At 55.2% G+C, this 230,686-nt stretch carries 187 protein-coding genes, 5 tRNA genes and 3 pseudogenes (2 of these 195 only partly in view); 162 read left to right on the forward strand and 33 right to left on the reverse strand.

Annotated features, from left to right (window positions below):
- On the reverse strand, nucleotides 1-332 hold the 5' portion of the coding sequence (locus tag FLT43_RS26230) for a TraR/DksA C4-type zinc finger protein (RefSeq protein ID WP_087442173.1). It extends 436 nt beyond the left edge of the window; the window shows 332 of its 768 coding nt (coding positions 1-332); its start codon is at nucleotides 330-332; the stop codon falls past the left edge of the window.
- A 203-nt stretch (nucleotides 333-535) separates the two neighbouring features.
- Here FLT43_RS26230 and lspA point away from each other — a divergent pair, with 203 nt between their 5' ends.
- The 21 genes from lspA (at nucleotide 536) to FLT43_RS26330 (ending at nucleotide 21,385) form a co-directional block, all read left to right on the forward strand.
- A complete protein-coding gene (gene lspA / locus FLT43_RS26235; RefSeq protein WP_087442174.1) occupies nucleotides 536-1,075 on the forward strand; it encodes a signal peptidase II in 540 nt (179 codons plus the stop codon).
- Complete coding sequence (locus FLT43_RS26240; protein ID WP_087442175.1) at nucleotides 1,072-2,043, forward strand: RluA family pseudouridine synthase; 972 nt, start codon at nucleotides 1,072-1,074, stop codon at nucleotides 2,041-2,043. Before lspA ends, FLT43_RS26240 begins: the two co-directional genes overlap by 4 nt.
- Before the next feature lie 377 nt (nucleotides 2,044-2,420).
- A complete protein-coding gene (gene pyrR / locus FLT43_RS26245; RefSeq protein WP_006675656.1) occupies nucleotides 2,421-2,963 on the forward strand; it encodes a bifunctional pyr operon transcriptional regulator/uracil phosphoribosyltransferase PyrR in 543 nt (180 codons plus the stop codon).
- 5 nt (nucleotides 2,964-2,968) lie between these two features.
- A complete protein-coding gene (locus tag FLT43_RS26250; RefSeq protein ID WP_087442176.1) occupies nucleotides 2,969-3,880 on the forward strand; it encodes an aspartate carbamoyltransferase catalytic subunit in 912 nt (303 codons plus the stop codon).
- A gap of 67 nt (nucleotides 3,881-3,947) precedes the next feature.
- Nucleotides 3,948-5,225, forward strand: a complete 1,278-nt coding sequence (locus FLT43_RS26255) for a dihydroorotase (RefSeq protein ID WP_087442177.1) — start codon at nucleotides 3,948-3,950, stop codon at nucleotides 5,223-5,225.
- Nucleotides 5,226-5,376: 151 nt separating this feature from the next.
- A complete protein-coding gene (locus FLT43_RS26260; protein ID WP_087442178.1) occupies nucleotides 5,377-6,507 on the forward strand; it encodes a carbamoyl phosphate synthase small subunit in 1,131 nt (376 codons plus the stop codon).
- Nucleotide 6,508: 1 nt separating this feature from the next.
- Entirely contained in the window at nucleotides 6,509-9,727 is a 3,219-nt protein-coding gene (carB, locus tag FLT43_RS26265; protein WP_087442179.1) for a carbamoyl-phosphate synthase large subunit, read from the forward strand.
- Nucleotides 9,728-9,832: 105 nt separating this feature from the next.
- A complete protein-coding gene (gene pyrF / locus FLT43_RS26270; RefSeq protein ID WP_087442180.1) occupies nucleotides 9,833-10,570 on the forward strand; it encodes an orotidine-5'-phosphate decarboxylase in 738 nt (245 codons plus the stop codon).
- A 2-nt stretch (nucleotides 10,571-10,572) separates the two neighbouring features.
- On the forward strand, nucleotides 10,573-11,211 hold the full coding sequence (gene pyrE / locus FLT43_RS26275; RefSeq protein ID WP_087442181.1) for an orotate phosphoribosyltransferase: 639 nt from the start codon (nucleotides 10,573-10,575) through the stop codon (nucleotides 11,209-11,211).
- A 253-nt stretch (nucleotides 11,212-11,464) separates the two neighbouring features.
- The gene (locus FLT43_RS26280; protein WP_240927721.1) at nucleotides 11,465-12,298 is read left to right on the forward strand and encodes an ABC transporter ATP-binding protein; all 834 of its coding nucleotides are present in this window, start codon (nucleotides 11,465-11,467) and stop codon (nucleotides 12,296-12,298) included.
- Nucleotides 12,261-13,349 carry an efflux RND transporter periplasmic adaptor subunit gene (locus tag FLT43_RS26285; protein ID WP_087442183.1) on the forward strand — a complete coding sequence of 363 codons (1,089 nt, stop codon included), beginning with the start codon at nucleotides 12,261-12,263 and terminating at the stop codon, nucleotides 13,347-13,349. The genes FLT43_RS26280 and FLT43_RS26285 overlap by 38 nt, the downstream gene beginning before the upstream one ends.
- Before the next feature lies 1 nt (nucleotide 13,350).
- Nucleotides 13,351-16,245: an ABC transporter permease gene (locus FLT43_RS26290; RefSeq protein WP_087442184.1), complete on the forward strand. Its 2,895-nt coding sequence runs from the start codon at nucleotides 13,351-13,353 to the stop codon at nucleotides 16,243-16,245.
- A gap of 3 nt (nucleotides 16,246-16,248) precedes the next feature.
- Complete coding sequence (locus FLT43_RS26295; RefSeq protein WP_087442185.1) at nucleotides 16,249-17,130, forward strand: ABC transporter ATP-binding protein; 882 nt, start codon at nucleotides 16,249-16,251, stop codon at nucleotides 17,128-17,130.
- Between the two features lie 3 nt (nucleotides 17,131-17,133).
- Nucleotides 17,134-18,582, forward strand: a complete 1,449-nt coding sequence (locus FLT43_RS26300) for an ABC transporter substrate-binding protein (protein ID WP_087442186.1) — start codon at nucleotides 17,134-17,136, stop codon at nucleotides 18,580-18,582.
- 327 nt (nucleotides 18,583-18,909) lie between these two features.
- Entirely contained in the window at nucleotides 18,910-19,074 is a 165-nt protein-coding gene (locus FLT43_RS29510) for a hypothetical protein (RefSeq protein WP_164776213.1), read from the forward strand.
- Nucleotides 19,075-19,184: 110 nt separating this feature from the next.
- Nucleotides 19,185-19,261, forward strand: a tRNA-Met gene (locus FLT43_RS26305).
- Nucleotides 19,262-19,289: 28 nt separating this feature from the next.
- Nucleotides 19,290-19,366: transfer RNA gene (locus tag FLT43_RS26310), tRNA-Ile, on the forward strand.
- Nucleotides 19,367-19,410: 44 nt separating this feature from the next.
- Nucleotides 19,411-19,499: transfer RNA gene (locus tag FLT43_RS26315), tRNA-Leu, on the forward strand.
- A 143-nt stretch (nucleotides 19,500-19,642) separates the two neighbouring features.
- Nucleotides 19,643-20,356, forward strand: coding sequence for a uracil-DNA glycosylase (ung, locus tag FLT43_RS26320; protein ID WP_087442187.1), 714 nt, complete (start codon nucleotides 19,643-19,645; stop codon nucleotides 20,354-20,356).
- 176 nt (nucleotides 20,357-20,532) lie between these two features.
- Nucleotides 20,533-20,608: transfer RNA gene (locus FLT43_RS26325), tRNA-Val, on the forward strand.
- A 585-nt stretch (nucleotides 20,609-21,193) separates the two neighbouring features.
- Nucleotides 21,194-21,385 carry a hypothetical protein gene (locus tag FLT43_RS26330; RefSeq protein ID WP_087442188.1) on the forward strand — a complete coding sequence of 64 codons (192 nt, stop codon included), beginning with the start codon at nucleotides 21,194-21,196 and terminating at the stop codon, nucleotides 21,383-21,385.
- Nucleotides 21,386-21,463: 78 nt separating this feature from the next.
- Here FLT43_RS26330 and FLT43_RS29515 read toward each other — a convergent pair whose 3' ends face one another.
- The gene (locus tag FLT43_RS29515) at nucleotides 21,464-21,640 is read right to left on the reverse strand and encodes a hypothetical protein (RefSeq protein ID WP_164776204.1); all 177 of its coding nucleotides are present in this window, start codon (nucleotides 21,638-21,640) and stop codon (nucleotides 21,464-21,466) included.
- Between the two features lie 144 nt (nucleotides 21,641-21,784).
- On the opposite strand from FLT43_RS29515, the gene FLT43_RS26335 reads away from it, so the two are divergent.
- Nucleotides 21,785-22,228 (forward strand): GNAT family N-acetyltransferase, encoded by a 444-nt coding sequence (locus FLT43_RS26335; protein ID WP_087442189.1) that lies wholly within the window; start codon nucleotides 21,785-21,787, stop codon nucleotides 22,226-22,228.
- A gap of 72 nt (nucleotides 22,229-22,300) precedes the next feature.
- On the forward strand, nucleotides 22,301-22,531 hold the full coding sequence (locus tag FLT43_RS26340; RefSeq protein ID WP_087442190.1) for a DUF3892 domain-containing protein: 231 nt from the start codon (nucleotides 22,301-22,303) through the stop codon (nucleotides 22,529-22,531).
- 71 nt (nucleotides 22,532-22,602) lie between these two features.
- Here FLT43_RS26340 and FLT43_RS26345 read toward each other — a convergent pair whose 3' ends face one another.
- Nucleotides 22,603-23,340, reverse strand: coding sequence for an MBL fold metallo-hydrolase (locus FLT43_RS26345; RefSeq protein ID WP_087442191.1), 738 nt, complete (start codon nucleotides 23,338-23,340; stop codon nucleotides 22,603-22,605).
- A 215-nt stretch (nucleotides 23,341-23,555) separates the two neighbouring features.
- On the opposite strand from FLT43_RS26345, the gene FLT43_RS26350 reads away from it, so the two are divergent.
- Both FLT43_RS26350 and FLT43_RS26355 read left to right on the forward strand, forming a co-directional pair.
- Nucleotides 23,556-24,149: a stalk domain-containing protein gene (locus tag FLT43_RS26350; protein WP_087442192.1), complete on the forward strand. Its 594-nt coding sequence runs from the start codon at nucleotides 23,556-23,558 to the stop codon at nucleotides 24,147-24,149.
- Nucleotides 24,150-24,311: 162 nt separating this feature from the next.
- Nucleotides 24,312-24,620: a DUF1292 domain-containing protein gene (locus tag FLT43_RS26355; RefSeq protein ID WP_087442193.1), complete on the forward strand. Its 309-nt coding sequence runs from the start codon at nucleotides 24,312-24,314 to the stop codon at nucleotides 24,618-24,620.
- 108 nt (nucleotides 24,621-24,728) lie between these two features.
- On the opposite strand, the gene FLT43_RS26360 is transcribed toward FLT43_RS26355, so the two are convergent.
- Both FLT43_RS26360 and FLT43_RS26365 read right to left on the reverse strand, forming a co-directional pair.
- The gene (locus tag FLT43_RS26360) at nucleotides 24,729-25,145 is read right to left on the reverse strand and encodes a DUF1885 family protein (protein ID WP_087442194.1); all 417 of its coding nucleotides are present in this window, start codon (nucleotides 25,143-25,145) and stop codon (nucleotides 24,729-24,731) included.
- 139 nt (nucleotides 25,146-25,284) lie between these two features.
- Nucleotides 25,285-26,760: an aminotransferase class I/II-fold pyridoxal phosphate-dependent enzyme gene (locus FLT43_RS26365; protein WP_087442220.1), complete on the reverse strand. Its 1,476-nt coding sequence runs from the start codon at nucleotides 26,758-26,760 to the stop codon at nucleotides 25,285-25,287.
- A gap of 203 nt (nucleotides 26,761-26,963) precedes the next feature.
- On the opposite strand from FLT43_RS26365, the gene FLT43_RS26370 reads away from it, so the two are divergent.
- The gene (locus FLT43_RS26370) at nucleotides 26,964-28,142 is read left to right on the forward strand and encodes an MFS transporter (protein WP_087442195.1); all 1,179 of its coding nucleotides are present in this window, start codon (nucleotides 26,964-26,966) and stop codon (nucleotides 28,140-28,142) included.
- A gap of 149 nt (nucleotides 28,143-28,291) precedes the next feature.
- On the opposite strand, the gene FLT43_RS26375 is transcribed toward FLT43_RS26370, so the two are convergent.
- Nucleotides 28,292-28,927: a YktB family protein gene (locus FLT43_RS26375; protein WP_087442196.1), complete on the reverse strand. Its 636-nt coding sequence runs from the start codon at nucleotides 28,925-28,927 to the stop codon at nucleotides 28,292-28,294.
- Between the two features lie 135 nt (nucleotides 28,928-29,062).
- On the opposite strand from FLT43_RS26375, the gene FLT43_RS26380 reads away from it, so the two are divergent.
- Nucleotides 29,063-29,659 carry a hypothetical protein gene (locus tag FLT43_RS26380; protein ID WP_087442197.1) on the forward strand — a complete coding sequence of 199 codons (597 nt, stop codon included), beginning with the start codon at nucleotides 29,063-29,065 and terminating at the stop codon, nucleotides 29,657-29,659.
- Nucleotides 29,660-29,821: 162 nt separating this feature from the next.
- Nucleotides 29,822-31,234, forward strand: coding sequence for an NADP-dependent phosphogluconate dehydrogenase (gndA, locus tag FLT43_RS26385; RefSeq protein WP_087442198.1), 1,413 nt, complete (start codon nucleotides 29,822-29,824; stop codon nucleotides 31,232-31,234).
- Between the two features lie 38 nt (nucleotides 31,235-31,272).
- On the opposite strand, the gene FLT43_RS26390 is transcribed toward gndA, so the two are convergent.
- Entirely contained in the window at nucleotides 31,273-31,593 is a 321-nt protein-coding gene (locus tag FLT43_RS26390; protein WP_087442199.1) for a methyltransferase, read from the reverse strand.
- A gap of 213 nt (nucleotides 31,594-31,806) precedes the next feature.
- On the opposite strand from FLT43_RS26390, the gene FLT43_RS26395 reads away from it, so the two are divergent.
- Complete coding sequence (locus FLT43_RS26395) at nucleotides 31,807-32,319, forward strand: shikimate kinase (protein ID WP_087442200.1); 513 nt, start codon at nucleotides 31,807-31,809, stop codon at nucleotides 32,317-32,319.
- Here the strand turns inward: FLT43_RS26395 and FLT43_RS26400 are convergent.
- Nucleotides 32,316-32,630: a rhodanese-like domain-containing protein gene (locus tag FLT43_RS26400; protein WP_087442201.1), complete on the reverse strand. Its 315-nt coding sequence runs from the start codon at nucleotides 32,628-32,630 to the stop codon at nucleotides 32,316-32,318. The two genes, FLT43_RS26395 and FLT43_RS26400, sit on opposite strands and share 4 nt — an antisense overlap.
- 115 nt (nucleotides 32,631-32,745) lie before the next feature.
- Here FLT43_RS26400 and aroA point away from each other — a divergent pair, with 115 nt between their 5' ends.
- The 4 genes from aroA (at nucleotide 32,746) to ptsP (ending at nucleotide 38,993) form a co-directional block, all read left to right on the forward strand.
- The gene (gene aroA / locus FLT43_RS26405) at nucleotides 32,746-34,050 is read left to right on the forward strand and encodes a 3-phosphoshikimate 1-carboxyvinyltransferase (RefSeq protein WP_087442202.1); all 1,305 of its coding nucleotides are present in this window, start codon (nucleotides 32,746-32,748) and stop codon (nucleotides 34,048-34,050) included.
- A 40-nt stretch (nucleotides 34,051-34,090) separates the two neighbouring features.
- On the forward strand, nucleotides 34,091-34,525 hold the full coding sequence (locus FLT43_RS26410) for a CoA-binding protein (RefSeq protein ID WP_087442203.1): 435 nt from the start codon (nucleotides 34,091-34,093) through the stop codon (nucleotides 34,523-34,525).
- 854 nt (nucleotides 34,526-35,379) lie between these two features.
- A complete protein-coding gene (locus FLT43_RS26415; protein ID WP_087442204.1) occupies nucleotides 35,380-37,269 on the forward strand; it encodes a glucose PTS transporter subunit IIA in 1,890 nt (629 codons plus the stop codon).
- A complete protein-coding gene (gene ptsP, locus FLT43_RS26420; RefSeq protein ID WP_087442205.1) occupies nucleotides 37,266-38,993 on the forward strand; it encodes a phosphoenolpyruvate--protein phosphotransferase in 1,728 nt (575 codons plus the stop codon). The genes FLT43_RS26415 and ptsP overlap by 4 nt, the downstream gene beginning before the upstream one ends.
- Before the next feature lie 52 nt (nucleotides 38,994-39,045).
- Here ptsP and FLT43_RS30930 read toward each other — a convergent pair whose 3' ends face one another.
- The 4 genes from FLT43_RS30930 to FLT43_RS26435 form a co-directional block, all read right to left on the reverse strand.
- The gene (locus tag FLT43_RS30930) at nucleotides 39,046-39,465 is read right to left on the reverse strand and encodes a transposase (protein WP_373994926.1); all 420 of its coding nucleotides are present in this window, start codon (nucleotides 39,463-39,465) and stop codon (nucleotides 39,046-39,048) included.
- Nucleotides 39,363-39,746, reverse strand: a complete 384-nt coding sequence (locus tag FLT43_RS30325; protein ID WP_244951365.1) for a hypothetical protein — start codon at nucleotides 39,744-39,746, stop codon at nucleotides 39,363-39,365. The genes FLT43_RS30930 and FLT43_RS30325 overlap by 103 nt, the downstream gene beginning before the upstream one ends.
- Entirely contained in the window at nucleotides 39,718-39,933 is a 216-nt protein-coding gene (locus tag FLT43_RS26430) for a hypothetical protein (protein WP_087442887.1), read from the reverse strand. The genes FLT43_RS30325 and FLT43_RS26430 overlap by 29 nt, the downstream gene beginning before the upstream one ends.
- A gap of 160 nt (nucleotides 39,934-40,093) precedes the next feature.
- Nucleotides 40,094-40,618, reverse strand: coding sequence for a type 1 glutamine amidotransferase domain-containing protein (locus FLT43_RS26435; protein ID WP_087442888.1), 525 nt, complete (start codon nucleotides 40,616-40,618; stop codon nucleotides 40,094-40,096).
- 408 nt (nucleotides 40,619-41,026) lie between these two features.
- On the opposite strand from FLT43_RS26435, the gene FLT43_RS26440 reads away from it, so the two are divergent.
- The 4 genes from FLT43_RS26440 (at nucleotide 41,027) to FLT43_RS26455 (ending at nucleotide 43,860) form a co-directional block, all read left to right on the forward strand.
- The gene (locus tag FLT43_RS26440; RefSeq protein WP_244194221.1) at nucleotides 41,027-41,500 is read left to right on the forward strand and encodes a hypothetical protein; all 474 of its coding nucleotides are present in this window, start codon (nucleotides 41,027-41,029) and stop codon (nucleotides 41,498-41,500) included.
- 65 nt (nucleotides 41,501-41,565) lie between these two features.
- A complete protein-coding gene (gene ytxJ / locus FLT43_RS26445; protein WP_087442889.1) occupies nucleotides 41,566-41,910 on the forward strand; it encodes a bacillithiol system redox-active protein YtxJ in 345 nt (114 codons plus the stop codon).
- A 114-nt stretch (nucleotides 41,911-42,024) separates the two neighbouring features.
- Complete coding sequence (gene ccpA, locus FLT43_RS26450; RefSeq protein ID WP_087442890.1) at nucleotides 42,025-43,035, forward strand: catabolite control protein A; 1,011 nt, start codon at nucleotides 42,025-42,027, stop codon at nucleotides 43,033-43,035.
- 114 nt (nucleotides 43,036-43,149) lie between these two features.
- Nucleotides 43,150-43,860 carry a 5'-methylthioadenosine/adenosylhomocysteine nucleosidase gene (locus tag FLT43_RS26455; protein WP_087443028.1) on the forward strand — a complete coding sequence of 237 codons (711 nt, stop codon included), beginning with the start codon at nucleotides 43,150-43,152 and terminating at the stop codon, nucleotides 43,858-43,860.
- A gap of 76 nt (nucleotides 43,861-43,936) precedes the next feature.
- Here the strand turns inward: FLT43_RS26455 and FLT43_RS26460 are convergent, their stop codons facing one another.
- Nucleotides 43,937-45,124 carry an acetoin utilization protein AcuC gene (locus tag FLT43_RS26460; RefSeq protein ID WP_087442891.1) on the reverse strand — a complete coding sequence of 396 codons (1,188 nt, stop codon included), beginning with the start codon at nucleotides 45,122-45,124 and terminating at the stop codon, nucleotides 43,937-43,939.
- A 41-nt stretch (nucleotides 45,125-45,165) separates the two neighbouring features.
- Nucleotides 45,166-45,798, reverse strand: coding sequence for a GNAT family N-acetyltransferase (locus FLT43_RS26465; protein ID WP_087442892.1), 633 nt, complete (start codon nucleotides 45,796-45,798; stop codon nucleotides 45,166-45,168).
- A gap of 273 nt (nucleotides 45,799-46,071) precedes the next feature.
- On the opposite strand from FLT43_RS26465, the gene acsA reads away from it, so the two are divergent.
- A complete protein-coding gene (gene acsA / locus FLT43_RS26470; protein WP_087443029.1) occupies nucleotides 46,072-47,796 on the forward strand; it encodes an acetate--CoA ligase in 1,725 nt (574 codons plus the stop codon).
- 127 nt (nucleotides 47,797-47,923) lie between these two features.
- On the opposite strand, the gene FLT43_RS26475 is transcribed toward acsA, so the two are convergent.
- Entirely contained in the window at nucleotides 47,924-51,073 is a 3,150-nt protein-coding gene (locus FLT43_RS26475) for a penicillin-binding protein 1A (RefSeq protein WP_087442893.1), read from the reverse strand.
- Between the two features lie 218 nt (nucleotides 51,074-51,291).
- Between FLT43_RS26475 and FLT43_RS26480 the strand changes: the two genes are divergently transcribed.
- Entirely contained in the window at nucleotides 51,292-51,447 is a 156-nt protein-coding gene (locus tag FLT43_RS26480; RefSeq protein ID WP_174818194.1) for a hypothetical protein, read from the forward strand.
- A gap of 425 nt (nucleotides 51,448-51,872) precedes the next feature.
- On the opposite strand, the gene rpsD is transcribed toward FLT43_RS26480, so the two are convergent.
- Nucleotides 51,873-52,475, reverse strand: a complete 603-nt coding sequence (gene rpsD / locus FLT43_RS26485; protein WP_087442894.1) for a 30S ribosomal protein S4 — start codon at nucleotides 52,473-52,475, stop codon at nucleotides 51,873-51,875.
- A gap of 415 nt (nucleotides 52,476-52,890) precedes the next feature.
- Here rpsD and FLT43_RS26490 point away from each other — a divergent pair, with 415 nt between their 5' ends.
- The 5 genes from FLT43_RS26490 to FLT43_RS26510 all read left to right on the forward strand — a co-directional run bounded on the left by FLT43_RS26490 (nucleotide 52,891) and on the right by FLT43_RS26510 (nucleotide 57,875).
- The gene (locus FLT43_RS26490) at nucleotides 52,891-54,849 is read left to right on the forward strand and encodes a sensor domain-containing diguanylate cyclase (RefSeq protein ID WP_087442895.1); all 1,959 of its coding nucleotides are present in this window, start codon (nucleotides 52,891-52,893) and stop codon (nucleotides 54,847-54,849) included.
- 155 nt (nucleotides 54,850-55,004) lie between these two features.
- Nucleotides 55,005-55,802 carry a hypothetical protein gene (locus FLT43_RS26495; RefSeq protein WP_087442896.1) on the forward strand — a complete coding sequence of 266 codons (798 nt, stop codon included), beginning with the start codon at nucleotides 55,005-55,007 and terminating at the stop codon, nucleotides 55,800-55,802.
- A 127-nt stretch (nucleotides 55,803-55,929) separates the two neighbouring features.
- Nucleotides 55,930-57,045 (forward strand): aminopeptidase, encoded by a 1,116-nt coding sequence (locus FLT43_RS26500; protein ID WP_087442897.1) that lies wholly within the window; start codon nucleotides 55,930-55,932, stop codon nucleotides 57,043-57,045.
- A 120-nt stretch (nucleotides 57,046-57,165) separates the two neighbouring features.
- Nucleotides 57,166-57,408: an HPr family phosphocarrier protein gene (locus FLT43_RS26505; protein ID WP_087442898.1), complete on the forward strand. Its 243-nt coding sequence runs from the start codon at nucleotides 57,166-57,168 to the stop codon at nucleotides 57,406-57,408.
- A gap of 176 nt (nucleotides 57,409-57,584) precedes the next feature.
- The gene (locus tag FLT43_RS26510; RefSeq protein ID WP_087442899.1) at nucleotides 57,585-57,875 is read left to right on the forward strand and encodes an Fpa/YlaN family protein; all 291 of its coding nucleotides are present in this window, start codon (nucleotides 57,585-57,587) and stop codon (nucleotides 57,873-57,875) included.
- 158 nt (nucleotides 57,876-58,033) lie between these two features.
- On the opposite strand, the pseudogene FLT43_RS26515 reads toward FLT43_RS26510, so the two are convergent.
- Nucleotides 58,034-58,596 (reverse strand): annotated as a pseudogene (locus FLT43_RS26515) (hypothetical protein).
- Nucleotides 58,597-58,763: 167 nt separating this feature from the next.
- On the opposite strand from FLT43_RS26515, the gene FLT43_RS26520 reads away from it, so the two are divergent.
- Entirely contained in the window at nucleotides 58,764-59,150 is a 387-nt protein-coding gene (locus FLT43_RS26520) for an Asp23/Gls24 family envelope stress response protein (protein ID WP_087442900.1), read from the forward strand.
- A 43-nt stretch (nucleotides 59,151-59,193) separates the two neighbouring features.
- Here FLT43_RS26520 and ftsW read toward each other — a convergent pair whose 3' ends face one another.
- Both ftsW and FLT43_RS26530 read right to left on the reverse strand, forming a co-directional pair.
- Nucleotides 59,194-60,444, reverse strand: a complete 1,251-nt coding sequence (ftsW, locus tag FLT43_RS26525) for a putative lipid II flippase FtsW (protein ID WP_087442901.1) — start codon at nucleotides 60,442-60,444, stop codon at nucleotides 59,194-59,196.
- 12 nt (nucleotides 60,445-60,456) lie between these two features.
- Entirely contained in the window at nucleotides 60,457-60,807 is a 351-nt protein-coding gene (locus FLT43_RS26530) for a YugN family protein (protein ID WP_087442902.1), read from the reverse strand.
- Between the two features lie 270 nt (nucleotides 60,808-61,077).
- Between FLT43_RS26530 and FLT43_RS26535 the strand changes: the two genes are divergently transcribed.
- From FLT43_RS26535 to FLT43_RS26575, 9 genes are all read left to right on the forward strand, one after another.
- The gene (locus FLT43_RS26535) at nucleotides 61,078-62,262 is read left to right on the forward strand and encodes an amidohydrolase (protein WP_087442903.1); all 1,185 of its coding nucleotides are present in this window, start codon (nucleotides 61,078-61,080) and stop codon (nucleotides 62,260-62,262) included.
- A 56-nt stretch (nucleotides 62,263-62,318) separates the two neighbouring features.
- Nucleotides 62,319-62,747: a CBS domain-containing protein gene (locus tag FLT43_RS26540; protein ID WP_087442904.1), complete on the forward strand. Its 429-nt coding sequence runs from the start codon at nucleotides 62,319-62,321 to the stop codon at nucleotides 62,745-62,747.
- A 106-nt stretch (nucleotides 62,748-62,853) separates the two neighbouring features.
- Entirely contained in the window at nucleotides 62,854-64,539 is a 1,686-nt protein-coding gene (locus FLT43_RS26545) for a DNA repair helicase XPB (protein ID WP_087442905.1), read from the forward strand.
- A complete protein-coding gene (locus FLT43_RS26550) occupies nucleotides 64,499-66,517 on the forward strand; it encodes a helicase-associated domain-containing protein (protein WP_087442906.1) in 2,019 nt (672 codons plus the stop codon). The genes FLT43_RS26545 and FLT43_RS26550 overlap by 41 nt, the downstream gene beginning before the upstream one ends.
- A 26-nt stretch (nucleotides 66,518-66,543) precedes the next feature.
- Nucleotides 66,544-66,996: a YlbF/YmcA family competence regulator gene (locus FLT43_RS26555; RefSeq protein WP_087442907.1), complete on the forward strand. Its 453-nt coding sequence runs from the start codon at nucleotides 66,544-66,546 to the stop codon at nucleotides 66,994-66,996.
- A gap of 34 nt (nucleotides 66,997-67,030) precedes the next feature.
- The gene (locus FLT43_RS26560) at nucleotides 67,031-67,294 is read left to right on the forward strand and encodes a YlbG family protein (protein WP_087442908.1); all 264 of its coding nucleotides are present in this window, start codon (nucleotides 67,031-67,033) and stop codon (nucleotides 67,292-67,294) included.
- A gap of 359 nt (nucleotides 67,295-67,653) precedes the next feature.
- Entirely contained in the window at nucleotides 67,654-68,091 is a 438-nt protein-coding gene (locus FLT43_RS26565; RefSeq protein WP_087442909.1) for a hypothetical protein, read from the forward strand.
- A 393-nt stretch (nucleotides 68,092-68,484) separates the two neighbouring features.
- A complete protein-coding gene (locus FLT43_RS26570) occupies nucleotides 68,485-69,399 on the forward strand; it encodes a selenium metabolism-associated LysR family transcriptional regulator (RefSeq protein WP_087442910.1) in 915 nt (304 codons plus the stop codon).
- Nucleotides 69,396-70,337, forward strand: a complete 942-nt coding sequence (locus FLT43_RS26575) for a PHP domain-containing protein (protein ID WP_087442911.1) — start codon at nucleotides 69,396-69,398, stop codon at nucleotides 70,335-70,337. Before FLT43_RS26570 ends, FLT43_RS26575 begins: the two co-directional genes overlap by 4 nt.
- 1,224 nt (nucleotides 70,338-71,561) lie before the next feature.
- Here FLT43_RS26575 and FLT43_RS26580 read toward each other — a convergent pair.
- Nucleotides 71,562-73,382: an Rqc2 family fibronectin-binding protein gene (locus FLT43_RS26580; protein ID WP_087442912.1), complete on the reverse strand. Its 1,821-nt coding sequence runs from the start codon at nucleotides 73,380-73,382 to the stop codon at nucleotides 71,562-71,564.
- Between the two features lie 219 nt (nucleotides 73,383-73,601).
- Here FLT43_RS26580 and FLT43_RS26585 point away from each other — a divergent pair, with 219 nt between their 5' ends.
- The 19 genes from FLT43_RS26585 (at nucleotide 73,602) to FLT43_RS29810 (ending at nucleotide 95,947) form a co-directional block, all read left to right on the forward strand.
- Entirely contained in the window at nucleotides 73,602-76,412 is a 2,811-nt protein-coding gene (locus FLT43_RS26585) for a calcium-translocating P-type ATPase, SERCA-type (RefSeq protein ID WP_087442913.1), read from the forward strand.
- Nucleotides 76,413-76,636: 224 nt separating this feature from the next.
- The gene (locus tag FLT43_RS26590) at nucleotides 76,637-78,538 is read left to right on the forward strand and encodes a bifunctional homocysteine S-methyltransferase/methylenetetrahydrofolate reductase (RefSeq protein ID WP_087442914.1); all 1,902 of its coding nucleotides are present in this window, start codon (nucleotides 76,637-76,639) and stop codon (nucleotides 78,536-78,538) included.
- Nucleotides 78,539-78,570: 32 nt separating this feature from the next.
- Entirely contained in the window at nucleotides 78,571-79,455 is an 885-nt protein-coding gene (locus FLT43_RS26595) for a YicC/YloC family endoribonuclease (protein WP_087442915.1), read from the forward strand.
- Between the two features lie 35 nt (nucleotides 79,456-79,490).
- A complete protein-coding gene (gene remA / locus FLT43_RS26600; protein ID WP_005548256.1) occupies nucleotides 79,491-79,751 on the forward strand; it encodes an extracellular matrix/biofilm regulator RemA in 261 nt (86 codons plus the stop codon).
- Between the two features lie 13 nt (nucleotides 79,752-79,764).
- On the forward strand, nucleotides 79,765-80,343 hold the full coding sequence (gmk, locus tag FLT43_RS26605) for a guanylate kinase (RefSeq protein ID WP_087443030.1): 579 nt from the start codon (nucleotides 79,765-79,767) through the stop codon (nucleotides 80,341-80,343).
- A 149-nt stretch (nucleotides 80,344-80,492) separates the two neighbouring features.
- Nucleotides 80,493-80,696, forward strand: coding sequence for a DNA-directed RNA polymerase subunit omega (rpoZ, locus tag FLT43_RS26610; RefSeq protein WP_087442916.1), 204 nt, complete (start codon nucleotides 80,493-80,495; stop codon nucleotides 80,694-80,696).
- A 210-nt stretch (nucleotides 80,697-80,906) separates the two neighbouring features.
- A complete protein-coding gene (coaBC, locus tag FLT43_RS26615) occupies nucleotides 80,907-82,211 on the forward strand; it encodes a bifunctional phosphopantothenoylcysteine decarboxylase/phosphopantothenate--cysteine ligase CoaBC (RefSeq protein WP_087442917.1) in 1,305 nt (434 codons plus the stop codon).
- A 13-nt stretch (nucleotides 82,212-82,224) separates the two neighbouring features.
- On the forward strand, nucleotides 82,225-84,813 hold the full coding sequence (priA, locus tag FLT43_RS26620; protein ID WP_174818195.1) for a primosomal protein N': 2,589 nt from the start codon (nucleotides 82,225-82,227) through the stop codon (nucleotides 84,811-84,813).
- A gap of 343 nt (nucleotides 84,814-85,156) precedes the next feature.
- The gene (gene def / locus FLT43_RS26625; protein ID WP_087442919.1) at nucleotides 85,157-85,639 is read left to right on the forward strand and encodes a peptide deformylase; all 483 of its coding nucleotides are present in this window, start codon (nucleotides 85,157-85,159) and stop codon (nucleotides 85,637-85,639) included.
- Nucleotides 85,636-86,577 carry a methionyl-tRNA formyltransferase gene (gene fmt / locus FLT43_RS26630; RefSeq protein WP_087442920.1) on the forward strand — a complete coding sequence of 314 codons (942 nt, stop codon included), beginning with the start codon at nucleotides 85,636-85,638 and terminating at the stop codon, nucleotides 86,575-86,577. The genes def and fmt overlap by 4 nt, the downstream gene beginning before the upstream one ends.
- Complete coding sequence (gene rsmB, locus FLT43_RS26635) at nucleotides 86,574-87,995, forward strand: 16S rRNA (cytosine(967)-C(5))-methyltransferase RsmB (protein WP_255321593.1); 1,422 nt, start codon at nucleotides 86,574-86,576, stop codon at nucleotides 87,993-87,995. Before fmt ends, rsmB begins: the two co-directional genes overlap by 4 nt.
- Nucleotides 87,996-89,328: 1,333 nt before the next feature.
- A complete protein-coding gene (rlmN, locus tag FLT43_RS26640) occupies nucleotides 89,329-90,381 on the forward strand; it encodes a dual-specificity RNA methyltransferase RlmN (RefSeq protein ID WP_218030394.1) in 1,053 nt (350 codons plus the stop codon).
- A gap of 6 nt (nucleotides 90,382-90,387) precedes the next feature.
- On the forward strand, nucleotides 90,388-91,146 hold the full coding sequence (locus FLT43_RS26645; RefSeq protein WP_087442923.1) for a Stp1/IreP family PP2C-type Ser/Thr phosphatase: 759 nt from the start codon (nucleotides 90,388-90,390) through the stop codon (nucleotides 91,144-91,146).
- Nucleotides 91,147-91,150: 4 nt separating this feature from the next.
- A complete protein-coding gene (gene pknB / locus FLT43_RS26650; RefSeq protein ID WP_087442924.1) occupies nucleotides 91,151-93,283 on the forward strand; it encodes a Stk1 family PASTA domain-containing Ser/Thr kinase in 2,133 nt (710 codons plus the stop codon).
- Nucleotides 93,284-93,418: 135 nt separating this feature from the next.
- A complete protein-coding gene (gene rsgA / locus FLT43_RS26655) occupies nucleotides 93,419-94,336 on the forward strand; it encodes a ribosome small subunit-dependent GTPase A (protein WP_087442925.1) in 918 nt (305 codons plus the stop codon).
- Nucleotide 94,337: 1 nt separating this feature from the next.
- Nucleotides 94,338-95,021: a ribulose-phosphate 3-epimerase gene (gene rpe / locus FLT43_RS26660; protein ID WP_087442926.1), complete on the forward strand. Its 684-nt coding sequence runs from the start codon at nucleotides 94,338-94,340 to the stop codon at nucleotides 95,019-95,021.
- On the forward strand, nucleotides 95,018-95,317 hold the full coding sequence (locus tag FLT43_RS26665) for a hypothetical protein (RefSeq protein ID WP_244194222.1): 300 nt from the start codon (nucleotides 95,018-95,020) through the stop codon (nucleotides 95,315-95,317). Before rpe ends, FLT43_RS26665 begins: the two co-directional genes overlap by 4 nt.
- Nucleotides 95,318-95,462: 145 nt before the next feature.
- Nucleotides 95,463-95,543 carry a stage V sporulation protein SpoVM gene (gene spoVM / locus FLT43_RS26670; protein WP_006675261.1) on the forward strand — a complete coding sequence of 27 codons (81 nt, stop codon included), beginning with the start codon at nucleotides 95,463-95,465 and terminating at the stop codon, nucleotides 95,541-95,543.
- Between the two features lie 14 nt (nucleotides 95,544-95,557).
- A complete protein-coding gene (locus FLT43_RS29810; RefSeq protein WP_127510945.1) occupies nucleotides 95,558-95,947 on the forward strand; it encodes a hypothetical protein in 390 nt (129 codons plus the stop codon).
- Here the strand turns inward: FLT43_RS29810 and rpmB are convergent.
- On the reverse strand, nucleotides 95,944-96,132 hold the full coding sequence (gene rpmB / locus FLT43_RS26680; protein ID WP_087442928.1) for a 50S ribosomal protein L28: 189 nt from the start codon (nucleotides 96,130-96,132) through the stop codon (nucleotides 95,944-95,946). The two genes, FLT43_RS29810 and rpmB, sit on opposite strands and share 4 nt — an antisense overlap.
- A gap of 170 nt (nucleotides 96,133-96,302) precedes the next feature.
- Between rpmB and FLT43_RS26685 the strand changes: the two genes are divergently transcribed.
- From FLT43_RS26685 to FLT43_RS26810, 26 genes are all read left to right on the forward strand, one after another.
- Nucleotides 96,303-96,662 (forward strand): Asp23/Gls24 family envelope stress response protein, encoded by a 360-nt coding sequence (locus tag FLT43_RS26685; protein ID WP_006675264.1) that lies wholly within the window; start codon nucleotides 96,303-96,305, stop codon nucleotides 96,660-96,662.
- A 54-nt stretch (nucleotides 96,663-96,716) separates the two neighbouring features.
- Nucleotides 96,717-98,423, forward strand: coding sequence for a DAK2 domain-containing protein (locus FLT43_RS26690; protein ID WP_087442929.1), 1,707 nt, complete (start codon nucleotides 96,717-96,719; stop codon nucleotides 98,421-98,423).
- A gap of 16 nt (nucleotides 98,424-98,439) precedes the next feature.
- On the forward strand, nucleotides 98,440-99,306 hold the full coding sequence (locus FLT43_RS26695) for a DegV family protein (RefSeq protein WP_087442930.1): 867 nt from the start codon (nucleotides 98,440-98,442) through the stop codon (nucleotides 99,304-99,306).
- A gap of 22 nt (nucleotides 99,307-99,328) precedes the next feature.
- Nucleotides 99,329-101,377, forward strand: a complete 2,049-nt coding sequence (recG, locus tag FLT43_RS26700; protein ID WP_087442931.1) for an ATP-dependent DNA helicase RecG — start codon at nucleotides 99,329-99,331, stop codon at nucleotides 101,375-101,377.
- A 162-nt stretch (nucleotides 101,378-101,539) separates the two neighbouring features.
- Entirely contained in the window at nucleotides 101,540-101,827 is a 288-nt protein-coding gene (locus FLT43_RS26705) for a stage VI sporulation protein F (protein WP_087442932.1), read from the forward strand.
- Between the two features lie 530 nt (nucleotides 101,828-102,357).
- Nucleotides 102,358-103,278, forward strand: coding sequence for a BtrH N-terminal domain-containing protein (locus FLT43_RS26710; protein ID WP_087442934.1), 921 nt, complete (start codon nucleotides 102,358-102,360; stop codon nucleotides 103,276-103,278).
- 350 nt (nucleotides 103,279-103,628) lie between these two features.
- Nucleotides 103,629-103,895, forward strand: a complete 267-nt coding sequence (locus FLT43_RS26715; protein ID WP_087442935.1) for a hypothetical protein — start codon at nucleotides 103,629-103,631, stop codon at nucleotides 103,893-103,895.
- Nucleotides 103,889-104,740 carry a 3-hydroxyacyl-CoA dehydrogenase family protein gene (locus FLT43_RS26720; RefSeq protein ID WP_208620090.1) on the forward strand — a complete coding sequence of 284 codons (852 nt, stop codon included), beginning with the start codon at nucleotides 103,889-103,891 and terminating at the stop codon, nucleotides 104,738-104,740. The genes FLT43_RS26715 and FLT43_RS26720 overlap by 7 nt, the downstream gene beginning before the upstream one ends.
- 55 nt (nucleotides 104,741-104,795) lie before the next feature.
- A complete protein-coding gene (locus tag FLT43_RS26725) occupies nucleotides 104,796-105,047 on the forward strand; it encodes an acyl carrier protein (protein WP_087442937.1) in 252 nt (83 codons plus the stop codon).
- Between the two features lie 8 nt (nucleotides 105,048-105,055).
- Nucleotides 105,056-106,195, forward strand: a complete 1,140-nt coding sequence (locus FLT43_RS26730; RefSeq protein WP_244194223.1) for an acyl-CoA dehydrogenase family protein — start codon at nucleotides 105,056-105,058, stop codon at nucleotides 106,193-106,195.
- Nucleotides 106,196-106,245: 50 nt separating this feature from the next.
- Nucleotides 106,246-107,499, forward strand: a complete 1,254-nt coding sequence (locus FLT43_RS26735; RefSeq protein ID WP_087442938.1) for an ACP S-malonyltransferase — start codon at nucleotides 106,246-106,248, stop codon at nucleotides 107,497-107,499.
- A gap of 90 nt (nucleotides 107,500-107,589) precedes the next feature.
- Complete coding sequence (locus tag FLT43_RS26740) at nucleotides 107,590-116,607, forward strand: SDR family NAD(P)-dependent oxidoreductase (RefSeq protein WP_087442939.1); 9,018 nt, start codon at nucleotides 107,590-107,592, stop codon at nucleotides 116,605-116,607.
- Nucleotides 116,608-116,731: 124 nt separating this feature from the next.
- On the forward strand, nucleotides 116,732-118,519 hold the full coding sequence (locus FLT43_RS26745; RefSeq protein ID WP_087442940.1) for an ABC transporter ATP-binding protein: 1,788 nt from the start codon (nucleotides 116,732-116,734) through the stop codon (nucleotides 118,517-118,519).
- A gap of 30 nt (nucleotides 118,520-118,549) precedes the next feature.
- The gene (locus FLT43_RS26750) at nucleotides 118,550-120,397 is read left to right on the forward strand and encodes an ABC transporter ATP-binding protein (protein ID WP_164776505.1); all 1,848 of its coding nucleotides are present in this window, start codon (nucleotides 118,550-118,552) and stop codon (nucleotides 120,395-120,397) included.
- An 18-nt stretch (nucleotides 120,398-120,415) separates the two neighbouring features.
- Entirely contained in the window at nucleotides 120,416-121,372 is a 957-nt protein-coding gene (locus FLT43_RS26755) for an ACP S-malonyltransferase (protein WP_087442942.1), read from the forward strand.
- 102 nt (nucleotides 121,373-121,474) lie between these two features.
- The gene (locus FLT43_RS26760; RefSeq protein WP_255321604.1) at nucleotides 121,475-123,232 is read left to right on the forward strand and encodes a non-ribosomal peptide synthetase; all 1,758 of its coding nucleotides are present in this window, start codon (nucleotides 121,475-121,477) and stop codon (nucleotides 123,230-123,232) included.
- 277 nt (nucleotides 123,233-123,509) lie between these two features.
- Nucleotides 123,510-125,225, forward strand: coding sequence for an amylo-alpha-1,6-glucosidase (locus FLT43_RS26765; protein WP_087442944.1), 1,716 nt, complete (start codon nucleotides 123,510-123,512; stop codon nucleotides 125,223-125,225).
- 303 nt (nucleotides 125,226-125,528) lie between these two features.
- Nucleotides 125,529-127,259 (forward strand): cache domain-containing sensor histidine kinase, encoded by a 1,731-nt coding sequence (locus FLT43_RS26770; protein WP_087442945.1) that lies wholly within the window; start codon nucleotides 125,529-125,531, stop codon nucleotides 127,257-127,259.
- A complete protein-coding gene (locus FLT43_RS26775) occupies nucleotides 127,237-128,400 on the forward strand; it encodes a response regulator (RefSeq protein ID WP_087442946.1) in 1,164 nt (387 codons plus the stop codon). Before FLT43_RS26770 ends, FLT43_RS26775 begins: the two co-directional genes overlap by 23 nt.
- A gap of 206 nt (nucleotides 128,401-128,606) precedes the next feature.
- Nucleotides 128,607-129,866 (forward strand): ABC transporter substrate-binding protein, encoded by a 1,260-nt coding sequence (locus tag FLT43_RS26780; RefSeq protein WP_087442947.1) that lies wholly within the window; start codon nucleotides 128,607-128,609, stop codon nucleotides 129,864-129,866.
- Between the two features lie 73 nt (nucleotides 129,867-129,939).
- Nucleotides 129,940-130,857, forward strand: coding sequence for a carbohydrate ABC transporter permease (locus FLT43_RS26785; protein ID WP_087442948.1), 918 nt, complete (start codon nucleotides 129,940-129,942; stop codon nucleotides 130,855-130,857).
- Entirely contained in the window at nucleotides 130,854-131,681 is an 828-nt protein-coding gene (locus tag FLT43_RS26790; protein ID WP_244194224.1) for a carbohydrate ABC transporter permease, read from the forward strand. The genes FLT43_RS26785 and FLT43_RS26790 overlap by 4 nt, the downstream gene beginning before the upstream one ends.
- Nucleotides 131,682-131,719: 38 nt before the next feature.
- A complete protein-coding gene (locus FLT43_RS26795; protein WP_087442949.1) occupies nucleotides 131,720-132,724 on the forward strand; it encodes a DMT family transporter in 1,005 nt (334 codons plus the stop codon).
- 179 nt (nucleotides 132,725-132,903) lie between these two features.
- Entirely contained in the window at nucleotides 132,904-133,284 is a 381-nt protein-coding gene (locus FLT43_RS26800; protein ID WP_087442950.1) for a helix-turn-helix domain-containing protein, read from the forward strand.
- Nucleotides 133,285-133,293: 9 nt separating this feature from the next.
- Nucleotides 133,294-133,509 carry a helix-turn-helix domain-containing protein gene (locus FLT43_RS30935; protein ID WP_087442951.1) on the forward strand — a complete coding sequence of 72 codons (216 nt, stop codon included), beginning with the start codon at nucleotides 133,294-133,296 and terminating at the stop codon, nucleotides 133,507-133,509.
- A gap of 309 nt (nucleotides 133,510-133,818) precedes the next feature.
- Nucleotides 133,819-134,322: a Fis family transcriptional regulator gene (locus FLT43_RS26810; protein WP_244194225.1), complete on the forward strand. Its 504-nt coding sequence runs from the start codon at nucleotides 133,819-133,821 to the stop codon at nucleotides 134,320-134,322.
- Between the two features lie 154 nt (nucleotides 134,323-134,476).
- Here FLT43_RS26810 and FLT43_RS26815 read toward each other — a convergent pair whose 3' ends face one another.
- Nucleotides 134,477-134,929: a hypothetical protein gene (locus FLT43_RS26815; protein WP_087442952.1), complete on the reverse strand. Its 453-nt coding sequence runs from the start codon at nucleotides 134,927-134,929 to the stop codon at nucleotides 134,477-134,479.
- Nucleotides 134,930-135,082: 153 nt separating this feature from the next.
- Between FLT43_RS26815 and FLT43_RS26820 the strand changes: the two genes are divergently transcribed.
- From FLT43_RS26820 to FLT43_RS30945, 11 genes and pseudogenes are all read left to right on the forward strand, one after another.
- A tRNA-Met gene (locus FLT43_RS26820) sits at nucleotides 135,083-135,164 on the forward strand.
- Nucleotides 135,165-135,338: 174 nt separating this feature from the next.
- On the forward strand, nucleotides 135,339-135,659 hold the full coding sequence (locus tag FLT43_RS26825) for a hypothetical protein (RefSeq protein ID WP_087442953.1): 321 nt from the start codon (nucleotides 135,339-135,341) through the stop codon (nucleotides 135,657-135,659).
- A 94-nt stretch (nucleotides 135,660-135,753) separates the two neighbouring features.
- Complete coding sequence (locus FLT43_RS26830; protein ID WP_115057774.1) at nucleotides 135,754-136,014, forward strand: hypothetical protein; 261 nt, start codon at nucleotides 135,754-135,756, stop codon at nucleotides 136,012-136,014.
- A gap of 192 nt (nucleotides 136,015-136,206) precedes the next feature.
- A complete protein-coding gene (locus FLT43_RS26835) occupies nucleotides 136,207-136,668 on the forward strand; it encodes a hypothetical protein (RefSeq protein WP_087442955.1) in 462 nt (153 codons plus the stop codon).
- 275 nt (nucleotides 136,669-136,943) lie between these two features.
- Nucleotides 136,944-137,828 carry an IS110 family transposase gene (locus FLT43_RS26840; RefSeq protein WP_244194226.1) on the forward strand — a complete coding sequence of 295 codons (885 nt, stop codon included), beginning with the start codon at nucleotides 136,944-136,946 and terminating at the stop codon, nucleotides 137,826-137,828.
- Nucleotides 137,824-138,144, forward strand: coding sequence for a transposase (locus FLT43_RS30330; RefSeq protein WP_244194234.1), 321 nt, complete (start codon nucleotides 137,824-137,826; stop codon nucleotides 138,142-138,144). Before FLT43_RS26840 ends, FLT43_RS30330 begins: the two co-directional genes overlap by 5 nt.
- A gap of 65 nt (nucleotides 138,145-138,209) precedes the next feature.
- A pseudogene (locus tag FLT43_RS30940) lies at nucleotides 138,210-138,503 on the forward strand (PBSX family phage terminase large subunit); the annotation flags it as partial.
- Nucleotides 138,504-138,518: 15 nt separating this feature from the next.
- A complete protein-coding gene (locus FLT43_RS30340) occupies nucleotides 138,519-138,707 on the forward strand; it encodes a hypothetical protein (RefSeq protein WP_164776692.1) in 189 nt (62 codons plus the stop codon).
- 16 nt (nucleotides 138,708-138,723) lie between these two features.
- Entirely contained in the window at nucleotides 138,724-139,488 is a 765-nt protein-coding gene (locus FLT43_RS26850; RefSeq protein ID WP_244194227.1) for a phage portal protein, read from the forward strand.
- Entirely contained in the window at nucleotides 139,440-140,219 is a 780-nt protein-coding gene (locus tag FLT43_RS26855) for an IS3 family transposase (protein ID WP_167386823.1), read from the forward strand. Before FLT43_RS26850 ends, FLT43_RS26855 begins: the two co-directional genes overlap by 49 nt.
- Nucleotides 140,207-140,260, forward strand: a pseudogene (locus FLT43_RS30945) (hypothetical protein); the annotation flags it as partial. The gene FLT43_RS26855 and the pseudogene FLT43_RS30945, both read left to right, overlap by 13 nt.
- A gap of 447 nt (nucleotides 140,261-140,707) precedes the next feature.
- Here FLT43_RS30945 and FLT43_RS26865 read toward each other — a convergent pair.
- From FLT43_RS26865 to FLT43_RS26880, 4 genes are all read right to left on the reverse strand, one after another.
- Nucleotides 140,708-141,391 carry an SOS response-associated peptidase gene (locus FLT43_RS26865; RefSeq protein WP_087442957.1) on the reverse strand — a complete coding sequence of 228 codons (684 nt, stop codon included), beginning with the start codon at nucleotides 141,389-141,391 and terminating at the stop codon, nucleotides 140,708-140,710.
- Between the two features lie 106 nt (nucleotides 141,392-141,497).
- Entirely contained in the window at nucleotides 141,498-142,013 is a 516-nt protein-coding gene (locus FLT43_RS26870; RefSeq protein ID WP_087442958.1) for a YhjD family protein, read from the reverse strand.
- Nucleotides 142,010-143,278, reverse strand: coding sequence for a DNA polymerase IV (locus FLT43_RS26875; RefSeq protein WP_087442959.1), 1,269 nt, complete (start codon nucleotides 143,276-143,278; stop codon nucleotides 142,010-142,012). Before FLT43_RS26875 ends, FLT43_RS26870 begins: the two co-directional genes overlap by 4 nt.
- Nucleotides 143,279-143,501: 223 nt before the next feature.
- Nucleotides 143,502-143,915: a YhjD family protein gene (locus FLT43_RS26880; RefSeq protein ID WP_087442960.1), complete on the reverse strand. Its 414-nt coding sequence runs from the start codon at nucleotides 143,913-143,915 to the stop codon at nucleotides 143,502-143,504.
- 231 nt (nucleotides 143,916-144,146) lie between these two features.
- Between FLT43_RS26880 and FLT43_RS26885 the strand changes: the two genes are divergently transcribed.
- The 23 genes from FLT43_RS26885 to FLT43_RS26995 all read left to right on the forward strand — a co-directional run bounded on the left by FLT43_RS26885 (nucleotide 144,147) and on the right by FLT43_RS26995 (nucleotide 195,512).
- On the forward strand, nucleotides 144,147-144,671 hold the full coding sequence (locus tag FLT43_RS26885) for a Crp/Fnr family transcriptional regulator (RefSeq protein ID WP_087442961.1): 525 nt from the start codon (nucleotides 144,147-144,149) through the stop codon (nucleotides 144,669-144,671).
- Between the two features lie 131 nt (nucleotides 144,672-144,802).
- A complete protein-coding gene (locus FLT43_RS26890; protein WP_373994918.1) occupies nucleotides 144,803-145,093 on the forward strand; it encodes a spore coat associated protein CotJA in 291 nt (96 codons plus the stop codon).
- Nucleotides 145,090-145,365, forward strand: a complete 276-nt coding sequence (locus FLT43_RS26895; protein WP_087442962.1) for a spore coat protein CotJB — start codon at nucleotides 145,090-145,092, stop codon at nucleotides 145,363-145,365. Before FLT43_RS26890 ends, FLT43_RS26895 begins: the two co-directional genes overlap by 4 nt.
- Nucleotides 145,366-145,413: 48 nt before the next feature.
- On the forward strand, nucleotides 145,414-145,983 hold the full coding sequence (locus FLT43_RS26900; protein ID WP_087442963.1) for a manganese catalase family protein: 570 nt from the start codon (nucleotides 145,414-145,416) through the stop codon (nucleotides 145,981-145,983).
- Nucleotides 145,984-146,233: 250 nt separating this feature from the next.
- The gene (locus FLT43_RS26905) at nucleotides 146,234-147,259 is read left to right on the forward strand and encodes a cysteine peptidase family C39 domain-containing protein (protein ID WP_087442964.1); all 1,026 of its coding nucleotides are present in this window, start codon (nucleotides 146,234-146,236) and stop codon (nucleotides 147,257-147,259) included.
- A 43-nt stretch (nucleotides 147,260-147,302) separates the two neighbouring features.
- On the forward strand, nucleotides 147,303-151,766 hold the full coding sequence (locus FLT43_RS26910) for an amino acid adenylation domain-containing protein (RefSeq protein ID WP_258558740.1): 4,464 nt from the start codon (nucleotides 147,303-147,305) through the stop codon (nucleotides 151,764-151,766).
- Between the two features lie 16 nt (nucleotides 151,767-151,782).
- On the forward strand, nucleotides 151,783-153,312 hold the full coding sequence (locus tag FLT43_RS26915) for a serine hydrolase domain-containing protein (protein WP_087442966.1): 1,530 nt from the start codon (nucleotides 151,783-151,785) through the stop codon (nucleotides 153,310-153,312).
- Nucleotides 153,313-154,044, forward strand: coding sequence for a thioesterase II family protein (locus FLT43_RS26920; protein ID WP_087442967.1), 732 nt, complete (start codon nucleotides 153,313-153,315; stop codon nucleotides 154,042-154,044). It abuts the gene before it with no gap.
- A gap of 3 nt (nucleotides 154,045-154,047) precedes the next feature.
- Nucleotides 154,048-154,902, forward strand: coding sequence for a 3-hydroxyacyl-CoA dehydrogenase family protein (locus FLT43_RS26925; protein WP_087442968.1), 855 nt, complete (start codon nucleotides 154,048-154,050; stop codon nucleotides 154,900-154,902).
- A 13-nt stretch (nucleotides 154,903-154,915) separates the two neighbouring features.
- The gene (locus FLT43_RS26930; RefSeq protein ID WP_087442969.1) at nucleotides 154,916-155,980 is read left to right on the forward strand and encodes an HAD-IIIC family phosphatase; all 1,065 of its coding nucleotides are present in this window, start codon (nucleotides 154,916-154,918) and stop codon (nucleotides 155,978-155,980) included.
- A gap of 5 nt (nucleotides 155,981-155,985) precedes the next feature.
- Complete coding sequence (locus tag FLT43_RS26935; RefSeq protein WP_087442970.1) at nucleotides 155,986-156,237, forward strand: acyl carrier protein; 252 nt, start codon at nucleotides 155,986-155,988, stop codon at nucleotides 156,235-156,237.
- 3 nt (nucleotides 156,238-156,240) lie between these two features.
- A complete protein-coding gene (locus FLT43_RS26940; RefSeq protein WP_087442971.1) occupies nucleotides 156,241-157,422 on the forward strand; it encodes an acyl-CoA dehydrogenase family protein in 1,182 nt (393 codons plus the stop codon).
- 4 nt (nucleotides 157,423-157,426) lie between these two features.
- Nucleotides 157,427-166,651 carry a hybrid non-ribosomal peptide synthetase/type I polyketide synthase gene (locus FLT43_RS26945; protein ID WP_087442972.1) on the forward strand — a complete coding sequence of 3,075 codons (9,225 nt, stop codon included), beginning with the start codon at nucleotides 157,427-157,429 and terminating at the stop codon, nucleotides 166,649-166,651.
- 32 nt (nucleotides 166,652-166,683) lie between these two features.
- On the forward strand, nucleotides 166,684-169,311 hold the full coding sequence (locus FLT43_RS26950; protein ID WP_087442973.1) for a non-ribosomal peptide synthetase: 2,628 nt from the start codon (nucleotides 166,684-166,686) through the stop codon (nucleotides 169,309-169,311).
- Nucleotides 169,304-174,031: a type I polyketide synthase gene (locus tag FLT43_RS26955; protein ID WP_087442974.1), complete on the forward strand. Its 4,728-nt coding sequence runs from the start codon at nucleotides 169,304-169,306 to the stop codon at nucleotides 174,029-174,031. Before FLT43_RS26950 ends, FLT43_RS26955 begins: the two co-directional genes overlap by 8 nt.
- 13 nt (nucleotides 174,032-174,044) lie before the next feature.
- Nucleotides 174,045-181,898: a type I polyketide synthase gene (locus FLT43_RS26960; RefSeq protein ID WP_087442975.1), complete on the forward strand. Its 7,854-nt coding sequence runs from the start codon at nucleotides 174,045-174,047 to the stop codon at nucleotides 181,896-181,898.
- Complete coding sequence (locus FLT43_RS26965) at nucleotides 181,895-188,371, forward strand: type I polyketide synthase (protein WP_087442976.1); 6,477 nt, start codon at nucleotides 181,895-181,897, stop codon at nucleotides 188,369-188,371. Before FLT43_RS26960 ends, FLT43_RS26965 begins: the two co-directional genes overlap by 4 nt.
- Nucleotides 188,372-188,538: 167 nt before the next feature.
- Nucleotides 188,539-189,708, forward strand: coding sequence for a bis-aminopropyl spermidine synthase family protein (locus tag FLT43_RS26970; protein WP_087442977.1), 1,170 nt, complete (start codon nucleotides 188,539-188,541; stop codon nucleotides 189,706-189,708).
- Between the two features lie 25 nt (nucleotides 189,709-189,733).
- Nucleotides 189,734-190,192 (forward strand): GNAT family N-acetyltransferase, encoded by a 459-nt coding sequence (locus FLT43_RS26975; RefSeq protein ID WP_087442978.1) that lies wholly within the window; start codon nucleotides 189,734-189,736, stop codon nucleotides 190,190-190,192.
- Complete coding sequence (locus FLT43_RS26980) at nucleotides 190,185-191,210, forward strand: HAD-IIIC family phosphatase (protein WP_244194235.1); 1,026 nt, start codon at nucleotides 190,185-190,187, stop codon at nucleotides 191,208-191,210. The genes FLT43_RS26975 and FLT43_RS26980 overlap by 8 nt, the downstream gene beginning before the upstream one ends.
- 3 nt (nucleotides 191,211-191,213) lie before the next feature.
- Entirely contained in the window at nucleotides 191,214-191,468 is a 255-nt protein-coding gene (locus tag FLT43_RS26985; RefSeq protein WP_087442980.1) for an acyl carrier protein, read from the forward strand.
- A gap of 364 nt (nucleotides 191,469-191,832) precedes the next feature.
- Complete coding sequence (locus tag FLT43_RS26990) at nucleotides 191,833-194,148, forward strand: N,N-dimethylformamidase beta subunit family domain-containing protein (protein ID WP_087442981.1); 2,316 nt, start codon at nucleotides 191,833-191,835, stop codon at nucleotides 194,146-194,148.
- Between the two features lie 62 nt (nucleotides 194,149-194,210).
- Entirely contained in the window at nucleotides 194,211-195,512 is a 1,302-nt protein-coding gene (locus tag FLT43_RS26995; RefSeq protein ID WP_087442982.1) for an alkaline phosphatase, read from the forward strand.
- A gap of 1,321 nt (nucleotides 195,513-196,833) precedes the next feature.
- Here FLT43_RS26995 and hmpA read toward each other — a convergent pair.
- A complete protein-coding gene (hmpA, locus tag FLT43_RS27000; RefSeq protein ID WP_087442983.1) occupies nucleotides 196,834-198,054 on the reverse strand; it encodes an NO-inducible flavohemoprotein in 1,221 nt (406 codons plus the stop codon).
- A gap of 541 nt (nucleotides 198,055-198,595) precedes the next feature.
- Between hmpA and FLT43_RS27005 the strand changes: the two genes are divergently transcribed.
- Complete coding sequence (locus FLT43_RS27005; RefSeq protein ID WP_244194229.1) at nucleotides 198,596-199,243, forward strand: YitT family protein; 648 nt, start codon at nucleotides 198,596-198,598, stop codon at nucleotides 199,241-199,243.
- Nucleotides 199,244-199,392: 149 nt separating this feature from the next.
- Nucleotides 199,393-200,202, forward strand: a complete 810-nt coding sequence (locus FLT43_RS27010) for a GAF domain-containing protein (RefSeq protein WP_087442985.1) — start codon at nucleotides 199,393-199,395, stop codon at nucleotides 200,200-200,202.
- 24 nt (nucleotides 200,203-200,226) lie between these two features.
- Here FLT43_RS27010 and FLT43_RS27015 read toward each other — a convergent pair whose 3' ends face one another.
- Nucleotides 200,227-200,439 (reverse strand): DUF2905 domain-containing protein, encoded by a 213-nt coding sequence (locus FLT43_RS27015; RefSeq protein ID WP_087442986.1) that lies wholly within the window; start codon nucleotides 200,437-200,439, stop codon nucleotides 200,227-200,229.
- 213 nt (nucleotides 200,440-200,652) lie between these two features.
- On the opposite strand from FLT43_RS27015, the gene FLT43_RS27020 reads away from it, so the two are divergent.
- Together FLT43_RS27020 and FLT43_RS27025 are read left to right on the forward strand one after the other, a co-directional pair.
- The gene (locus FLT43_RS27020) at nucleotides 200,653-200,901 is read left to right on the forward strand and encodes a hydrogenase maturation factor (RefSeq protein ID WP_087442987.1); all 249 of its coding nucleotides are present in this window, start codon (nucleotides 200,653-200,655) and stop codon (nucleotides 200,899-200,901) included.
- Between the two features lie 163 nt (nucleotides 200,902-201,064).
- Nucleotides 201,065-201,148, forward strand: coding sequence for a YjcZ family sporulation protein (locus FLT43_RS27025; RefSeq protein WP_373994927.1), 84 nt, complete (start codon nucleotides 201,065-201,067; stop codon nucleotides 201,146-201,148).
- 238 nt (nucleotides 201,149-201,386) lie between these two features.
- Here the strand turns inward: FLT43_RS27025 and FLT43_RS27030 are convergent, their stop codons facing one another.
- Nucleotides 201,387-201,725 carry a L,D-transpeptidase gene (locus FLT43_RS27030; RefSeq protein WP_087442989.1) on the reverse strand — a complete coding sequence of 113 codons (339 nt, stop codon included), beginning with the start codon at nucleotides 201,723-201,725 and terminating at the stop codon, nucleotides 201,387-201,389.
- A 275-nt stretch (nucleotides 201,726-202,000) separates the two neighbouring features.
- Nucleotides 202,001-202,636 (reverse strand): spore cortex-lytic enzyme, encoded by a 636-nt coding sequence (gene sleB, locus FLT43_RS27035; protein ID WP_087442990.1) that lies wholly within the window; start codon nucleotides 202,634-202,636, stop codon nucleotides 202,001-202,003.
- A 276-nt stretch (nucleotides 202,637-202,912) separates the two neighbouring features.
- Here sleB and FLT43_RS27040 point away from each other — a divergent pair, with 276 nt between their 5' ends.
- From FLT43_RS27040 to FLT43_RS27075, 10 genes are all read left to right on the forward strand, one after another.
- The gene (locus FLT43_RS27040; RefSeq protein ID WP_087442991.1) at nucleotides 202,913-203,878 is read left to right on the forward strand and encodes an ArsR/SmtB family transcription factor; all 966 of its coding nucleotides are present in this window, start codon (nucleotides 202,913-202,915) and stop codon (nucleotides 203,876-203,878) included.
- A gap of 14 nt (nucleotides 203,879-203,892) precedes the next feature.
- On the forward strand, nucleotides 203,893-205,164 hold the full coding sequence (locus FLT43_RS27045) for an ABC transporter substrate-binding protein (RefSeq protein ID WP_087442992.1): 1,272 nt from the start codon (nucleotides 203,893-203,895) through the stop codon (nucleotides 205,162-205,164).
- A 109-nt stretch (nucleotides 205,165-205,273) separates the two neighbouring features.
- Nucleotides 205,274-206,164: a carbohydrate ABC transporter permease gene (locus tag FLT43_RS27050; RefSeq protein ID WP_087442993.1), complete on the forward strand. Its 891-nt coding sequence runs from the start codon at nucleotides 205,274-205,276 to the stop codon at nucleotides 206,162-206,164.
- Nucleotides 206,165-206,180: 16 nt separating this feature from the next.
- On the forward strand, nucleotides 206,181-207,005 hold the full coding sequence (locus FLT43_RS27055) for a carbohydrate ABC transporter permease (RefSeq protein WP_164776652.1): 825 nt from the start codon (nucleotides 206,181-206,183) through the stop codon (nucleotides 207,003-207,005).
- A 22-nt stretch (nucleotides 207,006-207,027) separates the two neighbouring features.
- Nucleotides 207,028-208,827 carry a glycoside hydrolase family 2 protein gene (locus FLT43_RS27060; protein ID WP_087442995.1) on the forward strand — a complete coding sequence of 600 codons (1,800 nt, stop codon included), beginning with the start codon at nucleotides 207,028-207,030 and terminating at the stop codon, nucleotides 208,825-208,827.
- 24 nt (nucleotides 208,828-208,851) lie between these two features.
- A complete protein-coding gene (locus FLT43_RS27065; protein WP_244194230.1) occupies nucleotides 208,852-209,466 on the forward strand; it encodes a family 43 glycosylhydrolase in 615 nt (204 codons plus the stop codon).
- Entirely contained in the window at nucleotides 209,467-209,793 is a 327-nt protein-coding gene (locus FLT43_RS30345) for a glycoside hydrolase family protein (protein ID WP_244194231.1), read from the forward strand.
- A gap of 124 nt (nucleotides 209,794-209,917) precedes the next feature.
- On the forward strand, nucleotides 209,918-210,019 hold the full coding sequence (locus tag FLT43_RS30350) for a sporulation protein YjcZ (RefSeq protein ID WP_206108656.1): 102 nt from the start codon (nucleotides 209,918-209,920) through the stop codon (nucleotides 210,017-210,019).
- Nucleotides 210,020-210,236: 217 nt separating this feature from the next.
- The gene (locus tag FLT43_RS27070) at nucleotides 210,237-210,632 is read left to right on the forward strand and encodes a hypothetical protein (protein ID WP_087442996.1); all 396 of its coding nucleotides are present in this window, start codon (nucleotides 210,237-210,239) and stop codon (nucleotides 210,630-210,632) included.
- Nucleotides 210,633-211,058: 426 nt separating this feature from the next.
- On the forward strand, nucleotides 211,059-212,594 hold the full coding sequence (locus FLT43_RS27075; protein WP_087442997.1) for a flavocytochrome c: 1,536 nt from the start codon (nucleotides 211,059-211,061) through the stop codon (nucleotides 212,592-212,594).
- 137 nt (nucleotides 212,595-212,731) lie between these two features.
- Here the strand turns inward: FLT43_RS27075 and FLT43_RS27080 are convergent, their stop codons facing one another.
- A complete protein-coding gene (locus tag FLT43_RS27080; protein WP_087442998.1) occupies nucleotides 212,732-213,181 on the reverse strand; it encodes a hypothetical protein in 450 nt (149 codons plus the stop codon).
- 428 nt (nucleotides 213,182-213,609) lie between these two features.
- Here FLT43_RS27080 and rsmD point away from each other — a divergent pair, with 428 nt between their 5' ends.
- Both rsmD and coaD read left to right on the forward strand, forming a co-directional pair.
- Nucleotides 213,610-214,179 carry a 16S rRNA (guanine(966)-N(2))-methyltransferase RsmD gene (gene rsmD / locus FLT43_RS27090; RefSeq protein WP_087443036.1) on the forward strand — a complete coding sequence of 190 codons (570 nt, stop codon included), beginning with the start codon at nucleotides 213,610-213,612 and terminating at the stop codon, nucleotides 214,177-214,179.
- 88 nt (nucleotides 214,180-214,267) lie between these two features.
- Entirely contained in the window at nucleotides 214,268-214,780 is a 513-nt protein-coding gene (gene coaD, locus FLT43_RS27095; RefSeq protein ID WP_373994919.1) for a pantetheine-phosphate adenylyltransferase, read from the forward strand.
- 25 nt (nucleotides 214,781-214,805) lie between these two features.
- Here coaD and FLT43_RS27100 read toward each other — a convergent pair whose 3' ends face one another.
- On the reverse strand, nucleotides 214,806-216,053 hold the full coding sequence (locus FLT43_RS27100; RefSeq protein ID WP_087442999.1) for a nucleoside recognition domain-containing protein: 1,248 nt from the start codon (nucleotides 216,051-216,053) through the stop codon (nucleotides 214,806-214,808).
- A 129-nt stretch (nucleotides 216,054-216,182) separates the two neighbouring features.
- On the opposite strand from FLT43_RS27100, the gene FLT43_RS27105 reads away from it, so the two are divergent.
- A complete protein-coding gene (locus FLT43_RS27105) occupies nucleotides 216,183-217,244 on the forward strand; it encodes a YlbL family protein (RefSeq protein ID WP_087443000.1) in 1,062 nt (353 codons plus the stop codon).
- 77 nt (nucleotides 217,245-217,321) lie between these two features.
- On the opposite strand, the gene FLT43_RS27110 is transcribed toward FLT43_RS27105, so the two are convergent.
- Nucleotides 217,322-218,587, reverse strand: a complete 1,266-nt coding sequence (locus FLT43_RS27110; protein WP_087443001.1) for a nucleotidyltransferase — start codon at nucleotides 218,585-218,587, stop codon at nucleotides 217,322-217,324.
- Nucleotides 218,588-218,845: 258 nt separating this feature from the next.
- Between FLT43_RS27110 and FLT43_RS27115 the strand changes: the two genes are divergently transcribed.
- From FLT43_RS27115 to ftsY, 12 genes are all read left to right on the forward strand, one after another.
- On the forward strand, nucleotides 218,846-219,361 hold the full coding sequence (locus tag FLT43_RS27115; RefSeq protein ID WP_087443002.1) for a YceD family protein: 516 nt from the start codon (nucleotides 218,846-218,848) through the stop codon (nucleotides 219,359-219,361).
- A 97-nt stretch (nucleotides 219,362-219,458) separates the two neighbouring features.
- A complete protein-coding gene (gene rpmF, locus FLT43_RS27120; RefSeq protein WP_005551879.1) occupies nucleotides 219,459-219,632 on the forward strand; it encodes a 50S ribosomal protein L32 in 174 nt (57 codons plus the stop codon).
- A 262-nt stretch (nucleotides 219,633-219,894) separates the two neighbouring features.
- The gene (fapR, locus tag FLT43_RS27125; RefSeq protein WP_087443003.1) at nucleotides 219,895-220,491 is read left to right on the forward strand and encodes a transcription factor FapR; all 597 of its coding nucleotides are present in this window, start codon (nucleotides 219,895-219,897) and stop codon (nucleotides 220,489-220,491) included.
- Entirely contained in the window at nucleotides 220,475-221,473 is a 999-nt protein-coding gene (gene plsX / locus FLT43_RS27130) for a phosphate acyltransferase PlsX (RefSeq protein WP_087443004.1), read from the forward strand. Before fapR ends, plsX begins: the two co-directional genes overlap by 17 nt.
- A gap of 11 nt (nucleotides 221,474-221,484) precedes the next feature.
- Nucleotides 221,485-222,471, forward strand: a complete 987-nt coding sequence (locus FLT43_RS27135; RefSeq protein WP_087443005.1) for a beta-ketoacyl-ACP synthase III — start codon at nucleotides 221,485-221,487, stop codon at nucleotides 222,469-222,471.
- A 90-nt stretch (nucleotides 222,472-222,561) separates the two neighbouring features.
- Nucleotides 222,562-223,485, forward strand: coding sequence for an ACP S-malonyltransferase (gene fabD / locus FLT43_RS27140; protein ID WP_087443006.1), 924 nt, complete (start codon nucleotides 222,562-222,564; stop codon nucleotides 223,483-223,485).
- A gap of 129 nt (nucleotides 223,486-223,614) precedes the next feature.
- Nucleotides 223,615-224,361, forward strand: coding sequence for a 3-oxoacyl-[acyl-carrier-protein] reductase (gene fabG / locus FLT43_RS27145; protein ID WP_087443007.1), 747 nt, complete (start codon nucleotides 223,615-223,617; stop codon nucleotides 224,359-224,361).
- A 109-nt stretch (nucleotides 224,362-224,470) separates the two neighbouring features.
- Complete coding sequence (acpP, locus tag FLT43_RS27150; protein WP_006676625.1) at nucleotides 224,471-224,707, forward strand: acyl carrier protein; 237 nt, start codon at nucleotides 224,471-224,473, stop codon at nucleotides 224,705-224,707.
- Between the two features lie 124 nt (nucleotides 224,708-224,831).
- Nucleotides 224,832-226,067 (forward strand): beta-ketoacyl-ACP synthase II, encoded by a 1,236-nt coding sequence (gene fabF, locus FLT43_RS27155; protein ID WP_087443008.1) that lies wholly within the window; start codon nucleotides 224,832-224,834, stop codon nucleotides 226,065-226,067.
- A gap of 12 nt (nucleotides 226,068-226,079) precedes the next feature.
- Entirely contained in the window at nucleotides 226,080-226,778 is a 699-nt protein-coding gene (gene rnc / locus FLT43_RS27160; protein WP_087443009.1) for a ribonuclease III, read from the forward strand.
- Nucleotides 226,779-226,992: 214 nt separating this feature from the next.
- Nucleotides 226,993-230,562 (forward strand): chromosome segregation protein SMC, encoded by a 3,570-nt coding sequence (gene smc, locus FLT43_RS27165; protein WP_087443010.1) that lies wholly within the window; start codon nucleotides 226,993-226,995, stop codon nucleotides 230,560-230,562.
- Nucleotides 230,563-230,576: 14 nt separating this feature from the next.
- Nucleotides 230,577-230,686: the beginning of a signal recognition particle-docking protein FtsY gene (ftsY, locus tag FLT43_RS27170; protein WP_087443011.1), read on the forward strand. The gene runs 895 nt beyond the window's last position; only the first 110 of its 1,005 coding nucleotides appear in the window; the start codon lies at nucleotides 230,577-230,579; its stop codon lies off the right edge, out of view.

The raw sequence follows: 230,686 nt of genomic DNA on the forward strand, positions 1-230,686 counted from the left end.
GGCACGGCTTCCAGCCGTTCGTACGGAATCGGTTGCTTACAGACTGCACAAATGCCGTAAGTGCCCTTGTCGATCTGAGCGAGGGAGCTATGAATGCGATCGAGCAAGAATTCATCATGCTCATTCAAGGCGATGTCCTTGCCCCGTTCATATAGTTCTGTGGCGACGTCCCCCGGGTGATTGTCCACATTAGACAATTCCCCCGTATTTTCGCGGAGCGAACGGGATAATCCGTAATGGTTGCTGTGAGACAGCTTGCGGCTCAGCTGGGCCTCTTTGTCAAGCAGCGTCTGCTTGAGCGACTCCAATTGCTGTGATGTTAACGAATTCATGGCAGCCGTACTCCTTCCTTAAAGGTGTCGTCTGCTGTATAGCATATGCGATCGGGCGGAAAAACTACGTGGAAAAACGGTGACGGATTGGCTTGTATTGGACGTTATTTTTCAACCTGTGATACAATGGCGGGGAATCAATGCCGTTTTGGCACTCTTTTTGGAGTGCATCCTACATCCTGTAAATGAGGTGACAGTTGTCTGTGTGGTACTATATTATCGCTGTGATCGTGTTCCTCATCGATCAAGGCACCAAATGGATTATCGCGACCCGATTAACGCTATATGAGCAAATTCCGGTTATTGGCAATTTTTTCTTAATTACGTCGCACCGCAATACTGGAGCCGCGTTCAGCATTCTTGAAGATCAACGCTGGTTTTTCATCATTGTCACAATCATTGTTGCTTCCGGCATTATTTGGTATATGTACAAAATCCGGCATCAGCAAGGACATATTTTGCCTGTCGGACTTAGCCTTATCCTTGGAGGAGCGCTCGGCAATTTCCTTGATCGGCTGCTGACGGGCGAGGTTGTCGATTTTCTTCAATTCAATTTCGGATCGTATACGTTCCCGATCTTCAATGTCGCCGACATGGGCATTACGATCGGCGTTGGCTTCGTGCTGCTTGATGCGATGCTGTCCGTGAAGCGGGAAAAGGCGCTCGAGGCCGAGATTCAGCGGCATGAAGCCGAGCAGGGCCGTCCAGAAGACGGACAATCGAAGGAAGGATCGACACAATGACAGACTTACGAACAACATCGTCGGAGGAAGACAATCAAGAAGGCTTGGAACAGGATGTGCAGCAATGGACGGTAACCGACGCGGAAGCCGGGGAGCGCATCGATAAATACATAACCGAATCGTTGGAGGAACCGGTATCCCGTTCGCAGGTCCAGCTCTGGCTTCGGGATGCTCATATGCTTGTGAACGGGCGGAGCGTCAAGCCGAATTACAAAGTCGGCGCCGGAGACGAGATCGAGCTGCGGATTCCGGAACCGGCCTCGACGGATATCGTCCCGGAGGAGATTCCGCTCGATATTTATTACGAGGATGCCGATGTCATCGTCATCAACAAACCGCGCGGAATGGTCGTTCATCCCGCGCCAGGCCATCTGTCGGGAACGGTGGTGAACGCCCTTATGCACCATTGCCGCGATCTGTCCGGCATTAACGGCGAGCTCCGTCCCGGCATCGTGCATCGTATCGACAAGGATACGTCCGGCCTGCTGATGGCAGCCAAGAACGACCGCGCTCATACGGAGCTGGCGGCACAACTGAAGGCGCACACGGTGCTGCGGAAATATAAGGCGCTCGTTCACGGCAATCTGTCGCATGATCAAGGCACGATCGATGCGCCGATCGGCCGCGATCCGCATGACCGGAAAATGTTCGCGGTGACCGATCGCAACAGCAAGCGGGCGGTGACCCATTTCCAGGTGGCCGAGAGGTTCGGGGATGTCACCTTGGTTGAACTTCAACTGGAGACGGGCAGAACCCATCAGATCCGCGTCCATATGAAATATATCGGCCATCCGCTCGTCGGGGATCCGATGTATACGCGCGGCGTGCGCGGCCTAACGATGAACGGCCAAGCCCTCCATGCGGCCACCTTGGGTTTCGTTCATCCTGCAAGCGGTCAATTGCTGCAGTTCGAGGCTCCGCTGCCGGACGATATGGAGCATCTGCTGTATATGCTGCGCAACCGGTAGGACGGAATCCCGGCAGGGCAGAGGCGGAGAAGATATCCCGGTTCAAGAAAACGTATTGACAAGTCGAGAGCAAAGTGGGATAATTCATAGCGAACCAAATATTGAACCTTTAAATCAGTCCCGAGAGGCTGGCAAGGTAACGTTCGTAACGAGAAGATTCGTGACGCGAGAGAACGGAGGAGTATGGGCTGCCTGTGAGCAGAGTATCCTTCATCATGTCTCTTGCTGGATGTCGCGGCCTTCTGCGCTATCATCGACTAATGAACTCCTTGCCTGTGGGCAAGGAGTTTTTTTGTGCCCCGCGATGTGAATGGTATTACTAACGCCTCTGTGGAACATGCCAAATGCAACGGATAAGCGAAGGGAGTTATGCATTCATGAGTACAGCGGATTGGAACATCATTATGGACGAGATAGCGATACGAAGAGCCTTGACCCGCATCACACATGAGATTCTGGAACGGAACAAGGGGATAGACAACTGTGTGCTGGTTGGCATCCGCACGCGCGGCATTTACTTGGCGCACCGGATTGCCGAACGAATCCGGCAGATTGAGAATATGGATATCCCGGTCGGGGAGCTGGATATTACGCGCTACCGCGATGACGCCAAGCGCGAGCCGGAGCAGAACGGCGAGCTCAGCGCCTCCTTCCCGATTCACGACAAGAAAATCATTCTGTGTGATGATGTCCTGTATACGGGTCGCACCATTCGGGCTGCGATGGACGCCTTAATGGACCAAGGACGGCCGCAAATGATTCAATTGGCTGTCCTGGCTGACCGCGGCCACCGCGAGCTGCCGATACGACCGGATTATGTGGGCAAGAACGTTCCTACCTCTAGAACCGAAGAGATTGTAGTTGCCTTGAAGGAAGTCGATGGTTCAGATGAAGTGAAAATCATACATCACAGGGGGTAATCAACATGGCGGTAGTTCAACTGGAGCGTTCGGTAAAAGAACGGAGCTTGCTTGGTTTGAAGGAGATGAGCAAGCAGGAGATGGAGTCCATTTTGGACCGTGCCGATTACTGGAATCGTCAGCCCAACAAAGTAAGTCATGTGCTCAAGGACAAATTCGCGACGAACCTGTTCTTCGAGAGCAGCACCCGAACCCGCTGTTCGTTCGAAGTGGCCGAGAAGCGGCTTGGCGCGGAAGTCATTAATTTCACGACCCAGGCATCCAGTGTGGAAAAGGGAGAATCCATCTATGATACGGTGCGGACGCTGGAATCGATGGGGATGGATGCGGGCGTTATCCGCTTGAAGCCGGTAGGTCTCTTGGAACAAATTGCGGAGCGGGTCAGAATGCCGCTTGTCAATGCCGGAGACGGCAACAACGAGCATCCGACGCAGGCGCTCCTGGACATGTACACGATGCGGAAGCATTTCGGAGAGCTGTCGGGTCTGAATGTCACTATCGTGGGGGATATCCAGCATAGCCGGGTTGCGCGCTCGAATCTGTGGGCGCTGCGGAAGTTCGGAGCGAAGGTCAGCTTCTGCGCTCCGGAGCATATGCGGGCGAACGACCTGGATGCCCCGTACATCTCAATAGAAGAAGCCGTGCAGGCCGATGTCGTCATGATGCTGCGACTCCAGCTGGAGCGGCATCAAGGTGACAAAGTCGGGCCGGCGGAGGAATATCGGACCCATTACGGATTGACACTTGAACGCGTTGCAGGGATGAAGCCACACAGCATCATTATGCATCCGGCTCCGGTGAACCGCAACGTTGAAATCGACGACGCTGTGGTGGAATGCGAACAGGCACGCATCTTTGACCAGATGGCCAATGGGGTGCCGATACGGATGGCGGTTATGGAGCGGGCCATGGCGTAACCTGCTGGGGCGCGTCAGCAGGTTGGAATATCGGAATCAAGTACAGGGATGAGAGGGGATCGTCATCATGTTAGTGATAGCGAATGCGAACATATTAAATGAAGCAGGTGAACTTCAGCTTGCGGATTTGTGGATAGAGGATGGACAAATCACAAAAATCGTTCCTGCCGGCTCGGAACCGGCCGGAACGGCCGAAGTATGCGATGTGGAAGGCAAATTCGTCTCGGCGGGCTTCATCGATATGCACGTGCATCTGCGCGAGCCCGGCTTCGAACATAAGGAAACTATCGCAACCGGTACTCATTCTGCTGCCAAAGGCGGATTTACGACCATTGCCTGCATGCCGAATACCCGCCCGGTACTGGGCACTCCGGAGACGATTCGCTCTATCTATGACAAAGCGGAGGCGGAAGGCATCGTGAAGGTGCTTCCGTACGCCTCCATCACGGTCAATGAGCTGGGCCGGGAGCTGACCGACTTCGCCGCTTTGAAGGAAGCCGGCGCGATTGGCTTCACCGACGATGGAGTCGGTGTCCAGAATGCACAGGTGATGAAGGACGCCATGACTCTGGCCAAGGAATTGGACATGCCGGTCATCGCCCACTGCGAGGATGATTCGCTTGTCAAGGGGCGCGCGGTCACCGAAGGAGAGTTTGCCCGCAAGCACGGACTGAAGGGAATTCCGAATGAATCGGAAGCGATTCATGTCGGCCGCGACATTCTGCTGGCGGAAGCTACAGGCGTTCATTATCACGTGTGTCACGTCAGCACGGAACAATCGATACGCCTTATCCGGCAGGCGAAGCAGTTGGGCATTCGCGTCACGGCGGAAGTATGTCCGCACCATCTGCTGCTCTCGGATGAAGATATTCCAGGAATGGACACGAACTGGAAAATGAACCCGCCGCTGCGCTCGCCTCGCGACGTCGCAGCCTGCATCGAAGGGCTGGAGGATGGAACGATTGATATTCTCGTCACCGACCATGCGCCGCACAGCGAAGAAGAGAAGGCCAAAGGAATGGAGCTGGCGCCCTTCGGCATCGTCGGTCTAGAGACGGCCTTCCCGCTGCTCTATACCCGCTTCGTCGCGACCGGGAAATGGACGTTGTCCTTCCTCATCGGGCGGATGACGACGGACCCGGCCAATGTATTCGGACTCTCGGCCGGGCGGCTGGAGCCGGGAGCGCCTGCCGATATTACGGTGATCGACCTGGAAGCGGAACTTGAGGTGAACCCGGAACAGTTCCTGTCCAAAGGACGGAACACGCCGTTCACGGGGTGGAAGCTGAAGGGATGGCCGGTCATGACGCTGGTCGACGGGCGTATCGTATGGAGCAAGCAATAATGCGGCCCAGGGCTGAATCGTAATACCATTTCAATAAGACCTTTTACCCTTATGAAAATCAATGCAAAGACTTCGTATTCTGGCTGTCAGGATACCGACATGATAGATTGACCGTCCCGTAAGGACCGGCAGAGAGCGAGGAGTGAGAGATATGCAGGCTAGATTATTATTGGAGGATGGCACGCTGTTCACGGGGGCTGGATTCGGCGCAGACGGTGAGACGACGGGAGAGGTCGTGTTCAGCACCGGGATGACAGGATACCAGGAGGTGCTGTCCGACCCGTCCTACTGCGGCCAAATCGTGACGATGACCTATCCGCTTATCGGCAATTACGGCATTACCCGGGATGACTTCGAGGCGATTCGCCCGCATGTGCACGGCTTCGTCGTGCGCCGTCATGAGCTGGTGCCTAGCAACTGGCGTGCCGAATATTCGGTCGACCGCCTGCTGAAGGAATACGGCGTTGTCGGCATCAGCGGCATCGACACGCGGATGTTGACGCGGAAGCTCCGTCACTACGGCACGATGAAGGGGATCCTGACGACAGGGAGCGAGCCGGTCGAAGCGCTGATGGAACGGCTTGCCGGCACGGAATCCCGTACGGACCAGGTCGCGCTTACGTCAACGAAGCATATTTACTCCAGTCCCGGAGAGGGCCCTCGCATCGTGCTGGTTGACTACGGCGCGAAGAGCGGAATTGTCAGAGAGCTGACGAAGCGCGGCTGCGATGTCGTCGTCGTGCCTCATGACACGACGGCCGATGAGATTCGCCGCCTGCGTCCGGACGGCATCCAATTGTCGAACGGGCCCGGGGATCCGAAAAATGTGCCGCATGCGGTAGCCACCGTCCGCGAGCTTATCGGGGAATTCCCGCTGTTCGGCATCTGCCTCGGGCATCAAATCTTCGCGCTCGCTTGCGGAGCGGATACCGGCCGGCTGAAGTTCGGACACCGCGGCGGCAACCACCCGGTCAAAGAGCTGGCGACGAACCGCTGCTATATTACATCGCAAAATCATGGCTATACCGTAGTGGAGGAATCCGTCAAGGGCACGGACCTGCAGGTTACCCATATCAATAATAACGACAAGACGATCGAAGGGTTGAAGCATGCGACGGCGCCTGCCTTCTCGGTGCAGTATCATCCGGAAGCTTCGCCGGGACCGTATGACAGCAGCTATCTGTTCGACCAATTCCTCGATATGATTCGCGAGCATCAGAGCCATCGGACATCGGTACCGCGTCAGGCGGAACTTGCCGCACAGCTGAAAGGAGCGCGTTAATATGCCGAAGAATACAGACCTCAAAAAAATACTCGTCATCGGTTCCGGGCCGATTGTCATCGGCCAGGCGGCAGAGTTCGATTACGCCGGAACGCAGGCCTGTCAGGCGTTGAAGGAAGAGGGCATCGAAGTGGTGCTTATCAACAGCAACCCGGCTACGATTATGACCGATACCAATATGGCGGATAAAGTATATATTGAGCCAATTACGCTTGAGTTCGTCACGCAAATCATTCGCCAAGAGCGTCCCGACGGCTTGCTGCCGACGCTCGGCGGGCAGACCGGACTCAATATGGCGGTCGAGTTGGCGCGCGCAGGCGTGCTGGAGCAGGAAAATGTAAAGCTGCTCGGCACGCAGCTCGAAGCGATTGAACGTGCCGAGGACCGGGATATGTTCCGCGAGCTGATGCGCGAGCTGGAGCAGCCGGTGCCGGAGAGCACGATAGTGACGTCGGTAGAGGAAGCGGTCGAGTTCGCGAACAGCATCGGCTATCCGATTATTGTGCGCCCTGCCTATACGCTGGGCGGCACAGGCGGAGGCATCTGCGACAACGAAGAAGAGCTGCGCGACATCGTCGCCTCCGGCATTCGCTACAGCCCGATTGGCCAATGCCTGATTGAGAAGAGCATTGCCGGCATGAAGGAAATCGAGTACGAAGTCATGCGCGACGCCAATGATAACTGCATTGTCGTCTGTAATATGGAGAACTTCGACCCGGTGGGCGTGCACACGGGCGACAGCATCGTCGTGGCGCCAAGCCAGACGCTGTCGGATCGGGAGTACCAGATGCTCCGTTCCGCCTCGCTCAAAATCATCCGCGCGCTCAACATCGAGGGCGGTTGCAATGTGCAGTTCGCGCTAGACCCGCACAGCTATCAGTACTATGTCATTGAAGTGAATCCGCGGGTAAGCCGTTCGTCGGCGCTTGCGTCCAAGGCGACGGGCTACCCGATTGCGAAGATGGCGGCCAAAATCGCGGTCGGCTACACGCTGGATGAGATTGTCAACCCGGTTACGGGACAGACTTATGCATGCTTCGAGCCAACGCTGGACTATATCGTATCCAAAATCCCGCGCTGGCCGTTCGATAAATTCACGCAAGCGAACCGGAAGCTCGGCACTCAGATGAAGGCGACCGGGGAAGTGATGGCGATTGGCCGGACGTTCGAGGAATCGGTGCACAAAGCGGTGCGCTCGCTCGAAATCGGCGTCCATCGCCTGTACTTGCCGGAAGCGGAGCAGCTCGGTAATGACGAGCTGGAAGCACGCCTCAAATCGCCGGACGATGAGCGGCTGTTCCTGCTTGCGGAAGCGTTCCGCCGCGGCTATGAGCTGCAGCGTCTGTATGATATCACGAAGATTGACTGGTGGTTCCTGGATAAAATCGAAGGCATTCTCGCCTTTGAAGCGCGTATTCAGGAAGAGTCAGCTCTGAGCGAGCAGACACTCTATGAAGCGAAGCGCATGGGCTTCACGGACCGCGCCATTGCGGAGCTTCGCCAAGCAGCCCATCCGGGCCTGGCCCACACGACGGAGGCGGAGGTATCCGCGCTGCGCAAGGAGCTTGGTCTCCGGCCGGTCTATAAAATGGTAGATACTTGCGCGGCGGAATTCGAAGCTTCCACTCCGTACTATTACTCGACCTACGAGACGGAGAATGAGGTACTGCCTACGGAGAAGGAGAAGATTCTTGTCCTCGGCTCCGGCCCGATTCGGATCGGGCAAGGGATTGAATTCGACTATTCGACCGTGCATGCCGTATGGGCTATCCAGGATGCAGGCTATGAGGCGGTCATCATCAATAATAATCCCGAGACGGTCTCGACTGACTTCAACACATCGGATCGGCTCTACTTCGAGCCGCTGTTCTTCGAAGACGTCATGAATGTCATCGAGCAGGAGCAGCCGGTCGGCGTCATCGTCCAGTTCGGCGGCCAGACCGCGATTAACTTGGCGGCTCCGCTGGCGAAGGCAGGGGTGCGGATTCTCGGCTCCAGCCTGGAGAGCATCGATGAAGCGGAGGACCGCAAAAAGTTCGAAGCGCTCTTGTCGCGTCTCGGCATCGCGCAGCCGACCGGAAGCACTGTCATATCGGTCGATGAAGCGGTCGGTACGGCTCAGCGCATCGGGTATCCGGTGCTTGTCCGTCCGTCCTACGTCCTCGGCGGACGCGCGATGGAAATCGTCTACTCGGATACAGAGCTGCTCAACTATATGGAATATGCGGTCAAAATCAATCCGGAGCATCCGGTCCTTATCGACCGCTATATGTTGGGCAAGGAAGTCGAGGTCGATGCGATTTGCGACGGCGACACGGTGCTCATTCCGGGGATTATGGAGCATGTGGAACGGGCCGGAGTGCACTCGGGCGACTCGATTGCGGTCTATCCGCCGCAGCATCTGTCCCAGGAGCTGCAGCAGCAGGTGATTGACATTACGATTCGCATCGCGAAGGAATTGAAGACGATTGGACTTATCAATATTCAGTTCGTAATCTATCAAAATCAAGTCTATGTTATCGAGGTCAATCCGCGCTCGTCCCGCACGGTGCCGTTCCTGAGCAAGGTAACCAATATTCCGATGGCGAACGTCGCGACGAAGCTCATTCTTGGCGGGAAGCTGAACAGCCTCGGGTATCAGGAAGGATTGTGGCCGGAAGACGACCACGTGTCGGTGAAGGTTCCTGTCTTCTCCTTCGCCAAGCTGCGCCGGGTCGAGCCGACGCTCGGACCGGAGATGAAGTCGACCGGGGAGGTGATGGGCCGTGACAAGCAGTATGTCAAAGCGCTCTACAAGGGCCTCATCGGCTCAGGCATGAAAATACCGGCGACCGGCGCGATTATTTGCACGGTGGCGGATAAGGACAAGGAAGAAGCGGTGCAATTGATGAGCGGCTTCGCCTCTCTCGGCTATAGGCTGATAGCGACCGGCGGGACCGCCACGGCGCTGGAGGAAGCGGGGCTGAACGTCAAGCGCGTCAACAAGTTGACGGAAGGGACTCCGAATATTCTCGACCTCATCCGGAACGGGGAAGCGCATTTCGTCGTCAATACGCTGACGAAGGGCAAGACTCCGGAACGGGACGGCTTCCGCATCCGCCGCGAGGCGGTAGAGAACGGCGTCGTCTGCATGACCTCGCTGGATACGGTGCGCGCGCTGCTCGAGATGCTAGAGCAGATTAACTTCTCCTCGCGTCCGATGCCGGCCATCCGGAAATAACGAACAGATATAGATGCGCGACAGCAATCGGGGAGGCCTGCGGGCCTCCCCGATTGGCGGGATGCGCATGCAGCTGAAATATGAACGATGAGCGGGGGGAAGAAAATGAGTCATACGATATCATTTGAACAGGCGGCGAGCCGGGTGATGGTCGCGCTGGATTATGACGGGACGGCGGAGGCCCATCGTCTTATTGAGCAACTGGAGGGCATACCTTGCTATATGAAGGTAGGCATGCAGCTGTTCTACGCGGGCGGTCCCTCCTTCATCCGCGAGCTCAAGGAGCGCGGGTACAGCGTGTTCTTGGATGTGAAAATGCATGACATTCCGAATACGGTCAAGGGCGGGGCGAACAGCATTGCGAAGCTGGGCGTCGACATGTTCAACGTTCATGCGGCCGGAGGCAAAAAGATGATGCAGGCGGCCATCGAGGGCGTCGAGGCGGCCCGCGTGGCCGACCCTTCGCTGCCGCGTCCGGTGATTATCGCCGTTACGCAGCTTACGAGCACTACTAACGAAGTCATGAATGAAGAGATCGGCATTCCCGGCACGGTCGAAGAGACCGTCGTTCGTTATGCGAAGCTGACGCAGGAAGCCGGACTCGATGGGGTCGTCGCTTCTCCGCATGAAGTGAAGAGCATCAAGGCGGCCTGCGGCGATTCGTTCCGCACGGTTACGCCGGGCATTCGGCCGAAGGGCGCTCCGCTTCAGGATCAGTCCCGCGTGATGACTCCGGCGGAAGCGATGCGGCATGGCACGGATTATATTGTCGTAGGACGGCCGATTACGGAAGCGGAGGATCCGCGGGCAGCCTTACTATCCATTATCGAGGAGTTGATATAACGATGACAACGACGAAGAGAGAACGTGAGATTGCCGGGCATTTGTTATCTATAGAAGCGGTGGCGCTGCGGCCGCATGAGCCGTTCACATGGACGTCCGGAATCAAGTCCCCTATCTACTGCGATAACCGCTTGACAATGTCGTACCCCGAGATTCGGGGGGCCATCGCGGAAGGCTTCGCTTCCTTGGTCAAGGAATATGCGCCGGATGCGGAAGTCATCGCCGGAACGGCGACCGCCGGCATTCCGCATGCAGCCTGGGTTGCGGACAAGCTGGGGCTGCCCATGGCTTACATTCGCGACAAGGCGAAGGGACACGGGAAGCAGAATCAGATCGAAGGCCTGATTCGTCCGGGACAGAAAGTCGTCGTTATCGAAGATCTAATCTCGACCGGGGGCAGCTCGCTCAAAGCGGCGATGGCCGTCCGGGAAGCGGGGGCGGAGCCCCTTGCCGTATTCGCCATCTTCAGCTATGAGCTGGAAAAAGCGGAGCAGGCGTTCCGGGAAGCCGGAATCCCGCTGCATACGCTGTCCCGCTATACGGCGCTCATCGAGACGGCCCTGGAAGCGGGCGTCATTCAAGCAGAGGATCTCGATGTATTGGCATCCTGGCGCGTCAACCCGGCTTCCTGGGGCCATTAAGTTCCTTGGCAGCGACATCAATTGAGCCTAATCGACATAACGGTTAGGTTTTTTTCTTTTGTGACAAACATTTAACAGAAAAATGAGTATAACGTAGTAGTATAAACAGGAAATGATCGGAAGTTGGACAACCCCATCTTTGATGGAAGCGGCGGGACTAGCATTACAAAGATTGTAACTTTTCTTTCATTTCAATCGTTTATACTTAGGATGAGTTTTTGACGATATGTCCGAGAAAGGGGCGAATAATGCAATGAAATGGCTTCGCAAACGGAAGAAGTCAGACCGTGCCGAGGCATCCCCGGCTCTCGCGGCGAACGAGCAGGAAGAAGTGGCGCAAGAGAAGACGGAATACATAGAGGACAAGACACAAGCTGCAGCATGGCCTGCCCGAGCCCACCCGATCTCTCCGGATCAACCGCTCCTGGAAGTTCGGGCGGTTGAGCGGACGTTCCAGGTTGGCAGCCAGAAGCTGCATGTACTCAAAGGAATCGAGATGGAAGTGCATCCGGGCCAATTGGTTATGCTGAAGGGCCGATCCGGGTCTGGGAAGACGACACTGTTGAACATGCTTGGAGGGCTCGATCTGCCCACGAAGGGAGAGATCCGGTTCCGAGGGGAGCCGTTCTCGACATGGAGCGACGACAAGCGCACCGCGACGCGGCGCAGTGAGATCGGGTTCATTTTCCAAGCTTATGCACTTATGCCGCTATTGTCCGCTTATGAGAACGTTGAATTGTCGCTGCGGATGGCTAACGTGCCCCGCCATTTATGGAAGGAGCGGGTCCAATATTGCCTTGAGATGGTTGGATTGGGCAAGCGCATGAGCCACCGTCCCTTCGAGATGTCGGGGGGAGAGCAACAGCGGGTTGCGATTGCCAAATCGATTGCTCATAAGCCGCTGCTGTTATTGGCCGATGAGCCGACAGCGGAATTGGATTCACAAATGGGGGCTCAGGTAATGGGCGTCTTCCGGCAAATCATTCGTTCGGAAAAAATCGCCATCTGTATGACCACCCACGATCCCACAATTTTGGAGGTAGCTGATCATGTTTATGAAATGGTCGACGGAAGATTCATCACCTAGAAGCGCGCGCAAGTGGCGCCGTGTCGCCCTGGCACTGATGTGCGGCATGCTGCTGTTCACGTCCGCCTGCTCTCTTCTGCCGGATGAAGAGGAAGAGGAAGTATTGCCGACCATCACACCGCCTTCGGTATCGAAGAAGCCGGAATATGAAGTGGTTCGGAAGGATATGATTGTGCCTGTCTCCATGACGGGCAAATTGATGTCTGATCAGGAAGATATCCTGTTCTTCACGCTGGACAACAAGCCGATCAAGAATATTTATGTCAAGAACGGCGACTCGGTCAAAAAAGGCCAGGTCATCGCGGAGCTTGACGTGGATGATATGAAGAGGGATCTTCGCCAGAAGCGTTTGCAGCTGCGGGCCGAAGAAGTGAAGATGAAGGAAACGCTGCGCAAAAAAGATGAGATGGATCCGGTCGAATTCGAGGAAGCGCAGATTTTGTTCGAACAGAAGCAGCAGGAGCTTACCGATCTGCAGACAGATATTGATAAGGCGACGCTCACCTCTCCGTTCACGGGCACGATCGTATCGTTGACGGCGAAGAAGGGCGCGATGTCGAAGAAATACGATCCGGTGGCGATTGTCGCGGATACGACCCGGTTAACCGTAGCCGCTCAGCCATCGAAGGACGATCTGAAGCGCATCACTCCGGGGATGGAAGCCGAGGTCAGCATTAACTCGGTTGACGGCGTCATTAAGGGCAAGGTCAAGGCGCTTCCGCAACCATCGAATGATAATAATGGGGGCGGCCAGGGCGAGCCGCCGGAGCAGGACCGGATTGACAAGTACATGACAATCGAGGTGGAGAAGCTGCCGAAGGGAGTAACCCGAGGCATGATGCTTAGCGTCTCCGTCGTGACGAACAAGATTAAGGACGCTATCGTCATACCACCTTCTGCCTTGCGCACGATCGGTTCTCGCACCTATGTCCAGGTCGCCGACGAGAACGGCAGCAAGCGGGAAGTTGATGTCGAGGTTGGAGTGCAGAAGCCGACCGAGATTCAAATAATAGCCGGACTTGAACCGGGGCAGAAAGTAGTGGGCCGATAATATGGGAATTCCGTTACTGCGTTTTTTGTTCCGTAAAATGTGGAATACCCGCTGGCTGACGGTGAGCACGTTGGTAGGGCTCATCGTCGCGGTCTCTTTTACGGTCAGCATCCCGATGTACTCCGACGGGGCGTTAAAGCGTGTCGTAACGAAGACGCTGCAGGAGAACGGCGGTGGATTGCCGGCGGGTTCGTTGTTGATGAGATATCAAGGCTCGAGCGGAGCGAAGGTTGATCCGAACGCGCTGCAGGAGGTTGACCGGTATATCCGGGAGGACGTGAAGGAGCAGATCGGATTCCCGGTTCAGGAATTCGTCAACTTACGCGTTCTCCGCACGACGGAAGTATATCCGGTCGATCCGACGAAGGTCGATGCGAGCCGGGTGCGTTCGATGATGTTAGGATCACTGTCAGACCTGGATGACAAGGTTGAATGGACGAATGGCAAGGTGTATGCAGACGGAGAGTCCGGAGGCGTCATCGAGGCGGTTATGCTCGAGGAAGCGATGTATCGGAACGACCTTCATGTCGGCGCGGAGCTGGAATATCCGATTCGTGGAGATAATCCGACGACGCTGCGCGTCAAGATCGTCGGCACCTTCAAGCCGAAGGACGAGACGAGCGCCTATTGGTTCCAGGGGCTGGAAGGATTGATGAGCTCCCTCATCGTCTCGCCGGACACCTTGAGCAAGTCGATTATGGGCGATCATAAAGTCGCTCTGCAGCAGTCAAGCTGGTATTATGCCTTTGATTTGCGCGAAGTTCAGACCAGTCACTTGTCGCCGCTGGAGCGGACGCTGAATCGTCTCGGCATCGAACTGTATCAGAAGCTGCCCGGAACACAGGTGGAGATCTCGTTCGCGAAGGTGCTGGACGAATTCCGCAGCCAGAGCATCCAATTGCAGATGATGCTATTTACGTTGGCGGCGCCGATGATCGCCATGGTGTTCTATTACATAGCGATGAATGCCAATCAGGCATTGGAGAAGCAGCAAAGCGACATTGCGGTTCTGCGGAGCCGCGGCGCCAGTACGGGGCAAATTATATTGCTCTATTTGCTGGAAGGCCTTATACTTGGGGCGGCCGCGCTTGCGATTGCGCCGCTCATAGGCTGGTTCATGGCCAAATCGATCGGATCGGCCAACGGATTCCTTGAATTCGTCAACCGCAAATCGATTCCGGTCGGATTTACGACCGACGCGGTCATCTTCGGTACGGCCGCGGTACTGATCGCGCTCATGGCCAGCGTCATTCCGGCCGTCCTGTTCGCGCGCCAGTCGATCGTCAATCTGAAGCAGAAGCTGGCCCGGAAGGACAAGAGTCCGTTCTGGCAAAAATGGTTCCTTGATGTTCTGCTGGTTGCGGCGGCTGGATATGGATATTATATGCTGAGTCAGCAGCAGCTTCTGTCATTCAAGACGGGAATGACCTCGGATCAGCTGCAAGTGCAGCCGTTCCTGTTCTTTATTCCGGCGCTTGCGATATTCGCTTGCGGACTGTTCTTTTTGCGGCTGTTTCCGCTGCTGCTGCGCCTGTTCCAATGGATTGGCGGCAAGCTGCTGCCGGTTCCGCTGTACTTGACGCTGACTCAGCTGTCCCGCTCCGCGAAATCATATTATCCGCTTATGATTTTGCTTATTCTGACGCTCGGGCTCGGCGTATATAATGCATCAGCGGCACGGACGATCGACACGAATTCAACGGAACGCACGCTGTATCAATATGGCGCCGATGTCGTCATCGAGACCGTCTGGGAAACCACGCTCGTCGTTGATCGGAAGGATCAGGGGGGCAAGCAAGGCGGTAACAATGGAGGCAATAATGGAGGAGGCGGTGCCGGAGGTCCGGGAAGCCCAGGCGGGCCTGGAGGGCAGCAGCCTCCGAAAGGGAAGACAATTCTGAACGAACCTCCGTTCGAAGTGTTCCGCAAGCTGCCGGGCGTCGAGGCGGCAGCCAGAGTGATGCAGGCGAAGGGGAATGTCGTTGTCTCCGGACGCTCTATCGGCCAGGGGATGGTCGTTGGCATCGATAATGACGAGTTCGCGAAGGTGGCCTGGTTCCGGAACGATTTGTTCCCGCAGCACCCGTTCACATATCTCGATGCACTAGGGAAGTATTATGAGGGCGCAGCCGTCATTATTCCGACCAATATCGCGAAGACGTACGAGTTGAAGCCGGGGGATGTCATTTCGATCTCCCTTCAGGATCAGATGGTGGAGTTCGTCGTCGCGGCGATACTGCCGTACTGGCCAAGTCAATATCCGGATCAGACGCCATTTTTTATTACGAATCTGGAATATATTTATGATCAGGTGCCTGTCATGAAATATGATGTATGGCTGAAGATGAAGGAGAAAGCGCCGGTTGGACCGGCAATCGAAGAGCTTCAGAAAGCAAACATCGATATTGTCACCTACACGGACGTGCGAAGCGAACTGGCGAAACAGAGCAAGCATCCGACCCGTGGAGGCATCTTCGGCATCCTGAGCATGGGCTTCCTGATTTCGGTCATTATTTCGCTTATCGGGTACTTGCTGTACTGGTTCTTCAACTTATCGAGCCGTGTCGTGCAGTTCGGGATTTTGCGGGCGATGGGTCTGTCGCGCCGGCAGCTGACAGGGATGCTGCTCCTGGAGCAAATCTTCACAGCGGGCTTATCGATCGGTATCGGCATTTTGCTCGGCAAGCTGGCCAGCCGCCTGTTCCTTCCGTTCCTGCAATCTGCTGAAAATGCGAAGATGCAGGTTCCACCGTTCCGAATCATTTTCGATGCGAAAGATACGATGCAGCTGTATGTCGTAGTCGGCGTCATGATGCTGACGGGCGCGACGCTGCTGTTCATGCAGATTCGCCGCCTGCGGGTGCATCAAGCCGTGAAGATGGGAGAGGAGCGTTAAGCGATGATTCATTGTGAAGGCCTTGTCAAAATATACAAGACAGACGATATTGAAGTCGTGGCCCTGCAAGGCTTGAACTTGACCGTCAAGCAAGGAGAACTGATGGCGATCATCGGGAACAGCGGCAGCGGCAAATCGACATTGCTAAATACGTTGGGCGGCTTGGACCGCCCCTCTGCCGGCACCGTGCGGGTCGGCAAATGGGATCTGCTGAAGATAACCGATGAGCAGCTGGTCGAATACAAGCGGGATACGGTCGGATTTATATGGCAGAACAATGCCAGGAACCTGCTTCCTTATTTGACCGCTCTCGAAAATGTGGAAGTGCCGATGATGCTCGGAGGGAAGATGGACCGCGCCTATGCGAAAGAGCTGCTGGAGGCGGTCGGCCTGGGCCATCGGATGAACAACAAGCTGCACCAGCTCTCTGGTGGGGAGCAGCAGCGGGTAGCCATCGCCATCTCACTGGCCAATCGTCCCCAATTACTATTAGCGGATGAACCGACAGGGTCGGTAGATACGCAGACTTCCGATATGATCATGGATATTTTCCGGCGCATGAACCGGGAGATGGGGGTCACGGTTGTCATTGTCACCCACGATCTGACGCTGGCGGGCAAGGTCGATCGGGTCGTCGCGATTCGCGACGGCTTGACGAGCACCGAGTTCATTAAGCGGAATCCGAATCTGGATGAGGGTGAGGATCAAGGGTTTGCAGGGCAAGGACTTCAGGATCATCATGAAGCGTATGTCGTTGTCGACCGCGTCGGACGCCTGCAGGTGCCGAAGGAGTACCTGGAGGCTCTCCACATTACAGATAAGGCATCTATGGAAATAGACGGAGATAAAATTATTATCCGCACACCGAAAGAGTTGGAGGGGTAACCAGTGGGTTCAAAAAAATGGGTACGAAAGCTGTTATTGGCGACCATGGCCATTGCGATGATAATTCCCATGCTGGCAGCTTGTACGAAGACAGATGAAGTTAAGCCAGGCCAGGAGCGCGTGCTGCGCATCGGTGTCCTGTACGGCGGGAATGACGACACTTATTTCCGTTCTCAGTATACCGACGTGTTCGAATTTTCGAAGCAAGGGGCCATTAACATTGAGATCGTCCCCGCTGTGGATCAGTCCGATCGATGGGGATCGAACGGAGAATATAAACAGCCTGATTATGTAGAGGCGTTCAAGAAGATTATGACTGGAGCCAACCCGGTGGATGTCGTCGTCATTGATGCTTCACAATACCAGGCACTTGTGCGGGACGGCTTGCTCAAGCAGATCGATCCGCTCCTTCAGCAGGATAAAATCGATACGAACGACTTCGTGCCGACGGTGATCGACGGGTTGAAGGCGATGGGTGACAATAACTTGTACGGCGTGGCCCCTACATTTACCTCTGAGGCTTTATTCTATAATCGGACGTTATTCAATGAAGCAGGGGTCGAACCGCCGACGGACAACATGACATGGGATCAAGTGTTCGATAAAGCGAAGCTCGTATCCAAGGGGGAAGGCCAAGATCGTGTCTATGGCTTCTCCTTCAATCATTATTTCGGCAGTGATCCGTACTGGGATATGATAAATACGTATGTTACCCCGCTTAATCTTCGGATGATTGATGATAAGGCGGATTATATGACAGTCAATAGTCCACAGTGGGAGAAAGTATGGACAACAATCTCCAAACTGGTCGCTGAAAAGATAATTCCGGGTCCTAACGCGGAAATGCCGGAGTCCCCGGAAGGTCAATTCAATCCGTTCCAGTATGACAACTTCCTGTCCGGGCGAACGGCGATGGTGCTCGGCGATTATTCGTTCATCAATTCCGATCTGTCGGATGCGATGAAAAACGCGGATAAAATCAAAGGCTTCACGAAATTCGATTGGGATGTCGTGACGTTCCCTTCCCATCCGGAAGCTCCGGGCATTTCCGGCTCCGTCTACTTAAGAGAAATTTTTGCCGTCAATCAGAAGGCGGGGAATCCGGACGATGCTTGGGATTTCGTCAAGTTCGTCTCAAGCGATGAATGGGCGAAGCTCCGCTCCCGCAGCAGCTATGAACTGGTAGCGCGCCAGAAGTATATCCAGCCTAAGGATGGGATCAACTTTAATATTTCCGCATTCTACACCATGAAGCCAACTCCGCCTATCACGCAAAAAGAGGAAGAATTGTTCTCAAAGTATAGTTTATATGAGTTGAACGAAATCGGGCGCAACTTGTTCCAGGAGGTTATGGACAACAAGAAGGGCATAAGCGATGCGTTGAAGGAATGGGAGACGAAGGGCAACCAGGTCTTGAAAAAGAAACAGGCCAGCCCCGTCTACAGTAAATAAATAACTTCATAAGGACCGGCATGCCTGCAAAGGCATCGCCGGTCTTTTCAAGTTGCGGCAGCTCTACCGCCTACCACCGCTGCGGCTTCAGCTGTCGTCTCTGCTACCGGCCCTGTACCATCCACCGCTTTTGCACCGTCCGCCACGGCTGCTACCGCCCTTGCGCCGTCCACCACAGTTGCCCCATCCCGCCGCTGCTACTGCCCTGCGCCGTCCACCGCCGCAGCCCCATCCCGCCGCTGCGCCGTCCACCCAACACGGCTGCATGATTGTCGAGCATATCGAACACAATAGTACCGACTGATGAAGAAAGGAGCCAGGATGGCAATGCATTGGATTTATTGGGGGAAGCTGTACAATACCAAGTTCCAGGCCCGCTGCCTGCAGGAACGGCTGGAGCAGGATGCATGGATATATGGATATGACACGCCATATGAGGTTGAGGTCTTCCGCTCCCGCAAAGGAAAATACGGAGTCCGCTTCGTCCTCTGAAGCGGGACGGGAAGAAAATATCATTTTTTTATACATTTTTCTTGACTGTTCATGTACTGATATAGTATAGTAATACTTGTCGCTACGAAAGCAAGGCCAATGTACAATGTCGCGGGGTGGAGCAGTCCGGTAGCTCGTCGGGCTCATAACCCGAAGGTCGTAGGTTCAAATCCTGCCCCCGCAACCAATATTTTTTCAATAAAGCAATGGCGTAGGGGCCCTTAGCTCAGTTGGTCAGAGCGGTCGGCTCATAACCGATTGGTCGTGGGTTCGAGTCCCTCAGGGCCCACCAAAACCGTTGTTTTCAAAGATTCATAGTGTTCGCGCACTGTATGTGCCGGGGTGGCGGAATTGGCAGACGCACAGGACTTAAAATCCTGCGGTAGGTGACTACCGTACCGGTTCGATCCCGGTCCTCGGCACCATTAATTGAAATGCCTGTACATAGAGAGTTCTGGATGACAGCGGTCATTAGCAGAGCTTTTTTTATTTTCATCCGTATGGATTTAGAAGCTGTCTTACACTATCATATCGCGTGAATAATATTAGGGAAGAGGAGGAAGCGGCTGTGGGGATTCAAATTCAAGAGGATTGGGCAGCATTGCTGCATGACGAGATTAGGCAGCCTTATTTCAAGGAGCTATGGGGATGGCTGAAGCAGGAATATGAGCGTACGGTGGTATATCCGCCATTTGATCTTATCTTCTCGGCACTCCATTATACTTCTTATGCGGACACGAAAGTGGTCATCGTGGGACAAGACCCGTACCATGGACCTGGACAGGCGCATGGACTAAGCTTCTCCGTGCAGCCGGGCGTACGCATTCCACCCTCGCTCGTGAACATGCTGAAGGAGAGTGCGAGCGATATCGGCACGACGATGCCGCAGCATGGCTGTCTCATACCTTGGGCGAAGCAGGGTGTGCTGATGCTGAATACAGTGCTGACCGTGCGCCAGGGGCAAGCGGCATCCCATCGCGGCATGGGGTGGGAGCAATTCACCGATCGCATTATTCAGCTGTTGAATGAGCGGGAACAGCCGCTTGTGTTCGTGCTGTGGGGATCATTCGCCCAGGCGAAGCAATCCATGATCGACACGAGACGGCATGGAATCGTCAAAGGTCCGCATCCGAGTCCGCTGTCGGCACACCGCGGTTTTTTTGGCAGCCGCCCGTTCTCGCAAGTCAATGAATGGCTGCGTTCACGCGGAGAAACCGAGATCAATTGGCAGCTTCCTCCGGTTGCGGATATTCCAGCAGAGGATTTGCCGCAGATCGGATAAAACGTCGGGCTTATACGGAAGCCCTCTGCCCGCAACAGATGCGAATCCAGCGGAGAGAGAGGCATTCCCGCCAGGGCTTACCGGCTGGAGCAGGAACATGGAAGCAACTAACGGGGCAGGGATTCATAATTTGTTGACAAGAGCCCTGCCCGATGATATACTATATCTATCGATGTGTTCTGATAGCTCAGTAGGGAGAGCACCATCTTGACAGGGTGGGGGTCGGCGGTTCGAGCCCGTCTCAGAACACCATACTATTACCAATGATGTCCTTGAATATTCAAGGGCTTTTTTATATTTTTAACCTCTTAGTTGATGCAGGTCTCCCGCCAATGTTTAGAAGCCGTGATGTTATAAGTACCTCTTCCTCTTAACCTTAGTATCCCAACAGTTCAGGGACACGAAGTAGTCCCTCTGTCTCTTATGGTCAGTATCCCCACTACGCAGGAAAGGTGAATTGTTGGGCGCCTGGTGGTCTAGGGATTCATGGTAGGTCTGGGAACCTGACTCATTGGGAGAACGGTCGTAAGCACCCAGCATACCCAACACACCCAACGCAACAGATCACTTGACCACCAGAGTGATGTAAATCATGCGAAAAGATCACGGGATGCGATAGGCATGATCAGCTGGCTAAGCGAAGGGGAGAATACGTTAGAGGATGGGAGCGGCATCCTAGATGGTGACGCGAAGGAAGAGGTGCTTGGACGGACATTAGGTATTTGGCAGGGTGAATGGAACGGGGAGATATCAGGGCGATTAGGTTTAAAAGAATAGGGTTCAGGAGAAAATGCCAATAGTGATTTCCAAGTTGCGGAGCATTCGGAGGTAGTACGGATGAATAATCGCATGCAGTGGCTGGTCTTTATGGCTGCGCTGTTGAGTGTCCTATTGGTTGCTGTCGGCTGTACCGCCTGGGCTCGCGGTGCGGCTCCTCTGCCACAGCCGGATCGTCTTGGGCCGTCAACTCCCGTCATTCAACAGGATGTGTACGGAACAGGCGTCCGGACTCGTGTATATTCGCCTTAACCGAGAGCCTGACAGAAGGCCTTGTTCCGGTCCAGAAGTCCACATTCTGGGTCAGGAACAAGGCCGTTATTGTGATGATTAGGGCTTGGCGATGGCGCCGCCCTGCTCTTCTTCACGGGCTTGATCGGTATCAAGGAATGTCGTCTCCTCTTCCCATCTGCGGGAATAGGCCTTCTTGGTGACGAACAGACATAACCAAATTGTAAGAATGAAGAAAATGACCGATACAATAATGGTGACCATTATTGAATTCAATGCGTTCCCTCCTTCGAATCACTGTGAGATAGATCACAATTAACTATACATGAAATCTAATTTTTTGTATAATGATATCTTATCTAAAACCGAAAAATTGTGCATAAATTTGACAATTGGTTGACAAGTGAGGAAGGTGTAACCATGGCAGCAGAAGTGATTGAAGTAAAAACCGAAGGACAGCTTCAGCAATGTTTGGAAATTCGCATGGAAGTCTTTGTGGAAGAGCAGAAAGTGCCTCTGGAAGAAGAGATTGATGAGCTGGATCACCTGGATGCGGAAAGCAATCATATCCTCATAACGGTAGACGGACTAGTCGCGGCGACCGGGCGGATTAAATGGCTGGATGAGACGACAGCGAAAATGCAGCGCATCGCTGTATTGAAGTCATTCCGCGGGAGCGGGATCGGCCGATCACTCATGGTTGCGCTGGAGCAGCTTGCCTGTTCCATGGGAGCGGAGAAGAGTGTATTGGACGGGCAGTGTCAGGCGGAAGGATTTTATCATTCTCTTGGCTATACGACCGTGTCGGAAGAGCCGTTCTACGATGCAGGCATTCTGCATGTCCGCATGGAGAAGAAGTTGTAATATTCCCCAGGTCTCCGGGCAAGCTAAGATGGTCTGCTTGATGCAGAACATCTTCTTCAGGAGGCGCAGCGAATGGACAATCGAGAGACGATCGTAGCGGTGCAAAAGAACGGGGATGGCGATTTGACCGCATTCCAGACAAGCACAGGAAGACAGCTGTCCTACGAACAAGCTCTGAATGAGGTTCAGGCGGGGAACATTGCCGGGGTCAATGTCTTCAAAGGCAGAGACGGAGGGATGTATCTGCGCGGCGACGCAGATGGAGACCCGACCAATAACTTGGATAATCTGCCACTGTTCTGACAGGAGGACGGTACGGCCATAGAACACCGGCAAGCGGTGCGCGTTAGCGCTGCTTGCCGGTGTTGTGTCTATTACAGAATCTCTATCTGTTCCTGCTGTGGCACGAATCTCATTCGCCCCGTCTTGCCTTCGAAGGTATCCCGCTCATCTCCATAATGCATCAGCCACAGTCTTTCCTGTATGAAATCCGGCAAGGTGAGCAGATCGTCAAGTCCCGCATGCACCTCCGCTTTGCCGCGCAGCTGGCAATCGTGGAAGATGGTCGTCACGCCTTGCTCCTCAACGAGCCAACGGAGCAGCTCGGGCTCGAACTGCATATCCGCGCTATAAAAAAACGTATCATTGAACAGAAAGGAGAAGCTTCGTTTCCCGGGAATATGCGGGGTCTCCAGCAGCTTCACCTTCAGACCGGACAGCGGCTCTGATATCTGGCCAGGTTCTATCGGGTGAACCTCGAAGGCATCGTCCAGGCAAGTCAAGCCCTCTTGCGTCAGCCCGCCCTTGAGCGTATGCTCCCAGAGCGGGGCAACGAGCGGAGCGGCGATGAACAGCTTCGGCTTGCGATGGTACCGGAATTTCATCTGGAAGGCGTATTCCTCCAGCCCGCCCACGTGATCGCCATGAATATGGCTGATGAGGACACCGTCCAATTCATCGAAGGATATGCCCATTTGGTATAGAGCTTGCGGCGCGGTGATACCGCAATCCGCCAGGAGCTTGTTGTTTTTCGTATATATTAACGCATTATTATTGAAATATTTTTTGGCAAAGGCACTTCCTGTGCCAATCATTTGTATGCGAAGTGTCATCCAATCCCTCCGTAACCGTCTGTCCCCAAATTGTCAGCATGATTTTGCTTTTACTCTAACACCTGCTTCCCGAATTCACAAGTCAGCAGGCGGGCAGCGGGAGAGAAAGCGGGAACGGGGGGGGCCTGAAAAACACCGGATTCGAAAGATTTTTTTCGCAACTCTCCATGCTCAGCCGAGTATAACTTAACAACAAAGCAGTTGGAGGTATCGCGATGAAATGCAGAAGAAGAATCGCAGCACTGGCTCTGCTCGGTACCATCTTGAGCGGAACGTTCGCAACGGTACAAGTCTCGGCGCAAGAGGCAGAATCGGCGGCTACAGTAGGAGAAAAAGTGCAGGTCGTGGTCAATGGAAGCACGATCCAGGACGGAGGGCTTATGGTTGATGGACGAGCGTTTTTGTCCGTACGCCAATTGAGTGACGCGTTGCAGGCATTCGTCACTTGGGATGAGGCCAATAAAAAAGTCATTATCGAGAAGCCTAACGTAGATATCCTTTTATCCAAAGACAACACCGCGTTCGGTAAAGTTCAGACGGGCAAAACTTCGTTTTCCATATTTGCGCAAGTTGATAATTTTCCTTCTTCCTTAGAGGCTGTCAAATTAACGATTACTGACCCGAAAGGGAATGCGACACTTATTCAGCAGTTCAGCGTCGAGGAGAAAAAAGATGACCCTCTCTGGCTGCGTACGGACGAATTCAAGTACGATTTCAAGTCGAAGGGCGACTACCTAATTTCTTGCTATCTCAAGCAAAAGGATGGGGAATTTATTCTGGTGTCGCAGAAGAAATTGCCGGCCATCTGATCGCGTTCATCCCATCCTTTTCAGCAATATGTGAACCTATGAACGGATCATCCGCGCCTACATACTTAGATATCGCTCCTGCTTCGTTGACCTGCTCTTCAGAAAGTGGTACGATACGGAAGTGTAACCAACACATTACCTGAAAATAAAGGAGATTCACGCATGAGCGAACATCAACATACTCATGACCATGACTGCGGCTGCGGACATGATCACGAACATGACGAATTGGTCGTCACACTGGTAGATGAAGAGGGCAATGAGATCGATATGGCTCTCGTTGAGACGTTCAATGTAGGCGAGCAAGTATATGCTCTGTTGCTGGAACGCAACAATCCGGAAGCGGATGGCATCATTGTGCGCGTTGACGAAGAGGATGAAGATATGGTACTGAATCCGATTGAAGACGACGAGGAATGGGAGCGCGTGCAGCAGGCTTACGATCAGATGGTGGCCTCCCAGGAAGACTAATTTGAACAAGCCGCTTTGCAGCGGCCTGCCCGTTGAAGACGATGAAGCTCCGAGCGCTGGCTCGGAGCTTTTTTGCTGTGGTGTCACGTATGTCGAATTCGTTCCTATTTATTTGCGCGGATTGAAGTACATGGTCCTGCCGTTGAACAAAGTTAATTCAGCCTTCCACTTCTTGGCTAAATATTTGCACAACTCGTTGCCTTTCGACTTGTCCCCATGGGTGGCCCCTTCCGGGAGGACGACCTGGACGTGGGAACGGGGCGGATCCCCCTCCTTCGTTCCAGTGCCGAACACGATATAATGATATTGGGGAGAGGTTCCCTTCAGGTAGAACCAATGCTCTTCCTGTTCGGGCTTCGTCTCGATTGTATACGGGAACGCGGCATCGGCGTATTCCCAACCCAATTGCTCTCCGGTCAAGCTGGTCTGGTGCCGGTAACTGAGAAGCTGTTCTTTCAATTCATCCAGTGTGACGGATGGTACGGCCGATCCTTCCACAAATGTAATGAATGCGCTTTGGCTCATCCTTCCACCTCCATGCAACCTCGGATCATCCTCATCATATCATCGCGCTCCCTAGTTGGCAATATTTACATGAGGGAACGGCAATAGTTGGTCGATTCCTATACAGGACAGGCCGCCCATTGCTGGGCGGCCTGCTGCTTTAGAAGATCGCGGTTTCTTCCACGATGACTTTGACGTATTCTATATTTCGATCTTCCGGGCCTTTGACCGGCAAGCCGATGTCGACGTGGTCCCGGATGTAATCGATATTTTGCTGCGAAATGACCTCGCCCGGCAGGAGAATCGGAATTCCAGGCGGATAAACATAAATAAACTCGGCAATAATGCGTCCAGCAGACTCCTTGAATGGAACGACTTCCGTATCGGCATAGAACGCATCCCGCGGAATGAGCGAGAGCTGCGGGATCTCTGGTATTTTGACGATAAGCTCCTGTACCTCGTTTTTCTCGAAATGCGTTGCTGACAGCTCTCGCAGAGCTTCCAGCAGCGTCGCTATCGTTTCCTTGGAATCGCCTGGCGTCACGAGGCACAAAATATTATACATATCGCTGAGTTCTACTTCAAGCTGGTAATGATCCCGGAGCCAATTCTCTGTCTCGTAGCCTGTGATGCCAAGATGGCGCACATGAATGGTCAGCTTAGTCGGATCGAAGTCATAGGTCGCTTCGCCGCCAAGAATGTCTTCCCCGAAGCAGTATAAGCCCGGAATCGCGTTGATCTGCACTCTCGCTTCCTCAGCCAACTCAATGGTGCGCTCCGCGATTGCGTGGCCGTTCAGGGCCAGATTGCGGCGCGACGTATCCAGAGAAGCGAGCAGCAAGTAAGAAGTCGAAGTTGTTGTCAGCATGCTGAAAATGGTCTGGACCCGGTACGGATTGACCAGCCCGTTCTTGACATTGATGTTGAGAACCGAGCTCTGAGTCATGGAGCCTCCCAACTTGTGAACGCTGGTCGCCGCCATGTCCGCCCCCGCTTCCATTGCTGATATTGGCAGCTTCTCATGGAAGTGGATTAGGACCCCGTGCGCTTCATCAACCAGCACCGGAACGCCGTAGGAATGAGCCAGATCGACAATCTCCTTCAAATTGGCGCAAATGCCAAAATAGGTTGGATTTATGACCAGGACGGCTTTCGCATCCGGGTGCTTCTCCAGCGCGCGACGGACCGAACGGGTCGTGATGCCGTGATCGATGCCGAGATTGGCATCCCTTGCCGGCGATACGAACACCGGGCGCGCCCCGGCGAAAATGATGGCCGTCATAATCGATTTATGGATATTGCGAGGCACGATTATTTTGTCGCCAGGTGAACAGACGGACATAATCATCGTTATGATGGCCCCGCTTGTGCCCTGTACGCTGAAGTACGTATAATCTGCGCCGAAGGCATCCGCAGCCAAGGCTTGCGCTTCGGCGATGACGGCTGTCGGCTGATGCAGATCGTCCAGCGGAGCAATGTTGATCAAATCTATGGAGAAGGCATTATCTCCGAGGAAGTCCCGGAATTCGGCATCGCTGCCGGCGCCTTTTTTGTGTCCCGGAATATGAAATTGTACCGGATTCCGGGCGGCATGCTCCTTCAAAGCGGTAAAAAGAGGCGTCCGATGGTGGTTCATCGCCGTAATCACAACCTTTCTTGCTGAAAATGCAGATATGTCTGCGCACCTTGACGCAAACAAAGATAAGTTTAACAAAAACGTTTCGGAATGCAAGCAGTTTTTCGGGGATGCGGAAGAGTGTGACATTTGTCGCATTTTATTCATTTCCGTTGATAACCAATTATGTTAGGATGAACGTATACATAGGAGGGAACTGTGTCATGAAAAAACAAATGACTGTCGTCGTGCTTATGCTGATGATGGTATTTATCGGATTCGGCATCGTCATTCCGGTTCTGCCGATGATGATTACGGATGCCGGCGCGAACGAAGTGCATCTGGGGCTCATGCTCTCGCTGTACTCGCTCGTCGCCTTTATTCTGTCCCCGTTGTGGGGAGCGCTATCAGAAAAAGTAGGCAGACGCCCGATCATCCTTATCGGAACGCTTGGCTTCAGTGCCAGTTACGCGCTGTTCGGCCTTGCGGACGGCTCTTTGTGGATGATGTATGTCTCCCGCTTGCTCGGAGGCCTGTTCTCCGGCGCGGTGACGGCCGTCATCGTCGCGTATGTAGCCGACATTACGCCGCCGGAGCGGCGGACGAAGGGAATGGCGATGGTCGGTATGGCGATCGGCCTGGGCTTCACGTTCGGTCCTGCATTCGGGGGCATCATCAGCAAGATTGGACATAACGCGCCCTTTTTTGCCGCATCGGTGTTAACGCTCCTTACCTGCCTGCTCGGCTGCGTCCTGCTGCAGGAATCGCTGCCGAAGGAGAAGCGGATGCAGCCGCGCGAGGCGGCGCCTTCCCGCTGGACGGCCTTCACCGGCATGATGAAATATTTGTATGTACTGTCATTCTTCGTGACCTTTACGCTTGCAGGGCTGGAGTCCACTTTGCTCTATTTCCAGGCGGTCCGCATTCCGGGAATTACGGCCGTAGACATCGGCTTCATGTTCTTCTACTGCGGCCTCGCCGGCGCACTTGTGCAGGGCGGGATTGTGAGACGGTATATTAAGAATGGAGCGGAAAAGAAGACGATCGGCGCCGGGCTGGTCATTTCCGCCCTCGGTTTTTTCCTCCTGCTGCTGTCATCGAATATGGTGAACGCGACGATATTCCTATGCGTCTTCGGAATCGGCAATGCGCTGATCCGGCCATGCGTCATCTCTCTCATCACACAGAAGACGACGGTCAGCCAGGGAGTCGCTTCGGGCCTCAATTCATCCATGGACAGCTTCGGCCGCATCGCCGGACCGCTGCTGGCCGTGGCGATCTTCAAATGGAACGCCAATTTGCCTTATATCATTGGCGGCGTCCTGTGCCTGGCGGCCATCGGCCTGCTCGTTCGTTTTTCGGTGGCGGAACGGGCGAAGACCTCGGCCGGAACTTCCATTTAGTCCCTCCATCTTGGGCGGCTCATAGGATTGGACGCAAGGATACAATAAGGGTGATTCTCCCGCATGAAGCGTGCGGGGGAATCACCCTTTTTGGTGCGAAGACTTGTTCTGTTCACTATTGCGCGTAGTGTGTCGAAGTTGGGCTGGAGCTACGCTTCCAGCGCCAGCTTGTACAGCGGCATCAGCGTCGTCAGCGTGCTGCGGGCCAGTGCCATGAACGCTTCGCCGTTGGACAGCACCGGATCGTGGGCGGTGATGTTCCGCCCAACGAGCCATTCCGCCTGCTTGACGTCGCGGAAGCGGACAAGCATCTTCTTCAATTCCTCATCGTTGATGTCGGCGAGACGGACGTTCTCTTTTTTCATATGATCCATCGAGATGACGAAGTCAGCCGGGACAAGCGAGCGGAACCGCTTCGTGTCGTTCAGCATCATGCTCGCGATGTTGCGCTTGTTCGCCACTTCATAGATGAAGGCGAGCCAGATGAACACATGGTCATCGAACAGTCCGACCTGGAAATGGGGCAGCGACTTGTAGCCGCGCTTGTTCGGACCGATGGCGAGCCACGTATCCTTCGGCGGATTGACCGTGCGCCGGGCATGCTTCGCGATATGTAAAAACATCTCTTGGCCGCTCTGCACAGCGGCATCGCCGACAAGCTCTTCACCTATCGCTTGGAACTTGGGCTGGATATGTTCGCGGATTCCTTCCATGCGAGCTTCGAGTCCTTCGGTATGGAAGACCAGGAAGTCGGTTGCGTTAAATCCGGTAAATGTGGTCATCATTATCGTTCCTTTCGTGCCGTTGTAAGCCGATTATACCATAATCTGCTCTAACTTGAGCGGCGCGAGCAATTCGAGTCAATAACCAAGTTACCGAATCATATGATGGAGTATACGATATCGTAAGGAGGGATTGCCGTGAACCGCAGTGATGAGGTCGAATACCGGAATCTGGAGCTGCGCTTTGACCGCCGGCAAATCCAAAACCTCATTCGGGATCTGATACAGGAGGGCTACTCCTTGTATTGGAGTGAGAATGAGACATTGTTTATCGTGTCTATCCGAACGGGGCGGAAGCTGGTCAAATTGCGTTTTCAGCGCTTGCAGGATCGGTTCAAGCTGGTAGGCGATTATACGATTCGGGACGAGAAATTATCCGAGTTCATGGAGCGAATGATTGGGCATGTGCGCGGCCATGCGGTCGTGCGGCGGTGCAAGGACAGACAGGTGCTGGTCGAAAATATTATGTTCGGCGAACGGATTCGCCTCGTGGAAATATGCGGACCCGAGCAGCGTGTGCTGTACCAGAAGCGGCCTGTTATTACATTGGAGGAGATGGTGCAGGCCTTCACGTCCACGCAGGCGGAGGAACGGATGGGCGAGCTTCGGCTTGAGATTGATTATGCCCTGACGGAATTGCACGACGCGATGCGAATGAATGATGCGGAGAAGGCGGAGGAGTGCAAAAAAGGACTCGAGCTTCTGCGCCGGGAGATGATTCAGCTGGAATGGTGAGGATGCGCTGCAGCCTTCGGCGGCCGGAAACCCAATACTCCATATACACCCTCCTTCCGTAAGATTTATATGGGGCGGAATGTTGCAGGGTGTATTGCTGTGCGGTACAATAGGCGTAATGTTACGCTATATCAAATTATAGATAAAGGGTGGAAGGACCATATGACGAAGAATCAAATTGGTGTCATCGGCCTTGCCGTAATGGGCAAAAATCTGGCGCTTAATATCGAAAGCCGCGGGTTCGCCGTATCAGTCTACAACCGTTCGCGCGAGAAGACGGATGCGCTTCTGCAAGAGGCGGCAGGCAAGCAGTTGACGGGTACATATACCATTGAAGAATTCGTGAATTCCCTGGCTGTGCCGCGCAAGATTTTGATTATGGTTCAAGCGGGACAAGCTACCGATGCGACCATCGAACAGCTTCTGCCTCATCTGGATCAAGGAGATATTATTATTGACGGCGGGAATGCCCACTTCCCGGACACTCAGCGCCGCAGCAAATATTTGGAAGAAAAAGGCTTCCGCTTCATCGGAGCGGGCGTATCCGGCGGGGAAGAAGGAGCGCTGAAGGGACCTGCGATTATGCCGGGCGGCCAGGAGAGTGCTTACAAGCTCGTTGAGCCGATTCTGACCTCCATTTCGGCCAAAGTCAACGGAGATCCTTGCTGCACCTATATCGGTCCGGACGGAGCGGGCCACTATGTCAAGATGGTTCACAACGGCATCGAGTATGGCGACATGCAGCTGATCTGCGAAGCGTATCATCTGTTGACGACAGTGCTTGGCGTCGAGACGAAGGAGCTTCATTCGATCTTCACGGAATGGAACAATGGGGAGCTTGACAGCTACCTGATTGAGATTACGGCCGATATCTTCTCGAAGTATGACGAAGAGACGGGCAAGCCGATGGTGGACGTCATTCTTGACTCTGCCGGGCAAAAGGGCACGGGCAAATGGACAAGCCAAAGCGCGCTCGATCTTGGCGTGCCGCTGTCGATGATTACGGAATCGGTATTTTCCCGCTTCTTGTCCGCCTTGAAGGAAGAGCGCGTCGCCGCGAGCAAGGTACTGCAAGGTCCGGCTTCCAAGCCGTTCACAGGCGACAAGGCCGAATTTATCGAAAATGTGCGCAAGGCGCTCTATACGAGCAAGATCGTATCGTATGCACAGGGCTTCGCCCAAATGCGTGCCGCTTCCGACGAATTCGGCTGGAATCTGCGCTACGGTGATATCGCGATGATCTTCCGCGGCGGCTGCATTATCCGCTCCCGCTTCCTGCATAACATCAAGGAAGCGTATGACCGGGATCCAGAGCTGAAAAATCTGCTGCTTGATCCGTATTTCAAAAATATTGTGGAAAGCTATCAGGATGCTTGGCGCCAAGTGGTTGCCGCGGCAGTCGCTTACGGCGTGCCGGTGCCGGGCTTCGCGAGCGCGCTCGCTTACTTCGACAGCTACCGCACAGAGCGGCTGCCTGCGAATCTGCTTCAAGCCCAGCGCGATTACTTCGGCGCCCATACGTTCAAGCGCGTCGATAAGGAAGGCACCTTCCATTATAACTGGTTGTCCGAATAAGGCATCATAACGCCGGGCCCAAGCGGGCCCGGCGTTATTTACAGATTGCCGTCCTGGTCCAGAAGCCCGTATGTTGCTTCGGACAAATATTGGCGAATATGTTCCGATTTCTCGCTGAAGCTTACACCGCGAATGAGAAGCAGCGAAATTTCAGCGAAATAGCGGAAGTTTTGCAGAATCCGTTCCGGACCGAGACGGGCCCATGCTTCGTCCTTCTCGGTAAGCTTGCTTTTGACGAAATTCAATACCCACACGATGTCTTCTCTGCACAGCGGATGTTGCGTGTCCATAATTCGGGCCATACGGGCGGATACGCTGCGCTGTGCGGAATGGGAATCCGGGGAGGGCAAGGTGGACATGCCGATTCACTCCTAGGGGCCTCATCGATTGCCGATGATGCTTGTACCTTTCTAGTAGGCAAGCTGCATTGCACCGGCTCAAGGCGCACAACATTCTTATAATCATCATCTTTATGTCGAAGGCGGTGATTTTATACATGGCGCCATTGTCGAACGGAAGACACGTATGCTATCATATGGGAAGTTTACGCCAGCAGGACGGGGGATAGCAGCATGAGCAATCGATCGATTGTACTTATCGGATTTATGGGAACAGGCAAATCAACCGTCGGTGCACGGTTGGCCGAGCAGTTGAAGCTTCGCTTCTGCGATTTGGACGAGGAAATTGTCAGCCGGACAGGACAGTCGATTCCCGATATTTTCGCGGAGCGGGGGGAGGCTTATTTCCGGGAACAGGAGGGACGCATTCTCTCTCTGCTGCTGGAAGAAGAAGCTCCTAAGATTATCGCAACCGGGGGCGGGGCCGTCTTGAAGGAAGAGAACCGGAAGCGCATGAAGGAGCAGGCGACTGTGGTTCATCTGACAGCAGAGGAGGCGACGATCGTGGAGCGGGTCCGCCAGGACCGGAACCGTCCGCTGCTGCAGGGCGATGTGGAGGAGCGGGTTCGCCGCTTGATGGCGGAGCGCCGCGGGCTGTACGACTTCGCTCATCTATGCGTGCCGACGGACAGCGAATCCGTGGAACAATTGTGCGCCCGAATCCTCGCCCATATGGAACGGAATTAGTCCTCGGACTCCAGTTCGGCCCAGGAGAGCATGCCGCCTTCCAGGTTCACGGCATTGTCCCTGCCAAGGTGCTGCAAATATTCGCATACGCGCTCGCTGCGGTAGCCGCTGCGGCAGATGAAGATGGTCTCTTCTGCCTGATCGATCTCTTGAAGCCGTTCCGGAATCTCGTTCATCGGAATATGCTTGGCGCCGGGAATCATGCCTAGGGCAACTTCCTCATCCTCGCGCACATCGATCATGTTTAACACTTCGCCGCGGTGCAGCCGGTTCCTCAGCTCTGCGGCTCCGATCGTCTTGATGGGTGTCATTCGGGAACAAGCATCCTTTCTCAATGGGAATGATTGAGTCGTCTTGGCTATAAGAAGCCTGCGCTCAGTGAATATATTCAATATTATACGTTTAAATTTAAAGGAGTGGAAGCGCATGGACGTTATCGTAAGGCCGACATCCCGGCTGCAAGGTGAAATTCAGGCATTGTCATCCAAAAATTACACGACCCGGTATTTGCTTGCCGCCGGATTGGCGCAAGGGACGAGCACGATTTACTATCCGGCCCACAGTGAAGATAGCGATGCCATGCGCCGCTGTCTGCGCGATCTTGGCGCGGTGCTGGAGGAGGACGACGAGAAGCTGGTCATTACGGGCTTCGGACGCCGTCCGCAGTTGGCGAATCTGGAACGTGAACTGAATGTGGGCAATGCGGGAGCGGTGCTGCGGTTTTTGATGGCCGTTGCCGCGCTCCTGCCGGAGGTGAACTTCATCAATGCCTATCCGGACTCGCTAGGGAAGCGGCCGCATGACGATCTGATTGCGGCGCTCACGCAGATGGGGGTGGAAGTGTCGCATCGGGAAGGCAAGCTGCCGATCACGATTCGGGGTGGCGAGCCGAAGGGCGGACATATCCGCGTATCGGGAAGCGTCAGCTCCCAGTTCCTTAGCGCCTTGCTCTTTCTCACTCCGCTTTTGGGCGAGGACAGTGTCATCGAGGTCGTGGACGATCTCAAGTCCAAGGTTGTCGTCGGCCAGACACTGGAAGTGCTGGCTCAGGCCGGCATTCGCATTGAAGCTCGCGAAGATCTGATGTATTTCCGGGTGCCGGGCAACCAAAGCTATGAAGCGAAGACTTATGTCGTGCAAGGGGATTATCCAGGCTCGGCCGCGGTTCTGGCGGCGGCGGCCGTCGTTCCTTCCGACATCGTCGTCAAAGGCTTGACCGAGGACAGCAAGCAGGGAGAACGCGCGATTGTTGACGTGCTGCGCATGATGGACGTGCCGCTGGAGCATACGGACTCGACGGTTCGCATCCAAGGAGGCGCTCCGCTGAAGGCAGTGGAGTTCGACGGAGACGCGGCGACCGATGCCGTGCTCGCGATGGTGGCGGCGGCCGTCTTCGCCGATGGAACTTCGCGCTTCTACAATGTAGAGAACTTGCGGTACAAGGAATGCGACCGCATCACCGATTATGTGGCCGAGCTGCGAAAGGCCGGCGCGGATGTGGAGGAGCGGCAGGCGGAGATTATCGTGCACGGGAAGCCGCAAGGCGTAGCCGGCGGAGTCGAGATCAACGCGCATTACGATCACCGGGTCATTATGGCGCTTACGGTGGTCGGGCTGCGTGCGCAGCAGCCGATTCGTATTCGCGATGCCCATCATGTCGCCAAATCGTACCCTCAATATTTTGACCATTTGCAAGCGTTGGGCGCGCAGGTGGAATGGGTGGAAGCATAACCTATTTACAAGGTGATGACATTGGAAGGAGTGAATGCAAATGAGCTATGAGCACCCGCCCCAGGAAGAAATCCGCAAGCTGCTGAACGAGAGCAGCACAATAGCTGTTGTCGGCTTGTCCGATGACCCGACGCGAGTATCTTATATGGTCGCGGAAGCGATGCAGAAGAAAGGCTATCGCATTATTCCCGTTAACCCGAAGGCGGAACAGATTCTTGGCGAGGCTTGCTATCCCTCTCTGAAGGACGTACCGGTTCCGATCGATATCGTGAACGTATTCCGCCGCAGCGAATATTGCGCGGATGTGGCGCGAGAGGCGGCGGAGGTCAAGGCGAAGGCCATATGGCTGCAGCAGGGGATTGTCAATGAAGAAGCGGCCCGTATCGCTGCGGACAGCGGCATGTTCTGCGTCATGGACTTGTGCATCAAAGTGCTGGATTCGATTCTGCTCCCGCATGGGAAGATCGAATCATAGCAGATTCCGGAGCAGCGCGCCGGGGGATCTCGTCTCATGACGAACGAGAACTCCCGGCTTCCGCCTTTATTGAGGCTGTTCAAAAAGCAGATGCTTCGAATTCTTCAGGCTGGTGGAAAATTCCCATAGACTTCTCAACGGCCTGATTTTACGGGTTCCAGGAAGACCTCGTCGGATCCTAGGGGCATCATCGCCTTCAGGAAGCATCATCGCCTTTTGGAGGCATCGTTGCCTCCCGGGGATTGAACGTGTGGAGGTAATTTGCTGCTATTTTACAGGAATTTCGGCTCAATAAGTCTACATCCCGAGGAATTGCTGCAAATCTACATCTTTTTAGGCCCTTTTGCTTTAAGCCGAAGCGAAACGGGTGAAATTCCTGCAGATTTGCAGCATTCCCTTTCTGGTAAAGGCGTTCATATCGAATTGCTGTATTTGCGCAGGATTTCGCTTATCGAATAGGTGTAGAAATCGTGCAGTTTTGCAGATTTCGCTTACCGAATTGGCGTGTCTGGAGAAATCGTGCAGTTTTCCGGATTTCGCCTACGGGATAGACGTGTCTAGGGAAATGGTGCAGTTTTGAGGCCGTTGGAAAACCCCTGTTTTTTACGAAGGGGTGGAGATTGTCCACTTTCCTACTCAAAACTTGGCACCCATAGCGTTTTAAATCGATTTTTTCTACGGAGAGACGAGATCCACCACACAAAAAATGAAGTTCTACAAAATCCTTTGGACTTTCTCAACAGCCTGAATTCATGCAGCCTTCCCGTGCCGAAAAACGTCCTTTTTGAGCACGTACTTTATTTTATTTTGACAAAGCTCCGCGAAGCCCTTACCATTCTTGGTAGAAGGAGAGGATGTCCTTGAATCAGTTAGGGATTCTTCAGCAGTTATCGCGAGCGCTCATGCAGCCGCTTATCGCGCTGCCGGCAGCGGCGCTGGCGCTGGCGTTCGGCCATCTTCTGGCGGGTGCGGGCTTGCAGGATACGGCCGCCCTGTTCGAGCTGACAGGCCGGACGATTTTTTATGTGCTCCCCTACATTTTCGCGGTCGGGGTTGCGCTTGGCTTGGCGAATAATGCTGGAGTCGCCGCTTTGTCGGCGCTGCTCGGCATCTTTATTTTCCGCCAGCTGCTGAATCAATGGAGCGGATCGGCTTTCGAGCCGACCGTATTGAACGGCATCATCTTCGGGATATTGGCGGGACTCGTTCATCAACGCTTCAAGGATGTGCGTTTTCCCGAATATTTGCAATTTTTTGGAGGCCAGCGATTTGCGGTGCTCCTTACGACCCTGTGCTCGATCGCTCTTTCCTGGGTGATGATTATGCTGGCTCCCTTCATGCAGCAGGGCATACAGTTTTTGGGGCAGGAAATATTGGCCATGGGCGGATTCGGCGTCTTTTTGTACGGCGTTCTGCATCGGGTGCTGGTCGCTTTTGGGCTGCATCATCTCCTGAATAACCTGTACTGGTTCCAGGTAGGTACATTTACCGATGCCGAAGGAATGACGTACAGCGGCGATTTGCCGCGCTTTTTTGCAGGAGATCCGGCGGCGGGCGTATTCATGGCCGGGCTGTATCCGATTATGATGTTCGCGCTGCCGGCCGTGGCGCTGGCCATTGTGCATGAATCGCGGGAGGACCTTCGTCCCAAAGTGCGCAAGACGTACATGACGGCGGCCTTGGTCTCGCTGCTGACGGGAATTACCGAGCCGATTGAGTTCGCGTTCCTGTTCGCGGCGCCGTACCTGTTCATTGTCCATGCGCTGTTGAGCGGGGCCGCGATGTGGATTACGGCCGAACTTGGCGTTCGGCACGGCTTCTCGTTCTCGGCTGGAGCGATAGACTATATCGTCAATTTCCACCAGTCGAAGGGAGCGCTGTGGATTATCCCTATCGGCATCGCGTTCGCGCTCATCTACTATGTCGTATTCCGCTTCGCTATCCAGAAGTTCCAGATCCCGACCCCTGGCCGGGTGGAAGGATCATTGCTCGACGATATGGCGAGCGATCTTCTGCATCGGGTGCCGCTCATTATACAGGCGCTCGGCGGCAAGGATAATATTGCCGACATTCAGGCCTGCATTACCCGGCTGAGGCTTCGCGTCAACAATGACAAGCTGGTCGATCGTCATACGCTTCGCAAGCTTGGAGCCGCGGGCGTCATTCGTCTGGGCGGGGGGCATTTGCAGGTCGTCTTCGGCACCTACTCGGAGCTGATCAAGGATGAGATGGTCAAGCGGCTGCAGCGCAACTCGAAGCAAGTCTGGTTTGTCGCTCCGGTGCAAGGGAAAATGATCCCGATTGAAGAGGTGCCGGACCGCATTTTCGCACAAAAGCTTGTCGGACAAGGAGTCGCATTCTTGCCTGACAAAGGCGAGCTCGTCTCGCCCGTACATGGCCGAGTGCGCCATGTCTACCCTACTATGCACGCGCTAGGCATCGAGACGCCGGAAGGGTTGGAAGTCCTCCTTCACATCGGAATCGAGACGTCATCGTTGAATGGCGCCGGTTTTCAGGCAGTTGTACAGGAAGGTGATGAAGTGAGACCAGGACAGCTTATGATTAAATTCGACTACAATGAAGTGAAAAAGCGCTGCGCATCGCTGGCCACTCCGATGGTCATTACGAATTCGGATGCGGTCGCTTCCTGGAGCTTCGCGCCGTTCGCGGCGGTTAAGCGGGGACAGACTTCCGTCATGTCGGTCGTCCTGAAGGAGCATGCTAACGGAGGTGGCAGACGATGACGCAGAAGGTGCAGGGAATCGGGGCTTCCAGCGGAATCGCCATCGGCAAGGCGTTCGTGCTTCCTACATGGGAATGGGACGTGCCGGAGGAGAAGATGGATCCGTCCGATCTGGCCCGCGAATTCGAGCGGTTGTACGAAGGCATCCGTTCGTCGAAGGATGAGATCGAGTTCATTAAGAGCGAGATTCGCGAAATGGTCGGGAATGAAGAGTCCTCGATATTTGACGCGCATCTGGCCATATTGGACGATCCGATTTTTATGAATGAGATTCAAGGCATTATCCAGCGGCAGTATAAGGCGGCGGAAGTGGCGGTGAAGGAGGCTATCGATCACTTCGTCACGATGTTCGACTTGCTGGACGATGAGTATATGAAGGAACGGGCCCTGGATATTAAGGATGTCGGCAACCGTCTGCTCAAGCATTTGCTGGGCGCGCCGGAGATTACGCTGCCGACCGATACGCAGCCATATATTCTGGTCGCGAAGGAGCTATCGCCGTCACAGCTTGTCCATTTGAATCCGAAAAATGTGCTCGGCATCGTCATGCTGATGGGGGGGAAGACGTCCCATTCGGCGATTATGGCTCGGGCGCTCGGCATTCCGCTCGTTCTCGGACTGGAGGGGAAAATCACAAGACCTGTCCAGACCGGCGATCTGGTCATCGTGGACGGGGAGCACGGCATGGTCTATATCGAGCCGCCGGAGCAGGTCGTGAAGCAGTACGTAGCCCGGCACGAAGCGTATGCACGGGAGATGGACGAGCTGATGAAGCTGGTCAAGCTTCCTGCCGTCACTCAAGATGGCCTGACGATCAGCTTGTCGGCCAACATAAGCTCCACGCGCGAGCTGGAGATTGCAGATCAGAACGGGGCGGAGGGCGTCGGGCTGTTCCGGACCGAATTCATGTATATGGATCGTTCCTACCCGCCGTCCGAAGCGGAGCAATTGACGGTCTACCGGGATGCAGCCGAGCATTACAAAGACTCGCAGGTCATTATCCGCACGCTCGATATCGGCGGCGACAAGCCGATGGAATACTTGAATCTTCCGGAAGAGGATAATCCGTTCCTCGGCTACCGGGCGATTCGCATTTGCCTCGATCAGCAGGAACTGTTCAAGTCTCAGCTCCGCGCCATTCTCCGCGCGAGCGCGCACGGGCCGGTCGCGATTATGATCCCGATGATCTCGTCCGTGGAGGAGATCATCGCGGCCAAGGCGGTGCTGGAAGAGGCGAAGGCAGAGCTGCGGGATGAAGGGCTGCCATTTGATGAGAAGCTGCCTGTAGGCATAATGGTGGAGGTGCCGGCTGCGGCCCTGATCGCCGATCGCCTCGCGGAAGAGGTCGACTTCTTCAGCATCGGCACGAACGATCTGGTGCAGTATACTCTAGCCGTCGACCGGATGAACGAGCAGATTGCGCATATGTATGATCCGTTCCATCCCGCGGTGCTGCGGCTTATCCGTCATACGATCGAGGCAGCCCAGGCCCGCGGCATCGGCATCAGCGTCTGCGGCGAGATGGCAGGCGACACGCGGGCCGTTCCGCTCTGGATTGCAATGGGCGTCACGAAGCTGAGCATGTCCTCGCGCTTCATTCCGCGGGTGAAGGCGGCTATTCACCGCGCGACCCGAACCGGGAGCGAGCAGTTGGCCGAACGTATTTTCGCGGCCCGCTCCAAGGCCGAGATCGATGAATTGGTCGAACGGCATTTTACGTCCTGACATCTATGCATTGACGCCAGTCGTCCTCCTTCAGGGAAGAGCGGCGTTACACCTAACACAAAAGGGGGCTGTCTAATAAGTCCCTAAAATAAAAAGTTGGGCGAGAAAACGTAAGGTTTTCCGTCCAACTTTTTTTGTTCTTTCGCTTTTGCAGGAACGTAACGAGGCGGATGCCCGCCACCTTCAGTAGATTGTGGGCCAAAGCCACAATCCCAAATTCGGTGTGCACCTTCTCCATCCCTCGCAAGGAGAACCGACGGAACGAGCGATTGCCCTTGATGTGACCAAATACGCTTTCTACCTCGACTTTACGCCGAGCATAGATCACGGATCTCTCGTCATCCTCAAGGGCTTTTTTGGCCTTTGCTTTTAATTCTTCCCAGATCGTATTCCAGTGTACCTGGCGGTTCCCCTTGGCCTTGGTGCAGCTTGCCTTGAGTGGACAATCACTGCAATCTTCACATTCATAAATTTGAAGCTTTGCTCCAGGCCAGACGCGTTTTTCTTCGTTTGGTATTTCTTAAAGCGAACGTACTGGCCATTCGGGCAAATAAATCGGTCATCGTGCTCTTCATACGTCCAGTTGGAGGCATGCCGGATGTCCTTCTTGTAGCGACGCGTTTTCTCTTTCATATAACTGCCGTAAGGAATGAGAAAATCAAAGTGTGGCTGTTTTTCTTCCCCCACTACATACAAGTAATTTTCCTCGCTGCCATAGCCTGCATCAGCAATCACCGTTTTGGGCATCGGCAAAGTAGCGGGCCACATGATGGTCGGGGATAAGTGCCCCCAGATCCAAAATCATGTGCATCTGCTTGTTATCGTAGGCTTTAAAGGTGGGAGCAAGTTTTCGTTTGGAAACCGTTTTTTCTTCCACATCCCCTAGAGGAAGTGTCAATTGCATGGTATACTGTTCAGTAGTAGTCGTCAGATTACGCATAAAAAACCGTCCTTTTTTGAATGATTGTGTGGTAACTTTCATTTTACAGGAAAAGACGGTTTTTTGTGTACATTTTTCATATTCAACTAAAACGGGGCGTCCAGAAGTCAGTTTTCACTGACTTTCTGGACAGCCCCCTGTCTGCTTTTCATGCGCTTGATCAGCCTTCTGCCAGCTTGTCGCAAAATGCCTTCCCGTAGGCGGGAAGATCGGGCGGCCTGCGGGCCGATACGAGATGGCCGTCGACGACGACCTCCTGGTCGAGCCACGTTGCGCCCGCGTTCTCCATATCGTCCCGGATGCCCGGCGTCGATGTCACGGTCCGGCCCTGCAGAATCTTGGCGGAGATGAGCACCCAGCCTGCATGGCAGATCTGGCCTATCGGCTTGCCCGCCTTGTCCATGCCGCGAATAATGGAGAGCACGCCCTCATAGCGGCGGAGCTTATCGGGAGCCCAGCCTCCTGGAACGAGAACTCCGTCGTACACGCTGGCATCGATATCCTCGAAAGCATAGTCGGACGTTGCGGGAACGCCATACTTCCCGATGTACGTTTTGCCGGCCTTATCGCCAACCAGATGCACCTCTGCCCCCTCCTCGCGGACGCGGTGAACCGGATACCATAATTCCAAATCCTCGAATTCCTCATCAACGAGCGCGATGACGCGCTTGCCGGTTAAACGCATAAATCTCTCAACTCCTTCGTACGTTGTATCGAAGAACAAACCTCCTGCGCAATCGAACGCGATCCGGCCCTTATTGCATCTTAACGGCTCTATTTCCATAATGAAGCCTATTGAGTCTTGGAGCGGAATGGCCTACGATTTTAACAGGGAGATTGGTTCCGGGGATGGAACTGTTCCTTATCTATTCATTACCATAACGTCAGTCGGATGAAGCTGTCAAATGATATCGGCCCTCCGGCAGCAGCCTGCTATCGCTAGCTGGGCAGCAGGGGGAGGGTCGAAGCGCCCGGACGGAACCGCGAGGGCGGACAGAGTCCAAAGATACATATCGGAGCGTATTCCTTGCGATATGGCACTAGATCCGGCGTAGGAGCAGACAGAGAGAAATTGTGATGTAGGGGTGGTTGTATGAACAAACAATGTAATTGTGGCCATGAGATGCTGCTTGCTTTGCGCACCGTTATCCACGACCGGACAATACACATTCACCATGTGCCTGTGTTGACGTGCCCGTATTGTGAACGCTCGGAGCTGTACCCGGCCATCAAGCAGGAGATAACGGATATGATTCGCTGCCGCAAGGCGGGACAGAGCAAGGCGTTATTCAGCATGGACGAGGAGGGCGATTCCGTGCCGCAGCACTATTTTTTCGAGGAGATGAACGAGGCGGCCAGCGTGCTGGCCGAATGCGCGGACCTGTTCGGGCCCGGAGATCTGCTTCCGTACGCAGAGAAAGAGATGAACGAGCGGATTAACAAGCTTCTGGATATGTACCTGCTGGCGAAGACGCTGAAGGACGAAGAATGGGTGTCAGAGCTGCAAGATCGCTTAAAACAGATTTCCGGTTTTAGTTTCTATCCGGATCGGGTTAAAATAAGTTAAGAGGCTCTTTGCCTACTGCACTCCCTCGGAACAAGATTCCGGCGGGGAACAAGGGGGACTCCCGATTGAGATCGATAGATACGGAACAAGCGCTGCAGGAATGGATAGATTCAACCCAAGAGCAGACCGCCGTCTTATTCAAGCACAGCACACGCTGTCCGATTAGCGCCCGGGCGAACGGAGAGATGGCCAAGGTGGCGGAGGAATTCGAGCCACGGGGGATAGCAATGGGACAAATTCTTGTTGTCGAGCACCGCGATGTGTCGCTCGCTTGCGCGGACAAGCTGGGCATCCGGCACGAATCGCCTCAAGTCATCGTGATGAAAGAGGGTCAGGTCGTCTGGCATGACTCCCATCATGAGATAACTTTTGACAATGTAAGCTTGGAATTGACGTCCTCCTCCCGCTAAATGACGCATTTTCAGACGATTGCAGTTGTAACATTGCGAATTTTCTGAAAATATCGTATTATGAAATGTAATAAAAGGGTCGTAACAAATTTTCGGTAATTGGAGAGAAGATTCGTGACGGTAACTATTTATGATGTAGCGAGAGAAGCGGGCGTCTCGATGGCCACCGTTTCCCGGGTTGTGAACAACAATCCGAACGTGAAGCCGCAAACGCGAAAAAAGGTTTATGAAGCGATTGAGCGTTTAGGTTATCGCCCGAATGCTGTCGCACGCGGACTTGCGAGCAAAAAGACGACAACCGTTGGGGTCGTCATTCCCGATATTTCCAATTCTATTTTTGCTGAGGTCGCACGAGGAATTGAAGATATTGCGAACATGTACCATTACAATATCATTTTGTGCAACGCAGACAAGAAGAAAGAGAAGGAAATTCGCGTCATCAATACGCTGCTGGAGAAGCAAGTGGACGGGCTCGTATTCATGGGCGGTGTCGTAACGGAGGATCATATCCAGGCATTCCGTACTGCATCCGTTCCGATCGTGCTGTGCGCGACGACGGACGAGCATGCCTCTATTCCTTCGGTAGACATTGATCATGAAGGGGCCGCATTCGATGCGGTCAACACCCTTATTCGCCACGGTCACCGCGATATTGCGATGATTAGTGGAACGCTTCAGGATCCGGCCAACGGATTCGCGCGTTTCCAGGGCTATAAGAAGGCTTTGGAGGGCGCAGGCATTGAATACAAGGAAGACCTGGTCCGTATCGGGAACTACCGGTATGAATCCGGCGTGGAAGCCATGAAATATTTCCTCGGTCTGAAGAAGCGGCCGACGGCAATTTTTGCGGCAACCGACGAAATGGCGATTGGAGCGATTCATTGCATTCAGGACGCCGGGTTGAAGGTGCCTGACGACTTCTCGGTCATCAGCGTTGACAATATCCGTATGGCCTCGATGGTTCGTCCTCAGCTGACGACCGTAGCCCAGCCGATGTATGATATCGGCGCGGTGGCGATGCGCTTGTTGACGAAGCTGATGAAGAAGGAGAACGTGGAGAATTCACAGGTCGTTCTGCCGCACGAGACGATTCTTCGCTTGTCGGTCAGCCAGGTGAATGAATAAGGCCGCAGCATGCCGGCGGCATATGAAGAGCCCCTATTATTGGGGCTTTTTGTGTGTCAAGTCAGCTGCAACGGTAAGACATTCGATCAAGAAGGAATGAAGGGGGAAGGCGATATGGCAAGCGAGTCCGTAATCGGAATTATTGGCGCGATGGACGAAGAGATTGAGCGCCTGTTACAGGCTGCACAGGAAGTTGAGGAAGTGAAAGTAACGGGAATGACTTTCTATAGGGGGCAGCTGGCCGGGCGTTATGTCGTCATATGCAAATCGGGCGTCGGCAAAGTCAATGCCGCCGTCACGACGCAAGTGCTGATTGATCGCTTCGGGGCCAAGCAGGTGCTCTTCACCGGAGTAGCCGGCGCGATCCACCCGGAGCTGAACATTGGCGATATCGTCATCTCGACGTACTGCATGCATCATGATATGGATGTGACCGCTCTTGGCTTCGAGCCCGGGGTCATTCCCTTCCAGCAGACATCCCGGTTCGAGGCGGACGGCGCCCTGATTCAATTGGCCGAGCAGGTGTGCGCCGAGCTGTTCCCGGGACGCTATCTCAAGGGCGGGGTGCTGTCCGGGGATCAATTCATCGCCAGCCGCGACAAGGTTAAGGCGCTCTTCGAGACATTCCCGGGCTCGGCATGCACGGAAATGGAGGGCGCGGCGGTAGCGCAAGTATGCCATATCCATGCAATCCCGTTCGTCATTATCCGGTCGATGTCGGACAAAGCGGACGGATCGGCCCATGTCAATTTCGCGGAATTCACGGTCGAAGCCGCGCTGCACTCGTATCAAATCATCGAGCGGATGGTCAGCCAATCCGCCTAATCATGTCATGTCCGCGGCGATGTTCTGGACGGGAAGGCGGCGCGTTCCCATCCGAACTCGCGCCGCGGCTTGCTCTTCATCTTACATACTCCAGCGCTAGCTCCTTCACTTGCTCGTTCTTCGCTTCGATAATGGACCTCCTTGGCATCGGAGCCCATCGCGCCACGTCATCGAGCCAAGTGGACGGCAGCGGCACCGGAGCCTCGTCAGACCAGCGCATAATCCAGGCCTCTGGCAGTCGTGTCAGCGGCTGACGCACCAGCTCGTCCTTCATCGGATGCTCGCACATCTCCAGCCAGAGCATGCTCCAGGCGCGCGGCACGACTCTCCAGATGTCATAGCCGCCACCGCCGAGAGCCACCCATCTTCCTTCGCAGCTCGCATGTGCGAGCCGGTGGATCATTTTTGGCATCTCCGCATAAATACGCATACTGCAATGCATGTGAGACAGTGGATCGAAGGCATGCGCGTCGCAGCCGTGCTGGCTGATGATGATGTCCGGGCGGAAGCTTCGCGCGACCTGGCCGATCGTCTCCTCGAAGCATTGCAGCCACGATTCATCCTCTGTATACGGTTCCAAAGGCACATTCACGCAAGCGCCGAATCCTTCCCCGGCGCCGCGCTCGTTCACGAAGCCGGTTCCCGGGAACAGGAATTTGCCTGTCTCGTGAATGGAATAGGTGAATACATTCGGGTCGGTATAGAAGCTCCATTGGACGCCATCACCGTGATGGACGTCGGTATCGATATAGAGAATGCGGGCATCATAGTGCCTCCGCAGCCAGGAGATGGCGACAGAGGCATCGTTATATACGCAGAAGCCGGCCCCTTTCTCGCTGAAGGCATGATGCAGCCCGCCTCCCAGATGCAGGGCGTGGAGAGAGCGGCCGCTCATAACGGCCTCGCAGGCTGCGACGGAGCCCCCTACGATCGCGCTAGCCGCCTGGTGCATACCCGTGAAGTAGGGGGTGTCTTCGGTATGGAGGCCGTATTGATCAGAGCGGGCGACCCATTCCTCCGCAGGATCGTCTTCGCTTAACCGCATCACGGCCTCGATGTAATCCTCTCTGTGTATGTACCGGATCCACGCCTCCCAATCCGCCATCGCCGTGGCAGGTCGAACGATAAGATCGTCGGAGAGGGCGCCGATGCGCGTCAATAAATCGTTGGTCATGACGAGGCGGCGCTGATCGAATGGGTGATCGGCGTTGAACCGGTACCGCAGCGCATCGTCATGCATGAAATATAGGGCTGTGTCGGCCATTCGGGCACCATCCCTCCCTTTGCCATAATGATTAGATTAATTCAGTACATGAACCGCTGGCGGAAGCGCACGCGGTCGAATTGCTCCCGCGAGGCGAGCGGAACATCTTTGCCGATGCGGACCATCAAGCAGTTGGCAGGATGCGAGCAGATCTCCGGATCGTCGGTCGCATACCAGACCATGCCGACCGATTCCATCAGCCGCTCCATCATTTTTCGGTAATCCCACACATTGAGCCGGGTGCCTTCCAAATCCCAATGCCAGTAATATTCGGTCGTGAACACGATATAGCTCTCCATCTGATCGTCTTCAAACGCGGTAGTAATCATTTTTTTGCCGAGCCCCAGCGAACGATACTCGTTGGCGACCTCGATGGCGCCCAGCTCGATGAGATCCTCCATGCCGCCCTCCGACCAGCGCTCCAGTTCGTCCGGATAGTGAAAGGTGACATATCCGATGATGGTCTGGCCGTCCCGGGCCGCGATGATTCGTCCTTCCGGCAGCCCGGCGATTTCGATTAGCGCTTCCTGCTGTTCCTTCGGCCTTCGGAACGCGTTCAGATCCGGGTGCATGTCCCATGTGCCCAGCAGCTCCGGCTTGACGGGACCTTCCACGACGATGACGCGATCTTCGTAAGGGATGATTTGCGCGTGATAACATTTTCGATGCTCCACACCCAGCAGCTCCTTTCGTCTCTTCCCTTGGTTATAGCAAAAAAAGGCCGTTTTGAAAAGGAAAAGAATAGGCTAAAAGAAAAACATATGCTATAATAAATCAAGCTTTAATAATTCATGAAATCTCCCCTTGACAGCACGATTCACATCAAAGTCAAAAAATTTTGCAAGCTCCTGAAAGCGGTTTTATTTGCGAATGAGGCAAATGCTGGCATGACCAAGCAACTAATCATGAACAGTCATGAAGTGAGGAAACAGGAGGATGAAGCGACAATGAGTAACGTGCAAGGAGAAATCATTACACCATCAGCAACAAACCCGAACTTGAAAAATTACGAAGAGGCGGTTGCCGATTTCAGCTGGGAGAGCGTGGAGCAGAATTTCTCCTGGGCGGAGACGGGCCGGGTCAATATGGCCTACGAGGCGATTGACCGCCATGTCGATCAGGGCCGCGGGGATAAGGTGGCTCTGCTCTATAGCGATGCGCAGCGTGACGAATCCTATACGTTCGCGGACCTGAAGCGCAAGTCCAACCAATTCGCCAATGTGCTTCGCTCGCTCGGTATTCAGAAGGGTGAGCGGGTCTTTATTTTTATGCCGCGCACGCCGGAGCTCTATGTCAGCGTGTTCGGCATTTTGAAGGCGGGAGCGGTCGTGGGCCCGCTGTTCGAAGCGTTCATGGAGACGGCGGTCAAGGATCGCTTGCAGGATAGCGCGGCTGTGGCGATCGTGACGACGCCGGCGCTGGCCCACCGGGTTCCGCGCGAGGAGCTTCCAACGCTGAAGCATGTGATTCTCGTCGGCGAAGACGTGAATACGGCGGATGGCTATATCGATTTCTTCGCTGAGATGGCGCAAGCGTCCGAGGAAGCGGAGATGGAGTGGCTGGGCCGTGAAGACGGCCTCATTATGCATTATACATCCGGCTCGACCGGGAAGCCAAAGGGCGTCTATCATGTTCAAAATGCAATGATGCAGCATTATCATACAGGCAATGTCGTGCTAGATTTGAAGGAAGATGACGTATATTGGTGCACGGCTGATCCCGGCTGGGTTACCGGTACATCGTACGGCATATTTGCACCGTGGCTGCATGGCGTAACGAATGTGGTCCGCGGCGGACGGTTCAGCCCGCAGGATTGGTACAGCACGATTCAGAAATATAATGTGACGGTATGGTATAGTGCGCCGACCGCGTTCCGCATGCTGATGAGCGCAGGGAACGATGTTATCAACCAATACGACCTGTCCAGCCTCCGGCATGTCATGTCCGTCGGCGAGCCGCTCAATCCGGAAGTCGTTCGCTGGGGCATGAAAGTATACGGTCAGCGCATTCATGATACGTGGTGGATGACGGAGACGGGCGGACAACTGATTTGCAATTATCCGGCGATGCCGCTGAAGCCCGGTTCGATGGGGCGTCCGGTGCCGGGCGTAGAAGCTTCGATTATCGATGATCAGGGGAACGAGCTGCCGCCATACCGGATGGGGAATCTGGCCATTCGTACGCCATGGCCTTCGATGATGCGCCAAGTATGGAACAATCCGGCCAAGTTCGAAGAGTATTTCCGCGTTGACGGATGGTATATTTCAGGCGACTCGGCTTATCGCGACGAGGAAGGTTATTTCTGGTTCCAGGGACGAATCGACGACGTGATCAATACATCAGGCGAGCGGGTCGGGCCGTTCGAGGTTGAGAGCAAGCTGGTGGAGCATCCGGCTGTTGCGGAAGCCGGGGTCATTGGCAAGCCGGATCCGGTCCGCGGCGAGATTATTAAGGCATTCATCTCTCTGCGCGAAGGCTACAGCCCCTCGGATGAGCTGAAGGCCGATATTTCCAGATACGTGAAGGAGAACTTATCCGCGCATGCCGCGCCGCGTGAGATTGAATTCAAGGATAAGCTGCCGAAGACGCGTTCAGGGAAAATTATGCGCCGTGTCTTGAAGGCATGGGAGCTGAATCTGCCGACAGGCGACTTATCGACAATCGAAGACTGATTCCGTATGGCGAAGAGGAGGCCTTTAGGGCCTCCTCTTCTGCTGTCGGCCCCAATAAAACAACAGCGATGGCTCAGGATGCCATCGCTGTTGTTCGTTCGCGGGACGCGAGGGTTCGCGCGTTTCGTTATTGATTTTTGACTTGAACTGCCGAAGTCGGGCTCGATTCCCCGGCGCTGTTCACGGCCGTGACCCGGTACCAGCCTGCCGGCGAGATCGTGATTAGCTCGAACTGTGCCGTCGGCGTAGTGCCGATGCGTTCATATGATCCACCGTCGGAGCTGTAGTAGATCACATACTCGCTCGGATTGTTGGCCGAGGCGCTCCAGGTCAGCTTCAAGCCCATATCCGTCAAGGAAGCTTGCGGATTGCCCGGCGTGCCCGGCGGGCTCGGCGGGTTGTCTGTCTCGTCCGGAGTCTCGGTCTCCGTTCCTTGGTCCTGCCCGTCCTCACCCGCGCTGCCGTCTTCAGATGAGCCGGGGTTTTGCGTATCTGTGCTGCCATTGCCGGAACCATCCGGGTCAGGCTCCACGTTAGCGCCTCCCAGCGTCACGGTCTGAGATGGGGCGGATTCATTACCGGCCACATCGACAGCCGTCACATAGTAAGCGTACTGATGCGAATTGGAGAAATACGTCTTGAATTGAAGCTCCTCTCCCGTCAGCACCGTTCCTTCTTCACGCTTGAACGGACCGCCGTCCAAGGAGCGGTACAGACGATAGCCGACGACATCCGCTTCACTGTTCCGCGAGAACGAGATGCGCAGCGCCGTATCGCCCAATTCCTCCAGACTTACACCGGCCGGCGGTGCCGGCGGCTTGCCGTCATCCTGGCGCGGATCGACCTTGGCAGGCGCATCGGTATTGGCGTCCTCCGGTAAATAGGAGGACAGCGAGCGCCGCTGGCTGCTGGAAGACAGATGGTTCAGCGCTTGCTTCAGCTCTTCTATCAGCTCTTGAATCGGCTTCTCGCGCTTGATGACCACTTTTTCGCGGGTCATATCGTCAGGCGTCGTATCCTGCGGGATATAGTTGACGCCGTCATATGTGATGTACTTCATCTTCTGCAGGGCATCTTCGGTCTCTGTCGGCACGAATTTGCTATTGAACAGATCCGTGACGTAACGGCCGGCCTGCTTCGTCAGTTCGTTCGGAAGCTTCCCGCTTAATCCGGAGACGGTCATCCGCACGATGCCGTCAGGCTGGCTGAACTTCTTCGTTTCGAACAATTCCGGCTTCAGCTTGTTCACTTCGTTCATGACTTTGGACCAGATCTCCGTGGAACGGGAATAAGCATCGCGATTCAATACGTGAATCTGTTGATCATAGCCGACCCATACGCCCATCGTCACATCTGGTGTGTAGCCGATGAACCAGGTGTCAGCGTAGTTCTGGGTCGAACCGGTCTTGGCGGCCACTTCCACTTGGCCGAACAGATCGAACTCCCACTGCACCCGGCGTCCAGTACCGCGCGAATCGGTAATGACGGTCTTCAGCATATCCGTCATCAAATACGCGCTCTGCTTGGACACGACCTGCTTCGGATCGACTTTGTGCTGATAAATGATTTTGCCGTTCGAATCGACGATCTTGGATATCATGTGCGGATCGTTATATTGACCATCATTGGCGATAACGCCGAAGGCGTTGGTGATCTCTTCCACGGTAACGCCATATCGCAGGCCGCCGATTACCCCGGTCTGGGCGTAATAATCTTCCGGCTGAATCGTCGTAATTCCAAGCTTCTGGACAAAGTCTAGCGCTTGCTTGACACCCAGCTTCTCTATGTAGATCTTGAGCGCCGGCAAGTTAAGCGATTCATTGAGTGCCTTTCTTGCGGTAACGAGCCCCTGGTATCTCATATTCGCGTTGCCGGGAATATGGTACCCCTTGGAACCGTCCTTCAACACCATCGGCGCGTCGTCGACTATCGAGGCCGGTTGAATCAAGCCTTGATCCAGAGCTGGCAAATAGGCGGCCAACGGCTTCATCGTCGAACCTGGCTGGCGCAACATCTGCGTGGCGAAGTTCATCTGCTCCTCATAGAAATCCCGGCCTTCGATCATGCCGAGGATCGCCCCGGTACGATGATCGATCATCATCGCGGCGACTTGCTCCAAGCCCTTCGTCTCGCTGTACGGAGAGAAGTTGTTCTCATTGTTAGCCACGTTCTTCATGGCCTTGTAAATCTTCTTGTCGATCGTGGTGTAGACCTTATACCCGCCGTGGAGCAGCTGCTCCCGGGCGTTCTGCAGCAATTCCGCATTCTCGCGCTTGCGCAGATCGGCCCTTGTGAATTCCGGGTACTTCTGCAGGACAAGCACTTCAGCGGCAGCCCGCTCGGCTTCCAGCATCAGGTATGGGTAAATCGCATATGCCTTCGCATTTGGCTTGGCGATGGAGCCCCGGATGTCAAATGCCAATGCTTCGTCATATTGCTGCTGCGTAATTTTATGCTCTTCGAGCATGCGTTTCAGTACTAGCTTCTGGCGCTTGATGGCTCTTTCGATGCCTTCCTCATTGACTTCTCCCTTGCCCGTGAACGCGGAATAGGCAGAAGGGAGCTGGGGAAGACCGGCCAAATACGCCGATTGGGCTATATTCAGCTTATCAAGCTTGTCGATATTGAAGATTCCTTTGGCCGCTGCCTTGATGCCGTACAGATTGTACCCGCTCGAGCCGTTCCCGAACGAGACCTTGTTCAAGTAAGCGGTCAATATCTCTTCCTTCGACAGCATGCGCTCGATGCGCAGGGAGAGAAAGATCTCTTTGGCTTTCCGGCTGTCGGTCCGATCCAAGGTCAAAAACACTTGTCTCGCCAACTGCTGGGTCAAGGTGCTCCCGCCCGTCTGCACCGGCTTGTTCAGCACTTTTTGCATAACAGCCCGGGACAGTCCCCGGATATCAATGCCCATATGCTCGAAAAAACGGTTGTCTTCCGTTGCGATAAGCGCGTCGATAACGGTCTGCGGAATCTCTTCCATCGTTACCGGCCGTCTGTCTTCATCGGTGCGAAGCTGGCCGATAGGAGAGCCGTCATTAAAATATACAAAACCTGTGAATGCATTTTCTTGAATCTTCTGCTCGATGTATTCCCGGGAACGAATCGGTTCATCCTTCACGAGGGAAGTGACGTAGCCGATGCCAGCACCGCCTACGAATAAGCAACATAGAATACCGAGCAGCATGAGCCACTTCGTGACGGTCCAGATTCGACGTCCAACCGACCTTTTTGGCTTCGGTTTATCGTCCTTTTCCGTCAGTTTCTCATCTACCATGCATTTTTTCCTCCTTATATTGCAGCGCTTTCCATTATACCACAAAAGTTGATTTGGTAGATGTTACTTTCTTTAGCTGCTTACAAAAGGAATGTAAGTGACAAGAGGAAGGCGAAGCAAACGATTTGATGAACGTGATGGCCGTGTGTTATACATTAATTTATCTTGAAAAGACACGAATATGATAAATCGATGACAGAAGCAGCTGATGTCCGGCATTGTACAGGCCAGAGAGGCGGACGCGCAGCAGCCAGCGGGGCGGCGCCCGGATTAATGAAGTCAAGATCGATGATACGAATGCCGAGCTTCTGCATGGCGATGGAGATATCGTGCAAGCAGGCAAGCGCAAATTCGCCAAAGTGAAGCTTGTGTAACATAGGTAAGCAATTGCATTTGCAGAAGAAGCCTTGGCCCCAGGAAGAGAGTGGGGGCGAGGCTTCATGCTTAAGCTAAGGGATGCGAACGCCTTTCTCAATGCGGATAGGCAAAATCCTGCGTTTATACAGTAATTCCCGCCTTTTGGAATCACATTCGATGAAATTCCTGCAAATCAGCATCCTTTTTGTCTGTTTCCTCTTAAATTTAAATGATATAGTTGAAAATGCTGCATTTGCGCAGGAACTTCATTACGGCGAAGAAGCGCTTACGAAAATGCTGTTGTTTTGCAGGATTTTTGAAAAAAACTTCTAAACGAATACCGTTCTCGGTACGCAGTGTCAAAAGAAGGACGCAAAAATAGACGCAAAAAATCGCCGTCCATACGGAACGGCGATTCGCTCGCTGCCTCAAGATAAGAATCTTAACGGCTGTAGAACTCGACGATTTGCTTCTCGTCGATCTCTTGGGACAATTCTCCGCGCTCTGGCAGGCGGATGTACTTGCCTTCAAGAGCAGCTTCGTTGAATTCCAAGTAGTTCGGAAGGTGATGACGGCCTTCCATCGCTTCTTTGATTACTTTCAGGCTGCGGCTTCTCTCGCGAAGACCGATAACGTCGCCTGGAGTAACAATGTAGGATGGGATATCGACTTTCTTGCCATTCACCGTAACGTGTCCATGAGCAACCAATTGGCGCGCGCCTGCGCGGGAATTCGAGAACCCGAGGCGGTAAACAAGGTTGTCCAGACGGCTTTCCAGCAGGAACATGAAGTTCTCACCGGCGATGCCTTGCATTTTCGCTGCACGGTCGAACAAGGTGCGGAATTGCTTCTCGCCCAAGCCGTACATATGGCGAAGCTTTTGCTTCTCTTGCAATTGAATAGCGTAGCCGCTCAATTTTTTGCGCATTCCCGGACCATGTTGTCCTGGAGGATAAGCGCGGTTTTTCAATTCTTTGCCTGTGCCGCTCAGAGAAATGCCAAGACGGCGGCTCAATTTGAACTTAGGACCTGTGTAACGTGCCATATGAAAGTTGACTCCTTCTCAAACGAAATGTTAGATAATGGGTCGCTTTGCGCCGATTCCCATCCTTATGCCGATAGCGATCAGCTCCGGTACGGGGTTTCAGCCGCTGCCCGTCCGGCGATGGAAATACGTGAGGGTGACACAACAGTTCTCCCCTTATACATCTAATAATTCTATAAGATCATCGGGCCGAATGTCAAGACGTTCTGCTGCAAATCTCGTGCTTTTCAAAGTTTCTCGCTAATCATAGAAAAGCGGCAACCATTCGACAAGATGCGGCTTACAAAACCGTAGATCTTTCGACATAGTTCTTATGACCTAAAAAACTTTTAAAGCTTGTGTGGAAGTAGTACATTTTAGTAGAAATATATTGTATGATAGTAGGAGACCACCCTTTATATAGAAGGAGAAGAGCATGACGGAACGTCTAGTCCATCACCAGCCAATCGAATCGGACAAGAAGGTTGCAGGGACGAACGGTCCAGTTCCGAACGGAACCTGGGATCCGCCGCCTCGACCACGGGACAGCTGGGTGCTGCAGCGGGATGTGAACGTTCACGACTTCCCTTATGTGCAGCCGCTGCTGCAATCCGCCTACAAGGAATGGGCGAAGGAACTGCCTGCCCGCGCCTGTGTCCTGCGAGGCCGCATGGCGTTATTCGACTATGCAGGCAAGTGGATGGCGGGCGACTCCGAATTAACCGGCGAAGCCACAGCCGAACGCGCAGCCGCTGCCGCGCTCCAGGAAGGCACGCTGGCCGTCCGGACGGGATTCGGCTTGTCCTATGCCGCCTGCCCGCTGCTGAACAAGCGGGAAGAGGGCTACGCCGCGGTCGTATGCCGATTGGACGAGGAGCCGGATGAATCGTTCTTCGCAGGCATGGATGCATGGGTTTATGGACTTCGAACGCATTTTTACCGGCAATTCGAGCTGGTCTTTGTGGACGAGCTGGAGCGAACGCTGAGAACGGCCGAACGGGAGCTGAAGCGCCGCGACGTGCTGCATGGCGCTATCCGGCATATGCATGACCGCATCAATGTCGATGCTGTCTTGTCGCAGATAATGTCCAGTGTCGAACAGCTGGTTCCGGAAGCACGGATCGAGGTCTATTTGTCTCAGGATCACATCAGCTCGAATCCGAAGGTGAAGCCTTTGCTGTTCCAGCCGGGAAGCGACGGCGTCGTGCGTCAAGCCTTCATGAAGGGTGAAATATGTTACGAACGTGACGGAGCGGAAAGTGATACGGAAGTAGGGTTTGCGCTGTGCGGCAAGCAGGGAGCCTATGGCGTGATTAAGGTCAGCTTTCCCGGAATGGCGCCGGATCCTTCCGATGTGCAGCTGATTCAGCTTATTGTGGAGACGGCCGGCACGGCCTTCGAGAATGCGCGTCTTCATGAGCAGGCGAATGAAGTCATACAGGAACTGCGGTTCATCAATGACTTGACGAAGCGCATCAATCAGAGCTTGCGGCTGCGGGATGTGTTCCATGACGCGACCCACGAGCTGCTGCGCGTGTTTCGGGCCGACTTTTGCATGCTGCTTCAATTGAACGAGGAACGGCAGTGCTATGAAGTGGTATCCTGCAACATGGATGAATTCGATGATGCGTATCTATCCTTCGATGAAGGATTGTTCGGTCATATGTATTTGGAAAAGGAACCGGTCATCGTATCCGATATTGAGGTGGACGTTCCTGCATCCATGCAATTTTTCGAGAAGCTGAATTATCATTCCGTCATCGCCGCGCCCCTGTTCGGCAGCGGGGAGATGGTAGGCATCGTTATTCTTGCCGATCAGCGCAAGCAATTCTTCACTTACGACAATTTCAAGCTGCTCCAGATGCTGGCGACCCACATCGGATTGGCGATCGCGAATGCGGCGCTTCATAGCAGGGTCAAGCATCTTGCCAACAAAGATCAGCTGACCGGCTTGTATGCCCGCCACTACTTGGACAAGCAGATCCAGCGCCAGCAGAAGAATGACTTCTGCGGCTCGCTTATCGTCGTGGACATCGATTATTTCAAGCAAATCAATGACCGCTATGGCCACCAGGTTGGTGATAAAATATTGAATCAGGTCAGTCAAATTATACGCAGTTCCATTCGTGAATCCGATATCGCAGCCCGTTGGGGCGGTGAGGAGATGGCGATATACCTTCCGCAGCTTAGCATTAGCCAGACAATCCGGGTTGCGGAACGGATTCGGACCCGGGTGGCCAACGAGACGGAACCGCATGTCACCGTCTCCTGCGGCATCGCCGACTGGAGCTGGCAGGACGATATGGTCAGTGTCGAATCGCTGTTCTACCGTGCCGACATGGCGCTGTATGAAGCGAAGGACAGTGGCCGGAATCAGATCCGCATCAGCACCTAGCATCCGATGCTGCCTGATGAATAATCCCAATTCAAGCGTGAGACGATAGTAGAGATGGGCGATCAATGCCCATCTCTTTCTATTTCGGTAAATCGGCCCCTTTTTTTTAGGGGAATTGCAAATTTTCTTGCGACAAGAGAAGGGGAGGTTTCATTATGGGCGGGACGATAAGTCGGCTTCGAAGAAGCGCCCTGTTGTCCGCAATGATCGCCGGATTCGTCATCCTGTTGCACGGGTGCGGAGTAACCGCCAATCCCGAGGACATACTGAACCGGGCCCTGAGCGGAGTCGGGGGTCAGGATCAAGTGCGGTTCGAAGGCTTGGCCGAGATCAGCGTCGGGGAGGACATGCTGCTGACCAAGCAATTCCGGTATGAAGGAGAGGCGAAGCAGTACAAGGGCGTCCATATGAAGATGAGCGGCGATATGGATCAGCGGACGACCGCCAAGCGCTGGAATCCGGTAGCGCAGATGGATCAGTTGCAGCGAATCGCGAATAAGCAGGTCTCCTTCCTGCCTCAGCAAGAGGAGGCACGCGTCGGGGCGAAGGGCGGCGGACAGGAGAACAAGGCGGAGCAAGAAGGGAAAGACCTGGTTCCGCTGCAAGTAACATTGTCCAACGAGGATGCGAAGCGAATCTATATCAACCAGTTGGAGGAGGATTATAAGCGGATCATTATTCCTTCCGAGCCGTATCAGAAAATACGCCGTTCGCTAAGCGATCAGGAACGGAACCAATTGGATGCGGAACTGAAGACGATCGTGGACCGCAGCCGGGCCGACCTGGATCACAAGCTGAAGGATGCCAGCATCGCCGGGCGTTATGTCGTATGGGTAGAACGGCGTCATTCCTTGCCTGTCATCCTGGAAGGGTGGTTCACGGCCGCTTACAATGACAACGGCAAAGAACGCCGGGAGACCGTTCATACGAAGACGCGTTTCTCTTATAAGTGACGCCGGAGTGTTCTGAGGCTTGGACGGGCCGCCGCCAATTGAGAGCGCGGCGCTGACTTCGATAAGCGCTCATGTTACAATAGGTAAGGTTTCATCATTTTATCGGCCGACCGAGGAGGAACATGGCATGAAAGACCCAAGATTGCAAAAGTTGGCACAGAACTTGGTTGGATACTCCATCAATGTGCAGCCAGGTGAAAATGTGCTGATTGAGATGATCGGCTCCGAGCGCGAGCTGGTGACGATGCTGGTAGATGAAGTCGCCGCGCGGGGCGGCCGTCCCTTCGTGCAGTTGACCGACCGGAAGGTGCTGCGCTCGCTGATCAAGAACGCGTCTGAAGAACAGATGAAGACGTGGCGGGAGTATGATTTGCTCCGGATGCAGAACATGCAGGGGTATATCGGGATTCGCGCCGGGGAGAACGCGAACGAAATGTCCGATGTGCCAGAAGACAAAATGAAGCTGTATGACGCCATCTATTCGCATCCGGTACATATGGAAGAGCGCGTCAAGCGCACGAAGTGGGTTGTCCTTCGTTATCCGAACGCTTCGATGGCCCAGTTGGCCAACACGTCGACAGAAGCGTTTGAAGACTTTTACTTCGACGTGTGCAATCTGGATTATTCCAAGATGGACAAAGCGATGGAGTCGCTGAAGGCGCTGATGGATCGTACGGACACGGTCCGCCTGACCGGCCCGGGAACCGACTTGACGTTCTCGATCCGGGGCATCGGGTCTATCAAATGCTCCGGACAGAACAATATTCCGGATGGCGAGGTCTATACCGCGCCGGTCCGCGATTCCGTCAATGGCACCTTGACCTACAACACACCATCGATTTATAACGGCTTCACCTTTGAGAATATTTCGTTCCGGTTCGAGAATGGCAAAATTGTGGAAGCGACGAGCAATGATACGGCCCGGATCAACCATATTCTCAATTCGGACGAGGGAGCCCGCCATATCGGGGAGTTCGCGATTGGCGTTAACCCGTACATCTTGCATCCGATGAAGGATACGCTGTTCGATGAGAAGATTGCGGGCAGCATCCACTTTACGCCGGGTCAAGCCTATGAGACGGCGGACAACGGCAACCGTTCCTCGATCCATTGGGACCTGGTGCTGATCCAGCGTCCGGAGTATGGCGGGGGGGAAATGTATTTCGACGATGTTCTTGTGCGCAAAGACGGTCTTTTTGTCATCCCTGAGCTGGAGTGCTTGAATCCGGAGCATCTGAAATAAGGGAAATCCGTTGATTCGCCGCATGTTTTTGCGGATTTATTATTGCGTCAAGCGTCTCATTCACGGTATGATGGAAACGTAAGAAGACCGACCGAACTAATTGATGACGGAGGGATTTCGATGTCTAATAACACGGCAATTGTGGAAATCTCACAAGCAGCGAACAAATTCAGATCTTCGATAGTCTTGCAAGCTGAGAACAAATACATTGATGTTAAGAGTATTTTGGGTCTGTTCACCACCTTGGTGGGCAACCAGAAGTACGAGCTTCACGTTCATGGGCCGGATGCGGATGAAGCGAAGGCGGCGATGGCGGAAGTATTCAAGAAGCATGGATTGGACGTATCCGTTGTAGCGGAATAACAGCGAGAGCCGGAGCAGAATGTTCCGGCTCTTTCTATATCTTTAGCCATGATAGCGGCTAGCGGAGGTTGCACAGCATGAGAGAAGTTCGTCATGCATCTTGTGTTACCCGTCATGATCGTCTAATATTAGAGTTAGAACAATCGTGACTTCGAGTCATAGGGGGGAAACCAGGCATGTCTTCGTCGAATGTGTTGCAACAGCTAAGTGACAGGGCGCTCACTCTGCTAGAAGCGGATGCGCATCAAATAGAGAAACTCATCCAGGTCCAGATGGAGAACTTGGCGACGCGTTACTGCCCTCTCTATGAGGAAGTATTGGATACGCAAATGTACGGTTTTTCTCGGCAGGTTGACTTCGCCGTTCGAGCCGGACTGGTGGAGGAAAGCGTTGGCAAGCAACTTGTAAGCAAGTTGGAACGCAATCTGGCTACCTTGTATGAGGCGTTGAACAAGGCCACTCAATAATTGCTATCGCGATACGGGGGTATCCGCGAACACAGGAAGGCCCGGGATGTTACATCCCGGGCCTTTTGAGTACAGGCGTTACCCTGCGCGTCCAGCTCTGTTAAGGACCGTCATGCCGCTTGCGGCACTTAATCAGGGCAACGGCGGGGAAGCCCAGCCTATACAAGATAGAAGGAGACCCCCAGAATGATATAGACGGCCAGCAGCAGGAGGCCTTCATACCAGTTCGTCTGTCCATCCTGTGAGATGGACTTGGCGATGAATACCGCTACCCCAATAGCAATCATCTCCAGCGTCGTGAACACGATGTCCATCGTCTGCCCGAACAGCGCACTCACGAATACAAGCACGGGAGCGACAAAGAGGGCGATTTGCAGACTGCTGCCGATCGCAATCTCCACGGCGGCCCCGATCTTGTTCTTCATGGCCATCATGACGGCGGCGCTGTGTTCTGTGGCATTGCCGACAATAGCGATGACGAACGCCCCGACGAATAGCTCCGACAAGCCGTATTGCCGAAGGTCGCATTCAGGAATCCGCCCAGGCGCTGGCCGGCATAATGCGAGACCGCTTCTGTCGACCGGCCGAGGAATCCGGACACCAACACGATTGCCAGGGCGGACAGGGCGAATTGAAGCGTCATGTTCCAGGACTGGTAATGTCCGGCTGCACTTAAGATGAAGGTCAGCCAGAGTATTATGAAGAACAACCGTCTTCCCACAACATCACCTCTAAAAAATTCATAATAACGTAAAATCATCCGATATTTAATATAACCAACCGCATCAAGATCGTACACAAAAGTAACTTGTCGTTACCTGTCACCAGGTGTTTGCTTTCAAGATTCGGGATCGGTACAATAAAGGTAAGAGAGAAAGGAGGATGACGATGGCAGAGGAGCAACTGAATACCCAGGAAGGGAACATTCGCATTTCGGATGATGTCGTCGCCACAATCGCAGGTCTCGCTGCGCTGGAAACTCCAGGTGTTGCCGCCATGTCCGGAGGGATGTCCGAAGGATGGGCCAAGCGCTTGAGCGGCCGCAACGTGCAAAAGGGTGTGTCCGTGGAAGTGGGCCAAGTGGAAGCGGCCATAGATTTGAGAGTGATCATTATGTACGGAATGCCGATACAGGAAGTATGCCGGCAGCTGCAGATGAGTGTGCGGGAAGCGGTCCAGAACATGACCGGATTGAATGTGGTCGAGATCAACGTCAAAGTGGAAGGCGTCGCCTTCAAGGATGAGGAACTGGACGAAATGCCGCGCATCAAATAGTCCTTATGAATGTATGGGCATCAATGCATGGGAACAAAAAAGACTACACGGACCGAAGCGGCCGGTAGTCTTTTTTGTTGGAACGGCGGGGGACCGATTGTCCGGTCTCCTTCTTGTGCTGCACGCGGTTGTATTCCCGCGAGACGCTGAGCAATATTCCGACGCTGACCATCGTAATGAACAGAGAAGATCCTCCGTAACTGATGAACGGCAGGGTAACTCCCGTAATCGGAATCGTACGTGTGACGCCGCCGATATTGATGAAGGCCTGGACGGCGATGATGCCGACGATACCTATGCTTACGAGCGTGCCGTAAATATCCGGGCAGCGCAGCGCAATCAGGATGCCGCGCCAAATGAAGCATATATAGACGAGCAAAAAGATGACGGTTCCGATAAAGCCCAATTCCTCCGCGATGATCGCGAAGATAAAGTCATTGTAAGGATAAGGTAAATACAACAGCTTCTGAATACTCTGCCCGAAGCCGGCTCCCGTCCAGCCGCCATGCGCGATTGCCTTCAAGGAATGAAGCAGATTGTAGCTGGCCGCCTGCGAATCGTGGAACGGATCAAGCCAGGATTGCACCCTGGCCATCTTGTAACCGCCCGATAGCTTGTCCGGCATGAACAGCATGCTTAAGCCAAGCACGACGAGCACGCCGGTGACGCCGACGAGCAGGCAATTCATAATATGCTTCAGGTTCGCGCCGCCCGCGATGACGATAACGCCGGCGCATGCCGCCAGTATCATCGCGCCGCCCATATCGGGCTGCAGCATAATCAGGCCGACGACGAAGCCGACGATGATCATGACCGGGAACAGCCCGGTGCGGAAGTCGCGGAATTTTTCCCCCTTCTTGGCGATCAAGGCCGACAAATACAGCACGACCGCGATCTTCGCCAATTCGGTAGGCTGGATGCCGAGGCCTCCGATGTAGAACCAGCTTCGCGCTCCGTTCACATCCTCCGCCGTGAACGGGACAATGAGAAGCATCAGGACAGTGACTATGAATAATGGAATGAACAGTATTTTGTAGGCCGTATAACGGATGTTCATGGCGAACAGCATAGCCACGAAGCCTAACCCAGCCCACATCAGCTGCCGCTTGGCGAAGTAGAAGGAGTCATAATCATACCTCGAGGATACGGCAGCCAGACTTGAGCTTGAACTGAATACCATCACGACGCCGAACCCGACTAGCAGCAGGGTCAGCACCAACAGAATAAAATCAGGCGATCCCTTGCCCGTGCTTGGCGGGTTCTTCGATTGACTGGGTCTGTGCGGTCTGTTCAAGGGAAGGTACCTTTAGGCGCTAAGAAGCGCTTGCTTCAGCTCATTCAGCTTCTGGGTGGCATTATTCACGATCGGCTGCGGGATCGCAGATTCGTAATCCAGTCCGTGCGGGAAGGAAGCGCGGCCCATGTAGACGGCCTCAATGGAGAGAATCGTATCCGGCTTCTCCAGCTTCCCTTCCTTCACGCGGGTATTGATGCGTACAAAGTAGGCTTCGCCGTTCTTATTATCTTCAATTTTCAAATCGTATGTAGCCCGGTAATATTCCCACTGCCAGCGGGTAAAACCGAGATTCTCCGTTACCTCATCCAGGTAGGCCAGATCCGATTCGAGGCCGATGAGGCCGGTGTTGTCAATAATCATGCATCTATTCCTCCTTCATATCGTTCCTATTCATCATGTGCAATCGGTTACCTCTTTCTCATGATAGTATGTTTCCCAGGCTTGCGCAAGACGTCGCTTGCCGCGGCGGAGCGGATTGTTCAAAAATGTGGCAAATGTGGCATCCGAACGAATTCGACGGCTTGAGACAGAGCAAAAGGGCCCTTGGCGCCGGCTTTTATGGTACAATATAGAAAACGTTCACAACGGATGATTTCGGAATACATTCATGACAGATAAGGGGAATCGTTTATGATTAATACGACCGCATCGGTGTGGAAGGAAGCATTGGCGTCCCGCTACGAGGAGACCGTCGCTTGGCGCCGGCATTTGCACCGGCATCCTGAAGTGTCTTATGAGGAGAGGCAGACCGCCCTGTTCGTCGCGGAGAGGCTTGAATCGTTCGGCCTGGAGGTGACAACCGGCGTGGGCGGACATGGCGTGGTCGGGAGGCTCAAGAACGGCGCCGGCCCGGTTGTCGCCTTGCGTGCCGACATGGATGCCTTGCCCATACAGGACGAGAAGGCATGCGAATATGCATCGACTGTACCTGGGGTGATGCATGCGTGCGGCCATGATGCGCACACGGCGACGCTGCTGTCCGTCGCCCGCGCGATGGCGGAGCACCGCGAAGGGTGGAGCGGGGAAGTGCGGTTTGTATTTCAGCCAGCCGAGGAAGTCAGTCCAGGCGGAGCCCGGGCCATGATTAAGGAAGGGGCGCTGCAGGGCGTCGATCGGATGTATGGCGTTCATCTGTGGACCCCGATCCCTTCGGGCATCGTGGCGGTGCGGCCGGGGCCGATGATGGCGGCGGTGGATGACTTCTTCTTAACGGTATACGGCCGGGGCGGGCACGGCGGCATGCCGCATCTGTGCACGGACGCCGTCGTCATCGGTGCCCAACTCGTGCAGCAATGGCAGACGATCGTCAGCCGGAGCGTGTCGCCGCTGCAGCCGGCCGTCGTCTCCGTCGGAGCGCTGCAGGCCGGCTCGACACAAAATGTCATTGCCGACCGCGCTATTTTGAAGGGGACGATACGCTCCTTCGATCCGGCGGTCCGCGAGCAGTTGCGGGAGCGGTTCGAGACGATCCTTCGGCATACATGCGCGATGCATGGCGCGGAGTATGAGCTGGAATACCGCGTCGGTTATCCGGCGCTGGTCAATCATGAGAGCGAGACGGAGCGAGTGTGCCGTGTCGCCGCAGGCTGCTTCGGGGCGGAGCGCGTGCAGGAGGCGGATATGCTGATGCCGGCCGAGGACTTCGCTTACTATATGAAAGAAGTTCCGGGCTGCTTCGTGCTGGTCGGAGCCGGCCACAGAGAGGCGGCTTCCTACCCGCATCATCATCCGCGCTTCGATATCGATGAGCCGGCGATGCTGACGGCTGGCGAGCTGTTGGCGGGGCTGGCATGCGACGCGCTCATGAATCCGTAATCCGGCATAATTCATAGGCATAACGGTTATCCTAATGGTTGAACAGGAGGATGATTATGCCAAACATTCAGAACATCATGACGGATTCCGTTGTTACCTGCACGGCGCAGGACAATATTTATGAAGCCGCAGTCAAGATGAAGCAGCACGATACCGGATTTATTCCGATCGTAGACGGCGAACGCCTCATCGGTGTCGTTACCGACCGGGATCTCGTCATCCGCGCGATGGCCGAGAAGCACCCCGGCTCCACTTCCATCCGTGACGTAATGACGGAAGAAGTCATATCCGTGGGCCCGGAGGCCACCATCGACGAGACGGCGGAATTGATGGCCGACCACCAAGTGCGGCGTCTGCCGGTCGTGCAGGACGGCAAGCTGGTCGGCATCGTATCGCTTGGGGATCTCGCCGTACACGTGCATTTTGCGGATGAAGCGGGAGAGGCGTTAAGCGAGATTTCCGAACAATCGCCGTATACGCACTAGGTTAGGCTGGACGGCGCAAGGTTCATCCTCTCTTCCGAGACGGATGAACTTTTTTGTGTTGCAGGACAGGAAAGGGGATAGAGGATTGGCTCAGGCATCTTTTCGAATGGTGGTACAACAGGATTGCACGGTGCTGGTGAACGAGCGGAGCCCGGACTATCCGGAGATTCGGGCGGCCGTGCAGCGGTTCGCCGAGCTGATGAAGAATCCGGCGGGCATCCATACGTTCCGGATGACGCCGATAACATTGTGGAACGCGGCCGCGAGCGGCGCCACGGCCCAATCGGTCACGGAGACGCTGGATCGGTACGCGACGTACCCGACGCCCATCAAGGTCAAGCAGGAGATCGAGATGTGGATGGGAAGGTACGGCTTGTTCATTCTGGAAGGGGAGGATAAAGAGACGCACTTCACCCTTCGCTCCGAGGATGAAAAGACGCTCGAACGATTCATGCACGATGCGGAAGTCGGCACGTTGTTCTCGGGCCGGCCGCAGCAGGGCCGGGTGCTCGTCCATGCCCGTCATCGGGGGCGGCTGAAGCGGGCCCTGGCGCGCGCGGGTTATCCTGTCATCGACCATTTGGGCTTCCGCGACGGAGAGCCGCTCTCGTTCCAGCTGGAAGAGAGTTCATCCTTCTCCCTGCGGCCTTATCAGCAGGATGCGGTCGCCGCGTTCATCGGGTCGGGGACGCGGGCAGCCGGCGATGGCGTCATCGTGCTGCCCTGCGGAGCGGGCAAGACGATCGTCGGCCTGGCGGCAATGACGGCGCTGCAGAGCGAGACGCTCATTCTCACCTCGAACGCGACGTCGGTCAAGCAGTGGAAGGAAGAGCTGCTGAAGCGGACGACATTGAAGAGCGAGCATGTGGGCGAATATACGGGGGCGGACAAGCAGGTGCGCCCCGTGACAATATCAACCTATCAGATGATGACCTACCGCCAGCAAAAGGACGGCGAATGGAGCCATATGCGTCTGTTCCATGAGCGCGACTGGGGGCTCATCATTTACGATGAGGTCCATCTGCTGCCGGCGCCGGTGTTCCGGACGACGGCGGATCTGCAGGCGACGCGGCGCCTCGGCCTGACCGCGACGCTTGTGCGCGAGGACGGCTGCGAGCGGGATGTGTTCTCTCTCATTGGGCCGAAGCGGTTCGAGGTGCCATGGAGACAGCTGGAGGAGGCCGGGTGGATTGCCCAGGTCACCTGCACGGAGGTAAGGGTTCCGCTCCCTGCTGCGACCCGCATCGCTTATCAGCAGACCGGATTACGCGAACGGGCGCGCATCGCGGCGGAGAACGGGGCTAAAATTCCGGCCGTCCGGCAGCTCATCGCGCGCCACCCCGGAGCGCCGACGCTGGTTATCGGGCAGTACTTGTCCCAGCTAGACACATTGGCAGCAGATTTGCAGGCCCCGGTTCTTACCGGGCAGACGCCCCAGGCCGAGCGGCAGCGTCTGTATGAGGCGTTCAAGCAAGGCGAGCTGCCGGTGCTTATTGTATCGAAGGTGGCGAACTTCGCCGTCGATCTGCCGGACGCGACCGTAGCCATTCAAGTATCCGGAAGCTACGGCTCCCGGCAGGAAGAAGCGCAGCGGCTCGGCAGGCTGCTGCGTCCGAAGAAGGACGGTCGGATGGCCTACTTCTATACAGTGGTCAGTGAGGCGACCAAGGAGCGGGATTACGCGCTCAAGCGGCAGCTGTTCCTGGTGGAGCAGGGCTACCGCTATCTTATCGAGGAGGGGGAAGAGAATAGTGAACACGATTCAGCTGTTGAAGCGGACGGAACCGGATGAGGCCTTGGCGCCCCGCCAATGCTGGGAGCGTTATGCGCAGGGGCCGGAAGCGGTTCGGGAGGAGTTCCGGGCGCTCCAGCCGCCGCTGCGGATTCCGCTGGTGCTCATGCTGAAGCAAGCCGGCCCGCTTCCGTTCACGGTGGACAAGCTGCTGAGCTGGCATGGGCCGGAGGCGGCAGGTTCGGCGCTGCTAGCCGCTTGCGACCCGCTCGCCGAACACGGCTTCGTGGCGAGCGTCAAGCGGGCGTGGGGCGATCGACTGCTCTTCCTGCCGTCGGATGTATATGCTCAACTGCTGGGATGCCTGCTGGATGACCTGCACCCGGGGGAAGGCCGTCATCCGGAACAGCCGGAGCCGGAGGAAGAGGCGACGGGTCCGGTACCGGAGGAACAGGCGAAGACGCATGGTCCGGAACCGGAAGGCTATCAGTCCGAAGCGGGCCGCGGCATCGTGTTCGGCCTGTTCTCCTTGCTCGTCTTCGCGGCGAAGGAAGGGCTGCCGTTGACGGCGAAGGGAACGCTCCACAAGCGTGCCGTCACCCGGCTGTCGGCGCTCAATCCGTGGGCGTCCGCGGAGCTTCCGAATGATATGGGAGCGCAATATCCGTTCGCCGACACGCTGCCGCTGCCGCTCGCACTGGTCATCGATATCGCACTGCGCTTCGGCCTGCTTAAGAAGGAGGCGAATCGGTATGCGGTGAACGAGCCGGAGCTGGCCCGCTGGCTGCGGCTTCCTCCGTCGGTCTGGCGGGAAGCGGTGATGTCCGTGGTGGAGGAGCATTATTTGCCGGCGGATGCGCAGCTGCGCCATCTCGTGCTGGCGGTTCGCCTTATCGGAGCGGATGGAGCCTGGCACGAAGAACGGGAGGTCATTGGGCGGCTGATACGCCTTGGACTGCTGGATGCCGAGGACGCGGCTCGCGCGGAACGCCAGCTGCGCGGCTGGCTGCGAACCTTCCATGCGTTCGGCTTCTGTCATCTGGCTCGGCCAGAGCAGGAGGAAGGGGAGTGGGCTTACCGCCTCCCGGAGCAGGACATGGCGGAAGGAGCGGGATTTTTCATTCAACCGGACTTCGAAATCCTGCTTCCTGCCGCCGCCCCGTTCTATCTCCGATGGGAGCTGGAAGCGTTCGCGGAATGCGTCCGTACCGATCAGATGGATGTGTACCGGTTGACCAAAGCCTCATTCGAGCAAGGGGTGGAGCATGGGAGGACGATGGCATCCGTCTTGCGCTTCATGGAGGCGCATGCCTGGTCGGGCGTGCCCGAGAATATTCAAGATGCGATGGAGCTGTGGAGCTTGCAATACGGCCGCGTCCGCTTCGCCGAAGTGATGCTGCTTCGCTGTGAAGATAGCGCCGTCGCGGTGGAGGTGAAGGAGGCGCTGCTCCGCGAACCTTCCGGCCTGGCCGGAATTGAGCTGATCGGGGATCGGGACTTCATCGTCGATCGGGATCGCGTCCGTGAACTGGGGAAGACCCTGGATAAGGCGGGAATCGCGCCTCTGCGACAGTGGGCGGGGAAGGAGGGGACGGACGTCATGATATCGGTGTGGGAGGAAGCTTCGGCCGACTTGGGGGCGTCTCCGGAGGATGCGGGGAAAGCAATGGTTTACAGCCCTTCTCCGTTGCAGTATTATGAAATGGAAACCGAACCGCTGCTTGGTGAAGATTTGGCGGCGCCTTATCGGGAGGTGCCCGGCCAATGGACAAGAACGCTGCGTTCCTATCATGCTTCCACACAGAAGGATCTGGTGTCGATGGCCATTCGGCTCTTGACCCCCATCGAAGTGGAGCAGTCGGGGCAGTGCGCGACGCTTATTCCCGTCCGTATCCGGGACGGAGAGAAGGGAGCGTGGCTGTTGGAGGCTTATGATGCCGGTGAGGGAGACGCGGCAGAGCTGAAGACATGGTCCCCGGCCGATTGGGAACGGCAGCGGCTGGTGCTTCCCGCAGGTTGCCCTGGAACAAGCCGGTAATTTAGATAAGAATTGAGCGTGATAACATGTCAGTAGGACAGTATGAATCCGTTGTCGACATGGCCGTTCTGCTCACGAACGCTTACCAATTGGGCGATATGATTAACCAGTCGGTGGAAGTAGCCGAATATCTATATTGGAAAGAACGTATGGAGCAGAACGCGGAGGTCGATCGTCTCGTTCGCGAATTCGCTCGCAAGAAGGAGCTGTTCGAGGAGACGGAGCGCTTCGGACATTTCCATCCGGATTATCACCGGGCGAAGGATGAAGTGATGGCCGTGCAGGCCCAACTGGACGCGATTGACGAGGTGGGCCGCTTCAAGCAGGCGGAGCAAGCGCTGGACGAGCTGCTTCATGGACTGTCAGAGGTGATTGCCCATGCCGTCTCCGCTACGATCAAAGTACCCGGCAACGACCCGCTGCCATCAAAAGGCTGCGCAAGCGGAGGGTGCAGTGGCGGCTGCAGCAGCTGCTCTTAGCCAGCCTTTATTCGGGGGGAAAGCGAGGAGAATTATGTTTCCTGAACGAACGGGATATATTATATGGGTCACCGATGTGAAGGCGGCCCGGAACTTGGACAAATACGGAACGCTTCACTATATTTCACGCAAAATGCACTACGCCGTTCTGTATGTCAACTCGGATCGAGCCGAGGATACGATGAAGAATGTTCGCCGGTTGAATTATGTCAAAAAAATCGAGCGTTCGTACCGGAACGAAATCAAGACGGAATATAGCGGGGATATGCAAGACAAGACCCAATATTTCGGCATGTAAGAGCATGGACACAGACCTATTCCCACTGACGGAATAGGTCTTTTTGTTACTGACGGGCCGAGTACCTCGCGCTTCGTCAGATAGGGCAGGGGCAACCCCGGAGATTGGTGGGAAGTGAACGCTTGATGCGGCCGATACCGCTCTCCAAGCATGCACAGGAAGGGCTGAGCTGTTCGTAAAAGTGGAAATGGAACAAGAAAAAGGTTGGAGAATGTGTCTTTTTTGGAACAGTTTGTTAATCTTTTGTAAAAATGGGCCTGAAAAGCGTGGTGTGAACTTGAGAACGGGTTCCGCTTCATGTAATATATTGGGTAAATATACATAGACAAAAAGACCTAACGTGGTGGAGAGTGGTACCAGTGAGAGATAAAGTCATGGAACGATGGAGCACGTATGAACCTTTTTATGTCTTGTTAGGGGATAACAAGGTGGCTGATATCGTCATCACCCATCATGCCAGATCCCGCTGGGTAGATCGGATTTCCAAGACAGATGCCGATACCGAATCGATCGCCGCGTTTATGTGGGATTGTCTGAAGCAGGAACGGATCGCTCCTTACTACCGCAACGAGCAGGATGTGTTTCTGATTGACGGGGACTTGGTCGTGGTGGCGGAATTTACTCCTTCCGATCGGGATTTCGATCTGGCGGGAGAGCCGATGATGAAGATGATTGTCGTTACGTTTCTTGGCAAAATGTCGGAGACGATGGAACTGCGAGATTTGAAGACCTACTACTCCTGGCTCCGTCATTCCCGCCGCATGACGCTCGTGAAGAACAGCCGCAAGCGCAAGTAGCGAGGGCGCTTCCCGAAGCGCGCCGGATAGGCAGTTCTGTACAACATAGCCAGTGCATAGGAGGCCGTTCCCTGCCGGGGGCGGTCATTTTATTTTGGGGAAAAGGAGCGCCGGAACGGGCGGACAGCACGAATCTAGAAAAATTGCCTCCCGCCGTGCTGCCGCTCTCCCCGGGGTGAGCACCCCTGCCCGCTGCCGCCGGCCCCTGAGCGAGCATCCGGCCGCTGAGGTTGGCCCCTGAGCGAGCATTCCGGCCCGCTGCCGCCGGCCCCTGAGCGAGCATTCCGGCCCGCTGCCGCTGGCCCCGGAGCCGGCTTCGCGGGCAGCCTTTCTAATGTTTGCTCCCGTTGGAGTATAATGGGGGAGAGAGTCTTTGGAGAGGATGAAGGACGCATGGGGTTGAGTTTCCATCAGCTTCATATTTTCTATACGGTCGCCACGCGGGGGAGCTTCTCCGCGGCGGCACAGACGATGCATATGACCCAGCCTGCAGTGACAATGCAGATTCAGGCGCTTGAGGAATATTTCGGCACGAAGCTGCTGCACCGCTCGACGAAGAAGCTCAATCTGTCTGAAGCAGGGCAGAAGCTGCTGCCCTATGCGAAGCGTTGTCTCGATCTCGTCCGCGAGACCGAAGAGATGATGTCCAACTATACGCTTGATCTGCAGGGCAGATTGAAGCTGGCCGCCAGCCTGACGATTGGCGAATATGCGCTGCCCCATCTGCTGGGCGCGTTCGCGAAGCAGCATCCGCAGTTGGATATCCAGCTGCAGATTATGAACACGTCCCAGATTGTGGCCGGCGTTCGTGCGCAGCAGCTGCATCTCGGTCTCGTCGAGGCGCCGGTGACGGAGACGGACATCCATGTCGAGGCGGTGATGGAGGATGAGCTTATGCTCATTACTCCGCGCGATCATCCACTCATGAACGCGGAGAAGGTTCGGCTGGAGGATGTGATGCAGTATCCGTTCGTGCTGCGCGAGACCGGCTCGGGAACGCGCATCGTGATGGAGGAGGCGCTGCGCGCGAGCGGGGCCGATCCCGCCAAGCTGCGGGTCGTCATGGAACTGGGCAGCACCGGCGCGGTCAAATCGGCCGTGGAGGCGGGTATCGGCATCACGATGCTCTCGCCGTCCGTCGTCCGCCACGAACAGGCGCTGGGCCTGGTCCATGTGCTCCGCATCGAGTCGCTTCGCATCAAGCGGCAGTTCTATGCGGTGCATGCTCAGGCCGGTCTGCTGTCGCTGCCGGCAACGACTTTTATGACCTATTTGCGTACCCGACAAGAAAAGGAGTGGTTGCCATGACCGATTCACAACAAGCTATTCCCGCTTCAGCGCGTTCGGAGGAGCCGCGGCTGGCGGCGATGGAAGGCGCCGGCGGTTCCCCGGTTCGGACCGGGGGAGCGGATCTGCACAGCCATACGGAGGCTTCCGACGGAATGACCCGGCCGGAAGAGAATGTCCGCTTGGCGAAGGAGGCCGGGCTGGAGGCGCTGGCCATTACCGATCACGACACGGTGGCCGGCATTGACGAGGCGTTTGCCGCAGGCCGGCGCTGGGGCATCGAGATTGTGCCCGGCGTCGAGATAAGCACGGTTGAGGATGGCATCGATATCCATGTGCTGGGCTATTTCGTGCGGGTGAAGGACGAGCGGTTCCTGCAGCGGCTAAGCGAGCTGCGCGCGGTCCGGGACCGCCGCAACGAGATGTTGATCGCCAAGCTGAACGAGCTGGGCATTCCGCTGACGATGGAGGAGGTTCTGTCCGGCCTCCGCCGTCCGCTGTCGCCGGGAGAGACGGTGGGCCGCCCGCATATCGCGGACGCTCTTGTCCGCCGTGGCGCGGTGCGCGACATGCAGGAGGCGTTCGAGCGTTATATCGGCGTGGGCGGGGCGGCTTACGTCAATCCGCCCCGCATCCGGCCTAGCGAGGCGGTGCGCTGGATTAAGGAAGCCGGAGGCGCCGCCGTGCTTGCCCATCCAGGCATTTACGGCAATGACGAGCTGGTCGCACGGCTCTTGGAGGAATCGCCATGGGACGGAATCGAAGTATGGCATTCGGATCATTCGGACGTGGACGCGGAGCGGTATTTGCAATTGGCGGAGCGGCACGGCCTGATTGCGACCGCCGGCTCGGATTTCCATGGCGCGCGGCAGGGAAAGGTATTCCATGGCGCGATCGGCGGCCGGCGCATCGGGCTGGAGGCCGTCCGGCGCTTACGGGAGCGAAGTGGGCGGGATTGACCCGCGGCAGACGTCCGTTCTCCCTCTGGAGAGCGGGCGTAGGTCGGGGCTAGGGCGCGGGGGGAAGGCAGCGGCGAGCGTCTCATTAGACACGCGAGACACGCGAAGCCGAGCAAGGCGTCATCTTCATCCGCGCGTCGGGATGAACCGATCGGCACGGCCTTATCAAGCCTTTGCCCTGCCCCTCCGCCAATTCTCCGTCACAAGTCTTGGTCGAAGTGGTCCGCTCCCGTTTTACGTTTATGTTTGCGTTTGAGTTTGAGTTTACTTTAGAGGTTACCTTAGAGCCATGCGTTCGTGTTTACCTTTGTTGTTTACGCTAAAGTGTTGAACCTTGTTCGTTTGAATCTTCTTCGTTTGAACGTTCTGAGTGGATTTTTCTGAGTTGGGGAATCTGAGGTTGAACAATTTGAGTTGAACAATCTAGGCTGAACAATCTAGGCTGAACAATCTGAGATTGAGCAATCTGAGATTGAGCAATCTGAGGTGAACGTTCCGCGGCATGCAATCCTGCAAAAGTGCAGTTTTTTTCAAGGGGAACGGTCGATTTGGCGGGAAATCCTGCAAAACTGCAGGAATCTGAGCCTGTAGAGCTCTAAACGCGAGATTGAGGGGGAAAAAGATGCAGTTTTGCAGGAATCGTTTGCCGTGCTTCTGCGCTGTCTTGAAAAGATGTAATTTTGCAGGATTTCAGCTTCACCGCTGCTTCTTTTCGCCTGACTGCTCCCAAGACACATATTTCTTATCTGAACTGGCTATGTTCCCAAGACACATATTCCTTGTCTGAACTGGCTATGTTCCGAAGCCGCATATTCCATCTCTGAACTGGCTATGTTCAGAAGCCACGCATTCCATCCCCGAACTGGAGACGCTCCGAAGCCACACAATACCGTACCTGTACTCGACACGCTCCGGAGACATCCATTCCCGAACTGTCCCGGAAATGCTCCAAAGAAGCTACAGACATGTTCCAGATTTGCTACGGAGATGGTCCAGACATGCTGAGGAGCGACGGTTACCATCGTCCTGGGGGAGCGTCTTCTACCGAAAACGGGAGCAGGAACGGGGACAGGGGTTGCGCCCACAAAAAGGAGACAGGAGCGGAAACCGGGACTGAAACAGGAACTGAAACAGGAACTGAAACAGGAACGGGAACCAACAAGACGCCTGGAACGAAGGAACCGATTGGTTCCGTTCTCCAGGCGTCTTGCTATGCGTGCTTGCTCAACCGTTCGTCTTGACGGTGACCGGAAGCTGCCCGACCCGGTCCGCGTCCGGCGTAATGAACAGCGTCTTCTGCCGCTCGTAGATGACGAAGCCCGGCTTCGCCCCGTTCGGCTTGCGGACATGGCGGATGAGCGTGTAGTCGACCGGGACGAGGCTGGAATGCTTGCCTTGGCTGAAAAAGGCCGCCAACTGGGCCGCTTCCTCCAAGGTGGCGTCCCCGAATCGATCGCTTCGGATAACGACATGCGATCCGGGAATGTCCTTCGTGTGGAACCATGTGTCGTTCGGCTGGGCCAGCCGGTTGGTGACATATTCATTCTGCAAATTGTTCTTGCCGACGTAGATAGGAATGCCCTCGGATGAGGTGTAGCAGTATATCGTCGGCCGCCCGTCTTTTTTCTTGCGCTTGCCCTTCCGTTCCCGATCGCGCAAATAGCCTTCCTGGACAAGCTCCTCCCGAATCTCCTGCGCATCCTGCAGATTGGCTCCCGCGAGCTGGTGCAGCAGCATGTCGAAGTACCGGTTCTCTTCCTCGGCCGCGTGGATCTGCTCCTGCACGACGGCGATGCTGTTCTTCGCCTTGTTGTACTTCTTGAAATAGCGCTGTGCATTGTCCGATGGCGAGAGCAGCGGGTCGAGCGGGACCGTGATCATGCCTCCATCCTCATCGTAGTAATTCGGAAGCTCGACCGAGGCGTCTCCCTTGCGAAGCATATGGAGCGAGGCGAACAGCAGCTCGCCCATCACCCGGTAGCGATCCGCATCCTTCGCTTCCTCTAACGTAGCTTGCAGCTTCTCCAGCTTTTTCGCGTTTTTGTCATGCTCCTGCTGGAGGAAGCGGGACAAGTCGCCCACGCGCTGCTTAATCATGTCCCGTTCGGCCTTGTCGCCGTAGAAGGCCTCCATGCAGGCGCTCATCGTCGGATAGGTGGTGCGTGTCCCCTCGATGTGCGTAAGCGGCAGGGCCGAGAAATACGACTTGCCGGCTTCATCCTCTACGAGCGTCGGCTCGTAACGATGGCCCCGCACCCCTTCCATCATCCGGGAGAAATATTCCCACAGCACCGGGCCATCGAGCATTCCATCCGCGTCCGCATCCGCCCGCCCCGCGCCAGCGCCGGCGCGGTAGACCATCTCCTCCGCGAGCCGCGGGCTGATCCCGGAGAATCGGCTCACGAGCCACTTGGCTGCCTGCTTGGATGAGAGGCCGAGGCTCACTCCGGCTTCGTCCAGCGCCGCGGCGGTGTGTCCTGCAGCGGCTTCCGCCCACCATGCGAGGAACTGCTCCGAGTCCGTGCCGAGCGGATCGGCCTTATGCTGCTCTGGCGGAGCTGTATAGGCGAAGCCCGGCATGACGATACGGTAGCTGCTGATGGACGGGGTCACATGATGAATGCCGTCCACGATGGCGCCGGTCGCCGCATCAAGCAAAATAATATTGCTGTGGCGTCCCGTCAGCTCCACGACGATCGTTTTGATCGCCTCATCCCCCAATTCGTCCCGTTGGCGGATGCGGAAGTGCAGTATCCGCTCGCTGCCAATCTGCTGTACCTGCTCGATAATGCCGCTCTCGCAATATTTGCGCATCAGCATGCAGAACATGGGCGGCTCCGGCGGATTGGTGAAGCTCTCTTCGGTAAAATGCACACGCGGGTAGGTCGGGTTCGCGGACAGCAGCAGCTTGCGGTTCCGTCCCGCTGTTCGGATATGAAGTACGATGTCCTGCTCGGTCGGCTGATAAATTTTATGAATGCGCGCGCCGAGGGTCTGCTGCAATTCATGCGCAAGGGCGCGGGTAACGATTCCATCCAATGCCATATTGATTGCTCCTATCTTGCGGGGCCGGGGTCGGTCTCCCGCTCATTTGCCTTATCTCCCTATGATGCCATATTTTTGGACAAAACTTAAGAGTTCCGTATTCACATTGGGATATTTTCTGACTCGTCCGAATAAAGTTACCCTGAAGACCGTTTCTTTGGACGAGTTGGATTGTCCCGCCAAAGAGGGCCATCATACGGAGGAAAGGGGAACGTACCAATGGATCAATTAAAGTGGCACCAGTCAACGACCGAAGACTTGCTGAAAACGTTGGGGGTCCACGTCGATCAAGGGTTGACTGAGGAAGATGCGGCGGCGCGAAGGGAGCAACACGGATCGAACGAGCTGTCGGCAGGGCGGCGCGTTTCGCCGATAACGTTATTTTTGAACCAATTTAAAGATTTCATGGTGCTCATTTTGGCGGGGGCGACTCTCGTCTCTGGCCTGCTAGGTGAATATTTGGACTCGATTACGATTATCGCGATTATTTTGCTGAACGGCGTGCTTGGATTCATTCAGGAGTTCCGCGCCGAGCGCTCGCTGTCCGCCTTGAAGCAGCTATCCGCCCCGACGGCCAAAGTGATACGCTCCGGCAGCGTAACCCATATTCCCGCCAACCGGCTCGTTCCCGGCGATATCGTCCTGCTGGAGAGCGGCGATCGCGTTCCGGCGGATATTCGTTGGGTGGAGACCAACAGCTGCTATGTCGAGGAATCGACCCTGACGGGGGAGTCGGTTCCGGTCAGCAAGCATCATCAACGGATTTCGGAAGCGGAGCTGCCCCTCGGAGACCAAAAAAATATCGGCTTCATGGGAACGATGGTGACGCGGGGGACCGGGAAGGGCGTCGTCATTCGCACGGGAATGGATACCGAGATGGGCAACATCGCTCATCTGATCGAAAATACAGAAACGATGGATACGCCGCTGCAGCATCGGCTCGAGCAGCTAGGCAAGATGCTCATCATCGTGGCGCTTATCCTCACCGTCATGGTCGTCGTCGCGGGCATCATGCACGGCCAGGACGCCCTCGCCATGTTCCTGGCCGGAGTCAGCCTGGCTGTCGCTGCCATACCGGAAGGGCTGCCGGCGATCGTGACGATTGCTTTGTCGCTGGGAGTCCAGCGCATGATCAAGCGCAAAGCGATCGTGCGCAAGCTGCCTTCGGTGGAGACGCTGGGCTGCGCCTCCGTCATTTGCTCCGACAAGACCGGGACGCTGACGCAGAACAAAATGACGGTCACCCGGATGTGGCTTGGCGGACGCCTGCTGGAGGTGAGCGGAGAAGGATTCGAGCCGAACGGCCAGGTATGCGAGAAGGGGAAGCCGATCGAGCTCAAGCATGATCAGGAGCTGCGCCGCTTCCTGCAGATTAGCGCGCTTTGCAATAATGCGAGCTTGACGGAAACCTACCCGGAGGAGCTGCGCTCCGCCAAAGGGGGGCGTAAGGGAGACAAAGCGGCCGAGCCGGAAGAAGTCAAGGCCGTCTGGAACATTGCAGGCGATCCGACGGAAGGCGCGCTGCTGGTCCTCGCGGCCAAGCTGGGCATGACGCCGAGGGCGCTGCAGGGCATGTACGAACGGACGCAGGAGTATCCGTTCGATTCCGAACGCAAGCGGATGTCGGTCGTCGTCACGCATCAGGGGGGACGCCATGTTTTGACCAAGGGCGCGCCGGATGTGCTGCTGGATCGCTGCAAATATATGCTGTGGGAAGGCAAGGTGGTGCCGTTAACCGGCACGCTGAAGCAGAAGGTGCTGGCGGAGAACGAGGGGATGGCGAAGCAGGCTTTGCGCGTGCTCGGCCTAGCGTACCGCGAGCTGAAGCGGCATGAGACGATTCGCGATGAAGCGGAAGCCGAGTCGCAGCTGGTGTTCGTCGGGCTGGCGGGCATGATCGATCCGCCGCGCCGCGAAGTCCGCGAAGCGATCAGCCTATGCCGCCGCGCCGGCATCAAGACTGTGATGATTACCGGAGATCATCAGACGACAGCGGAAGCGATTGCGAATCAGCTCGGCATTATCCCTCGCGGCGGCATGAGTGTGAACGGAGCCCAACTGGCAGGGATGGATGACGACGCGCTGGACAAAGCCGTCGACAACGTCTATGTCTATGCCCGCGTGTCGCCGGAGCACAAGCTGCGCATCGTCAAATCATTGCAGCGCCAAGGCCATGTCGTCGCGATGACCGGCGACGGTGTGAACGACGCGCCTGCGATCAAAGCCGCGGATATCGGCATCGCGATGGGCATTGCCGGCACGGATGTGTCGAAGGAGGCCTCGTCGCTTATTCTCAGCGATGACAACTTCGCCACGATCGTCGCCGCTATCGAGGAAGGGCGCGGCATCTACGAGAACATCCGCAAGTTCATCCGCTACCTGCTCGCTTCCAATGTAGGCGAGATCCTGGTCATGTTCCTGGCGATGATGATGGGGCTGCCGCTGCCGCTCGTGCCGATTCAGATACTGTGGGTCAATCTTGTGACCGACGGATTGCCGGCGATGGCGCTCGGCGTCGATCAGCCGGAGAAGGATCTGATGGAGCATCGGCCGCGTTCCGCCAGGGAGAACATCTTCGCGCGCCGTCTCGGCTGGAAAATCATCAGCCGCGGCATTCTTATCGGCGTCTGTACGCTGATCGCGTTCTGGCTGACGCTGCGGGTTGATCCCGGCAGCGCCGACCAACTGACGAAGGCGCAGACAGTCGCCTTCTCTACCTTGGTGCTCGCTCAGCTCATCCACGTGTTCGATTGCCGGAGCTCGCGTTCGATTTTCCATCGTAACCTTTTCCAAAATAAGTATCTGGTGCTCGCGGTGATATCTTCCTTGATTCTGCTGCTCGGGGTACTGTATATCGAACCGCTTCAGCCGGTATTCAAGACGGTTCCGCTCGGCTTCCGGGAGTGGGCGATTACGTTCGTCATGGCCGGGATTCCGACCTTCCTGCTCGGCATCGGCTCGGTGATGAGCGGTCAGAAAAAGAAGCCTTCCGGCGGCAGACCCGCTTATCCGAAGCGGCATGCGGCATAAGCATAGTATTTTTATTCATTTTGCGTTATGATGGTAGGAAATTGACCGGAGGACGCTGCGCGGCCGCCGTGCCGGCATCTGGTCCGGGCACATAAGCTGTGAACTACACCGATGCACTGAAGACGCTCCCGTCGGAGCGTCTTTTATTTCAAGAAGCGCGGTTTCTTGATAAAATGGGGTAGATGACGCAGACATAGACAGATTGGGAGAAGGGTGGAGACGGGATGAAGGACTTGCGTCAAGTGCTGCAAGGGGAAATTATTGTCGGTGACGGGGCCATGGGCACCTATTTATATCAATTGGGCTACCCGGTTGGGATTTCCTATGAATCGCTTAACATCAGCGAGCCGGAACGGATCCGGGACATACACCGCGAATATGTGAGCGCAGGCGCCCGGCTCCTGGAGACGAATACATTTACGGCGAACCGTGAGAAGCTGTCGAAGCATGGGATGGAGAAGCAGGTGAAGGCGATTAACCGCGCTGCGGCCCGGCTGGCGCGCGAGGCGGCTGCAGGCCAAGCCTATGTGGTCGGAGCGCTGGGCTCAATCCGGGCCGGCAAGCGGGAAAATATCGAGACGGAGCAGGTCAAGCGCGACTATACCGAGCAGTTGTCGGCCTTGTTGGAAGAGGGCGTCGACGGAATCATGTTCGAGACGTTCTACGACATGGAGGAAATGAAGCTGGCGGTTCAGATCGTGCGCGCCTTGGACGACCGCATTCCGATCATCTGCCAATTCGCGGTCGAAGAGTCGCATCGGACGAAGGACGGGCTTCGTCTGCTGGATGCGTTCCGTCTGCTCCGCGAGGAAGGCGCAGACATCGTTGGCTTGAACTGCCGCATGGGGCCGAACGGCCTCATGCGGGCGATGGAAGAGGTCACCGGCCGGCTGGCGCTGCCGATGTCTGCCTTCCCGAACGCCGGTCTGCCGGATTATGTGGACGGAAGATACAACTTCGTGGCTACGGCCGACTATATGGCAGAGAGCGCCGTTCGCTTCGCCGAATTGGGCGCGCGCATTATCGGAGGCTGCTGCGGCACGACGCCGGAGCATATTCAGGCAATAGCGCAGGCGCTGGCAGATGCGGAGATTCCGGTTCTCCCGACGCTGGCCGAGGAGGAGGCGCAGGCCCAGGCCGTTCCGCCGCTTGAGATCGGGGAGCTCGACGCAGCGCCGGTGTCCGGGCAGGGGAAGGCGGCAAGCGGGCCGTCGCTTGTCGATACGGTCCGTGAACGCCATACCGTCATCGTGGAGCTGGATCCGCCCCGCGATCTGGATATCGCTAAGTTCATGCTGGGCGCGCAGGCGCTGAAGGATGCAGGGGCCGACGCGCTGACGCTGGCGGACAACTCGCTTGCGGTCACCCGAATGAGCAATTTGGCGCTCGGTTATTTGGCGCTCGACAAGGTCGGCATCCGGCCGCTCATCCATATCGCCTGCCGGGATCGCAACCTGATCGGCACGCAGTCCCATATGATGGGCCTGCACGCGCTCGGCATCGATCATGTGCTTGCGGTAACCGGGGATCCGGCACGCTTCGGCGATCTGCCGGACTCCAGCTCGGTCTATGACCTGACCTCCTTCGAGATTATCCGCATGATCAAGCAGCTGAATGCGGGGCTCGCCTTCTCGGGCAAGGTGCTCAAGCAGCGCGCGAACTTCGTCGTCGGGGCGGCGTTCAACCCGAACGTGAAGCATTTGAACAAGGCGATCGAACGCCTGGAGCGCAAGATTGAGGCTGGCGCGGATTATATCATGACGCAGCCGGTATATGACGCCGCCCTGATCGAACGGATTGCCGAAGGGACGAAGCATTTGAAGGTGCCGGTCTTCCTCGGAATCATGCCGCTGGCAAGCGGGCGGAATGCGGAATACCTTCATAATGAAGTGCCGGGCATTCATCTCTCGGACGAGGTGCGGGAACGAATGAAGGGGCTCGAGGGCGAGAGCGGGCGCCGCGAGGGCGTAGCCGTCGCCAAGGAACTGCTGGATGTGGCAATGAAGCATTTCAACGGTATCTACTTCATGACCCCGTTCATGTTTTATGAGATGACCGCCGAGCTGACGGAGCATGTGTGGCAAAAAGCGGAACGCCCGACCGCCCCCTTGTATCGGCATACGTAATGAATTAAAATAGGATAATGGATGTGGTACCCATGGTATACAGCATGACCGGTTACGGCCAGTCCGTCCGGAGTTCCGGCGGATACAAGATTACGATTGAAGCGAAGTCCGTTAACCATCGTTATTGCGAGATCATGCTGCGCATGCCGCGTGAATGGACAAGCTGCGAGGAGCCTTTGCGCCGTCTCGTTCAGCAATTCGTCAAGCGCGGGCGGGTAGACGTGTTTATTAACAGAGAGCGTGAAGGGGAAGCGAAGACGGCGGTAGCCATCAATGAGCAGACTGTGAAGGCCTATATGGAGGCCGGCCGGCTGCTTCGCGACCAATACGGCGTCTCCGGGGAGATGACCGTCAATGACTGGCTTCGCTTGCCTGATGTATTTACCATCCAGGAGGAGCAACCGCTGCCCGAGGAAGAGCTGCTTCGCGAGCTTGAATCCGGCCTGGCGGAGGCGATGGATGGGTTATGTCAGATGCGGGTCATGGAAGGCAACCACCTCGCCCAGGATATGAAGGAACGACTGAACCGTCTGGAGTCGCTGCATGCGGACATTTCCACACGGGCTCCATTCGTCGTTGCTGAGTATCGCGCCAAGCTGCAACAGCGGATAGAGCAACTGCTGGACGCTGAGTCTTCCTTGGACGAATATAAGTTCGGCATGGAGGTAGCTCTGTTTGCGGATCGCTCCAACATCGATGAAGAATTGACGCGGCTACAGAGTCATTTCAACCAGTTCAGACAGCTGCTGGACAGCACGGAACCGATCGGCAGGAAGCTCGATTTTCTCATCCAGGAGATGAACCGGGAAGTGAACACCATCGGTTCCAAGGCGAACCATCTGGAGATTATCAACCATGTCGTAGACATGAAGGCAGAGTTGGAAAAGATTCGCGAACAAGCCGCGAACATGGAATAAATATGGAGCGTTCGAAAGTAGAGGGAGGACCTGTAATGGCCATTAAACTGATTAACATCGGTTTTGGTAACATCGTATCTGCCAACCGTATCATCTCAATCGTGAGCCCGGAATCGGCTCCTATTAAGCGAATCATCCAGGAAGCGCGCGATCGTCACATGCTGATTGACGCAACTTACGGGCGGCGCACCCGCGCGGTCATCATTACGGACAGCGACCATGTCATTTTGTCCGCGGTCCAGCCGGAGACGGTAGCGCATCGCTTATCAACGAAGGATGACGACAACGACGAATAAAATGGAGATGAACATGAAGAAAGGATTTTTGATTGTGCTATCCGGCCCTTCCGGCGTCGGCAAAGGCACGGTATGCAAATCTTTATTGAAGCGGCTGCCCGACCTGATCTATTCGGTGTCCGCCACAACGCGTCACCCCCGTCTCGGGGAAGTTGACGGAGTGAACTACTTCTTCAAGTCGCGGGAAGAGTTTCTCGATATGATCGAGAACGATAAGCTGCTGGAGCATGCCGAATATGTGGGCAACTACTATGGTACCCCGCGGGACTTCGTGGAGCAGACGCTGGACGAAGGGCAGGACATCATTCTGGAGATCGAGGTGCAGGGCGCGTTGAAGGTGAAAGAGAAGTTCCCGAACGGGATCTTCATTTTCCTGTTGCCTCCGTCGCTGGACGAGCTGGAGGATCGGATTCGCGGCCGCGGTACCGAGAACGATACGGTCATCGATCACCGCATGACGGCGGCGGTCGAGGAAATGGCCATGATGGCGAATTACGATTATGCCGTCGTGAACGATGAGATCGACTTGGCGTGCAAACGTATAGAGAGCATTATAATAGCCGAACATTGTAAAATCAGGCCTAACCGGTAAGACGGCAGACAGCGGGGCGCACTTTCGATAAAGTGTGCCTTGTGACGTGCTTTCCTGAGTCCGGGCGGCAGAGCAGGATTCGAGATTGAGTAAGAAGCGGTCCCGGCGGCAAGGGGGTTCGGGACAAGCAGGAGAAGGAGTGCGGAACTATGCTATATCCATCCATTGACGAATTGATGAAAAAAGTCGACAGCAAATACTCTCTGGTCGTGGCTGCGTCCCGCCGGGCGCGCCAATTGCGCGACGGGGAGCGGACCGAATTGCAGAATCCCAAATCGTACAAGCAGGTCGGCGTGGCGCTGGAGGAGATCTACGGAGATTATGTTACGGTCGAACAAGGCAACGCGGTGTAACTCCGATCCGGCTGCGGAATCGGTTCATAGACGGTGAGCGGTACAGCCGAACCGGCTGAATGACCGCCGCCCATCAATTGAGCAGGGAAGCAAATAACAACCGTCAGGTTGTTATTTTTTTCAAATGACGAGAATGCTCCCTATCCGGGAGGCAAGGCAGCCGCCGGGATGGAGCGCTTGCGCGCTAGAGGAGCGGAAAGGCGGGGGCGTATGCTGCAAGGAAAATCGATACTGCTCGGCGTCACGGGCGGCATTGCGGCTTACAAGGCTGCAGCGCTGTGCAGCAAGTTGAAGCAGGAGGGGGCCGAGGTGCACGTCATCATGACGGCATCGGCGACTCAGTTTATTTCGGAGTTGACGTTCCAGACATTGTCGCGCCAGCCGGTGTATACGGACACGTTCGATGAGCGGGACGCTTCAGTCGTCTCTCACATCGATCTGGCGGATCATGCGGATCTCGTGCTAGTGGCGCCGGCTACGGCGAATGTGATCGGCAAGATGGCGCATGGCTTGGCGGATGATATGCTGACGACGACACTGCTCGCTACGACGGCGCCGGTCATGGTCGCTCCGGCCATGAATGTACATATGTACGCCCATCCGGCCGTCATGCATAATATGGACATATTACGGTCGCGGGGCGTCCGGTTCATCGAGCCGGAAGAAGGGCTCCTCGCTTGCGGTTATACCGGCAAGGGAAGGCTGGCCGAGCCGGAGCATATCGTGGAATATGTGAAGCGGTGGTTCGCAGAAGGCGGCGGCAGAGAATCCGCATTGCCGCCAGCCAGCGCTGCCGGCCTAGGAAACGCACAGTCCGGACTGCTTCATGGCAAGCGGGTGCTGGTCACGGCAGGCGGCACGGTTGAGCGCATCGATCCGGTCCGGTACATTACGAATGATTCGTCCGGCAAAATGGGATTCGCGGTAGCGGAAGCGGCCCGGGATATGGGAGCCTGCGTGACGCTTATCGCCGGCCAGACCCAGTCGGATCCTCCGCAGGGCGTCGAGCTGATCCGCGTCGAATCCGCCCTCGATATGCGGGATGCCGTCGTCGCGCGTTACGAGCAAGCGGATATTGTCGTGAAGACGGCGGCGGTTGCCGATTACCGGCCGGTGCACCGGGCCGCCCAGAAGCTGAAAAAAACGGGCGAGCGGCTCGTTATTGAGCTGGAGCGGAATCCGGATATTTTGCAGGAGCTCGGCGAGAAGAAGAAGAATCAGCTGCTGATCGGATTCGCCGCCGAGACCGAACAGCTGGAGCAGTATGCGTTGGACAAGCTTGCCCGCAAAAATCTCGATTATATCGTGGCGAACGATGTCTCCCGCACCGATGCGGGCTTCGGCTCCGATCGCAATGAAGTGCATATATATAGTAAAAATGGTCTCGTCGAGCGCATTCCGCTCACGGCCAAGCGCGAGGTAGCCCGCCGTCTCCTGGAGATTGCCGTACAGGCGTCCGCCGCGGGAGACGAACCGCCTTCCCTGTCTGGCGAGGTGCATTCGCTTGAACCATAACGGAGCGGATCGGATGCGGGACGCAGTGTCAGCGGGGGCAGTCGGGACTCATCCCGGCTTGCCGATCGCGCGCGTCACCGTCGATGTATCGGTCAAAGACACGGATCGGCCGTTCGACTACGCGATTCCTCCATCCATGGCGGACTGGATCGAGACGGGCAGCCGGGTCGGCGTCCCGTTCGGCGGGCGGACAGTGCAAGGCTTCGTCATCGGACTATCCGACCGGACGGATGTGCCGCTGTCCCGGCTGAAGCCGATTCAGCAGCTGCTGGATGTTATCCCGCCGCTCCCGGCCGATCTCGTCGAGCTCGGAATGTGGATGAGCGACCGCTATGTATGCACACTGACGGCCGCTCTGCAGGCGATGATTCCGGGAGCCATCAAGGGCAAGCGGGAGAAGGCGCTCTCGCTGGGCGACGATGCTCGCCTGTTCCTTCAAGGCGCCGACGGCGGGACAGATGAATTGACCCTCCGCCCGGATCGTCTGCTTGAAGACCCGCAGACACGCAGTCTGCTTGCTTATGTGCAGCGCAACGAGCCGTTGCCGGCGCCGAAGCTGCTGCAGGCCTTTCCCCAGGCAGCGCGCCTCATTAAGGAAGCGCTCCAGCACGGCTGGCTGCAGGAGACGGAGCGGATTAAGGATCGCATCGGTGTCAAGCGGCTGAAGCGGGTGACGCTGACGGTCGATGATGTCGGCGAGGCGGTTGGCCGGCTGGGAAGCCGGGCCGGAAGACAGCAGGAGACACTGCGGCTCCTTGAGGAATATGGCGGAGAGCTGCCGCTCAAAAGCTTGAACGCATCCGCGGTCAAGGCGCTTGAGGGAAAAGGCTATGTCGCCGTCGACGAGGTCGAGGTGATGCGGGATCCGTACGCTCAGCGCCGCTTCCGGCCATCGAAGCCGCTGCCGCTGACAGAGGAGCAGCAGCAGGTCTTCGAAGCGCTCGCGCTCGCGGTGGACGAACAGGAGCATCGAACCTTCCTGCTGCACGGGGTCACCGGGAGCGGTAAGACGGAGGTCTATTTGCAAGCGATCGAACGCTGTCTCGATTCCGGACGCGAAGCGATCGTGCTCGTGCCGGAGATCTCGCTTACTCCGCAGATGGTCGAGCGCTTCAAAGGGAGATTCGGCTCCCGGGTGGCGGTGATGCATAGCCGTCTCTCCCAGGGCGAACGTTACGACGAGTGGCGCAAAATCCGTGAAGGCCGCGTGCAGGTAGCGATCGGAGCCCGCTCAGCGGTGTTTGCCCCTTTTCCCCGGGTTGGCCTTATTATTATGGATGAAGAGCATGAGTCATCCTACAAGCAGGAAGAGACGCCGAAATATCACGCCCGCGACGTGGCGATTGAACGGGCGCGCCGGCAAGGCGCCGTCGTCGTCCTCGGATCGGCGACACCTTCGATGGAGACGTATTACGCTTCACGTCTGAACGGCTACGAGCAGTTGCCTGCAGGGCTGGAGGCGCCGCCTTGGAGGCTGACCGCGCTGGCGATGCCTTCGCGGGTTGGCGGCAGACCCCTTCCTCCAGTGACGATCGTCGATATGAGGGACCAACTGAAGCTCGGCAACCGTTCGATGTTCAGCGCGCCGTTGGAGGCGGCGCTGGAGCAGCGGCTGGAGCGTCAGGAGCAGACTGTGCTGTTGTTGAACCGCAGAGGCTACTCGACGTTCGTCATGTGCCGCAGCTGCGGCTATGTCGCACAGTGTCCGGAATGCGATATTTCGCTGACTTATCATATGAAGACGGGGCATATGCGCTGCCACTACTGCGGCCATGCGGAGCGGGCGCCGGAAGTATGCCCGTCATGCGAGAGCGAGCATATCCGTTATTTCGGCACAGGTACCCAGCGGGTAGAGGAACAGCTTGCCCGCCGCTTTCCAGGCATTCGCGTTATCCGGATGGACGTAGACACGACCTCGGAGAAAGGCTCGCATGAGCGGCTGCTGCAGCAGTTCCGCGAACGGAAGGCCGACGTGCTGCTTGGCACGCAGATGGTGGCGAAGGGATTGGACTTCCCGTATGTCACGCTGGTCGGCGTCATTGCCGCCGATTCGGCGCTTCATATGCCGGACTTCCGCGCGGCGGAGAAGACGTTCCATCTGCTGACGCAGGTTGCCGGCCGGGCGGGACGCCATGATCTGCCGGGCGAAGTCATCGTGCAGACCTATGCGCCGGAGCATTACTCGATCATCCATGCGTCGGGGCATGATTACCGCGGCTTCGCTTCCGAAGAGCTGCGGCACCGCCGCAATCTGATGGTGCCGCCCTTCTGCCGCCTGGCGCTGCTGTCCATGTCGCATGAACAGCTGCCGCTGCTCGTGCGCGTGGCCGAGAACGCGGCCCAGCGGCTCAAGGAGCTGGCGGAGCGCCAAGGCTGGCTGCTTCCGCTGCATGAGCATGCCGAGGCGATGGAGATTCTCGGGCCGGTTGCCTCTCCGATTCCGCGTATCAAGAATCGCTACCGTTTCCAGTGCATAATCAAATGCCGGGGAGACGTGAATCTGTCGGGTCTGCTGGCGGAAGCGATGCGCGAGTTCGATTCGATTGCCAAGGAGCAGGACGTCCGGTTCAGTGTCGATATTGACCCGCAGATGATGATGTAAGCCGGCCGAATCGCATAGATCGTCCCGGAAGAACTGGGTCATGAACGGCTGCAAAGCACGGTCGAATGGGCCGTGAACGGTTGCAAGGCACGGGTGAATGGGCTGCGGACGAAGCTGGCGGAGCGTTGGAGCGGCCGCGCTGGTACTGTCTACGTGCATGCAGCCGGTGTGAGAGGGCGTTGAACGGATTTTCGCAGAGGATGAAATCATATATAATGCGAGCTGCAGGCTACTGTTAGAATAGGCCTGTCCGCTGCATAGCGAACGTTGGATTCAGAACGTGAAGCATAGCTTCCTTTTTGACAGAACGATTGATTAAGACAAATAAAGGATGGTGTGCCCTATGGCATTGCGAATAATCGTACATGAACCGGATCCGGTTCTTCATCAGATAGCAAAGGAGGTCACGAAGCTGACCCCGAATATTCACAAGCTGCTGAATGATATGGCGGACACGATGTACCACGCCGAGGGCGTCGGCCTGGCCGCGCCTCAGATCGGGATTCTGAAGCGAGTGATCGTTGTCGATGTCGGAGACGAGCACGGTTTGATCGAGATGATTAACCCTGTCATTCTCAAGGCGGAAGGGGAACAACTTGGCCCGGAGGGCTGCCTCAGCATTCCAGGGCTGAACGGCGATGTGCGCCGTCACCAGCATATTACGGTGCAGGGGCTTGACCGCCACGGCAATACGTTCACGGTGGAAGCGTCGGATTTCCTGGCCCGCGCCTTCCAGCATGAGATTGACCATTTGAACGGCATTCTGTTCACCGAGATTGCGGAGAAAGTGTATGAAGTTCCGCGTGAAGGCAGGAAGGCGGAATGACGAAGATCGTATTTATGGGGACGCCGGAGTTTGCCGTCGCTTCCCTCCGCACGCTGATCCAGGAAGGGTACGAGATCGCGGCTGTCGTGACGCAGCCGGATCGTCCCGTCGGCCGCAAGCGGGTGCTGATGCCGACGCCAGTGAAGGCGGAAGCGCTGCAGCACGGATTGACGGTGTGGCAGCCAGAGAAGCTTCGCACCTCGGATACGGTGGACGATATCCGCGCCCTGCAGCCCGATCTGATCGTGACGGCGGCGTATGGCCAGATCTTGCCGAAGGCGGTGCTCGATATTCCACGGCTCGGCTGTATTAACGTACATGGCTCGCTGCTGCCCAAATACCGGGGCGGCGCGCCGATCCAGCGTTCGATAATGAACGGAGAGACGGTGACGGGCGTCACCATTATGTATATGGCGGAAGGCATGGATACCGGCGACATGATCAGCCGGGTCGAAGTGCCGATCGGCGCGGACGACAATGCGGGCACGATGTTCGCGAAGCTGAGCGAAGCCGGAGCGGATCTGCTCCGGCGAACGCTGCCGGACATTATTGCCGGCCGGGTCGAAGCGGTGCCGCAGCCTCATGACGAGGCGACCTACGCGCCGAATCTGAAGCGTGAGGACGAGCGAATTGATTGGACGCGCTCCGCGGAGCAGATCGCCAACCAGGTGCGGGGCCTCGTTCCATTTTCCGGAGCCTTCACCACTTGGAGCGGTGAAGTATTCAAAGTGTGGGCGTGCCGGCCGGAGCCTGCGGCCGCGGGAGAAGCCGCGGCTGCCCCAGGCACCGTCCTGACGGCCGGAACGGATGGCCTTCGCATCCAGACCGGACAAGGGATCCTCTCCTTGCTTGAAGTGCAGCCAGCAGGCAAGAAGGCCATGCCGGCCTCTGAGTTCCTTCGCGGCGGCAAAATGGAGCAAGGGACGGTGCTGTCGTGAACGGAGGAGAACGACGACCGCCACGCAGACGATTGACAGCGCGTGATGTCGCGCTGGAGGTGCTCGTCCGGGTGGAGAAGGAAGGCTCCTACAGCAATCTGGAATTGAACCGGGCGCTGAAGGAAGCGCAGCTGGAACGGGCGGACGCCGGGCTGGCGACGGAGCTGGTGTATGGCACGATTCAGCGGCTCAACACGATTGACGGCGTGCTGGCGCACAAGGTGCAGCGCGGCCTGTCGAAGCTGAAGCCCTGGGTCCGCAATCTGCTCCGGATGACCGCATACCAGCTCCGCTACCTTGACCGCGTCCCGCCGCATGCGGCGGTGAACGAAGCGGTGGCGATCGCGAAGCGGCGCGGGCAGCAGGCGATGGGCGGCTTCGTGAACGGCGTTCTGCGCGCCATCATGCGCGAACCGGAGCTGTGGACCGCTCCGCCGGCCGACAGCGCCGTGAGCCGCATCGCCTGGGAGCATTCGCATCCGGAGTGGCTCGTCGCCCGCTGGATCGCGGCCTATGGCGAAGCCGAGACGGCCGCCATGTGCGCGGCGAACAACCGGCCGCCCCATGGCAGCGCGCGGGTGAACCGGCTGCGCGGCACGCGGGAGGCGCTGCTGGCCGAGATGCGCGCGGACGGCTACCGGGCCGAAGCGTCCGCGCTCTCGCCGGACGGCATCACAGCCGCCGGCGCCGGCAACCTGGCGCACAGCGCCTGGTATCGCGACGGCCGCCTATCGGTACAGGACGAGAGCTCGATGCTCGTCGTCGAGGCGCTGCGGCCGGAACCGGGCATGCGCGTCCTCGACTGCTGCGCTGCCCCAGGCGGCAAATCGACCCATATCGCCGAACGAATGGACGATATGGGCGAAGTCACGGCGAACGACGTCCACGCCCACAAGGTGGCGCTTATCGAGGAGCAAGCCGCCCGGCTTGGGTTGACGTCGCTGCGCGTAATGAATGTTGATGCGGCGGAGTTGGGACAAGCCCTGCCGCCCGCATCGTTCGACGCCGTGCTGCTGGACGCGCCGTGCACCGGCTTCGGCGTCATTCGCCGCAAGCCGGACATTAAGTGGGCGAAGCGCGAGGAAGATGTCGCTGCGATTGCCGCGATTCAGGAGCGGCTGCTGACGGAAGCGGCGCGGATGGTGCGCCCTGGCGGCCGCCTCGTCTATTCGACTTGTACGGTGGAGCCGGAGGAGAACGGGGACGCCGTCCGCCGCTTCCTGGAACGGACGCCGGGCTGGGGGCTGGATGCATCGTGGACGGGTGCCCTGCCGCAGGAGGCGCTGGACGCAGCGCTGCGGAGGAGCCCAGACGGCATGCTGCAGGTGCTGCCGCAGGATGCCGGATCCGACGGCTTCTTCATTGCCTGTCTGCAGCGCACGGACCGGCCGGGAGAGCCGGATGCTGGACGGAACTAACGCAATAGGACAGGCATATAGCCGCATCGACCATACGGTTGTCCCGTTTGGATGATGCGGCTATTGTTAATGTTGCAGAAAGAAGGTATTCAATCAGCTACAATCATGTACTTTTCTGCGAATGTGTCTGGAGATTGTACTTCTTAAGTGTTGAATCCCTTTCATTGCTATTCAACTCAATAAGTTCGAGCGATATCCCCCAAGCGTTCCATTAGCTCATTCTCCCAATGAGTGATAAAGAGGTTGTACTCTGGTTCCTTTTATGCACTCTCCTATCCGGTCAGGAAAAGAGCACGCGCATAGGTTTCTTTTATGCAATATCCCATGCGGTCAGGAAAGAGCTCGGGCATAGGCTTCTTTTATGCAATATCCCATGCGGTCAGGAAAGGGACGTGCGTAGGTTCCATTTATGCATTCTCCCATGCGGTCAGGAAAGGGACATGCGTAGGTTCCTTTTGTGCACTCTCCCATCTGGTCAGGAACTTTCGCAAGTTTTTATACAGTCTGTTCTAGTGTCAGGACAGGACTTATTTTGAGAACTATTAGTAATCAATTCATCAATTTCTCGGAAACGGGCTGTTGGGCTTTTTAAATGTATGCTGCTCTTCAATCGAAATGGGCAATGGGTGAATCGGGGCGAGTCAGAAAACTGAGCAGTTGGGAGAATGGTCAAAAGGGCCGCTGAACAGCTACCTGACCAGTGGGGAGAACGAGCAAATGAGCCGTCGAAGAGAAACTGAGCAGTTGGGAGAATGGTCAAAAGGGCCGCTGAACAGCTACCTGACCAGTGGGGAGAACGAGCAAATGAGCCGTCGAAGAGAAACTGAGCGGATGGGAGAATGGTCAAAAGGGCCGCGGAACAGATACCTGAGCAGCAGGAGACGAGCAAAAGAGCCGTCGAAGAGAAAGCTGAGCAGTTGGGAGAATGGTCAAAAGAGCCGCTAAACAGATATCCGAGCAATCCGTAGAACGATTAAAGGTATCGCCAAGGACAAGCCTCAGCAGGGAGGAGAATTCCCTGCAAGGATTTTCAGGAGTTACATCTGAGCGGCAAGTTTTTTCGACATTTTGGGGTGGACATGCGCATATATGTGGGCAGGTTGGTTATATACTCGAAATGAGGCTGTTGATGGTTGTGCTGACTGCGGGACTTTACGGTTCGGGGGGCTTTGGAGGCAAGGGGCATGCCGAAGGCCGGGAGGACGGGGCGCTTGCGGAGCCGGCGAGCCTAGGACCGAGGATGTGAATTTGACTTGGCTTTTGGCAAAGGCGCCATTTGTGGTAAAATAGATCGACTACATGACAAGTGATGAAGCGAAAGGTTGAACAGTACATGAAACCATTTATATACGACTATACGTTCGAGCAGCTCCAGCAATGGCTGAAGGAGCAAGGGGAGCCTGCTTTTCGGGCCGGGCAAATATTTAATTGGCTCTATGTGAAGCGGGTAACCAGCTTCGAGGAGATGACGAATTTGTCCAAGGGACTTCGCGGCAAGCTGGATGAGAGCTTCGAGTTCGTGAACTTGAAGGTGATTACGAATTTGAAGTCCGAGGACGGCACCGTCAAATTTTTGTTCGGGCTGCATGACGACCATGCGATCGAGACAGTGATCATGAGGCATAGTTACGGGAACAGCATCTGTGTCACGACTCAGGTCGGCTGCCGCGTCGGCTGCACGTTCTGCGCCTCGACGCTGGGCGGGCTGAAGCGCAATCTGACGGCGGGAGAGATCGTCGCTCAGGTCATCACGGCGCAGAAGATGCTCGACGAGACGAACGAGCGCATCAGCAGTATTGTCATTATGGGGACTGGAGAGCCGTTCGAGAATTATGACGCGACGATGGCTTTCCTGCGTACAATGATTCATGAGAGAGGGCTGAACATCGGGCAGCGTCATATTACTGTGTCGACGAGTGGCATTGTGCCGAGCATCTATCGGTTCACGGATGAGAACACGCAGATTAATCTGGCGATCTCGATCCATGCGCCGAACGATGCGCTGCGCTCGAAGCTGATGCCGGTCAACCGCCGCTATCCATTCATTGAGGTGATGGAGGCGCTGAAGCATTATCAGGTGAAGACCGGGCGCAGAATTACGTTCGAGTACGCCCTAATCGGGGGCGTGAACGACAAGGTGGAGCATGCGGAGGAGCTGGCGGATGTGCTGAAGCGGATGGAGATGCTGGCCCACGTCAATCTGATTCCGGTCAACTATGTGCCGGAGCGCAATTATATCCGCACTCCGCGCAACGATATTTTCAAGTTCCATCGCACGCTGCTGGATCGGGGCATCAACTCGACCATCCGGCGGGAGCAGGGGCATGACATTGCCGCCGCTTGCGGCCAGCTGCGTGCTAAGCATTTGGAGTCCAATGCGAGGTGAGGATAAATGAAAGCTGTGCATCGTTCCGATGTTGGACGCGTGCGCGCAGTCAATGAAGATCGGGCCTATGTGTCCGAGCTGGCGAACGGCTATGATATCGCTGTCGTCGCGGACGGCATGGGCGGTCATCAAGCAGGCGATATCGCGAGCCGCCTGGCGGTAGAGACTGTAGTCTCCGAGCTAGCGGCCCTGCCGCAGCAGCTGGAGGACCAGCAGTTGGCGGGAGCGTTGGAAGACGCGATTTTGCGTGCCAATCACACGATATTCCATATTGCATCCCAGGACGAGAAGTACCACCACATGGGAACGACCATTGTGGCGGTGCTGTTTCCGTCTGGGCATACGAGCGGATACATAGGCCATATCGGCGACAGCCGAGCCTATCGAATCGGCCGGCGGGGGATCGTTCAGCTGACGGAGGACCATACGCTCGTCAATGAACTGGTCAAAAGCGGCCAGATTGGCCCGGAGGAGGCGGAGCGCCATCCGCGGCGCAACGTACTGGTGCGGGCGCTCGGCACGGATGAGCAGGTAAAGGTGGATATTATCCCGGTGGAGTACGGCGAAGACGATACGCTGCTGCTGTGCAGCGACGGCTTGACCAGCATGGTGGATGAGGACCATATCTGGAGCACGGTCATCGACCCGTCGCTCCCGTTGTCGGCGCGGGCAGACCGGCTGCTTAGCCAGGCGCTGGAGGCCGGCGGAGACGACAACGTTACGGTCGTGCTGCTGGAGCATCCTGATGCCGGGAAGGAGGAGTGAGTACGTGATAGGAACAACACTTGCCGGAAGGTATGAGATTACCGCCCGAATCGGCGGGGGCGGAATGGCTCTCGTCTATAAGGCATTGGATAATCTGTTGAACCGTTATGTCGCGGTCAAAGTGCTGCGCCAGCAGTTCGTGCATGACGAGGAGTTTATCCAGCGCTTTCGGCGAGAGGCCCAGTCTGCCGCTTCGCTGAGCCACCCGAACGTGGTCAGCATTTACGATGTCGGCCAAGAGGACGACACGCATTATATTGTGATGGAGTATGTGGAAGGGCATAATCTGAACGAGATTATACAGCAGCGTGCTCCGCTGCAGGTTGAGGAAGCGGTGCGGATCGCGTCTCAAATATGCGATGCGCTCGACCATGCCCATCAGAATCGGATTATTCATAGAGATATTAAGCCTCATAATATACTGATCGGCCGCAACGGCCGGGTAAAAGTAACGGACTTCGGCATCGCGCGGGCCGTTACGTCATCGACCATTACCCAGACGGGATCGGTCGTTGGCTCGGTGCATTATTTTTCGCCGGAGCATGCGAAAGGAATCTCGGCGGGAGAAAAGTCCGATCTGTATTCTCTCGGCATCGTGCTCTACCAGATGCTGACCGGCAGACTGCCGTTTTTGGGCGAGAGCCCGATCAGTGTCGCGCTCAAGCATTTGCAGGAGCCGTTCGAGGAACCGCGCAAGGTCAATCCGCATATTCCGCAAAGCGTGGAAAATATTATTTTGAAGTCAATGCGTAAAAATCCGGCTGAGCGGTACCAGTCCGCAGCGGAAATGCTGCGCGATCTGGAAACCAGCCTGTCTCCGGATCGGGCGCATGAAGCGAAGGTGATGTTCGCCCAGCGCAAAGTGTACGAGGACCCGGAAGAAACCCGCGTCATGCCAGCCATTCGGGCTCAGGAGCGGGAGGAGCGGCAGCCTTCGGACACGTATCCCGGAGTGGCGCCCGCACCCGCAGCCGCCGCAGTGGCGGCCGGCAGGGAACCGGCCAAGCCGGCGCAGAAGGGATGGGTGAAGCCGACAGTCTGGATCGGGGCCACTCTGTTGTTCCTCGGCATCCTGATTGGCGTCGTCTTTTATGTGAAAAGTCTGCTTGTCGTCAAGGATGTCGTCATGCCGAACGTCATCAAAATGACGGAGCAGGAGGCGCTGAATAAGTTGGCCGCGCTAAAAATCGAGGTCGAAGACCCGATTGTGCGCGAACCGAAGGAAGGCTTCGAGAAGGGCGTCGTCTTCGAACAGAGCAAGCCGGAGGGCACGAGAGTGAAGGAAGGTTCGAGCGTCCGGCTGTATGTGAGCGAGGGGACGCCGTATATTCAGATGGATGACTATACCGGCAAGCCTTCGGAACTTGTCATTCAGCAGCTGATCGAAATCGGCTTCGACAGCTCCCGTATCACGAAGGAGCCCGTCTTCGACGATGAAGCCGAGCCGGGAACGGTGGTTGGCACGACTCCGGCTGCCGGGGAGAAGGTTGATCCCCGCAATGCTTCGGTGAAGCTGCTGGTCAGCAAAGGCAAGGAAACGTTCGGCATGCCGAATCTCGTCGGGGCGACGAAGGAGGAAGCGATCGCCAAGATTGAAGCGAGCGGGCTGAAGCTGGCCAAGGACGGCATTATCGAGGAGCCGAGTTACGAGCAGCCGGCCGGCCGCGTATTCAAGCAGCAGCCGTTCGAGCCGAACGATCCGGTCTCCAAGGGCTCGGAGGTCCGTATTTATGTCAGCTCGGGCTACCCGCCGGAGGCGCTTCGCTATACGTTCCCGCTGCCTGTGGCTCCCGAGGAGAACGGCAAGACAAGCACGATCCGCATCGTCTATACGGACGCAACCGGAGAGAATAAAGAATGGGGTACGCAGAAAATAACATCAAGTCAAATCTTCTACGTAGAGCTCGTGCTCGCTCCGAACAAAGATGGGGTCGTACTATTGTATCGGGACGGTCAATTCCTGGATACGTATACGGTGAGCTATACCGATGCCAAGCAGGGCACGGTGCAGATACCGCCGGTCATAGACGACCCCTCGGCCAGGCAAGGGCAAGAAGTTGAAGGAGAAATTCAAGGACAAAGCGAAGGAGAAGGGGAAGGGCAAGAAGAAGGGGGAGGAATAAACCCGGACGAGTAATTATCTGTAAGCCTTCTTCCAAGACAAGATTGCCCGCCCTTCCATCACGCGTCTCCGATGGCGATGTGCCGATGGAGGGGCCTCTATAACTTCGAAATTACATGGAGGGAATCGATATGTTCATGGTAGATAAGCATGCCTAAAGGCCTTATCGTCAAGGCGTTGAGCGGATATTATTACGTGGAGGAAGAGGGGAAGCGCGGCGGAAAGACGGTGCAGTGCCGGGCGCGCGGCATTTTCAAGAAGAAGGGCGTGTCCCCGCTGGTCGGCGACCGCGTTGTCTACTCCTTCACCGAGAACGGAGAAGGCGTGGTGGACGAGATCGAGCCGCGGGAGAGCGAGCTGATCCGGCCTCCGATCGCCAATGTATCGCTGGCGGCGCTCGTGTTCTCGGTAACGGAGCCGGAGCTGAACATGCAGCTGCTGGACAAGTTCCTCGTCCATATCGAGCATGCAGAGGTGGAGGCAGTCATTCTGCTGACGAAGTGGGATCTGCTCGATCGGCTTCCGGAGGAGGCGGCGGCCCGTATGGCCCGGCGGATGGAAGAGTTAATCGCCCTGTACCGGCGCATCGGATACGAAGTTATCGCCACGAGCGCCAAGGGCGGATTCGGCTATCAAGGCGTGGCAGACCGGTTAGCTGATCAGATCAGCGTATTCGCCGGCCAGTCCGGCGTCGGCAAGTCCTCTCTCTTGAACGCGATGCTCCCTGGGGTGTCATTGGAGACGAACCAGATTAGCCAGCGGCTGGGCCGGGGCAAGCATACGACGCGCCACGTCGAGCTATTGCCGCTCCCGCAGGGCGGATATATCGCCGATACGCCCGGATTCAGCCAGCTTGATTTCCTTGAGCTTGGGGTGGAGCAGCTCGGCTGGTGCTTCCGTGAATTCCGAAGCTATGCGAGCGATTGCAAGTTCAGGGGCTGCACTCATATTCACGAACCGGGCTGCCGGGTGAAGGAGGCGGTTCAGGAAGGCCTGATCGCTGATTCGCGCTATGAACATTACCTGTTATTTTTCGACGAAATGAAAGACAAACGACGGAGGTACTGACATGACAGCACTGCAAACGATTCGTATCGCCCCTTCTATCTTATCGGCCGACTTCGCCAAGCTGGGCGAAGAGGTTCGGAATGTGGAGCAGGGAGGCGCCGACTGGATTCATGTGGACGCGATGGACGGCCGCTTCGTGCCGAACCTGACGCTTGGACCGAACATTGTACAAGCGATCCGCCCGCATACGGCGCTGCCGCTGGACGTGCATTTGATGATTGTCGAGCCGGAGAAGTATATTGATGCATTCGCCGCCGCCGGTGCCGATATCATTACGGTGCACGCAGAAGCATGCCCTCATCTCCATCGGGCCGTCCATCAGATTAAGGAGGCCGGCGCCCGGGCGGGCGTGGCGATTAATCCGGGAACGTCACTGACGGCGATCGAAGAGGTGCTGGCAGAGCTTGATCTGGTCCTTATCATGACGGTGAATCCGGGATTCGGCGGACAGAAGTTCATCGCTTCGATGACGGACAAAATCCGCCGTCTTCGCCAACGGCTGAACGAGCTCGGACGGGCAGAGACTCACATCGAAGTTGACGGCGGGATTACGGTCGAGACGGCCCCAATGGTCGCTTCGGCAGGTGCGGATGTGCTCGTGGCCGGCAGTGCGGTCTACGGAGCGCCAAGCCGGGAAGCGGCCATTCAGTCTATCCGTGAATCCGCGGAGCGAGCGCGGCAATGACGGAAGCGGAAGGGCCGGAGAAGGGGAGAGTGCCTATGTGGAGAACGGCGCTGACGCTAGCATCGTACAGCTTTGTTTGCGGCACGCTGGTCGGATTTTACGCTTTTTTGAATTTCCCGTTAAATATCATTTGCTCGCTCGGCGCGCTTTTGCTTGGAATTCGCTTTTTCAAGCGGAATCCGACAAAGGGGATGCGCATCGGCTTGATTTTGTTGTCGATTTTGTTCTATTTTGTCTTTGTCTTCATGATGTCCGTATATTTATACATGCAGCAGATGCCGGCACCTGCCGCGTAAATGGGCGCGAATCAGGCTTGTCGCCCGTGCATAGATGAATGGCCTGCGGCATATGATGGTTACATGAGCACAGATCTCTCATGTAACCTTTTTTATGTTGCAAGAGACTAGCGGGGTAGGATGAGAATGACGAGGAGGGTGGAACATGAAGTTTTATACGTTTAAGCTGCCGAAGTTTTTGGGAGGTTTCGTCAAGGCGATTTTAAATACGTTTCAAAAAAGCTGACGTTCCAGGCGGCATTGAAGCTGAGTCGGTATCCATCCATCCGATCCGTGAGCGCATGTGCGAGCGGGGCAACATACAGTAACGGTGATGAGCTCCGGACGGCTGTCCGGCAAGCATGGGACAGCGGCCCAGCCGCACTTGGATGGGGATGCCCGTTCGGTGGAGGATTGCCGAGATGCCATCCGCCGCACACCATGCCGGACAAGAACCATCATTACCAGTCGCCGGCGGTGCCGCGCTGGAATGACAGCGCCGGGGCTGCGATTCCCTCCAAAACAAGCCAAGCCGTTGAGATACAAGCCTGTCCGAAGTTGTCGAGACGAAAGATCGCGAATGAATTTGGCGATCAAAAAAAGCACCTGATTGCGCTTCAGGTGCTCTTTCTATATGGAGGCCGGGATTAGACGCGAGTCACTTTACCTGCCTTCAATGCACGCGTGCTCACGTATACGCGTTTTGGTTTGCCGTCAACCAAGATGCGAACCTTTTGTACGTTTACACCCCAAGAGCGGCGAGATTTGTTGTTCGCGTGCGATCTGTGATTACCCGAGCCTGGTTTTTTCCCCGTTACATAACATTTGCGAGCCATGCCTTACACCTCCTTATCCCAAAGCACCCTTCATACGTTAAATACCTAAATATGATATCATATTTTAAAATCTGTAGTCAACCGAATCAAAAACTTTGTTTATTTCTCTTTTCTATTATAGTACAATGTTGATTAGTCCATAATACTCAAAAAAAGGAGTGGAGTGAACCATGGCCATCCAACTCGATATGGAATTCGGCAAGGTGAACATTTCGGAAGAAGTCGTGGCGGTGATCGCCGGTTCTGCGGCTATGGAATGTTATGGACTCGTTGGAATGGCATCACGCAAGCAATTGAAGGACGGTATTGCAGAGTTGCTCGGACGGGGCAATTTGTCGCGTGGTGTCGAAGTGCGCCAACAATCCGATAGTCTACATATCGATTTATATATTATTGTGAGTTACGGAACCAAAATCTCCGAGGTGGCGCACAACATCCAAGCCAAGGTGAAGTATGTACTTGAACATGACATCGGTCTCGCAGTGGACCAAGTGAACATCTTTGTACAGGACGTACGCGTACTAAGCTAGGAAGGGGAATATTCGTTGAACAAGCGTTCTTTAAATGGAGCACAATTTGCCAGTATGGTTCTGGGCGGGGCCGATTCGCTCAATCGCCATGCCGAACACGTCAATACATTGAACGTTTTTCCAGTCCCGGATGGAGATACGGGGACGAACATGAATTTGACGATGACAGCGGGCATTACCGAAATGAAAGCGAAGCCGTCCACGTCTATCGCCAAAACGGCGGAGGTGTTGTCCAAAGGGCTGCTTATGGGCGCCCGGGGGAACTCGGGAGTAATTCTGTCCCAATTGTTCCGGGGATTTAGCCGGGCCGTAGCGGGCCTTGACGAAGTGAACGCATTCCAATTCGCCCATGCGCTGCAAGGCGGCGTGGACACTGCTTATAAAGCTGTGGTCAAGCCTGTGGAAGGCACGATACTGACGGTCGCGAGAGAAACGGCCAAGCATGCCGTCCATATTGCGCGCCGGACGCCGGACTTGGTCGAGTTCATGCGGGAAGTGACGAACAAGGCCAAGGAAGCGCTGGCCAAGACGCCGGATATGCTGCCCGTGCTGAAGCAAGTCGGGGTCGTCGACTCCGGCGGACAAGGCTTGGTCTATATTTATGAAGGATTTCTGGCTGTGCTGGAAGCAGGGGCGGAAGGAACCGTTGAAAGTCCCGCCCAAGCCGTCATATCGGTTCCGGTCGAGAAGACGACCGCGGCGCCAAAGCCTGCACAAGCCAAGCTGCATACGGAAGACATCGAATTTTTATATGATATGGAATTCTTTATCGATCGTGCCCGCAATCGCGCTGCAGCTGTGCCGTTTCATGAAGATATATTCAGGAAAGCGCTCGCAAAAAATGGGGATTCCATTATCGTCATCGCAGACGACGATATTATCAAAGTCCATGTTCATTCCCGTAAGCCGGGCGAAGTGCTTGATCTGGCGATGCAGTACGGGGAATTGATCCGGATTCATATTTTGAACATGCGCGAGCAGCATCGCGATATTTTGCAAGGGGAGCATGGGGAAGTGTCCGCGATGCCGGAGCTGTTCGCGGAGATGCCGCTTGCGGATATCGTCACGGAGAGCGTTCCGGTTGAACCGCCTGCGGATGAGATCGCTCAATACGGCTTCATCGCCGTGGCGATGGGACAGGGCATCCACGACATCTTCACCAGCCTCGGGGTGGATATCGTTCTGTCCGGCGGTCAGACGATGAATCCGAGCACGCAGGATTTCATCGATGCTATCGGTAAGATAACGGCGCAGCACATCTTCATCCTGCCGAACAATTCGAATATTGTGATGGCGGCGAAGCAGGCAGCCGAATTCGTGGACCGTGAAGTGACGGTCATCGAGACGAAGACGATCCCGCAAGGCATTGCGGCGGCCTTCGCCTTCCAGGAGGACGAGGACCTGGAGGTGAATCGGACCGCGATGCAGGATGCGGTCAGCCATATTGTGTCCGGACAAGTTACTTATGCCGTGCGCGATACGACGCTGGACGGGCTAGATATTAAGGCAGGCCACTATATGGGCATCGCCAACGGCAAGATTGTCGTAACGACCGACTCGATGAGAGACACGCTGCAGCAATTGCTCACGCAGATGCTGGAGGACGGCGGCGAGGTGATTACGCTGCTTACAGGCGAAGAGGCGAAGGCGGACGATACGGAAGCGCTAATCGAATGGTTAAGCGAGCATTATCCGGATGCGGAAGTGGAAGTCCATCAGGGCGGTCAGCCTATTTATGCATATCTTATCTCAGTTGAGTAGCGAAGGAGGGATGTGAATGGCATCTATCCGTATCGTCACGGATAGCACAGCGGATATTCCACAGGAATTACGCGAACGCTATCGCATTGAGATGATTCCGCTCAAGGTGCATTTCGGGAACGATATGTACCAGGATGCGGTTACGATCAGTGCAGAGCGGTTCTATCAATTGCTTGTTGAAGCGAAGCGGCTGCCTACAACGTCCCAGCCTTCTCCGATCGAGTTCCTGGAGGTGTTCAAGCGGTTGAATGCCGAGCCGGACACGCAGATCATTTCGATTCATCTGTCGGCCTCATTCAGCGGAACGTATCAATCCGCCGTGCTCGCGAAGAACATGATGGAAGAAGAGTCCGATATTACGATTGTCGATTCGAAGTCGGCATCCTACGGATTCGGGCTCATCGTGGTGGAAGCCGCCAAGATGGCGGAGGCAGGCCGTACGAAAGAAGAAATTTTGGCCATGATTGAACGTTATCAACGGGAACGCAAGCTTTTCTTTTTGGTTGATACATTGGAATATTTGCAAAAGGGCGGCCGCATCGGCAAAGCAGCGGCATTATTCGGCACACTGCTCAATATTAAACCGATTCTCTCTATCGATGATGAGGGAGAAGTGTATGCGGTGGAAAAGGTGCGGGGTCATAAGAAAGCGGTGGCCCGCATCCTGGAGATGCTGAAGCAGCAATTCGAGGGAAGACCGGTGCATACGGTCATGGGATATACGAGCAATCCGTCGGCAGCGGATGAATTGGCGGCAGCGATTCAGAATACATTGGACGTTCGATCCATGGACTACACGATCGTGGGCTCGGTCATCGGCACCCATGTCGGGACTGGCGTCGCCGCGGTCTTCATGTGGCCTGCGGACGAAGCATCGTCCTGACAGGATACGGACGTTACCGGCCATGATTCCATTGAGTCAATGTCCCGTAACCATGGTCAAAGGCGTGAGCGCGTTGAAACAAACCGAGCTTCACGCCTTTGGCATTTTTACCGTTGCCGATTTGCTCGATTATTTCCCTTTCCGTTATGAAGATTTTCATCTCCGCCGTCTGAGCGATGTGAAGGATGGCGACAAAGTTACTGTCGAAGGACGTATTATGAGCCAGCCTGTCCTGCAGCGGTACGGCCGCAAGTCCAGACTGACCTGCCGCGTGCTGGTGGAGGAATGGCTGATTACGGCCACCTGGTTCAACCGTCCGTATCTGCGCGAGCAGCTGGAGCAAGGGCGGGATATTGTGTTGACCGGCAAATGGGATCAGCGCCGGATGCAGCTGACAGTCTCGACGTCGGAATTCCCCGATAAAGGGACGAGCCGGATTGACACCCTGCAGCCGGTCTACTCGGTCGGGGGCAAGATTACGCAGGCGTGGATGCGCAAGACGATTGCCCAGGCGCTGCAGCAGTTCGGCGAAGCGATGACAGAACCGCTGCCGCCGGAGATGCTTCGGCGCTATCGGCTTATGCCGCGGAAGCAAGCGGTTCGCGCGATGCATGTGCCGCATGATGTCGAAGAAGGCAAGCAGGCGCGGCGGCGGCTCGTCTATGAGGAGCTGCTGCTGTTCCAGTTGAAGCTGCATGCCTTCCGTGCGCTGACTCGGGAGCGCTCGGACGGTGTCGCGTTCATGGTCGACAATGCCACGGTGCGCCAGTTCACCCGCAGCCTGCCGTTCGAGCTGACGGACGGGCAGAAGCAGGCGGTTACCGACATTTTGCATGATATGCGCCAGCCGTCCTGCATGAACCGGCTGCTGCAGGGCGATGTCGGATCCGGCAAGACGGTCGTTGCCGCGACGGCCTTGTATGCCGCTGTCCGGGCAGGGTACCAGGGGGCGTTGATGGTCCCGACGGAAATATTGGCGGAGCAGCATATGCGTTCGCTGACGAGGCTGTTCGAGCCCCACGGCATTGGGGTCGGGCTGCTGACCGGCAGTCTGACCGAGCGGAAGCGCCGCGATGTGCTCGCGGCGCTGCAGATGGGCATGATCGACATCCTGGTCGGGACGCATGCGCTGATACAGGAGGATGTCCATTATCGCAAGCTCGGCCTCGTCATCACCGACGAACAGCATCGCTTCGGGGTCAATCAGCGCAGCATTCTGCGCCGGAAGGGCTGGAATCCGGATGTGCTGACGATGACCGCCACCCCGATTCCGCGAACGCTGGCGATTACGGTCTTCGGCGATCTGGACGTGTCGTCGATTCGGGAACGTCCGGCGGGCCGCAAGCCGATCAAGACGTATTGGGTCAAGCATGACATGCTTGACCGGGTGCTGGGCTTCATTCGCCGGGAAGCGGAGGCCGGGCATCAGGCTTATGTCATCTGTCCGTTGATTGAGGAATCGGACAAGCTTGACGTGCAGAATGCCATCGACGTGCATGTACAGATGCAGCAGGCCTTCCCCGATCTGCCTGTCGGGCTGCTGCATGGACGGATGACGCCGGCCGAGAAGGATGAGGCGATGCGTTCCTTCAGCGCCGGAGAGACGAAGGTGCTTGTCTCGACGACGGTTATCGAGGTCGGCGTGGACGTGCCGAATGCAACGCTCATGATCGTGATGGATGCGGAACGGTTCGGGCTGTCGCAGCTTCATCAGCTGCGGGGCCGGGTTGGCCGGGGCGGGCATCAGTCGTATTGCGTGCTGATCGCCGATCCGAAGTCGGAGGTCGGCCAGGAGCGGATGCGTATCATGACCGAGACCGACGACGGCTTCGAGCTGTCGCAGCGCGATCTGGAGCTGCGCGGTCCGGGGGATTTTTTCGGAACGAAGCAGAGCGGATTGCCGGAGTTCAAGCTGGCGGATATGGCGAACGACTACGCGGTGCTGGAGCAGGCGCGCGATGATGCAGCCGCGCTGATCCGGTCGGAGACGTTCTGGACGTCGCCGGATTATGGCGGTCTGCGCGAGGTGCTGCAGCGCGAGCAGCTGCTCCAGGGCGAGCGGATGGATTAGCCCCGAGCCGTTCGCGGGCGCCCGGACGGATGGTATTTCGGCCGATTGGGCAATTCGGGCGGATAGCAGACAAGCGTTCGCACATATATTGGAACAGAGTGCCATTCGAGCTCGCTCCGATGAGCTCTGGCCAACTTGTGTTCCGGAGGTGTGCCGACGAAAATGAGCTATACGAAATACGGGATCAGCCCGCAGCTCGTTGAACGAATTAAACTGAAGATGAAGCAGTCCGCCATGAAGGAGCGGGTCAAGCAGATTGTGGACGGCGTGACGAAGGCGGATCTTCAGAACCGCCAGACGGTCCGCCGGCTGGTGCGCAAAGTAACGAGTGCGCTGAACGAGTCCGTGAGCGCCCAGCAGGAGGAAGCGATCGTGCAGTTCGTGCTGGCGCAGAAGATTGACCCGAACAATACGTTCCATCTCCTGAAGCTCTGGGGGATGTTCCGCTAAGGCAGGAGGCTATCGCGTCAAAAGCCCGGTTCGATAGGAACCGGGCTTTTGACATGTTCGCAATAATGATCTGCGAAAAAATATTATTTCTATAAATCAGTTCTACAGAAAATATTTATTAAATATTACTTTAATAGCTATAGCTTCCCGGGATTAGAAAACTCCAGAGTGAATCTTGGGAACGGGCGAAAGGATTCACCTCTATCTCTGCATGGCCTGCGGATTCATGCAAGCTCTCCGAGAACGTATTTTTATGTTTTCCTCCTTCATTTTTAAGCAACATCATGGAATGTTTACCTCATCACTTGCGATTCACTTCTTTTTTTGAACCCGAATCTTTTATTCTGACGACAACTAGGACAGCTGATGACATGTTCATACTGGTCTTCTCCACCTGAAGCTCCTGCGATGTCTGATCTGCTGACGGCACGGATGCCTGCAGATTTGCAAATGTTCGGAAAGTTTCTGCGCTTTTCTTTTTGAGGTTCATTTTGGAATTCAGCTTGAATAATCGTGTTAGGGGATAAATCATGGCCAATAAACATTGTTATTATTATGTCATTTCAGAGTTATGCCAATTGCGTAACATCGCGTTGGAACAAATGGATATCTTTCATTTGCTCGGCGGGCATACGTTTGCGGTAAAAAAGGAAAGGGACGAACCTTTCCCGCTTCTGAATATAAAGGGCAGTGTTATCGATGATGAACTTTTCCGCATATGTACCGGGTTATCCATTGAGAAAAAGCTCTTAATCAATTATGAGGAAGCGATAAAAGTCATTATGACAAGGATCGGCGAAAACGATCTTCAAACGGTGTGCACCAATTGTTTTTTCTTGCCTTATGATTCCGTAAATTACAAAAAAAATATTGGCTCCCATTTCATTATGTTAAGATCTTATGATTCTGCAAATGACCAGTTTACGTTAAGTGATCACAAATATGATCACGCTCTTCTGAGCGGGGAAGATTTGAAGCTCGCCATGGATAATGTAAAGGAATATAAAAATTGTTTGCTTGATTTACACATAGAAACGGAGTACAGCTGTAAGCAAATGAAAGACTCCGTTAGAGAGGTAATAAAGACAAATGCGGCCAAAATCTTATCAACTTTGCAGCATCAATTCAATGTTCTGAAAATGGAAATAGAGAATATAAATTCCTTAGATTCTTTTTACCGCTCTTTTTCATATTTTGAGTTGCTGAAGTCAATTAAAAATCCGAATGGACCTATTATCTCGAAACATTACTTAGTAAGAAGTCTGCCTGGCAATAAGCCTGATCTGCAAAACATCATTTCCGAGTGCATTCAATTATGGGAGAGACTTTGTGTGGATATCTATAAAAATTATACCCATGATTCGCCCATTTTGTTGGATGGCCAACTAGATAATCTGTATCAACGGGAAATGGATATGAATAAGCAGATCATCGAAGTTGTTAGAAGATAGAATTTTTCACGGCTAATATTCATTGTTCTTTTTTGTGTGTGTACTAATGAGTCGAATGAAAAGGGGGTGAGGCGCAATGAAACAACTTAAAGTGTATAAGCTTGGGGTTATTGATGAAATTAAACAATAATACTTACGAGGGCATGAATACATCTTCTTGATATGCTGAAGCGCAAATAAGGAGGTGTAGCACAATGAAACAACTTAAAGTTGTAAAACTTGGGGTTTCTGAGGAAACTAAACAATAATTACTTACGCGGGGCATGAATACATCTTCTTGATATGTTGACTCGCTAAAAGCCATTAGTACACACTCTAAACAGAATAATTTATAGATAGGTGGTATTTTGTTGTACACATTCAATCCAAAGATGGCCGTAGAAAATTTCAAAAACGGAAAGTTATTTACGGATGTTGTGACTCGTGAATCCTTTTTCTTGGAGGATGAAATCTATCACATCATCCAGCCTGCAGCGGAAAGGTATGTTACGATTCATGAAATCTATCATGATAGTTATCCCTTTGAAGAATTTGAAGCTTTTATTGAAGAGCTAGTGCTTCATGGCATTTTAATTAGCCATCCCAAGTATCTTTCATTGATGGAGGATGAATTGTGAAGAAAATAGGCGTTATTGGAGCTGGCGTTATGGGCAAAGGTGTTGCCCAGGCCTTCGCCCAATCAGGCTATCCGGTCGTTCTCATCGATATTTGTGACAAGACACTGATGCAAGCAAGCGAGGAAATATACAACAACGTCAGGTTCCAGGGATTATTTCAAAGGAGTGAAACCGTAGCAGATCCTGACGCCGTACTGTCGAGAATACAGTTATCTACGGATTATGATCTGCTTGCTGATGTGGACTATGTTGTCGAGAACGTAACGGAAAAATGGGAGACCAAGCAGGAAGTGTATCAAAAATTAGACAGCATCTGCCCGAATGATTGTGTAATCCTTGTGAATACTTCTTGTATCTCGATTACCAAAATCGCAGCATTAATGAAAAGGCCAGCGCTCATAGCGGGAGCTCATTTTATGAATCCGGTGCCTATGAAGCCGGCGGTGGAGGTCATCCGGGGATATTATACAGCGGAATCGACGATAGATCAGATTAAAGATTTGCTCTCATCCATTGGAAAAGAAATGATCGTAGTGAATGATTACCCAGGCTTTGTGTCCAACCGAATTTCTCATTTATTCATGAATGAAGCAGCCTTTGTCGTTCAAGACCAAGTGGCTTCCCCCCAGGAAGTGGATGAGATATTCAAGAAATGTTATTCCCATGCAATGGGTCCCTTGGAGACGGCTGACTTGATAGGTTTAGATACCGTGGTGCAATCCTTGGATGTGCTATATGAAAGCTATCAAGATTCTAAATTCCGCTGCTGCCCCCTGCTGCGGAAAATGGTCGATGCCGGCTTGTGCGGCCGAAAGTCGGGACAAGGATTTTATACATATAAATAAGGCTCGGTGCAGGCGAATGGCCAAATTTGATGATAGATAAGAAAGGGGATTATCTATGGAAGACGCCAAGGTAAAAATCAAGCAATTTGTGAGCAGGTTTTTTAGAAAGCACGAATTACAAGATGATGATGATATTTTTTCATTGGGGTATGTAAACTCTTTGTTTGCGATGCAATTGGTCATGTTTCTCGAAAAAGAATTTCATATCCGGGTTGATAATCAAGATCTGGACCTCAACAACTTTAGGTCAATCCATAAAATTGTTGAACTGATTGAGAGAAAAGCCGGAGTCGTTAATAATCCGTAAAGTGGGTAATGATGATGAAAATCGAATTGACGAAGGAACAGCTCAACTGGAAAGCGGAGTTCAGGGATTTTGTAGATGAGGTCGTGATGCCCTATGCTGAAAAAAACGACAGAGAAGAGCGGATCGATCCCGAATTAATGGAGCGATTGAAGGAGAAGGGATACCTTGGTTCCATGCTGCCACGGGAGTACGGCGGATTGGGGCTGGACTGGGTGACCATTGGAATTCTGAACGAAGAAATAGGACGCGGGTGCTCTTCCTTGAGAAGCCTGGTGACCGTACATGGAATGGTGGCCTTGGCTCTCCTTCGCTGGGGAAGTGAAGAACAGAAGCATCAATGGCTGCCGAAAATGGCCGCCGGTGAAATTATCGGCGCTTTTGCGCTCACCGAGCCGGAGGTGGGCAGTGATGCCAAGAATGTGCAGTCGGCGGCGGTTGCATCCGGCCATACTTACGTAATCAATGGACATAAAAAATGGATCACGATGGGACAGATCGCGGATATTTATTTGGTGTTCGCCCAGTGCGAAGGAAAACCAACGGCTTTTCTGGTCGAACGCAACACTCCGGGTTTTACCGCAACGGCTATATCCGGCTTGCTGGGCGCCAGGGCTTCGATGCTGGCGGAACTGCATTTGGCCGATTGTGTAATCCCGAAGGATAACATGGTGGGCAGCGTCGGGACGGGGTTATCCCATGTGGCCTTGCATTGTCTCGACTACGGGAGATATACGGTAGCCTGCGGATGTGTAGGCTTGGGCCAGGCTTGCTTGGAGCAGTCGGTAGACTATTCAAGAAAAAGAAGGCAATTCGGCAGGGCATTAAGGGAGAACCAGCTGATTCAGAAGATGATCACGGAAATGACGGTAAATGTGAAGGCAGCCAGGCTCTTATGTTATCAGTCGGGGTATTTGAAGGATGTTATGGATCCCGATTCGATCATGGAGACATGGACGGCCAAATATTTTGCCTCCAAGATGGTTAACCAGGCCGCAAGCGATGCCGTGCAAATTCATGGAGCGAATGGATGCAGCCGTGATTATCCAGTGGAAAGGTATATGCGGGATGCCCGAATCAATGAAATTATTGAAGGAACCTCGCAAATGCATGAAATGCTGATCGCCCTTCATACGATTAGAAATATATAGCCGTTATTATTTGAGCACATTCCTTATATTACAAGGAGGCATGAGCGATCATGGAGAAATTCGCTTTTCTTTTTCCGGGGCAAGGCACTCAGTTCTTGCAGATGGGAAAAGCATTTTATGAAAATTATCCGATAGCAAAGCAGACCTTCGAGGAAGCAAGCGAGGTCTCAGGCCTGGATATGGCTAACCTCTGCTTCCATGGGAGCGTAAGCAGCATGAATGAATTTGCAAATATGCAGCTTGCTATCCTGACGGCTGAGATTGCGATATTCAGGGCGTATATGAACGATTATGGCATGTACCCTCAATTCGCCGTTGGCCATAGTATTGGAGAATATGCCGCATTGGTGAGTGCAGGAGCGATGACCTTCGCGGACGCGATCACCATCATGGCGAAGCGGGGAGAACTGGTAAGCAGGATTATCGATAAGAATACCGGTCATATGGCGATCATTGAACAAGCCAGCCCGCAAATGATAGAAGATTGCATCAAGGCATCCAACGCACAGGAGAGCGTTTATATTTCATGCTTCAATTCCGGGAGTCAATACGCAATCAGCGGATGGAACGACAAGCTGGAAGCGGTCGAGCAAATGCTGCTGGAGAAGGGGGCCACTGTATCTCCGCTATTTCATAGTCCGCCCATTCACTCCCCTCTCATGAATGAGATTTGCATGGAATATTTAGATTTTATGAATGGCTTTGAATTTTATCCATTCCGTTTTCCTGTCATTTCGAATTATACTGGAGCTCCTTTATCCAATCCGGCTCAAATAGCCCAAACGTTAACCTACCATTTAATTAGTCCCGTCTTATTTACATCGGCCACCAACCTGTTTCATAAATATGGCGTTACGGCGACGATTGAAATGAGTCCCAAGTTATTATTGTCTGAATTGATTAATGAAGATCGGCCGGCAATCACAACGTATTGTTATGGCTTGATTCAGGATAAGCAAAAGTTGGATGAGTTATTTCAGTCCGACCCGAATTTTGCCAAGGATATGCCCAATTTTGCCGGAAGATGCCTTAGCATACTCGTGTCCACCGAGAACAAAAATCAGAACCAAAACGAATATAAAGAAGTTGTTCAAATCTATGAAAGAATTAAAGAAAAATACAATGAACAACAACGAAATCATGTGGGAACGACAACCGATCCGCATCCAGAAATGCTCGATATGCTGATTGCTGCACTTCGAATGAAAAGGCTAGAACCGAGAGAATTGAAAAATTGCGTAAAAACGTTGTTGGATGAAACCAATTCTTTCTACCGGTTCGCCAATGTATATAACGCCTTATAGACAACGAAGTTCATACATGCGGCGTTAAGAAAGTACAGGCAAGCATGCGAGTTAGGTTCACGATAACCTTGAGGAAAGTGGGATAACGCGATGAATCATCTCGATCGTTCACCTTATAAAGACGATGATATAGCTGTTATCGGCATAGGGCTGCAAATCGCCGGCACGAACAATTTGGAGGAGTTCTGGGGGATATTCGAAAATAATATCGACTGTATCCGAGATCTGCCGCAAGGCCGCCAAGACGACCTGGAAGACCTGGCTCAGCTCTATTCGCTTATGATGCCGAACCCGAACGGACGCATTTCCTATAATAAGGCAGGATATTTGGAGCGGATCGACGAATTCGATTACGAGTTTTTCAAAATCTCGCCGATCGAGGCACAGGTGATGGATCCGATTCAGCGGATCCTGCTGCAAACGATTTTTCATGCATTTGATGATGCGGGATACACTCCGGACATGCTGAATGGGACAAAGACCGGTATTTTCATTGGTTATACCCCAGGATCGACGAAAGATAATTATTCTACGAATATATTTCATAACAACCCGGAGTTAATTAAATATTCCAATGTCGGCAATATGCCTTGTATGGTGCCTTCGCGCGCTTCGTACATATTGAACTTGAAAGGGCCGACGATGATTATCGATTCGGCCTGCTCTTCCTCGCTGGTGGCTATTCACGATGCCTGCATGAGCATCAAAAACGGAACTTGTACGATGGCGATTGCCGGCGGCATTCGGCTCCACTCTTTTCCTATCGCGTATGATGATATGAATGTAGGGTTCGAAACGGATGATAATAAAACGAGGACCTTCGATAACTCCGCCAGCGGAGCGGCCATCGGAGAAGGATCGGCCGTTGTCTTGTTAAAACCGCTGAAGGCGGCAGAACAAGACAAGGATCATATTTATGCGGTCATCAAGGGGACGGCCATTAATAATGATGGCGCCTCCGCCAGTATTACGGCACCCAATCCTGCCGCGCAAGCCACTGTCATACTGGAAGCACTCGAATCATCCGGCGTGTCCGTGGAAGAGATCGATTATATTGAAACCCATGGGACAGCGACCGCGCTCGGCGATCCGATTGAATTTAGAGGTCTAACCAGCGCTTTTGAAAAATTTACCGATAAAAAGCAATTCTGCGGACTGAGTTCATCCAAAAGCAATATTGGACATCTCTATGAAGCGGCTGGCGTGGCTTCCTTTATCAAAGCGCTTGCGGCGATCAAGCATAAAAAAATACCGGGAGCAAGCCATTTCAATATACCGAATTTAAAAATCGATTTTTGCGATTCTCCTTTCTATATCAGCAGTACGACCCGGGAATGGAAAAAGGATGGATTGCGAATTTGCGGCATCAGCGCGTTCGGTATCAGCGGAACGAACTCTCATGTCATTGTCCAGGAATATGACAATCAATATGAACCTATGCAAGCGCCGGACAACAACCTGCTTGGTCTATCGGCTAAGTCATTAGCAAGCCTGGTTTCACTAGTTCATCACTATAAAGACTACCTTGAAAAAAATGAAGTGGATGTGAACCTCTTTGCCGCCAATGCCAATCTGTATCGAGCCCATCATGCCCAAAGAGCAGCCGTCGTTTTTTCGAATCGCGATCATTTGCTTGCGGTTTTCAACCGCTTAGCCACGACCGACCCGAGCGAATGGACGAATATCGATGGCGTATACTATAATGACCAACCCCATGAGTCCAAAGAGATGGATTATTCTCAAATTCGATCGGCGTTAAAACGCTGCAATACCAGCTTCATGAATGAGGGAACCGGCAGCTGTCAGGATGAATTGCAGGCCGATTTGGATTATTTGGCCACAATGTACAGTTATGGCGCCAAAATGGATTGGAGCGCGCTCTACCAAGGGATGGAACCGAAGCATATTCCAATACCTTATTACCCCTTCAAACGAACTCGTTGTTGGCTGCCCAAAAAAGAGAAAAAAAGAAACTGGACCGAGCTGGCAAGCAAATTGGATCATCCGAAAAAAGAGGAGGAACCCGTTCCCGTTTCCTCTGATTTGTTCTATAAAAGGGTTTTTGTCGAAGCCGATTCGCTCGTCAAAAACCATGACCTGGGAAGATGCTTAGTCATCCATCGGCAAGAGGATCAGATTGAAGAATTATGTGATAGTCTAAACCAACGATTTTTTGCTGTTGAAACGATAGGCATCGATATAGACGAAGCGAAAAGAACGGGCATTGAAAAATATTTCAGCCAGTTATTCGGCGAGATACCGTATAAGGACATTTCTCATATTGTGATCGCCGATCTGCATGGCCAACAAGAGAGCTGGTCCGCTGAGCAATTGCTCGATAGGCAAAAAGTACAGTTGTTGAGCGTGGTAAGCATCTATCGTGAATTTGCGAATTACGAAAATCGCTTGAAAATCACGCCTCTTTTGAACCATTGCTTTCAAGTGACCGGGGACGAAGCGGATGTAAATCCGAACAACTCCTCTATGTTCGGGCTGTGCAAGTCTTTGAACCGCATGTTCAAAAATATAACGTCATGCTGCATCGATATGGATAATCAAACCGATTGGACCCGGATCGCCGATGAGATCTGTGCCGTATCCAATAAGGATATTGTCGCTTACCGTGACAATACGCGCTATTATGAAGGCTTGCATGAAGCTGAATGGGAAACTGACAACCAACAACTCGTCATTCAAGATGACGGGGTGTATTTCATAAGCGGCGGCTTAGGCGGGATAGGCTTTGCCACGGCGATGGAAATGGCGCATCGTGCAAAAGATGTGTCACTGATTCTTGTCGGGCGTACCCGGCTGCCTGACCCATCCGAATGGGATACGATACGGCGAACCAGCCCGGAAAGCGACGTGGCCGAGAAGATCGAGCGGCTTCGCTTGCTTCAGGCGAAAACGAAACATATTGAATATCATGCGGTCGATATTGCCGATGCGGACGCGCTGCAATTCGTCCTTCAATACGTGAAGACGAAGTATGGGAGGATTAACGGTGTCATTCACGGCGCTGGAATCAGCGGGGGCATTACATTCGAACAGCTCAATGAGGAGCATCTGACGAACATACTGAAGCCCAAAGTGATCGGAACATATATGCTGGATCATTTCACAAGGGATCATAACCTGGATTTCTTTCTGATGTTCTCCAGTATTTCGACTATTTTTAGCAGTGCCGATCTGCCCGGTTATATTGCAGGCAATATCTATTTGGACAGCTATAGCGATTACCGCAGCAGAGTATGCGGAAGCAAAAGTATTACGGTCAACTGGGCCACATGGTCTGAAATTGGCATGGCGGTCAAATCGAAGTTTACCATTGACACCTTATTTCAGACGATCAAGACGAAGGAGGCTATCCAGGCCTTATTTTCCGTGCTGCAGCGGGGCAGCGGCTCTGTCGTCGTGGCGAGATTAAATCTTAAAGATAAAATTTCGATGCTGTTAAAGACATACCCAATGCAGCTATCCCCTAGAATCGCCGAAGCGCTGAGCGAGAATGCGAATGAGAGCCAAAGTCGTAAAAGCTCAAACGATGCAAGCCAACGTGAACAGTACGGGAATGTTGAGGACACGCTCATTAAAGTATGCTGCAAAAATCTCGGTTATGAGGAGATGAATGTCCATCATAATTTCTTTGAGCTGGGTGCCAATTCGATTTTATTGTCCATTATTTATAAGGATCTGAATGAGGTGTTTCCTGGCGTATTGCAGGTAACCGATCTGTTCTCCTACCCGACGATTAGCTTGTTGGCAGAGCATATAAGCAATCACATGGCTTCACCAGTTCACCCATCCTGTCCCGAGCCGGAAGCCGAAGCTGCTGCACGAATAAGCCGGGACACGATATCTGTTGCACCGATATCGGTTGAAGCTGCATGTTATGACACGATTCCATCCGATTCTGCTGCACCGAACCCTGACGTTAAGCCGGTGGAGACCAGTTCCATGGAGCAGGATGACGACAGTGTCGCCATTATCGGTGTCGGACTGGATCTTCCGGCCGGTAACGATTTGCGCAGTTATTGGGAGGTTCTCATTCATGGCATCAACGTCGTAAGGGATATCCCGCCGGAGAGATCGGTTGATATTACGAAGCACCTGCGGGCGCGCAACTTCAGTGAAGAGCAAATCAAGTTTAGAAAATGCGGATATCTTGATGAAGTAAATAAATTCGATCATGCTTTTTTCGGAATTTCTCCGCGCGATGCGGCCTTGCTTGATCCGGTCATGCGTCTCTTTTTACAATGCTGCTCGAATGCGATCGATGATGCCGGCTATGGCGCAGATGGTGTGAAGGGGACGAATACGGGCGTATTTCTTGGGTATACGGCCAATATTGGCAATGCGTATAACCGGCTTTTATATGAAATGGATCCGAAGCTGTTCAATGATGCTTTGCCGATTGGACAAGTGAGCATGACCGCCAGCAGAGCCGCGTATGTGTTCGATCTCAAGGGACCTAGCATGGTCATCGACACGGCTTGCTCGTCCTCCCTGGTTGCCCTGCATATGGCGTGCGAGCAGATTCGATTCGGCAAATGTCAAATGGCGTTAGCTGGCGGAGCATCCATTATGGCGATTCCTCTGGCGGATGGAACCGGAATCGGCTTTGAATCCCCAGAAGAAAAAACAAGAGCCTTTGCTGATAATGCGAGCGGTTCGGCCATTGCCGAGGGAGTCGGGGTCGTTCTGCTCAAATCGCTGAAGCAGGCGCAAAAGGATGGGGACTCCATCTATGCCGTCATTAAAGGAAGCGCCATTAATCAGGATGGAAGTTCGTTTGGCATTGCCGCTCCGAACTATATGGCGCAATCGGATGCCATCCAAAAGGCCTGGCATAATGCGGGCGTGACGGCTCACGATATCAGTTATATCGAAGCGCATGGCACGGGCACGCAGCTAGGCGATCCGATAGAGATCAGGGGAATCCATAACGCATTCGAGGCATGTACCGACCACAAACAAATATGCGGCATCGGATCGGTGAAAACCAATTTAGGCCATGCGAATGAAGCGGCCGGGATGTGCGGCTTATTCAAATGCATCCTCGCGCTGCAGCATAAGCTTATCCCGCCTACCCTCCATTTTCAGGCGCCGAACCAAAATATCGACTTTATTCATTCCCCTTTATATGTTGTCGACAAAGCTACTCCGCTGAAGGCTAAAGGGGAAAAGGCGATCATCGGGATAAGCGGATTTGGAATGAGCGGAACGAATGCGCACATTATTTTGGAAGAGGCGCCGAAGGCGGCGAGCCGCGCCAAAACCAAACACAAGCTTCCGCTCGTCTTTACAGTATCGGCCCGAACGGAGCAAGCCGTATTTCAATTAATCCGTCGCTATCGAGCTTATTTGCGGGAAAACACGAACGTCGATCTGATGGATCTCACCTGCACGCTAAATAGGGGAAGAAAGCATTATTCTCACCGTCTGGCATTTATCTATCATCATCACCATGAGCTGCTGGCGAGGCTGACGGAATTAGCCAAGTTAGAATCCTTTGCGCAGATCGCGAATGACTGGTGCCGCTGCGGTCATTACTCGATTGTTCCGGAAAGCAAGAAAGAGAAATACCCGCATGAGATCACTTCAAAGGAGCAGCAACTGATAAGCGATGAGGTGAATGCGTATTGCGCCAACGCGGATAAGCAGAATGCCGCAGCATTGCAATTTATTATCAACTGCTATATTCAAGGCGCAGCCGTCAGATGGAGCGCTTTGTATAACGAACCGTATCAGAAGCTCCATTTGCCGACTTACCCGTATGCAAGACATCATGCTTGGTATCCGATACCGGTCACAGAAACACCGCCGCTACGCGAGAAAACGGTATATGACCATTTCTTCCACCATAAGCGCTGGGTGGTTCAGGATGAAATTACGGTTACCTTGCCGCGGCAAGAGGAGACCTGCGTACTGGTTCATAGCGATAGCCATGGCAACCCCCTTCTTGCCCGCGCACTAAGAGAAGAAGGCGTAAGAGTGATTGAGGTGTTTGCGTCAGATATCGGTTTTACACAAATCGATCACGACAGGTACCGCATCGGGAACCATGCTGACGATTTTAAGGAATTGTTCTTGCAGCTGTCGGATATCCCGATCCGCAAGATCGTACATGTCGGCGCTTATCGGGATGCGGAAGCGAGCAACATTCATGACATGTATGAGGAATTCGAATATGGCTTCTTCAATGTGGTTCATTTGGTCAAAGGATTGGTAAAAGCGCGTCTGGATCAACCTGTCCAGCTCGTTCTTGTCGCCTGTAATGCGTATCGAATCTCGGGAGAAGAGCAGCGGCTGCTGCCTCATCATGCGACGGTGTTAAGTCTCGGCAAAGTCATTGAGCAAGAGATTCCGAATATAAGCTGCCGCGCCATTGATACGGATATGGATACCGATGTGAAGCAAATCATTGGCCAACTGTTCGCGGATCATCCGATGTATGTGATTGGCTTGCGCCAAGGCATAAGCTATGTTGAGGAGTTCGATGAAGCCGAGATGCAACCGGAGACGGCACACCGGATTGTACAGGGAGGGACCTATATTATTACGGGCGGTACCTCCGGCATCGGCATTCAAAATGCTAAACTGTTCAGCGAGCAGGCGAAGTGCAATCTTATTCTGTTAAGCAGAAAAGGATTTCCGGATGAATCGGTGTGGGAAGCCTATGAGTCGAAGGAAGGGTATCAGGAACAGATTAAGGAGTTCAAGCAAATAAAGAAGAACGGATCTACGCTGGAATTTATCGCGTGTGATGTGAGCAATGCGGATGATGTGCAGGCCATGCTTGAGTCCGTACGTACGAAGTATAAAAAAATAAACGGGATCGTGCATTGTGCGGGCGTCATTCAACCGAGCTTCATGCTGAGGAAGGAAAAGGAGAGCTACCTGAGCGTCTTCGCGCCAAAAATAAGGGGAACCTGGAACTTGGCGGAATTTACGCGCAACGATCAGTTGGATTTCATGCTCCTGCATTCATCTAATGTGACCGATGCGGGCGAACCGGGACAAAGCTGTTATATGGCGGCCAACGCATTTCTGGATGCGTACACCGATTACTTGAATGCGCAAGGAAGAAATACGTATACCGTGAACTGGGTTGCCTGGAAAGAAACGGGTATGGCGCATAAACAGGGCACCAATGTAGATACAGTGACCAAAGCCATCACCAATCGCGAGGCCGTAAATGCGCTGAACGAGCTGCTCCGAAGCAAGCCGCAGCGTGTCGTCATCGGCCAGTTCAATGAAGACGTTGACTTGATCCCGCTGCTGGAAAATAGCCGCAATGCAGTGGCTCCCAGCTTCACGGCGAAAATTTATAAAGAGGCTTATAAAAAGCCGCTCAGTGAAGCCGCAGCTCCAATCCTTGTTGAGCTAGCACCTTCTCGGCCCGTTCAAGAGGCGAATCCGGCAAGTCCCTCCGGCAAGGACATTAAACTGACAGGGAAGTTGGAAGGAATTTATACACCGGTCGAGAACGCGGCAAAGGCTGAGGCGGAGAACATCAAGCTGAAAGGCAATGTGGAGGGAATTTATACCTCTGTCGAGCGAAAAATCGGCCAGATTTACGGCGAGATTTTGGGTTACGATGAAGTGGATATTTACGAAGGCTTTTTTGAAATGGGCGGCGACTCCATTCTGCTTACGGAAATGCATGACACGATCAACAAGCTGTATCCGAACATCGTCAAAATCGCGGATCTGTTCGAATTCGATTCGATACAAAGCCTGTCCGAGTATATTGCTTCGCGAATGGAAAGGATGGAAAGCGCGGAGAAGAGCAAGGGAAAAGAGGCTGCGGTCCGTGATCAAAAACAACAGACGGACATCGTTTATTATGATATGAGCTGTCCGCAGGAAAGAATCTATTTCGATTACCGGCTCAGCAGTCATAAACATGTCTATAATATTGGCTTTGTCTCTGACAAATCAGGCGATGATTATGAAGATCTGGTCGTGAATGTGAACAAGTTCGTGGAGCAGTTCGATATGCTAAGAACGACGTTTACCACGGTGAACAATAAACTGGTGCAATGCGTCAACCCAATGAAGCCGGTCGAGATTCAACGGGTCCAGGTTGCTTCCGCAGACGATATCGACTTCGCCAAGTATGTCAAAACGTTCCAACTTAGCGAATACCCGCTGTTTCATTTGACTCTATTTGAAGCCCCTGAACAAAAGCTATTATTATTTGACATCCACCATATCTTACTCGACGGCTACTCGACAACGCTCCTGCAGGAACAGATGGAGGCCTTCGGGAAGCGGCATGCCAACGCTGCACCTCTGTCCCCGTACTCCAAGTATGTTGCATTTGAAAAGACATTTTACGCTGCAAAAGAATACGCCGAAATGGGAGATTACTGGAAGCATCAGCTTCAAGGATTTGATTTCACCAATCCCCTCGAAAGTAAAGCGGCAGGTGATGCTTCATATGGCCATGCTTCCGTCCACATCAGTTCTGACTTGGCCGATGCGTTGCTGGCGTTTGCCAAGTCAAGAAATACGACGATGTTTACTATCTTGTTAAGCGCCTATGCGATTGCGCTCCGCATGTTTACGAACCGAAGCGACATTTCGATTGTAACGCCTATGCTGAACCGATATGAGCCGGAATTTAAAAATTGCATCGGCGTGTTTACGAATCTAATACCGATTCGAGTCGAGATGAAGCCGCAGCTTACCCTCGACGAACATATTAAAAATGTAACAACGAAAACAATTGGAGGAATTAAAAATCAATTTTATCAGTATAACCATATCATAAGGGATTTCAAAGAGGCCGGCGCTCAATTCCATTTCTATATGGACTTTGAAGATAATTCATTGAAGAAGTTCAGAGAGACGGAAGATATACCGTATGCTGTAAATATTCCGAAATTCACCTTAGACCTGGAGGTTAAAAAACTGAATCAGATTTACCATATTTCCGCCTCGTATAAAAAGAGCTATGTAAGCGATGAGGAAGTGAACGATATTCTTCATTTGTTCCTGAAAAATGTAAAAGAGATGGTCACGAATGCCAAGCTGCATCATACGCTGGACCAATTCATCGAGCAATTCCAAGCTGGCGAGGTGCAGTCGGGCAGTGTCTAGTTCCGCCCGTACGCATGGAGATAATGCAGGGAGCAAGAAGTCCCTGCATTATCTGCGGGGGCGGCCGCACGCAAGCTTTTGCTCTTGTCCGGTTGCTGCATATGCGACGTAGGAGGCTACAGAAGTGCAACTCAATATATTAAAAAATTTGATGAATTTGTTTACAATCATTTTTTTGCACCATAGATTTTACATCCTGATCTCCTTATTTTACATCATCAGTCATGCGATAGCCCCGTTTATCACCATTGTTTACTTTAAATATTTGTTCGATGCGATTCAATTCCATTATGGATTGCTGTATATCGTGAATATTACGTTATTGATGCTGGCTTGCCAGTTGATCATCACGAATGCGCAAATCTATACCAAAAGCGCAACGACACTGCATTCCAAATGGCTGCTCGTTCCCTTGACGGCCATGTTCTGCAAAAAATCAATCGAAATGGATTATAAAAATACGGAGGATCAATCCATTATCCGGGAAATGAATCGAGCTTCCTTTGTGTTGGCAAACGGCGATAATTTAGAAAAATACTTGGCCGCGGTCAACGGCATTTTTGTTGCTCTCCTGCAATTGACCTTCATTACGTATTTAGCAACCTTGTCAAATCCACTCCTCATTATCATTGTGCTGGCGGTCTCGATTCTGAATACGGCCATCAGCATCCGAGTTCAGAACAAAAACTATCAAATTCATAGAGAGTCATTGCCTGTTGACCGAAAGTGGCGCTATATTATCCAGCTTGCTGCCGAATTGAAATTCGCGAAGGAGGTTCGATTATTCAGCCTTGAAAACTTCGTCACCCGCAAAGGGGACGAAAACAGAAAAGAATTTTTTTCGTTATTCGACAAAATCAATAAAAATGAACGAAAAGGGCTGCTCCTGAATATAGGCATTAATGTGGCCCAAGAAATCGCCATCTTGGTTACGCTCGTGTATTCCGTCATTTTCAGGGGACTCACCATAGGTAATTTTGTTGTGTTAGTGAATGCGGTAAGACAATTCAGCGACAGCTTTCGCGCCCTATTTGACCATATGATCAATCTCTACACGATCAATCATTATATCAATGATTTCTTTGTTTTTCTCCGACGCCAAAGCGACCTGCGAGATCATTCACAACAAATAGTGATCGAAGCGGGAGAACCGCCAGGGAAATTTGAATTCGTCAACGTGTCTTTTCACTACCCCAACGATCCGAGAATGATTTTGAAAAATATAAATTTGACGATAGAACCAGGCGAATGTCTTGTTATTGTAGGCGAAAACGGGGCAGGGAAGACAACGCTTATCAAGCTGTTGATGCGGCTGTATGATGTAACGTCCGGAGCCATCCTGTATAACGGCGTGAATATCAAAGATTATGATTATGACAGCTACATGAATGTATTAGCCACTGTATTTCAAGACTATAAAATATTTGCCGTCAGCGTCTACGAAAATATTACGTTTAAAGAGGCAGAAGAACAAGATGCTGCGGTTCATTCCTTATTGGAACAAAATAATCTAGCGGCCAAAATTCAATCGCTTCCCCATCAGGAAAGAACGGTGTTATCAAGAAGGTTCGACCGGGACGGGGTGGAGCTATCCGGAGGACAAGCGCAGCGAATCGCGTTTTGCCGGGCCATGTATAAGCAGAGCCCTGTCATCATTTTGGATGAACCAAGCGCCAGCTTGTCTCCCATCGCGGAAAATGAGATGTATCTTCGCTTTTCACAATTGATTAAAAACAAGACCACCATTTTTATATCCCATCGTTTGAGCAGTTCATCGATCAGCGACAAGATTTGCGTGTTGGATGACGGGGAAATCGCAGAATACGGAACCCACAATGAACTGATTCTCCGCAACGGTCTCTATAAAGAGATGTATGAAATACAGTCGCAGTATTATAAGGAATCAGTGTAGAGAATGGAAGGTTGCCTGGAGGGAAACGGATTGGGGACATTACTGGATAGAGCCAAAGAACTAACCATGTATTTCCATAATATTTTTCGTCTCTACAGCAAGATATGGAAATTGGATAAAATGTACATTGTGAATACGGTGTTCATCATTGCTGTCAAAGCGGTACACCCTTTTAACAGCATCATTTTCTTAAAACTCATCGTGGATGAGTTGACGGCAAGCGCAAGATGGACGCATGCGCTTCTCTATATCCTGCTGATGTGTCTTATCGAATTGACGCTGCGCGCCATAGATGGCGTGTTTTGGACATACGAGCAGAAGAAAATACTCCATTTTAAAACCATGTTCCTGCAAGAAATCAATCGAAAAACGATGTCATTATCCTACCACCAAATCGAAGATCCCCAAATCATGGACGACAGACAAAAGGCGATGGAAATTTTTTATCCGGGGCAAGCCCATTTCATGGATTTAAAAAACACGATTATCGATTCCAAACAGCTCATCTCCAACACCTTTCAGTTTGTTGGCGTCATCGGTATCCTGGTCACGCTGGAACCCTCTATTTTCGCCATCCTGCTGCTGACCTATGTGGTAAGCGTCATCTTAAATACGATTGCGGCAGATAAGGAATTCAATGTATGGAGCCATTCTCTCGTCAATATCGGACGCCGCATCGGTTATTTTCAAGAGCTATCCACTGATTTTGCGTACGCCAAGGAAATGAGAATCAACCAGCTGGGGCAATGGATTGTCGATAAGATGAATTACTATTTCCATCATATGAAAAAGGATGTAACGAAAGCAGTCAATTCATTTACAATCATGGGCATCGTTTCTAATACATTGCAGGTTATCGTGAATGGATCGGTCTATTTGTTTATCGGCTGGCTCGCCTTTACAGAAGTTATCTCATTAGCGGAGGTTGTCGTTTACATAAGCAGTCTAGGCGTCTTTGCATCCGCTTTATCCGGCATCTCATCCTGCATCATTTCCCTCCAAAAAGCCGGCATGCATCTGTCCGCCTATTTTCATTATGTGCACACCGTGTCTTCTCATGAACCGGATCCCGCGGACACGGAGGCTGCAGGGATCGAATTGGATGCGGAACAGCTCGAAATCGAATTGATTAATGTATGGTTTAAATATCCGCAGCAAGAGCACTATACGATTAAAAATTTGAATCTTACGATATTGCCGCATGAAAAATTAGCCATTGTTGGTGAAAATGGCGCGGGCAAAACAACGCTGATCAAGCTGCTGTTGCGGTTGTATCAACCGTCAAAAGGACAAATCTTGATGAATGGGATCGATATCAACCGAATTCGCTTCGACTCTTATATGAAATTGGTCACGGCCGTGTTTCAAGACTTCAATATTTTACAATTTTCATTGCGCGAAAATATCGTGTTTGATTGCGAGGCTAAGGAAGCAGACGTTTCCGAGAGTATAAGTAGTCTGGGTCTTGGCAACACGATCGATCAGCTGCCGCAGGGCATACATACCGAGCTCGGCCGTCTCTTTACCCAGGAAGGAATCGAGTTATCAGGCGGGCAGCAGCAAAAGCTCGCTATCGCCCGGGCATTGTATAAAAATTCTCCGTTCATTATTTTGGATGAACCGACGGCAATGCTCTCGCCAAAGGGCGAATATGACATTTATTCTAATTTTGCTGGCTTAACCAAGGATAAAACAACGGTTTATATTTCACATCGCATGTCCAGCTGCCGGTTCTGCCATCGTATTGCGGTCATGAGAGCGGGAGAACTGGTTGAATTGGGGAACCATGAGCAATTAATGCGGGAGCAGGGCGAATATTATACCTTGTATACGACGCAAGCCGAATTTTACCGGAGCTTGGAAAGCCAACCTTCATGAATAAGGGGTGGAAGCGCAATGACCAATAGAATGAAGACCGCATGTCTCTTTGGCGGACAGGGGTCCCAATATATCGGGATGGGACAGGAGTTTTATGAGGCAGATGAAGATTGCCGCCGCTTATTTACCATCGCCAGCGAAGTGATGGGCTACGATATGGCGGAATTATGTTTTTACGGAGAAGAAGAGACCTTTCAGCATGAAATCTATTCTCTGCCCAGCATGCTGACGATTGATTTATGCGCATTCACGCTGGCGGTCAAGAGAGGATTTTCTTTTCAGGCCGTGGCCGGCTTCTCGCTTGGCGAATATGCCGCCTTGGCGGCGGCGCAAGTCGTATCTGTACGCAATTCGTTCGGGTTGGTCAAGCGATTGGTCGAAGCCTCCCATTCCGTGCTGCGGGAGGGCTCTTATAGTATGGCGGCCGTGAATCTGCCGGCAGAGATGTGCGCTATGATGTGCTCCCATATTCACAGCGGCTATGTACAAGTGGCGAATTACAGTTCCAAAAAGCAGGTGACTATAGCCGGAAACAGGAAAGGGCTTGAGGCTTTCAGCCAGATTGCGAACGAATTCGGAGCCAAAGTGATGCCTATCCGCGTGAATCGGCCCTTTCATTGCAAGCTGATGGAGCCTGCCGCGGCCGTTTATAAGGAAGAAATACAAAGCGTCCCATTTGCTGATCCAATCATCCCCGTCTATATGAATGTGACCGGCGAAATGGAGACCAAGGCGGATCAAATTAAAGTAAATATCGTACAACAGCTGTATTCCCCCGTCTTATGGGTGCACACCTTGGAGAATATGCATCTCGCCGGCGTGGAGCGATATGTGGAATGCGGGCTGCGAAGCGTGCTGTGCAGGATGGTTAGAGATACGCTGGGAATTACGAGAGAGCAGACGGTGTTTTTAAGAACACCCGAAGCCCCCGCCTCCAAGCAAAGCGTAGGTGGAGGTAGTTCACGAACAGGCTAATCTTGGTAAAATGGAAGTGAGGTGGATGTCTTGTTATTCGGTAAAACAGAACATATGCGAAATGGCCTGATAAATAAAACCATATATAGCTTATTCGAGGAAATGGCCCGCAGAGTTCCTCACTATACGGCCATTACCTGCAAGGATGAAACGATGTCATACGCTGAATTATCGAATAAAGTGAATTCGCTTGCCGCCGGTTTACGAATAGAAAAGGTGAGAAAGCAAGACATCGTGGCCCTCACGATGGGAAGATCGATTGACGTGATTGCCGGCATGCTGGCCATTCTCAAGGTTGGGGCCGCATATCTTCCCATTGATCCGGAATACCCGGAACGACGGAAGAATGATATGCTGACCGATAGCCGTGCCTCCTTCTTATTAACCCATTCAGGGCTGGAGGCGGCAGGGGAACATGTCAAAGTGCTATACATTGATGAGCTATACACGGCTAACCCTGAGTACAACGAAAATGAATGCGTAGAACCGGCAGCGGATGATTTGGCTTATATCATCTATACATCAGGTTCGACAGGCCAGGCAAAGGGCGTCATGATCGAGCACAAGTCGGTTGTCAATTTTTTTAATGGGATGGCCGAAGTGATTGATTTCTCGGAAGGCAAGAAGATCCTCGCCTTAACGACAATCTCATTTGATATTTTTGTGCTGGAAGCGCTGCTTCCTTTGACCAGAGGGTTGACCGTCGTGATGGCTGATGAGGAGATGCAAAAAAATCCGAGATTGCTGGCTGATTTTATCCGGCATCACGACATTGATATGCTGCAAGCCACCCCATCTATGATGCGGCTGTTAGCAAGCTGTGATAATGAGCCGTTCGAATGTCTGCGAGGCTTGAAGGAAATCATGATCGGCGGGGAAGCCTTCCCCCAATCGTTATTGGACCCTATGCGAAGGAAGACGAGCGCTAAAATTTATAATCTGTATGGCCCGACAGAGACCACAATATGGTCTACGGTGAGCGATGCCACCGCGAAAAACGATATAGATATCGGCAAGCCTATCCTGAATACGCAAGTGTATATTATGGATGAGAGCAACTATCCTGTCCCCGCCGGGGAAGAAGGGGAGCTGTGCATCGGAGGAAGCGGCCTGGCGAGAGGATATGCACATCGGCCGGAGCTTACGGCGGAGCGGTTTGTCCCGAATCCATTCGTTCCCGGCGAACGAATGTACAAGACCGGGGATCGGGTGAAGCTGCTGCCGGATGGCAATCTGCAATACCTCGGAAGAATCGATAATCAAGTGAAAATAAGAGGGCACCGGATCGAAGTAGAAGAAGTGGAAGGCGCCTTGATGGAACATCCGTACATACAACAGGCCGCTGTGGCTTCATGGGAGGATCAAGAAAATAATAAATATTTATGTGCCTATGTCATCGCCGAGCATGAACTGCATCCGGGAGCGTTACGGGAGTTCCTGAGTCACAGCCTGCCTGATTATATGATCCCTTCCTACTTCATTCGGTTGGACCACATGCCATACACGCTTAACGGGAAAATAGACAGAAAGGCGCTGCCTTTTCCTGAAAAAATACAGCTTGCAAACGAGGGGCATGTACCGGATCGAGCAGGGGAGGATGCGGATATCCTCTCCAAGATCAAGGCAATCATCAGAGCGAATGCAGAGATTGGGCTTCCCCTCGAAGAGATCGGTCCGCACTCTCATTTATCCGACCTGGGCATTCACTCCATCACTTTTATTAAAATGATTGTTGCTATAGAGACAGTATTTGATTTTGAGTTCCCAAGCGAGGATATCGACGCGGCCCAATATGTTACCGTACAGGATGTGGTTGCCTATGTAGAAAGCAAAGCAAGCAAAGCTACCATTCATAACTGATCCGCAAGCCGGCGCCAATTCGCCGGCTTGTTTTTTTGCGCTTGAGCTTCGCGGGAACGGGAGCAGGCGGGACAAGACAAAATAACCCCTCGCGCCGAACAAACGAACGAAGTGCGCCGCGCGGCCGGACATCTCGCCCCCCAAGTCCGCACAGCCCGGCGCCGTCCTGCGCGACCGTACCCGCTACAATAGAAGATAAGAGGGAAGAGGCAGAGCTTCTCTACTTGTGAAAGCGTTTGCTTGCGGTGGGATAGCTGGACAGAAGGGGGATATAGGAATGAAGCTTGCATTTGATATACGCACGGTGCCGTTTAGCCGCTATGGCACTTTTTTGGCGGTCTCATGGCTGCCGGCGCGTCCGGGACAGGAGGAGGGCGTCTATATTCGCACCGTCCGCGGCGGGGATACGACCGTGGGAGCGGCATTCCGCATCGAGCTGGTGCGGGACGGGGAGAGTCTGGCCTTCACATCCCGCGGGAGGCCGGGATTGCTGGAGCTGGAGAGCGGAGACGGAGGCCGGGCGGAGCTGTGCATCGATGCGTCCGATCGGATTCGCCTGCGCGCGCGGCATGTCGGCCTGCGGCTGACCTTGGCGGGAGGAGATTACGATTATGCGCTGGCGCGGCCGGAGGGACGCTGGGAGGTCAATGATTTCCGCAACGAGGTGCGCTTCATGCTGACGCCCTTGCAGGGGACGCTGTCGATGGACGCGCCCTGGCGCAGAACCCGCTGCGAGTATATCGCCGCTGCTATGGAGCCGGACGGCCCGGATGCCGCCGAGCTGCTCATCCAGGAGTACCGGACGGTATGGGAGAAGCCGGCCGCGCTTCCGCCGTTCGCCGACAGCGTGGCGCACGTGGAGGCGGAGTTCGCCGCTTGGCTCGGCAAGACGCTGGCGGTGCCGGCCGCCTATGAGGAGGGCCGTCTGCTAGCCGCCTATATTACCTGGTCCTGCGTCGTTCCGGCGGACGGGTATTTGCCGCGGCCGGCGATGTATATGTCCAAGAACTGGATGACCAACATCTGGAGCTGGGATCATTGCTTCAACGCGATGGCGCTCATTCGCGAGCAGCCGGCCTTGGCGTGGGATCAGTTCATGATCTTCTTCGATCGCCAGGACAAGAGCGGAGTGCTGCCGGACTTCTTGAACGACAAATATGCCCTCTGGAACTGCTGCAAGCCGCCAATTCACGGCTGGACGCTGTCCTGGATGATGGAGCGCAGCGAGTGGATCGGCCCTGAGCAGCTCCAGGAGGTGTACGGGCCGCTCTCCCGGTGGACCGAGTGGTGGTTCCAGTATGGCGACGATGACGGAGACGGCATGCCGCAATACAGCCACGGCAATGACAGCGGCTGGGACAACAGCACGATTTTCCACGAGGCGGGCGCCGTGGAGAGCCCCGATCTGGGGGCTTATCTCGTGCTGCAATGCGATGCGCTGGCCGAGATCGCCCGCCGGCTGGCGCATCCGGAAGAGGCGGCGGCCTGGAGGGGCCGGGCGGATCGGACGCTGGAGCGGATGCTGGCGCATTGCTGGCGGGACGGACGCATGACGGCCGTGCGCACCGGCACGCATGAGCCGGTCGGCGAGGACAGCCTGATCGCGTGCCTGCCGATCGTGCTCGGGCGCCGGCTGCCGCAGGAGATCCGCTTGGCGCTCGTGCAGGCGCTGGCGGATGAGCGGCGCTTCTTCACGCCGCACGGCTTCGCGACGGAGAGCATCGGAAGCCCGGCCTATGAGCCGGACGGCTATTGGCGCGGCCCGATCTGGGCCCCGGTCATGATGCTGCTCCTCGACGGCCTTGCCCGATGCGGCGAGGAAGAGCTGGCCGCCGAGGCGGCGCGCCGCTTCTGCGATATGTCCGCCCGCAGCGGCATGGCGGAGAACTTCGATGCGCTGACAGGGGAAGGGCTGCGCGACCGGGCCTTTACGTGGACATCGAGCGTCTTCCTCATGCTGGCCCATGAATATGCGCTGCCGCGCAGCGAATAGAGGGAGAGGCCGCTCACTTCAAGGCGAAGGGGGAGGCCAAGGCAGGTATGAAGCAGCAATGCAGGTATGAAGCAGCAATGCAGATCTGAAGCGGCAAGGCAGGTATGAAGCAGCCAAGGCTGGTCTGGAGCGGTGGGAGCCACCTCTTCCGTACCTGAGCCACAGGATGCGATAAGCTTGATTTGGAAGGACACACGCCTTTTGCAGCAGGAAAATCGTGTGTCTTTTTCCCTTGTCCTTTCCTTGATATAGTTAGGACACACATTACAACATCGCCGCGACACCGCAGAAGGAGGATTGTCTATGGCCCGTATCCCGTTCCTGTCCCGCATCCCTTGGCCGCGGCGCAATCTGCGCGTCAAGCTGGTCGGGCTGTTCCTTGGGGCGGCCCTCTTGCCGCTGTTCACGCTTGGCCTGTTGTCCTATTTCAAGTCGTCTGAGCTGCTGCAGGAGCAATTCGGGCGCTACGGCTCGAATTCGGTGACCCAGCTTCAGCATCAATTGGACACCGAGCTGAATCGTCTGCAGCTGATGGCAGGTTACATTCAGTCTTATCTGCTGAATCCGGCCAGACGGGTGCTGTATACCGAGATCCCGTCGACTTACGGGGAGCTGAAGGATCAATATGAGCTGGAAGATATGCTGAATGCGCTGCGGACGGCCAAGGATCGGGGCATTTTCATCGTGACCGAATCCGGCTATTTCTATGGCGAGAACAGCATCGATACGAGCCTGCTGTTCGCGGAGCCGTGGTGGCAGGCGATGCCGTCCGACTACAACGGCGAGTACTGGCCCGGCTTGTACACGCCCCGCCATTACAAGAAGGCGGACAAGGAGGAGAGGGTGCTCGGCCTGGTTGTCCCGATCCGCAACCAGAGCGGTCCGCTGCGGAACGGGCGCATCCTGCTGGAAATGAAAGCGGATAACTTGTTCGCGCTGTTCTCTTCCTTCGAAAAGGATACGCGTGCCATGCTGACGATTACGGACGGCGGGGGACGGACGATCTACCGCACGGCGGCGGCGGATGCCGCCAAGCCGGATGATATGATATGGAATACGAAGCTGGCTGCGAACGACTGGATGATCGAAGCCCGGATGCCGCATGGCCTGTTCTATCAGTCGACTGACGTCATCCGATCCTATACGGCAATCGGGTTCGTGCTCTCGGTGCTGCTGGCCTTGCTGCTCGGTTATTTGTTCTCCTCGACCGTGACGAAGCGAATCAAGCGATTGAAGGAATCGATGCTGCTGGCCGGCAGCGGCAAGTTCGGCACTCGCCTGACCGTGCGCGGCGAGGACGAGCTGAGCGTGCTTGCCCACAGCTTCAACCGGATGGCCGGACAGCTTGAAGAGCTGGTCGAGCAGATTACGGTCAAGGAGAAGCTGAAAAAAGAAGCAGAGCTGCGGGCGTTCCACTATCAGATTCATCCGCATCTCTTGTTCAACACCTTGAATTCGATTCAATGGAAGGCCCGGCTGGAGGGGAATGAGGAGATTCGCCGCATGCTGTATCATCTGACGATGGTGCTGGAGGGCGGGCTCGATCTTGCTCAGGAGCTGGTTACGGTACGGCGGGAGCTGACCGTGATCGATCATTTCCTGGAGATCCAGCGTCTTCGCTATGAGCATGAGTTCCGTTATGAGACGGATATCGACACGTCCCTGCTCGATTATGTGATGCCGCGCATGACGCTGCAGCCGCTGTTCGAAAATATTTTTTTCCATGCGTTCGAGGATGGGCGGGGAGTCATTCGCTTGACGATCGCGGAGCAGGGAAATGATCTCGTGCTGACGCTGTCCGACGACGGCAAGGGCATGAGCGAGGAGCGCAGGCTGGCACTGCTGGGCGAAGCATCGGATCGGCGGAAGAAGCGGGGCATTGGCGTTTACAACGTTGATCGGAAGTTCAAGCTGCATTTTGGCCCGGAATACGGATTAACGGTGCATTCGGAGCCTGGGCGCGGAACCGATATGATGCTGCGCTGGCCGACACGACAGGAGGGGAATCTTCATGGATCAGATGAAGCCGATTAAAGTGCTGATTGCCGACGACGAAAGCATTGTCCGCAAAGGATTGATGGCTACCGTGGATTGGGCTCGGTACAATATGACGGTCGTCGCGGATGTGCCGAATGGGGCGCGGGGCTGGGAAGCCTTCCTGCAGCATCGGCCGGAGGTCATCATTACCGATATCGTCATGCCGGAAATGGACGGGATCGCCTTGGCCGAGCGGATTAAGGCGGAGTCGCCGCAGGCCAAAATCCTGCTGCTGAGCTGCCATCGCGATTTCGAATATGCCCAGCAGGGCATTCGGATTGGCGCTTCCGGCTATTTGCTGAAGACGGCGTTCGAGGATAGCGAGCTCGACTACTTTTTGCGCAAATTCCAGGCGGAGCTGGAAGCGGATCCGGAGCCGCAGCCCGAGAGCGACGCCGCCGGCTGGGAGGCCGCCTTCTATGCGTGGCTGTCCGGCTTCGATTGCGGCTTCCGGGCCGAGCTGGAGCGGCGCTGGCATGCCTGGAGGCTGCGCCTGCCCTGCACGGTCTATGCCGCGAAGGCGGAGGAAGCGGCGAACCCGTGGAGCGGGCTGGAGGCGCACTTGCCGCAGCCATGCGCCGCGCTGCCGTGCGGAGCGGGCCGGCGCTACTACACGGTCGGCGCCGGGACCGGGGAGCGGATGGAGCGGATATTGAACGATGAGAAGCAGCGGCATGCCTCGCTTCATTGGCATCGCCTCGGACCTCTTCAGGGGCTGGACGAGTGGCTGGAGGCTCTCTTGAAGCTGCACCGCGAGTCGGAGCTGGAGCGGCGCTACGGCCTGCAGCCGCATACTTGGCCGGAGACGATCAGCGAGGCGGTCCGTCTCGTCGCCGGGGATTTGAGCGAGCCGTGGTCGGCCAGCGACATCGCCCGCCGCGTCGGGTTGAGCCGCAGTCATTTCAGCATGCTGTTCAAAAAGACCGTCGGCGAGAGCTTCCTGTCCTTTTTGTACCGGATGCGGCTCGATGCCGCGATGGAGCTGCTGTCATCGACGGATCTGACCTTGCAGGACATCGCCGAGCGCATCGGCATGATCGACGGCAAATATGTAAGCAAATGGTTCAAGCGCTGCTGCGGAGTCACGCCTTCGCAATACCGGGCCGAACAGAAAGGCGAATCGCGCAAGTCATCTTGACCCGTGGAGGGCGAATAGGGCGCCATACGAACAAAATGCCCCCTGGCGCCTGACAGCAAGCAGTTTTGAAAACGCTTTATTTTTTCTAAAGTGGAGATAGCTTGAAAGACGTGTTCAAAAAGGCCGGTATCACTTCGTGATCAAAAGCGGACTTTTTGAACTACCTCTAGTTAGAAGACGAGATTATCGAATCAGGGGGAGGACACATGACGAAGAAACGCTTGTTGACAGCGGTGCTGGCCGCGATGCTTGCCATTGCGCTTGGGGGATGCGGCGCTTCGGATTCCGGAGAAGGCGGGAAGGCCGGTGAACAGAAGGTGCTTCGCTTCGCGACCTGGGATACCGGGGATAGTCTGAAGGTGCAGGAGGATATCGCCAAGGCGTTCGAGAAGGCGCATCCCGGCGTGAAAGTGCAGGTAGAGCCTTACGCCGACGGCTTCGATCAGAAGCTGGCGGCCTCGTTCGGTGCGGGCAATCCGCCCGACGTGATGCTGATGTGGGATTTCCCGACGTATCATGCCAATCTGGAGCCGCTGGACGAGTACATGAAGAAGGACGAGAATCTCGGTCTGGATGATATCTACGACAGCCTGTTCCATTATGTGAAAGTCGACGGCCAGACGTACGGGCTGCCGAGCGGCTTCACGACGAGAGCGATGTATTACAACAAGAAGCTGTTCGACGAGGCGGGAATTCCGTATCCGCAGGACGGATGGACCTGGGACGAGTTCAAGGACATCGCGAAGAAGCTGTCCCACCCGGAGAAGAAGCAGTATGGCTTCGGCCTGCGGGCGACGAACGACCCTTACGATCTGCAGGGCATCGTCTGGAGCAACGGCGGCAGCTTCGTCAGCGAGGACGGCAGCCAGATCGACGGGTTCATGAACGGGCCCGAGACGGCGGGCGCGATTCAACTGTTCGGCGACCTGCTGAAGGATAAGGCGGCTACACTGGTCGGCGGCAAAAATCAGATGAGCGGGGAAGATGTGTTCAAGGCCGGCAAAATCGCGATGTGGGAGAGCGGCGTCTGGCCGCTGGACGGCTTCAAGGAAGCGAAGGTCGATTTCGGCACGGTCGAGATGCCGGCATTCCCGGGCAAGCCGGTCAAGGGCATCGTCGCCTTGAGTGCTGTCTCGGTCGCGAAGCAGTCGAAGCAGAAGGAACTCGCCTGGGAGTTCACCAAGTACTTCATCTCGAACGAAGCGATAAAGATGCGCAGCAATTCCGATCTGCCGATCCGCAAGAGCATCGTTCAGGAGAAGCAATTCGATCAGGATCCGCTCTATGCGGCATTCTACCGGATGCTGGAACGGTCTGACATGACCCCGTCCTTCCTGCTCAACAAGAACTGGAAGCTGGTCAACCGCTATTTGTCGACGGCGATTGATTCGGTCATGCTCGGCCAGGAGGCGAAGACGGTGCTCGACCGGGCGGTGGAGGATGCCTCGAAATATGTAAATCAATAAGACAGGCGGGGCCCCGGCAGATGACCGATCTCCGGGGCCTCCCGCTTCTCTTCAGCGGAAAGGACGATGAACGATGCAACGATCGACCCGGCGGATGACCGCCCTTCCGCGGCAGGCAGCCATTCCTTATTTGTTCATAATGCCGTGGATTATCGGTTTTCTCGCTTTTACATTAGGACCGCTCGTGTTCTCGCTTGTCATCAGCTTCTATGAATGGCCGATTGTCGGCGAGAAGACCTTCGTAGGCATTGCCAACTATGTCGAGATGTTCCGGGGCGACCCTCTCTTCTGGACCTCGCTCGGGGTGACGCTCAAGTTCGCGGCGCTGTTCGTGCCTCTCAATATCGGGGTGGCGCTGCTGCTGGCGATTCTGCTGAACCAGCGGGTCCGGGGAAGCGGTTTTTTCCGTTCCGCCTTCTATTTGCCGTCGGTCATCTCCGGCGTGGCGCTGGCGATGATCTGGTCGTGGGTGTTCGATGGGGAATACGGCATTTTGAATTATTTGCTGTCCGTCTTCGGGATCGAAGGGCCGAATTGGCTGAATGATCCGACGTGGGCTCCGGTGGCGATGGTCATCGCCAGCCTGTGGGGACAAGGCACGATGATGCTGATCTTCCTCGCCGGGCTCAAAAACATCCCGAAGGATCTGTACGAGGTGTCTGCCATTGACGGTGCGGGACGCTGGACGCAATTCGTGCGCATTACGCTGCCGATGCTCAGCCCGACGGTCTTGTTCAATCTCATTACGACCATCATCGCGGCATTCCAGCAATTGACGCTGGCGCTGGTCATGACGGGCGGAGGACCGTTGAACTCCACTTATTTCTATGCCATGTACATGTATGAGAACGCCTTCAAGTATTCGAAAATGGGGTACGCCTCCGCCAACGCATGGTTCATGTTCATCATCGTGCTGGCGCTGACGGCGCTTGTCTTCCGCTCTTCATCGGCCTGGGTCTATTACGAAGGGGAAATGAGGAAAGACAAATGAGAGAAACGCGCATGAATTCGGTTGTCGTCTACAGTCTGCTTTTATTGTTCTCGCTGTTGTTCCTTGCGCCCTTCTATTGGATGATTACGACGGCGGTCAAGACGCCGGAGGAGTTATATCTGTTCCCGCCGAAATGGATTCCGTCCGTGTTCCAATGGAATAATTTCGCCAAGGCGTGGCAATCGCAGCCGTTCGGCACCTATCTGAACAATTCGCTTATCGTGACGGGGCTGTCGCTTATCGGGCAGCTGCTCTCTTCGTCGCTGGTCGCCTACGGCTTCGCGCGCTTTCACTTCCGCGGCAAAGATGCGCTGTTCCTGATTCTGCTCGCATCGATGATGATTCCGTGGGAGGTCACGATGATCCCGCTCTATATGGAATTCAATACGCTCGGCTGGATCAACACGCTGAAGCCGCTCATCGTTCCGGCCTGGTTCGGGTCGCCGTTCTTTATTTTTCTGCTGCGGCAGTTCATTATGGGCATCCCGATCGAGCTGGAGGAGGCGGCCCGCATCGACGGCGCCAATCCGGTGCAAATTTTCCTGCGGCTGATTGTTCCGCTGCTGCAGCCGGCGCTCATTCTCGTCGGGGTGTTCCACATCTTGAGCAGCTGGAACGACTATCTTGGCCCGCTTATCTTCCTGAACGATCAGACCAAGTACACGCTGACGCTCGGGTTGTCGCAATTCCGGGGCATGTTCGGCGTCGATATGGTCTCCATCATGGCCGTAACCTTCCTCATCTGCCTGCCGCCGCTTGCCGCCTTTTTCCTGGCGCAGCGCTACATCGTTGAAGGCATTGCGACGACCGGCATCAAAGGCTGAGTCATGGCAGGATATGAACATGAAAGGGGGACATCCGGTTGAATCGGACGCGGCTATCCGAGTTATGCTTATTGATTACGGCTCTCATCTGGGGATCGACCTTCCTTATCGTGCAGAGAGCGCTTGACGACGTATCTTCCCTGGCGTTCAACGCGGCGCGCTTCGCCGGAGCGGCTCTGCTGTTCCTGCTGCTGATGCTGGCGAGCGGACGCCTGCGCAGGTCGCGATGGGATGCGGGGCTGCTGCTCCATGGAAGTGTGCTCGGCCTGTGGCTGTTCGGCGCTTTCTCGCTGCAGACGGCCGGCCTTCAGTATACAACCTCCACCAATACCGGCTTCATCACCGGCATGTCGGTCGTCTTCGTGCCGTTCGCTTCGCTGTTGATCGCGAAGCAGCGCCTGTCGGCCGCGACCTGGATGGCCGCAGGGGCGGCCTTCGCCGGGCTGTATCTGCTCGCGGTGGACGGCGGCAGCCTGTCCTTGAACCGCGGGGATATCCTCGTCTTCTTCGGGGCGGTCTGCTTCGCTCTTCATATCGCGGTCACGGCCCTGTATGCGCCCCGGCATGAGACGATGCCGCTCGTGACCGTCCAGTTCGCTACGGTGGGGGTGCTCGCGGCGCTGCTCTCGGGCTTGACCGAGACGGCGGCTCCGCTCGGCGAACGGCTTGCCGGGTTCGCGAAGCCGGAAGTGCTGATTGCCCTGCTCGTGTCCGTGCTGCTCTCGACCGGCTTCGCGTACTGGGCACAGACCTGGTGCCAGCAGCATACTTCCGCGGCGCGGGTCGCGATTATCTTCGCCACCGAGCCGGTGTTCGCCGCCTTGACCGGCGTCATCTTCGCTGGCGAGCGGCTCGGTTGGTCCGCCGTACTGGGCTGCGCGCTCATTCTCGGCGGCATGCTCTATGCCGAGCTGGCGGAGCGCCGCCCGGCGGATGCGCCGCCGCAGCGCCAGCCGGATGCGCCTCCACAGCGGAAGCCGGACGCCCCGGCGCCCGGCGAGGACCGGAGCCCGCGCCAGGGCAGCGGCCGGCGCAGTTCTTGACGGCGCGACGGGCGATCCGCCGCCGGACAGGCCGGGGCCGAGCGGAGGCGTGGCAGGCAGGGGGCAGGGCCTGGCCTGAACGCAAGAGGGGCTGTCCTCTCTGCAGTTTTAGCTGCATGATATGCTCCCCTTACGGTAGACAGGTGAAATAATAAAACCTGTGTAAGGGGAGCTTTTTTATGCCTAATAAAAAATATGATGCGTCAGAGAAACTCGTTATCATTGGTGAAATCGAAAGTGGCGAAATTGGTGTTAAGGCTGCAGCCAAGAAATACGGTATCAGCAAAACGACTTTGGTGAAATGGCGTCGTCGTTACAAGGTGTATGGTTATGAGGGGTTAGAAAAACAAAACCATAATCGAAGTTATAGTGCTGGGCTTAAGCTCCAAGCGGTGGATTACATAGAGGGAGGATTGTCTCAATATCAGATCATCGATAAATACAAGATTGCAAGCAGAACGCAGCTTTCCAACTGGATTAAGGAGTATAATCGTCATAGCAGCTTAAAAGCTTACTCAGGAGGAGCGAAAGCAATGACGAAGGGGCGTTCGACGACTTAGCAGGAACGGATCGATATTGTGCAATACTGTCTTGCTCATCAGTATGACTACCGTAAGACAGCGGACCATTTTCAGGTCTCCTACCAGCAAGTCTACCAGTGGGTGAAGAAGTTTGAAGAGGGCGGCCAGGATGCGTTAAAGGATGGTCGGGGAAGAACGAAAGCGCCGGAGGAATTAACAGAGGCCGATCGCCAAAAAACTCCAGATGAAAAAGATGGAATATGAAATCGAGCGGCTTCGGGCGGAAAATGCATTTCTAAAAAAGTTACGGGAATTCCAAAGGAGGCGAAGCTAAGCCAATACCGTCAAGAGACCATGAATTAAAGGCAGAGTATGTGCGCCTCCTATGTGAATATCACAATTTTAAAGATACATTCCGGGCCTTGGCAGCTAAGCGCGGCGCCGCGGAGAACCGGGAACGGACACTCAAGACAGCCATTAAGATCGCAATCGATGAATACGGACTCTGGCAGGACAAGTCAGCAGCAGCTCATATTATGTTCGGTGCACTTAATGAGGCGATTAATCAAGTCTATGGCGATGCACAGATGCGGGGTGATGACGATGCACGATCTAATTCCCGAGTACAAAGAAACCCGGAAGACCCTGGTACACAAGAGAGATGAACTGAAACAGATGCGGGATGAATTGAAGGAGCGCCGGCTGAAGTTGATGGGGAAGATCACGCAGCCGACTATTCCCCACGCAGAGGCCGAGCAGATAGCCGCCGAGATAGCAACACTGGAGAGCGATATGTCGTTCTTGTCCTCCATGATTTCGGACCGGGAATACGACATTGAATGGATGGAGACAGGCAGGAGACCGGGCAACAAGCGCGGAATAGAGCGGCGAGCGGCATACCAGCGAGAGCGGCCGGTTGATCCTCTCAAGCTCCAGGCATACGTAGCCAAATCATGCAGCGGCGGCGCCGTACAGGCAGAGAGAATAACGGATCGAGAACGGGACCGGATAGAGTTTGCACTTGGTCAATTATCACCAAGAGAAAAAGAGTGCGGAATCGGCAGAAGAAAAAGTTAGATACCACTCTAGACAAGCGGATTTATTTGATTATATCTAAAAAATGGCGACTGCTTACTATAGTGGCAGTCGCCATTAGTCTATTTCTTCTTTTCATGGTCTTGTATGACTTGGTTTATGTACTTCAATCTGATTCTTATTTGTTCAAGATGTTTTATTCTAACCATGTCAATAAACGAGGCGGATAAGGAAAAAACCAAAAACCAGACATGCTTATAATTCCACTTGAATAGTCTGTGTTATCTTTAAGAGATATAGAAATTGCAAGCAAAGCAGCCATAACAGAAACAACAGGGATTAAAATAGTTGTAATATTTTTTATAAGCATGTCATCAGCCTGTTTCAATTCTTCCATCTCTATTTTGAATTTCATATCGTAGATTTGTTGTTGATTTTCAATAAAACGAGCCGAGTAAAAATTTAAAGTTAGTAAGTGGTGGTCATCTCTTTTTCTTCTATTTCTAAGGGGCAATGGATACTCTCTTATGAATTCCCGGTATTTTCTAAGTCGAAAAATGAAGTATACTACCAGAAGAATTAAAATGATAACCAGTAATAACAATGGGAGAACCAGAATGAGTAAGTTGTAAATTTTCCATAAAGTCATGCTTAGAACCTCCGATTATTGGATCATAACTTAATTCAACATTGGTAGGATTACTCCTCTAAAAGCCCCTTACAAAAGCCACCTATATATAGACGGGTAAATCGGCGCGGGAAACAACCCCGTTGCTTCGGTGGAAACCGCGCCCCGTCTCGTGGAAAGGTAGCTCAGAGGACAGAGCGCTCGGGGCAGGGCCCATAGCCCGCGAAGGTTGGCGGTTCGAATCCGCCCCTTTCCCTCAACGAAATTTACTAATTATGTTAATCCTCCTTCTCTATATAGCCGCTCCTTCGGGGGCGGCGCTTTATAAAAACCAGAAATTATAGAATGAACCAAATCTATTGCCATTTTCCATAAAATAGTTTACAATGATCGTGAAATACAAAATATCCATGATATGGAGGTTTTTGCAATGAAAAAAGCACTGATCGTATTCGGCACAACTGCAGCTTTACTGGCAAGCGTAATGGCTCCGACAGCGGGCTTTGCTGCTACAAAAACAGAAGTATCGACTACTAATTCTGTTTTTGCGCAGGAAGAAAAGGAATGGATTACAGACGTCATAGGTTGGAAGTACTATTCTAATCTAAGCGATGTTCCAGAGACATACTATTATGTTGGTACAGGTACGACGGGGAAAGGTATTTGGAAAGGTGAACTGAGACTCAAAGAGCGGACATTTAATAGCAAGGGTGTGAGAGGAATTTACGAAGGTTGGATTTATAAGTCTTAAACCGCATTTGCTTAAATCAGATGTGTACGATATTTAACATGGAACTAGTCGCTGATAATCAGCGGCTTTTTTCATAGGAGGAAATACCTTCCTTATGTCGAAGTATGACAGCAAAAGGAGGAGTTGTATAATTGATGCAGATTCTTTTTTAATGCCGCTTAAAGATATGGCGAATACTTTGGTATTCATGCTATTGTTGTATATGGTGTTACCTATCGTCGCATCAGCATTATTGTTGAGGTTTGGCTTCAAGGTAAAAGGACAAATGTTTAATTTACTTGTTGGGGCAGTCTCGTTGGTTGGAATCTACTTTATGATGACGGATGGGACACAAAGGTTTTTAGTAATACAGTAACGTTTCCTTATAAGTCGCTGATTATTCAGCGGCTTTTCTATTGCAAGAATTTTTAAAGTCGTTTTTTCTCTGTCGAAATAAGTAAAGTATTAGGACATTACTACTTTTGAACTATATACCCAATTAGGGATATTTTGGTAGAATGGGGATTGAAAGGTGGCCGCCTTTAAATAATCAAAAGGATGGGATACTATGAAAAAGTTTGTCTCAACACTTCTAGTATTTGCTTTAATGTTAGTATTCTCTACAAGTGCATTTGCGATGCCAGGTATGGGGGATACTATGGAAAAAGCTATTAAAATTGAGCCAGGTATCAAATTTAATGGTGTAATCCAAGATTCCACAGATTATGATTGGTTTACATGGGAAAATAAAACAACGAAGAATAGATACTTGAATTTTCAAATTTGGACACCATCAGCACAAAATAATCTACAGTTAGGAGCGGTAATGGTGTATCCATTCGGACATCAGACATTGCCGTTTTATGCAGAAAAGAGTAAGAGTGGAACTTTTCTGGACTTTCGTAATATTTTAGTCCCTGCATATGCAGGGAAAGTATACTTATTCGTGAAATCAACCGGGAATAATCCCGAACCTTACGAAATCAAATATTTTACTTTAACATATGAAAAACCTGGTGATTTGGACTAAAGGACTTCATTAAGTCGCTCATTTGAGCGGCTTTTCGTATTATTAGGTCAACCGGAATTTCTGGTTGGCCTATTTTTGTAGGTATATTAAGATGGCGGTAGCCGGGAGAACGTGCGGCTTTTAGGGGGAAAACCCCGGAATAAAAACTGTTCTCCCACTACCCCCAATGACCATGTTTGAGCTGGTTGAGACATTGAAGATCTCGTATCACAAGCGAAGCTATGGGTTTGGAGCCATCGTGGGAGTGCCGGCGAGTATTTAGTAAGGAGGGTATTATGGAACCGGTAATAGGAATGGATATATCAAAAGGAAACAGTGTCATTCAAGCTTTTTTACGGCGAAATGAACCCTACGGGAAAGCAGAACAGATTTATCATAACGAGCAAGGATTAGAGAGGCTCTGCACATTATGCACAGAACTAAAAGCAAGGACAGGCACGGAGCCAGTAGTTGTTATGGAAGCTACGGGACATTATCACCGTGGACTTGTTTGTTACTTGGCTCGGGAAGAAATCCGTCATATCATCCTTAATCCGTTACAGTCCAAGCGAGCAAAAGGAATGGGACTTTGTAAGGTGAAAACCGACGAGGCAGATGCTTGGAACTTGGCCGAAATGTTTTACAGAGGAGATGCTTTGCCACACCGAATCTGGGATGAGGCGTACATGGAACTTCAACACGCTACCCGCCAGCATGAGTTTGTCACATCATTATATGTACAAGCCAAACTCAATACCAGGGCATTGTTGGATCAAGTAATTCCGGCTTATGAAGGAGTGTTTAGTGACCTGTACTCGGCTACATCACTAGAAGTGTTGCAGAGCTGTTTACAAGGGCAAATGGATGAGGTGGAGATTATAGAGAAAGTCCTAATAAAACATGCTGGGAGATCTCGCAGTCAAAGCTGGATAAGAGAGAAGTCGATACGATTAGAAGAGGTATCAAGCAAGTGGAAGGAAGGGTGGGCAAGTCCATCTCAAACGGCGGTACTGAAAGGGATGGTGGCGTTACTCTTAACATTTCAAGCCCAATTGAAGCAATTGGAGCAGCAAATGGAGGAAATATCTGTTCATCTACCGGAGGTTCATTTATTGAAATCCATTCCTGGAATTGGGGAAAAGCTTGCAGCGGCTATAGTGGCGGGAGATAGGAGATATTAGACAGTTTAGACATGCTAAGCAGCTAGTAGCCTATGCCGGACTAGATCCGAGTGTATATAGTTCAGGGAAATTTATAGCTAGCAGCAACCGGATTACGAAACGCGGCTCAAAACGTCTGCGCAGATCGTTGTATCTTGCTGTACAATGTGGACTTCGGCAAGGAAGTAATAGACGGTTAGTATCGTACTACGAACGAAAAAAGAAAGAAGGCAAGCCTTACAAGGTAACGGTGATCGCTTGCGCCAACAAGCTACTACATCACATTTACGCTAGAATAGAGGCCAGCCTTACCAAGCATAAACTTATTCAATTCTAAAAAAACCAGTATATCAGTAATTCATTAAATCACCAAGGGTGCAGCTTGACAAACATTAGCTGGTTTTTATTGCTGCTATCAAGAAGCGCGGGGTATTCCGTGTAATCAAGGCCGACAATGATGTCGTGGATGGCATACGTGATGTTGCCTCCGCATTGGTCGAGGGATTGATCAAATACAACGATTGTTGCAAGGAAACGCTACGTGAATTCTCTAGCTATGTATGGGACGAGAAGGCAGCAGCGAGAGGGGGAGACAAGCCGCTCAAGGAAAATGATCACCAAATGGACGCGGATCGGTATTTCGTACGGGGTGTGGTCAAGCGAAAAGGCGGGGTATACTTTCCAGACGCGTCATAAGAAAGGGGGATGCACTTGTTTTTTCTGTTTGGTGATGAAATGGAAGACATTGAGAGGATTATTCGCGAAGGGGCGGAATCCGCGGCCACTATTCCTCAAATCATTGAGATTGAAATAGGTGAATGGAAGAATTCGAAGAAACTTAAATGGATGCGGGAAACTTGGCGAACAACAAAATCCCGCATGCGTTTGCGCGTAAATTGACCAAAAGGTTGGATATTTGCTTGGTAAGCCGATGAGTATTCAAACCAAGAATGATACCTATCATAAAACGCTGACGGACATATTTAATGACGCAATGATGAGGCGTTTGCAGTCGATAGGGGAAGAGGCAATAAACAAAGGAATCTCTTGGTTACATCCCTACTACAATGAATCGGGCGATCTCTGCTTCAAAAAGATGAAATCTGAAGAAATTATTCCACTCTGGAAAGACGAAGAACACACTGAACTGATGGCGGTAATCCGAGTATATGATGTCGTAGTATATAACGGATTGAACCGAAGCACAGTTACCAAGGTGGAATGGTGGGACGTGAACGGTGTTCGCCGCTATGTTGTTCAGAATGGACTTGTGCCGGATGTGGAAGCAGGAGAGGAAGGAAGTCATTTCACTCTCATTGTAGGTGATGAAGAGAAACCAATGAATTGGGAGCGAGTGCCGTTTATCGCATGGAAGTATAATTCAAGGGAACAACCGTTGATCGAGATCATTAAAGAATTGGTAGATGATTATGACAGGAACAAGAGCGATAACAGTAATAATATAGAGGATCTACCTAATAGCATCTACGTAGTTGATAACTATGACGGGACTAGTGGATCTGAGTTCCGGAAAAACATCTCAATATATAGGACGGTATTTACTAGAGAAGGCGGTAGTGTGAAATCGGTAAACATCGAAATTAACACTGAGGCATACACCAAGAAGAAGCGTTGTTCAGCGTTCAGCTTCTGTGTGAAATTGCAGGCATTTCACGTTTAAGCTATTACAAGTGGCTAAATCGCAAGCCCAGTTCCCATGAGCAGGAAAATGCAGAGCTAACGCATGTCATGATGTCCATTTATGAGAAAGTCGAGCGTACCTTTGGATACCGTCAATTAACGGTGCACATGCGCCGCCAAATGGGAAAAACGATTAACCAAAAGCGCGTGTACCGGCTGATGAAGATACAAGGAATTCAATCCGTCATCCGGAGGAAGAAAAAGAGATATCCGAGATCCACTCCACAGCAGGTGGCTGAGAACGTGCTGAACAGCAAATTCACTGCAGATGCGCCAAATGAAAAGTGGGTTACGGATGTGACGGAATTCAAGTACGGCAATGGCCAAAAAGCGTATCTAAGCGCTATTCTCGACCTTCATGATAAATCCATCGTTTCCTATGTATTCGGGCGTTCCAATAACAAACCTCTTGTATTTCAGACGTTGAAACGGGCCTTGCAAGAAGCACCAGGAAGCAAGCCCATGCTTCATAGCGACCGGGGTTTCCAATATACCTCTCTGGACTTCAAGAAGCTCTTGGACGATAACGAAATGACTCAGAGTATGTCCCGTGTTGGACGATGCATCGATAACGGTCCAATGGAATCTTTCTGGGGAACCCTAAAATGCGAGAAGTATTATTTACACACCTACCATACCTTTGAGGAGCTCGAAAAAGACATCCAGGCCTACTCCACTTTTACAATTACGAACGATTACAAGCAAAACTAAACGGCCTCAGTCCGATGGAATTCAGGACTAAAGCCGCTTAATTGATTTTTATGTTTTGTACTGTCTACTTGACGGGGTGCAGTTCACAGTGAGACAGCCCCTAATTCTCAAAGCCCGGCTTGCCAAAACGTCGAAATGCTGTAAAAATACAGCTTTCTATTATGAGGTTTCGCCCGTTGCAGGGATTCCTGCAAAACCGCAGGAATTTCAGGCTGTGCAATAGATAAAAAGCGAAAATCGGCGGAAATGATGCACTTTTACAGGAATATAATAAAATATCGGATCGGATGGCGCAAATTCCTGTAGTAACGCAGGATTTTACTGCCTTCTCCTTCTTCCACCGCCAGCGCCATGAGAAGCTGCGGCATCTGGATCTATCGCCGCTTCTCCAGCGCCCGTCCTGCCTCTATCGGTAAATCCCGTCTCGCGGCCCCGTATCCTTTTGCACGGCCTGCCTATGGGACAGCCTTTTGCCGGATCGAGTATCGTCAAGAGAGCGGCTCAATGCAAGCGGGATCGTCCGTCTTCGCATTGCCTACCCGCTTGTGTACCGGATAGGCGCGAAGCTCATCGGCCGGACGGGGCCGCAGAAGCGGCTCCAGCCGCAGCGTGTCGGTCGTGCCGCGATCGAGCCACATCGTCATCTGCTCGGGCGGCACGATGACGGGCATCCGGTCATGTATCGGAGCCATCAGCTCGTTCGGTTCGGTCGTGATGATCGTGCAGGTGCTTACCTTGCGCCCTTCGGCATCGAACCAGGTGTCATACAGGCCGGCGAACTGAAAGAGGCCGCCGTCCCGCCTTACGATCCGGATCGGCTGCTTCGTGCCGTCCGGCTCCGTTCTCCATTCGTAGAAGCCGTCCGCCGGAATGAGGCAGCGCTTGCGCTCGAACGGAAGGCGGAAGGCCGGCTTGCTGCGCAGCGTCTCGGCGCGGGCGTTCATGGTCCGCCAGCCGATCTTCTCGTCCTTGGCCCAGGAGGGGATCAGCCCCCAGCGGAGCGGGCCGATTCTCAGCTTCGCCCCGTCATGGATGACGGCCGGGATGGGCTGGCCCGGGGCGATATTGAAGCGGGGCCCGTAAGAGATCAGGGCCGCAGCCGCATCCTCCTCCAGCGCATAATAGGCGAGCAGCTCCTCCAAGCTCACCGTCAATGAATATCTCCCGCACATGCTTCTCCCTCCCTTTTTCTAGAACGACTTCATTATACCCGATGGCCGCCGCCTCCTCCAATGACCGTCCCCGGATCAGCCAAGCCTCGACGTTGCCGGTCCCTAGTCACGCCCGGATGGAGGAATTCCGGAGAGCCGCGACCAGATGATCGGTATATCTGCCCAGCCTCTTGCTCATATCGGCCCGCATATATTCCCGCGTAATGAGGAAGCTGCCCTTATGGCCGCGGCATGTATAAGGGTACGTAATCGCCTGGCCGTCGTGCTCCCCTGCGAACAGATGGATGTTCTTGTCCAGCATGGCGCGTCCTGCCTTGGATAAATCCCGGTCAATATGCAGGGCGAGAATCTGGGCGGCCTGGGAATAGAGCGACTTCAGCGTTTCGGAGGAGCGCTCGATATCCCGGATTTTTCGGGTCACCATCGTCTGCAGATGGGAGAGCATGACATAATTTTTCATCAGCTCCAGCTCTTCCCGCTTCGGAGGGGAGGGCGGAACAGGGGGAGCAGGCTGGGCGGGCTGATCGAGGTCGAGGCGGCGATTCAACAAGGCTTCCTTATGCTGGGGAAGCATCATTCTGCTCGATTCCCACAGACCGTTTTTTTGGAGTTTTTTGCTCATTTATAATGCCCCCCGATTTTGGCCGCCCGGTCTGCTGCCTGACCGGCGTCGGTCAGGGAGGAGGCGCGAACGATCGCCGCATTGCCGTACCGTTCCTTGATGCCGTCCGTAGCCTTCTCCAGTGCTCTGGTTTTTTCCTGATCCTCGAACAAGGTAAGCTGATACAGTTGATCGTCCACCAGCTTGCTTAACGTGATGCCGGCGCGGCGGACTGGCCTGCGGTTCCAGAACGTATAGAAAATCTGCTTGGCCGCGGCAAAGACTTTGTTCGTATTATTTGTCGGATCCGGCATCGTCATTTGGCGGGAGAACCCCGTCGGCGCTTCGTACGGGCTGCACATGCAGCTGACCGTGACCACCGAGCCCATATATCCTTTGCGCCGGCAATCCCGGCACACGTCCTCCGTAAGCTCGAGCAGAATCGTATTCACTTCCGATTCCGTGGCGTAGTCCCGCGGCAAGGTCATCATATGGCCGACCGATTGCGGCGGCGTACGGAACGTATCCGGGGAGACGGGGCTGTCATCGAGGCCGTTGGCGGTGCGCCACATCACTTCGGCATGAATATCCGACTGCTTGCCGAAGCGGGCGCGGAACTTGTCTTTGAGCTGCGGCAGCGGGGTTCTGGCGATATCTCCGATAGTCGTCATGCCCAGGCGGGCAAAATGGGCCGTCATGCGGGAGCCGACACCGAACATTTTGTTGACAGGCTGAGACCACAGCAGCGTCTCGATGTCGGAGGGAGTCAGGGCGAAGATGCCCTCTTTGTTTTTCTTGGCCCATATATCCGTTGCCATCTTGGCCAGTATTTTATTGGAGCTGATCCCGATCCGGATCCATACTCCGGTCTGGTCGAGCACGCTGCGCTGAATCTCTCTGGCCATGGTGACAGGGTCTCCGAACAGCGCCCGGCTGCCGGTCACATCGAGAAATTGCTCATCGACGCTGAACGTTTCGACGAGATCGGTGAATTGTTCATAAATTCGCGTAATGAGCAGCGAGACGTCAATATAATGTTGCATGCGGGGGCGCATCACGATCAGGCGGGGGCATTTGTTCAGGGCTTCCCCAAGCCGTTCCGCCGTTGTTACTCCATAGCTTTTGGCTATCGGGCAAGCGGCCAGAATGATTCCCGATCGGCGCGCGGGATCCCCGGACACAACGAGCGGCATATGTTTATATTCCGGGTGCTCCGCTTTTTCCACGCTGGCATAGAAGCTTTGGCAGTCCGCCAAAAAGATAATCCGTTCCTTGCTTCCGCTCAATGTAACCACCTCAACCAATCGAGTCTAAAAATAAGAACGTGCATTCGTATTTATTATATACCGAACATATATTCTCTATGCAAATGAAGTTTATGGAATCGGATGGCGGTTCGCGCTTATAAAAACAAGACCGCCGGCTTGCCGGAGCTTCGTTCCGATAAGCAGCGGTATGGGGCTGTGCTATGGAGCGGAACGGATGCCGTTCCGCCGCCTGTGCTGCGGCTTAGCTGTCTGCGCTCCCCTCCGGTTCCCCCGGGTCACAGATGTGCAAATAGCGCTGCAGCAGGCTCTTCACCTCGGCCCGGATCAGGCCGCGAAGCATGTAGAAGGAGCGGTGATAGCCCCGGCACACGTACTGCACGCGAACGCCGTGCTCCAGCCGCTCCTCGGACACGATCTTAATCCCGCGATGCCGGAACTGCTTCCGGATGCGGAACAGATCGGAGGCGGCGTCATCCTGCGCCTGGCGCAGCCCCTGGATATAAATTTCTCCCATCTTCAGCCCCGAGACGGCAATGCGGCTGATATCGCGCTCAAGCACGTCGAGGACGAGGGTCTGAAGGGTATACTGCTTCACCAGCAGGGCGTCTTCCCCGTCATGAGGCGGAGGCCCGCTTGTCGCGGACAATAAAGTCATACCGGGTTCCTCCTTGGGTAACATCCATCCATGCGGCCCCCCCCGGATTGGGAAGGGGAGCGCGGATCTGCTTATAACCTCATTATACGAACCTGCGTTCTATTTTATAACTAATATAGCGAACAAACATTCTGGTTTCAATGGGTAAATGATGGTGGAAGGGGTCAAAATGGTTTACAATAAAAACAGAGGAAAAGGAAAGAGCCGGGATGGAAGAAGGAGTGAGCAGGAATGAAGATTACACTGCATCGCGGGGAGATATTATTCCGCCAAGGCGATCCGGGCACGTATCTGTACCGGATTGTGAGCGGCTTGTTCAAAGTGACCCGGCTGCATGAGAACGGGAACATCGTGCTGTTCAATATATTGTATCCGGGCGAGATGGTGCCGCATCATTCCCTTATCTCCCCGAAGGATTGCCATGGGACGGCGACGGCTATGGTAACCGGCACGGTCGAGCGGATAGAAGCGGAGGCGTGGTATGAGGAGCTGCGGAACGATTCCGGGAAAGCGCTCGAAGTCGCCAAGCTGCTGCAGGAGAAGCTTCGCTTCATGCAGCAGCGGCTCGATCATCTGACGATTGGATCGCCCGCCGAGCGGCTGGCGCTGCTGACCCGGTGGCTGGACAGCATGACGAACAAGACCCCGCTTACCGATATGCTGACGCAAGAAGAGATCGGGCAGCTGATCGGAGTGCGGCGCGAGACGGTCAACCGTCTGCTCCGGCAGGGCGACAATTCCATGACGAAGCGATGAACGGGCAAGCCGTTCAGCAGCCCCATTGCTGCTGAGCGGCTTATTTCCTGTCATGGGACATTCCAGATAGCTCATATGAGTAGGAAGTAAAGCGTTATTTATCCGTTTGATAAAGGAGGTTACCGAGCATCATGGAGAACGAGCAAGCGCGTGGCTGGGCCGAGCCGGCAGCGATGCCGTCCGCATGCGGGCCGGGAGCGCATTCGCAGGAAAGGTACTATATACCGTTCCGGGGGCCATGGGATCCTTGCCCGCCGCTGCCCTACAAGACCTATGTCGTGCCGCCGAACTTGTTCATTACGTTTCAGCCCCCGAATTTGCCGCAATTCCCGCCGCCGCAGGCGCTGCGGTGCGGAACGCTGTGGCCGGCATTATTCAGCCCTTATCGGCCGAAGGGCAGACGGGAGGAGGGAACGGCTTGAGCACACATGGCACGCACCCGTTCTGCACTCAGGAGTACTATGACAGCCTGCTGCAGCTGCAGGAAATCGATTTTGTGCTGATCGAGCTGAATCTGTATCTGGATACGCATCCCGAAGACAATCAGGCGATCCAGCAGTTCAATCACTATGTTCATGAACGAATGAAGGTGGCGAGGCATTTCCAGGAGAGGTTCGGCCCCCTGCAGGCTGGCGGCTTCTATTCGAAATGCCCTTGGTCCTGGACAGACACGCCGTGGCCGTGGCAGGTGTAACGGAAGTCTCGAGGAAGACGGGGAAGCAACGTGAGGAGGGAAGCGGCATTGTGGGTATATGAGAAGAAGCTTCAATATCCGGTTCGCGTCAGCAAATGCGATCCGCGCATGGCTAAGCTGCTGCTGGAGCAGTACGGCGGAGCCGACGGGGAGCTGGCGGCGGCGCTTCGCTATTTGAATCAGCGCTACTCGATTCCGGATAAGGTCATCGGCTTGCTTACCGATATCGGGACAGAGGAATTCGCCCATTTGGAAATGATTGCCACCATGGTATACAAGCTGACCAAGGACGCGACACCGCAGGAATTGGAAGCGGCCGGACTCGGGGCGCATTATGTCTCCCATGACAGCGCGCTGTTCTATGAAAATGCGGGCGGGGTGCCCTGGACGGCGGCCTATATTCAGGCGAAGGGCGATCCGATCGCCGACTTGTACGAGGATATCGCTGCCGAGGAGAAGGCGCGGGCGACGTATCAATGGCTGATCGATATGACGGATGATGTCGATTTGCAGGACGCTCTGAAATTTTTGCGGGAACGGGAAGTCATTCACTCGCTCCGGTTCAGGGAAGCGGTGGAGATTTTGAAGGAAGAGCGGGATGCGAAGAAGATATTTTAACACGATAAGGTGAAGCCGGTGCCGCCAAGGACGCCGGCTTTTTGTTTATGGCGCAACGGACACAATAACGTCAAGAGATGATGTGAAATAAATGTTAAAATAGTTAGTCTATATTGACAAGAATAAACATCTATGGGAATATTATTTCTGCACATGACAAAAAGTAGAAAACCGACGATATTGAAGAAAATTATATTATGTTTCATTTTATTACATAATATTGAATTTAAGAGAGAGGTGGCTTGCCGGTTTGGGTGTCAAGGAACTGGAACTCGTCATTCCGCCCATTGTTGGGTATCAGTATGTGGCCTACCCCCTATGCACGGCGCTCGCCCGCCAAGAGGCCTTGCCGTGGTTTTACAGCAATTTCATTCACCTTTATTGCCATCAGGATCTTGAAGGAGAACGTGCTTCCCGATCCGTGCCGCTGACATTTTACGGAGAGGATTTCCTGCGGTGTCCGTGGCTAACTACACAAAAACTGGAGCGGGAATACGTGATTGATTCGCATCCAGAAATTGTCGATTTTTTAGTAAATAGTATCAATTCCGGCTACACGATTTCTCTCTATGTCGACGAGTTCTATATCCCCCGCAGACGTGTATATCGCCAGGTACACTACGCCCACGATATTCTGGTGTATGGTTACGATGACGGCAAGAGAGTATTCTTCGTGCTCGGCTATGACGAGGAGATGCAGTTCCGCAAGACGCTCGTGCCGTTTCATGAAATGGAGCAAGGCTTCCAGCATCTCGAATGGACGGACCGCTACGAAGAGCAAATCTATTTATACAAATTCAATAGAACCGGAAGCTACAGCCTTGATCCCGCATTCATCCAAGAATCGCTGGAACAATATCTGTCCGGCTGCGATGTCTCCTGGCGCCACCGGGGGACGGCCGATCCATGGGAGCGGGCATTCGGCGTCAACGTATATCCCGCATTAATTCGCAATATGCCGGCGCTGGTGCGCAAACGCGATATTCGGCCTATCCACATTTTGTGGGAACATAAAAAGACGATGGGAATGCGCATCGACTATTTGAGCGAACGCCAGCTTCTTCCACCGGCATTTACAGGGTGCTTCCGGCCGATAGAGGAGCAAGCTTTTGCTCTGCGGCATGTACTGATGAAGTACGCCTTGACCGGAGACGATGCCATTCTGGAGCAAGGAATCAATGAGATGACTTCCATTATGGACAGCGAAAAGCAGATCTTGGAGTCCGTGGCCGAAGCGCTGGAACATCGCATTGCTCCTCAACCATCCGTAACTTAACCGATTGGAGGTCATTTCTCTGGAAGCGTCCACGCTGTACCCGTTGACACATCCGCAAAAGCGAATCTGGTATGTGGAAAACATATACCCGGGCACGAGCATTCACAACATCGGAGGACTTATCAAAATTTACGGCCCTGTTGATTTTCAGTTGCTTGAGGAATCCATCAATCTGTTCGTCAAGCACAACGACGCCATCCGCATCCGGCTAATCGAACGGGACGAGGCAGTGTGGCAGACCGTGACAGCGTATCGAAGACGAACGTTTCCGTTCATCGACTTCACGGATCGTTCCTCCGGTATCGATGTCGATGCCTGGGTCAGCGCGGAGTTCGCCAAGCCGCTGCCGCTGGACGGGGAATCTCTGTATGAGTTTGCCCTCGTAAAAATTAGCGAGACGGAAAGCGCATATCTGACGAAAGTCCATCATATCATTTCCGACGGATGGTCTTTTCAATTGATGACCACGCACATCAACCAAATTTATACGCAGTTGATGCAAGGGCAAGCAGTTCAGCAGGAAGACCGGCCCAGCTATGTAGACTATATCGAACGAGAGCATGCCTATTTGTCGTCTTCCCGCTTCACGAAAAATAAACACTACTGGCAACAAAAATTCGAGAGCGTCCATGACGTTGCCTTGCAAACGACGGCAAGCGGTACCACAGGCCAACGTCAAAAATTCCTGATCAGCCCGCACACTTCAGAAGCCATTCGCTCCTTCGTCCATACGCATCGAATGTCGCTGAACACCTTTTTTATAGCAGCGATGCTCATTTACCTCCACAAAGCAACTCACCAAGACCGCATCATGATAGGCACACCTGTATTGAATCGTACCGGAGCCAAGGAAAAAAACACATTCGGCATGTTTACCAGTACGATGCCGTTCCTGGCTGACATCGAACGCGATACATCATTCTCCACGTTCCTACATAACATCAATCATGAACTCATCCAATGTTATTTTCATCAGAAATATCCTTACAATTTGCTCGTGCAGGACCTTCAGCTTCAGAAACGGGGATTGGATCAACTATTTCAAGTATGCGTGAACTATTACAATACCGCATTCGATCAGAGCTTCGGCCCCGGATGGAAAATGCAGCAAATCGAAGCGCATAACGGCAGCCAATTGTATCCCTTGCAGCTCATCGTCACCGAATGGTCGCCGAATGAAGGGCTGGAGCTGTATTTCGATTATAAAACAGGCGATTATACGGATTCGCACATCGAAGAGATGTACCGTCGCCTGCATTATATAGCCGATCAAGTCGTAAGCCGTCCGGAGGCCGCCATCCGCGATGTGCAGCTGCTGCTGCCAGGGGAGCGCACGGAGCTGCTATACGCCTGCAACCGGACGGATCGTGAATATCCCGTGTCCGCAACGATATTGCAGCTGTTCGAAGAACAAGTCGAACGGACACCGGACCGCATCGCCGTCGCCTGCGACGGGCAAACACTCACATATGAAGAATTGAATGCCCGGGCCAATCGGCTGGCCCGCATGCTGCTGAAGAGCGGGATTGGCCCGCATACGCCAGCGGCCGTCATGGGGCGGCACTCGCTCTCGATCGTGGTCGGAATATGGGCGGTCATCAAGGCGGGAGCTGCGTATCTTCCGATTGACCCCGATTACCCGCAGGAACGGATCGAATATATATTGCGGGACAGCGGGGCTGCGCATCTGCTGACGCACGGCAGCGAATGGGAGCGCTTGTCGTATGACGGCGCCGTTATTGACCTCGATGACGAACGAATGTACGAAGCCGACGGGAGCAATCTGCCGGGACAGGGAGCGGCAGACGATTTGGTCTATATCATTTATACCTCGGGTTCCACGGGGAACCCGAAAGGGACGATGATCGAACACCGCGGCTTGGTGAACTATATTTGGTGGGCCAGCAAGACATATCTTCGCGCCCCCGACGAAGTTGTTGCCCTGTATTCTTCGATTGCATTCGATTTGACGGTGACTTCCATCTTTATGCCGTTAATTAGCGGCCACCGGATCGAAATCTATGAGGATAACGGGAACGAATTCATTATTCACCGTATTTTACGCGACAACAAGGCAACGGTCATCAAGCTGACGCCGGCACATCTGGCACTGATCAAAGACGTCGATTTGAGCGCATCCGCCGTCCGGACATTCATTGTGGGTGGCGAGGATTTGAAGTGCGCGCTCGCCCGTCACATTCATGAACAGGCCTGCGGCGGAATTGCTATTTACAACGAGTACGGACCGACCGAAACGGTGGTCGGCTGCATGATTTACCAGTTCGATCCGGAACGGGACAAGGGATCATCCGTGCCGATCGGGCAGCCGATTGACAATGTGCAAATTTATTTGCTCGATCAGAGGCTGGAACCGGTCCCGAACGGGACAATGGGCGAGCTATATATTTCGGGGGACGGCGTCGCCCGCGGCTACTTGCATAGACCGGAACTGACGCAGGAGCGTTTTGTGGACAACCCGTTCCTGTCCGGCAAGAGAATGTACCGGAGCGGTGACTTGGCCATGCGGCATCATCATGGCGATATCGTATATCTGGGGCGAAGCGATCACCAAGTGAAAATAAAAGGGTACCGCATTGAAATGGGGGAAATCGAGCATCAGCTGCTTGCCCTGCCCCCGATTGAAGAAGCGGTCGTGGTGGATTGGACCGGGGAAGACGGGCAGCAGCATCTCGCCGCTTATTTCGTTGCGGCGGGGCGGCTTACCGCTTTGGAACTGCGGATGAAGCTGGCGGAGGTACTGCCTTCCTATATGATTCCGGCCTATTTTGTCCGGCTCGATCAACTGCCGCTTACGCCGAACGGCAAAGTCGATCGCCAGCGTTTGCCTGCTCCGGAGCAGGCGCCTGAACAGCACGATGCCGATGCATCCGGTCCTCTTGCGGCGTTATTGACGGATATTTTCAAGGACGTGCTGCAGGCGGATCATATCGGAGTTCACGACAATTTTTATCATATGGGCGGCGATTCGATCAAGGCGATCCAAATTGCATCGCGAGTTACCGCAGCCGGCTATAGGCTAAAGGTGCAGCAGATTTTGAGCTACCCGGTTATCCACGAGCTGGCCGCGCTGATGGACATGAATCAGTCTGAACCGGTTGCGCAAGGCCCGTGCACAGGGGCGGTCAAGCCGCTGCCGATCACGTCCTGGTTTTTCCGCCAGCCATGGAGCAACCCGCACTACTATGCCCAATCGATTCTCGTTCGCCTCAAGCATCCGGTCACGGCGGCGCAGCTGCAAGACGCGTTATACGAGCTAATCCAGCATCATGACGCATTGAGGCTGCAGGTTGACGAAGCGGCCGGAATCCTGGAATACCGGACTGTCGAGCGGGATGACGTGGAGATTGCCTGCTGCGATCTTGCCTGTCATTCGGAGGAGGAACGGCCCGCGGAGTTGAAGCAGCGCGCCGAGTCGTTCAAAGCGAGTATGCGGCTCGGACAAGGTCTGCTATTTAAATCGCTTTTATTCGATGAAGGCGTACAGGGACAGTCACTTTTGCTGACGGCGCATCATTTGGTCGTCGATGGGGTATCTTGGCGTATTTTGCTGGAGGACCTCGATCGGCTGCTGCAATCGATGCTCGGCGGCCCCCGCTTGCCATTGCCGGACAAAACGCATTCCGTCCAGGCGTGGGCAGACGCCATCGAAGCGTACAGCCGCGATCGGGCACTCGAGCATTTGGCATACTGGCAGTCGGTCTCCGCCGAGGCGGAAGACAGCTTGACTGCCGACTTCCCCGCAGCTGACGATCGGCATGCCGTATGCGGCACGCTGGTCAGGGAACTGTCCAAGGAAGAGACGCACAGGCTCCTGCGGGAGGCCAATGCCCCGTTCCGCACGCAGACAAGCGAGCTGCTGGTTGCTTCCTTGGCCATGGCGCTTGGCGGCTTCACCGGCAAGGAGAACATCACGATCGAGCTGGAGGGACATGGGCGCGAGGAGTTGTTCGACAGCCTGGACGTGTCCAGAACGGTCGGCTGGTTCACTTCGATGTATCCGGTCAACCTCCGCCTGCCTGGCACAGAGCTTGCCGGCATCATCAAGAGCGTCAAGGAACAGCTTCGCTCCATTCCGAACAAGGGAATTGATTATGGCATCATGTCATACATCTCCGGCCTCATCCCGGAGGGGGGCAGGAGCTTGCTTCGCTTCAATTACATGGGGGAGATCGACAATCATCTGCAGAGCCCCGTGCTGGAAATTGCCGATAAGGACACGGGAAGCGATAGCTGTGCGAGCAACCGGCTGACTTGCTTGGCCGATGTCGTGGCCATCGTGATTGACAACAAGCTCCAAGTCCGGCTGGCATACAGTACGGCCAAGTTCAAGCCGCAGTCGATGGAGGCGTTCATGGATGCTCTGATGCAGCGGCTGATTGGAGTAATTAGCCTGTGTGCGGAGACGGGGCAGTCCTACTTTACGCCATCCGACTTCGAGACGGTGAAGCTCACCGAAGACGAGCTGAACGTTCTCTTCAGTTCATGAGGGGAGAAGGAACGTGATGAAGAAGCTTGCCGTTTATCTATTTATCGCGGCGCTGCTTATCAGTCCGGCAGTGCTAGCCGCCGAAGAGGGAGCTCCTTCTCCGCCAGGGCGGCCGGTTGCGGACGAAGCCGCTATTGAGCGGTTCGTGCAGGCCGAGCTGGAGAAGGCGCACAGTCCCGGCGCCACGGTTGTCATCGTGAGCGGAGATCAGGTGGTCTATGCGAAGGGCTTCGGGCTGGCCGATCGGGAGGCCGGAATTCCGGCAACAAGCTCGACTTTGTTTCAATTGGGCTCGACCTCCAAAGCGTTTACCGGCTTGGCCTTGCTGGAACTGGAGCAGCAGGGATCGCTCCGGCTCGACGACCCGATCGCCCGCTACCTTCCGTGGCTCCAATTGAATTATGAAGGGGAGCCGGCCAAGGTGACGCTCGCCCAACTGCTGCATCATACGAGCGGGGTGCCGTTCTCCTCGATCGCGTCGATTCCGGCGGATTCGGGAGAGCAAGCGCTGCAACGCACGGTGCGGGCTCTGTCGGGAACCGAACTGGATACCATTCCGGGAACCAAGTATCAATATGCCACCATTAATTATGATGTTCTGGGCCTGATTATCCAGGAAGTATCAGGCATGTCTTATGAGGCCTATATGTCCCGAATGCTGCAGCGGCTTGGATTGAATGACACCGTACCGTTGGCGCAGCTGAACGATCGCCAGCAGCTGGCCGCAGGCTACAAGATCGGGTTCGGTTCGCCGCGGAGGTATGAGGCTCCCGAGTACAGGGGGAACACGCCTGCCGGCTACTTGATCTCCAATGCGGACGATATCGGGCGGTGGCTGCTGCTTCAGCTGGGAGCGGCCGGCATATCCGCAAGCGACCGGGCGCTAATCGAACGGTCGCACCGGCCCGATACGACCGTGGGGCCGGATGAGAATGGCGCTTATTATGCCGCAGGGTGGTTCGTGTCAACCGACGGGATGGAACTTTCGCACCAAGGCTCCAACCCCAACTTCTCGTCATATGTCATCATCCGGCCGCAGGAGCGGCTTGGCGTAGGCGTGCTTGCCAATATCAATTCCGCGTACACGTTTCACATTGGCACCGGCTTGATGAGTCTGCTGCGGGAACGGGAGCCGCCGCCTGCCCAGGCCGACTTCTACCCGCAGCTCGACAGGATGGCCATGGTTGGGCTGGCGATCATTGCCGTCAGCCTGGTTGTTACGGCAGCGTCTGCGATTCGCATCCCGCTCCAATTGCGCCGCAAGCGGCGCGCCTTCATCCCGCCGCGGGGAAGGCGGCTCGTCGTCATCGGCGCCGCAACACTGATAGCGGGCGCATGCTTCTGGGGAATCGGGAACCTGCTTGACAAGGTTTTGGCGGGCCTGCCGCTCGATGTAGCTGCGGTATGGTCTCCCGTCAGCGTCATCTGGTTCATCTATGCGTTCTACCTTGCCGTTGGAATCGCCTTCCTGTTCTTTGCCGCGGTCTGGCTGATGCCCAAGGTGAGGCGTCCGCCCCTGCCCATCCCCGCTGAGGAGGTGAAGTAAATGAAATGCAAGCTGTTTTGCCTGCCCCATGCCGGCGGTTCCGCTACCATCTACATGCGGTGGAAGCGTTACCTGCGCGACGGCATTGAATTGCATCCGCTTGAGCCGGCCGGCCGGGGAAAAAGATTGGCTGAGCCCCATTACGGCAGCCTGGATGAAATGATCGACGATTTATGCGGATGCCTGGAGCAGCAATTGGACGGCTCCGACTTCGCTCTCTTCGGTCACAGCATGGGAGCGCTTGTCGGTTACGAACTGGCGCATGCCATCAAGCGGAGAAGGGGGCGGGAACCGGTTCATCTTTTCGTATCGGGAACCTATCCTCCCCATGCCCAGAAGATCAACATCCTCCATTCGCTGTCTGACGACAGGCTGCGTGAGGAAATCAAGCGGTTGGGAGGAACCGAGGGAGAACTCCTCGAGCGGGAAGATCTGCTGCGGCTGTTTTTGCCGGTGCTGCGCAGAGACTTGGAGTTGGTCGAGACGCACCGCTTTGAGGATAAGCCGGATCAGATTCACTGCAATATGTCCGTGCTGAGCGGCACAGAAGATAGGGCCACCGCCGGCTACAACCTGTCGGAGTGGTCCAGATATGGCAGCCGGGCTTGTCGTTTTTATGAATTCGAGGGAGGCCACTTTTTCATTAATGAACATGTCGTTCAGGTGGTGTCGCTCATCAATGAGGCATTATGCAGTCCACAATTTCAGATGTCCGCAAAAAAGGAGCCGTGAACCATGATACAAACCGTTGGAGTCGTCGGAGCAGGTGTAATGGGAAGCGATGTCGCCCTGGATCTCGCTTGCTACGGATACGAGGTGGTGCTGAAAGATATCAGCGAGGACGCCGTGCGGCGGGCGCAGGAGAAGATACGAACCGATTTCCGGCTGTTGAAAATGGTCAAGCCGCAGGCGAAGCAGTTGGCCTTGGAAGATGTGCTCGGCCGGATTACGTTCACGACGAGCTATGACGGCTTCGGGCGCGTCCAGTTCGTCATCGAGAACATTACGGAGGATTGGGAGCGGAAGAAGACGGTGTACACGGAACTGGCGGAGGTATGCGGCATCGATGCGTACTTTGCTGTCAATACGAGCTGCATCTCCATTACGAAGGTAGGCGCGTTGATGCCCAGACCGGACAAGGTCATCGGCATGCATTTCATGAACCCGGTCCCGATGAAGGAACTCGTGGAAGTCATTCGGGGAGAGCACACGTCGGATGAGACCGTAGCTTGCGGAGAACAGTTTTTGCGCTCGTTCGATAAAGTCCCCGTAGTCGTCAACGATTTTCCCGGCTTCGTGACGAACCGCGTTCTCATGCTGACGATTAACGAATGCGTATGGGCGGTTCAGGATGGGGTAGCCGAGCCGCAGGATGTGGATAAAATTTTCCGCCTCGGCTTCGGTCACAAAATGGGGCCGCTTGCCACCTGCGATCTGATTGGCCTGGATACGATCCTGAACTCCCTGCTCGTGCTGTATGACAGTTACAAGGATCCGAAGTTCCGGCCCTGCCCGCTGCTCGTGAAGATGGTGGATGCCGGATATTTGGGCAAAAAATCGGGAAAAGGATTTTTCGATTATGACAAGTAGGGAGGAAAAGGCGATGGACCAGGCCGCGGAAAAGGTCAAGGAAGTGAAGTGCGTCGTATGGGATCTCGACCATACGATGTGGGACGGCATTTTGCTGGAGTCGGGCGAGGTCGCGCTGAAGCCGCGCATCCGGGAGATTCTGGCGGAACTGGACTCGCGGGGCATCCTGCATTCGATTGCGAGCAGGAACGATGCGGAGCACGCGATGAGCAAGCTGCGGGAATTCGGCGTTGAATCGTATTTCCTGTATCCGGAAATCAACTGGAATGCGAAGTCGGCATCGATCGAGAAAATATGCGGCAACTTGAACATCGGCAAGGATACGATTCTGTTCATTGACGATCAGCCCTTCGAACGCGACGAGGTGCAAAGCGTCCATCCGGAAGTGGCCTGCATAGATGCGGCCGAATACGGCACGCTGCTTGATCATCCGCGTCTCAACCCCCGCTTCATCACGGAAGACTCGAAGCGCCGCCGCGCCATGTATATCGAGGACATGCAGCGCAAGCAGGAAGAAGAGGAGTTTACAGGTCCCCAGGATGCGTTCCTGAAATCGCTCGGCATGCGCTTCGTCATCAGCGAGGCCAGGGAGGAGGACTTGAAGCGGGCGGAGGAGCTGACCGTCCGCACCAATCAGTTGAATGCGACGGGTTATACCTACAGCTACGAGGAACTGGACAGGATCAGACAGTCTCCGGACTATATGCTGCTGGTGTGCGAGCTGACGGATAAATACGGATCCTACGGCAAGATCGGTCTCGCTCTCATCGAGTTGAAGGAGAACTGCTGGCATTTGAAGCTGCTGCTTATGTCCTGCAGAGTGATGTCGCGCGGCGTGGGCACTGTCATGCTGACCCATATTATGCAGCAGGCCAAAATGGAAGGGAAAACGCTGCTGGCAGACTTCAAACAGACCGATCGCAACAAGATGATGTATGTCACGTACCGGTTCGCCAATTTTGTCGAAGTCTCCAACGACGGCCAGGGAAATATTTTATTCAAAAATGAGTTGAATCAAATTCAACCGTTCCCGCCTTACATTGAGGTGAAGGTGACGGTTGCAGGGAGAAAGGGGTAAACGCGATGGAAATCAAGCAAAAAATCCGCGAGTTCATTGAAAGCAATCTGGTTGTATTCGAGGATGAGGCCGTCTTCTCCGACGATGATAATATTTTTCAAATGGGCTTTGTCAATTCTTTATTCGCAATGAAGCTGCTTGGCTATATCGAGCAAGAGTTCGGGATTACAGTCGGGAACGAGGATTTGGATATCGCCAATTTCAGCACACTCAACAACATCGTCCGTCTCATCGCAAAGCATATGCAGGAGGTATAAGGGATGAATGCTCATACATGCTCGTCTGCCGATCAAGTCGTAGAGGAGGCCAGACAGTTCGCTGCCCGGGAGGTTCGGCCGCTAGCCGGAGAGATTGACGCCAGCGGGGAACTCCCCCGCAGCCTGATTGCCAAGATGGGCGAGCGCGGGTATTTGGCGGCCAGTTGGCCGGAGGAGTACGGCGGCTTGGGGCTGGATCCGGTGGCATATGGACTGCTGACGGAGCAGATCGGCAAAGCGTGCAGCAACACGAGGGCGCTGCTGACCGTGCAAACCTCGCTGCTGGGAGAGACGATGCTGAGGTTCGGCACCGAGGCGCAGAAGCAGCTCTGGCTGCCGCAGATGGCGCGGGCGGAGAAGCTGGGGGCGTTTGCCCTGTCCGAGCCGCTTGTGGGCTCGGATGCCAAAAGCGTACAGACGACTTACCGGAAAGAGGGCGCGCGGTACATATTAAACGGCAGCAAGAAATGGATATCGTTTGCGGCCATCGCCGATTTTTTTGTCGTCATCGCCGCAGATGCGGCCGGACACATCACGTCATTCATCGTCGAGCGCGAGCGCGAGGGGGTGCGCGTCATCCCGATGGGCGGCATGCTTGGCAACCGCGCGGTCCATATCGCCGAGATTCAGTTCGATGAAGTGGAGGTTCCGGCTGACAACGTGCTCGGCAACGTTGGAGGAGGCTTTACCTATGTCGTCTCCACGGCTCTTGATCATGGCCGCTACAGCATTGCATGGGCAGGGGCGGCCATCGCGGCGGAAGCGCTGGAGGCGATGGTGACGTATGCGCGGTCGCGGTCGCAATTCGGCGAGAAGCTGCACCATTTCCAGTTGGTCAAGGGGATGATAGGGGATGCGGTCACCAAGGTTCATGCCGCACGATCGCTCTGTCTCAGCGCGGGGGAACTGCGCCGTAACGGGGCGGAGGACGCAATCCACCAGACGACGATCGCCAAGTATTTTACATCGAAAATTGCGGTGGAAGTGACGAACGACACCGTGCAAATTCATGGCGGCAACGGTTGCCGCAGCGATTACCCGGCAGAACGGTTGTTCCGCGAAGCCAAGGTGCTTGAAATTATCGAGGGCACGAGCCAGATTCAACAACAGGTCATTGCCCAATACGGCCTGCGGAAGTACGCGGTGAAGAAGCAGGGGGCAGGTCAAGCGGGAAGGGAGGCGTGAAGGCGTGCAGGAGCCGCAAAAACTGGACAAAAGCAATGTTGAAGATATTTTGGCCTTAACCCCGATGCAGTCAGGCATGCTGCTCCAATATTTGAAGGATCCGGATACGACGCAGTATGTAGAGCTGATTGAATTGGGCATCAGCGGTGACATCGACACCTCGTTGTTCGAGCAATCGTGGTCATGCGTCGTTCAGGCGAACGAGGCGCTGCGTACCTTGTTCCGGTGGGAAGAGGTGAACCAGCCCGTTCAAATTGTGCTGAAGCAGCATCGGCCCGTCATTCGTTACGAGAACTATTCCGAACTGGACGAGGAGGCCCGGGCGCGCCAGATCGCGGCGCGGATTGCCGCCGACAGACAGGAGAAGTTCAAGCTGGATCAGGTGCCGTTCCGGCTGACGCTATGCAAGCAGACTGGACGGAATCATACGCTGCTCATCAGCTTCCACCATATTTTATTGGACGGATGGAGCACCGGCATTCTGTTGAAGGAATGGCTGGGCGCCTATCGCATGCTGGCGCAAGGGATGAAGCCGGAGCTGCGGCGCAAGCCGCCGTTCAAGCAGTTCGTCGCCTTGCTGCAGCAGCAGGACAAGAAGAAGCAAGCGAGCTATTGGAGCCGGTATCTGCATGAGCTGGAGGCCAAGCCGATTCCGGTATCCAGAGGCGGAGCCAGCCCGGAAAAGGCGTCTATCGCCGTGCATACGGAAAAGCGAAGCGGGACTTATGTTGCGGACCTGCACCGGTTTGCGCGGACAGCGCAAGTGACGCAAGCGGCGCTTTTCTATACCGCCTGGGGCATTTTGCTCCAGCATTATACGAATAGTGATGACGTATTGTTCGGGGTTACCGTATCCGGGCGCAACACAAGCATTTCCGGAATGGAGGATATGGCCGGCTTGTTCATCAACACGCTGCCGCTCCGCCTGAAGGCCGGTCCCGAACATGGCCTGCCCGATCTCCTCGCCGATGTGAATCGTTCCATTCAAGCGCATGAGGAGCATGCGGGCACTTCCTTGACGGACATTAAGGGATACGGCGGGATGCGGACGGAAGGCGTCCCGTTCGATTCGCTGTTGGTGGTGGAGAACTATCCTTTGGATAAGGCGGTTACCAGCGCCGAGGGGCCGCTTGCGATTGCTTCCCATCATATTGAAGAAGAAACCGAGTTCGATCTGACAGTCCGCATTACGGCGGCCGAGGAATTGGAGATGACGTTCGCTTATAACGAGCAGGCGCATCGATCCGACACAGTGGCCAAGCTGGCTTGTCATTACCTCTACATCATCGAGCAAATCATTCAAACCTCTACCCAAGTTACGGCCTACCACGAGACGAGACTGCAGGATATCGGCATCCTTACCGCGGAAGAGCGGGAACAAATTCGGCATTTCAATCTGACAACCGCCAGCTATCCCCGTGAGAAGACCATTCACGAATTGTTCGAGGAACAGGTCCGGCTAGCGCCTGAAGGCACGGCCGTCACGGATGAACAGAGATCCTGCACCTACCGGGAGCTCAATGAGCAAGCCAACCGGATTGCCCGCGCGCTGCGGGCGGATGGAGTGGAACGCGGCCAAGTTGTCGGGTTGATGGCGAATCGCTCCATCGACATGATCGCCGGCATTTTCGGGATTCTCAAAGCGGGTGGCGTCTATTTACCGCTTGACTCTGCTCATCCGGCTGAACGGATCGCCTATATGCTGCAAGACGGGAAAGTAGGCACAGTACTGGCTTCGGCCGGTCTTGAGCCGCTTGTGCCGGAACAGACGAAGGTATGGGTGTTGAACGAAGCGCTGCTTGGTTGCGGCGAAGCAACCGACATGCCATCGGTGAACGGGCCGGAGCACCCGGCCTATGTGATGTACACCTCAGGGTCGACCGGTACGCCCAAGGGCGTGGCGGTCGGCCACCGCAATGTCGTGCGGCTGGTCCGCAATACGAATTACGTGCAGGTGGAGGCGGGCGACTGCATGCTTCAGGCAGGGGCCATCGGCTTCGACGCTCTCACGTTCGAGGTATTCGGGGCACTGCTGAATGGGGGAAGCCTGCACATTGCGGATAAGCATACACTGCTTGACAGCAGCAGACTGGATGCCTTTTTGCGGTCGCGGAACATTTCGGTCGCCCTGCTGACGCCGGCGCTCTTCAACCAGCTGGCGCAGCAGCGGCCGCAGATGTTCGCCGGCTTGCGGCATCTTATTGTCGGCGGCGATGTCTTGTCGCCGAAGCACATCGAAGCGGTCCGGCAGGCATGCCCGGGGCTCGCGATGTGGAACGCGTACGGTCCGACCGAGAATACGGTCATTTCGACCTGCTTCCGCATCGATCGCGAGTATGCCGAGCATATTCCGATTGGCCCGCCGATTAGCAACTCCACGGCCTATATTGTGGACCGCCACGATAACCTGCTGCCGATAGGCGTTCCCGGCGAACTGCTCGTGGGCGGGGACGGGGTGGCGCTCGGCTACTTGAACCAGCCTGAGCTGACATCGGAGAAATTCGTTCCCGATCCGTATTGTCCCGGGGGCGTCATGTACCGGACGGGGGATATGGCCTGTTGGCAGGAGGACGGAAGCCTTGAATATATGGGACGGATCGATCAGCAGGTCAAGATTCGCGGCCACCGCATCGAGATCGGTGAAATCGAGACGATGCTCCTCCGGCATCCATCGGTTCAGGAAGCGGCGGTAACGGCGCTGCAGCGGGGCGGCCACACCGAATTATGCGCGTACGTGGTTGCTTCCGGGCAGGCTCCGGTGTCCGAGCTGCGGGATTATCTGGCCGCCACATTGCCGGATTACATGATCCCGTCCCATGTCGTTCCGCTGGAGCACATTCCGCTTACGCCGAACGGGAAGCTTGACCGCAAGGCCCTGCCCGCGCCTGCGGAGCGCGTCCGTTCCGCCCGGGATGCGGCATTGCCGCGGACAGAGCTGGAACGGCTCATTGCGGAAGCGTGGCAGGCCGTGCTTGAGCTGGAGAGCGTAAGCATCCACGATAAATACTTTGAAGTCGGAGGCAACTCCATCAATCTGATTCAGCTCCAGAGCAAGCTGCAAAGGCAGTTGAAGCGTGAAGTGCCTATCGTCACGCTGTTCCAATACCCGACCGTGCATGAGTTGGCGGCCCATTTGGCGGGGGAAGCGGACGGGACACGGGGCCGGGCCAGCGAGCAGGCAGCGGCAAGCCGTGAGGATGAGCCGCATTCCCAAGCTGCCGCCGGTTCGGCAAGGCCAGGGAATGAAGGCAGCCGCGACATCGCGGTCATCGGGATGGCCGGCAGATTTCCCGGCGCGCGCAGCATCGCCGAATTCTGGAGCAACCTGCAGCAGGGACAGGAGTCGATCTCGTTTTTTACGGATGACGAGCTGGCCGAGTACGGCTTTGACCGCGATCTTTTGCAGCGGCCGGAATTCGTCAAGGCGAAGGGCGTGCTGGATGAGATGGATCACTTCGATCCGGCCTTCTTCGGCTATACTCCCGATCAGGCCGCCATTATGGATCCGCAGGTCCGGCTGCTGCATGAATGCGCTTGGCATGCCCTGGAGGATGCGGGCTGCGATCCGGAACGCTATGGCGGGTCGATCGGACTGTTTGCCGGCGTGACGAACAACTTCCATTGGTTGTCGCAGTTGTCCGAGCGATTGCACGGGAATTTGTCGGACATGTTCGAGGTGGATTCGCTGAACGATACCTATACCGTCAGCACCCGTATTTCCCACAAGCTGAATTTGAGAGGGCCCGCGATCAGCTTGCAAACGGCTTGCTCCACCTCGCTGGTGGCCGTCCATGTGGCGTGCCAGTCCATCCTGAGCGGCGATTGCGATCTGGCCCTGGCCGGCGGCGCATCCATCGTGCTTCCTCATAAATCGGGATACCTGTATCAGGAAGGCATGGTGAAGTCGCCGGATGGGCACTGCCGCTCCTTCGACGCCCAAGCGAAAGGGACGATAGGCGGAGACGGCGTCGGCTTCGTCGCGCTCAAGCCGCTGGAGGCCGCGAAGAAGGACGGAGACCGGATCTATGCGGTCATCAAGGGATCGGCCATCAACAATGACGGCAGCCGCAAGGTCGGTTATACGGCGCCGAGCGTCGAGGGCCAGATGGACGTCATTAAGAGAGCGCTGGCAGCGGCGCAAGTCCCGTCGGATAGCATCACGTACGTGGAGGCGCACGGATCGGGAACGCCGCTGGGCGATCCGATCGAGATCGAAGCGCTGACGAAGGCATTCCAGACGGATAGAACCGGCTTTTGCCGCATTGGCTCCGTCAAAACGAACATCGGCCATCTGGACGCCGCGGCGGGCGTAGCCGGCTTGATGAAGACGGCGTTGGCGCTTCATCATAAGCGGATTCCGCAGAGCCTTCATTTTGAGACGCCGAATCCGAACATCGATTTCGCCAACAGCCCGTTCGTCGTGAATACGGCGCTCGCCGAATGGCGGAACGACGCGGGGCCGCTGCGGGCCGGGGTGAGCTCCTTCGGCATCGGCGGGACGAATGCCCACGTCATTCTGGAGGAAGCTCCCACGCGCGAAGCGGGAGGAGATGGGCGGTCGAGCCAACTGCTGGCGCTGTCGGCCCGGACGCCGGCTGCGCTGGATGCGATGACGGCCAACCTGGGCGCCTATCTTGACGAGCGCCGCGAGCTCTGTCTCGCGGATGTCGCGTACACGCTGCAGAGCGGCCGCAGGCATTTCAAGTATCGGCGCATCCTGTCCTGCGACACGATCGGGGAAGCGATTGAGGCGTTGACGCCAGTTGAAGGCAGGAACAGCTTCGATGAACGGAAAGTAGTCACCTTCGCCGCGGACGATGGGGGCAGTCCAGTCGTGTTCATGTTCTCCGGGCAAGGCTCGCAATACGTCAATATGGGAGCGGACTTATACCGGGACGAGCCGGTGTTCCGCGCAGAAATGGATCGCTGCTTCCGTCTGTACCGGGACATTGCCGGCCGCGATATGAAGGAAATACTGTACCCGTCCGGGGATGCGGAAGCGGCAGCCCTGCAACTGAATCAGACGAAGCATATCCAGCCGGTGATGTTCATGTTTGAATATGCGCTGGCGCGGCTTGTCATGGCGTGGGGAGTGAAGCCGGAAGCGATGATCGGCTACAGCTTCGGCGAGTTCACAGCCGCCTGCCTCGCGGATGTCATGTCGCTCGAAGATGCAATGCGGCTCATCATCTTGCGCGGGGAGCTGATGCAGCAGGTGCCGGCGGGTGCGATGCTCAGCGTGCCATTGCCCGAGCAGGAGGTAAGGCTCCGTCTTGACGGCAGCCTCTCGCTGGCCGTCGTGAACGGACCGTCGTGCATTGTGTCGGGCACGGAGGAAGAGATCGCCGCGTTCGAGCACAGAATGAAGGCGGAGAAAATCATGTGCATGAGATTGCCGGTAGCGACGGCAGGACATTCTTCGCTGCTGCACGCGGTGAAGGAACCGTTCGCCGCCGCCATGCGCCAAGTGCGCCTGCGTCCTCCTGCCCTACCGTATGTCTCCACGACCACGGGCACCTGGATCACCGCGGAAGAAGCGGCTGACCCGGATTATTGGATTCGGCACTTGACGGATACGGTCCGCTTTGCCGACGGCATGGCGCTGCTGGTTCAAGAGCCGCGCAGACTGTTCGTCGAGATCGGTCCCGGCCACGACTTAACGCTGCTCGCGCGCCGGCATCTCGGCAGCGGCCGCGAACAACAGGCTCTCAACCTTGTGCGTCCGGCCCAGCGCGGCGGATCGGACAGCGCCTTGCTGGTCAACCGGATCGGCAGGCTGTGGCTGCATGGCCAGTCCATCGATTGGCAAGCGTTCCATGGGGAAGTCCGCGCCATTATCTCCTTGCCGTCCTATCCGTTCGCCCGGGAGCGCTATTGGCCTCAAGCCTCCGGAGGCGCGCTGGCGGCGCCGGGAACGGCCCGGAGCAAGGGACGGCCAGCAAGCGGACAGATGGGCAAGCAGACCGACATGTCCGATTGGTTCTATGTGCCGACATGGAAGAAATCTCCAACCGCCGCAAGCCGGAAGGGAGACGCCGCCGCAAGCTGGAAGGAAGACACTGCGGGGAATTGGCTTGTCTTCGCCGACGGCGCAGGATTGGCCGCAGACCTTGTCAAGCATCTCTCCGAACGAGGAGCCCAAGTCGTTACCGTACGGGCAGGAGAGAGGTTTGAGCAAGAAGGGACGATGCAGTATACGGTTCACCCGCGGAACGAGCGGCATTACGCGAAGCTGTTCTCGGAATTGCAAGCAGACGGGCGGCTGCCGAACCGAATGCTGCATGCCTGGGGCGTATCCGCTCCGTCCAGATCGGACCAGCAGTGGATACGGACCGCGCAGGATCTCGGGTTCTACAGTGTGCTGTACACGGCCAAAGCATTGAAACAGCAGCAGGCCCGGGAAGAAATGCGCATGTGGGTCGTAACCGACAGCATGCATGCTATCGCCGGCGAGCCCGTCCTGTATCCGGAGAAGGCGACGGTGCTCGGCCCGTGCCGGGTGATTCCGCAGGAGCTTCCGCATATTCAGTGCCGCAGCATCGATATCGTCTTGCCGGAAGCGGGGAGCTGGCAGCGGGACAGGCTTGTTGGGCGCCTGCTGGACGAATTCGGGGCTGCCGGAACCGAGTTGGCGGTAGCCTATCGCGATAACGCGCGGTGGGTGCTCGACTATGAGCCGTTCACAATAAGCGAGCCCGAGGCTCAGACGCAGGGGCCGCGTCAAGGCGGAGTCTATTTGATTACGGGCGGGCTAGGATATATTGGCCACACGCTTGGCGGTTATCTGGCCAGAAGCGTACAGGCGAAGCTGGCGCTCACCAGCCGTTCCCTGTTCCCGCCCCGCGCGGAGTGGGATACATGGCTGTCTGTCCATGGGAAGGAAGATGCCGTCAGCGTCCAGATTGGCAAGCTGCGCCAGCTCGAAGCCCAGGGGGCGGAAGTACTCGTGCTGTCCGCGGACGCAGCCGATCAAGGACAAATGGAGACGGTCATCCGGCAGGCTGAAGCGGCGTTCGGCCCATTGAACGGGGTCATTCACGCGGCCGGGATGACGGGGGATGCCGCCTTCCGGATGCTGGAGGAGACGGACGAACTGTTATGCGAGCAGCATTTCCGGGCGAAAATGTATGGCCTGCTCGTCCTGGAGCAGGTGCTGGCAGGCAAGGAGCTGGATTTCTGCCTGCTCGCATCATCGCTTTCTCCGATGCTGGGCGGCTTGGGCTTTTCGGCCTACGCGGCGGCGAACCATTTCATGGACGCCTTTGTACATGATCGCAACCGCCGCCAGCGCATTCCGTGGACGAGCGTCAACTGGGACGGCTGGCAGCTGGAGGCGGATCAGACGATTCGCGGGCAAGCGGGCGCTTCGATTTCCGAGCTGCTCATTGCGCCCGCCGAGGGAGTCGAGCTGCTGCGGCGCTTGCTGTCTGTGCGGGACATGAGCCAGATCGTCATCTCGACCGGCGATCTGGGCGCGCGGATCGACAAGTGGGTAAGACGGGAGGGGCAGCAAGAGGAACCGGAAGCATTCCGACACGGAGAGGGTTCCTATTACTCCCGGCCGGCGCTGTCCGGCGAATATGTGGCTCCTGCCACGGAGACGGAGCGGAAGCTGTGCGGAATGTGGGAGCAGTTTTTCCGCATCGACCGGATCGGCGTGCAGGACGACTTTTTCGAGCTGGGCGGCGACTCGCTCAAAGCGATTACGGTCGTCTCCGCGATTCACAAAGAGCTGAGTGTCGAGATCGGCCTGCCCGTTTTTTTCAATATGCCAACGATTCAGCAGTTGTCCGCTTATATCGACGGGGCGGAACGGAGCGCTTATCACGACATCGAATCGGCCGAGGCGAAGGACTATTACGAGCTGTCCTCGGCGCAGAAGCGTCTCTATTTGATTCAGCAGATGGAGCAGGGGCATACGGGATATAACGAAATCGTCGCGGGCGTCTTGGAAGGACGGCTGGACCGGACCCGCTTGGAAGCGGCGCTGCGGCGGCTGGTCGAGCGCCATGAAAGCCTGCGCACATCGTTCGAACTCGTTAACGGCAAGCCGATGCAGAAAATTAACGAAGCCGTCGCGATCGAGCTGGAATACGAGGACTACAGCGCCGCCGTCACGCCGCTCGACAGCCTTGACGGCGAGGAGAAGATGGATGACCGAATTCGTGCCGCAGTGGCGACATTCGTGCGTTCCTTTGACTTGACCCGGGCGCCGCTGATGCGCGCCGGACTGATCAAGCTCGGGGAAGAGCGGCACGTGTTGATGGTCGATCTGCACCATATCGTCTCCGATGGCTTGTCGCAGGATATTTTCGTCAACGACTTCCTGGCCCTGTATGCCGGACGGGAATTGCCAGAGCTGCCGCTGCAATACAAAGATTTTTCCGAATGGCAAAACCGGATGATGGACACGGACGAGATGAAACGGCAGGGGGCGTTCTGGTTGGAGCGGCTGAAGGACGCTCCGCGGCTGTCGTTGCGCACGGACTATCCTCGTCCGGACACGAGAAGCTTCGCCGGCAGCCTCGTTCCGTTCGAGCTGGATGCAGAGCGGACCCAAGGCTTGAAGTCGCTCTGCCTGAAGGAAGACGTGACGTTGTTCATGGCCTTGCTCGCCATCTTCAACCTGCTGCTGGCCAAAGTGTGCGGGCAGGACGACATCGTGGTCGGGACGCCGGTAGTCGGCCGCAAGCAGCAAGCGCTGCAGCTTATTGTCGGCAAGTTCGTCAACATGCTTCCGCTGCGCAACCGGCTGCAGGAAGAGATGAGCTTCCGCAATCTGCTTCAAGCCGTGCGATCGACGACACTGGACGCCTTCGCTCATCAGGATTTCCAATTCGAGGAAATGGTGCAGCAGGCGGGAAGGGAACGCGAACTGGGGCGCAATCCGATTTTTGATGTCGTGTTCGCCTTGCAGAACATGCAGAATCCGGAGATGAGCATTCCTGGCTTGATACTGAAGCCATTCCCGTTCATTCACGACGCGTCCCATTTCGACTTGTCGCTTATCGCGGAAGAGGACGGAGACCGGCTGGCGTTCAAGTTCGAATACAGCACCCGTCTGTTTCAGCGTGACACAATCGATCGTTTTGCTGCATACCTGCAGGATATCGTGTTTGACGTGCTGGCCCATCCGGACAAGAAGATACAAGAGATTAAGATTGCGCATCATCTGGCCGAGCCGGAGGCCGTATTCCTTGCCGGCGCCCAGGGGGAATTCGGATTATGAGCGGATTACGCGGAAATAAGGGAGGTATGGCGATGGGGTTGGCAAATGGATTGGACAGATTGGCGGTGGCCGCTTCCCAAAAAAGCAAGGAGCGCGATTACTGGCTGACCGCCTTATCCGGAGAATACGACAAGAGCGGCTTTCCTTGCGACGATGTGCGCGGAACCGGAATGCAGGCGGAAGAAACCCCGTTTTGCCTGCCGCTGGAGCTGACGGCTCGCTTGCTGCAAGTAAGCAACGGTTCGGATTCGAAGCTGCATGTGGTGTTATCCGCCGCGCTCGCGGCCTTGCTGGCGAGATTGGCGAACCGGAGCGATGTCGTCATCGGGACTCCGATTTACAGACAGCGGGAGGAAGCTGAATTCATCAATGCCGTGCTTCCGCTGCGGGCGAAGCTGGATGGCTCCCTCTCGTTCAGGCAATGTCTGCTTCAGATGCAGGAGACGATTGTGGGAGCGGTGGAGCATCAGAGCTATCCGATGGAGCTCGCGGCCCAGCAATTGGGCCTTCCGGCTGACGATCCGCTCGCCCATCCGCTCTTCGAGACGGCATTGCTGCTGGACAACATTCACGATGAGCGGTATCTCCGGGACGTGAAATGGAAGACATTATTCTGCTTCCGCAGGACGGAGGACGGGATTGACGGTGTAATCAAATATAATGCACAGCTGTATCGCAGCGGCACCATGGCAAGCCTTGCTTCCCGTTACACGCTGCTGCTGCGGGAGGCGCTGGCGAATCCCGATCAGCCGCTGCGGAGCATTCATATTCTGCTGCCCGGGGAGAAGGAGCGGCTTCTCGGCCCATTGGCCGGATGCTCGGCCGATTATCCGCGGGAACAGACCGTGCACCGCTTGTTCGAGGAACAGGCGGCGCGCACGCCGGACGCGCCGGCTGTCGTCAGCCGGGAAGGACAGCTGACGTATGGCGAACTGAACGCAAAGGCCAACCAATTGGCCTGGAGGCTGCGGGCGGCCGGAATGGAGGCGGGCGAGATCGTCGGCTTGCTGCTCGCCCCTTCCGCCGACATGCTGGTCGGCATGCTGGCGGCATTGAAGGCCGGAGGCGCTTTTTTGCCGATAGATCCGGATTACCCTGACGAGCGCATCGCCTTCATGCTGGAGGATAGCGGCGCGCGCGTGGTGCTGACGCAGCGGCCTGTGGCCGGAAGAACGGCTGGCCGCGAAGCGCTGTGCCTCGATGAGGCGGGGCTGTTCGCCGGGGGGACGAAGAACGGGGCGGAGGCTGACGATCCTGAGGCGCTGGCTTACGTCATCTACACGTCAGGCTCTACCGGACAGCCGAAGGGCGTCCTGATCGAGCATCGGTCGCTCGTCAATCTGGCGTTCTGGCATAAGCGGGCCTTCGGCGTGACGCCATCCGACCGCAGCATCAAATACGCCGGATTCGGCTTCGACGCTTCGGTATGGGAGGTGTTCCCGTACCTGCTGGCGGGAGCGGCCATTCATATCGTGCCTGCGGACATCCGGCTGGATGCGCGCAAGCTGAACGATTTTTTTGCGGAACAGGGCATTACGATCGCCTTTCTGCCGACCATGATGTGCGAGCAGTTCATGGAACTGCCTGATCGGACAGCGGAGACGCTGCGGATATTGTTAACAGGCGGAGACCGCTTGAAGCGATACGCGCCAGGGAGCTTCCGGCTCTTCAATAATTACGGGCCGACTGAGAATACGGTGGTGACCACATTTGCCGAAATCAGGACGGAAGAGGGCGGCATTCCGATCGGACGGCCGATCGACAATACGAGAGTGTACGTGCTTGATCGCGACCTTCAGCTGCTTCCGCCTGGCGTGCCGGGCGAAATCTGCGTCTCTGGTGCAGGCTTGGCCCGCGGCTATCTCGGCCGGCCGGAACTGACGGCGGAAAGGTTCGTGCCCCATCCGCTGGTACCGGGGGAGCGTCTGTACCGGACGGGCGATCTGGGGCGCTGGCTCCCCGACGGCATGCTGGAGTACTGCGGCCGTCAGGATGATCAGGTGAAGGTGCGGGGGTATCGCATCGAACCCGGGGAAATCGAAATGCTGCTGCGCGCGCATGAGGAAGTCCGCGAGGCGGTGATCCAGGTCCGGGAGGACGAGAACGGCCAAAACATGCTCTGCGCGTACTATACCGGCCCGGCCGGCTTGTCCGCGGCCGAGCTGCGGGACTATTTGGCTCCGCAGCTGCCGGCTTATATGATTCCATCCTATTTTGTCCGCCTGGAACGGCTGCCCGTGACGGCGAACGGGAAATTGGACACCAAGGCTCTGCCCAATCCGAAGGAGTTCGTTCATACCGGCAAGGAATATGTCGCGCCGCAGGGCGACATCGAGAATACGCTGGTCCGAATCTGGGCTGAAGTCTTGTCCATTCGCGAGGACAAAGTCGGGGCGCAGGATACCTTTTTCGATCTGGGCGGGAACTCGTTCCAGCTCGTGCAGGTGGTCAACAAGCTGACAGAAGCGTTCGGCCGGGACATCCCTGTGCCCGTGATGTTCCAGTACACGACCATTGCGGCGCTCGGCGGTTATCTGCAGCGGCTGGACAGCGGCGAAGCGCACAGGCCGCAAGACATGGCGGACAATGAAGAAATAGATGCGGGATTCGCAGCGATGGAGCAGACGCTGCTCATATTGGAGGGGGCGCACGATGACTAAGAGCCAACACACCCAAGCGGCGACCGGACTCGAAATTGCCGTTATCGGAATGGCCGGACGATTTCCCGGAGCGCGGAATATAGAGGAATACTGGGATAATTTGAAAAGCGGAAAAGAGTCGGTCCACTTCTTTTCCGATGAAGAGCTTGAGGCGGCCGGGGTTGATTCCGAGCTGATCCGCAACCCGCGATATGTGAAAGCGAAGGCGGTTGTGCCTGATGCGGAATGGTTCGATTCCGATTTTTTCGACTATTCGCCGCGCGAGGCGGAGGTCATCGATCCGCAGCTTCGCATTTTCCATGAATGCGCTTGGGAGGCGCTGGAGCATGCAGGCTACGATTCCGAGCAGACGAATGGCGCCATCGGGCTGTTCGCGGGCGCTTCGGCCAGCATTTACTGGCAGCTGGTGGCCATGCTGTCGCGGAGCGAGAGCACGGCCGAGCAATTCGCGGCGCTGGCTTTATCGGACAAAGACTTTTTGAGCACGCGAATTTCTCACAAGCTGAATTTGAAAGGTCCGAGCGTGAACGTCGACTCCGCCTGCTCCACTTCGCTGCTGGCGATCCATATGGCCTGCCGGGCGCTGCTGACGGGCGAGTGCAGAATGGCGTTGGCCGGAGGAGTGACCGTGACGGTTCCCCGTACGGAAGGCTATCTCTATGAAGAAGGGATGGTCAGCTCGCCGGACGGGCATTGCCGGGCTTTTGACGCGAAGGCAAAGGGGACTGTCGGCGGAGAAGGCGCGGGAATCGTCGTGCTTAAGCCGTTGAAGCAGGCCCTGGCTGACGGCGACTGCATCTACGCGGTCATCAAGGGCTCGGCGTCCAACAATGACGGCACGCGCAAGGTGGGATTCTCCGCTCCCAGCATCGAGGGCCAGGCGGAGGTCATTCGGGCGGCGCAGCGCATGGGCCGGATTGCGCCGGAGAGCATCAGCTATGTCGAAGCTCACGGCACAGGCACCGCGCTCGGCGATCCGGTCGAGATCGAGGCGTTGAAGCTGGCTTTTCAGACGAAGAACACAGGGTTTTGCCGCATTGGGTCCGTCAAGACGAACATCGGCCATCTGAATAGCGCCGCCGGTGTCGCAGCGTTCATCAAGACCGTGCTGTCCCTGCATCACAAGCAGTTACCGCCGAGCCTGCATTTCGATGCGCCCAATCCCAAAATCGATTTTGCGAACAGCCCGTTCGTCGTCAATACGGAGCTGATCCCATGGACGAATGAGCACTATCCGCTGCGGGCCGGCGTCAGCTCATTCGGCATCGGCGGAACCAATATTCATGTCGTGCTTGAGGAAGCCCCGCCGCAGCCGGACGGAGACGAGGGGAGAGCGGCGAAGCTCGTGCTGTTGTCCGCCAAGACGGAATCCGGACTGGAGCAAGCCACGGCCCGCCTGTGCGCGTATATGCGGGAGCATCCAAGCATCCCGCTGTCCGATGTGGCCTACACGCTGCAGATCGGCCGCCGGGCGTTCCGGCATCGGCGCATGTTCGTCTGCTCCTCTGCGGAGGAAGCGCGGGAATTGCTGGAGACCTTGCCCCCCGAGCGGGTTCACAGCCGGAGCTGCGACAACGGCCAGGCCCGGCTGGTGTTCATGTTTCCCGGTCAAGGCGCGCAGTATGTCAACATGGGGCTGGACCTCTATCACCGGGAGCCGGACTTCCGCGAGGCGGTGGACAGATGCTGCGACATCGTTCGTCCGCTGCTGGACGTGAATCTGAAGGAATTGCTATATCCGGCCGGGAATGACGCGGCCGCCGATTGCGCTGAGCGCCTGAAGCAGACCGACGTGACCCAGCCGGTCATATTCATATTCTCCTATGCGTTGGCGCAGCTGCTGATGAAATGGGGCTTGAAGCCGAGCGCGTTGATCGGCCATAGCGCAGGCGAATACGCGGCCGCGTGCCTGGCGGGAGTGATGACGCTGGAAGAAGCGCTGGAGCTGATTACGCTGCGGGGGAGATTGATGCACGGCATGCCGCCGGGAGCGATGCTCAGCGTGCCGCTGCCGGAGCAAGAGCTGAAGCCGCTTCTCGCTGAGGGCGTCTCGGTCGCGGCAGTGAACGGGGCGTCGCTGTGCGTCGCATCGGGAACGCATGACGGCATCGACAGGCTGGAACGGCAGCTTGCCGAAGCGGGTCATGCCTGCTCGAGGCTGCATACCTCCCATGCTTTTCATTCGGCGATGATGGAGCCGATCATGGAGCCGTTCCGCCGGAAGGTCAGCGGAATGACGCTCCGTGCGCCGGCCATTCCTTTTATTTCAAATGTAAGCGGAACCTGGATCACGGCGGAGGAAGCCGTCGAGCCTGAGTATTGGGTCCGGCATTTGCGGGGTACCGTCCGTTTTGCGGACGGTCTCCGCGAACTGCTGCGGGACGGCAAGGCCGTGTTCGTGGAAGTAGGGCCGGGCAATGCGTTAAGCGCATTTGTGCGCCGGCATCCCGACAAGACCGCGCGCCACGCGGCCGTCAATCTCGTCCGGCATCCGAAGGAGCAAGCCCGCGACGACGACTACTTGCTGCAGCAGTTGGGACGGCTGTGGCTGGAAGGAGCCCGGCCGGATTGGAAAGCGTTCCATGCGGGCGAGCGCCGCAAGCGGACGGCATTGCCGGCCTATCCGTTCGAACGCCGCCGTTATTGGATCGATCCGCCGTTCGAGATCGATGTACTGAAGCAGGGGCTGGCGCGCAAGCCGGCATCAGAATCGCGCCCGCAAGACAGCGCCGGGTTCCCCAAAAAGAACACGGTCGGCGAGTGGCTGTACGCCCCGGTATGGGAACGCTCCTTTTTGCAGGAGGAGACGGGCTCTGAGCGTTCTGGAAGCCTCTGGGTCGTCTTCTCGCCAGAGGACGGGGTGATCCCGCGGCTGGTAGCCTGCATGCGGGAGGCTGGCCGCGATGTCGTCGCCGTGCATCCTTCTGATTCATTCTCGCAATTGAACGACAGGGCATACCGGATTGATCCAGGGAAACCGGAGCATTATGAGCGGCTGCTGCGGACGCTGACGGAAGCCGGGGCGCAGCCTGACCGAATCGTTCACGCGTGGCTGGCCGCGGAAACCGGGGAAGTTGCGGGAACCATAGAAGTCGCGGAAACCAGGGAATCTGCGGAATTCGGGAAAGCGGATACGCGAATCCCTTCCGCCGGAGAGAGGGTGTTGGACAGAGGCTATTACAGCCTTCTCGCACTGGCGCGGGCCATCGGATCTTGCGGACTTGACCAGGACCTGCACCTTGCGATCGTGACCTCCAATATGCAGGAGGTGACAGGCGACGAGCGGCTGCAGCCGGAGCAAGCGGCGGCGATTGGCGCTTGCCTGGTTATTCCGCAGGAGTACGGGAACGTGCGCTGCCGCAGCATCGATATTACGGATTCGCTCAGGCAGAGCGATCCGGAGCGGCAGCAAGCTCTGGCCGAACGCTTGCAGGCGGAGATAGCCGCCCCTTCCGAGGACCTATTCGTCGCTTACCGCGGGGCCTATCGCTGGGTGCAAAAATATGCTAGGCTGCCGGCGCCCGCAGCCGACACCGGCCTGCGGAAGCACGGGGTGTACTTGATAACGGGAGGGCTTGGCGGCATTGGCTTGACGTTGGCGGAGCATTTGGCCAAGACGGTGCAGGCGAAGCTGATTCTGGTGGGCCGCTCGGGACTGGAAGGCGAAGAGGCGGCGGATAAGCGCAAAAAAATAGATGAATTCGAAGGTTACGGATCCGAGGTGCTTATCTGCCAGGCGGATGTGTGCGACGAGGCGCGGATGGAGCAGGTTGCAGCCGAGGCCGTGGCCCGCTTCGGCGCGATTCATGGCGTGATCCACGCGGCGGGGGTATCCGACGGGGCGCTGATTCAACGGCGCACGCGGGAGATGGATGAGCGCGCGCTGGCGGCCAAGGTGAACGGCACGCGGGTGCTCGGCCGGGTGCTGGCCGGCATGCGGCTTGATTTCCTTGTGTTGTGCTCTTCTCTGACCACTGCGTTGGGCGGCGTCGGCCAAGCGGGCTATTGCGCGGCCAATGCGTATCTCGACGCTTACGCTTGCAGCAAGCGGGCGCAGGGCGACACGCATGTCGTCGCCATTGCTTGGGACGGATGGCAGACCGTCGGCATGGCCGCGGCAGCCGAGCAAGAGATCGCGGCGCTTACGGCGCATGCGGGCGTGCGGGCCCAGGGGCCGGACAAGCTGACGCGGCTGCTGCCGGAAGAAGGAGTGGCGGTCTTCCGGCAAGCGTTGGCAAGCCGCCGGCCGCAAGTACTGGTATCGACGACGGATTTGCCGCTGCGGGTGCACACCGCGCGCACATCGTCATTGCGCTCCTTGATGGACAAGGAACGGGACGGAACCGGCCCGCAAGCGGCCCGTCCCGATGTCAGCACGGCGCATGCTCCGCCGGAGGACGAGCTGGAACAGACGATGGCGGATCTGTGGCGGGATTATCTTGGCATCGATCAAGTCGGTCTGCACGACAACTTTTTTGAGCTCGGCGCTACATCCCTCGATATCATTCAAATGAATACGAAGCTGCAGCGCGCGCTGGGGCGGGAAGTGGCGGTCGTTGATATGTTCAGCCATCCGACGATTCATTCGCTGGCAGAATCGCTGCGGCGGGCGGCGCACAAGGAGACCGTGCCGCCGGATGCAACGGCGGATCGCTCCGAACGGATAGATGACGGAAAAAATCGGTTGAAGCAGCGGCTTCAAAAGCGGGAGAGAACGTGAAAGGGGCGGTAAGATGAGTGCTGCGAACGGAAATTACGAAGGAACCGGCCTGGAAATTGCCGTGATCGGCATGGCGGGACGATTCCCCGGAGCCAAGAACCTGGCCGAATTTTGGGCCAACTTGCGCGACGGCGTGGAATCGGTCACTTTCTTTACGGATGAAGAGCTAAGAGATGCGGGGATCGGGCCCGAGCTGCTCGAACATCCCCAGTACGTAAAGGCAAAGGCGATGCTGGAAGACGTGGAATCATTCGATGCGCCGTTTTTTAACTATACGCCGCGGGAAGCGGAGCTGGTTGATCCACAGTTCCGGCTCTTCCATGAATGCTCGTGGGAGGCGCTGGAGGACGCGGGGCACACGCCCGACACGGACGGAAAATTAATCGGCGTCTATGCGGGGGCCTCGCCCAATACCTATTGGGTCGCCAACCAGATTATGAGCGCACCCCATGCCAGCGATCATTTTCAAATCTTGCAATTGAACAATCCGTCGTTCACGACACGGATTTCCTATAAGTTGAATTTGAAAGGCCCGAGCGTGAGCGTGCAGACGGCCTGCTCCACCTCGCTCGTGTCGATTCACCTCGCATGTCAGGGATTGCTGGGGGGCGAATGCGATCTTGCTCTGGCCGGAGGCGTGTCGATCAATTTGCCGCGCATCACCGGATATCTGTATCAGGAAGGCATGATCCAGTCGCCGGACGGTCATTGCCGGCCCTTTGACGAAGGAGCCAACGGCACCTTGTTCGGAGACGGCATCGGGATCGTCGTGCTGAAGCGGCTGGCTGACGCCCTGGCCGACGGCGACACGATCCATGCCATCATCAAAGGCTCGGCGATCAACAATGACGGCAGCCGGAAGGTCGGCTACACGGCGCCAAGCACGAACGGCCAAGTCGAGGTAATCCGGGCCGCCCATCATATGGCCGAGGTGCATCCGGAGAGCATCGGCTATATCGAGGCGCACGGCACGGGGACGGCACTCGGCGATCCGATCGAGGTGGAGGCGCTGCAGCTTGCCTTCGCCACGGAGAAAACCGGCTTTTGCCAAATCGGATCGCTCAAATCCAATATCGGTCATCTCGATGCCGCCGCTGGGGTCGCCGGCTTCATCAAAGCCGTGCTGGCGCTCAAGCACAAGCAGATCCCGCCGAGCCTTCACGTTAAGAATCCGAATCCGAAAATCGACTTTGCCCGTTCGCCCTTCACCGTCAACACAAAGCTGACCCGCTGGAACAGAGCGGGCGGTCCGCTGCGGGCCGGAGTAAGCTCCTTCGGCATCGGGGGCACGAATGCGCACATCATCTTGGAGGAAGCGCCGCCAGCAGCTGCGGGATCCGAGGGACGGGACATGAAGCTGCTCGTGCTCTCTGCCGAGACGGAGGACGGCTTGGAACGCGCGACCCGCAACCTGGGCGAGTTCCTGCGCGACCACCCTGAGACATCATTGGCGGATGCGGCGTACACGCTGCACACGGGGCGCAAACGGTTCCGGTTCCGCCGCGCGCTGGTCTGCTCCGATGTCCGGGAAGCGATCGCATGTCTGGACGATCCCGCGAACGGCAAAGTACATACGGGCGAATCGGAGCTCGATCAGGCCCGCGTCATCTTCCTCTTTCCCGGGCAAGGCTCGCAGTATGTGAACATGGGGCTGGATTTGTACCGGAAGGAGCCGCTGTTCCGCGCGGAAATGGACCGCTGCTGCGAGATCATCGCCGCGGCGGGCGGTCCCGATCCAAGGGAACTGCTGTATTTGGAGGAAGGCCGTGCGGCAAGCCTGTCTGCGGCGGATCGCATCAACCGGACGGAAGCGGCGCAGCCGGCCTTGTTCGCTTTCGAATATGCGCTGGCCAAGCTGCTGATGTCGTGGGGTATCCAGCCGCACGCGATGATGGGCCACAGCATCGGCGAATATACGGCGGCGTGCCTGTCCGGGGTGCTATCGCTTCAGGATGCGCTGGAGTTGGTCACGCTGCGCGGGAAGCTGATGCAGAGCCTGCCGGCCGGCGAGATGCTGAGCGTCTCGCTCTCCGAGGAGAGCTTGAGCGCGCTCCTTCCGCCGGAATTGGCGCTGGCGGCTGTTAACGGGCCGGAGCAATGCGTCGTATCGGGTCCGCCCGCGGCGATCGCTTCGTTCGCGGCGGCGCTGTCCGAGAGGCAAGTGGCGCACCGGAAGCTTCATACTTCGCATGCGTTCCATTCGGCGATGATGGAGCCGATATTGGCGCCGTATGCGGACAAGGTGAAGCAGATCGCGCTGTCCGCGCCAACCATCCCGTACATATCCAATGTGACGGGAAGCTGGATGACGGCGGAGGACGCCGCCGATCCGGGTTACTGGACCCGGCACGCGCGGGGGACGGTCCGGTTCGCCGACGGAGCGGCGAAGCTGCTCCAGGAGAAGCAGGCCGTATTTGTCGAAGTCGGACCCGGCAATGCGCTCAGCAGCTTCGTCCGCAAAATGCAGGCACAGGCCAAAGCGGGCGGGGGGCATGAGGCGCATCATCTTATCCGTCATCCGCAGGAGCAAGCCGCGGATGATGCCTACTTGCTGGAGAAGATAGGCAAATTGTGGATTGCGGGCGTGCGGATCGATTGGACGGAGTACTATGCTTCGGAACGGCGCCGCCGGATAGCCTTGCCGACCTATCCGTTCGAACGCCGGCGCTATTCCGTGGACGGGATGAGACTGGCCGCGGGCGGCCTGCGGCGGGCAGCCGCTGTGCGGGAAGGAGTCATTCCGGAAGACTCCATACGGGAAGGAGCGCTGCCGGGAGCGGGAAGCGGGCGCGAAGCTGCCGCGCGGGGCGGCGCAACGGCCCGCCCGGTGTCGGCATCGTCCATCGAGCACATGATAGCGGATACGGTGCAGCGCCATTTCGGCTTTTCGGACCTCGGCATGAACGATAACTTTTTTGATATCGGAGCGAGCTCGCTCGATATTTCCCAGTTGGCCGACAAGCTGGCAGGGACGCTCGGCAAGGACATTCCCGTGGTCGCGCTGTATTCGTATCCGACCGTCCGCACGCTGGCGGCGTTCCTGCGGGATGATGGGCTGCACACGCCGACAGAGGAGGCGGAGGCGCAGAATGAAGAGCGCCGCCGCGCTATAGAAGAGGGACTGGCGCGGACCGAGCGGATGAGGTCGGCTTCGCTTCAGGAACGAATGCCGGTGGAGCAGGGCGAACGGCGGGAGAGCGGATCCTCCGCCTCCGGGGAGAGCGGGCTCGACATTGCCGTCATCGGCATGGCCGCCCGCTTCCCGGGCGCGGATAATCTCGATGAGTTCTGGCGCAATCTGCGCGACGGGGTCGAGTCGATTACGTTCTTCACCGGCGAGGAGCTGCTGCAGGAGGGCGTCGATCCGGCGCTCGTCTCCCACCCGTCTTATGTGAAAGCTAAGGGCATCCTGAATGGAATCGACCAATTCGATGCCGCCTTTTTCGGTTACTCGCCGCGGGAAGCCGAGCTGATGGACCCGCAGCTGCGGCTGTTCCACGAATGCGCGTGGGAAGCGCTGGAATCGGCCGGGTACAACCCGGACGCCTATCCGGGACTTATCGGCGTCTATGCGGGCGCGACCCCGAACTTAGAATGGGTCTCCCGCTTCGCCGGGGGCTTGGGCGGTACGGAGCGATTCAGCGCCATGCTGCTCAATGACCGGGAATTTTTCAGCACGCAGCTATCCTATAAGCTGAATCTCCGCGGACCGAGCATCTCTATGCAGACCGCCTGCTCGACTTCGCTGGTCAACATCGCGCTGGCCGCCCAGGGGCTATTGGCGGGGTCGTGCGATATCGCCTTGGCAGGCGGGGCCACCGTCAGCGTGCCTCACAAGCAAGGCTATCTGTACGAAGACGGCATGATTCTGTCGCCGGACGGGCACTGCCGCGCCTTCGACGAGCAGGCAGCGGGAACCGTCTTCGGAGACGGCGTCGGCGTCGTCATCCTGAAGCGGCTGCGCGACGCCATCGCGGACGGGGATATCATCCATGCCGTCATCAAGGGCTTCGGCCTGAACAATGACGGCATGCGCAAGGTGGGCTTCACCGCCCCGAGCACGAAGGGACAGGCCGAGGTTATCCGTGCGGCCCATCTGATGGCCGGAGTGGAGCCGGAGAGCATCACTTATGTCGAGGCTCACGGAACGGGCACGAATATGGGGGACCCGATCGAGATCGAGGCGTTGAAGGAGGCGTTCCATACCGAAGAAACGGGCTTTTGCCGCATCGGATCGGTCAAGTCCAACGTCGGGCATCTTAACAGCGCGGCCGGAGCGGCGGGCTTCATCAAGACGGTGCTGGCGATGAAGGCGAGGCAGATTCCGCCGACCCTGCATTTTGAACAGGAAAATCCAAAGATTGACTTCGCCAACAGCCCGTTTGTCGTCAACACCGCCCTGACGCCTTGGGAGAGCGGCCGCTATCCGCTGCGCTCCGGGGTCAGCTCGTTCGGAATCGGGGGCACCAATGCGCACGTCGTCCTGGAGGAGGCCCCGGTCTTGGAGCCATCGAGCGAAGGGCGAGCCGATAAATTGCTGCTGGTGTCGGCAAGAACGGCGACGGCTCTGAAGGAGGCGACAACGCGCTTGGCCAAGTTCCTGACGGAACGCCCGGATATCAATCTGTCGGATACGGCGTATACGCTGCAAGCAGGGCGGAAGGCTTTCGAATGGAGAGCCGCGTTCGTCTGCGGGACGGCGCAGGAAGCGGCCGCTATTCTGGCATCGCCCGAGCCTGACCGGATAGCGATGGCCGAGACGGGAACGCAAGCCCGCTCCGTCGTGCTCCTGTTCCCGGGGCAAGGCTCCCAATACGTCAACATGGGCCGCGGGCTGTACCGTGACGAGCCTGACTTCCGCGAGGAGATCGACCGCTGCCTCGCGCTCATTCAACCGCATCTGGCGCTAGACTTGAAGGCCGTGCTGTATCCGGACGAGGCAGGCCGCGGCACGCGGGAGGACGAGCTTATGCTGCGGACGGACATCGCGCAGCCGCTGCTGTTCATGGTCGAATATGCGCTTGCCAAGCTGCTGATGCGATGGGGCGTTCGCCCGGAGGCGATGATGGGACACAGCATCGGCGAGTATGTCGCCGCTTGCCTCGCGGGCGTGTTCACGCTGGAAGAAGCGCTGCAGCTTGTCGCGCTTCGCGGCCGGCTCATGCAGGGGATGCCTGCCGGAGCGATGCTCAGCGTAGCGCTGCCCGAGGCTGAATTGCGCGGCATGCTGCCGGACCGGCTTGCGCTGGCTGCCGTCAACAGCACGTCCTTATGCGTCGTCGCCGGGGAGTCGGACGAGATAGACGAATTTGCCCGGCTGCTGGAAGGCAAAGGCTGCGCATGCCGGCGTCTCCATACCTCCCATGCGTTCCATTCGCATATGATGGATCCGATTTTGCCGGAATTTGCAGACCGAGTGCGCTCGATCCGGCTGAAGGAACCGGAGATTCCTTTTATATCCAATGTGTCCGGCACGTGGATCACGCCGGAAGAAGCTACGGATCCCGAATACTGGGTCGGGCATTTGCGGTCGGCCGTGCGCTTCGCGGACGGGCTGGACGAACTGTTGAGCAATCCGCGCGCCGTATTCATCGAGGCGGGCCCGGGCAATGCGCTCAGCACGTTCGTACGCAAGCATCTCGCGGCTTCGCGGGAACGGGTCGCCGTCAATCTGCTGCGGCACCCTCAGGAAGGCGATTCGGATTCTGCTTACTTGCTTCACAAAGTCGGCCGCCTTTGGCTGGCCGGCATCGATATCGATTGGGCGGGCTTCTATGCGCATGAACGGCGGAGGCGCGTCGAGCTGCCGACCTATCCGATGGAGCGGCAGCGCTATTGGCTGGATGAGGCGCAGCAGCCGCTGGCAGCGGGGCGTCCAACCGGGCCGCGGAGCGGGGGCAAAAACCCGAACATGGCCGACTGGTTCTACTACCCTTCGTGGGAACGGACCGTGCTGCAGGAAGGATCGGACAAGCCGGACGAGGACGGGAAGCATGAATGGCTTATCTTCGCGGACGGCTGCGGAATTGCGGACGAACTGGCCGCGCTCGTGCGGAAGGAAGGACATCGGGCCGTCCTCGTGGAGGCAGGCCCCGCATTCGCGAAGCGCGATGACGATACGTTCACGCTGTCCCCTGGCTCGGCGGAGCAGTATGCGCAGCTATTGGAGGATCTGCGCGCCCGGGAGCTTATGCCGGATCGGGTCGTCCATTTATGGAATGTTACGGCCGCCGACGAGGAATTGCCGGATGGGAACGGTTCCGGAGCGGAGGCCGAGTCTGAACGACGTCAGCAAGAGCTCGGGTATTACAGCTTGATCTTCCTCGCGCAAGCGCTTCGCAAACAAAAGGAGTCTGCGGATGTCCGCATCGCGGTCGTGTCGACCGATATGCAGGAGGTAACGGGTCTGGAACGGCTGTCTCCCGGCAAAATAACGCTGCTGGGTCCAAGCATAGTCATCCAACAGGAATACAGCGGCATGAGATGCGTGAGCATCGATATCGATGCGCCGACAGGGAGCGGACATCACCGGCGAACCGCCGAGCGTATCGCGGCAGAGCTGTCGGTTCCGGCTTCGGATCGTCTGATCGCTTACCGCGGCCTATACCGTTGGGTGCAGCAGTATAAGCCGCTCGCTCTGCGCCAAGCAGATCCTCCGGCAGCGCCATTCCGGGAACGCGGCATCTACCTGATCACTGGCGGCCTCGGTGGAATCGGCATGCTGACGGCGGAGTATTTGGCGCGGCATTTCCGGGGGCGGCTTATTCTTACCGGGCGTTCCTCTTTCCCTGCGCGGGAGGAGTATGGCCATTGGCTGGCCGAACACGGCGAAGCGCATCCGATCTCTCGCAAAATCAAGCGGGTGCAGCAGTTGGAAGCGTTGGGGGCCGAGGTGACTTACATCCAGGCCGACCTGTCCGACGAAGCGCAGATGAACCGCGTCTTCGAATATATGGACGCCGCATACGGCTGCGTGAACGGAGTCGTGCAGGCAGCCGGGCTTCCCGGCGCAGAATCGTTCCGCGCGATCGAAAATATCGGCGGAGGCCAGTCGGACGAGCAGTTCCGGGCCAAAGTCCAAGGGCTGCAGACACTGTCGAAGCTGCTGGCCGGGAGAGAAGCGGATGTGTGCATTCTGTTCTCCTCCATCGCAAGTGTGCTCGGCGGGCTTGGCTTCAGCGCCTATTCGGCCGCGAATCTGTACATGGACGCCTTCGCCCGCAGACAGAATCGGGCAGGGGGGACGAGGTGGCTGTGCGTCAATTGGGATGCATGGGAGTTCTGGGAGCAGCACAGCTCCACCATTGGGGAATCGCTCGTCGAACTGGCGATATTGCCTGCCGAAGCGCCGGATCTGTTCCGGTACGTCTACAACCCTTGCGGCAGCAGCCAGGTTATCGTTTCCACCGGAGATCTGGACATGCGCATCGATCAATGGATTCGGCACGCAGGCAAGAAGCAGGAAGAACCGGCGGGAAGCGGCGCCTCGCTCGGCCGGCCGAATCTGACCAATCCGTATGTCGCGCCGCGCAACCGGATAGAGAAGGCGATCGCCGACGTGTGGACTCGGTTTTTCCGTATGGACGAAGTAGGCATCCATGATAACTTTTTTGACCTGGGGGCGAGCTCCCTCGACATGATCCAATTGACCGGAAAATTAAATGAATCGTTGGGCGAAAGCATCGCCGTCGTCGATTTGTTCACCTATCCCAGCATACATGCGCTCGCGCAGCGCCTGACCCGGAACGGACAGGACGAGGCGGAGGAAGCGGAGCTGGAGCAGCAGTTGATCGGTTCGGTGGCCAAAGGAAAGAAACGGCAGCAGCAGCAAAAAGAAAAAAGACGCAAAGGAGAGGTCTTGCAATGAGCGTATCGAGCGGAAGAGAGTACACCGGATCCGAAATCGCCGTCATCGGCATGTCGGGAAGGTTCCCGGGAGCCAAAAACTTGCGGGAATATTGGGACAACCTCTGCAACGCCAGGGAGAGCATTTCCTTTTTCAGCGAAGAGGAACTGCTGGAGGCCGGCATCGATCCGGACACGCTGCGCCATCCGAATTTTGTGAAGGCCAAAGGGATGCTGGATGACATCGAGTACTTCGATCCCGAGTTTTTCGATTACACCCCGCGCGAAGCGGAGGTGATGGATCCGCAATTCCGCCTTCTGCACGAATGCTCCTGGGAAGCGCTCGAACAGGCGGGCTACGATCCGAAGACGTACCGCGGGTCCATCGGGCTCTATACCGGCGCAGCCTTCAATTCCCATTGGTTCATGCGGGCGTTCAAAGGGCTGGGGACGGCGGAGGAATCCGCGACGCTGGAGACGGCGATGCTGAATCTTCGCGATTATATGGCGACCCTTGTATCGTACAAATTGAATTTGAAGGGGCCGAGCTTCACGGTGCAGACCGCTTGCTCCACATCGCTCGTGGCCGTGCATCTGGCTTGCCAAGGCTTGCTCAGCGGCGAGTGCAGCATGGCGCTTGCCGGCGGGGTGTCGATTCAACTGCCGCAGAAAAACGGCTATTTCTATCAAGAAGGCATGATCAATTCGCCTGACGGGCATTGCCGCGCCTTCGACGAACAGGCGGCCGGCACGGTCTTTGGAGACGGCGCGGGCATCGTCCTTCTGAAGCCGCTGGAGGATGCGCTCGCGGACGGCGACCATATCTTCGCCGTCATTAAAGGCTCGGCGATCAATAATGACGGGAACCGGAAAGTGGGATATACCGCGCCGAGCACGCAGGGACAAGTGTCCGTCATCAGGGCCGCTCATCATGTGGCGGAAGTGGAGCCGGAAAGCATCAGCTACATTGAAGCGCACGGAACGGGGACGACGCTGGGCGATCCGATCGAGATCGAAGCGTTGAAAACCGCATTTCAGACAGAAAAGAAACGCTACTGCGGCATCGGCTCAGCCAAATCCAACATCGGACATTTGAACAATGCCGCGGGAGTGGCCGGCTTCATTAAGAGCGTGCTCGCCTTGGCGAACAAACAGTTGCCGCCGACGCTTCACTATGAACGTCCGAACCCGAAGATCGACTTCGAGAACAGCCCGTTCTATGTCAACGACCGCTTGCAAGATTGGATGAGCGACGGCGGGCCGCTGCGTGCCGGAGTCAGCTCCTTCGGCATAGGCGGAACAAATGCGCATGTCGTGCTGGAGGAGGCGCCGCTCGCGGCCGCTTCCTCCCCGGGCAGAACGGTGCAGCTCATCGCCTTGTCCGCCAAGACGGAAGCCTCGCTTGAACGGCTGACCGAGCGAATGGCGCGGCATATGCAAGAGCATCCGGACGTATGCCTGGCCGATATGGCCTATACGCTGCACGTGGGGCGGGCGGCGTTCCCCCATCGCCGCACACTCGTCTGTGCCAGCGCAGAGGAAGCGGCCGCCAGCCTGGAACAGCCGGACGGTGCCGATGTCCAGAGCGGGATGGCCGAGGCGGATGACAAGCCTGTCGTCTTCATGTTCTCCGGCCAGGGCTCGCAATACGCCGGCATGGGCCGGGAGCTGTACGAGCGGGAGCCGGTGTTCCGGGCCGAGGCGGATCGCTGCTTCGAACTGATGCCGGATGCAATCGGCAAGCAGGTGAAGCAGGTTCTGTACCCGTCTGGCGAAGAGGCTGATGCGGAGGCTTCCGGTCTAATCAACCGGACAGACATTGCGCAGCCCGTCATCTTTACAGTCGAGTACGCACTGGCCAAGCTGATGATGGACTGGGGAGTGCGTCCGCAGGCGATGATCGGGCACAGCATTGGCGAATATGCCGCCGCATGCCTCGCCGGCGTCTTTCCACTCGAGGACGCCATCCGGCTTGTCACGCTGCGCGGACAAATGATGCAGAGTCTGCCAGGCGGTGTCATGCTGAGCGTGCCGCTGAGCGAGCAAGAGCTGCTGCCGCTGCTGTCCGGCGGGTTGTCCCTGGCCGCGGTGAACGCTCCTTCCATGTGCGTCGTGTCCGGAACGCAGGAAGCGGTCGAGGCCTTGGCTGCCCTGCTGGAGGAGAAGGGGCATGCCTGCCGATGGCTGCATACGTCCCATGCGTTCCATTCCGCCATGATGGACCCCATCCTGGAGCGATATGAGCAGGAGGTGGGCAAGCTGACGCTGCATCCGCCGCGCATCCCGTTCATTTCGAACGTGACGGGGACCTGGGTTCGGGATGAGGAAGCAGTGAGCCCGGCCTACTGGGCACGGCATCTGCGCGGCACGGTACGGTTCGCCGACGGACTCGCGACACTGTTCGCCGAGATCGATGCCGCGTTCGCGGAGATTGGCGGAGGCAATGCGCTGACCGCCTTTGCACGGCGGTACGCGGAGTCAACGGGGGAGCGCGTCCTGGTGAACTTGATGCGGCATCCGCAGCAGAGTGCGTCGGATGTGGCGCATCTCCTCCTTCAAGTCGGACGGCTGTGGAACGCCGGCGTGACAATCGATTGGTCGCGCTTCTACGGGGAGGAGCAGAGAAGTCGCATCCCGCTGCCCACCTATCCGTTCGACCGCAGGCGCTTCTGGATCGATGAGGAAGGAATCCGCATCGTCCACTCCGGCTCGGCTGCGGAGGGCGCGGGGCATTCCGGCGCAGCGGCGCCAGCGTCCCGGCGGGAGACAGCGACTGGAACAGCCGCGCCCCGGAATTCGCTGGAAGAGACGCTGGCCGGCATTTGGCGGGATCTGTTCGGTATCGGGGAGATCGGGATTCATGATGATTTCTTTGAATTGGGCGGCCACTCGTTGAAGGCGACCAGCCTTATCGCCAAGATCCATAAAGAGCTCGACGCGGAGCTGGCATTATCGGATATTTTCAACATGCCGACGATCAGCGCCCTTGCCCGGCACATCGCACAGATGGAGAAAAATCAATATTTCGCCATCTCGCCGGCGGAGCCGAAACCGTATTATCAGGTGTCTTCCGCTCAGAAACGGACGTTCCTCATCCATCAGCAGATCGGCGACGTAACGACCTACAACATGCCGATGGCCTTGCTGGTTCATGGCAAAGCTGACGCCGATCGGTTCGAGCAAACGTTCATCAAATTGATTCACCGTCATGAAAATATGCGGACCTCGTTCCACTTGGTTGGCGGAGAGCCGATGCAGCAAGTCCATGAAGCCTTCTCGTTTGCGGTCGAACGCCTGGAAGCAGACGAGCAGGATATGAATAAAATCGTGCGCAAGTTCATCAAACCGTTCGATCTGGGCCAAGCCCCGCTGATTCGCGCCTCTTTCGTCAAGCTTGGGCCGGAGAAGCATGCGCTGCTTATGGATATGCACAATATCGTGTCGGACGGCGCATCTATGAACGTATTCATTAAGGAGTTCAGCGATCTGTATGCGGGGAAGGAGCTCCAGCCGCTGCGGATTCAGTATAAGGATTATGCGGAATGGCAGCACCGCCTGCTGGAAGGAGACATGATCCGGAAGCAGGAGGAGTACTGGTTGAGCCAGTTCCGGCACAGCATCCCGGTGCTGAATATGCCGACCGATTTCGAGCGGCCCGAATTCCAATCGTTCATCGGCAGAGCGCACAAGCTCACTCTGCCCAAGGCGACGGCGGATCGGTTGAACGCTGTGGCCAAGTCCCGCAACGTCACGATCAACGTGCTTTTGTTCCACCTGTACACTCTCGTGCTGCACCATTATACTGGCCAGCGCGACATGACGGTCGGATCGCTGGTCGCAGGCCGGCGGCATGCCGACGTGGAGCCGTTGATCGGCATGTTCACCAACTTTTTGCCGATACGGGTCAGCTTCGAGGAGAACCGCACCATCCTCGACCAGTTGCTCGTGTTGAATGACACGATGATGAACGCGTACGAAAATCAAGATTTCCCGTTCGACCGGATGGTGGAGAAATTGTCGGCGAAATTGCCGCGCGGCCGCAATCCGCTGTTCGATACGATGATGATTTTCCATAACGAATTTGACGGGAACCCGGTGTTGAAGGCCGAAGGACTCACCTTCGAGAACTATGACATTACGAAGGGGATCTCCAAGCTCGACTTTAAGCTCGATATCGGCTTTGCCGATGACGGCGGGCTGCTCTGCGTCATGCAGTATAACACGGCCCTGTTCGTCGAAGACACGATAGCGGGGCTGATGGGGCACTTTGTCGAGTTGATCGACAATGTGCTGGCCGATCCGGAGCGGAAGCTGGGGGAGATCCGGCTGCTCTCCGAGGCGGAGCAGAGCGAACTGGCCGCCAAAAGACGCAAACCGGAGCCGGAAAGCGCGTTTACCGTGGTTGCCGCCTCCACCTTTACGGCGGAGCCGATCCGTCCGTATGTCAAATGGTGGGGCGAGCAATTCGGCTTGCGCCTTGACATTCATTTTGCGCCTTACCATCAAGTGTTTCAGGAGCTTTTGGATCCGGACAGCGCGCTCTCCTCCGAGGGCGATGCGGGATTGCTCCTCGTGCGGTTCGAGGATTGGCTGCGGGATGATCGCTCGCCGGAGGACAAGCAAATTAAGAAGCTGGAGCGGGCGTTCTCCGATCTGGCGCAGGCTTTGTCTGCAATGAAGGGCCCAAGGCCGCTGTTCGCCGGCGTGTTTCCGGTGTCGGCTTCGCTTGGAGCTTCACCGGTCATGGCGAGCTATTTGGAGGAGCTGACGAACCGATGGAAGCGGGAGCTGGAAGAGAAGGAGCATGTTCATGTCATCGACTTCAGAGAGGTTGGCGGGATGTTCGGCGTGGAGCACATCGATGATGCCGCCGCCGATCAAGCGGGGCACATGCCGTTCACGCCGGAATATTACGCGGCCATTGGGACGTTCACGGCGCGCCGCCTGTTGGCTTGGCACGGGCATCCGTTCAAGGTCATTGCGGTCGACTGTGACGATACGCTGTGGAACGGAGTATGCGGCGAAGATGGAGCCGAAGGAGTCACGGTTACGGAGCCTTGCCGCGATTTGCAGCGCTGTCTGCTGGAGAAGCAGCGCGAAGGCATGCTGCTTGTCCTTGTCAGCAAGAACAACGAGAGGGACGTGTGGGACGTATTCGACAAACATCCGGACATGCTGCTGACAAAAGAGGACTTTGCCGGTTGGCGCATCAACTGGAGCACGAAATCTGAAAATCTGCGCTCGCTGGCGGAGGAGCTGCGGTTGGGACTGGACAGCTTCATCCTCCTCGATGACAGTTCGCTGGAATGCTCGGAGGTTCGCTCGAATTGCCCGGAAGTCCTGGCGCTGCAGCTGCCTGAAGAACGGCAAGTGCCGGCATTCCTGCGGCATGTATGGGCGCTGGATCGCATTCGCGTGACGGAAGACGACGAGCGAAGAACCGAAAGGTATGCAACGGAGCGCAAGCGCGGCGAAGTTCGCGCATCCGCTTCATCGCTGCAGGCCTTTCTCCATGATTTGGAGCTCGTGATGAGCATCAAGGAGGCGGAGGCCGGGCAGTTGCCGCGCATCGCCCAGCTTATGCAGCGGACCAATCAATTCACGCTGAATGCGGACCGCAGCATGGCGGACGGCTTGCCAGCCATCCTGTCGAAGCCGGATACGGCGTGCTGGGCCATCGAAGCCGCGGACCGATTCGGAAGCTACGGACTGGCCGGGGCTGTCATTACCCGATGCGAGGACGGCATCATGCATCTGGATTCTTTCCACATAAGCTGCCGTATCCTCGGAAGAGGAATCGAAGCTGCCGTGATCAGCTCATTGAAGCCGTACTGTCTTGAACGGAATGCCGCTTTTATCGAAGCGGTATGCACGCTTACCGGGAAGAACGAACCAATGCTGGCCTTTTTGCAATCGGGTGGCTGGAGTGTCATGGAAGAGACGGACCGGACCGTGCGCTTCCGGTATGCCGTCGAGGATATCCCCGACGCTATCGATCATATCGAATGTGTCCGCAATGCTCCTCTTCCTGTCAGGGAAGAGCCGCAGCATGCAGGCAACGCCACGCCGCGCGAGTCCGCGACGGTCACGGTGGCCGCGGGAAGCTTCGAGCAGCCGTCGTGGGACATGGTTCTCGACGGGCGCTACCCGCAGCTGCACCAGCATCAGCTGCTCCCGCTGCACTATTATAATGCGGTCCGGCTTCTCCAATTGCCGGTGCAGAACATCGAGGAAGGAGCGCCGCTGAGAGCCGCCTACCGCGCTCCGGCCAACGAGGTGGAAGCGGCTATGGTGCAAATCTGGGAACGGGTGCTCGGCATCGGCGGCATCGGCATCGACGACGACTTTTTCCGGCTGGGCGGCACTTCTCTTCATGCCGTTCGGGTCGAGGTGGAAATGGAAAAGCAGGGCCTCTTCGCGGATGGACAGCAATTATTCAAATATCGGACGATTCATCAACTGTGCCCGTTTATTCGTGTTTCCGTCATGGATTGAACCGGACCTTCTTGTTTTCTGCTCATGGCATCGGCCGCATAATTGCGGCCGGTGCCTTGCTTTTGTATGGGAAATATAGGATAATGATTGCGTTGTAGACATCCAGGAACATACATATAGACATATTGATGGGATTTGTAATCGATAAAGGAGATAGAAGAAAAAATATGAATAAAGAAGCGCTCGATTCAATTTATTCCCAAGTGTCCATTAAGGATGGAAAAAAAGCGATTGAGAACATTCTTCTGGATATTTACTTCAAGCCGGGCATCTCTACCAAGGAGATCGCGCGCAAGACGCTGCTGCCGCTCCCGATTGTGGCGGCTATCAAGAAAGAGTTCATCAAGGCGGGACTGATCGAACAAAGCCGGGGAGTCAACTGCACTCCGAGAGGGATGCGGTTCGTTGAGCATGCGATGGGTTACGGGCAGCTGAACCGGACCTTGTATCAGCGATTGAAGCAGGGGCAATGGCATCTGGACGATCTGCATGACATGATGTCGAAGCTGGAAGGCGTCTTTGAGAACCGTCCCCAGGTCGATGTCACGATCGACCAATCCCGCTGCACGCTGGAGACGAGTATGAAGCGGGCCGTGCTGGCGCTTCAGCACGAAGTTCTTATCGGGCGGGATATCGTCTGTCTGGGGGATGATGACCTTGTCAGTGTGTCGTTGGCGTTTCTCCTTAAGCAGTTGTTTCGGGACAATCCGCATAAATCCAATACCCGCATTCATGTGTTCGAGATTGACAAACGCATCATCAGCTACGTGAACTATGTTGCGGAATCCGAAAATTTACCGATTGTCTGCTATGAAACGGATTTTCGCGAACAGCTCCCGTCTGAATTTTTGCACCGTTTTGATTGCGTTTTCACGGATCCTCCCTATACGCTCCAGGGCCTGTCTTTATTCGTATCGCGAGGCATCCAGTTGCTGAAGCCGGAAATCGGGCTGCCCATTTTTCTATCGTTCGCCCACAAATCGCCCGACTTTGCTTTGGAGATGCAGCGCGAATTTTCCCGGATGGGCTTGCTTGTCACGAGTGTGCTCCCGCGCTTCAACCAATATCTCGGGGCGGAAATTATAGGTAACACGAGCCAGATGATTGTGTTACAATCTACGGAAGAGACGAAGGAGAGCATTGCGCGTGATTACCGGGACGCCCTCTATACGGGAGAAGTAAGGCGCACCATTCGCGCCTATGAATGCAAACGGTGCAGCCTCGTGACCGAGGTTGGCTTTCAAATGCAATGGCAAACGATTGAACAGCTGAAAAAGAAGGGCTGCCCGAGCTGTCATCATGACTCCTTCGAGCTTATTCAAAAAAAGAACGCATAACAACGCAGAATGGAGTCATAGCAAGATGCCGATTAGACAGATCGAGCCGGATGATATTGCGGTTATCGCTCAATTTGAAACGGACATTTCCGTTATCTCATTCGGAGATGAAGCGATTACCGATCCTAGCTTTCATATCAGAAAGCTGGAAAAAGCGCTTCACTATGAAAAAAAAGGAATGTTTGTGCTGGAAGTTGACGGGAATGTCGCAGGCTGGATGTGGATTACGCCGCGGGAAAACTCGGTCACGAAACAGATGTACGCGAATTTCAAAAGCTTCTATATCGCTGAGCCCTACCGCGGCACCGCTTATGTGGATGAGCTCTTCGATGCGGGCATGACGTATTGCAAAAGGGCAGGAACCGAGCGCATCATCGGCAAGGTGCATGTAAGCAATTTGCCGATGAGGCTGCTGTACAAGAAGTACGGCTTCAAGCCGACGCATCTGACGATGGAGTGGTTCTCCGGTGAAGCAGATGATTAAATGTATCGTATGGGATTTGGACGATACGCTGTGGGAAGGAACGCTGAGGGAAGACGAGGCCGCTATCAAGCTGCTGCCGGAGATGGCAAGCGTCCTTGATACGCTCGATCGGCGCGGGATTCTCCACAGCATCGCCAGCCGCAACGGTTGGGAGCAGGTGAAGGACAAGCTGGAGCAGTTGGGCATCGCCCATTATTTCTTGTCCCCCCAATGCCATTTCGATTCAAAGGCAGCGAGCATCGAGCGGATTGCCCAGGAACTGAACATCGGCTTGGATGCCATGGCCTTTATCGATAATGATCCGTTCGAGCGCTTCGAAGTGAATTTCTATGTGCCGGAGGTTCGGACTTATGATGCTGGGAATTATCGGGAGCTTCCCGGTTATCCTGAATTCCAGGCAGGCCAGTTGACCGAAGAAGCGGCCAACCGGCGGCAGTATATGCAGGCGCGCTACATGCGGGAGGAAGCTCGCAAAGCACATACAGGCAGCCGCGAGCAATTTTTGAAGGAATGCGGAATGAAGCTGCGGATCCGGCTGGCGAGGGAAGAGGATTACCCGCGGGTGGTTGAATTATCCCGCCGCACGAACCAGATGAACAGCTTGTTGGAACGAATCGATTTTCCTTTCGTCGAATCGTACTGCGCCCGGGATAACCACTACTTATATGTGGCCCGGCTGGAGGACCGGTTCGGTGCGCACGGGCTGATCGGAACCTGCTTTGCAAGCGCCGCGGCCGACGGGATCGACATCAATCTGTTTTGCATTTCCTGCCGGATTGAAGGCCGGGGCATCGCCTCCGCCTTTTTGTACACCGTTCTGGAACAGCTGGAACAACAACAACCGCAGGCGGCCACGGCGCGCTGCCGGTTAGTCAGCAAGCAGCGGAATTTGCCGGCGAGGCTGTTGTTGGAGATGCTGGGCTTCAAGAAAACGACTACGGAGGACGAGCAATCCGTCTATATGCTGCAGCTGCCGCTCCCGCGGAAGGCATTCGATTGGCTCGAGATAGGAGAATAAGCGATGAACCGCGATGCGATCGAACAGGAAATTGCCGGACTACTTCAAAATATGCTCAAACTGCCTTACGTCGATGCGGACACCGTCTTAATTGGCGAGACCGGAATCCTGGACTCTATGACGGTAATGAGACTGCTTGCGGAAATAGAGAGGCGGTTTGATTTTACGCTGGATGAAGACGATCTGACGCTGGATTCCATAAGCAGCGTCAAGCGTCTGGCGGAGTGGGTCATTCAGAGCAAACAGGCAGGTCATTAAGTTGGCCTATCTACTCAATAAGTTGTGAAATCTCATAGAAATGGATATCGCGCTTTCTGGCAGGTTCAGCCTGCCGTAGAGCGCGATTTTTATTTGTTCAAGAAGGCCGGCCTCTTGAGAACAAGAGGCAGGGTACATAAAAAAAGGCAGGATACATAAAAAGAAAAGAATAGATTCAATTGAAAAACTTAGCATGCTATAATTATTTTGAAATATATAACATCATGAGAAAAATTATATAAACATATCGAATTTTGCTAATAGGGGGTGGCTCCGTTATCAAGGCCCGGCGTCCATAAACAGCAGCTACGACGGAACGGATTCAAGGCGCATAAGAAAATTCTGAACTAATGGAGGAATTTCAATGAAGCCGAATGAACAGGGAACAGCCAGCGAGACTGATTCGAAGACACAAGATGCCGTCAACGTGGTCGGGTACGCGGATCGATTTAGCGTCCAGCCCGGACAAGCACTGAATTTTATGATCGACACGGCGAGTTCGAGTTATACCGCCAGTGTGGTGCGGATATGCGGCGGGATGCCGGATCCGGATCATTCGCCCTATTTGCCGACGGAACCGGTACCGGCGGATTGCGCCGGCGAATACCCGGGACGGCGGAAGACGACCGCGATCGGCTCCTATGCCGAGCTGCCGCTGCCGGAAGAATGGATGCAAGCCGGGGAATTCTCGCTTCAGATGTGGGTGTACCCGACGCTTCCGCAATATGAGAAGGCGCAGACGATCTGGTCTGCCAAATCTCCCGACGGTTCAACCGGGGCGGATGTGACGCTGGACCAGGACGGACATGTAACGTTTTCCTTGATCGGCCGCTGTGGGCATTCCGTTGCCGTTCGCTCCGAGGCGCCGCTGCACGGTCATGAGTGGCACTTCGTAGCCGTTCAATATTCAGTCAGTCGCGAAGCGGCACTGCTCTTCGTGAGTCAGCAGGTCGGCTGGAGGCCCGATGACGGAACGCAAGTCAGCACGGCGGCTGCGAAGCTGGATTACAGTCAGACGGTCATCTCCAGCGTGCTGCTGGCTGCGGATTCGGACTCCGCGGCGCCGGGCGGCGTGTCCCGCCACTATAACGGGAAAATCGGAAATCCTCGCTTGTTCCAACATTATTTTACGGAAGCCCAACTGTATGACTTGGCGCGCGGCACGCAGACGGAGCCCGATGTCGCGCGTCTCATTGCGGATTATGACTTCAGCGACGGCATTTCAACGACCCGTCTCTCCGATCGCTCGGCTGGAGGGCATCATGGGATTTTGCGCCAAGGGGGAACCCGCGCCGTTACAAGTCACAATTGGACCGGGGAGCAGACAGACTACCGGCTCGCGCCGGAGCAATACGCTGCCATTCATTTTCATGACAACGACATCGAGGATGCCGGCTGGGAAGCCGACATCACGTGGCGGCTCCCGGAGGATCTGCGAAGCGGCATCTATGCGCTGAAGCTGGAGGCTGAAGGCAGCATCGATTACATTCCGTTTTTTGTGCGGCCGACGCAGGGGACGGCAACCGCTCCCGTCCTGTTCCTGGCGCCCACCAATACGTATCTGGCATATGGGAACGAGCGGCTGTTCAAGTACGCCAAAGAATATTTGGGCGAGGACTATGTTCTTCCTGTACAGGATGTTTATTTGGACGAGCATCCGGAAATGGGCAGTTCCATATATGACCTGCACAACGACGGCAGCGGCGTCCAATATTCTTCCCGGCTGCGGCCGCTCCTGAATATCCGGCCTCATTACCGGAACTGGCGGGCTGTGCGCCATTTCTCCGCAGATCTGTACATTACCGGCTGGCTGGAGCGGCGGGGCCAGAGCCATGATATCGCGACGGACGAAGATCTGCACCATGAAGGCGCCGGCTTGCTGAGCCGTTACAAGGTGGTCATAACCGGCAGCCATCCCGAATATTGGACGCGTCCGATGATGAAAGCGCTGGAGCAGTATTTGGCGGAGGGCGGCCGCTTAATGTATTTGGGAGGCAACGGATTTTATTGGGTGACGAGTCTGGATCCGGAGCGGCCGCATCTATTGGAAGTGCGGCGCGGCAATGCGGGCTCGCGCTCCTCGGATTCTCCGCCGGGCGAACTCTTTCATAGCACGACTGGAGAGCCTGGAGGCATATGGCGTCATTTCGGTTATGTGCCGCAGCGGCTTGTCGGGGTAGGCGTTACCGCTCTGGGCGGCGGCTCGGCATGTGGTTACCGCCGATTGGAAGACAGCTTCCATCCGGCGGCGCAGTTTATTTTTGAAGGCATCGGCGATGACGAGATCATTGGCGACTTCGGATATGCGGCCGGCGGCGCCGCCGGCGATGAGATCGATCGCTACGATCTCACATTCGGCACGCCTCCGCATACGCTGTGGCTGGCCACGTCAACCGGATTCGACAACCATTACCAATTCGTTCATGAAGATCAATTAAATACGGCACCGGGTCAAGGGGGATGCGATAACTCGCTTGTACGGGCGGACATGACCTATTTCGATATTCACGGCGGGGGCGCGGTCTTCTCGGTCGGATCGATCAACTGGGCCGGGAGTCTTGCTTGGAACGACTATGACAACAATGTCGCCCGCATTAGCGACAACGTTCTGAAGCGATTGTTGACGGAGTGCGACAGCTCTGCTGCCTTATCGGCCGGAGCGGGTGCAATGGAGACTTGATGTGCCAGGGACTGTAGGAGAACCGATAAAAAGAATTCGCTTTATTATGGGGGAAATAAAGGATGAAACGTAAACTTGCCGCGATCGTCTTGGGAACTGTGCTTGTCTTTTTTCAGTTTGGTTTTCCGGCCAATTCGGCAGCCGCCTCAGCGGCGAAGGCGAAAAACGTTATTTTTATGGTTCCGGACGGCTTCTCACCCGCCTATGCCGCCAGCTACCGCTTGTATAAAGGCGACTTATCCGTGATGGACCCGCTGCTTGTAGGCATGGTGAGGACGTATTCGGCCAATTCCGCGTTAACCGATTCCGCCGCTGCCGCGACGGCGATGGCAACGGGTTACAAGACGAACAATGGAATGATCGGGACGACTCCGGACGGAACACCGCGCCGGACGCTTCTCGAGGCGGCGCGGGAACAAGGCAAGTCAACTGGTCTGGTCGCGACGGCGAACATTACTGATGCGACGCCGGCTGCTTTTTCATCGCATATCGCCTCCCGTGACGAAGAAAGCGAGATTGCCCCGCAGCAGTTGGCAAATGCCGATGTTCTGTTGGGAGGAGGCAAGGCCTTCTTCCTTCCCGAATCGATGGGCGGCAAGCAAAAGTCACGCAATTTGTTGGAGGAAGCAAGGCGCAGCGGTTACACTATCGTGGAGGACCGCACCCAACTGCAAGCCGCAAAAGGCAGCAAGCTGCTCGGGTTGTTCGCGGGCGGGGACATGGCACCCGAGCTGGATCGGAAGCATACGAATGAACCCAGCTTGAAGGAAATGACCGGGAAAGCGATCGACGTTCTCCGCCAAAACAAAGCCGGCTTTTTCCTGCTAGTGGAAGGGAGCCAGATCGATTCGGCCGGGCACTACAATGACGCCGCTTGGGCGATGAAAGACACCCAGGCGTTCGAAGAGGCGGTCGCGCTGGCGGTCGACTTCGCCAAAAAGGACGGCAACACATTAGTCGTCATCGTTGGCGATCACGACACGGGCGGAATGTCGGTGGGCGGATACGGCCAAACCGATGCCAAGCTTGAGGTGCTGCACCATGTCAAGGCATCCGGGCTCTATATGGCAGACAAGCTGAAGGCGGATAGAAGCAATATCACAGAAGTGCTTACAACGTATGCCGGCATCGATCCGACCGCTGCGGAAGCAGCCAACATCAAGAACGCCAAAGATGCGGTGCATGCCATTAACGCCGTGATTAGCGAACATGCGCTCATTGCCTGGACAACCTATTTGCACACCGGCGTGGACGTCCAAATCTATGCATTCGGTCCGGGAGCGGATTTATTCCGGGGCTTGCACGACAATACGGATTTGCCGCATCTCGTCGCGCAAGTGCTGCACATCGATTTTAAGCGGTAACCGTCAGACGAAGTGAAGCTTGCTAGGAAAAGAGAGGGCTGTCCCACAGTGAGACAGCCCCTTATCTCATGGCTCGACTTGCCGGAAAACTGCAAAACTTCAGCATTCCAATATGAGGTGTACTCCGTTACAGGGAATCCTGCAAAACTGCACGATTTCAGCCTATTCAATGGTACTAAATCAAAAAAACGCCGAAATTATGTATTTTTTGCACCGATTTAATAAAATTTTGGCCGAAATACCATAAAACACTCCATTTAGCAGGCTATTGAGAAAGTCCAAGGGGTTTTTTTGCACTTCATTTTTTATGTGGTGGATGTCGTCTCTCAGTGGTGGATCTCGTCTCTCAGTAGAAAAAACGATTTAAAACACTATGGGTGCCGAGTTTTGAGTAGGAAAATGGACAATCTCCACCCCTTAATAAAAAACAGGGGTTTTCCAACGGCCTGAAAACTGCACCATTTCCCTAGACACGTCTATCCGGTAGGCGAAATCCGCAAAACTGCACGATTTCTACACCTATTCGGTAAGCGAAATCCGCAAACTGCACGATTTCTACGCCTATTCGGTAAGCGAAATCCTGCGCAATTACAGTAATTCGATATGGACGACTTTACCAGAAAGGGAATCCTGCAAAGCTGCAGGAATTTCACCCGTTTCTCTTCCACTTGAAGCAAAAGGGCCTCAAATGATGTAGATTTGCAGCAATTCCTCGGGATGTGGACTCATTGAGCCGAAATTCCTGTAAAATAGCAGCAATTCCCTCCACACGTTCAAGCCCCTGGAGGCAACGATGCCTCCTGAAGGCAATGATGCCTCCAGGATCCGACGCGGTCTCTTGGATCCCGTAAAATCAGGCCGTCGAGAAGTCCATGGGAATTTTCGCCACTTCATTTTTTAGATGGTGGATCTCGTCTCTCCGTAGAAAAAATCGACTTAAAACGCTCTGAGTGCCAAGTTCTGATTAGGTAAATGGACATCTCCACCCCTTCGTAAAAAACAGGGGTTTTCCACCAGCCTGATTTACACAGGATTTTATGGCCTCATCCATCATCTGCCGCTTTTCTCGTCCACTTCTTCTCTTTTATTCTGTCTTGCCCCGCATCCATATGCACCGCCTAGGGGTTATGCCACCTAAGGGGTTATGCACCACCATGGGTTATGCACCGCCTAGGGGTTATGCACGACCAATGGGGACAGCCTCGCTTTTTGCCCAACCTCTCCGAATTTGGCGCAACCGTCTCCGTTTTTGGCGAACCGTCACCGTTTTTCGGCGCGACCGTCCCCTTGGCGCAACCGTCCCCGCCGGGCGGGCTTGCCGTTAATCCTTCTCCAATACGCCGGCCGGCCCGAAAAACTCGTAATGAATCCGCTCGGGTGCAACGCCAAGCCCGGGAAGAGCCCGATAGACGGTCTTCATGAACGGCACCGGTCCGCAGAAGTACGTATCCGCCCGCTGCCATACATCGGCCGGCAAGGCAGATGCCAGCCATGCCTCGTCTATGAATCCTTGATGGTCACAAGCGTCGCCCGCCTCGGGGCGCTCATAGCAGACGAAGCTCTGGACGCGTTCATTCGCTTCCGCCAAGGCCCGAACCTCGTCGCGGAACGCATGCACCTGGCGATTCCGCGCGGAATGAACGAAATAAACGTCCCGTTCCGGCTCGTGCTTCGCCAGCGCCTGCAGCATGCTCATCATCGGCGTGACACCGACGCCGCCGCTGAGGAGCACGACCGGAGACGGGCTGCCTGTACGCAGCGTGAAGTCGCCGGCAGGCGCCGTCAGTTCTAGACGATCGCCTTCCTGCACAATGTCATGCAGATAGCAGGAGACGATGCCGGCGGGGGAATGGTCATCGCCGCTCTCGCGCTTGACGCTGATCCGGTATGTGTCTCCCCCTGGAGCCTGGGACAGGCTGTAATGGCGCAGATGCGTATTCTCCGAACCCTCCGGCTTCACCCGCACCGTAATATATTGTCCCGGAACATAAGAAGAGATGGCGCCGCCGTCTTCCGGCTGAAGATAGAACGACGTAATGACATCCGATTCCGGCACCTTGCGGACGACACGGAAGCTGCGGAAGTCTTCCCAGCCGCCTTCCGTCTCCGCGGCTGCCCGGTACATATCGCGTTCGACCTGGATGAAAATATCCGCAATGACGCCGTACGCTTCCGCCCAGGCTTCCAAAATGTCATCGGTCGCCGCATCCCCAAGCACATCCTTGATGGCCAGCAGCAGATGCTTCCCAACAATCGGGTAATGCTCGGGCTGAATATGCAGAGCACGGTGCTTGTGGCCGATCTGCTTCACGACCGGCATAATGTTCTCCAGACGGTCGATATTCGCCGCCGCGGCATAAATGGCCGAGGCGAGCGCCTGCGACTGGCGGCCCTGCCGCTGATTCGCGTGATTGAAAATATTGAGCAGCTCCGGATGGTTCGAGAACATCAATTCATAGAATCGCTTCGTAATCTGTTGGCCATGCGCTTCCAGAACGGGTACGGTCGCTTTTACAATCTCAATGGTGCGCGGCTTCAGCATCCTAACTCATCCTTTCGTAATTGGAATTCCGCAATGGAACTGATTCCAGTCTAACGAAGTGATCTACATCACAATGTGATCTGGCGCACAGCAAACGTGAGGTATTCGTGAACGATGGAGCATTTTCGAGATAAACCGGGAGGGAACCGCTCAAACATGGAGCGGAGCAAGCGAGATCCGGGGACAGTCCGATTAATACAGAACGGGGGCGATATACGGAGCATAGGTCTAGTGGGGCTGGAATATACATTATGGTATAATACAGGTATAGCAACATGTTGCAACCCGGTATTGGTTCAAAATGCCAAATCAAAAAAAGAAAGGATCAGGATACCAATGTGTCCCCGAAGGATGCTTCCCCAAAGGACAGTCTGGAAACGTTATGATCTTTCTTACATCTAGCTTCCTCTCGCAGAGAACCGTCACTCCGATGTAGACTGACTGCGAAGGAAGCGTGAAATGATGCGAAGGACCTGCTCCTCTATCTGGCTTTCCGCCGTCGGTCGAAGGACGAATCCACGAACGACGAGAGGGAACCAAGATGAGGAAAAACGAACAATTACGTCATATTGTATGGATGTTGTTAGGCTCAATGCTGTTGGCTTTCAGTTATTATCACATTAATTTTCAGAATCACCTGGCTGAAGGCGGATTTGTCGGTCTCGCGCTGATCGGAAAATATACGTTCGACTGGTCACCGGCGCTGACCGTTCTGATGCTCGATATCCCGGTATTCATTGCCGCTTGGTTCTTCAAGGGGCGAAGGTTCATCATGAATACCGCGATGGCGGCGGGAGTATTCTCCCTTACCTATGAGCTCTGTGAGCGCTACTCGCCGTGGGTAATGAATTTCGGCAGCAATATGGTGCTGGCCGCCGTCGTATCCGGAGTGCTGACCGGCTTCGCCGCAGGAATCGTGCTCCGCCATGGAGGCGCGACGGGCGGCGACGATATCGTAGCCTTATTTATCAGCCGCTGGACGAAGTTAAGCGTCGGCACGGTGTTTATCATTATCGACATTGTGGTGCTGCTGGTCTCCTTGTTCTATTTGCCGCTGTGGGATACGCTGTATACCATTCTCGCGGTAAGCATTGGAGGCAAGGTCATTACTTGGACCGTACAGGCAGGCGTGCCGCGGAGTGCCGTACCGGTGCGTTCGCAGACGGCCGTTCACCACCAGCATGGTTAATATACAACATGAGCGAAGGCCCGTCCGATCTCTTCCCTTGGGGGAGGTACCGGACGGGTCTTTTTTGTGTGAAATCGGGGCCGGAATGCATGTTCGCCCAATTTTTGGCATAGGCTTGTGTCAAAGGCATACTGAAAGGAGGACGTCGCATGGAAGGGTTAATGAAGTCAATGCTCGATAAGCTGCCTCCGTGGGCGTATCAAGTCTTCGCGGTCGTTATTGCCGCGGGCATGATTTTTTATTTCGTGAAGACGCTCTACATCAATAAAAAGCTTAGCGATATGATCGCCGACGTCATGCGCCGTGACGATCGGATGCAAGATATTCAGCTGCGGATGGATGAACTGCGGGGCGGCCAGATAATGCACGAACATACGGCCCAGCAGACGCTGTCGGCGCTGCGCGATGTGAAGCCGTTCATGGATGCCCTGAACGATATCCGGGCGATTGCGGATCCGTATGCCGTCCTGACCGAGGCGTCCTTCTTGCTGCAGCGGATGCTGGATATACTGGCCGTCGACATGAAGCTCAAGGCGGGGGGACATCATCGCTGCGGAATCTGGCTCCATGCGGATCAGATGTTGACACTGCGCTTCGCCTCCGCGGGGTTCCCGAAGCATTATGTTGGCGAGCGCCAACTGCATGTCGATCGCTCGGTAGCCGGGCGATCCTTCCGGAAGCAGGCGATCGTGCAGATTGCGGATGTGACGAAGGATGAGGATTGGGAGCGGAATACGGACTCCAAGAGCCCGTACCAGGCAGTGATGTGCTTGCCGCTTGGCACTTACGGGGTGCTCACCATCGACGGGTTGGAGCCGTTCCATGACTCCGGCCGGGCTATCGGTGAAATCTATGCGTCGCTCTCGACCGGTATCATTGCGGAATATATCGCCGCCTACCGGAGATGGTCGCAGACCGATCACGGGAGCACCAGCTTCGGGACCTACGGAGTTATGTAAGTGCCTTTGCGGTTATTTTCCTGTTTATTTCCGAAATAGCGCTAGCAGCAACGACCCGACTATACTGATTATGATGCAGGTGACGATGGGAAAGTAAAAAGTCGAGCCGCCGTTTTTGACAACGATGTCGCCCGGCAGGCGGCCGAATGGAATCCAGCGGCCCAACACGGCCCATAATACTCCGACAACGATAAGGACAATCCCTGCCCCGATCAGCAGCTTCGGCATGGAAGGCATCGCGGTCACTCCTTTCTTGCGGCAGGCGCCGCCGGCAAGCGGGGCCTGCCTGTTCTATTCTATAGTATACCCGCTTCTCGGATCTGTGCGCATGCCGCGCAGGATCGGATTTTATAAAAATCTGATAAAATCGGCACTCAGACGGTTACAAATCGGGCAACCTTGGGTATACTAAGAGGGAAAGGCATACCCATCACAAGGAGGGGATAGAGCATGGAGCAATTCACGATCAATCTCAACCAAATTGGTGGCGCTTATCAACAGGGCGATTGGGAGCATATCGACGCCATTTACAAGCGGGCTCGAGCGCGAATTACCCAGGGCAGTCCTGTTGTCCTCTATCGGGATACGGCGAATGGTTCGTCTATTACCGTCCGTGTCTATGAGCAATTAAGCGAGCTGGAGGAATGGATACAGCATATGGAAGAAGAGTACGGTCTGACAGAACCCTATCTGTTATAACTGTGCTGTTAATAGCGAGCCGCCGGGCAACCGGCGGCTTTTTTGTATACAGCGTTAGGCGTTTAACGGAGTCCAATCCCGGGTTCCGCTAATACAATACATTGTATCTTGGGTGAAAGGAGGATAACAAATGAGCGATGGAGTGAAAGAGCGCGGTTATGGCATGCACGGCCTCTGGACTTCGACAGGTGTCATCCTGGTTCTCTTTATTCTGCTGGTTATCGTATCCCGCGGAATGATATGGTAAGCTCCGGGCCGTCAGTCCGGGCTTGAAGTGCGATGAGTGAATTGAGCGCGCCGGGAACAGGCGCGCTTTTTTTGTGGCTCGTCTAGGTTGTGGCGCGCCGAATGAGCCGATTGCGCGGGCAGAGGCGGCGGTGATTCTCGCGCGGCTGCTGAACAAGGATGGCCACGTGTAAAGGAGCCGAAGATCGTCTCTTCGGCTCTGCCGTTCGAGCGGGGATAGAGGCCTAAGGATCCCGGGGTCACGGCCGTATCGTGACGCGGGTATTGACGGGAACATAGGAAGATAACTCGAGGACATCGGCATTATACATCCGGATGCACCCGTGGGACACTAATCTGCCGATAGAAGACGGATCGTTTGTTCCGTGTATGCCGTAATGCGGCTTGGACAGGCCCATCCATAATGCCCCGAACGGGCCGCCGGGATTATACTGCTTGTTGATGATCGTGAATTCTCCCGTCGGCGTCCTGGTGACCATCTTGCCGATTCCGACGGGGTAGCTGCGCACGACCCGGTTTCCGTCCAGCAAGTACAGCATGCGATCCGACAAATCGACGATGATGCGGTAGGACGGCAACTATATTCCCTCCTTTGCTCTACTGTATGCGCTCAGCCGGCAGCATGAGCATGCCGGCGGGCAAAGTGGGCGGAGGCGCAATAAGGCGGACGAGCGCCATGTGCCTGCTTCCCTTCCTTCACGGCAGGATGCCCGCCAAAGACAACCCGTCCGGCCCCAGGTGGCGGGGGCGTTCTGGTTCTGCCGTACCAAGGCATGAAGAGATATGTACGTTCGCCGGCGCGCCTGCCCTGAGACAGCAACAGGGAACCCCGAAGAGGTTCCCTGCCTTGATCTTAGATTGCAAAAATATGACTGCCGATTTTGCCGGTCTGCTGGCGCGACCAGATCCATGAGGACGTAGCGGTGGCCGGATTGAAATAATAAAGCGCCCCGTTCGTCGGGTCCCATCCCCGCACCGCTTCCCAAGCGGCAGCATAGGCCGTACTGTCCGGCTCCAGCCAATATTGGCCGTCATCTACGGCAGTGAAGGCCAGCGGCTGGAAGATGACGCCCGCTACCGTATTCGGAAACTCGGGCGATTGCAGTCGGTTCATCACGACGGCCGCCACCGCGACTTGTCCGGTGTACGGCTCACCGCGGGCTTCGCTGTAGACCGTGCGAGCCAGCATCTTCAATTCGTCGGCATTGACCGAGACCCGCTTCAACGCTTGCCACGTGTTCGGGCCGGCGATGCCGTCAACCTTCAAGCCGTAGTCCTGTTGAAAACGACGCACGGCCTGCGCTGTATGAGAACCGAATATTCCGTCCATAGGCTGACGGTAGTAATCCAGTATTTGCAGACGAAATTGCAAATCCCACACATCCCCGCTATAGCTTCCTTGCTGGAGTGTAGGAGCGGCCGATGCCGCCGGAATGAAGGACGACAGACAAAGGATAACTGCCAGAAATGGCAAAATAAGTTTCTTCATGTTCTTCCTCCTTTCCCCTGCATTATATAAACCGGGAGAGGGAGGCTCAATGCCAGGATATTGGAAATAAAACTTCAAAATTCCAAGCGCAGAGGCAATTGAATGGAGAGTGCAAGATTTTATATTGCAAAATAAGTTGTAATACGCTATGATGAAATGGCTTTCAAACAACAATTATTGCAACAAACAATAATCCAGGTGTATCATAGCAATTAAAGATAAACTATTAATCGCCAATGGAACACTAAAATACGCGATGAATTGAGGTATGAAAAGATGAGTATTGAAGTCGATTTTACCGATCATTCGAAATTAAACCGAATATTAACAACAAATATTGATGATTTTATTCACATTGCGAAAGCGCTTTCGACCGAATTAAGAATCGAAATGTTTAAAAGCTTGCTTGTTAAGCCGATGAACGTCGGGGACATCTCCGAGAAATTCAATATTCCTGCATCTACCGCCGCCGTAAACATCAAAAAATTGGAAGATGCGGGATTGATCAAGACGGAAATGGTTCCGGGAACGAGAGGGACCCAAAAAATATGCGCCGCCGTCTTCAGCCGGATTGTCGTCGATTTTGCGTATTTCAACCCGGCGCCATCCGAGTCTTGCGCCATCGTTGCGGTACCGATTGGCCATTACGTAGATTCCGATGTGCAGCCGACATGCGGCATGTTAAGCGAAAAATCGATTATCGGCGAAATGGATGAACCGCGATCGTTTTTTGAACCGGAGCGTATTGACGCTCAGCTGATCTGGTTTAGAAAAGGCTATTTGGAATACCGCTTTCCGAATCGCGCCCCGCGAGGCACGAAGATTTTGCGTTTGGAATTGACGATGGAGGTTTGTTCGGAAGCGCCGCTCCATAACCTGGATTGGCCTTCAGATATAACTTTATGGATTAACGGAAAGGAGTTGGGGACCTGGACAAGTCCCGGCGATTTCGGCGGAGAACGCGGACTGCTTACTCCGTATTGGTGGGGCAGCGAAAATACGCAGTACGGACTGCTCAAAACGTGGAGCACGAACGGGGACGGGTCGTTCATCGACGGAAGAAAAATTTCCGAAGTGCAGATCAAGGATCTGGAAGCGGACGACACGACTTATATTACAGTCCGTATCGGCGTCAAGCCCGATGCTGACAATGACGGCGGGATCAATTTGTTCGGCAAAAAGTTCGGAAACTATGAAACCGATTTACAGATGAGAATCTATTACGAGAATGAGTCTGAATGAAGGGGTGGTTTTAGATGAAAAAAATAAAATGGTTGAGCGCGCTTCTCATTTTGGCGGTTATTGCGGCTGGCTGCGGAGGGTCCGGCAATGCGGGCGAGTCTTCCGCCGGTAACGGCAAGACCACCATTACGTTCCTTAACGGATTTACGGGCGGGGACGGAGGTTACATGAAAAAGATTACGGACGGCTTCAACAGCTCCCAAGATAAATATTTCATTAAAGAGATGCAGGAGAAAGATCATTATACCAAGTTCAAATCCGGCAATTATGATTTGGTTGTCATCCATGCCAATAATTTGCAAACGTACAAAATGGACGGCATGATTCAGGATATTACGCCGGCCATGGAGAAAGCGGGCTTGCAGGAAAGCGACTTCCATCCGGCCGCTGCGGACTTGGCGCGGCTGGAGGGCAACATGTACGGGTTGCCGCTCGATATCCACCCGCTTACGATGTTCTACAACAAAGAGCTTGTCGCCGAAGCACCGCAAACCTACGCCGATTTGGAGGCGCTCAATGCGGAATTGCAGGCAAAGGATAAAAATTTATTTGCCGCGGGCGTTCCATCCAGCGGGATTGTCGAATTTTATATTATGACGATCGCCGCGCAGAACGGCATTCAGCTGCAGCAGGATAATTATTTGAACTTTAATCAGCCTGCATTTGCCGACGCTCTCCTGACATTCCATGACATGATATGGAAGGACAAGCTCTCCCCGGCGGGACTTGGACTCGATGGAGAGTTCCAGGCCTTCATGAAGGAAGCGCAGGACGCGAATGCATCCGTGCAGACGGCGGTCGCGCTGACGGGGCCATGGTTCTACGGCGCGGCCAAAGATAAATTCGGCGACCAGTTGGGGATCGGCCCGGTCCCTCAATTGGGGGCAGAGCAAGCGGTCTATGGCAACGGTCATATTATCGCTGTGCCTGCTAGCGTCAAGGACGACAAGGTGCTCGAAGGAATTGCGGAATATTTGAAGTACATGTTCACGACGGAAAATTTAATCCATTGGGCGGATGCGGGACAAGCTCCGGCGCATGCGGCAACGATGAGCTACATCGAAGAGAATCAAGACAAATATCCGTTGTCCTATGCGAACCAGCAGCAATTCGAAACCTATGTCAAAGCTCCGCAAGTCTACCAATTCGGAGAACAGATGCGCTACATGAACGAAAAAGTATTCAGTAAAGTCGTGCTTACCGAAAATCTAAGCAAGGATGAACTCATGCAGGAACTGGAGACGGCAACGGAAAATGCGAAGCAAATCGCGGCCACGCAGCCATAAGGGCAAGCTGTTCCCGGCGATATAAGGCAATGACGATGCGGCTCTGCTGCTCTCGCTCCGGAAGGACGGGGGGCAGAGCCCTCACTATCGCAATGATAAGGAGGAACCTATGAATTACTCCATGAAATCCAAACGATGGGCTCTCCTGTTTGTGCTGCCGTTCGTGGCATGCTTCATTCTGTTCTGGCTGGCTCCGCTCGTATACGGCATCTTCATCAGTCTGTTCAAATGGAATATCGCGAGCGGGAACAATGGGTTCGTCGGCCTGGACAACTACAAGGCGATTCTTACTTCAGGCACGATTTACAACAAGCTGTTCATCAATGGGCTGAAAAATACGTTCATCTTCGTCCTGCTCAGCGTTCCGCCATTGCTCTTGGTGAGCTTGGGGCTCGCTTTAATCATTAATTACTTGCCGAGCCGCTGGAAGACCGTTTATCGGACCGTGTTTTTCATGTCCTATTCTGTCTCGGTAACCGCCGTCTCCGCGATATTTTTGTGGCTGTTCAACGGCAACGGCGGATTCGTCAATAATGTGCTCATGTCGGCCGGCATGGACAAGCCGGTTGTGTGGCTCAACACGCAGCCGTACGCCTGGATCACGATTTTGATTACGACGATATGGTGGACGATCGGCTTCAACATGATGCTGTTCCTGAATGCGATCGACGAGGTGGACGAGCAGCTTTACGAAGCGGCCGGCTTGGACGGGGCCGGGGCATTCAAAAAGTTCTGGTACGTCACGTTTCCCGAAATCCGCAATATTAGCATTTTTATTATGATTACGACGGTCATCGCTTCGTTCAACCTGTACGGGCAGACGAAGCTGATTACGGCAGGGGGTCCGGAGCAATCGACAAGCTCTCTCATTATGAATATACAGCAGACGGTATTCGATATGAACCAGCTTGGCATCGGCTCGGCGATGGCTATCCTGATGGGGTTGATTATGATGTGCGTAACCGGGGCGCAGTACTGGCTGTCCTATCGGAATCAATGAGCAAGGAGTGGGCATCGTGAGAAAAAAGGGGAAAATAATCAATTTTATCGCCGCTACCATATTAGGACTGTTATTTTTGCTACCCATTCTGTGGATGATCTTCACTTCCTTCAAAACACTCGGGGAAGCGATGTCAAGCTCTGCCCTGCTTCCGAAGCAATGGACGGCAGAAAACTATGCCGGGATAATGAGCGATGCGCAAAATTCGCCGATGCTGCTGTGGATTTTGAATACCGCTATCGTCACGCTTGCGGGCACCTTGCTGGTCGTATTCGTCGATGTGCTGGCTGCCTATTCATTGGCACGATTGCAGTTCCCCGGCAAGAAATTGTTGTTGGCCGCAGTGGTCGGCGCATTGACGATTCCCGGAATCGTCACCCTGTTCCCGGCGTTCTACTTATTTAAATCGTTTCATTTGCTCGATACGTTCGTACCGCTCATTTTCCCTTATTCAGCCGGTACGATGGGCGTTTTTCTCGTCTATAATTTCTTGCTGTCCTTTCCTAAAGAGTTGGAAGAGGCTGCGTATCTAGATGGCGCTTCGCAATGGAAAATCTTAACTAGCGTTATTTTTCCGGCCATTCGCCCGGTTGTAACGACGTTGTCGGTCATTACCTTCCTGGGCATTTATAACGACTATTTATGGCCTTCGCTCGTGGTCAGCTCCACCGAGATGAAAACGATTACGGTCGGGATAGCGAGCTTGATCCAAGGCTCCAATTTCGTGAATCCGGCCAAGATGATGGCATCGACCGTCATCGCAACGCTGCCGGCGATCCTGATCTTCGTGTTCACCAATAAATATTTCGTCAAAGGCGTTACCAACTCAGGGATAAAATAAAGAAAATAGGAGTGGAGTCATCATGGCATATAGAACCGAATATCCTAGACCGCAATTTGTACGAAAAGAATGGGAAAATCTGAACGGCACGTGGCAGTTCGCGTTCGATGATGAAAACGTCGGCACCGCCCAGAAATGGTATACGAATGAGCAATTTTTTAACCGGAAGATCGAGGTTCCGTTTGCCTATCAGACCGAGTTGAGCGGCATTCACGATCCTTCGTTCCACGATGTCGTATGGTACCGCAGAGCTTTTACGGTCAACGAGGCCTGGCAGGGCAAGCGCGTTCTGCTGCATTTCGGAGCCGTCGACTATCGCGCCTGGGTATATGTTAACGGGCAATACGTAGGGATGCATGAGGGTGGCAGCGTTCCTTTTCACTTCGACATTACCGATGAATTGACCTGGGGAACGGAACAGGTGACGGTTCGGGTCGAAGATCCGTCCGCCGACGAGACGATTCCCCGCGGCAAGCAGTACTGGCTGGAGCGCCCGGACGCGATCTGGTATACGCGCACGACGGGAATATGGCAGACCGTATGGCTTGAAGCGGTCCATTCGACAAGAATCGGAACGGTGAAATATCATCCGAACGTCGATGAGGGCGAGGTCACGCTGGAATGGGAAGTGGAGGGCGATTACCGGGGGAAAAGCGTCGATCTCCGGATCTCGTTCCAAGGCGAGCTAATCGCCGAAGATTGCATTTATCTGCAATCGGCTTATACGAAGAGAGCGATCGATTTATTCAATCGTCATATTTTTCGAACGCCATTTCATCACATGGGCTGGACCTGGACACCCGACACGCCGAATCTGTTCGACGTTACCTTCGAATTGAAGCAAGGCGACGAAGTGCTCGATCGCGTGGAATCTTACTTTGGCATGAGAAAAGTTCATACCGAAAACGGTATGGTTTATTTGAATAACAAGCCATATTACCAGAAGCTGGTGCTCGACCAAGGATATTGGCCGCAAGGATTATTGACGGCGCCGAGCGACGAGGATTTGAAGAAGGATATCGAGCTGGCGAAGCAAATGGGCTTCAATGGCTGCCGCAAGCATCAAAAGGTGGAGGATCCGCGCTTCTTGTATTGGGCGGATGTGTTGGGATTTCTCGTGTGGGGAGAATGCGCGGCGGCGGCTTACTTCAGCGAGAACGCCGTAGCCCGGTTAACCCGGGAATGGATCGACATCGTGGAGAGAGACTATAACCATCCTTCCATCATCGCGTGGGTGCCGATCAATGAAAGCTGGGGAATTCCAATGGTCCAGAGCTGCGAACAGCAGCAGCATCACAGCTTGGGGATGTATCATTTGCTTCATTCTTTGGATACGACGCGGCTCGTCATTTCGAATGACGGGTGGGAGCAGACGACAACCGATATTTGTGCGATTCATAACTATTCACATGGCGGGCAGGAGGAACCGGACAAATACGAGTATTATAAACAATCCCTTGCCACGAAAGAACAAGTTTTGCAGGCTCAGTCGGCCAAGCGCCGAATTTATGCGAACGGCTTTGCCCACCAAGGCGAACCGATCCTGTTGACCGAGTTCGGGGGAATTGCCTACAAGCTTGGCGCCGACGAGGGGTGGGGCTATACTTCCGTGAGCAATGAGCGGGATTTCGTGGAGGATTACCGCAGAGTGATCGAGGCCGTCTACGCTTCCCGCGTAATCCATGGATTTTGTTATACGCAGCTGACGGACGTGGAGCAGGAGATCAACGGATTATTGACCTATGATCGGAAGCCCAAGTGCGATGTGAACGACATCCGGCGAATCCATGAGTTGTGGAATCAAGAGATTGTCGAGCAATAAGAGGGAAGGAGCTGATTCGAGACGATGCAAACAGGATTTCGAACGATAAAAACGGTAACGACAGATCAGATTCATGTGCGCGACCCATTTGTATTTCCGAATAAGGAAGAGGGGAAATATTATTTGTTCGGCACGACGTTCGCCGATGGCTGCGGGGATATCGATCCTGTGTTTGAAGTCTATGAAAGCAGCGATTTGCGGCAATGGACAGGCCCTTATATTGCGTTTCAACCGCCCAAAGGCTTCTGGGGAGTGCGCCATTATTGGGCTCCGGAAGTGTTCGAGGCAGACGGAAAATATTATATGTTCGCCACGTGCAAGGGCGGCATCGGCGAACACCGGGGGACCGGCATACTCGTGGCGGATCATCCTGCCGGACCGTACCGGCCGCATAGCGACGGCCCCGTGACGCCCCGCGATTGGGAATGCTTGGACGGAACCTACTACGAGGATGGAGAAGGACAGCGCTGGATCGTATTTTGTCACGAGTGGACCGAACTCTATGAAGGCAACATTAAGGCGATTCGCCTCACAAAAGACTTAACCTCCTCTTACGGAGAAGCGGTAACGATTCTGAACGCGGCCGACATGGAATGGATTCGTCTGTTCGGCGATCCGCGCATCGAGAAGGAAGGCTAATTGACGGATGCGCCGTTCATGTATCGCGCCCGCAATGGAGAACTGATCATGCTGTGGTCCAGCTACTCGGTTGCGGGTTATGGGGATGAAGGCTTTGGCGGGTATACGGTCGCAATAGCCCGCTCCGCAACTGGTTCCGTGGAAGGCCCGTGGAGTCATGACAAGCAGCTTCTGATGGATCGCAATGCCGGGCATTCGAGTCTTTTCCGGGACTTTAACAACCAATTATGGCTGTGCACGCACTACCCGGATACGCCGCACGGCAACGAGAGAGCCTTATTTGTTCAGGTCGAGGAGCTCGAGAACGGATTGAATATCGTTCGATAAACAACAACATCTCCGCCTCCACTCCGGCAGGCGCTGCCTAACTTTGTTGGTATAGGGCATAGCCAAGTCAAACGGGACGATATTTCCATATGATGGGGGTATCAAATGAAAGGAGGTCACCCGAATGAGCGGAGTAGGCGGAATTGGGGGTCTCTGGACCTCGACAGGCGTCATCTTGGTTCTCTTTATCTTGCTTGTCATCGTTTCTTGCGCTTGTATCTTCTAATTACATGGCCATATCCTCCGAACGTGCTCATGGTTTCCTTTTGATATTGGCCCTGCTCATTCTGCAGGGCTATTTCGCTTGAATCCGATGTATACTGGATGTATCGGTCTTACCCGGCGAAGGGGAACAGATAGCAGAGGAACAGCGAAGGATTTGTGCCGCTCCGCCGTTCGTTGCCCGTGCATTCAGTCCTATTCATTCTAAAGGAGTGATACGAATGAACACCAAAGAGTTAAGAGAAAAAATAGCCGCTTCCTGCCGGCAATATGACAGCTTGTATGGAAAGCTGGTCGCCCCGATTAATGACATGCTAATCGATATTGATGCGGACATTTCAGAGAAAACAGCCAATCAAATTATAGAAAACCTTAAATTGTTTCACGAAGGGGAAAAATACATAGCGGATTGCCATCTGGACGAAAGCAATAATTTTATGGAGGACGGCATCGAACAACTCCACAAAGGAAACCTTGCTGACGGAGCGCTGCAGCTGTTTGGCGCGGGGTTGAATTTCGCCAGCTTCGCGGCCAAGGCGGCTTCATCCAAAAATATTCATCCTCAACAGATGCTTAATGAACGCTTTCAACGAATAAAAAACGCATTGGACTCCTAATTGCACAGCACAACAAGCCTGTATCAGCGCAAGCCCCTGAGATGCTTTTGGGGCTAGACAGGCATAAGAAGGCTGCCATGGAGAAAAAGAAGATGTAGCCTGAAAACTTCGAAGCCAAGATGATTGGCTTCACCAAGCGTGAACCGCCGAAATCAGAGACCATGCGATTCCAAGAGCCTCGGGAGCGACCCGGGGCTTTTTCATGTCTCGAAGCATATTTCAAGCGGAAATTGACATGCTATAGGTGACTAACCCCAAGAGAGTCCACAGCAACCTTGGAGAGTGAACCATAGCAGACGGACGCCCGTAGACCCAACGCGCGGCCTCTGTTATGACCATCCGATCTCCTTTGTCTCCTCTCTTTTGGTGTACGCTCCATATGTTCATCCTAGTGACAGAAGAGATTCAATAGTGGAGGATTACATTATGCACAAAAAATTAAACATTGCCTTGATTCTCCTGCTCTCCATCCTGCTGATCATGTCAGGATGCGGTAACAGAGGCGCGAAACCGGAGCCGAATAAGGGCGCTGCACAAGAAGAAAAGGATAAAGGAAAAAAAGATGCTGCATCAGGTGCATCCATGGCGAAGTATACTCCACTTGAGGAGCTTAAAGACAGCTACGACATCGTGATCGTTGGCGCGGGCGGCGCAGGCATGAGTGCAGCACTTGAAGCCAAAGCAGCGGGCATGAACCCGGTCATCCTCGAGAAAATGCCGGTTGCAGGCGGCAATACAAGCAAATCGTCCTCGGGCATGAACGCTTCGGAAACGAAATTCCAAAAGGAGCAAGGCATTTCGGACAGTAATGATGTATTTTACGAAGAGACATTAAAAGGCGGGCATAACACCAACAATAAGGACTTGCTTCGCTTTTTCGTCGACAATTCAGCCGGTGCCATCGATTGGCTGGATTCCATCGGCATCACATTGAACAATATCACGATCACGGGCGGCATGAGCGAGAAACGCACCCATCGTCCCAAAGACGGCTCGGCTGTTGGCCAGTATCTCGTGACCGGTTTGCTGAAAAATGTACAGGAACAGGGCATTCCGATTTTTGTCAATGCCAATGTCAAAGAAATTACGAAGCAAGACGGAAAAGCAAGTGGGGTTAAAGTTGCCTTCAGTCAGAATGGCGAGAAAACAATCGCTGCGAAATCCGTCGTCATCACGGCTGGCGGATTTGGCGCCAACATGGATATCATCGCCCAGTTCCGGCCGGACCTGGAAGGATATGTGACGACGAATCAAAAAGGAAGCACTGGCGACGGCATTAAAATGATCGAAAAAATGGGAGGCACCACGGTCGATATGGCTTATATCCAGGTTCACCCGACGGTGCAGCAGGAAAACTCCTACCTCATCGGTGAAGTGGTACGGGGAGAGGGCGCAATTCTCGTATCCAGCAAAGGCAAGCGGTTTATCAACGAAATGGCTGCTCGTGACACGGTAACTGCGGCGATCAATAAGCTGCCGGAGAAAAACGCTTTCCTTGTGTTCGATTCCGGCGTCAGAAAGCGCGCCAAAGCGGTTGAACAATATGAAAAATTGGGATTTGTGAAGACCAAGGACACAATCAAGGCGTTAGCTGAAGAAATCGGCGTACCGGCGGATCAATTACAAAAGACCCTCGATACGTGGAACGGCGCTGTAAAAAATAAGAAAGACGCCGAGTTCGGGAGAAAGACGGGCATGGATCACGACCTGTCGGCTGCGCCGTACTACGCGATCAAAATCGGACCAGGAATTCACTACACGATGGGCGGCGTGGAAATCAACACGAACACGGAAGTCTTGGACAATAACGGAAAACCTATTCCAGGTCTTTTTGCCGCAGGTGAAGTTACCGGAGGTCTGCACGGCGAGAACCGAATCGGTGGTAATTCCGTTGCCGAAATCGTCATTTTCGGCCGTCAAGCCGGCATCAAATCGTCCGAATACGTGAAAACGCAAAAATAAGGGACAGATCTTCCACACCTGTGGCAGGATGCAACAGCAAATCGCAAAAAGAACGCAATCTGTCTAATGGCTATAAAAATCCTGTATACGGTTCATTTGGAAAGAGATAAGCCCCGGAGTGTTCCGGGGCTTATCGGTTACTTCAATGGTTCTGTTTTAAATTTGGCCCGCATTTCATCGTAACCCGTCTTGAGCTCTCCCTCGCCATCAGGAGTAAACCCGAAGGCGATTTTCCCTTCCATAACCAGCACGATAATTTCTTTTTCTTTCCCGTCAACGGTACCTCGTGCTAGTACGAGCGTTCCTTTCTTTCCTTCTTCTTCGTAATTGATAGACTCCATAACTTTGGGATCTTTGTACATCTTGCTCTCGTCGGTCACATTATTTTGCCCTAAAGCAAATAGAGGCTTGATGTCAGGATGAACATTTTCTTCGACAAACTTTGTCTTGGCATCTACATCGGTTCCATTCACGAACGTATTGATATAGTCGAGAACGAGCCCTTCATCTTTTGACTGTCCTCCGCCGCCCCCGCAGCCTACCAAGACCAACAAACACACCAGGAATATTGCGCTTAATTTCTTCAAAATTCCCCCTCCTTCGATTTAATTATATGACCATATACTCATATATTCTATACCTTAAATTAGACTAAATAATGAAAACCCCGGATTGCTCCGAGGTTTTTTGCAACAAGGGCTTTAATGAAAAAATAAATTGGGCGCCCCTTACGGGACGCCCTCATGGGAGAGGAGAAACCGGACGAAGAGCTTATGGGGAAACGTAAGTCTTCTCCGCGGTTGTCTACGACATTCAATGATGTCGATACTTTAAGGATTGCCAGCCGGGAGAAATATATACATTCTCCGGATAACTTTTTTTCTTTTGGCACGAAATCGGCGGCGCAGTGCGGATTTCATTTTTCAAAATTGGGAAATGTATGTTACGATTAACGTCGAATATGCGGCGATGATCGCTGCATGGAAGTTGGCGGAAAGAAGAGAAGGTGAGACAACTGAGAGTGATATCGGGAACGGCCAGAGGCCGTACGTTGAAGCCTGTGCCCGGCATGGGGACTAGGCCGACGACGGATAAAGTGAAGGAAGCGCTGTTCAGCATGATTGGTCCTTATTTCGAAGGGGGCCGTGCCCTCGATCTGTTCGCCGGAACGGGCGGCCTGGGAATTGAAGCCTTGAGCCGGGGAGCGGAATGGGCGGTATTCATCGATAAGGATGCGAGAGCGGTCGAGGTGGTGCGCGGCAACCTGACGGCCACGGGGTTGGCTGACAAGGCCGAAGTGTACCGCAACGATGCGAGGAGGGCGCTCAAGGCGCTGGTCAAGCGGAATCTTTCCTTTCATTATGTATTTCTCGATCCGCCATACCGGTTGAAGGATGCGGACGAACTGTTGATGGAGATGTGGGATAGCGGCTTGCTGAGCAATGACGCCATCGTTGTCGTCGAGCATGACGCATCTCATGTGTATTCCGAGCGCGTTGGTCCGCTCTCGATCTGGAAGAAGGCGGATTACGGGGATATCGCGGTATCGATATACCTCGTCGATACCGAAGCATCCGGTGAATAAGGAAGCGATTCTGTTGCAACCGAACAGAACAAAGAGGCGCCCGCCTATGTGCCAATAGGTGCGTTGCGCCTTCCAAGGAGGCTTACAAATGATGACAGACAACTACGAGCATGCATGCCGGCCCCGGACTGCCGTATATCCGGGCAGCTTCGATCCGGTGACGCTCGGACACCTGGACATAATCGAGCGGGCGGCGAGGCAATTCGACAGGCTGATTGTCGCTGTGCTGAACAATTCGAGCAAGAAGCCGCTCTTCTCCATTGAAGAACGGCTTGAGCTGCTGCGCACGGTGACGAAGCGGTGGCCCAATGTAGAGGTAGACAGCTTCAGCGATCTGACCGTCAATTATATGGACGCGAAGAATGGCGATGTGATTGTCCGCGGTATTCGGTCGGTCACGGATTTCGAATACGAGCTGCAGCTGGCTTCAACGAACCAGAAGCTGAACCCTCGGGTAGAGACGATCTTTATGATGACGAATCCGAAGTATTCCTACCTCAGCTCCAGCATCGTGAAAGAAATCGCCCATTATGGCGGCGATATTAGCGAGCTCGTGGCCCCGGAGGTCGAGGCGGCGCTGCGGAATAAATCTAAGCATTGAACGCGGCTCCGTTCCGCTCCGCCGCTCAGGTGCGCTTCCATCGTCCGACAAAGAGCGACACGGCCATTCCAATGAGCAGGAAGATACATAGAACCGGGACAAGCGTCAACGATTGCAGCCATCCTGGCGCAGAAGCCAGTTCGGCAATGCACTGGATCCAGGAGGAAGGAGCTTCCCCGAGCCCGTTCCCGGCATCCAGCAGCCGGAACGCTTCTTGCTCCGGCGGCGCAAGCCGCAACAGGCTGTGAAGCGGATGCCACAGGATGAACGTGAGCAGGAAGGCAGACGCGGCATGGAGAAGCCTCATCAGGAAAAAGCGGCTGTACCGCAAGTCGGTTCCTCGGGTTAAGCTATGGACCTGCAGATGGGCGCTGATTCCGCTCCATGCAATGACGGCGCCGATAAGGGCGGTCTGGAAGAGAGAAGAACGGAAGGCGGCCGAGCCGAGCGAATGCGTGCCAAGGTTCACCTCGAACAGGCCGTTCAGCAGATACACGCCGAATTCCTGGGGGACAGCAAGCCGCAGCACCTGGACAATGACAGAGAACATCATGATAAATCCGCCGATCATCATCAACGTTTGGACGGAAGAAGTGACGGAATCGCCGAGCAGCCGGCCGAACGCACGTCCGTCCCGGCGGTGTGCCTGCTCCATCGCCTGCAGCATCCGCTTCCATAGCGGCTTGGAAGCAACGGGTGCCGCTCTCCGTCTGTGAAGGCGATCCGCAGCGGGATGAAAAGCTCCCGCCCAACGCACAATAAACATCATAAAAAGGGAAGAAACCCAGTGCACGACCGCAATAATAAGCCCCAATTCGGCCTGCTGCAGGAAGCCGACTCCGACGACGGCGATCATGAAAATGGGATTGGCGGCATGAGTCAGCCCGAGCAGCCGCTCCGCTTCAAGGCGGGACAATTCATTGTCTCTCCGCAAGTGGACGACCGCTTCGGCGCCAGCAGGATATCCTGCTGTCCAACCGACGGACCAGGCCCAGCCGCCGATCCCGGGAAGCCGGAACAGTATCCGCATGAACGGATCCAGCAGCACGCCGATGCCATGCACCCAGCCGTAGGCCTTCAACATTTCGGACAGTATAAGGAACGGCAGCAGGGCCGGGAATATAATGGTCCACCAGACCTTCAGCCCCTGCAAAGAGGCTTGAAAGGATTTATCCGGATAAGCGATGATGCATAGCACCAATAGTACCGCAGAGCCCCCCATGATGAGCGTGGACAGCCGCTGGGAAGCAGGCGATGTGCGGAATGAGAACATGGCGGTCACCCCTTTGGCCGTAAATGAAGAAGCAAGGCTTCAAGCCCATTACGATCTCATGTGTACGTAACAGGGACGGGCTTTAGACCAAATATCGCAGGGCGATCCGAGGGCATGGGAGGTAGGAGAATGGAAAATGAGTTCAGATCGTACGGGCGGCAGCCAAATTCTCCCCGCTTCCGCGGATGGAAGTGGATCTTCGCGGCGATCGTGCTGTTCTATGTCGTTGTGTATATGCCGACGCCGTATGTGATTTATACGCCAGGAAGCGCTGAAGAGGTGAAGCCGTTCATCAATGTGGAAGGCGGAGACGAGACGGAGGAGGGCACGTTCCTTCTCACCACGGTAAGAAGAACGTATGCCAATCTGGCGCTGATTGCGTGGCGGGCCTTCGATCCGAATGCCGAATTCGGCAAGAAGGAAGAAGCGCTTCAAGGGAGAACCGAGCAGGAATATATCAATGAACAGCTGTTCAACATGAGCAACTCGCAGATGGTCGCGATATTGGCGGCGTATAATCAGGTAGGCATTCCGTACAAGATCGAATCCGAAGGCATATATGTTCTCTTTAACAATAAGCAACTGGCTGATAATGAATTCATTACGAATGATCGGATTATGGAAGTGGAAGGCCAGAAGGTGAATGGTTTCGATGATTTGCAGGCCGCCTTGAAGGAGCGGACAGCTGGGGAGACGATTCAGGCTGTCGTTGAGCGGGAAGGCAAGCTGGTGCAGGTCAAGGCGAAGCTTGTCGAACTCCGGGATCAGACCGGCAGCGGCAAGCAGCGGATTGGCTTCGGTCTTGCTTACGGGGAGAAAAAGAAGGTTGTGCCTGAGGATAACAAGCATAGCGTAACCTTCCACGAATCCGATATCGGAGGGCCTTCGGCCGGCTTGATGTTCACGCTGGAGCTGATCAACCGCTTGACTCCGGGGGATCTGACGAAGGGCTACCGGATCGCCGGCACCGGCACGATTGATCCGTCGGGGAAGGTTGGCCCGATCGGCGGCGTGAAGCATAAGGTCGTGGCTGCCGACAGGGAAGGGGCGGTCTTGTTCCTGGTGCCTTCCGGCAACTATGAGGAAGCAAAGACGAAGATGGACAAGATGGACACGAAGATGAAGCTGGTGCAGGTCGATACGCTGCAGGATGCGCTGGAGGCGGTGAAGCAGCTCCAGCCGGCTTCGTAACATGATACGGGCTTCGGTACCGGATTCGGGGCGGACAACGGTTGGCGCATGCCAGCCGTTGTTCGCCGTTATGGGGATTAGAACCGGCGGGGCGGCTCATAATAGTCACGAAAGGCGGCCCTCGCTTCCCAGCCGCGGAACGCGTTGGCATAGGCGGCGGTGGCGCGGGAGTCCGCTTCCAGGCCGGCGCGGCCGCCCAGATGGCTGTTGTCGCGCGTCATGTTGAGGACGACGGGAAGCTCCGCGCAGCGCTTCATTCGCTTCAGGAGATGGCGCCCGCGCTCGGTGAAGCCGAGCACTCGCACGTAAGCGGGACCCGTGACGAGGGCGTCCGGCCCGAAATGAAATTTATCATGATGCAGCAAGATATGGGCTAAGGTTCGCATCAATTTGGTCCGGGTATAGCGCTTCGTCTTCAGCTTCGCGATCAGCGGCTCAACGCCGGGATCCTCCAGCGTCTGGAGCGCTTGCTTGATGCGGTGCTCGAGCCCTTCGGTCACCTCCAGATACCGCGCCAGCTCCTCGGGCGGGAGCAGGTAGAGGCGGTAGAACAGCTCGCGGCGGAACGCTTCCCAATTGAGCGGCGCCCTGCCGGAAGCATGCTCCCGTTCCAGAATGCGAAGCGTGCTCTCCGGCACATAGCGGGCCGCCGCAGCCAGCTCCCCGGAGCCGGACCAGAGGCGCCGGACGGCGGTGGCGCTGGCGATGGTGCCTTCCGGCGCCTCCGCATCGTGATAGCCGGCTTCGCGGCGCGGAATCGTCAGCGGCTTCATGTCGCTGTTCAGCCGCCGCATCGCCAGCAAATAGTGCAGCCCGAGCGAATTGTTCGGCTGGGTCAGCCAATGCGCGCCAGGCTCCGCCGCGCTGCCGGCGGCCGCTTCGCCGCCGTCCAGCACCGGTCCGGCCGCGGCGGCGTAGGCGGCCGGATAGCTGCGCCCGGCCTTCAGCTCGGCGCGCAGCCGGCCGGCGAATCCGTCCGGCTCGCGGGCCAGCGCCTTGGCGGCCCCGCGCAGCCGCTTCAGGTCGCCGGATTCGCTGCCGAAGCACAGCGCGTCGACGACGCCGGTCGCCTGCAGCGTCGCTACCGCGCCGAAGGCGAACCATTCGGCCGGCTGGACGGCATATGCGACCGGCAGCTCCAGCACAAGGTCGACGCCGGCTGCCAGCGCCATATCGGTGCGCGCCCATTTGTCGGCCAGCGCGGGCTCGCCCCGCTGCAGGAAATGGCCGCTCATGACCGCGACGGCGGCTTCCGCCTCAGCCGCCAGCTTCGATTGCTGCAAATGATACAGATGCCCGTTATGCAGCGGGTTATATTCAACAACGACTCCGACCGTTTTCATATCACTCTTCCTTTCGATCACAGAATAAGGTAAGATGGTGATTCATGGACAGAAGGGTTCATAGGCTGCCCGTCCGGCGGGCCCTCGGACCCGTCGCGGCGCTCCTGAATTTCCCATCCGATCATACCATGAACCGGGAGAGAACGGCGAATTTTTGGCGGAGGGACAGAGGATGTCCCGGCAATCTGTCAAACGAATTTGGTTGACAAAGCATGACGTTAATCGCTATAATTAATTTTGTTTGTTTGGAGTGATGTTATGAACATTCATTTTCGGGACATTGCCGCAAAAGGACGGGAAACCCGTATTCAATCGGCATTTTCCGCTAACGATGTGGTTCGGGACCGCAAAGATATTTCCATACCCGACCCGGTGACCGTGGATTTGACGGCCAGGGCGGAAGGCGAAGGACAGGTTGGCGTGCGTGGCCAGCTGACCGCGCGGTTGGAACTGGTATGTTCGCGTTGTTTGACGTCGTTTACCGAGACATACGTCATTCCGTTCGATGAGCAATTCAAGCTGACAGACTCTACTGATCTTTCCCCGGAGGAAGAGGAGGACGACGTCACTGCGGTGACGGAAGACCTTATCGACCTGCAGCCTTATGTGGAAGTCGCGCTTTTGCTGGCCTTGCCGTTCGCGCCGCTGTGCAGCGAATCGTGCAAGGGCTTGTGCCCTACTTGCGGCACGAACCGCAATGAGCAGTCCTGCGGCTGTTCGAACGAGCGCATTGACCCGAGACTGGCGGGGTTACAAGATTTCTTCAAGAAATAAATAGCGACAGTAGAAGTATTCTGTTCAAGAAGAGCGCTGGCCGCGCTTTTTGGACAGCCCTGGAAGAGCACGTAACTTGGGTAAGGAGGTGTAGAACATGGCAGTACCTCAAAGAAGAACGTCGAAGACTCGTCGTGACAAGCGCCGTACGCACTTTAAATTGTCTGTGCCTGGCATGGTGAAGTGCGCACAATGCGGAGAGTTGAAATTGGCTCACCATGTATGCAAAGTGTGCGGAACATACAAAGCAAGAGAGATCATCAAACAATAATGATTCATAAGAAAAGGCAGTGCTTCGCCATCGGTGGGGCGCTGTTTTTTTATTAATCGAAGCCGATTTCATAACTTCTGCTTTTCTTTGCCGGCGATTTTATATATACTGGATTAGTACCAGGTTCTAATGGCTCCTATTAACGGCCTCTTCATTTGTGAAGATGAGATAAAGTAATTATTCCGATTATATTCCGAGGCTCCGAAGTCGATGTGACGATCCGGACAACAGGACAAGAAGGTGGTGCGGGGTCATCCAACGTTTGCCGAAGCGACAGCGTCAACAGCAGTTGGCGAAAATCATTGAGGAAAATCCGTTTGTAACCGATCAGGAACTGACCCGCATGCTGAAGGTCAGTATCCAGACCATTCGCCTCGACCGGATGGAGCTGGCTATCCCGGAGCTGCGGGAACGCTTGAAGATGATGGCGGAGCAGACTTACGATCAGGTGCGGTCGCTGCCGCTGCATGAAGTGATCGGTGATATCGTCGATCTGCAGCTGGATCATAGCGGCATCTCATATTTCGAGATACGCGAGGAACATGTCTTTTCGCGGACGCATATCGCCCGAGGCCACCATTTGTTCGCGCAGGCGAACTCGCTGGCCGTGGCTGTTATCAACGACGAGATCGCGCTGACGGCCACGGCGGACATCCGGTTCATCCGGCGGGTGCGCCTCGGGGAGAAATGCATCGCCAAGGCGTATGTCCGATCCGGGTCGGGGGAGCGGAGCAAGGCGAAGGTGGAGGTATTCACCTATGTCGGCAAGGAGCTGGTGTTCCAGGGCAACTTTATCATATTCCGTTCAGGCGCGATGAACGGCAGCGAAGGAGGAGACGAGCATGAGAATCGCCATTGACGCCATGGGGGGAGACCAAGCTCCGGAATGCAATGTGCAAGGGGTTCTTGCCGCGGCGCAGGCATGGTCTGATATCGAGCTGCTGCTGGTGGGGGACGAGGCGAGGCTGGAGCCGCTGCTGTCATCCCGCCCCGCGAATGTCCGCATCGTTCATGCGGCGAGCACGATCGAAGCGGATGACGAGCCCGTCAAGGCGGTCAGACGCAAGAAGGATGCTTCGATGGTTGTCGCCGGACGAATGGTGCGGGAAGGGGAAGCGGACTGCATGATCTCGGCCGGGAACACCGGCGCGCTCATGACGACGGGCCTGCTGGTCGTCGGCCGGATGGCCGGCGTCGAGCGGCCGGCGCTGTCGCCGATGATACCGACGATGGACGGGCGCGGCGTGCTGGCGCTCGATCTGGGAGCGAACATGGATGCGAAGCCGGAGCATCTCGTGCAGTATGCGCTGATGGGCAGTATTTACCGGGAGAAGGTGCATGGCATTCCGAAGCCCCGCGTCGGGCTGCTCAACGTCGGCACGGAAGCGATGAAGGGCAACGAGCTGACGAAGCAGGTATATCCGATGCTGGAAGAGCTGCCGATTCATTTCGTCGGCAATGTGGAGGCGCGCGATGTGCTGGAAGGCAGCTGCGACGTGCTCGTATGCGACGGGTTCGTCGGCAATGTGCTTCTGAAGTCGCTGGAAGGCACGGCCGGCTCCTTGTTCAGTGTGCTGAAGCAGGAATTTACCCGTTCCTGGTATACGAAGCTGGCTGCCGCGGTGCTGATGCCGGGCTTGAAGCGTCTGAAGAAGATGATGGATTACAAGGAGCACGGCGGTGCGCCGCTGCTCGGGCTGAACGGACTGGTGCTCAAAGCCCACGGTTCTTCGGACGCGCGGGCGATCGAGAATGCGGTCCGCCAGGCGCGCACGGCGCTGCAGCATGATCTTATTCATACGATTGCAACGGAAATCGGAGGGAATACAAGCGGGAAGTGAGTGGTGCGATAATGAAATTGCGTTCGGTAGGCATTATCGGTACGGGGAAATACGTACCTGAACGGGTCTTGACCAATGAAGACTTGGAGAAGATGGTCGATACTAATGACGAATGGATTGTAACCCGGACCGGGATTAAAGAGCGGCGTATTGCAGCCGACCATGAAGCGACGTCGGATTTGGCGTATCATGCCGCCCAGAAGGCCTTGAAGGCGGCCGGGATAACGGCCGAGCAGTTGGATCTTATCGTCGTCACGACGATTACGCCGGACATGGCTTTCCCGTCTACGGCCTGCCTGCTTCAGGAGCGGCTCGGCGCCAAGCGCGCCGCGGCCTTCGACCTGTCGGCGGCTTGTTCGGGTTTCATTTACGGGCTGGCGAATGCGAGCAACTTCATCGCGATGGGCACTTACCAATATGCGCTCGTCGTTGGGGCGGAATGTCTGTCCCGAATTACGGATTATACAGACCGGAATACGTGCATCCTGTTCGGAGACGGTGCCGGAGCCGCCGTGCTCGGTCCCGTTCCGGAAGGCCGCGGCTTCCAGTCATTCGAGCTGGGCGCGGACGGCGGCGGCAAGGAGCTCTTGAAGCTGGAAGGCGGAGGTTCCCGTTACCCGGCATCGCATCAGACGGTAGACGACAAACGCCATTATATCTATATGAACGGCAGGGAAGTATTCAAGTTCGCGGTGCGCGTCATGGGCAATGCTGCCGATGAGGCGCTCAGAAAGGCGGGCAAGACGAAAGAAGACATTGATCTGCTTATCCCGCATCAAGCGAATACCCGGATTATTCATGCCGCGATCGAGCGTCTGAATCTGCCGGAGGAGAAATGCGTCATTAATTTGCCGAAGTATGCGAACACGTCGGCAGCATCGATACCGCTCGCTTTGGCGGAAGCGGTGGAGGAAGGCCGGGTGAAGGAAGGCGACACGCTTCTTCTCGTCGGCTTCGGCGGAGGCTTGACTTGGTCGGCCTCGGTTATTCAATGGTAGTCCGGCGCCATCGCAGCGAAAAATTGAACCGAATCACGGCGCCTTGCCGTAATACGTTATAGACATCAGTCATTGGAAGGAGTGTGCCCAATGGGCAAATTGGCATTTGTCTTTCCTGGACAAGGCTCGCAAGAGGTAGGCATGGGCAAGGATGTGTACGATGCCGTTCCGGCGGCGCGGGAAGCGTTCGAGACAGCGGACCGGGTATTGGGATTCCCGTTGACCGAGATGATATTCGAAGGTCCGGAGAGCGGCTTGAAGCAGACGTCGAACACGCAGCCGGCGCTGCTGGCGACGAGCTGGGCACTCTATCAGGCACTGGAGCGCCATGGCATCCGGCCGGATTATGTAGCCGGACACAGCTTGGGCGAATACGGCGCGCTTGTGGCAGCCGGTGTGCTCCGCTTCGAGGACGCGATCGCGATCGTGCGCCAGCGCGGCCAGTTCATGGAGCAAGCGGTTCCGAGCGGCCAAGGCGCTATGGCGGCGGTGCTTGGCGCCGAACGCGAACGGCTGGGAGCCCTGTGCGATGATATCTCCGCCGCCGGGACTCCGGTCGAGATGGCGAATCTCAACTGTCCGGGCCAGATCGTCGTGTCCGGATCCCGCGAAGGGATCGACGCGGCGGTCGAGCGCGGGAAGGAAGCCGGAGCGAAGCGGGTCATTCCGCTCGAAGTGAGCGGACCGTTCCATTCCGCGATGATGAAGCCGGCGGCCGAGCGGCTCGGCGAGGCGCTGCGGGCAATCGAGATGCAGGATGCGTGCATTCCTGTCATCGCGAATGTGACCGCCCGTCCGGTCACCGAGGCCGAGCAGATTCGCGGCTTGCTGGTTGAACAGGTATTTTCGCCTGTCCTCTGGGAGGACAGCGTCCGCTATTTGATCGATCAAGGCGTGGACACGTTTGTCGAGATTGGGTCGGGCAAAGTGCTGTCCGGTCTCATCAAAAAAATCGACAGATCGGTGCGCATCGTCTCCATCAACAGTCTAGAGGCGATCGAAGCATACGAGTGATGGCTTGGACGGCCGCGGCTGTGCGGTTAATGCATGAACGGGCAACGCCGGTCTGACATTATCTCGTCTCCATGCCGATAGAGCGTATAGACGGCTCGTATCGAAGATTTTGCGAAAGGGGGAATACCGATGTCCAGCTTGGAAGGAAAAATAGCGCTCGTCACAGGAGCGTCCCGCGGTATCGGCCGGGCGATTGCCATTCATTTGGCGGAAGCCGGAGCCGATGTCGTCGTTAATTATGCCGGAAGTGAAGCGGCGGCGGCCGAGACGGCGGCAGCGATTGCGGCCCTTGGTCGTAGAGCTGTCACGGTAAAGGCCAACGTCGGCAAGATGGAGGAAGCCGATCAGCTTGTCAAGACCATATTGGAACAATTCGGAAAAATTGACATTTTGGTGAATAATGCCGGCATTACAAGAGATAATTTAATTATGCGGATGAAAGAAGAAGAGTTCGATCAGGTGATCGAGACGAATCTGAAGGGCGTCTTCAACTGCATCAAAGCCGTGACGCGCCCGATGATGAAGCAGCGCTCCGGCCGCATCATCAACATTTCATCCGTCGTCGGTGTGCTGGGCAATCCCGGACAAGCCAACTACGTGGCGGCCAAGGCGGGAGTCATCGGCTTGACGAAGGCGTCGGCCCGCGAGCTTGCTTCCCGGGGCATTACCGTCAACTGCGTCGCGCCGGGATTTATCGAGACCGACATGACCGACGTGCTTCCGGAAGACATGAAGGCGCAGCTGCTCGGCCAGATTCCGCTTGGCAAGCTCGGCCAGCCTGCGCATATCGCCAAAGCGGTGCGTTTCCTGGCGTCGGAGGACGCGGAGTACATGACCGGCCAGACGATTCACGTCGATGGCGGCATGTATATGTAGGGGCTTCTCAGTCTATGAATCCATGGACTTTAAGCATTATTTTGTAAGAGGTTTTGATATGGTAATTTAAAATGTTTTTTCGTATAATACCAAGGAGGAGGTGAACCGGATGTCAGCAGAAGTGTTTGAGCGAGTGAAGCGCATCATCGTTGAGCGCCTTGGCGTGGATGAAGCGGAAGTAACACTGGAAGCATCTTTTAAAGATGATCTTGGCGCTGATTCCCTCGATGTTGTGGAATTGGTCATGGAATTGGAAGATGAGTTTGATATGGAAATCTCTGATGAAGACGCAGAGAAGATTACTTCGGTAGGAGAAGTAGTGAATTACATACAATCTCATAAGTAAGCAGGTAGTGAGTCCCGTTCAAGCAGTAACGGGACTTCTCCTCATTTACATTGTATGTAGCGCGTTGTCTACCTGGGATGCGCTTGATGAATAGAACTCGGAACTGATATAGAGGTGATACGCGTTGAAACAGAGGGTTGTAGTGACCGGGATGGGCGTAGTAACGGCTCTCGGTTCGGACCTTGATACGTTGTGGAGGAGCCTGATGGAAGGCAGGTCAGGCATTTCGCAGATCGAGGCGTTTGATACGACCGATTACCCGACTAAGATCGCTGCTTCCGTGAAAGATTTCAATCCGGAAGACTATATAGATAAGAAGGAAGCCCGCCGTATGGACCGCTTCGTTCAATTCGGCATCGCTGCGAGCAAGAAGGCGGTGGATGATGCCAAGCTGGACATGGATCAGACGAACCGGGATCGGGTCGGCGTCATTGTCGGTTCGGGAATCGGCGGACTGGGAACTTGGGAAGAGCAGCATCGCACTTTGCTGGAAAAAGGGGTTAAGCGAGTCAGTCCCTTCTTCATTCCGATGATGATCGCGAACATGGCGTCAGGCCATATCTCGATGATGATCGGCGCGCGCGGCCCGAATACGGCTGCCGTATCCGCATGCGCGACCGGGACCCACTCGATCGGCGATGCGTTCAAGATTATTCAACGCGGCGACGCCGACGTCATGATCTGCGGCGGCGCGGAAGCGACGATCCGCCCGATCGGGATGGCTGGATTCTGCGCGATGCGCGCCATGTCCACCCGCAATGACGAACCGGAACGCGCGAGCCGGCCGTTCGATGTCGATCGGGACGGCTTCATTATGGGCGAGGGCGCCGGCGTGCTTGTTCTGGAGTCGCTGGAGCACGCGCTGGAGCGCGGAGCCCGCATCTATGCGGAGGTGACCGGCTACGGCATGAGCGCGGATGCGCATCATATTACGGAGCCGGATCCGGAAGGTCCTGCGCTCTGCATGACGAGAGCGATTCAGGATGCGGGATTCCAGCCGGAGCAGATCGATTATATTAACGCGCACGGCACATCGACCCCGGTCGGGGACCGGTCGGAAACCCGGGCCATCAAGGCCGCATTGGGTGACCATGCAAGGAATGTAGCAATTAGTTCTACGAAGTCGATGACAGGACACTTGCTTGGTGCAGCCGGCGGAGTGGAAGCCGTTATCTGCGCATTGACGCTGCAGAATGGCATGATTCCGCCAACTATCAACTTAGAGAATCAAGATCCGGAATGCGACCTGGATTATGTGCCGAATGTGCCGCGCAAGGCGGACGTCCGCACCGCCATGTCGAACTCATTCGGCTTCGGAGGGCATAACGCGACCGTTGTATTAACGAAATACGAAGCGTAAGGAGTCAGACTGTTGAGTGTAGAATTGAAGCAGTTACAGCAGAAACTGAACATTCATTTCCGAAACAGGCAGCTGTTAAAGCAGGCGTTTACCCATGCTTCCTACGTAAACGAACATCGCTTCGGTCAGCACCAAGACAATGAACGCCTTGAATTTTTGGGCGATGCTGTGTTGGAGCTGACAGTGTCCGAATTTTTGTTCCATCAATGTCCGACACGGCCCGAAGGAGAACTGACCAAGATGCGCGCATCGATTGTCTGCGAGCCTTCCCTCGTCAAATTTGCCAATCAGCTTCAATTCGGCAAGTATGTGCTGCTCGGCAAGGGCGAAGAGCTGACGGGAGGGCGGACACGCCCAGCGCTGCTGGCCGATGTGTTCGAATCGTTCATCGGTGCATTGTATCTCGATCAAGGGCTGGAGCCTGTGCGGGAGTTTCTGCGGAATCATATTTTTCCGCAGATCTCGCTTGACGGCAAGCTGCAGACGAATGATTACAAGACGCAGCTGCAGGAGCTCACGCAGCACCACAACTTGGGGGCGCTTGAGTATCGTATCGTAGAGGAACGCGGACCTGCGCATGAACGGGAGTTCGTGTCCGAGGTTCACATGGGAGAGACCTGTCTGGGCCGCGGAGTCGGCCGCTCCAAGAAAGAAGCGGAGCAGCAGGCTGCGGCTGAAGCCCTCGAGCAATTGGTTATTCCGAAATCATAAGGTACTGTTAGGCCGGCGGTACGCTGCCGGCCGGTTTCGCAGAAAGAGCAAAGAGCAGCTGGCGAGACGGAACGGATGCCATTCCGTGACAGGCTGGTTTTTGCTCTTTCTTTGTCCACAGCAGGGGCTTGGTGAGGCAGTGTGGACGACCGGATGGAGAGGGCTGATTCGGATCGCGATATGGTACAATAAACGTTGAGGTGAATGAGGAACGATGTTCTTAAAACGGTTAGAACTGGCGGGCTTTAAATCGTTCGCGGATCGAACGGAGTTGGAGTTCGTTCAGGGAATTACCGGTGTCGTCGGCCCGAACGGCAGCGGCAAGAGCAATATATCTGACGCCATCCGGTGGGTGCTCGGCGAACAGAGCGCCAAATCGCTGCGGGGCGGCAAGATGGAGGACATTATCTTTGCGGGCAGCGATGCGCGGAAGGCGGTGAACTTCGGGGAAGTCTCGTTGACGTTGGACAATAGCGACGAGACGCTCGGTCTGGACTTCCATGAAGTGACCGTCACTCGGCGGGTCCACCGCTCGGGGGACAGCGAATATTTTATCAACAAGCAGCCCTGCCGGTTGAAGGATATTACGGAATTGTTCATGGATACGGGCATCGGCAAGGAAGCCTACTCTATTATCGGGCAAGGCCGGATCGAAGAGATTCTGAGTACGCGTTCCGAAGATCGGCGCGGAATTTTTGAGGAAGCGTCCGGCATTGTAAAGTACAAGTCCCGCAAGCGGGATGCGAAGAAGAAGCTGGACGACACCGAGCAGAATCTGCTGCGCATTCACGATCTGGTCGTGGAGCTGGAGGATCAGATTGGACCGCTGAAGGAGCAGTCCGAGAAGGCACGCCACTTCAAGCAGCTCAAGGAATTGCTGAAGACGAAGGAGATCGCCGTCTACGTTCATCAGATCGAGCAATTGCATACATCCTGGCAGCAGGCCAATGCAAAGCTGTCTGAACTGAAGGAACGGGAGCTGGCATTGTCCACGGTCGTAAGCGAGCATGATTCGAAGCTGGAAGTGCACCGGGTAGAGCTGCGCAAGCTCGAGGAAGAATTGGAGCGGCTGCAGGCGACGCTGCTGCATTACAGCGAGGAATATGAGAAGTGCGAAGGTCAGGGCGAGGTGCTCCGCGAGCGCAAGCGCAACCTGGTCGCGAATGAGCAGCAGATGCGGTCCAGTCTGGCGACGACATCGGAGCGAATGCGGACGAAGCAGCTGGAGGTTCAGGCCGTCCGTGAGAAGCTCCTGTCGCTGGAGAGCGAACTGGTCGAGACGAAGGGGCTCATTCATGCGGAGGAGGCGCGGCTTGTCGGGGTAACTGGCGGGACGAGCTCCGATGCGGAGGAGAGCTTGAAGGGCGAACTGCTTGACATTATGAACCAGATGGCTCAGCAGCGCAACGATATCCGCTATTACGATCAGCAGAAGGAAGCGCTGGACAAGCGGCTGCACAAGATGAAGCAGGGCCGTACGAAGCGGGAGCAGGAGCAGGCCGATCTGCGCAAGCGGATGGAAGATGCGAAGCGGCGCATGGAGACGATGGCCGAGGATCTCGCATACATACGGAACCGCTATTTGCAGGAGAGCGAGCAGTTGAAGAAGGACGAAGCGCTGCTTGGCGAGACCGAGCAAGCGGCTCGCAAATGGCAGCAGCAAGCCGATGCGCTCGTCTCGCGCCGCGATACGATGAAGGAGCTGGCGAATGATTACGACGGCTTCATGCTCGGGGTCCGGGAGGTGCTTAAGGCGGCCCGGCGCAACAGCCTGCATGGCGTTCACGGGGCGGTAGCCGAGCTGATCCGGGTGCCGGAAGAGCTGGAGACTGCGGTCGAGACCGCGCTCGGTGCTGCACTGCAGCATATCGTCATGGAAAATGAAGCCGTATCCCGGACGGCCATTACGTTCCTGAAGCAGCGGCAGCTGGGACGTGCCACGTTCCTCCCGCTCGATGTCATTCGAACGCGGACGATGAACGAGTCGGATCGCCGGGCCGTGGAAGGCGCCGAAGGATATATCGGAATTGCTGCTGATCTGGTGCGGAGCGACAAAGCCTATGCGAATGTGGTCGGAAGCCTGCTCGGCAATGTCGTGCTGGCGGAGACGCTGGAGGATGCGAACCGGATTGCGGCCCGCCTCCAATACCGCTATCGCATCGTGACCCGCGAAGGCGACGTCGTCAATGCCGGCGGCTCCATGACCGGGGGCAGCCTGAACAAGAAGAACGCCAATCTGCTCGGACGGCAGCGCCAGCTCGAACAGCTTGACGCGGATATTAAAGCTACCGACAAACAGTTAGCGAAGCTGAACGAATCGGTTGCCGAGCTGAAAAAGCGGACGGCCGCGGCGGTCAAGCGGCTGGATGATCTGCGCGAGCAAGGCGAGAGCAAGCGAATCAGCGAGCAGCAGTTGGCGAGCGAACGGACCCAACTGGAGAAGGAAGAGCGCCAGCTGGCTGAAGTGCTGGAAATGGAAGGCCAGGAGCTGGCCCATGCTGCTGAAGAAATGACGACGCTGGAGTCCGGGCGCAGAACGGCGGAGCTGCGGCTATCTGACCTGAAGATCGAGGAGGAGCGTCTCCACGTCGCTATCGAGACGGCTGAATCGGCGCGCAAGGCGAACGAATCGGCCAAAGAGGAACTGCAAACCCAACTGACCGACATGAAGGTTCGCCAGGGCAAGCTGGAGCAGGAGACGTTCTCCCTTCAGGAGCGCTTGAAGCGAGTAGAGGAAGAGGCTCACGGCTATGAGCAGGAGTATACGCAGCTCACCCAGAGCTTGATTCAAGTGCAAATCGATCTGGAAACGGCCGAGCGGGAAGCGATGAAGCAGACGGAGGATCTGAATCATTTCGGCGTGAAGAAGCAGGAGGCTGGGAATCAGATCGAGTTCAAGCGCGCGGATCGCGCCGCTTCCCTGGAGCGCCTGGAGATGGCGGAGAGCGATACGAAGGAGCAGCGTACCGAATTGAAGCAGGTGGAAGAGGCGATGCGGCAGACCGAGATCCAGGCGAACCGGTTGGATGTGGAACTCGACAATCTGCTGCGCAAGCTGAGCGATGAATATGAGATTAGCTTCGAACTCGCGAAGCACCGCTATGCGATGCCGGACGATATCGAGGCGGCCCAGCAGGAAGTGCGCGACCTGAAGCGCCAGATTTCGGCGCTCGGAGAAGTCAATCTCGGAGCGATTGAAGAATACGAGCGAATCAATGAAAGATACCAATACTTGAGCGAGCAAAAAGACGATCTGATCGAAGCGAAAACGGCATTGTACCAAGTCATCCGCGAAATGGAAGACGAAATGTCGAAGCGGTTCAAAACGACCTTCGATGAGATCCGCCAGCGGTTCGTTGTCGTCTTCGCTAAGCTGTTCGGCGGCGGACGCGCCGATCTGGTGCTGCTTGAGCCAGATAATATATTGGAGACCGGCATCGATATCGTAGCGCAGCCTCCCGGCAAGAAGCTGCAAAATCTGCAGCTGCTGTCCGGCGGGGAACGCGCGCTCACAGCCATGGCGCTTTTATTCGCCATTCTGCATGTGAAGCCGGTGCCGTTCTGCGTCCTGGACGAGGTGGAGGCCGCGCTGGATGAAGCCAATGTGACGCGGTTCGCCCAGTATTTGCGCGAATTCGCGGAGGAGACCCAGTTCATTGTCGTAACGCACCGCAAAGGCACGATGGAAGAGGCAGATGTGCTGTACGGCGTGACGATGGAGGAAGGCGGCGTATCCAAGCTGGTCTCCGTCAAGCTGGAAGATGAGGAAGCTATCATTGCATAAGGAGCGGGGGAGCTATGAGTTTTTTCAAAAAATTGAAGGAAAGCATCGCATCCAAGACCGAATCGGTTACGACCAAGTTCAAGGAAGGGTTGGAAAAGACGCGGAAAGGATTGGTCGAGAAAGT

The organism is Paenibacillus thiaminolyticus, assembly GCF_007066085.1.
Taxonomy (GTDB): Bacteria; Bacillota; Bacilli; order Paenibacillales; family Paenibacillaceae; genus Paenibacillus_B; species Paenibacillus_B thiaminolyticus.

Coding starts and splice junctions, on each gene's coding strand:
- FLT43_RS26240 (WP_087442175.1), top strand. CDS start 1,072: ATGACAGACTTACGAACAACATCGTCGGAGGAAGACAATCAAGAAGGC.
- pyrR (WP_006675656.1), top strand. CDS start 2,421: ATGAGTACAGCGGATTGGAACATCATTATGGACGAGATAGCGATACGA.
- FLT43_RS26250 (WP_087442176.1), top strand. CDS start 2,969: ATGGCGGTAGTTCAACTGGAGCGTTCGGTAAAAGAACGGAGCTTGCTT.
- FLT43_RS26255 (WP_087442177.1), top strand. CDS start 3,948: ATGTTAGTGATAGCGAATGCGAACATATTAAATGAAGCAGGTGAACTT.
- FLT43_RS26260 (WP_087442178.1), top strand. CDS start 5,377: ATGCAGGCTAGATTATTATTGGAGGATGGCACGCTGTTCACGGGGGCT.
- carB (WP_087442179.1), top strand. CDS start 6,509: ATGCCGAAGAATACAGACCTCAAAAAAATACTCGTCATCGGTTCCGGG.
- pyrF (WP_087442180.1), top strand. CDS start 9,833: ATGAGTCATACGATATCATTTGAACAGGCGGCGAGCCGGGTGATGGTC.
- pyrE (WP_087442181.1), top strand. CDS start 10,573: ATGACAACGACGAAGAGAGAACGTGAGATTGCCGGGCATTTGTTATCT.
- FLT43_RS26280 (WP_240927721.1), top strand. CDS start 11,465: ATGAAATGGCTTCGCAAACGGAAGAAGTCAGACCGTGCCGAGGCATCC.
- FLT43_RS26285 (WP_087442183.1), top strand. CDS start 12,261: ATGTTTATGAAATGGTCGACGGAAGATTCATCACCTAGAAGCGCGCGC.
- FLT43_RS26290 (WP_087442184.1), top strand. CDS start 13,351: ATGGGAATTCCGTTACTGCGTTTTTTGTTCCGTAAAATGTGGAATACC.
- FLT43_RS26295 (WP_087442185.1), top strand. CDS start 16,249: ATGATTCATTGTGAAGGCCTTGTCAAAATATACAAGACAGACGATATT.
- FLT43_RS29510 (WP_164776213.1), top strand. CDS start 18,910: ATGCATTGGATTTATTGGGGGAAGCTGTACAATACCAAGTTCCAGGCC.
- FLT43_RS26330 (WP_087442188.1), top strand. CDS start 21,194: ATGAATAATCGCATGCAGTGGCTGGTCTTTATGGCTGCGCTGTTGAGT.
- FLT43_RS26335 (WP_087442189.1), top strand. CDS start 21,785: ATGGCAGCAGAAGTGATTGAAGTAAAAACCGAAGGACAGCTTCAGCAA.
- FLT43_RS26340 (WP_087442190.1), top strand. CDS start 22,301: ATGGACAATCGAGAGACGATCGTAGCGGTGCAAAAGAACGGGGATGGC.
- FLT43_RS26345 (WP_087442191.1), bottom strand. CDS start 23,340: ATGACACTTCGCATACAAATGATTGGCACAGGAAGTGCCTTTGCCAAA.
- FLT43_RS26350 (WP_087442192.1), top strand. CDS start 23,556: ATGAAATGCAGAAGAAGAATCGCAGCACTGGCTCTGCTCGGTACCATC.
- FLT43_RS26355 (WP_087442193.1), top strand. CDS start 24,312: ATGAGCGAACATCAACATACTCATGACCATGACTGCGGCTGCGGACAT.
- FLT43_RS26360 (WP_087442194.1), bottom strand. CDS start 25,145: ATGAGCCAAAGCGCATTCATTACATTTGTGGAAGGATCGGCCGTACCA.
- FLT43_RS26365 (WP_087442220.1), bottom strand. CDS start 26,760: ATGAACCACCATCGGACGCCTCTTTTTACCGCTTTGAAGGAGCATGCC.
- FLT43_RS26370 (WP_087442195.1), top strand. CDS start 26,964: ATGAAAAAACAAATGACTGTCGTCGTGCTTATGCTGATGATGGTATTT.
- FLT43_RS26375 (WP_087442196.1), bottom strand. CDS start 28,927: ATGATGACCACATTTACCGGATTTAACGCAACCGACTTCCTGGTCTTC.
- gndA (WP_087442198.1), top strand. CDS start 29,822: ATGACGAAGAATCAAATTGGTGTCATCGGCCTTGCCGTAATGGGCAAA.
- FLT43_RS26390 (WP_087442199.1), bottom strand. CDS start 31,593: ATGTCCACCTTGCCCTCCCCGGATTCCCATTCCGCACAGCGCAGCGTA.
- FLT43_RS26395 (WP_087442200.1), top strand. CDS start 31,807: ATGAGCAATCGATCGATTGTACTTATCGGATTTATGGGAACAGGCAAA.
- FLT43_RS26400 (WP_087442201.1), bottom strand. CDS start 32,630: ATGACACCCATCAAGACGATCGGAGCCGCAGAGCTGAGGAACCGGCTG.
- aroA (WP_087442202.1), top strand. CDS start 32,746: ATGGACGTTATCGTAAGGCCGACATCCCGGCTGCAAGGTGAAATTCAG.
- FLT43_RS26410 (WP_087442203.1), top strand. CDS start 34,091: ATGAGCTATGAGCACCCGCCCCAGGAAGAAATCCGCAAGCTGCTGAAC.
- FLT43_RS26415 (WP_087442204.1), top strand. CDS start 35,380: ATGTCCTTGAATCAGTTAGGGATTCTTCAGCAGTTATCGCGAGCGCTC.
- ptsP (WP_087442205.1), top strand. CDS start 37,266: ATGACGCAGAAGGTGCAGGGAATCGGGGCTTCCAGCGGAATCGCCATC.
- FLT43_RS26430 (WP_087442887.1), bottom strand. CDS start 39,933: ATGCGTAATCTGACGACTACTACTGAACAGTATACCATGCAATTGACA.
- FLT43_RS26435 (WP_087442888.1), bottom strand. CDS start 40,618: ATGCGTTTAACCGGCAAGCGCGTCATCGCGCTCGTTGATGAGGAATTC.
- FLT43_RS26440 (WP_244194221.1), top strand. CDS start 41,027: ATGAACAAACAATGTAATTGTGGCCATGAGATGCTGCTTGCTTTGCGC.
- FLT43_RS26455 (WP_087443028.1), top strand. CDS start 43,150: ATGGCAAGCGAGTCCGTAATCGGAATTATTGGCGCGATGGACGAAGAG.
- FLT43_RS26460 (WP_087442891.1), bottom strand. CDS start 45,124: ATGGCCGACACAGCCCTATATTTCATGCATGACGATGCGCTGCGGTAC.
- acsA (WP_087443029.1), top strand. CDS start 46,072: ATGAGTAACGTGCAAGGAGAAATCATTACACCATCAGCAACAAACCCG.
- FLT43_RS26475 (WP_087442893.1), bottom strand. CDS start 51,073: ATGGTAGATGAGAAACTGACGGAAAAGGACGATAAACCGAAGCCAAAA.
- rpsD (WP_087442894.1), bottom strand. CDS start 52,475: ATGGCACGTTACACAGGTCCTAAGTTCAAATTGAGCCGCCGTCTTGGC.
- FLT43_RS26490 (WP_087442895.1), top strand. CDS start 52,891: ATGACGGAACGTCTAGTCCATCACCAGCCAATCGAATCGGACAAGAAG.
- FLT43_RS26495 (WP_087442896.1), top strand. CDS start 55,005: ATGGGCGGGACGATAAGTCGGCTTCGAAGAAGCGCCCTGTTGTCCGCA.
- FLT43_RS26500 (WP_087442897.1), top strand. CDS start 55,930: ATGAAAGACCCAAGATTGCAAAAGTTGGCACAGAACTTGGTTGGATAC.
- FLT43_RS26505 (WP_087442898.1), top strand. CDS start 57,166: ATGTCTAATAACACGGCAATTGTGGAAATCTCACAAGCAGCGAACAAA.
- FLT43_RS26510 (WP_087442899.1), top strand. CDS start 57,585: ATGTCTTCGTCGAATGTGTTGCAACAGCTAAGTGACAGGGCGCTCACT.
- FLT43_RS26520 (WP_087442900.1), top strand. CDS start 58,764: ATGGCAGAGGAGCAACTGAATACCCAGGAAGGGAACATTCGCATTTCG.
- FLT43_RS26530 (WP_087442902.1), bottom strand. CDS start 60,807: ATGATTATTGACAACACCGGCCTCATCGGCCTCGAATCGGATCTGGCC.
- FLT43_RS26535 (WP_087442903.1), top strand. CDS start 61,078: ATGATTAATACGACCGCATCGGTGTGGAAGGAAGCATTGGCGTCCCGC.
- FLT43_RS26540 (WP_087442904.1), top strand. CDS start 62,319: ATGCCAAACATTCAGAACATCATGACGGATTCCGTTGTTACCTGCACG.
- FLT43_RS26545 (WP_087442905.1), top strand. CDS start 62,854: ATGGTGGTACAACAGGATTGCACGGTGCTGGTGAACGAGCGGAGCCCG.
- FLT43_RS26555 (WP_087442907.1), top strand. CDS start 66,544: ATGTCAGTAGGACAGTATGAATCCGTTGTCGACATGGCCGTTCTGCTC.
- FLT43_RS26560 (WP_087442908.1), top strand. CDS start 67,031: ATGTTTCCTGAACGAACGGGATATATTATATGGGTCACCGATGTGAAG.
- FLT43_RS26570 (WP_087442910.1), top strand. CDS start 68,485: ATGGGGTTGAGTTTCCATCAGCTTCATATTTTCTATACGGTCGCCACG.
- FLT43_RS26575 (WP_087442911.1), top strand. CDS start 69,396: ATGACCGATTCACAACAAGCTATTCCCGCTTCAGCGCGTTCGGAGGAG.
- FLT43_RS26580 (WP_087442912.1), bottom strand. CDS start 73,382: ATGGCATTGGATGGAATCGTTACCCGCGCCCTTGCGCATGAATTGCAG.
- FLT43_RS26585 (WP_087442913.1), top strand. CDS start 73,602: ATGGATCAATTAAAGTGGCACCAGTCAACGACCGAAGACTTGCTGAAA.
- FLT43_RS26590 (WP_087442914.1), top strand. CDS start 76,637: ATGAAGGACTTGCGTCAAGTGCTGCAAGGGGAAATTATTGTCGGTGAC.
- FLT43_RS26595 (WP_087442915.1), top strand. CDS start 78,571: ATGGTATACAGCATGACCGGTTACGGCCAGTCCGTCCGGAGTTCCGGC.
- remA (WP_005548256.1), top strand. CDS start 79,491: ATGGCCATTAAACTGATTAACATCGGTTTTGGTAACATCGTATCTGCC.
- gmk (WP_087443030.1), top strand. CDS start 79,765: ATGAAGAAAGGATTTTTGATTGTGCTATCCGGCCCTTCCGGCGTCGGC.
- rpoZ (WP_087442916.1), top strand. CDS start 80,493: ATGCTATATCCATCCATTGACGAATTGATGAAAAAAGTCGACAGCAAA.
- coaBC (WP_087442917.1), top strand. CDS start 80,907: ATGCTGCAAGGAAAATCGATACTGCTCGGCGTCACGGGCGGCATTGCG.
- priA (WP_174818195.1), top strand. CDS start 82,225: ATGCGGGACGCAGTGTCAGCGGGGGCAGTCGGGACTCATCCCGGCTTG.
- def (WP_087442919.1), top strand. CDS start 85,157: ATGGCATTGCGAATAATCGTACATGAACCGGATCCGGTTCTTCATCAG.
- fmt (WP_087442920.1), top strand. CDS start 85,636: ATGACGAAGATCGTATTTATGGGGACGCCGGAGTTTGCCGTCGCTTCC.
- rlmN (WP_218030394.1), top strand. CDS start 89,329: ATGAAACCATTTATATACGACTATACGTTCGAGCAGCTCCAGCAATGG.
- FLT43_RS26645 (WP_087442923.1), top strand. CDS start 90,388: ATGAAAGCTGTGCATCGTTCCGATGTTGGACGCGTGCGCGCAGTCAAT.
- rsgA (WP_087442925.1), top strand. CDS start 93,419: ATGCCTAAAGGCCTTATCGTCAAGGCGTTGAGCGGATATTATTACGTG.
- rpe (WP_087442926.1), top strand. CDS start 94,338: ATGACAGCACTGCAAACGATTCGTATCGCCCCTTCTATCTTATCGGCC.
- FLT43_RS26665 (WP_244194222.1), top strand. CDS start 95,018: ATGACGGAAGCGGAAGGGCCGGAGAAGGGGAGAGTGCCTATGTGGAGA.
- spoVM (WP_006675261.1), top strand. CDS start 95,463: ATGAAGTTTTATACGTTTAAGCTGCCGAAGTTTTTGGGAGGTTTCGTC.
- rpmB (WP_087442928.1), bottom strand. CDS start 96,132: ATGGCTCGCAAATGTTATGTAACGGGGAAAAAACCAGGCTCGGGTAAT.
- FLT43_RS26685 (WP_006675264.1), top strand. CDS start 96,303: ATGGCCATCCAACTCGATATGGAATTCGGCAAGGTGAACATTTCGGAA.
- FLT43_RS26690 (WP_087442929.1), top strand. CDS start 96,717: ATGGTTCTGGGCGGGGCCGATTCGCTCAATCGCCATGCCGAACACGTC.
- FLT43_RS26695 (WP_087442930.1), top strand. CDS start 98,440: ATGGCATCTATCCGTATCGTCACGGATAGCACAGCGGATATTCCACAG.
- recG (WP_087442931.1), top strand. CDS start 99,329: ATGATTCCATTGAGTCAATGTCCCGTAACCATGGTCAAAGGCGTGAGC.
- FLT43_RS26705 (WP_087442932.1), top strand. CDS start 101,540: ATGAGCTATACGAAATACGGGATCAGCCCGCAGCTCGTTGAACGAATT.
- FLT43_RS26710 (WP_087442934.1), top strand. CDS start 102,358: ATGGCCAATAAACATTGTTATTATTATGTCATTTCAGAGTTATGCCAA.
- FLT43_RS26725 (WP_087442937.1), top strand. CDS start 104,796: ATGGAAGACGCCAAGGTAAAAATCAAGCAATTTGTGAGCAGGTTTTTT.
- FLT43_RS26730 (WP_244194223.1), top strand. CDS start 105,056: ATGATGATGAAAATCGAATTGACGAAGGAACAGCTCAACTGGAAAGCG.
- FLT43_RS26735 (WP_087442938.1), top strand. CDS start 106,246: ATGGAGAAATTCGCTTTTCTTTTTCCGGGGCAAGGCACTCAGTTCTTG.
- FLT43_RS26740 (WP_087442939.1), top strand. CDS start 107,590: ATGAATCATCTCGATCGTTCACCTTATAAAGACGATGATATAGCTGTT.
- FLT43_RS26755 (WP_087442942.1), top strand. CDS start 120,416: ATGACCAATAGAATGAAGACCGCATGTCTCTTTGGCGGACAGGGGTCC.
- FLT43_RS26760 (WP_255321604.1), top strand. CDS start 121,475: ATGGCCCGCAGAGTTCCTCACTATACGGCCATTACCTGCAAGGATGAA.
- FLT43_RS26765 (WP_087442944.1), top strand. CDS start 123,510: ATGAAGCTTGCATTTGATATACGCACGGTGCCGTTTAGCCGCTATGGC.
- FLT43_RS26770 (WP_087442945.1), top strand. CDS start 125,529: ATGGCCCGTATCCCGTTCCTGTCCCGCATCCCTTGGCCGCGGCGCAAT.
- FLT43_RS26775 (WP_087442946.1), top strand. CDS start 127,237: ATGGATCAGATGAAGCCGATTAAAGTGCTGATTGCCGACGACGAAAGC.
- FLT43_RS26780 (WP_087442947.1), top strand. CDS start 128,607: ATGACGAAGAAACGCTTGTTGACAGCGGTGCTGGCCGCGATGCTTGCC.
- FLT43_RS26785 (WP_087442948.1), top strand. CDS start 129,940: ATGCAACGATCGACCCGGCGGATGACCGCCCTTCCGCGGCAGGCAGCC.
- FLT43_RS26790 (WP_244194224.1), top strand. CDS start 130,854: ATGAGAGAAACGCGCATGAATTCGGTTGTCGTCTACAGTCTGCTTTTA.
- FLT43_RS26800 (WP_087442950.1), top strand. CDS start 132,904: ATGCCTAATAAAAAATATGATGCGTCAGAGAAACTCGTTATCATTGGT.
- FLT43_RS26810 (WP_244194225.1), top strand. CDS start 133,819: ATGGCGATGCACAGATGCGGGGTGATGACGATGCACGATCTAATTCCC.
- FLT43_RS26815 (WP_087442952.1), bottom strand. CDS start 134,929: ATGACTTTATGGAAAATTTACAACTTACTCATTCTGGTTCTCCCATTG.
- FLT43_RS26825 (WP_087442953.1), top strand. CDS start 135,339: ATGAAAAAAGCACTGATCGTATTCGGCACAACTGCAGCTTTACTGGCA.
- FLT43_RS26830 (WP_115057774.1), top strand. CDS start 135,754: ATGTCGAAGTATGACAGCAAAAGGAGGAGTTGTATAATTGATGCAGAT.
- FLT43_RS26835 (WP_087442955.1), top strand. CDS start 136,207: ATGAAAAAGTTTGTCTCAACACTTCTAGTATTTGCTTTAATGTTAGTA.
- FLT43_RS26840 (WP_244194226.1), top strand. CDS start 136,944: ATGGAACCGGTAATAGGAATGGATATATCAAAAGGAAACAGTGTCATT.
- FLT43_RS26865 (WP_087442957.1), bottom strand. CDS start 141,391: ATGTGCGGGAGATATTCATTGACGGTGAGCTTGGAGGAGCTGCTCGCC.
- FLT43_RS26870 (WP_087442958.1), bottom strand. CDS start 142,013: ATGAGCAAAAAACTCCAAAAAAACGGTCTGTGGGAATCGAGCAGAATG.
- FLT43_RS26880 (WP_087442960.1), bottom strand. CDS start 143,915: ATGACTTTATTGTCCGCGACAAGCGGGCCTCCGCCTCATGACGGGGAA.
- FLT43_RS26885 (WP_087442961.1), top strand. CDS start 144,147: ATGAAGATTACACTGCATCGCGGGGAGATATTATTCCGCCAAGGCGAT.
- FLT43_RS26890 (WP_373994918.1), top strand. CDS start 144,803: ATGGAGAACGAGCAAGCGCGTGGCTGGGCCGAGCCGGCAGCGATGCCG.
- FLT43_RS26915 (WP_087442966.1), top strand. CDS start 151,783: ATGAAGAAGCTTGCCGTTTATCTATTTATCGCGGCGCTGCTTATCAGT.
- FLT43_RS26920 (WP_087442967.1), top strand. CDS start 153,313: ATGAAATGCAAGCTGTTTTGCCTGCCCCATGCCGGCGGTTCCGCTACC.
- FLT43_RS26925 (WP_087442968.1), top strand. CDS start 154,048: ATGATACAAACCGTTGGAGTCGTCGGAGCAGGTGTAATGGGAAGCGAT.
- FLT43_RS26930 (WP_087442969.1), top strand. CDS start 154,916: ATGGACCAGGCCGCGGAAAAGGTCAAGGAAGTGAAGTGCGTCGTATGG.
- FLT43_RS26935 (WP_087442970.1), top strand. CDS start 155,986: ATGGAAATCAAGCAAAAAATCCGCGAGTTCATTGAAAGCAATCTGGTT.
- FLT43_RS26940 (WP_087442971.1), top strand. CDS start 156,241: ATGAATGCTCATACATGCTCGTCTGCCGATCAAGTCGTAGAGGAGGCC.
- FLT43_RS26950 (WP_087442973.1), top strand. CDS start 166,684: ATGGGGTTGGCAAATGGATTGGACAGATTGGCGGTGGCCGCTTCCCAA.
- FLT43_RS26955 (WP_087442974.1), top strand. CDS start 169,304: ATGACTAAGAGCCAACACACCCAAGCGGCGACCGGACTCGAAATTGCC.
- FLT43_RS26960 (WP_087442975.1), top strand. CDS start 174,045: ATGAGTGCTGCGAACGGAAATTACGAAGGAACCGGCCTGGAAATTGCC.
- FLT43_RS26965 (WP_087442976.1), top strand. CDS start 181,895: ATGAGCGTATCGAGCGGAAGAGAGTACACCGGATCCGAAATCGCCGTC.
- FLT43_RS26970 (WP_087442977.1), top strand. CDS start 188,539: ATGAATAAAGAAGCGCTCGATTCAATTTATTCCCAAGTGTCCATTAAG.
- FLT43_RS26975 (WP_087442978.1), top strand. CDS start 189,734: ATGCCGATTAGACAGATCGAGCCGGATGATATTGCGGTTATCGCTCAA.
- FLT43_RS26980 (WP_244194235.1), top strand. CDS start 190,185: ATGATTAAATGTATCGTATGGGATTTGGACGATACGCTGTGGGAAGGA.
- FLT43_RS26985 (WP_087442980.1), top strand. CDS start 191,214: ATGAACCGCGATGCGATCGAACAGGAAATTGCCGGACTACTTCAAAAT.
- FLT43_RS26990 (WP_087442981.1), top strand. CDS start 191,833: ATGAAGCCGAATGAACAGGGAACAGCCAGCGAGACTGATTCGAAGACA.
- FLT43_RS26995 (WP_087442982.1), top strand. CDS start 194,211: ATGAAACGTAAACTTGCCGCGATCGTCTTGGGAACTGTGCTTGTCTTT.
- hmpA (WP_087442983.1), bottom strand. CDS start 198,054: ATGCTGAAGCCGCGCACCATTGAGATTGTAAAAGCGACCGTACCCGTT.
- FLT43_RS27005 (WP_244194229.1), top strand. CDS start 198,596: ATGAGGAAAAACGAACAATTACGTCATATTGTATGGATGTTGTTAGGC.
- FLT43_RS27010 (WP_087442985.1), top strand. CDS start 199,393: ATGGAAGGGTTAATGAAGTCAATGCTCGATAAGCTGCCTCCGTGGGCG.
- FLT43_RS27015 (WP_087442986.1), bottom strand. CDS start 200,439: ATGCCTTCCATGCCGAAGCTGCTGATCGGGGCAGGGATTGTCCTTATC.
- FLT43_RS27020 (WP_087442987.1), top strand. CDS start 200,653: ATGGAGCAATTCACGATCAATCTCAACCAAATTGGTGGCGCTTATCAA.
- FLT43_RS27025 (WP_373994927.1), top strand. CDS start 201,065: ATGCACGGCCTCTGGACTTCGACAGGTGTCATCCTGGTTCTCTTTATT.
- sleB (WP_087442990.1), bottom strand. CDS start 202,636: ATGAAGAAACTTATTTTGCCATTTCTGGCAGTTATCCTTTGTCTGTCG.
- FLT43_RS27040 (WP_087442991.1), top strand. CDS start 202,913: ATGAGTATTGAAGTCGATTTTACCGATCATTCGAAATTAAACCGAATA.
- FLT43_RS27045 (WP_087442992.1), top strand. CDS start 203,893: ATGAAAAAAATAAAATGGTTGAGCGCGCTTCTCATTTTGGCGGTTATT.
- FLT43_RS27050 (WP_087442993.1), top strand. CDS start 205,274: ATGAATTACTCCATGAAATCCAAACGATGGGCTCTCCTGTTTGTGCTG.
- FLT43_RS27060 (WP_087442995.1), top strand. CDS start 207,028: ATGGCATATAGAACCGAATATCCTAGACCGCAATTTGTACGAAAAGAA.
- FLT43_RS27065 (WP_244194230.1), top strand. CDS start 208,852: ATGCAAACAGGATTTCGAACGATAAAAACGGTAACGACAGATCAGATT.
- FLT43_RS30350 (WP_206108656.1), top strand. CDS start 209,918: ATGAGCGGAGTAGGCGGAATTGGGGGTCTCTGGACCTCGACAGGCGTC.
- FLT43_RS27070 (WP_087442996.1), top strand. CDS start 210,237: ATGAACACCAAAGAGTTAAGAGAAAAAATAGCCGCTTCCTGCCGGCAA.
- FLT43_RS27075 (WP_087442997.1), top strand. CDS start 211,059: ATGCACAAAAAATTAAACATTGCCTTGATTCTCCTGCTCTCCATCCTG.
- coaD (WP_373994919.1), top strand. CDS start 214,268: ATGATGACAGACAACTACGAGCATGCATGCCGGCCCCGGACTGCCGTA.
- FLT43_RS27100 (WP_087442999.1), bottom strand. CDS start 216,053: ATGTTCTCATTCCGCACATCGCCTGCTTCCCAGCGGCTGTCCACGCTC.
- FLT43_RS27105 (WP_087443000.1), top strand. CDS start 216,183: ATGGAAAATGAGTTCAGATCGTACGGGCGGCAGCCAAATTCTCCCCGC.
- FLT43_RS27110 (WP_087443001.1), bottom strand. CDS start 218,587: ATGAAAACGGTCGGAGTCGTTGTTGAATATAACCCGCTGCATAACGGG.
- FLT43_RS27115 (WP_087443002.1), top strand. CDS start 218,846: ATGAACATTCATTTTCGGGACATTGCCGCAAAAGGACGGGAAACCCGT.
- rpmF (WP_005551879.1), top strand. CDS start 219,459: ATGGCAGTACCTCAAAGAAGAACGTCGAAGACTCGTCGTGACAAGCGC.
- plsX (WP_087443004.1), top strand. CDS start 220,475: ATGAGAATCGCCATTGACGCCATGGGGGGAGACCAAGCTCCGGAATGC.
- FLT43_RS27135 (WP_087443005.1), top strand. CDS start 221,485: ATGAAATTGCGTTCGGTAGGCATTATCGGTACGGGGAAATACGTACCT.
- fabD (WP_087443006.1), top strand. CDS start 222,562: ATGGGCAAATTGGCATTTGTCTTTCCTGGACAAGGCTCGCAAGAGGTA.
- fabG (WP_087443007.1), top strand. CDS start 223,615: ATGTCCAGCTTGGAAGGAAAAATAGCGCTCGTCACAGGAGCGTCCCGC.
- acpP (WP_006676625.1), top strand. CDS start 224,471: ATGTCAGCAGAAGTGTTTGAGCGAGTGAAGCGCATCATCGTTGAGCGC.
- smc (WP_087443010.1), top strand. CDS start 226,993: ATGTTCTTAAAACGGTTAGAACTGGCGGGCTTTAAATCGTTCGCGGAT.